209 protein-coding genes, 1 tRNA gene and 4 pseudogenes (2 of these 214 only partly in view) are annotated in these 230686 nt (G+C 67.2%); 101 read left to right on the forward strand and 113 right to left on the reverse strand.

Annotation, left to right across the window (positions count from 1 at the left end; translation table 11 throughout):
• On the reverse strand, positions 1-592 hold the 5' portion of the coding sequence (locus QNM97_RS18710; RefSeq protein WP_208794404.1) for a DUF1361 domain-containing protein. 62 nt of this gene lie to the left of the window's left edge; the window shows 592 of its 654 coding nt (coding positions 1-592); it begins with the start codon at positions 590-592; its stop codon lies beyond the left edge, outside the window.
• A 33-nt stretch (positions 593-625) separates the two neighbouring features.
• On the reverse strand, positions 626-2230 hold the full coding sequence (locus QNM97_RS18715) for an AMP-binding protein (RefSeq protein ID WP_283823249.1): 1605 nt from the start codon (positions 2228-2230) through the stop codon (positions 626-628).
• Between the two features lie 171 nt (positions 2231-2401).
• Here QNM97_RS18715 and QNM97_RS18720 point away from each other — a divergent pair, with 171 nt between their 5' ends.
• Positions 2402-3316 carry a hypothetical protein gene (locus QNM97_RS18720; RefSeq protein WP_283819790.1) on the forward strand — a complete coding sequence of 305 codons (915 nt, stop codon included), beginning with the start codon at positions 2402-2404 and terminating at the stop codon, positions 3314-3316.
• 406 nt (positions 3317-3722) lie between these two features.
• Here QNM97_RS18720 and QNM97_RS18725 read toward each other — a convergent pair whose 3' ends face one another.
• The 3 genes from QNM97_RS18725 to mshA form a co-directional block, all read right to left on the reverse strand.
• On the reverse strand, positions 3723-5012 hold the full coding sequence (locus QNM97_RS18725) for an HNH endonuclease (RefSeq protein ID WP_283819791.1): 1290 nt from the start codon (positions 5010-5012) through the stop codon (positions 3723-3725).
• Between the two features lie 532 nt (positions 5013-5544).
• The gene (locus QNM97_RS18730; RefSeq protein WP_283819792.1) at positions 5545-6132 is read right to left on the reverse strand and encodes a type III secretion system chaperone family protein; all 588 of its coding nucleotides are present in this window, start codon (positions 6130-6132) and stop codon (positions 5545-5547) included.
• Between the two features lie 56 nt (positions 6133-6188).
• The gene (mshA, locus tag QNM97_RS18735) at positions 6189-7529 is read right to left on the reverse strand and encodes a D-inositol-3-phosphate glycosyltransferase (RefSeq protein WP_283819793.1); all 1341 of its coding nucleotides are present in this window, start codon (positions 7527-7529) and stop codon (positions 6189-6191) included.
• 147 nt (positions 7530-7676) lie between these two features.
• Between mshA and QNM97_RS18740 the strand changes: the two genes are divergently transcribed.
• The 5 genes from QNM97_RS18740 (at position 7677) to QNM97_RS18760 (ending at position 12274) form a co-directional block, all read left to right on the forward strand.
• Positions 7677-8933, forward strand: coding sequence for a cytochrome P450 (locus tag QNM97_RS18740; protein WP_283819794.1), 1257 nt, complete (start codon positions 7677-7679; stop codon positions 8931-8933).
• Positions 8930-9517 carry a TetR/AcrR family transcriptional regulator gene (locus tag QNM97_RS18745; protein WP_283819795.1) on the forward strand — a complete coding sequence of 196 codons (588 nt, stop codon included), beginning with the start codon at positions 8930-8932 and terminating at the stop codon, positions 9515-9517. Before QNM97_RS18740 ends, QNM97_RS18745 begins: the two co-directional genes overlap by 4 nt.
• A 101-nt stretch (positions 9518-9618) precedes the next feature.
• Positions 9619-10563, forward strand: a complete 945-nt coding sequence (locus QNM97_RS18750; protein WP_283819796.1) for a metal ABC transporter solute-binding protein, Zn/Mn family — start codon at positions 9619-9621, stop codon at positions 10561-10563.
• Entirely contained in the window at positions 10563-11390 is an 828-nt protein-coding gene (locus QNM97_RS18755; protein WP_283819797.1) for a metal ABC transporter ATP-binding protein, read from the forward strand. The genes QNM97_RS18750 and QNM97_RS18755 overlap by 1 nt, the downstream gene beginning before the upstream one ends.
• Positions 11387-12274, forward strand: coding sequence for a metal ABC transporter permease (locus QNM97_RS18760; protein WP_283819798.1), 888 nt, complete (start codon positions 11387-11389; stop codon positions 12272-12274). Before QNM97_RS18755 ends, QNM97_RS18760 begins: the two co-directional genes overlap by 4 nt.
• Before the next feature lie 39 nt (positions 12275-12313).
• Here QNM97_RS18760 and QNM97_RS18765 read toward each other — a convergent pair whose 3' ends face one another.
• Positions 12314-12853 carry a DUF2599 domain-containing protein gene (locus QNM97_RS18765; protein WP_283819799.1) on the reverse strand — a complete coding sequence of 180 codons (540 nt, stop codon included), beginning with the start codon at positions 12851-12853 and terminating at the stop codon, positions 12314-12316.
• A 36-nt stretch (positions 12854-12889) separates the two neighbouring features.
• Here QNM97_RS18765 and QNM97_RS18770 point away from each other — a divergent pair, with 36 nt between their 5' ends.
• On the forward strand, positions 12890-14017 hold the full coding sequence (locus tag QNM97_RS18770) for a beta-mannosidase (protein WP_283819800.1): 1128 nt from the start codon (positions 12890-12892) through the stop codon (positions 14015-14017).
• Positions 14018-14051: 34 nt separating this feature from the next.
• On the opposite strand, the gene QNM97_RS18775 is transcribed toward QNM97_RS18770, so the two are convergent.
• The 4 genes from QNM97_RS18775 to QNM97_RS18790 are packed head-to-tail and all read right to left on the reverse strand — an operon-like array spanning position 14052 to position 20818.
• The gene (locus QNM97_RS18775; RefSeq protein WP_283819801.1) at positions 14052-15719 is read right to left on the reverse strand and encodes a glycosyltransferase family 39 protein; all 1668 of its coding nucleotides are present in this window, start codon (positions 15717-15719) and stop codon (positions 14052-14054) included.
• A complete protein-coding gene (locus QNM97_RS18780; protein WP_283823250.1) occupies positions 15716-17281 on the reverse strand; it encodes a glycosyltransferase in 1566 nt (521 codons plus the stop codon). Before QNM97_RS18780 ends, QNM97_RS18775 begins: the two co-directional genes overlap by 4 nt.
• A 23-nt stretch (positions 17282-17304) precedes the next feature.
• A complete protein-coding gene (locus QNM97_RS18785) occupies positions 17305-18843 on the reverse strand; it encodes a hypothetical protein (protein WP_283819802.1) in 1539 nt (512 codons plus the stop codon).
• A gap of 10 nt (positions 18844-18853) precedes the next feature.
• Entirely contained in the window at positions 18854-20818 is a 1965-nt protein-coding gene (locus QNM97_RS18790; protein ID WP_283819803.1) for a hypothetical protein, read from the reverse strand.
• 291 nt (positions 20819-21109) lie between these two features.
• On the opposite strand from QNM97_RS18790, the gene QNM97_RS18795 reads away from it, so the two are divergent.
• Positions 21110-21916 carry an alpha/beta fold hydrolase gene (locus QNM97_RS18795; RefSeq protein WP_283823251.1) on the forward strand — a complete coding sequence of 269 codons (807 nt, stop codon included), beginning with the start codon at positions 21110-21112 and terminating at the stop codon, positions 21914-21916.
• 68 nt (positions 21917-21984) lie between these two features.
• On the opposite strand, the gene QNM97_RS18800 is transcribed toward QNM97_RS18795, so the two are convergent.
• Complete coding sequence (locus QNM97_RS18800; protein ID WP_283819804.1) at positions 21985-23604, reverse strand: carboxylesterase/lipase family protein; 1620 nt, start codon at positions 23602-23604, stop codon at positions 21985-21987.
• 23 nt (positions 23605-23627) lie between these two features.
• Here QNM97_RS18800 and QNM97_RS18805 point away from each other — a divergent pair, with 23 nt between their 5' ends.
• On the forward strand, positions 23628-24413 hold the full coding sequence (locus QNM97_RS18805; RefSeq protein WP_283819805.1) for a LamB/YcsF family protein: 786 nt from the start codon (positions 23628-23630) through the stop codon (positions 24411-24413).
• A 4-nt stretch (positions 24414-24417) separates the two neighbouring features.
• Here the strand turns inward: QNM97_RS18805 and rlmB are convergent, their stop codons facing one another.
• From rlmB to QNM97_RS18830, 5 genes are read right to left on the reverse strand one after another with little or no spacing between them, the layout of a single operon-like run.
• Entirely contained in the window at positions 24418-25368 is a 951-nt protein-coding gene (gene rlmB / locus QNM97_RS18810; RefSeq protein WP_208794374.1) for a 23S rRNA (guanosine(2251)-2'-O)-methyltransferase RlmB, read from the reverse strand.
• On the reverse strand, positions 25369-26763 hold the full coding sequence (gene cysS, locus QNM97_RS18815) for a cysteine--tRNA ligase (protein ID WP_283819806.1): 1395 nt from the start codon (positions 26761-26763) through the stop codon (positions 25369-25371).
• Positions 26764-26774: 11 nt separating this feature from the next.
• Entirely contained in the window at positions 26775-27257 is a 483-nt protein-coding gene (gene ispF / locus QNM97_RS18820; protein WP_283819807.1) for a 2-C-methyl-D-erythritol 2,4-cyclodiphosphate synthase, read from the reverse strand.
• Complete coding sequence (gene ispD / locus QNM97_RS18825; RefSeq protein WP_283819808.1) at positions 27254-27982, reverse strand: 2-C-methyl-D-erythritol 4-phosphate cytidylyltransferase; 729 nt, start codon at positions 27980-27982, stop codon at positions 27254-27256. The genes ispF and ispD overlap by 4 nt, the downstream gene beginning before the upstream one ends.
• A gap of 12 nt (positions 27983-27994) precedes the next feature.
• Positions 27995-28483: a CarD family transcriptional regulator gene (locus QNM97_RS18830; RefSeq protein ID WP_006372593.1), complete on the reverse strand. Its 489-nt coding sequence runs from the start codon at positions 28481-28483 to the stop codon at positions 27995-27997.
• A 374-nt stretch (positions 28484-28857) separates the two neighbouring features.
• Between QNM97_RS18830 and QNM97_RS18835 the strand changes: the two genes are divergently transcribed.
• The 4 genes from QNM97_RS18835 (at position 28858) to nrfD (ending at position 35213) form a co-directional block, all read left to right on the forward strand.
• Positions 28858-29592: a hypothetical protein gene (locus QNM97_RS18835; RefSeq protein WP_208794368.1), complete on the forward strand. Its 735-nt coding sequence runs from the start codon at positions 28858-28860 to the stop codon at positions 29590-29592.
• 133 nt (positions 29593-29725) lie between these two features.
• Positions 29726-33046, forward strand: coding sequence for a formate dehydrogenase (gene fdh / locus QNM97_RS18840; RefSeq protein ID WP_283819809.1), 3321 nt, complete (start codon positions 29726-29728; stop codon positions 33044-33046).
• Complete coding sequence (locus QNM97_RS18845) at positions 33047-34096, forward strand: 4Fe-4S dicluster domain-containing protein (RefSeq protein ID WP_283819810.1); 1050 nt, start codon at positions 33047-33049, stop codon at positions 34094-34096. It abuts the gene before it with no gap.
• 7 nt (positions 34097-34103) lie between these two features.
• The gene (gene nrfD / locus QNM97_RS18850) at positions 34104-35213 is read left to right on the forward strand and encodes an NrfD/PsrC family molybdoenzyme membrane anchor subunit (protein WP_283819811.1); all 1110 of its coding nucleotides are present in this window, start codon (positions 34104-34106) and stop codon (positions 35211-35213) included.
• On the opposite strand, the gene QNM97_RS18855 is transcribed toward nrfD, so the two are convergent.
• Together QNM97_RS18855 and selD are read right to left on the reverse strand one after the other, a co-directional pair.
• Positions 35197-36360, reverse strand: a complete 1164-nt coding sequence (locus tag QNM97_RS18855) for a GGDEF domain-containing protein (protein WP_283819812.1) — start codon at positions 36358-36360, stop codon at positions 35197-35199. The two genes, nrfD and QNM97_RS18855, sit on opposite strands and share 17 nt — an antisense overlap.
• Before the next feature lie 107 nt (positions 36361-36467).
• Positions 36468-37466 carry a selenide, water dikinase SelD gene (selD, locus tag QNM97_RS18860; protein WP_283819813.1) on the reverse strand — a complete coding sequence of 333 codons (999 nt, stop codon included), beginning with the start codon at positions 37464-37466 and terminating at the stop codon, positions 36468-36470.
• Positions 37467-37875: 409 nt separating this feature from the next.
• Between selD and QNM97_RS18865 the strand changes: the two genes are divergently transcribed.
• Positions 37876-39165: an HNH endonuclease gene (locus tag QNM97_RS18865; RefSeq protein WP_283819814.1), complete on the forward strand. Its 1290-nt coding sequence runs from the start codon at positions 37876-37878 to the stop codon at positions 39163-39165.
• Between the two features lie 580 nt (positions 39166-39745).
• On the opposite strand, the gene QNM97_RS18870 is transcribed toward QNM97_RS18865, so the two are convergent.
• The 3 genes from QNM97_RS18870 to QNM97_RS18880 all read right to left on the reverse strand — a co-directional run bounded on the left by QNM97_RS18870 (position 39746) and on the right by QNM97_RS18880 (position 42711).
• Positions 39746-41290, reverse strand: a complete 1545-nt coding sequence (locus tag QNM97_RS18870) for a carboxylesterase/lipase family protein (protein WP_283819815.1) — start codon at positions 41288-41290, stop codon at positions 39746-39748.
• A 2-nt stretch (positions 41291-41292) separates the two neighbouring features.
• A complete protein-coding gene (locus tag QNM97_RS18875) occupies positions 41293-42516 on the reverse strand; it encodes an arginine deiminase (protein ID WP_283819816.1) in 1224 nt (407 codons plus the stop codon).
• 123 nt (positions 42517-42639) lie between these two features.
• A tRNA-Thr gene (locus QNM97_RS18880) sits at positions 42640-42711 on the reverse strand.
• Between the two features lie 6 nt (positions 42712-42717).
• On the opposite strand from QNM97_RS18880, the gene QNM97_RS18885 reads away from it, so the two are divergent.
• The 4 genes from QNM97_RS18885 to otsB all read left to right on the forward strand — a co-directional run bounded on the left by QNM97_RS18885 (position 42718) and on the right by otsB (position 46786).
• Positions 42718-44145: a threonine/serine exporter family protein gene (locus tag QNM97_RS18885; RefSeq protein WP_208794355.1), complete on the forward strand. Its 1428-nt coding sequence runs from the start codon at positions 42718-42720 to the stop codon at positions 44143-44145.
• Between the two features lie 122 nt (positions 44146-44267).
• Entirely contained in the window at positions 44268-44432 is a 165-nt protein-coding gene (locus QNM97_RS18890) for a hypothetical protein (RefSeq protein WP_172398723.1), read from the forward strand.
• Between the two features lie 3 nt (positions 44433-44435).
• Positions 44436-46007, forward strand: coding sequence for an alpha,alpha-trehalose-phosphate synthase (UDP-forming) (locus tag QNM97_RS18895; protein ID WP_283819817.1), 1572 nt, complete (start codon positions 44436-44438; stop codon positions 46005-46007).
• Positions 46004-46786 (forward strand): trehalose-phosphatase, encoded by a 783-nt coding sequence (otsB, locus tag QNM97_RS18900; RefSeq protein WP_283819818.1) that lies wholly within the window; start codon positions 46004-46006, stop codon positions 46784-46786. The genes QNM97_RS18895 and otsB overlap by 4 nt, the downstream gene beginning before the upstream one ends.
• Positions 46787-46813: 27 nt before the next feature.
• Here otsB and QNM97_RS18905 read toward each other — a convergent pair whose 3' ends face one another.
• From QNM97_RS18905 to QNM97_RS18915, 3 genes are read right to left on the reverse strand one after another with little or no spacing between them, the layout of a single operon-like run.
• Positions 46814-47926, reverse strand: a complete 1113-nt coding sequence (locus QNM97_RS18905; protein WP_283819819.1) for a zinc-binding metallopeptidase family protein — start codon at positions 47924-47926, stop codon at positions 46814-46816.
• 5 nt (positions 47927-47931) lie between these two features.
• Positions 47932-48744 (reverse strand): transglutaminase-like domain-containing protein, encoded by an 813-nt coding sequence (locus tag QNM97_RS18910; RefSeq protein ID WP_208794348.1) that lies wholly within the window; start codon positions 48742-48744, stop codon positions 47932-47934.
• Between the two features lie 53 nt (positions 48745-48797).
• Positions 48798-49928, reverse strand: coding sequence for an ROK family transcriptional regulator (locus QNM97_RS18915; RefSeq protein WP_283819820.1), 1131 nt, complete (start codon positions 49926-49928; stop codon positions 48798-48800).
• Between the two features lie 123 nt (positions 49929-50051).
• Here QNM97_RS18915 and QNM97_RS18920 point away from each other — a divergent pair, with 123 nt between their 5' ends.
• Positions 50052-50807 (forward strand): SDR family NAD(P)-dependent oxidoreductase, encoded by a 756-nt coding sequence (locus tag QNM97_RS18920; protein WP_208794344.1) that lies wholly within the window; start codon positions 50052-50054, stop codon positions 50805-50807.
• Positions 50808-50826: 19 nt separating this feature from the next.
• On the opposite strand, the gene QNM97_RS18925 is transcribed toward QNM97_RS18920, so the two are convergent.
• Together QNM97_RS18925 and QNM97_RS18930 are read right to left on the reverse strand one after the other, a co-directional pair.
• Positions 50827-52083 (reverse strand): L,D-transpeptidase, encoded by a 1257-nt coding sequence (locus tag QNM97_RS18925; protein WP_283819822.1) that lies wholly within the window; start codon positions 52081-52083, stop codon positions 50827-50829.
• Positions 52084-52141: 58 nt separating this feature from the next.
• Positions 52142-52732, reverse strand: coding sequence for a helix-turn-helix domain-containing protein (locus tag QNM97_RS18930; RefSeq protein ID WP_283819823.1), 591 nt, complete (start codon positions 52730-52732; stop codon positions 52142-52144).
• Positions 52733-52780: 48 nt separating this feature from the next.
• Here QNM97_RS18930 and QNM97_RS18935 point away from each other — a divergent pair, with 48 nt between their 5' ends.
• Both QNM97_RS18935 and QNM97_RS18940 read left to right on the forward strand, forming a co-directional pair.
• Positions 52781-53701 (forward strand): class I SAM-dependent methyltransferase, encoded by a 921-nt coding sequence (locus QNM97_RS18935; protein ID WP_283819824.1) that lies wholly within the window; start codon positions 52781-52783, stop codon positions 53699-53701.
• Positions 53698-54687 carry an NAD(P)/FAD-dependent oxidoreductase gene (locus QNM97_RS18940; protein WP_283819825.1) on the forward strand — a complete coding sequence of 330 codons (990 nt, stop codon included), beginning with the start codon at positions 53698-53700 and terminating at the stop codon, positions 54685-54687. Before QNM97_RS18935 ends, QNM97_RS18940 begins: the two co-directional genes overlap by 4 nt.
• A gap of 24 nt (positions 54688-54711) precedes the next feature.
• Here the strand turns inward: QNM97_RS18940 and purU are convergent, their stop codons facing one another.
• Positions 54712-55668, reverse strand: coding sequence for a formyltetrahydrofolate deformylase (purU, locus tag QNM97_RS18945; protein ID WP_283819826.1), 957 nt, complete (start codon positions 55666-55668; stop codon positions 54712-54714).
• Between the two features lie 28 nt (positions 55669-55696).
• Here purU and deoC point away from each other — a divergent pair, with 28 nt between their 5' ends.
• Positions 55697-56374 (forward strand): deoxyribose-phosphate aldolase, encoded by a 678-nt coding sequence (deoC, locus tag QNM97_RS18950; RefSeq protein ID WP_283819827.1) that lies wholly within the window; start codon positions 55697-55699, stop codon positions 56372-56374.
• A 93-nt stretch (positions 56375-56467) separates the two neighbouring features.
• On the opposite strand, the gene QNM97_RS18955 is transcribed toward deoC, so the two are convergent.
• The 6 genes from QNM97_RS18955 to QNM97_RS18980 all read right to left on the reverse strand — a co-directional run bounded on the left by QNM97_RS18955 (position 56468) and on the right by QNM97_RS18980 (position 61329).
• Positions 56468-57316: a DUF1542 domain-containing protein gene (locus QNM97_RS18955; protein ID WP_283819828.1), complete on the reverse strand. Its 849-nt coding sequence runs from the start codon at positions 57314-57316 to the stop codon at positions 56468-56470.
• Positions 57317-57389: 73 nt separating this feature from the next.
• On the reverse strand, positions 57390-58652 hold the full coding sequence (locus tag QNM97_RS18960) for an LmeA family phospholipid-binding protein (RefSeq protein ID WP_283819829.1): 1263 nt from the start codon (positions 58650-58652) through the stop codon (positions 57390-57392).
• A 33-nt stretch (positions 58653-58685) separates the two neighbouring features.
• Positions 58686-59513 carry a carbon-nitrogen hydrolase family protein gene (locus tag QNM97_RS18965; RefSeq protein WP_283819830.1) on the reverse strand — a complete coding sequence of 276 codons (828 nt, stop codon included), beginning with the start codon at positions 59511-59513 and terminating at the stop codon, positions 58686-58688.
• A 9-nt stretch (positions 59514-59522) separates the two neighbouring features.
• The gene (locus tag QNM97_RS18970) at positions 59523-60275 is read right to left on the reverse strand and encodes a class I SAM-dependent methyltransferase (RefSeq protein ID WP_283819831.1); all 753 of its coding nucleotides are present in this window, start codon (positions 60273-60275) and stop codon (positions 59523-59525) included.
• A gap of 34 nt (positions 60276-60309) precedes the next feature.
• Positions 60310-60819, reverse strand: coding sequence for a DUF2505 domain-containing protein (locus QNM97_RS18975; RefSeq protein WP_208794324.1), 510 nt, complete (start codon positions 60817-60819; stop codon positions 60310-60312).
• A gap of 15 nt (positions 60820-60834) precedes the next feature.
• Positions 60835-61329, reverse strand: coding sequence for a DUF2505 domain-containing protein (locus QNM97_RS18980; RefSeq protein ID WP_208794322.1), 495 nt, complete (start codon positions 61327-61329; stop codon positions 60835-60837).
• A 101-nt stretch (positions 61330-61430) separates the two neighbouring features.
• Between QNM97_RS18980 and QNM97_RS18985 the strand changes: the two genes are divergently transcribed.
• Positions 61431-62510, forward strand: a complete 1080-nt coding sequence (locus QNM97_RS18985) for a UDP-N-acetylmuramate dehydrogenase (protein WP_283819832.1) — start codon at positions 61431-61433, stop codon at positions 62508-62510.
• Positions 62511-62939: 429 nt separating this feature from the next.
• Here QNM97_RS18985 and QNM97_RS18990 read toward each other — a convergent pair whose 3' ends face one another.
• The 3 genes from QNM97_RS18990 to QNM97_RS19000 all read right to left on the reverse strand — a co-directional run bounded on the left by QNM97_RS18990 (position 62940) and on the right by QNM97_RS19000 (position 67103).
• Positions 62940-64229 carry an HNH endonuclease gene (locus QNM97_RS18990; protein WP_283819833.1) on the reverse strand — a complete coding sequence of 430 codons (1290 nt, stop codon included), beginning with the start codon at positions 64227-64229 and terminating at the stop codon, positions 62940-62942.
• A gap of 320 nt (positions 64230-64549) precedes the next feature.
• Positions 64550-65767, reverse strand: coding sequence for a DUF1501 domain-containing protein (locus QNM97_RS18995; protein WP_283819834.1), 1218 nt, complete (start codon positions 65765-65767; stop codon positions 64550-64552).
• Positions 65768-65798: 31 nt separating this feature from the next.
• The gene (locus QNM97_RS19000; RefSeq protein WP_283819835.1) at positions 65799-67103 is read right to left on the reverse strand and encodes a DUF1800 domain-containing protein; all 1305 of its coding nucleotides are present in this window, start codon (positions 67101-67103) and stop codon (positions 65799-65801) included.
• A 185-nt stretch (positions 67104-67288) separates the two neighbouring features.
• On the opposite strand from QNM97_RS19000, the gene QNM97_RS19005 reads away from it, so the two are divergent.
• The 3 genes from QNM97_RS19005 to QNM97_RS19015 are packed head-to-tail and all read left to right on the forward strand — an operon-like array spanning position 67289 to position 70127.
• Positions 67289-68005: a DUF5666 domain-containing protein gene (locus QNM97_RS19005; RefSeq protein WP_283819836.1), complete on the forward strand. Its 717-nt coding sequence runs from the start codon at positions 67289-67291 to the stop codon at positions 68003-68005.
• A gap of 59 nt (positions 68006-68064) precedes the next feature.
• Positions 68065-68730, forward strand: coding sequence for a response regulator transcription factor (locus QNM97_RS19010; RefSeq protein ID WP_283819837.1), 666 nt, complete (start codon positions 68065-68067; stop codon positions 68728-68730).
• Entirely contained in the window at positions 68727-70127 is a 1401-nt protein-coding gene (locus QNM97_RS19015; RefSeq protein ID WP_283819838.1) for a sensor histidine kinase, read from the forward strand. Before QNM97_RS19010 ends, QNM97_RS19015 begins: the two co-directional genes overlap by 4 nt.
• Here the strand turns inward: QNM97_RS19015 and QNM97_RS19020 are convergent.
• From QNM97_RS19020 to QNM97_RS19060, 9 genes are all read right to left on the reverse strand, one after another.
• Positions 70072-71163 (reverse strand): alpha/beta fold hydrolase, encoded by a 1092-nt coding sequence (locus tag QNM97_RS19020; protein WP_283819839.1) that lies wholly within the window; start codon positions 71161-71163, stop codon positions 70072-70074. The two genes, QNM97_RS19015 and QNM97_RS19020, sit on opposite strands and share 56 nt — an antisense overlap.
• A gap of 40 nt (positions 71164-71203) precedes the next feature.
• On the reverse strand, positions 71204-72175 hold the full coding sequence (locus QNM97_RS19025) for a MerR family transcriptional regulator (protein ID WP_283819840.1): 972 nt from the start codon (positions 72173-72175) through the stop codon (positions 71204-71206).
• Between the two features lie 93 nt (positions 72176-72268).
• On the reverse strand, positions 72269-72703 hold the full coding sequence (locus QNM97_RS19030) for a hypothetical protein (protein ID WP_283819841.1): 435 nt from the start codon (positions 72701-72703) through the stop codon (positions 72269-72271).
• Positions 72700-73890 (reverse strand): globin domain-containing protein, encoded by a 1191-nt coding sequence (locus QNM97_RS19035; protein WP_283819842.1) that lies wholly within the window; start codon positions 73888-73890, stop codon positions 72700-72702. The genes QNM97_RS19030 and QNM97_RS19035 overlap by 4 nt, the downstream gene beginning before the upstream one ends.
• A 54-nt stretch (positions 73891-73944) precedes the next feature.
• On the reverse strand, positions 73945-74457 hold the full coding sequence (locus QNM97_RS19040) for an RrF2 family transcriptional regulator (RefSeq protein ID WP_283819843.1): 513 nt from the start codon (positions 74455-74457) through the stop codon (positions 73945-73947).
• A gap of 186 nt (positions 74458-74643) precedes the next feature.
• The gene (locus QNM97_RS19045; RefSeq protein ID WP_208794299.1) at positions 74644-74958 is read right to left on the reverse strand and encodes a DUF2516 family protein; all 315 of its coding nucleotides are present in this window, start codon (positions 74956-74958) and stop codon (positions 74644-74646) included.
• Between the two features lie 47 nt (positions 74959-75005).
• A complete protein-coding gene (locus tag QNM97_RS19050; RefSeq protein WP_283819844.1) occupies positions 75006-76058 on the reverse strand; it encodes an ATP synthase subunit B family protein in 1053 nt (350 codons plus the stop codon).
• Between the two features lie 61 nt (positions 76059-76119).
• Entirely contained in the window at positions 76120-76644 is a 525-nt protein-coding gene (locus tag QNM97_RS19055; protein ID WP_280118976.1) for a helix-turn-helix domain-containing protein, read from the reverse strand.
• 105 nt (positions 76645-76749) lie between these two features.
• On the reverse strand, positions 76750-78084 hold the full coding sequence (locus tag QNM97_RS19060) for a DUF445 domain-containing protein (RefSeq protein ID WP_283819845.1): 1335 nt from the start codon (positions 78082-78084) through the stop codon (positions 76750-76752).
• 52 nt (positions 78085-78136) lie between these two features.
• Between QNM97_RS19060 and QNM97_RS19065 the strand changes: the two genes are divergently transcribed.
• From QNM97_RS19065 to QNM97_RS19080, 4 genes are all read left to right on the forward strand, one after another.
• Positions 78137-78970 (forward strand): TetR/AcrR family transcriptional regulator, encoded by an 834-nt coding sequence (locus tag QNM97_RS19065; RefSeq protein ID WP_283823252.1) that lies wholly within the window; start codon positions 78137-78139, stop codon positions 78968-78970.
• The gene (locus QNM97_RS19070; protein ID WP_283819846.1) at positions 78967-79752 is read left to right on the forward strand and encodes an SDR family NAD(P)-dependent oxidoreductase; all 786 of its coding nucleotides are present in this window, start codon (positions 78967-78969) and stop codon (positions 79750-79752) included. Before QNM97_RS19065 ends, QNM97_RS19070 begins: the two co-directional genes overlap by 4 nt.
• 57 nt (positions 79753-79809) lie before the next feature.
• Positions 79810-80685 (forward strand): polyphosphate kinase 2 family protein, encoded by an 876-nt coding sequence (locus tag QNM97_RS19075; RefSeq protein ID WP_283819847.1) that lies wholly within the window; start codon positions 79810-79812, stop codon positions 80683-80685.
• A 378-nt stretch (positions 80686-81063) separates the two neighbouring features.
• Positions 81064-82353, forward strand: a complete 1290-nt coding sequence (locus QNM97_RS19080; protein WP_283819848.1) for an HNH endonuclease — start codon at positions 81064-81066, stop codon at positions 82351-82353.
• 582 nt (positions 82354-82935) lie between these two features.
• Here the strand turns inward: QNM97_RS19080 and QNM97_RS19085 are convergent.
• Entirely contained in the window at positions 82936-84174 is a 1239-nt protein-coding gene (locus tag QNM97_RS19085) for a benzoate/H(+) symporter BenE family transporter (RefSeq protein WP_283819849.1), read from the reverse strand.
• Positions 84175-84203: 29 nt separating this feature from the next.
• On the opposite strand from QNM97_RS19085, the gene QNM97_RS19090 reads away from it, so the two are divergent.
• Positions 84204-84785, forward strand: coding sequence for a helix-turn-helix domain-containing protein (locus tag QNM97_RS19090; RefSeq protein WP_283819850.1), 582 nt, complete (start codon positions 84204-84206; stop codon positions 84783-84785).
• A 34-nt stretch (positions 84786-84819) separates the two neighbouring features.
• Here the strand turns inward: QNM97_RS19090 and QNM97_RS19095 are convergent, their stop codons facing one another.
• From QNM97_RS19095 to QNM97_RS19110, 4 genes are all read right to left on the reverse strand, one after another.
• Complete coding sequence (locus QNM97_RS19095; protein WP_283819851.1) at positions 84820-85593, reverse strand: heparin-binding hemagglutinin; 774 nt, start codon at positions 85591-85593, stop codon at positions 84820-84822.
• Between the two features lie 231 nt (positions 85594-85824).
• Positions 85825-86709: a 3-hydroxybutyryl-CoA dehydrogenase gene (locus QNM97_RS19100; protein ID WP_283819852.1), complete on the reverse strand. Its 885-nt coding sequence runs from the start codon at positions 86707-86709 to the stop codon at positions 85825-85827.
• Positions 86710-86893: 184 nt separating this feature from the next.
• The gene (aceA, locus tag QNM97_RS19105; RefSeq protein WP_123932315.1) at positions 86894-88180 is read right to left on the reverse strand and encodes an isocitrate lyase; all 1287 of its coding nucleotides are present in this window, start codon (positions 88178-88180) and stop codon (positions 86894-86896) included.
• Positions 88181-88665: 485 nt separating this feature from the next.
• On the reverse strand, positions 88666-89430 hold the full coding sequence (locus QNM97_RS19110) for a hypothetical protein (RefSeq protein ID WP_283819853.1): 765 nt from the start codon (positions 89428-89430) through the stop codon (positions 88666-88668).
• A gap of 127 nt (positions 89431-89557) precedes the next feature.
• On the opposite strand from QNM97_RS19110, the gene ramB reads away from it, so the two are divergent.
• The 4 genes from ramB (at position 89558) to QNM97_RS19130 (ending at position 93827) form a co-directional block, all read left to right on the forward strand.
• The gene (gene ramB / locus QNM97_RS19115; RefSeq protein ID WP_283819854.1) at positions 89558-90994 is read left to right on the forward strand and encodes an acetate metabolism transcriptional regulator RamB; all 1437 of its coding nucleotides are present in this window, start codon (positions 89558-89560) and stop codon (positions 90992-90994) included.
• A gap of 87 nt (positions 90995-91081) precedes the next feature.
• Positions 91082-93346: a protein kinase domain-containing protein gene (locus QNM97_RS19120; RefSeq protein ID WP_283819855.1), complete on the forward strand. Its 2265-nt coding sequence runs from the start codon at positions 91082-91084 to the stop codon at positions 93344-93346.
• A gap of 35 nt (positions 93347-93381) precedes the next feature.
• A complete protein-coding gene (locus QNM97_RS19125) occupies positions 93382-93561 on the forward strand; it encodes a hypothetical protein (RefSeq protein WP_283819856.1) in 180 nt (59 codons plus the stop codon).
• 29 nt (positions 93562-93590) lie between these two features.
• Complete coding sequence (locus QNM97_RS19130; RefSeq protein ID WP_283819857.1) at positions 93591-93827, forward strand: hypothetical protein; 237 nt, start codon at positions 93591-93593, stop codon at positions 93825-93827.
• A 12-nt stretch (positions 93828-93839) separates the two neighbouring features.
• On the opposite strand, the gene QNM97_RS19135 is transcribed toward QNM97_RS19130, so the two are convergent.
• Complete coding sequence (locus tag QNM97_RS19135) at positions 93840-94307, reverse strand: MaoC family dehydratase (protein WP_283819858.1); 468 nt, start codon at positions 94305-94307, stop codon at positions 93840-93842.
• Positions 94308-94332: 25 nt separating this feature from the next.
• Here QNM97_RS19135 and QNM97_RS19140 point away from each other — a divergent pair, with 25 nt between their 5' ends.
• Positions 94333-94869 carry a carboxymuconolactone decarboxylase family protein gene (locus QNM97_RS19140; protein WP_283819859.1) on the forward strand — a complete coding sequence of 179 codons (537 nt, stop codon included), beginning with the start codon at positions 94333-94335 and terminating at the stop codon, positions 94867-94869.
• Positions 94870-94881: 12 nt separating this feature from the next.
• Complete coding sequence (locus tag QNM97_RS19145) at positions 94882-95529, forward strand: class I SAM-dependent methyltransferase (protein ID WP_283819860.1); 648 nt, start codon at positions 94882-94884, stop codon at positions 95527-95529.
• On the opposite strand, the pseudogene QNM97_RS19150 reads toward QNM97_RS19145, so the two are convergent.
• From QNM97_RS19150 to QNM97_RS19170, 5 genes and pseudogenes are all read right to left on the reverse strand, one after another.
• Positions 95480-96621 (reverse strand): annotated as a pseudogene (locus QNM97_RS19150) (LLM class flavin-dependent oxidoreductase). The gene QNM97_RS19145 and the pseudogene QNM97_RS19150 overlap by 50 nt on opposite strands.
• Positions 96618-97658 (reverse strand): ABC transporter substrate-binding protein, encoded by a 1041-nt coding sequence (locus tag QNM97_RS19155; protein ID WP_283819861.1) that lies wholly within the window; start codon positions 97656-97658, stop codon positions 96618-96620. The pseudogene QNM97_RS19150 and the gene QNM97_RS19155 overlap by 4 nt, the downstream one beginning before the upstream one ends.
• A 101-nt stretch (positions 97659-97759) precedes the next feature.
• Positions 97760-98512, reverse strand: a complete 753-nt coding sequence (locus QNM97_RS19160) for an ABC transporter ATP-binding protein (protein ID WP_283819862.1) — start codon at positions 98510-98512, stop codon at positions 97760-97762.
• Positions 98513-98525: 13 nt separating this feature from the next.
• Entirely contained in the window at positions 98526-99395 is an 870-nt protein-coding gene (locus tag QNM97_RS19165; RefSeq protein ID WP_283819863.1) for an ABC transporter permease, read from the reverse strand.
• A gap of 157 nt (positions 99396-99552) precedes the next feature.
• On the reverse strand, positions 99553-100434 hold the full coding sequence (locus tag QNM97_RS19170) for a DNA-3-methyladenine glycosylase family protein (RefSeq protein ID WP_283819864.1): 882 nt from the start codon (positions 100432-100434) through the stop codon (positions 99553-99555).
• A gap of 162 nt (positions 100435-100596) precedes the next feature.
• On the opposite strand from QNM97_RS19170, the gene QNM97_RS19175 reads away from it, so the two are divergent.
• Positions 100597-101358, forward strand: a complete 762-nt coding sequence (locus tag QNM97_RS19175; RefSeq protein WP_283819865.1) for a hypothetical protein — start codon at positions 100597-100599, stop codon at positions 101356-101358.
• Between the two features lie 114 nt (positions 101359-101472).
• On the opposite strand, the gene lpdA is transcribed toward QNM97_RS19175, so the two are convergent.
• Positions 101473-102858, reverse strand: coding sequence for a dihydrolipoyl dehydrogenase (lpdA, locus tag QNM97_RS19180; protein WP_283819866.1), 1386 nt, complete (start codon positions 102856-102858; stop codon positions 101473-101475).
• A 130-nt stretch (positions 102859-102988) separates the two neighbouring features.
• Between lpdA and QNM97_RS19185 the strand changes: the two genes are divergently transcribed.
• Together QNM97_RS19185 and QNM97_RS19190 are read left to right on the forward strand one after the other, a co-directional pair.
• A complete protein-coding gene (locus QNM97_RS19185; protein ID WP_283819867.1) occupies positions 102989-103573 on the forward strand; it encodes a TetR/AcrR family transcriptional regulator in 585 nt (194 codons plus the stop codon).
• A complete protein-coding gene (locus QNM97_RS19190) occupies positions 103570-104808 on the forward strand; it encodes an NADH:flavin oxidoreductase (protein WP_283819868.1) in 1239 nt (412 codons plus the stop codon). The genes QNM97_RS19185 and QNM97_RS19190 overlap by 4 nt, the downstream gene beginning before the upstream one ends.
• Here QNM97_RS19190 and QNM97_RS19195 read toward each other — a convergent pair.
• Complete coding sequence (locus QNM97_RS19195; RefSeq protein ID WP_283819869.1) at positions 104798-106432, reverse strand: serine hydrolase; 1635 nt, start codon at positions 106430-106432, stop codon at positions 104798-104800. The two genes, QNM97_RS19190 and QNM97_RS19195, sit on opposite strands and share 11 nt — an antisense overlap.
• Positions 106433-107280: 848 nt before the next feature.
• Between QNM97_RS19195 and QNM97_RS19200 the strand changes: the two are divergent.
• Positions 107281-108569 (forward strand): annotated as a pseudogene (locus QNM97_RS19200) (HNH endonuclease).
• 461 nt (positions 108570-109030) lie between these two features.
• Positions 109031-111121 (forward strand): prolyl oligopeptidase family serine peptidase, encoded by a 2091-nt coding sequence (locus QNM97_RS19205; RefSeq protein WP_283823253.1) that lies wholly within the window; start codon positions 109031-109033, stop codon positions 111119-111121.
• 4 nt (positions 111122-111125) lie between these two features.
• On the opposite strand, the gene grpE is transcribed toward QNM97_RS19205, so the two are convergent.
• Positions 111126-111629, reverse strand: coding sequence for a nucleotide exchange factor GrpE (gene grpE / locus QNM97_RS19210; protein ID WP_283819870.1), 504 nt, complete (start codon positions 111627-111629; stop codon positions 111126-111128).
• Between the two features lie 77 nt (positions 111630-111706).
• Between grpE and QNM97_RS19215 the strand changes: the two genes are divergently transcribed.
• From QNM97_RS19215 to QNM97_RS19230, 4 genes are all read left to right on the forward strand, one after another.
• Entirely contained in the window at positions 111707-113383 is a 1677-nt protein-coding gene (locus QNM97_RS19215) for an Hsp70 family protein (RefSeq protein WP_283819871.1), read from the forward strand.
• Positions 113384-113388: 5 nt separating this feature from the next.
• The gene (locus QNM97_RS19220) at positions 113389-115353 is read left to right on the forward strand and encodes a hypothetical protein (protein ID WP_283819872.1); all 1965 of its coding nucleotides are present in this window, start codon (positions 113389-113391) and stop codon (positions 115351-115353) included.
• A 72-nt stretch (positions 115354-115425) separates the two neighbouring features.
• Entirely contained in the window at positions 115426-116148 is a 723-nt protein-coding gene (locus QNM97_RS19225) for a TerD family protein (RefSeq protein WP_208794234.1), read from the forward strand.
• A gap of 208 nt (positions 116149-116356) precedes the next feature.
• The gene (locus QNM97_RS19230; RefSeq protein WP_283819873.1) at positions 116357-117658 is read left to right on the forward strand and encodes a lipase family protein; all 1302 of its coding nucleotides are present in this window, start codon (positions 116357-116359) and stop codon (positions 117656-117658) included.
• Here the strand turns inward: QNM97_RS19230 and QNM97_RS19235 are convergent.
• From QNM97_RS19235 to QNM97_RS19265, 7 genes are all read right to left on the reverse strand, one after another.
• Positions 117641-118348, reverse strand: a complete 708-nt coding sequence (locus QNM97_RS19235; protein WP_283819874.1) for a rhomboid-like protein — start codon at positions 118346-118348, stop codon at positions 117641-117643. The genes QNM97_RS19230 and QNM97_RS19235 overlap by 18 nt on opposite strands.
• 62 nt (positions 118349-118410) lie before the next feature.
• A complete protein-coding gene (locus tag QNM97_RS19240) occupies positions 118411-119217 on the reverse strand; it encodes a hypothetical protein (protein ID WP_244332663.1) in 807 nt (268 codons plus the stop codon).
• A 28-nt stretch (positions 119218-119245) separates the two neighbouring features.
• A complete protein-coding gene (gene ppk2 / locus QNM97_RS19245; RefSeq protein WP_283819875.1) occupies positions 119246-120193 on the reverse strand; it encodes a polyphosphate kinase 2 in 948 nt (315 codons plus the stop codon).
• 105 nt (positions 120194-120298) lie between these two features.
• On the reverse strand, positions 120299-120811 hold the full coding sequence (locus tag QNM97_RS19250) for a DUF6764 family protein (RefSeq protein WP_283819876.1): 513 nt from the start codon (positions 120809-120811) through the stop codon (positions 120299-120301).
• A gap of 230 nt (positions 120812-121041) precedes the next feature.
• Positions 121042-121482, reverse strand: coding sequence for an SRPBCC family protein (locus QNM97_RS19255; RefSeq protein ID WP_283819877.1), 441 nt, complete (start codon positions 121480-121482; stop codon positions 121042-121044).
• 76 nt (positions 121483-121558) lie between these two features.
• Positions 121559-122236, reverse strand: a complete 678-nt coding sequence (locus QNM97_RS19260) for a DUF4166 domain-containing protein (RefSeq protein ID WP_283819878.1) — start codon at positions 122234-122236, stop codon at positions 121559-121561.
• Positions 122237-122366: 130 nt separating this feature from the next.
• On the reverse strand, positions 122367-122972 hold the full coding sequence (locus QNM97_RS19265; RefSeq protein WP_283819879.1) for a TetR/AcrR family transcriptional regulator: 606 nt from the start codon (positions 122970-122972) through the stop codon (positions 122367-122369).
• A gap of 42 nt (positions 122973-123014) precedes the next feature.
• Here QNM97_RS19265 and QNM97_RS19270 point away from each other — a divergent pair, with 42 nt between their 5' ends.
• Positions 123015-123500 (forward strand): PaaI family thioesterase, encoded by a 486-nt coding sequence (locus QNM97_RS19270; RefSeq protein WP_283819880.1) that lies wholly within the window; start codon positions 123015-123017, stop codon positions 123498-123500.
• 27 nt (positions 123501-123527) lie between these two features.
• Here QNM97_RS19270 and QNM97_RS19275 read toward each other — a convergent pair whose 3' ends face one another.
• Positions 123528-125105 carry a serine/threonine protein kinase gene (locus QNM97_RS19275; RefSeq protein WP_283819881.1) on the reverse strand — a complete coding sequence of 526 codons (1578 nt, stop codon included), beginning with the start codon at positions 125103-125105 and terminating at the stop codon, positions 123528-123530.
• A gap of 22 nt (positions 125106-125127) precedes the next feature.
• Positions 125128-125934 carry a tyrosine-protein phosphatase gene (locus QNM97_RS19280; protein WP_283819882.1) on the reverse strand — a complete coding sequence of 269 codons (807 nt, stop codon included), beginning with the start codon at positions 125932-125934 and terminating at the stop codon, positions 125128-125130.
• Positions 125935-126016: 82 nt separating this feature from the next.
• On the opposite strand from QNM97_RS19280, the gene QNM97_RS19285 reads away from it, so the two are divergent.
• From QNM97_RS19285 to QNM97_RS19315, 7 genes are all read left to right on the forward strand, one after another.
• Positions 126017-126886 (forward strand): TetR-type transcription factor C-terminal domain-containing protein, encoded by an 870-nt coding sequence (locus tag QNM97_RS19285; protein ID WP_283819883.1) that lies wholly within the window; start codon positions 126017-126019, stop codon positions 126884-126886.
• 201 nt (positions 126887-127087) lie between these two features.
• The gene (locus QNM97_RS19290; RefSeq protein ID WP_283819884.1) at positions 127088-127933 is read left to right on the forward strand and encodes an SDR family oxidoreductase; all 846 of its coding nucleotides are present in this window, start codon (positions 127088-127090) and stop codon (positions 127931-127933) included.
• Positions 127934-128024: 91 nt separating this feature from the next.
• Positions 128025-128771: a helix-turn-helix transcriptional regulator gene (locus QNM97_RS19295; protein ID WP_283819885.1), complete on the forward strand. Its 747-nt coding sequence runs from the start codon at positions 128025-128027 to the stop codon at positions 128769-128771.
• Positions 128772-128988: 217 nt separating this feature from the next.
• On the forward strand, positions 128989-130146 hold the full coding sequence (locus tag QNM97_RS19300; protein WP_283819886.1) for an LLM class flavin-dependent oxidoreductase: 1158 nt from the start codon (positions 128989-128991) through the stop codon (positions 130144-130146).
• A gap of 67 nt (positions 130147-130213) precedes the next feature.
• Entirely contained in the window at positions 130214-131743 is a 1530-nt protein-coding gene (locus QNM97_RS19305; RefSeq protein WP_283819887.1) for a fatty acyl-CoA synthetase, read from the forward strand.
• Positions 131740-132213, forward strand: a complete 474-nt coding sequence (locus QNM97_RS19310) for a flavin reductase family protein (protein WP_283819888.1) — start codon at positions 131740-131742, stop codon at positions 132211-132213. The genes QNM97_RS19305 and QNM97_RS19310 overlap by 4 nt, the downstream gene beginning before the upstream one ends.
• Before the next feature lie 49 nt (positions 132214-132262).
• Complete coding sequence (locus QNM97_RS19315; RefSeq protein WP_283819889.1) at positions 132263-133312, forward strand: 2,3-butanediol dehydrogenase; 1050 nt, start codon at positions 132263-132265, stop codon at positions 133310-133312.
• A 9-nt stretch (positions 133313-133321) separates the two neighbouring features.
• On the opposite strand, the gene QNM97_RS19320 is transcribed toward QNM97_RS19315, so the two are convergent.
• The 3 genes from QNM97_RS19320 to QNM97_RS19330 form a co-directional block, all read right to left on the reverse strand.
• The gene (locus tag QNM97_RS19320) at positions 133322-134122 is read right to left on the reverse strand and encodes an ABC transporter ATP-binding protein (RefSeq protein WP_283819890.1); all 801 of its coding nucleotides are present in this window, start codon (positions 134120-134122) and stop codon (positions 133322-133324) included.
• A complete protein-coding gene (locus QNM97_RS19325) occupies positions 134119-135069 on the reverse strand; it encodes an ABC transporter substrate-binding protein (RefSeq protein ID WP_283819891.1) in 951 nt (316 codons plus the stop codon). The genes QNM97_RS19320 and QNM97_RS19325 overlap by 4 nt, the downstream gene beginning before the upstream one ends.
• A 90-nt stretch (positions 135070-135159) precedes the next feature.
• Positions 135160-136236 (reverse strand): FecCD family ABC transporter permease, encoded by a 1077-nt coding sequence (locus QNM97_RS19330; protein WP_283819892.1) that lies wholly within the window; start codon positions 136234-136236, stop codon positions 135160-135162.
• A 37-nt stretch (positions 136237-136273) separates the two neighbouring features.
• Between QNM97_RS19330 and QNM97_RS19335 the strand changes: the two genes are divergently transcribed.
• The 4 genes from QNM97_RS19335 (at position 136274) to QNM97_RS19350 (ending at position 143552) form a co-directional block, all read left to right on the forward strand.
• Positions 136274-137977: an ABC transporter ATP-binding protein/permease gene (locus QNM97_RS19335; RefSeq protein ID WP_283819893.1), complete on the forward strand. Its 1704-nt coding sequence runs from the start codon at positions 136274-136276 to the stop codon at positions 137975-137977.
• A gap of 94 nt (positions 137978-138071) precedes the next feature.
• Positions 138072-139814 carry an amino acid ABC transporter ATP-binding/permease protein gene (locus tag QNM97_RS19340; RefSeq protein WP_283819894.1) on the forward strand — a complete coding sequence of 581 codons (1743 nt, stop codon included), beginning with the start codon at positions 138072-138074 and terminating at the stop codon, positions 139812-139814.
• 296 nt (positions 139815-140110) lie between these two features.
• On the forward strand, positions 140111-142321 hold the full coding sequence (locus tag QNM97_RS19345; protein WP_283819895.1) for a YcaO-like family protein: 2211 nt from the start codon (positions 140111-140113) through the stop codon (positions 142319-142321).
• Positions 142322-142385: 64 nt separating this feature from the next.
• Positions 142386-143552: a YcaO-like family protein gene (locus QNM97_RS19350; RefSeq protein ID WP_283819896.1), complete on the forward strand. Its 1167-nt coding sequence runs from the start codon at positions 142386-142388 to the stop codon at positions 143550-143552.
• A gap of 155 nt (positions 143553-143707) precedes the next feature.
• On the opposite strand, the gene QNM97_RS19355 is transcribed toward QNM97_RS19350, so the two are convergent.
• From QNM97_RS19355 to QNM97_RS19365, 3 genes are all read right to left on the reverse strand, one after another.
• Positions 143708-144364: a DsbA family oxidoreductase gene (locus QNM97_RS19355; RefSeq protein WP_502874937.1), complete on the reverse strand. Its 657-nt coding sequence runs from the start codon at positions 144362-144364 to the stop codon at positions 143708-143710.
• A gap of 178 nt (positions 144365-144542) precedes the next feature.
• Positions 144543-146168, reverse strand: a complete 1626-nt coding sequence (groL, locus tag QNM97_RS19360) for a chaperonin GroEL (protein WP_283819898.1) — start codon at positions 146166-146168, stop codon at positions 144543-144545.
• 185 nt (positions 146169-146353) lie between these two features.
• Positions 146354-147559, reverse strand: coding sequence for an alkaline phosphatase family protein (locus QNM97_RS19365; protein ID WP_283819899.1), 1206 nt, complete (start codon positions 147557-147559; stop codon positions 146354-146356).
• Positions 147560-148099: 540 nt separating this feature from the next.
• Between QNM97_RS19365 and QNM97_RS19370 the strand changes: the two genes are divergently transcribed.
• Positions 148100-148720: a TetR/AcrR family transcriptional regulator gene (locus QNM97_RS19370; RefSeq protein ID WP_283819900.1), complete on the forward strand. Its 621-nt coding sequence runs from the start codon at positions 148100-148102 to the stop codon at positions 148718-148720.
• A complete protein-coding gene (locus tag QNM97_RS19375) occupies positions 148717-149538 on the forward strand; it encodes a mycofactocin-coupled SDR family oxidoreductase (protein ID WP_283819901.1) in 822 nt (273 codons plus the stop codon). Before QNM97_RS19370 ends, QNM97_RS19375 begins: the two co-directional genes overlap by 4 nt.
• An 81-nt stretch (positions 149539-149619) precedes the next feature.
• On the opposite strand, the gene QNM97_RS26675 is transcribed toward QNM97_RS19375, so the two are convergent.
• The 8 genes and pseudogenes from QNM97_RS26675 to QNM97_RS19410 form a co-directional block, all read right to left on the reverse strand.
• On the reverse strand, positions 149620-149778 hold the full coding sequence (locus tag QNM97_RS26675; protein ID WP_502875064.1) for an IS3 family transposase: 159 nt from the start codon (positions 149776-149778) through the stop codon (positions 149620-149622).
• Positions 149767-149979, reverse strand: a pseudogene (locus QNM97_RS26680) (IS3 family transposase); the annotation flags it as partial. The gene QNM97_RS26675 and the pseudogene QNM97_RS26680, both read right to left, overlap by 12 nt.
• Positions 149980-150346: 367 nt before the next feature.
• Positions 150347-151855: an NCS1 family nucleobase:cation symporter-1 gene (locus tag QNM97_RS19385; protein WP_283819903.1), complete on the reverse strand. Its 1509-nt coding sequence runs from the start codon at positions 151853-151855 to the stop codon at positions 150347-150349.
• A 24-nt stretch (positions 151856-151879) separates the two neighbouring features.
• Entirely contained in the window at positions 151880-153376 is a 1497-nt protein-coding gene (locus tag QNM97_RS19390; RefSeq protein ID WP_283819904.1) for a CoA-acylating methylmalonate-semialdehyde dehydrogenase, read from the reverse strand.
• Positions 153373-154704, reverse strand: a complete 1332-nt coding sequence (locus QNM97_RS19395) for an aspartate aminotransferase family protein (RefSeq protein ID WP_283819905.1) — start codon at positions 154702-154704, stop codon at positions 153373-153375. Before QNM97_RS19395 ends, QNM97_RS19390 begins: the two co-directional genes overlap by 4 nt.
• 1 nt (position 154705) lies before the next feature.
• Complete coding sequence (locus QNM97_RS19400; RefSeq protein ID WP_283819906.1) at positions 154706-155731, reverse strand: TIGR03842 family LLM class F420-dependent oxidoreductase; 1026 nt, start codon at positions 155729-155731, stop codon at positions 154706-154708.
• A gap of 7 nt (positions 155732-155738) precedes the next feature.
• Positions 155739-157160 carry a dihydropyrimidinase gene (gene hydA, locus QNM97_RS19405; RefSeq protein WP_014358887.1) on the reverse strand — a complete coding sequence of 474 codons (1422 nt, stop codon included), beginning with the start codon at positions 157158-157160 and terminating at the stop codon, positions 155739-155741.
• Positions 157161-157186: 26 nt separating this feature from the next.
• Positions 157187-158035: a nitrilase-related carbon-nitrogen hydrolase gene (locus QNM97_RS19410; RefSeq protein ID WP_283819907.1), complete on the reverse strand. Its 849-nt coding sequence runs from the start codon at positions 158033-158035 to the stop codon at positions 157187-157189.
• Between the two features lie 192 nt (positions 158036-158227).
• On the opposite strand from QNM97_RS19410, the gene QNM97_RS19415 reads away from it, so the two are divergent.
• A complete protein-coding gene (locus tag QNM97_RS19415) occupies positions 158228-159610 on the forward strand; it encodes an aminotransferase-like domain-containing protein (RefSeq protein ID WP_283819908.1) in 1383 nt (460 codons plus the stop codon).
• A gap of 159 nt (positions 159611-159769) precedes the next feature.
• Here the strand turns inward: QNM97_RS19415 and QNM97_RS19420 are convergent, their stop codons facing one another.
• Positions 159770-160327 carry a hypothetical protein gene (locus tag QNM97_RS19420; RefSeq protein ID WP_283819909.1) on the reverse strand — a complete coding sequence of 186 codons (558 nt, stop codon included), beginning with the start codon at positions 160325-160327 and terminating at the stop codon, positions 159770-159772.
• Positions 160328-160416: 89 nt separating this feature from the next.
• A complete protein-coding gene (locus QNM97_RS19425) occupies positions 160417-162171 on the reverse strand; it encodes an AMP-binding protein (RefSeq protein WP_283819910.1) in 1755 nt (584 codons plus the stop codon).
• Positions 162172-162262: 91 nt separating this feature from the next.
• On the opposite strand from QNM97_RS19425, the gene QNM97_RS19430 reads away from it, so the two are divergent.
• From QNM97_RS19430 to QNM97_RS19440, 3 genes are all read left to right on the forward strand, one after another.
• Entirely contained in the window at positions 162263-163099 is an 837-nt protein-coding gene (locus tag QNM97_RS19430) for a TetR-type transcription factor C-terminal domain-containing protein (RefSeq protein ID WP_502874938.1), read from the forward strand.
• 149 nt (positions 163100-163248) lie between these two features.
• Positions 163249-164214 (forward strand): cyclase family protein, encoded by a 966-nt coding sequence (locus QNM97_RS19435; RefSeq protein WP_283819911.1) that lies wholly within the window; start codon positions 163249-163251, stop codon positions 164212-164214.
• A complete protein-coding gene (locus QNM97_RS19440; RefSeq protein WP_283819912.1) occupies positions 164211-165881 on the forward strand; it encodes a class I adenylate-forming enzyme family protein in 1671 nt (556 codons plus the stop codon). Before QNM97_RS19435 ends, QNM97_RS19440 begins: the two co-directional genes overlap by 4 nt.
• A 103-nt stretch (positions 165882-165984) precedes the next feature.
• Here QNM97_RS19440 and lppU read toward each other — a convergent pair whose 3' ends face one another.
• Positions 165985-166545, reverse strand: coding sequence for an LppU family putative lipoprotein (gene lppU / locus QNM97_RS19445; protein WP_283819913.1), 561 nt, complete (start codon positions 166543-166545; stop codon positions 165985-165987).
• A gap of 116 nt (positions 166546-166661) precedes the next feature.
• On the opposite strand from lppU, the gene QNM97_RS19450 reads away from it, so the two are divergent.
• Genes QNM97_RS19450 through QNM97_RS19465 form a run of 4 tightly spaced genes read left to right on the forward strand, consistent with a single transcriptional unit; the run spans position 166662 to position 170828 of the window.
• Positions 166662-167876, forward strand: coding sequence for a sensor histidine kinase (locus QNM97_RS19450; RefSeq protein WP_283819914.1), 1215 nt, complete (start codon positions 166662-166664; stop codon positions 167874-167876).
• Positions 167873-168658, forward strand: a complete 786-nt coding sequence (locus QNM97_RS19455; protein WP_283819915.1) for a LytR/AlgR family response regulator transcription factor — start codon at positions 167873-167875, stop codon at positions 168656-168658. Before QNM97_RS19450 ends, QNM97_RS19455 begins: the two co-directional genes overlap by 4 nt.
• The gene (locus QNM97_RS19460) at positions 168655-169080 is read left to right on the forward strand and encodes a hypothetical protein (RefSeq protein ID WP_283819916.1); all 426 of its coding nucleotides are present in this window, start codon (positions 168655-168657) and stop codon (positions 169078-169080) included. Before QNM97_RS19455 ends, QNM97_RS19460 begins: the two co-directional genes overlap by 4 nt.
• Positions 169080-170828, forward strand: a complete 1749-nt coding sequence (locus QNM97_RS19465) for a sodium/solute symporter (RefSeq protein ID WP_283819917.1) — start codon at positions 169080-169082, stop codon at positions 170826-170828. The genes QNM97_RS19460 and QNM97_RS19465 overlap by 1 nt, the downstream gene beginning before the upstream one ends.
• Positions 170829-170840: 12 nt before the next feature.
• On the opposite strand, the gene QNM97_RS19470 is transcribed toward QNM97_RS19465, so the two are convergent.
• A complete protein-coding gene (locus tag QNM97_RS19470) occupies positions 170841-171782 on the reverse strand; it encodes a dipeptidase (RefSeq protein ID WP_283819918.1) in 942 nt (313 codons plus the stop codon).
• 203 nt (positions 171783-171985) lie between these two features.
• Between QNM97_RS19470 and QNM97_RS19475 the strand changes: the two genes are divergently transcribed.
• The 3 genes from QNM97_RS19475 (at position 171986) to QNM97_RS19485 (ending at position 174479) form a co-directional block, all read left to right on the forward strand.
• Positions 171986-172354 (forward strand): DUF485 domain-containing protein, encoded by a 369-nt coding sequence (locus QNM97_RS19475; protein ID WP_208794159.1) that lies wholly within the window; start codon positions 171986-171988, stop codon positions 172352-172354.
• On the forward strand, positions 172351-173982 hold the full coding sequence (locus QNM97_RS19480) for a monocarboxylic acid transporter (protein ID WP_283819919.1): 1632 nt from the start codon (positions 172351-172353) through the stop codon (positions 173980-173982). The genes QNM97_RS19475 and QNM97_RS19480 overlap by 4 nt, the downstream gene beginning before the upstream one ends.
• 71 nt (positions 173983-174053) lie before the next feature.
• Positions 174054-174479 carry an HIT family protein gene (locus tag QNM97_RS19485; RefSeq protein ID WP_283819920.1) on the forward strand — a complete coding sequence of 142 codons (426 nt, stop codon included), beginning with the start codon at positions 174054-174056 and terminating at the stop codon, positions 174477-174479.
• Positions 174480-174517: 38 nt separating this feature from the next.
• Here the strand turns inward: QNM97_RS19485 and QNM97_RS19490 are convergent, their stop codons facing one another.
• The 4 genes from QNM97_RS19490 to QNM97_RS19505 all read right to left on the reverse strand — a co-directional run bounded on the left by QNM97_RS19490 (position 174518) and on the right by QNM97_RS19505 (position 177927).
• Positions 174518-174886: a HepT-like ribonuclease domain-containing protein gene (locus QNM97_RS19490; protein ID WP_283819921.1), complete on the reverse strand. Its 369-nt coding sequence runs from the start codon at positions 174884-174886 to the stop codon at positions 174518-174520.
• Complete coding sequence (locus QNM97_RS19495) at positions 174886-175398, reverse strand: nucleotidyltransferase domain-containing protein (protein WP_283819922.1); 513 nt, start codon at positions 175396-175398, stop codon at positions 174886-174888. The genes QNM97_RS19490 and QNM97_RS19495 overlap by 1 nt, the downstream gene beginning before the upstream one ends.
• A 150-nt stretch (positions 175399-175548) precedes the next feature.
• A complete protein-coding gene (locus tag QNM97_RS19500; protein WP_283819923.1) occupies positions 175549-175740 on the reverse strand; it encodes a hypothetical protein in 192 nt (63 codons plus the stop codon).
• 771 nt (positions 175741-176511) lie between these two features.
• Positions 176512-177927, reverse strand: a complete 1416-nt coding sequence (locus QNM97_RS19505) for an amidase (RefSeq protein ID WP_283819924.1) — start codon at positions 177925-177927, stop codon at positions 176512-176514.
• Positions 177928-178001: 74 nt separating this feature from the next.
• Here QNM97_RS19505 and QNM97_RS19510 point away from each other — a divergent pair, with 74 nt between their 5' ends.
• Positions 178002-178991 carry an alpha/beta hydrolase gene (locus QNM97_RS19510; RefSeq protein WP_283819925.1) on the forward strand — a complete coding sequence of 330 codons (990 nt, stop codon included), beginning with the start codon at positions 178002-178004 and terminating at the stop codon, positions 178989-178991.
• Here the strand turns inward: QNM97_RS19510 and QNM97_RS19515 are convergent, their stop codons facing one another.
• A complete protein-coding gene (locus QNM97_RS19515; RefSeq protein WP_283819926.1) occupies positions 178992-179585 on the reverse strand; it encodes a TetR/AcrR family transcriptional regulator in 594 nt (197 codons plus the stop codon). It lies immediately after the preceding gene.
• A 104-nt stretch (positions 179586-179689) separates the two neighbouring features.
• On the opposite strand from QNM97_RS19515, the gene QNM97_RS19520 reads away from it, so the two are divergent.
• From QNM97_RS19520 to QNM97_RS19540, 5 genes are all read left to right on the forward strand, one after another.
• Positions 179690-180955 (forward strand): MFS transporter, encoded by a 1266-nt coding sequence (locus QNM97_RS19520; RefSeq protein ID WP_283819927.1) that lies wholly within the window; start codon positions 179690-179692, stop codon positions 180953-180955.
• Positions 180930-182129, forward strand: a complete 1200-nt coding sequence (locus QNM97_RS19525) for an acyl-CoA dehydrogenase family protein (protein ID WP_283819928.1) — start codon at positions 180930-180932, stop codon at positions 182127-182129. Before QNM97_RS19520 ends, QNM97_RS19525 begins: the two co-directional genes overlap by 26 nt.
• A gap of 49 nt (positions 182130-182178) precedes the next feature.
• Positions 182179-183291 (forward strand): acyl-CoA dehydrogenase family protein, encoded by a 1113-nt coding sequence (locus QNM97_RS19530; RefSeq protein WP_283819929.1) that lies wholly within the window; start codon positions 182179-182181, stop codon positions 183289-183291.
• 319 nt (positions 183292-183610) lie between these two features.
• Positions 183611-184042, forward strand: a complete 432-nt coding sequence (locus tag QNM97_RS19535) for a DUF350 domain-containing protein (protein ID WP_283819930.1) — start codon at positions 183611-183613, stop codon at positions 184040-184042.
• 129 nt (positions 184043-184171) lie between these two features.
• Positions 184172-184627, forward strand: coding sequence for an SRPBCC family protein (locus QNM97_RS19540; protein ID WP_020172411.1), 456 nt, complete (start codon positions 184172-184174; stop codon positions 184625-184627).
• Positions 184628-184636: 9 nt separating this feature from the next.
• Here QNM97_RS19540 and QNM97_RS19545 read toward each other — a convergent pair whose 3' ends face one another.
• Entirely contained in the window at positions 184637-185434 is a 798-nt protein-coding gene (locus tag QNM97_RS19545) for an HAD-IIA family hydrolase (protein WP_283819931.1), read from the reverse strand.
• A gap of 81 nt (positions 185435-185515) precedes the next feature.
• Between QNM97_RS19545 and moeA the strand changes: the two genes are divergently transcribed.
• On the forward strand, positions 185516-186757 hold the full coding sequence (gene moeA, locus QNM97_RS19550) for a molybdopterin molybdotransferase MoeA (RefSeq protein ID WP_283819932.1): 1242 nt from the start codon (positions 185516-185518) through the stop codon (positions 186755-186757).
• Here the strand turns inward: moeA and QNM97_RS19555 are convergent.
• Positions 186713-188086 carry an HNH endonuclease gene (locus QNM97_RS19555; protein WP_283819933.1) on the reverse strand — a complete coding sequence of 458 codons (1374 nt, stop codon included), beginning with the start codon at positions 188084-188086 and terminating at the stop codon, positions 186713-186715. The two genes, moeA and QNM97_RS19555, sit on opposite strands and share 45 nt — an antisense overlap.
• A gap of 208 nt (positions 188087-188294) precedes the next feature.
• Here QNM97_RS19555 and QNM97_RS19560 point away from each other — a divergent pair, with 208 nt between their 5' ends.
• The 4 genes from QNM97_RS19560 (at position 188295) to QNM97_RS19575 (ending at position 193861) form a co-directional block, all read left to right on the forward strand.
• Positions 188295-189032 carry a phosphatidylserine decarboxylase gene (locus QNM97_RS19560; protein WP_283823255.1) on the forward strand — a complete coding sequence of 246 codons (738 nt, stop codon included), beginning with the start codon at positions 188295-188297 and terminating at the stop codon, positions 189030-189032.
• Positions 189029-190060, forward strand: coding sequence for a CDP-alcohol phosphatidyltransferase family protein (locus QNM97_RS19565; protein WP_283819934.1), 1032 nt, complete (start codon positions 189029-189031; stop codon positions 190058-190060). The genes QNM97_RS19560 and QNM97_RS19565 overlap by 4 nt, the downstream gene beginning before the upstream one ends.
• On the forward strand, positions 190057-192354 hold the full coding sequence (locus tag QNM97_RS19570; RefSeq protein WP_283819935.1) for an AAA family ATPase: 2298 nt from the start codon (positions 190057-190059) through the stop codon (positions 192352-192354). The genes QNM97_RS19565 and QNM97_RS19570 overlap by 4 nt, the downstream gene beginning before the upstream one ends.
• Before the next feature lie 64 nt (positions 192355-192418).
• Positions 192419-193861 (forward strand): aldehyde dehydrogenase (NADP(+)), encoded by a 1443-nt coding sequence (locus QNM97_RS19575; protein WP_283819936.1) that lies wholly within the window; start codon positions 192419-192421, stop codon positions 193859-193861.
• Between the two features lie 25 nt (positions 193862-193886).
• On the opposite strand, the gene QNM97_RS19580 is transcribed toward QNM97_RS19575, so the two are convergent.
• Both QNM97_RS19580 and QNM97_RS19585 read right to left on the reverse strand, forming a co-directional pair.
• A complete protein-coding gene (locus tag QNM97_RS19580) occupies positions 193887-194444 on the reverse strand; it encodes a hypothetical protein (protein ID WP_283819937.1) in 558 nt (185 codons plus the stop codon).
• Positions 194445-194591: 147 nt separating this feature from the next.
• Positions 194592-195008 carry a hypothetical protein gene (locus QNM97_RS19585; RefSeq protein ID WP_283819938.1) on the reverse strand — a complete coding sequence of 139 codons (417 nt, stop codon included), beginning with the start codon at positions 195006-195008 and terminating at the stop codon, positions 194592-194594.
• Between the two features lie 147 nt (positions 195009-195155).
• Between QNM97_RS19585 and QNM97_RS19590 the strand changes: the two genes are divergently transcribed.
• Genes QNM97_RS19590 through mnhG form a run of 6 tightly spaced genes read left to right on the forward strand, consistent with a single transcriptional unit; the run spans position 195156 to position 201726 of the window.
• Positions 195156-198074: a Na+/H+ antiporter subunit A gene (locus tag QNM97_RS19590; RefSeq protein WP_283819939.1), complete on the forward strand. Its 2919-nt coding sequence runs from the start codon at positions 195156-195158 to the stop codon at positions 198072-198074.
• Positions 198071-198730 carry a Na(+)/H(+) antiporter subunit C gene (locus QNM97_RS19595; RefSeq protein ID WP_283819940.1) on the forward strand — a complete coding sequence of 220 codons (660 nt, stop codon included), beginning with the start codon at positions 198071-198073 and terminating at the stop codon, positions 198728-198730. The genes QNM97_RS19590 and QNM97_RS19595 overlap by 4 nt, the downstream gene beginning before the upstream one ends.
• Entirely contained in the window at positions 198727-200334 is a 1608-nt protein-coding gene (locus QNM97_RS19600) for a Na+/H+ antiporter subunit D (protein WP_208794120.1), read from the forward strand. Before QNM97_RS19595 ends, QNM97_RS19600 begins: the two co-directional genes overlap by 4 nt.
• A complete protein-coding gene (locus QNM97_RS19605) occupies positions 200331-201134 on the forward strand; it encodes a Na+/H+ antiporter subunit E (RefSeq protein WP_283819941.1) in 804 nt (267 codons plus the stop codon). The genes QNM97_RS19600 and QNM97_RS19605 overlap by 4 nt, the downstream gene beginning before the upstream one ends.
• On the forward strand, positions 201131-201394 hold the full coding sequence (locus QNM97_RS19610) for a monovalent cation/H+ antiporter complex subunit F (RefSeq protein WP_283819942.1): 264 nt from the start codon (positions 201131-201133) through the stop codon (positions 201392-201394). The genes QNM97_RS19605 and QNM97_RS19610 overlap by 4 nt, the downstream gene beginning before the upstream one ends.
• Complete coding sequence (gene mnhG, locus QNM97_RS19615; RefSeq protein WP_006372425.1) at positions 201391-201726, forward strand: monovalent cation/H(+) antiporter subunit G; 336 nt, start codon at positions 201391-201393, stop codon at positions 201724-201726. The genes QNM97_RS19610 and mnhG overlap by 4 nt, the downstream gene beginning before the upstream one ends.
• Positions 201727-201759: 33 nt before the next feature.
• Here mnhG and QNM97_RS19620 read toward each other — a convergent pair whose 3' ends face one another.
• From QNM97_RS19620 to QNM97_RS19655, 8 genes are all read right to left on the reverse strand, one after another.
• On the reverse strand, positions 201760-202299 hold the full coding sequence (locus tag QNM97_RS19620) for a TetR/AcrR family transcriptional regulator (RefSeq protein WP_283819943.1): 540 nt from the start codon (positions 202297-202299) through the stop codon (positions 201760-201762).
• 434 nt (positions 202300-202733) lie between these two features.
• The gene (gene solA / locus QNM97_RS19625; protein WP_283819944.1) at positions 202734-203921 is read right to left on the reverse strand and encodes an N-methyl-L-tryptophan oxidase; all 1188 of its coding nucleotides are present in this window, start codon (positions 203919-203921) and stop codon (positions 202734-202736) included.
• Positions 203918-205075: a tyramine oxidase subunit B gene (locus QNM97_RS19630; RefSeq protein WP_283819945.1), complete on the reverse strand. Its 1158-nt coding sequence runs from the start codon at positions 205073-205075 to the stop codon at positions 203918-203920. The genes solA and QNM97_RS19630 overlap by 4 nt, the downstream gene beginning before the upstream one ends.
• 9 nt (positions 205076-205084) lie before the next feature.
• On the reverse strand, positions 205085-205882 hold the full coding sequence (locus QNM97_RS19635; protein WP_283819946.1) for an SDR family NAD(P)-dependent oxidoreductase: 798 nt from the start codon (positions 205880-205882) through the stop codon (positions 205085-205087).
• Positions 205883-205893: 11 nt separating this feature from the next.
• Positions 205894-207354, reverse strand: a complete 1461-nt coding sequence (locus QNM97_RS19640; RefSeq protein ID WP_283819947.1) for an amidase — start codon at positions 207352-207354, stop codon at positions 205894-205896.
• A 115-nt stretch (positions 207355-207469) separates the two neighbouring features.
• Positions 207470-209074, reverse strand: a complete 1605-nt coding sequence (locus tag QNM97_RS19645) for a sodium:solute symporter family protein (RefSeq protein ID WP_283819948.1) — start codon at positions 209072-209074, stop codon at positions 207470-207472.
• On the reverse strand, positions 209074-209319 hold the full coding sequence (locus QNM97_RS19650) for a hypothetical protein (RefSeq protein WP_283819949.1): 246 nt from the start codon (positions 209317-209319) through the stop codon (positions 209074-209076). The genes QNM97_RS19645 and QNM97_RS19650 overlap by 1 nt, the downstream gene beginning before the upstream one ends.
• Before the next feature lie 244 nt (positions 209320-209563).
• Positions 209564-210346: a GntR family transcriptional regulator gene (locus QNM97_RS19655; RefSeq protein WP_283819950.1), complete on the reverse strand. Its 783-nt coding sequence runs from the start codon at positions 210344-210346 to the stop codon at positions 209564-209566.
• A gap of 210 nt (positions 210347-210556) precedes the next feature.
• Here QNM97_RS19655 and QNM97_RS19660 point away from each other — a divergent pair, with 210 nt between their 5' ends.
• From QNM97_RS19660 to QNM97_RS19680, 5 genes are all read left to right on the forward strand, one after another.
• Complete coding sequence (locus QNM97_RS19660; RefSeq protein WP_283819951.1) at positions 210557-211993, forward strand: amidase family protein; 1437 nt, start codon at positions 210557-210559, stop codon at positions 211991-211993.
• A 122-nt stretch (positions 211994-212115) separates the two neighbouring features.
• Positions 212116-212904, forward strand: coding sequence for a phosphotransferase family protein (locus QNM97_RS19665; RefSeq protein WP_283819952.1), 789 nt, complete (start codon positions 212116-212118; stop codon positions 212902-212904).
• Entirely contained in the window at positions 212901-213884 is a 984-nt protein-coding gene (locus QNM97_RS19670) for a choline/ethanolamine kinase family protein (protein ID WP_283819953.1), read from the forward strand. Before QNM97_RS19665 ends, QNM97_RS19670 begins: the two co-directional genes overlap by 4 nt.
• Positions 213885-213956: 72 nt before the next feature.
• Complete coding sequence (locus QNM97_RS19675; RefSeq protein ID WP_283819954.1) at positions 213957-215312, forward strand: aspartate aminotransferase family protein; 1356 nt, start codon at positions 213957-213959, stop codon at positions 215310-215312.
• Positions 215309-215965: an HAD family hydrolase gene (locus tag QNM97_RS19680; RefSeq protein ID WP_283819955.1), complete on the forward strand. Its 657-nt coding sequence runs from the start codon at positions 215309-215311 to the stop codon at positions 215963-215965. Before QNM97_RS19675 ends, QNM97_RS19680 begins: the two co-directional genes overlap by 4 nt.
• Positions 215966-216013: 48 nt before the next feature.
• Here the strand turns inward: QNM97_RS19680 and QNM97_RS19685 are convergent, their stop codons facing one another.
• The 4 genes from QNM97_RS19685 to napA form a co-directional block, all read right to left on the reverse strand.
• On the reverse strand, positions 216014-217144 hold the full coding sequence (locus QNM97_RS19685) for a glutamate--cysteine ligase (RefSeq protein WP_283819956.1): 1131 nt from the start codon (positions 217142-217144) through the stop codon (positions 216014-216016).
• Between the two features lie 36 nt (positions 217145-217180).
• The gene (locus tag QNM97_RS19690) at positions 217181-217864 is read right to left on the reverse strand and encodes a superoxide dismutase family protein (RefSeq protein WP_283819957.1); all 684 of its coding nucleotides are present in this window, start codon (positions 217862-217864) and stop codon (positions 217181-217183) included.
• Positions 217865-218029: 165 nt separating this feature from the next.
• Complete coding sequence (locus tag QNM97_RS19695; protein ID WP_283819958.1) at positions 218030-218527, reverse strand: LytR C-terminal domain-containing protein; 498 nt, start codon at positions 218525-218527, stop codon at positions 218030-218032.
• Positions 218528-218581: 54 nt separating this feature from the next.
• Complete coding sequence (napA, locus tag QNM97_RS19700; protein ID WP_208794105.1) at positions 218582-218944, reverse strand: nucleoid-associated protein NapA; 363 nt, start codon at positions 218942-218944, stop codon at positions 218582-218584.
• A gap of 219 nt (positions 218945-219163) precedes the next feature.
• On the opposite strand from napA, the gene QNM97_RS19705 reads away from it, so the two are divergent.
• The 4 genes and pseudogenes from QNM97_RS19705 (at position 219164) to QNM97_RS19720 (ending at position 221854) form a co-directional block, all read left to right on the forward strand.
• On the forward strand, positions 219164-219772 hold the full coding sequence (locus QNM97_RS19705; RefSeq protein ID WP_283819959.1) for a peptide deformylase: 609 nt from the start codon (positions 219164-219166) through the stop codon (positions 219770-219772).
• 8 nt (positions 219773-219780) lie between these two features.
• The gene (locus QNM97_RS19710) at positions 219781-220794 is read left to right on the forward strand and encodes an N-acetylglutamate synthase, CG3035 family (RefSeq protein WP_283819960.1); all 1014 of its coding nucleotides are present in this window, start codon (positions 219781-219783) and stop codon (positions 220792-220794) included.
• A pseudogene (locus tag QNM97_RS19715) lies at positions 220791-221331 on the forward strand (guanyl-specific ribonuclease). The gene QNM97_RS19710 and the pseudogene QNM97_RS19715 overlap by 4 nt, the downstream one beginning before the upstream one ends.
• 13 nt (positions 221332-221344) lie before the next feature.
• Positions 221345-221854 carry a barstar family protein gene (locus QNM97_RS19720; protein WP_283819961.1) on the forward strand — a complete coding sequence of 170 codons (510 nt, stop codon included), beginning with the start codon at positions 221345-221347 and terminating at the stop codon, positions 221852-221854.
• 29 nt (positions 221855-221883) lie between these two features.
• On the opposite strand, the gene QNM97_RS19725 is transcribed toward QNM97_RS19720, so the two are convergent.
• The 4 genes from QNM97_RS19725 to QNM97_RS19740 all read right to left on the reverse strand — a co-directional run bounded on the left by QNM97_RS19725 (position 221884) and on the right by QNM97_RS19740 (position 225159).
• Positions 221884-222846, reverse strand: a complete 963-nt coding sequence (locus QNM97_RS19725; protein WP_283823256.1) for an ABC transporter substrate-binding protein — start codon at positions 222844-222846, stop codon at positions 221884-221886.
• A 17-nt stretch (positions 222847-222863) separates the two neighbouring features.
• The gene (locus tag QNM97_RS19730; RefSeq protein ID WP_283819962.1) at positions 222864-223790 is read right to left on the reverse strand and encodes an MTB12 C-terminal domain-containing protein; all 927 of its coding nucleotides are present in this window, start codon (positions 223788-223790) and stop codon (positions 222864-222866) included.
• A 147-nt stretch (positions 223791-223937) separates the two neighbouring features.
• Positions 223938-224699: a siderophore-interacting protein gene (locus QNM97_RS19735; protein ID WP_283819963.1), complete on the reverse strand. Its 762-nt coding sequence runs from the start codon at positions 224697-224699 to the stop codon at positions 223938-223940.
• Between the two features lie 112 nt (positions 224700-224811).
• Positions 224812-225159 carry a GNAT family N-acetyltransferase gene (locus tag QNM97_RS19740; protein WP_208795986.1) on the reverse strand — a complete coding sequence of 116 codons (348 nt, stop codon included), beginning with the start codon at positions 225157-225159 and terminating at the stop codon, positions 224812-224814.
• Between the two features lie 353 nt (positions 225160-225512).
• Between QNM97_RS19740 and thiC the strand changes: the two genes are divergently transcribed.
• Together thiC and thiD are read left to right on the forward strand one after the other, a co-directional pair.
• On the forward strand, positions 225513-227204 hold the full coding sequence (gene thiC, locus QNM97_RS19745; RefSeq protein WP_283819964.1) for a phosphomethylpyrimidine synthase ThiC: 1692 nt from the start codon (positions 225513-225515) through the stop codon (positions 227202-227204).
• Positions 227201-228073: a bifunctional hydroxymethylpyrimidine kinase/phosphomethylpyrimidine kinase gene (thiD, locus tag QNM97_RS19750; protein ID WP_283819965.1), complete on the forward strand. Its 873-nt coding sequence runs from the start codon at positions 227201-227203 to the stop codon at positions 228071-228073. Before thiC ends, thiD begins: the two co-directional genes overlap by 4 nt.
• A 26-nt stretch (positions 228074-228099) precedes the next feature.
• On the opposite strand, the gene QNM97_RS19755 is transcribed toward thiD, so the two are convergent.
• Positions 228100-228459 carry a VOC family protein gene (locus QNM97_RS19755; protein ID WP_283819966.1) on the reverse strand — a complete coding sequence of 120 codons (360 nt, stop codon included), beginning with the start codon at positions 228457-228459 and terminating at the stop codon, positions 228100-228102.
• Positions 228460-228547: 88 nt separating this feature from the next.
• Between QNM97_RS19755 and QNM97_RS19760 the strand changes: the two genes are divergently transcribed.
• Positions 228548-229345, forward strand: coding sequence for an HAD-IIA family hydrolase (locus tag QNM97_RS19760; RefSeq protein WP_208794085.1), 798 nt, complete (start codon positions 228548-228550; stop codon positions 229343-229345).
• An 87-nt stretch (positions 229346-229432) separates the two neighbouring features.
• Here QNM97_RS19760 and QNM97_RS19765 read toward each other — a convergent pair whose 3' ends face one another.
• Positions 229433-229816: an SHOCT domain-containing protein gene (locus QNM97_RS19765; protein WP_283819967.1), complete on the reverse strand. Its 384-nt coding sequence runs from the start codon at positions 229814-229816 to the stop codon at positions 229433-229435.
• Between the two features lie 103 nt (positions 229817-229919).
• Here QNM97_RS19765 and QNM97_RS19770 point away from each other — a divergent pair, with 103 nt between their 5' ends.
• A protein-coding gene (locus tag QNM97_RS19770) for an LLM class flavin-dependent oxidoreductase (RefSeq protein WP_283819968.1) crosses the window boundary here: on the forward strand, positions 229920-230686 show its 5' portion. Its footprint extends 334 nt past the window's final position; the window shows 767 of its 1101 coding nt (coding positions 1-767); it begins with the start codon at positions 229920-229922; the stop codon falls past the right edge of the window.

The raw sequence follows: 230686 nt of genomic DNA on the forward strand, positions 1-230686 counted from the left end.
GCCCGAAGAACAGGGCGACGGCCACCGCGACACCGGTCGATTCGACGTGGGAGAACGGCGAACCCACCCATCCCAGGGTCGAGCGGACGACGTATCCGGGCCGGGTCAGCAGATCCCAGGAGTTCCAGCGCTGGAACCGCCCGATCACGACGCCGATCGCGCAGAGTCCGACCGAGCACACCACCGCCAGCCAGCCGAAGATCGGGCCGAACTCCCGACCGAGGCGGCGGTGCACCAGCAGCAACGACACCACTCCGAGGATGATGCCGGTCCACGCCGCGAAGCCGTACTGCAGGATGTGCCGCCACAGGTCATAGCCCTCGCGCAGATGCACGAGGTCGGTGACGAGGTAGGGCGCGTTGGGCAGGAACGCCAGCCACCCGACACCGAGCGGGATCAGCCACACGCGCCGCCGGACGACGGCGAATCCGACCGCGAAGATCATCGGAATCCAGGCAAGAAACAGATTCCACACCAGAAACCGCGTCGGATAGTAGAGCGGCGTCGCCGGGTCGGTAACGCCGAGACCGACGGTCAGGGCGGTCGTGGCGATCAGCGACGCGGCGAGCACGAGGTGGCGGATGGGGATCACCGCAGCGATTGTGCCCGATGACCGGCCGGTCGCCTACTTACGCAAGTCCTTTCGGAGGATCTTGCCCGACGCCGACTTCGGGATGGCGTCGATGAACTCGACGGCGCGGACCTTCTTGTGCGGCGCGACCTTGGCGGCGACGAACTCGATCACCTCGTTCTCGTCGAGGTCGGCATCGGGCTGGGTGACCACGAACGCCTTCGGGATCTCCTCACCGTCGGCGTCGTTGACCCCGATCACCGCGGTGTCGGCGATCTTCGGATGCGTCAACAACAACGCCTCCAACTCCGCCGGCGGCACCTGATAACCCTTGTACTTGATCAGCTCCTTGAGCCGATCGACGATGTACACACACCCGGTCGGGTCGACCTGCGCCATGTCACCGGTGTGCAGATAACCCTCGGCATCGATCGTGTCGGCGGTGGCCTGCTCGTTGTTGAGATACCCCAGCATCACGTTGGGGCCCTTCACCCACAGCTCACCGGGTTCGGACAATCCTTCGGCAGGGAGCTCGATCTCCTTGCCGGTCCCCGGGTCGACGATCTTGTTCTCGGTGTTCGGGATCGCCCACCCCGTCGACGACAACGGCGGCTCCTCCACACCCAACGCCGCAGTCGTGTCGATCGGGATGAGGTGACTGACCGGCGAGAGCTCACTCATGCCGTAGCCCTGCAACATGTGCAGATCCAAACGCTTGGCCACCGCCTTGCCCAACTCGTCATCGAGCGGAGCCGCCCCCGACATCATCACCGTCAGCGACGACAGATCGTAGTTGTCGACGATCGGGTGCTTGGCCAACGCCACGGCGACCGGCGGCGCGATATAAGCGCTGGTCACCCGATACTTCTGAATGTTCTCGAGAAACTCGACGAGATCGAAGCGCGGCATGATGACCAGACGACCACGGTTGTACAACGCCGCATTCAGCAACACCGTCATCCCGTAGATGTGGAAGAACGGCAGCACCGCAATCACCACATCATCGGGCGTCATCCCCTGCAACGGCTTGATCTGCGCCACGTTGGCCACCAGGTTGCGATGGCTCAGCGCAACACCTTTCGGATTCCCAGTGGTGCCCGAACTGTAAGGCAACGCCGCGACGTGGGTCGCCGGATCGAAGGTGACCTCGGGGGCAGCCAGATTCGGTGCGAGCAGATCGGCGGCGTTGGGATGGCCCGTCGCGTCCTGCCCGTCGCCGTCGAGGACGATCACGTTCTCGCCGGGAATACCGACCTCGGTCGCCGCCGCGAGCGCCTGCTCAGCCATCGGAGAGATCGTGACCAGCATCTTCGCACCCGAATCCCGAAGCTGCTTCGCGATCTCGGTCGCGGTGAACAACGCATTGATCGTCGTCGCGGTACCACCGGCGCGCAGGATGCCGTGGAAGACGGTGGCGAACGCGGGGATGTTCGGTGACAGCACACCCACGACGTCACCGACCGCGATACCGCGCGCCGCGAGCGCCCCCGCCGCCGCATTGATCTGACCGATCAGCTGGCCGTACGTGGTCTCCGCACCGGACTTCGGATCAACCAGCGCCACCCGCTCCAGATCGGCGTCAGCAATCGACCCGAACAGAAACTCGTAGAGGCTCACATCGGGGATCTCGACATCGGGAAAAGGACTCGCGAAGCTCATAGCACCTCCGTTGGACAGGATGATCAGCGCAATCGTATCAACAGTCATTGCCACGTTGTGACGCAGACCTCGGTCCGGCATGTCGCTTTCGCCGAAGCTGGAACAGATCCCGAAAGATGTTTCTGATAACGTCTGTTTCCACATTTGAATCACTCCGTGAATCGAGGCGTCATGCAGCGTGAATCAGCCATCCGTAAGACGGTCGCGGTGGCGGCGGCAGCCGCGATCATCGCCGGTGCCGGCATGGCATCGGCGGACCCCAACATCCAGACCCCCGGCGTGGATGACGGCGTGCCGAACTGCGCGGTGCTCAACGCGCGCGCCGCCGCCGGCTACATCGGCACCGGCGCGCCACAACCCTCTCGCCCGATGGACGAGAACTTCGCCCATCCGCCTCGCGACTGGTGCAACACCGATGTCGGCTACAGTCGCTTGTCGTTCGGCCCGAAAGGCGCCACGTTCTCCGTCCCACCGACGGTGCAAGGCCTGTTCCCGTACAACAACGCCGAACTCCTCGCCAAACCCGTCTTCGAGCCGGGCCAGACGATGACGATGAGAGTGACCGGCACACAACAGATCCTGACGTGGAACGGCACCACCGGTTGGGGGATCTCGAATCGCTCCATCGATCCGCTGGGCCTTGAGGTCGCGTGGTTCATGTGGAACGGTTCGGCCGGATTCATGGGCCAGGCCAGCCAGCTTCTCACCACGCCGCTGTTCCACGCGTTCGCGCAGGACATGCCGCGCGGCTTCTTCATGATGGTCAAGAAGGCCGGAACCCTGCTCCCGCAGATCGTCCTCCTCGACCCGAAACTACTTGCCAATCCGCATGATTACTCGATCAAGCTGGACAAGGAGTATGTGAACTTCTTCGTCGACGGACACAATGTCGGTACGTTCCGGGATGCACCGATCGGTACGTGGCACGACATCTCCGGTGGCCCGGTCCCCCTCCTCGGCCAAATGTGGCTCGACTCGAGCTATTGGTTCCCGCTGCCGATCCCGGAGTTCAACGGACGTTGGCAGTCGGTCGACCTCGCCCGATACCGCCAGGGCCCCAGCGCCACCACACCACTGACCTTCTGACGCTTCTCCCGCCCGGCGGTCGCCCCACTCCGGTGGTCGAGGTTGGTCGAGGCGCCGAGGAGCGCCAGCGACGAGCCTCGAGACCCCTTGTGCTGAAACGATTCCGGTCCACCGTGGCCCGAATCCAGTGCTGGCGCTGTTGGTCTCGAGGCTCGCCGCACGCGGCTCGCACCTCGACCAGCGATCTGAGATGCTCCACCCTACCCGGTGGTCGTCCCATCCCGATGGTCGAGGTGCCGAGGAGCGCTAGCGACGAGCCTCGAGACCTCTTGTGCTGACGGGATTCCGGGCCACGGACGCTCGAACACCTCGACCATCGGGTGGGGATTTCGCTATGGAGTTCTCAAACAACAGATGCGGTCCCGGCCGGCCGGGTGCGGGGATTCAGGGTGTGGGGCGGGGTAGGTCAGGCTGCGGCGTCGTCGAGTCGCATGGTTCTGCGGTGGTAGGACGGTACGGGTTGTCGTTTCGGGTCGATGCTGGCGGGTGGGATGAGCCAGGGGTGTCGGTCGTATCCGATGATGATGTCCCAGCCGTGGTGGTGGACATCGTCGTGGCAGCTGGTGCAGAGGAGGCAGCCGTTGTCGAGGTCGGTGGGACCACCGTCGGCCCAGTGGTGCACGTGGTGTGCTTGGCAGCGGCCGGCGTGGGCGCCGCATTTGATGCACCCGCGATCGCGGACGAGTAAGGCTTTGCGTTGGCCGGGTGTGAAGAAGCGTTTCTCTTGACCAACACTGAGCGGTACACCGTTGGGGTCGAGCATGATCTTGGTGATCGTGGTGTCGCACGACAACAGTTTCGCGGTCGCTTCGGTGATCGGACCCATGTTCTGCAGGTCCCTACCGAGGGCCGGGTTGTCGGCCGGCCACGTCCACAACAACCCGTTGGTGGGTTTCGCCGAGAAGGTGGTGTCGGCCAAGCCTTGTGCCGCGAGTTCGACGATCGTCTCGAACGCGGCGGCACAGATCTGTTCGGGCGTCCGCGGATAGGGTGACCCATCCGGCTGAGGCTTGGGCGCCGACAGGGTTTCCATCAGGGTGCGGGTCTTTTCCCCGGCGATGATGTCGAGGTTCGCCGAGATTTCCAGCCGGCCGTCGTCGGTGATGCGGTCGGTGTAGGAGTTGATTCTCTTGTCCTCGGCGGCCGGTAGCCCGCCAGGTGTGTCGGCCGCCAACTCGTTACCCAGCTGCCGCGCGTAGAGGTTGATCTCGGCGGGGGTGAAGCCGGCGAAGTAGTGGGACAGCAGTTTCCGGAGATATTCACACCGGTGGACGGTGTCGAGAGGTTCGGGGGAGCGGGTGTCGATGTGGGCCAGTCCGCGCACGATGGCGTCGGTGTGTTCGGAGGAGATGGCCCCGTCGGCGGCATGCGCCAACAACAGATCGATATCGCTGGTGGCCGAGATTCGCACGTACCGACCTGCGACCGAGGGCGCGAAGCCCATGCTGATCAACAGTTCTCGGAGTCGGGTGGTTTTGTGGTCGGCCACGCCCAGTCGGTCCAGTTCGCCGGTGAGGGTGGTGGCGTGGTGATCGACCAGATTGCGGAGCAGGAGGACTTGTTTCATCGCACCGAAGGCTTGGGGTCCGGTCATGTCCGGGTTCCATTGCAGGTCGCTGAGTTGGGTGACGATGGTGGCGAAGACCGCTTCGGCGTCAACATCTTTGACGTCAAGAATTGTGGTGGTGTCGATCATGGGCCCCTCCCCGGTGGCTGATCGGTGTGATGGGTCGAGTCTACCTCGCCAGGGTGTTCGATGCAAGGGGTGTTTTGGTGAATTCTGGTTGTGGACAACGTGTTTCGGCGCCGATTTTCTGTCGGTGGGGTGTGGTAGGGAGTCCGGGTTTCGTTTGTCTTGCTGTCGATGTGGTTGGGAGGCTTGTTGTCTCGCCGGGTCTCGAGGCTCGCCGCACGCGGCTCGCACCTCGACCATCGGGGAAGGGGGGTTCGCGACGGTCGGGTAGGGGGTTGCTCGACGATCGAGGGGAAGAGTTCTCGACCATCGAGGGGAAGGGGTGCTCGGCCCTCGGAAGTAATGCGTTCGCGGCTCCACTGTGCGGACGCGGATGGTGCAGCGGGGGCGTCTACGAGTTCGGCTAGCGTTTGGCTCATTGGGGAGCGGATGTGGTTGGGAGGCTGGTTATCTCGCCAGGTCTCGAGGCTCGCCGCACGTGGCTCGCACCTCGACCACCGGAGGGACCTCGACAAGCAGGGATCGGGCGGAACGCTCAGCTACCGGAGGCGTCGTCGATGACCGAGGTTTCGCCGGGAACGTACCTGTCCGGCAACGGTTCTCCTGGTTCGGGCAACGAGTCCTTGTCGATGAGGTGCTCGAAGGCGAGTAGGTTGCGCAGCGATTCGCCGCGCGAGACGCGCCACGCCCATTCGCGCCGGATCGAGGTGGCGAAGCCGATTTCGAGCAGTGTGTTGAAGTCGCCATCGGCGGCCTCGAGTACTTGGCCGAGAACACGATCCACCTCGTCGGCGGTGAGCGCATCTCCGGAGATCCGGCCGATCAGGTAGATGTCGCCGATGTTGTCGATCGTGTACGCCACGCCGTAGAGCCGGCGATTACGTTTGAGGAGAAACTTGAAGACTCCTTCGTGGTTCTCGTCGGGGTGGCGGCAGACGAAGGCCTCCACCCGCACGCCGTAGGTGCCGGCGGTCAGGAGGACCGTCGTCTTGAGCTTGCGCTCCCCCGGCAGCTCGAGCACGAGGTGCTCGGCCTGGGCTGCGCCGGAACTCTTACGGGTGAACGGGATCTCCCGTTCGGAGAGCACCTTTTCGAGCAGTTCGATGTGGTCGGTGTGACTCATCGTCTTCCTTCCGCTTCGACGGTTGTGGCCACGAGAATCTCTCGAGACACCATCACTCAGAGGGGCATTCGCGCACGGCGGCGGCGCCAGCGACGCGTCGCACGTACCAGAGGGGTCACCCCGACGGCCGGGACACGGTTACCCGCAAAGGAATCCATCGCTCGCACATAGCTCGCCAACAGGGCATCGGTGGTGTGCTCCCACGAGAATTGTTCGGCGTGCTCGCGTGCGCGGCGTCCCATCGCGGCCAGCTGATCGGAACTGCTGAGCATCTTCTCCAGCGCGGTCGTCCAGTCCCCGATCTGATGCCCGTCCACGAGCATCCCCGACCTGCCGTCGGCCACGGCCACCCCGAGTCCGCCGACATCGGCAGCCAACACCGGTACACCACACGCCTGCGCCTCGATGGCGACAAGGCCGAAGCTTTCCGAATAGCTGGGCACCGCAACGAGATCCGACGACCGATAGACCTGTGCCAGCCTCGACGCGGGTTGCGGCGGCAAGAATGTCACGGCGTCGGAGATGCCCAGTTCTGCAGCCAGATCGATCAGTGCGGTCGGTCGGTCGAGCCCACTACCCGACGGTCCGCCGACGATCAGCACGTGTACCGGCCGACGACCGGTTGCCCGGTTCCGCTCGATCAGTGGTGCCGCGGCGGCGAGCAAGACGTCGGGAGCCTTGAGCGGCTGGATACGCCCGACGAATGTCACAATGCTCGACTCGGCGGGCAGCCCGAGTTCCGCGCGCGCATCGGAGCGCGAACCCGGTGTGTAGCAGTCGAGATCGGCACCGGGCGTCACGATGTCGACACGGCCGGGGTCGGCGTCGTACATGGTGATCAGCTCATTGCGTTCGGTGTCGGTGTTGGCCACGAGCCGATCGGCCTCCGCGACCACCTGCTGCTCGCCGATCACCCGCAGCCGCGGTTCGGCCGCATCCCCCTTGGCCAGCGAGGCGTTCTTCACCGCGGCCAGCGTGTGCGCGGTGTGCACCAACGGCACGCCCCACCGCTCCCGGGCGAGCCAGCCCACCTGCCCCGACAACCAGTAGTGCGAATGGATCAGGTCGTAGTAGCCGGGCCGCTGCATCGCCTCGGCGCGCAACACACCTGCGGTGAACGCGCACAACTGGGCCGGCAGATCCCGCTTGTCGAGCCCCTCGAACGGTCCCGCCACGATGTGTCGCACGGTGATCCCGTCGGCGGCCGCAACCGTCGGGGCATCCGCCGAGGAGGTCGCCCGCGTGAAGATCTCGACCTTCACCCCACGCCGGGCCAGACGTTGCGCCGTCTGCCAGACGTAGACATTCATCCCGCCCGCGTCGCCGGTACCGGGCTGCGCCAACGGCGAGGTGTGCACCGAGATCAACGCGATGCGCCGGGGCCGTGACGAACTCATCTCTTCAGCTTAGAGAAGCACACGGCAATGGTTCGGGTCAGCGCCCCGGTCGGGACGGCCCCGACCGCCCACCATGTTTCACCCGCATGCCCCAGACCTCTCGACTCGGACATTGACACTCGAGCAATAGTGTCTCACTATCACTACATGACGACCACGACGTCTCATGAGTCGCTTTTCCATCTGCGCTCGGGCGCGCAGTGGCGCGACCCGTTCGGCATGTACGCGCGCCTGCGAGCGGAGTCACCGGTCCATCACGTCACCGACGATCCGTCGGGCGCGGATTTCTGGGTGCTGACCCGGCATGTGGACGTCATGGCCGCGGCCACCGACCCGTCGACGTTCTCCTCGGCGGCGGGACTCACCGTCGTCGACGGAGAGATCGAGGCCATCGGCATGGCCGACAACCCGCCGATGGTCATGCAGGACCCGCCTGGTCACACCGCCTTCCGCGCACTGGTCGCGCGCGGTTTCACCCCACGTCAGGTGCGGTCGATCCAGCCGCGCATCCACGACTTCGTGACCAGTCGCCTCGACGGGATCGCCGATCACCGGCCCGACACCCCGGTCGACATCGCACGGCTGCTCCTCAAACCACTGCCGAGCATGCTGGTCGCGCATTACCTCGGTGTGCCGGAGCAGGATTGGCCGCGGTTCGACGAGTGGACCGAGTCCATCGTCGGCGCAGTCGGCGGGGCTGCCGACCCAGGTGCCGGGACCGCGGGCGCCGCGACCGGTGAGTTGCTCGGCTACTTCGCCGACCTCATCGCGCAGCGCCGCACCGAAGGCGGCACCGGCTCCGACACCGTCTCCACCCTCGTCGCCGCCGGACGCGCCGACGACGACGCCGGCCTCGTCTCGATCCTCGCGTTCGTGTTCACGATGATCGCCGGCGGCAACGACACCACGACCGGACTACTCGGCGGCTCGCTGGCATTGCTGTCCGAACATCCCGATCAACGAGCACAACTCGTCGCCGACCCCTCCCTCGTCGACGACGCCGTCGAGGAACTACTACGACTGACCTCCCCGGTGCAGGGACTGTGCCGCTCCACGACGCGTCCGGTGCACTACGACACCCCCACCGGTCCCGTCGAGATCCCCGCCGGCCGCAAGGTACTGCTCTGTTACGCCGCGGCCAACCGCGACCCGGACGTCTTCGGCGCCGACGCCGAGGCCCTCGACGTCACGCGCCGCCCGCGCGGCATCCTCACCTTCAGCCACGGCGACCACCACTGCCTCGGCGCGGCCGCCGCACGAATGGCGGCCACCGTCACGCTCACCGAACTCCTGGCCCGGTACCCGGACTTCGAGGTCGACGTCGACGGAATCGAATGGGCGCCAGGACATTACGTCCGACGACCGACCCGCGTCCCGTTCCGGACCGGCCCGGCGCACCGATGACCTCGCCCACCGACTGGCTGGCCGCCGACCGCGCCGACCTGGCGGCCACGCGCATCCTCGACACCGCCGAATCGTTGTTCGTCACCCGCGGCGTGGCCTCGGTGACCATGCGCGATGTGGCCGACGCGGTGGGCTGCTCGCGCGCCACCCTGTACCGCTACTTCCCCGGTCGCGACCGCCTGCTGGCCGCCTACGTCGAACGCACGGCGACGATCATCGGCGCCGACATCGCCACAAGTATCGGCGAGCTCGGCCCACCGGCCGATCGGCTGGTCTCCGCCATCGAGACCGCACTGTCCGGGGTGCGCCGGAACCCGGCGCTGTCCGCATGGTTCGACGCCGAGATGGCCGGCACGTCCACCCAGCTGGCGTTGCTCTCGCCGGCCATCGACGCCCTGGCCACCGGCATCCTGGCCCGGCTGGCACCCGAGCCTGCCGACACCGACCTCGCCGATCGCGCCGGCTGGCTGGTGCGGGTGATGGTCTCCCTACTGGCCGCCCCGGCGCCCGACGCCGGCACCGAACGCGACCTCCTCACCCGCTTCGTCGTGCCGGTCGTGCTTCCTTCCCACCCTCCCGCGTAAACCGCACCCAACCGGCGAACGGGCGCCGATTCGTCGGGACGAATGCCGTCGCCTACACTGCATTCGGTAACGATTGTCGTTTTCGCGAAGGGTGCTACTCCATGAAGCGTGCATTGGTCGCCTCCGCAGGTCTGCTGACCGCCGCGGCCCTGGTCCTATCGGGCTGTTCGGAGGACGGCGGGGACTCGTCGAGTGGCGACAAGCCGACCGTGGTGACCTCGACCAACGTCTGGGGTTCGGTGGCCTCCGCGGTGGCCGGAAACGACGCCGAGGTCACCGCGCTGTTCACCAACAGCGCCGACGACCCGCACGAGTTCGAGCCGTCGGCGTCGGACACCGCGAAGGTCGCCGACGCCTCGGTGATCCTCATGAACGGTGGCCACTACGACGAGTACATGGAGCAGGCCGCCAAGAACAGTTCCGGCACGGTGATCAACGCCTTCGACATCATGGAGGGCGGTCACGAGGAGTCCACCGAGGAGACCGGCACCGACGAGGGCCACTCGCACGAGGTCAACGAGCACGTCTTCTACAACCTGGCCGTCGTCGGACAAGTCGCCACCAAACTCGGTGAGGCATTGGCCGCCAAGGACTCCGCCCACGCCGAGACCTACCGCACCAACGCCCTGCGCTTCAACACCGAACTCGCCGCCGTCCGCAATCAGGTGAGCCAGATCAAGGCCGCCCACGACGGGACCAAGGTCGCCCAGACCGAACCGCTGGCCGGATACCTGCTCACCGAGGCCGGACTCGACGACGTCTCCCCCGCCGGCTTCACCGCAGCCGTCGAGGAGGGCCAGTCCCCGTCGGCCGCCGACCGCGCCGCCCTACAGGACCTGCTCACCTCCCGCACCGTGAAGTCCTTCATCTACAACACCCAGGCCGTCGACTCGGTGACCGAGGCGTTGCTCACCGTCGCCCAAGGTGCGAAAGTACCGGTCGTGAAGTTCACCGAAACGCTGCCCGACGGTGTCAGCGATTACGTCGTCTGGCAGCGCGGTCAGGTCGAGGCCCTCGCGAATGCGTTGAACTCGTCCGGAGCCTGATGACCAACCCGATCCCCGCCACCCCGGCCCCCGCCACGCCGATCCCGGTCGCCTCGTTTCGCCACGCGCGGCTCGCCTTCGGCGAGCGGGTGCTCTGGGACGACCTGAACCTGACGATCGAGGCCGGCGAGTTCGTCGCCGTCCTCGGTCCGAACGGTTCGGGCAAGACGTCGTTCCTGCGCACCCTGCTCGGCCAGTACCCGTTGAGCGCCGGTGACCTCGACGTCACCGACGCCGTCGGCTACATCCCGCAGCAGCACGCCGACGACGCCGACACCATGGCCCTGCGTGCCCGCGACCTGGTCGGATTCGGCGTCGACGGGGCGCGGTGGGGTATCGGTCTGCGCGGGCGGGGCGAACGCCGACGCATCGTCGATGCCGCACTCGCCGAGGTCGGTGCGACCGCCTACGCCGATGCCCCGGTCGGGCTGCTCTCCGGCGGTGAGCAGCAACGTCTGCGGGTGGCGCAGGCGCTGACCACCGATCCGCAGCTGCTGCTCTGCGACGAGCCGCTGGCCAGCCTCGACCCGGCCAGCCAGGAACGCGTCGTCGAACTCATCGACCGTCGCCGGCGCACCGCACACACCGCAGTGGTTCTGGTGACGCACGAGATCAACCCGGTGATGCCGTATGTGGACCGGGTGCTCTACCTCGTCGGCGGCCAGTTCCTCGCGGGCCCGCCGGAGAAGGTGATGACGACGGCGACGCTCTCGGCGCTCTACGGCAGTCACGTCGAGGTGGTGCGCGTCAACGGCCGCCTCCTCGTCGTCGGCGGCGAAGAGGGCATCGCACACTGCCACGCCGACGAGGAGCATCCGGGCCTGTGAGTACCGTTCTGGCCGCCCGTACCGTCGTGGCCGCCGACGTCGAACTCCGCGACTTCTGGGATTTCGCCGAGACCGCGCGGCTGCTGCACTACGACTTCGTGTGGCAGGCGCTCATCGCGCTGGCGCTGCTCGGCGCGCTCTCCGGCGTCCTCGCCCCGCTGATCGTGTCGCGGCAGATGTCGTTCGCGGTGCACGGTGCCAGCGAACTGTCGGTCACCGGCGCCGCCGCCGCGTTGCTCGCCGGTGTCAGCATCAATCTCGGCGGGGTGATCGGCGCGGTCCTCGCCGCCGCCGTCTTCGGATTCATGGGAAATCGTGCCCGCGAACGCGATTCGGTGATCGGCGTCGTGATGGCCTTCGGATTGGGATTGGGCGTGCTGTTCCTGGCGCTCTACGGCCGCATCGGTGCCGGGTTCGCGCTGCTGACCGGGCAGGTCGTCAGTGTCGGCGTGCACGGGATGACCGCCATCGCGATCACCACCGCCGTGGTGCTGGTGGTGCTCGCCGTCGTCTACCGTCCGCTCTTGTTCGCCTCGCTGGACCCCCGGGTCGCGCAGGCGCGCGGCGTGCCGATGCGGGTGCTGTCGGTGGTGTTCGCGATCCTCGTCGGCCTCGCCGCCGCGCAGGGTGTGCAGATCATCGGGGCGCTGCTGGTGATGTCGTTGATGATCACCCCCGGCGCCGCCGCCGCGCGCCTGAGCGCCAACCCGACGGTCGTTCTGGTGCTGTCGGTGCTGTTCGCCGAGATCGCGGCGGTCGGCGGACTGCTGCTCTCGTTGGCGCCGCAACTACCGGTGTCGGTGTTCGTCACCACGATCTCGTTCGTGATCTACCTCGTGTGCCGGGCGATCGGCTCCCGGCGGACGCACGCCACCCGCACCTGACCCGGCACCGGCATCACCGTCGGCACCGGCACCGAGGCGTCACTCCTCCGGACCGCCGGGATTGCACATCGTGTTGACCATCTCCTGCTGCGACACCACCGGGCGATCGGGTTCGATGTTCCAGCTCGGCTTGTCGGGCGCGACGATCCGCGCGTAGGTCCAGTGGCAGTCGAACTGGGCGCGCATACCCGGGGTGTCGGCGTTGGGCGCCAGCGCGAGCACCTCGGCCCACGCGACGTCGGCGCCGTTGTCCGAGGTCGTCTTGCGACCCGAGGGCGTCGGATAGATCTGCAGGCTCGGCCCGACCTGCGTCTGCACCCACTGCACGTGATCGATATAGGGCGGGACGTGCACCGGATCGAGCGTCGGGGACGCCGTCGGCTCGATCCACGACGACTCCGTGGATGCAGCGGACGAGGACGCAGCCGGCGAGGCGGATGGCGACGGGGACGCGCTCGGCTCCGAACCCGTCGCAGAGGACGACTCGTCGCCGCAGCCGGCCACGCCGACGAGCAGGACGGCGCAGGCAACGGCGCCAACGACGGAAGCGAGTATTCGGTGCCACGGTTCACGTCTCACCTCCGCGACAATAGTCACCGGAGTAGGCTGCGCGGTGTGCCGAACGGTCGCACTCGCGTACGAACCACGGTCATCAGCATAGTGCTGGCCGTGGTCCTGTTCGGGCTCAACGCCTGCAGCTACCTCAACCCGGGTTCCGAATCCGGTGCCGAGACCACACATTTCGCCGGACGTGTCGACACCACTCCCACCGGTCTGCACCTCGACGGAACACCCTGGTGGCCTTCGGGTTTCAACGCCTATCAACTCGGCACCAACTGGGCGGTGAACGCCGGATGCGGGGCCGAGGTGGATCTCGATCGCTACTTCGGCGCACTGCCGCCGCGCGCACTCACCCGCTTCAACCTGTACTCGATGTTCGCGGTCAACAAGCACACCGGCGGACTCGATTTCGGGCCTCTCGATGCCGTGTTCGCCGCAGCCAGGCGGCACCACCAGATGGTGCTGCCGGTGCTGACCGGTTCGTCGGGCGATTGCGAGGACGGAGTGTTCAAGGACCGTTCGTGGTACGCCGGTGGCTGGCGCACCACCCGCGCCGTCGGTGGGATGACCTACGCCGAGTGGATGTCGATCGCGGTCAAGCGTTGGGCCGGCGAAACATCGCTCGCCGGTTGGGAACTCGTCGGCGAACCGGAGACCAGCAGCTGCGGCACGGGCGGTTGCGACCTGGCGCATCGCACCTGCCAACCCGGGGCGGCACAGGTCCTGCGCGACTTCTTCGATGCCGCCGGGGCCGCCTTGCGCGACATCGATCGGCGCCACCCCATGTTCGCCGGCTTCACCGGCGGCGACCAATGCGGCACCACCGGCACCGACATGGACATCGTCGCGCAGTCGCCGCATCTCGACGTGCTCGACTACCACGACTATCGCAACGACGAGGGCATCCCACCGGCGGGCAGCGACCTCAGCGCGCGAATCGCGTTGGCGCAACGCCTCGGCAAGCCGATCGTCGTCAACGAACTCGGCATCAAGGCCGGGTCGTGCCTGTCGACCTCGACCCGCGCCGCCGAATCGCGGACCCGCCTCGCCGACATTCGACGAGAAGGCGTCGCCGGGGTGTTGTTGTGGGCGTTCGTCCCCGATCCGCGTCCCGAGGAGTGCACCTACGACATCGGCTACGACGACCCCGCGTGGCAGGTGGTCGACGACGCTATCGTCTGAGTCCCCAGCCGCGTCGCGCCGTCGGGGGCCGACCTCAGCCCGACCGACTCCCGGTCACCCGGTACACCCGCCAGTCGGGCAGATCGGCACCCTGGTTGCGTACGTCGAGGACCCGCACGGCGATCTGCGCGCCGTTCTCGTACAGCGTCGGATAGCGTTGATTGAGGGCGTCGGACAGGCCGCGCCCGGACGCGGGCACCGCCAGCATGTACTGCACGCCTGCGGCTTTGGGATCGTTGAGGACCTCGACGAAGTCCGAGTCGGACGGGATGACGAACTGTTTGGGCCGTCGCGACTGCACGACGACCGCGAATCCGTAGACGGTGTCGGTGAGCACGCTGCCGTCGGGTAGGTCGAGTGAGTCGAGATAGCGCGCCAGGGTACGTTCGGTGGAGAAGCTGCGCACGATCCGTCGCTCGTCGAGATAGCGCTGCGAGACCGAGTCGGGGCGTGGCCACACCACCGAGGACAGCGCGAACTCCTGCGGCGCGTATTTCGGCGAGGTCATCCCGAATGCCGTGGTGGGCAACGACACCAGCATCACGATGACCGCGATGGTGCCGGAGAAGACGTACCGGGTGATCGGACCGCCGGTCCAGTGGGCCACCACGGTGGTGCGCGGCCCCTGCCGGCGATACGGCGACTGGCGCCGGGCGGGCACCGCCAGCAGCGAGACCAGTGCGGCCAACAGGATGACCGTCATGTAGAACCGCAGGAAACCGAAGGTCGAACCCTTTGCGTAGGTGTAGATCTGAAACGCCAGCACCGCGCCGATCATCGCCATCGGCACCAGCACCGCGTACACACGGCGGTGCCGGGCTCGCACGACCAGGACGAGCACCGCCAGCAGCGGCAGCAGGGGCGCGAGGATCGCCAACTCGGTCATCGAGAATCGCAGGGCCTCGCCCGCACCGCTGGATCCACTGCCGCCGGATTGCTCGATGATGGCCGCATTGCCGTATTCCGAGGAGAACTGCGCGAACGCATTTCCGGTGATGAGCCATCCGGTGAAGGCCCATGCGATGAACGCCACCCCGGACGGCGCGGCCACCAGCACCGCGTCGAGGAAGGTACGGCTGACCCGTTTCGTGCGATCGGCCCGGAAGAAGCTGACCCAGGCGACCCCGATCGTGCTCGCCAACGCCGCCGCACCACCGTCGTAGCGGGTGAGGTAGCTCAACGCCAATGCTATTCCGGCGACCGACAATTCGTGGACGTCGTCGGTGTCGACCCACCGCATGAGCCGCCGTGCCGCCCACGCGAGGCAGAACAGATACGGCGCCTCACTCATGCCGTTGGCGGCGTAGAGCACGATCATCGGGTTCAGCGCGTAACACGCGGTCGCCAGCGTCGCCACCACCGGATCGAGGCCGCGGTCGCGGGCGACGCCGGACACCTGGACAACCGATCCGGCCATGAACGCCGAGGACATGATCACCGCCGAGACCGCGTCGGTGGTCATCTGCGGAATCCACGGGGTCAGCGCGGTGAGCGGGAGTTGCACGATCGCCGTCAGCGGCGTGAAGACGAATCCGATGGCCGCCAGATGCGGACTGCGACTGAACAACACCGACTGCGCGGACTGCACCCGCGAGAGCGCGTCACCGAAGTACAGGTGCACATCGACCGCCAGGTACAACCCAACCCCGCAGTAGAGCGCGAACATCGCCACGAACAGCACCAGCACCCGATTGCGGGTCATGCGCCACCACCGGTTTCGGGACCAGCCGCACCGGTACCGCTCGCCGGCCCGGTCTCCGCACCGCCGGAAGCCAACCCGTGCACCGTCTTCTCCCAGTACGACGGATTGAACAGGATCTGCCACATCCCCTTGATCGCGGCGATACTCATCAGCACCCAGTACGCCGGCACCAACAGCGCGGAGATCACCAGCTCGCTGCGGTCGTCCTCCCGAATGGCCATCAGGTTCATGTAGAGCGCCGAGCCGTTGCCGAAGATCAGCGAGATCAACGACAGATAGTAGATCGGACCCCAGAACAGGTGCGCGACAACGGGTGGCTGGCCGGCGATCCACATGATCAGGATCAACCAGAAGACCATGTTCATGCACGCGATGAGGGGGGTGCCCGCGATGAGGAAGGTGAACCGGGCCCACGCCACCGGACCGAGGATGTGCCACAACGCGATCGGGTGGCGCATGTGCACCAGCCACGTCTGCATGTAGCCCTTGTACCAGCGTGACCTCTGCCGAACCCAGTTGATCGCATCGACATTGGCCTCTTCGAGGGTCACCGAATCCAGCACGGCGGTGCGGTAGCCGCTGTCGGCGATCCGCACCCCGAGGTCGGCGTCCTCGGTGACGTTGAACGGATCCCACGCGCCGATGTCGTCGAGCACGTCCCGCAGAAAGTGATTGGACGTGCCGCCCAACGGAATCGGGGCCCGGCTGACCATCATGCCGGGTAGCAGGAAGCCGAACCAGATGCCGTAGTCGGCGGTGAACCAGCGGGTCAGCAGGTTGTCGGTGGCGTTGTGGAAGCTGAGCTTGCCCTGCACGCACACCACCGAGTCGTCGCCGATGGTGCGGAAAACCCAGACCGCCCTGCGTAATTGGAGCGGGTCCGGTTTGTCCTCGGCGTCGAAGATCGTGACGATGTCGCCGGTGGCGAAGTGCAGACCGTAGTTGCACGCCTTGGGTTTGGTGCGTGGCTGCGCCGGTGGGGTGAGCACCACCGTCACCACGCCGCCCTCGTCCTCCATGGCGCGTGCGGCCCGGATGGTCGGTTCGTCGTCCTCCTCGAGCAGCAGGAGTACCTGCAATTTGTCGCGCGGATACTCGATCGATTCGACCGCCTTGATCAGGTCGCCGACGACCTCGGGTTCGCCGTAGGCGGGCACGAGCACGGTGTAGGGCGGCAGATCGTCGTCGGACAGGGCGCGGGCCTGCTCGTCGGAGACGGCGATGGCGCCGTTGACCAGGCCGCGCCGAAAGATGACGAGGCGGTCGATGAGGGTGACCACGTAGCCGACGGTGGCGATGCCGATCAGGGTGGCCAGTGTCGGGATCGGGAAGAAGCCGATCAACACGACGATGACGAGCAGCAGGGCCAGGCCGCCGTATTTCTGCGGCCGGGAGAACGCGGTGGACGCCGAGGCGTCGGCGTCGGCGTCGCGGAGCCGTTCCACCGCGTCGTAGAGGGCCTGCTGCCGATAGTCCTCGTCGACGAGCAACTCGGCGACCGGACGCGTCGGCCGCGTGCAGCGGCTCCGCGGATCGGCGTCGCGGCGATGCCGGGCCCGCACGGGCGTTCCGGTGTCCTCGGCACTCACGTCCCGACCTCTCGTCGGGCCGCCTCGACCTGCGCGTCGACGATCCCGGCGGCCAGGCCCACCAACAGATCCCGGTCCTTGTAGGTGGGGGTGGTGTCGCGGATGGCCGCGTTCCCGCGGAACAGGACGGTGAACATGGTGTTGACGTTGCCGGTGACGGTGTAGGTCGGCGCCGGGAAGTAGGCGTCGGTCTCGTGGTTGTCGACCGACCACAGCACGACCTGCTGGGTGAGACGACCGTTGTTCCACCACCACGACACGACCGTGTAGCTGAGGTAGCGGGCGTCGTCGATCACCGTCCACATCCAGGCACGCACACCGTGCGGCATGGGCACCTCCACCGAGGGACCGAACCGGTCGCCGACCATGTCGTAGCGAAAGATGTAGGGATAGGTCTGCAGCGACAGCGGCCGCCCGGTGTCCACGGAGTCGACGGCCACCCGCCGCGACCGGGACTGCTTGTCGAACCGGGGACTGCCCTGCCGCTGCACGACCATCTGCCGGTACATCACCGATCCCGAGCTGTAGAAGCGCTCGGCCCAGTCGTACCGGGTGACCGCCTCCTGCCGCCAGTCGGTGGGCAGGGCCAGCGGCACACCCACGGGCATGCCCGGAATGGTCGCGCTCGGCCAACTCGCCGCCGTCACGGGAACCGGGATGAAGGCGATGACGACGGTCGCCAGCAGCAACAGCAGCCCGGGCCTACGGACCCGGGCCAGCGTCGGCGGATGGACGTTGCGTCCCAGCGGCGACCAGCCCAGCCGATGCCGGTTGCGGTAGTCGAAGTACATGACGAGCGAGGACATCAGCGCCGCGGCCACCGCCGGCACCACCACCAGCAGAACACGCTGCAGGCCTTCGACATAGACGTCCATCACGATCAGGATCACCAGGCCGGTGACCAACGACAGCGCGGCGCCGATGAAGGCCCGTCGACGGTTGCGTCCGACGGCGATGAGCGTCGCGATCGCGGCGACGACGACCATCACCGCGCCCGCGGCGACCGGGCCGCCACCGGCGGTGAGGATCACCACCCGCATCGGCACCGGCCAGATCAGCAGCGCCAGCGCCCAGGTCCATCGGAACCGCATCACCGGGCGCAGACCGAACATCACGATCGCCCCGCCGAGGACGAACAACCACAACGCCAGCAGGTCCATGTGGGCGGTGATGTAGGCCTGCGAATACCGCGGATTCACCATGAACTGCACCGACACCGACACCAGCAACACGATCGACCCGACGATCGTGTCGGTCTGCCGGTCGTAGATCGGCGGTTCCGGGGTGGGACGCCAGGACTTGCCGATCCCCGCGATCAACACCAGCGCCAGCAGCACGGGAACGTAGATGATGAGCGTCAGCGCACGCATCTCCGCAAGCACCGCGAGGAGGGTGACCCGGAAGGCGATGACGGTGAGCGCGGCCAGGACCAGCCAGCGCACCGCGAGCACCACCGACGGGTGATCGGCCATGCGCAGGGCCACCGCACCCGGGCGGGCGGACGCGGGTGTGGTGGTCGGCTCGGTCACCGTCATGGTGGGACCATCACCGCTCGTCCGGGGCGCTGTCCGCGTCGCCGCCGGCCCGGCGGCGACGCAACACCAGGATCACCGCACCGGCCACGACGACCGCGGCGACGAGCACGCCGACGATGATGCCGATCGTCGCACCCGTACCGGGTCCCGACGATGCCGACGGACGCGGGGTCGACGCCGCGGCGTCGACGTAGACCGGGTCCTGATCACGCACCTTGATCAGCGCGTCACCGGCGATCGAGGTCCACCGGTTGTCGTCGTCGAGCCAGCGCAACAAGTCGTCGAGGTCGGAGCCGTCACCGGTGGACGTCGCCACCAGAACCGTCCGACCACCGGCCTGCGTCGCCTGCAACGATCCGTACCGCAGCGCCGGGTTCAGCGTGATCTGCGCCGACGAACCGGTCGCGGCATGCACCGTCACCGTGCCGCCCGACGAGCTGACCGGCAAGGTCAGATCGGGCAGGCCCCGGCCGTCGGCCGAAATCAGCACGGCCGGCTGCTGCGACGACGCGGCGTCGGCCATCGACACCACGTCGAGGCCCAGCGGGATGACCGACAGCCGCTGCAGACCGGCGGCGATCTCCACACCGCGACCGACATCGCCGACATCGCCCCTGGTCCAGGCCAGCTTGGCCCACGGCATCAACGATTCGGGGACCGACCCGAGTCCGGCCGGCTGTGGCGGATCGGCGACGTCGCTGGTGATCTCGCCGGCCGAACTCAACGACAGACTCGACCGGGAACCGTTGCCGCAGCCCTCGTTCACCCCGCCGCGCTCGAGCGTCACGGTGAGTTGGGTGAAGCGGGTGACCGCGTCGTCGGGCAGGTCGACCCAGCTGTTGAAGGTGCCCGAGGAGTCCGTCGGCAGTGTTGCGATGACACGCTGGCCGATGCGCACCGAGATCACGGCATCGTTGCCGCCCGCCGGCGCATACGAGCCGATGAGCTGGACCCGGATGTTCTTGGACGGACGGCCCAGACGGGTCTGATCGATCCCGACCGAGATCGACGGCCAGGTGTTGGAGACGATCTGCTGATCGCCGATGCCGAGGTCGGCGAGGGTCTGCACGTCCGGCGCGAGTTGCGGGGCGTCGAAGAGGGGGCCGCCGACCGCCGACGAACTCGCGGCGATCGAGGCGAGATTGCTGGTCAGCAGGCGCGCCTGGGCGACGAGCTGATCGGCGGGACCCCCGACGACCAGGTACGCCGAACCCTGCGGGCCGCCGCGCAACGACAGCCCCGCCGGCGCCGAGGAATCGATCACAATCTGGCGTTCGAGTGGTCCGGGAGCCGTGGGCGGCGCGAGATCCGCGCGTGGACGCGCGACGGTGGTCACCGGGACCGACGCGGTTCCGTAGTGCGCGACGACGGCCGCGGCGAGGTCCACGGCCGCCGCACCCTCGGCCTGTTTGACGTCGTCGGGAATGACGAGGGTCAGTTGCCGAAGAATCGGGGGCAGGAATTGTGCGACGGTCTGCGGAATGGCTTCTCGCCCGGTGAATGAGACCACCGCACCGGAGATGGTGAATGCATTGTCGGGGTCGAATTGGCATATTCCCTGAACGGTCAGATAGGCGCGCAGGGTGATGTCGGCGGCGCCTGCGCTGACCGTGACACCGCCCAACGGCAGGACGATCTGCGCGTTCGGCGCGGTCGGAATCGGGGTCCGCGAGATCAGCCGCGAACCCTGCACGACGTCGACCGTGCCGCCGGTGACGAACGACGGCAACGACACGGCACCGCGGAGTTCGTCGGGATTCAGATTGTCGGGCACCGGAATCGACAGCGACACCTCCCCTTGCTGGCCGGGAAAGGTGATGGTCGGCGACGACCCGATCTGTTCGAGGGACATCGGCGGAGGCGGGTCGCCGGGTGCCGCGCGGACCAGTGCTGCGGGGCCGCCGGCGAGGCCGAGGACGAGCAGGCACACGGTCACCGCGCGGACAATAGGGGTGACGCGCATACGAAAGATCATGGTTTCCTTCGACCGCCGGTATTGGACGATGGCGCGATCATCCGAGAATTCTCGCGGTTATCGAGACTGGTGAAGTCACCGTATCGGTAAAGACCGCCGCATGTGCACCTTCGGTCGGGTCGACATACGTGGCGGGGCGCGGCGCGCGGCGGTCCCGACTCGTGCGCGAGAGGACCGATGCCGTTTCGACTCTCAAACGTTCTCACCGCGCTACGGGGACTCTGGGAGCATGGGCGCCATGCCCTCCGAGTCCCGCATCCGACGCAGCGCGCCATGTCCCCGACGGCCGCGATGACCCATCCCGGGCTCCGGGTCGGCGACCGCGTCGATGCCGGCTGCTACATCGACGTCGACGGCGCCTTGATCTGGCATTTCGTCGGCGGTGATCCGGCCGGGGCGCCGACGGTCCTGTTACACGGTGCGTTCGCCTCGGCGGCGACGTGGGGTGCGCAGATCGCGGGTTTCACCGACGCCGGCCTGCATCTGTTCGTCCCCGAGCGCAGCGGCCACGGCCACAGCCCGGATATCGCCGGGCCGTGGTCGATGGACGCGATGCTCGCCCAGGTCATCGGCTATCTCGAGACGGCGGTCGGGGTGCCGGCCAACCTGGTCGGCTGGAGTGACGGCGCGATGCTCGCGCTCCTCGTCGCGCGGGTGCGCCCCGATCTGGTGTCCCGGGTGGTCCTCACCTGCAACTACATCAACTCCGCGGGACGCGACGCGCCGGAGTTCTTCGCCCGGATGACCGACCGGGACCCGGATCTCGTCGACTTCCTGCGCGGCACCTACAACGAGGAAAGTCCGGACGGCCCAGAGCATTTCGACGCGGTGTACGCGAAAACCGAGGACTTCCTGATCAACGGACCGGATTACGCGGTCACCGAGTTCGCGGAGGTCGACGCACCGGTACTCGTCGTCGCCGCCGACCGCGGCGTGGTGCACCTCGAGCAGAGCCTGGAACTGTCCCGCACGTTGCCCCGCGGGCGGCTGGCGATCCTGCCGGGCACGCACATCCTGCCGATCGAGTCGCCGGAACTGTTCAATCCGCTGGTGCTGTCGTTCCTGATGTCGGACCCGCCGCGTCAGTGGACTCCGTGAAACAGCGGACTCCGTACATCACCGGACGCCGTGACCGCCGGGTGAGCCGGTCCGCTCAGCCGGTCCGCTCAGCCGTCGAGCGCGGCGACGTCGGACGGTGCCTGCGGTGAACCGCCGGACGCGACGAGGAGTTGGCGCCCCCGATCCCACGCCTGCCGGCGCGACGCGTCCGGGTCGGACTCGACGTGGCTGGTGCGGTCGAGGACCATCACCGGCCGATGCGCCGCGTCGTAGACCGGCCAATCCAGCCCGGGACGCCGCCCGCGGGCGAAATCGCCCCACCGGGACTGCATCTCGTCGACCATCGCGCCGGCGGCACGCCAGTCGGCCGTCGCCAGCCCGGCGAACACCGGCATCCGGTAACCGCCGAACACCGCGAACAGCTCGGTCGCGTGCGTGGCACCGAGCCCGGCGCGCGCGAGGGCACGTGTGTGGAAGTCGAAGCGGTACACATACGTCGGTGCCACCTCGCGATGCGCGTCGGCGAAGGCGGTGACCGGAGCCCAGAAGATGCTGTCGGCGCTCAGCCGCAACTGATCGTCGGCGCCGCCGGCGTACTGGTTCATGATCTCGTCGCGCGCGGTTTCGTCCTCGATGGCCAGCAGTGTCCGCTGGGTGTCGGGGAGCAGATTCCAGAACTTGTCGAAGAGTTTGCCCTCGTCGCGATTGGTGCCGATGATCAGCGGGACCGGCGCGGTGTTGCCGTCGCGGGCCGCGGCATACGGCGACTGCGGTAGGGACGGCACGCCGTAGACCGGCCCGAACGGGGTCGGTTCGACGCTGTCGGCGTGGCGGGCGAAGCCCATCAGCCGCCCGCCGGCGCGGTGGAGCTCCTCCGGTGAGGCGACGTCGAGAATCCGGGCCGCCTCGTGCGGGTCGATCGGCTCACGCACGCTGGTGGTGTCGGTGCTGCGCCGCTTCGGGTCGAGCAGCAGTCGCAGGTACTCGTCGGCGAACAGCGCGGCGCTCTCGCGGGAGATCGCCAGGTCGGTGGCCGGGCTCTCGGCGATCGCACGGTGGAACAGTCCGCGGGCGCCGGGCGCGGCGAGCAGGCACAGCACCGAGGTCCCGCCTGCGGACTCGCCGAAGATGGTGACGTTGTCGGGATCGCCGCCGAAGGCCGCGATGTTGCGCTGCACCCACTGCAGGGCGGCGATGTGGTCCTTGAGACCGGGGTTTTCGTCGAAGTGCCGCTCCGGCGTCGAATAGCCGCTGAAATCGAGCATCCCGAACGGCCCGAACCGGTACTGGATGGTGACCACGACGACGTCCTGCGCACGTGCGAGGTGCGTGCCGTCGTAGAGCGGGGTCGCGGCGGTGCCCAGGATGTAGGCGCCGCCGTGGATGAACACCATCACCGGTCGTGGCGTGCTCGCCACGGTGTCGGGGGCGACGACGTTGAGGGTCAGGCAGTCCTCGCTCACCGGCTGAAATCGTCCGAGGCCGGTCGCGGTGAGCAGTTTGTCCTGGATCGCGGCGTCACCGAAGTTCTCGCAGCGCCGCACGCCGGGCCAGGGAGCTACCGGCTGCGGCGCGTCGAACCGCCCACCGCCGACCGGCGGCGCCGCATACGGAATGCCCCGCCAGGCGACGGTGCCACGCCGTGAACGCCGGCCGCGGACCCCGGACACGATCCCCTCCGCGGTCGAAACCCTGGTGTCGGCCACTGCGGTGTTCGGAACTCCCATGGAGTCGAATCTACAATGCGGCAGTGACGTCGAACACTGCGCATGTGGCCGCCGGGCAAGAGGTCGGGCGGTCGGTCGACCTCAACGCCGACCTCGGCGAGGGCGTCGGCGACGACGAGGCGATGCTGGCGATCGTGACCAGCGCCAACGTCGCCTGCGGCTTCCACGCGGGCACCCCCGCCGAGCTGCGCGCGACGTGCCGCGGGGCCGCGGTGTCCGGGGTGCGCGTCGGTGCGCAGGTCTCCTACCCCGACCGCTCCGGATTCGGGCGGCGCTTCATGGACATCGCCCCGGCGGAGCTCACCGCCGACATCCTCTACCAGATCGGCGCACTGCAAGGGCTCGCGAGATCCGTCGGGGTCGAGGTCACCTACGTCAAACCCCATGGGGCGCTGTATAACTCGATCGTGCACCACACCCGGCAGGCCGACGCCGTCATCGACGCGTTGCGTGAGCTCGGCGCCACCCTGCCGTTGATGGGTCTCGCAGGATCGCCTGTCCTGCACCGCGCCCGCGACGCGGGGCTCCCCGTCATCGCCGAGGCGTTCGCCGACCGAGCCTACACCCCCGACGCCACCCTGGTACCGCGCACCGAACCGGGCGCCGTGCTCACCGACAGTGGCGAGATCGCGCAGCGCGTCGTACGGCTCGTGTCCGAGGGCACCGTGGTGGCCGTCGATGGTTCGGTGCTGCGCGTCGACGCCGAGTCGATCTGTCTGCACGGCGACACCCCCGGCGCCGTCGGACATGCCCGCGAGGTGCGGGAAGCGTTGCGGCTGGCCGGGATTCGGGTCAGCGCCGGGTCATAGCGCGTTACGTCAGGCGCCGCTGCCGTGCGAATTCGGCGAGCACGACGCCCGCGGCCACCGACGCGTTGAGGCTCTCGACGTCGCCGGCCATCGGGATGGACAGGATCGAGTCGCAGGTCTCGCGCACCAGCCGCGACAGTCCCTTGCCCTCGGAACCGACGACGATGACGGTGGGCCCGGTGCCGTCGTAGGCGTCGAGCGTCACGTCCCCCTCCGCGTCGAGACCGACGAGCTGCGCACCCGACTGCGCCCAATCCTTGAGCGTACGAGTCAGATTCGGCGCCTGCGCGACGGGCAGCCGGGCCGCCGCACCCGCCGAGGTCCGCCACGCCACCGCGGTCACCGAGGCGCTGCGCCGCTGCGGGATGAGCACCCCGTGGCCGCCGAAGGCGGCGACGGATCGGATGACCGCACCCAGGTTGCGGGGGTCGGTGATGTTGTCGAGCGCCACCAGCAGTGGCGGGGTGCCGCTGTCGAGGGCATCGCGCATCAGATCGTCGGGGTGGACGTAGCTGTATTCGGGGACCTGCAGGGCGATGCCCTGGTGCATACCGTTGGCCGACAACCGATCCAGCTCACCCTTGCCCACCTCGAGGATCGAGATGGCGCGGTCGGCGGCCAGCTTGACCGCCTCGGCGACCCGGTCGTCGGGATCACTGCCGGTGACGACGTACAGGGCGGTCGCCGGCACGTCGGCACGCAGGCACTCGACGACGGGGTTGCGACCCAGGACGTACTCGGGTCCGTCGTCCTTGCGCGACCTCGGTCGTCCCGCAGTGGTTTTCGCGGCGGCCTTGGCACGCTTGTGCGCCGGATGGTACGGACGGTCCACGGCTTTCGGGGTGGCCCCACGCCCTTCGAGTCCGCGGCGTCGCTGACCGCCGGAGCCGACGGTCTGCCCCTTCTTGCTGCCGTCCTTGCGTACGGCGCCTTTGCGTTTCGAGTTGCCCGCCATCTACTCCCGGCCTTTCAAGCTCCATTGTGCCCCGTCGGGGGTGTCGGTCACCTCGATACCGGCCTGCGCCAGTCGATCCCGTACCGCGTCGGCGGTGGCCCAGTCCTTGTCGGCGCGCGCCTGCGACCGTCGGGCCAGTTCGGCCTGCACGAGCACGTCGAGTGCCGACGTGGCCGCCGAGTCGTCGGCGGCATCGGAATGCCAGTGCGGGTCCAGCGGATCGACACCCAGGATGCCCGTCATGGCCCGCACCGCCGATGCCGCGGCCAAGGCCCCGGGCCCGTCGCCGCCTTCGAGGGCGGTGTTGCCCTGGCGCACGGTGTTGTGCACGACGGCCAGCGCCGCCGGCACACCCAGATCGTCGTCGAGGGCGGCCGCGAACTCGGCGGGCACCTCACCCACACCGACCTCGGCCACCCGCGAATGTACGCGCTCGACAAAGGATTCGACGCGTCGATAGCCCGCGGCCACCTCGGTCAGGGCGCCGTCGGAGTATTCCAACATCGAGCGGTAGTGCGCGCTACCGAGGTAGTAGCGCAATTCCACCGGCCGCATGCGCGCGAGCATCGCCGGGATCGACACCACGTTGCCCAACGACTTGCTCATCTTCTCCCCGCCCATGGTCACCCAGCCGTTGTGCAGCCAGTACCGGGCGAACGGGTCGCCGGCGCCGTGTGCCTGCGCGATCTCGTTCTCGTGGTGGGGAAAGATGAGATCCATTCCACCGCAGTGGATGTCGAACTCCGCACCGAGCAGCGAGGTGGCCATTGCCGAGCACTCGAGGTGCCAGCCCGGACGCCCCGCACCCCACGGGGTGGGCCAGGACGGCTCGTCGGGTTTGGCCGCCTTCCACAGCGTGAAATCGCGCGGATCGCGTTTGCCGGTGCCCGCGCTCTCACCCTGATGGACATCGTCGAGTTTGTGACCCGAGAGCGCACCATAATCGGGCAGGCTGCGCACGTCGAAATAGACGTTGCCGTCGGCGGCGTAGGCGTGACCGCGTTCGATGAGTCGCTCCATGTAGGTGACCATCTGGGTGACGAATCCGGTGGCGCGCGGCTCCCCCGACGGCGGCAGCACGCCGAGCGCGTCATAGGCCGCGGAGAATTCGCGCTCGTGAGTGGCCGCCCACTCCCACCACGGCCGGCCGGCCTCGGCAGCCTTGCGCAGGATCTTGTCCTCGATGTCGGTCACGTTGCGGACGAACAGCACGTCGTCGCCGCGATGCAGCAACCAGCGGCGCAGGATGTCGAAGGCGATGCCGCTGCGGACGTGTCCGATGTGCGGAACTCCCTGAACGGTGGCGCCACACAGGTAGATCGACACATGCCCGGTGTGCAGGGGCACGAAGTCGCGTACCTCCCGGGTGGCGGTGTCATACAGGCGCAGGGTCACGACGTGCGATTCTACCCGGCGGCGCGAGCCGAACCGTCGTCGACCAGCGCCGTGGCCACCGCGGCGATTCCCTCGCCCCGTCCGGTCATGCCGAGCCCGTCGGTGGTGGTCGCCGACACCGACACCGGTGCGCCGAGCGCGGCCGAGAGCACCTCTTGCGCCTCGGCGCGGCGCGGGCCGATCTTGGGGCGGTTGCCGATGACCTGCACGGCACCGTTGACGACGCGCAACCCCGCCTGCGACACCAGGTCGGCGACATGGGTGAGCATCTGCACGCCGGACACACCCTCCCATTCGGGGCGGCCCGTCCCGAACACCGATCCGACGTCGCCGAGCCCGGCCGCCGAGAGGACCGCATCGCACAATGCGTGGGCGCCGACGTCACCGTCGGAGTGGCCCTCACAGCCGGCGTCGTCGGGGAAGTGTAGCCCGACCATCCAGCACGGCGCGCCCGACTCGACGCGATGGGCATCGGAGCCGATTCCGACCCTCATGTCACGACCTCTCCGGAGTCCAGGATCTGACGGATGACCCGTAGGTCCCAGGGGGTGGTGATCTTCATGGCCATCGGATGGCCCTCGACGACGTGGACCGGGATGCCGATGCGTTCGGCCAGACCGGCGTCGTCGGTGGCCAGGCCCTCGTCGTCGGCATGTGCGGCGACGAGCGCCTCGCGGGTGAAGCCCTGCGGGGTTTGGATCGCGCGAAGCAGATCTCGATCGACCGTCGTGGTGACCCGTGCGAGATCGGTGTCGAGCTGCTCGATCTGTTTGAGCGTGTCGGCCACCGGAATCCCGGGGATCACGGCGCGATGTCCGGCACGGATCGCGTCGATGACCCGACGGAATACGCCGGCCGGGGTGAGTGGACGAGCGGCGTCGTGCACCAGGATGATCCCGGCGTCACCGGCCGCGGCGAGTCCGGCACGCACCGAGGTGGAACGATGCGCACCTCCGGCGACCACCTCGACGTGCGGCGGCAAAAGCAATCGTGCCCGACCGACGAGGTCGGCGGGCACGACAACCACCACATGAGCATCGAGATCGAGAACCTGATCAACACACCGTTCGAGAATGGTGCGCCCATGGAGATCCACAAAAGCCTTGGGAATCGACTCACCGAGCCGAGTTCCCGAACCGGCGGCCGGAATGATCACGCAGACCTGCGAGTTCACACGGTCGTCCTGGGCCGCCGACGCCGACCCGGGTGTTGCGGTCACAGCAGACGACGTCTACGACGCCGCGGCGAGAACCTCGTCGAGAATGCTCGTGGCCTTCTCGTCGTCGGTGTTCTGAGCAAGCGAGAGCTCGTCGACGAGGACGCGACGAGCGCGGGTCAGCATGCGCTTCTCGCCTGCCGACAGTCCACGGTCCTGTTCACGACGCCACAGGTCGCGGACGATCTCGGCGACCTTGATGATGTCGCCGGAGATGAGCTTTTCTTGGTTGGCCTTGAACCGGCGAGCCCAGTTGGTGGGCTCCTCGGTGTGCGGGGCGCGCAAAACCTGGAAAACCTGATCGAGCCCCTCCTCGCCGACAACATCACGCACGCCGACGTACTCGAGCTTGGATGAGGGAATCTGGACGGTCATGTCACCATCGGCAACCTTGAGAACCAGGTATTCGATCTGTTCGCCCTTGATGGTCCGAATCACGATGTCTTCGACCCGAGCAGCACCGTGATGGGGATAGACAACGGTGTCGCCAACTTTGAAATTCAATGTTCCGTGCCCCTTTCGAGTATGGCCAGTCTAACACGGGCGCCCCAGACGGCCCAGACAACGGTGCAGGTCAAGGCCATGATGGGTGCTCGGCCTCGGCGTTTGGGCAGGTGAGGCACCACCCTTTAGCAAGCGTGTCGCCTCTGCGCAAGCGCGGCATCCACAGCCACACTCGCGCCCGCTGTCCGGGTCCGCTCCGTCGGCGACCTCGACGCGACACGGGCCAATCTGGCACCCCGCCGGGATTTTGTGACGCGCGCCCACTACGCTGCGTAGTGCAGCGTTCGTTCACTGCGTTTATGCGTTCGACTACCTGGGAGGAACGGGTGTCCGTGCCAACTCGACTTCGGCGACGACCTTCGACTGCACGACGCTTGGCGTCGGCGACCGCCATCGCGGCTGCGGGCGTCGCCATTGCGCTGGGCACCACCGGTTGTGGTGCGGGACAGATCGCGCAGACCTCCAACATGATGCCCGGGGTCAACGGTGGCGAGGCCACCGCGACCTGGGACAAGGTCGAGATCCGCAACCTCCAGGTGGTCTACCCGGCCGATCAGGCCGACACCGTGTTCGACAAGGGCGGGCCGTTCGAGGTGTCGTTCACCATCGCCAACAGCAGCCCCACCAAGACCTACAAGCTGACGAAGATCGCCGTGTCCCAGCAGGGTGCACCGTCCTCGGCGACGGTCACCATCACCGGCGAGCCGACCATCGCGCCCGGACAGGCAGTGCGCGCGGGCAACCCGGCAAACGTCCTGCCGGACGGCTCGGAGCCGAGCGCCTCCGACGAGTCGCAGAGCAGCACGGCATCGACCACTGCGGAGGCCGGCAGCACCGAGTCCAGCGCGACCACGACCAGCGCAGCCCGGCCGACCTCCGTGCTGCTCGGTGAGTCGGCGATGATGGCCGAACTCGACGGCGCCGGCAAGGCGGTCGCGCCGGGACTGACCACCGAACTCACCTTCTACTTCCAGGTGCAGGACGACAACGGCAACTGGGTCGACGCCGGCACCATCAAGGCCGATGCCGCGGTCGACGCGACCACCCTGGAAACCCGGGTCGATGAGCCGCGCGGCGGCCATGAGGCCGAGGGCGAAGGCGGGCACTGACGCTCGTCCCGGGCGAGAGCGCCGGGCAAGAGGCGCAGACAGATTCGCGGGCCGCACCCTTTCGAGGGTGCGGCCCGCAGTCTTTTCCGCGGGCGTGCGCGGACGTCGACGCCGACGGTCTAGACTCGCCTTCGTGCCCTCCTTCCGCCCACTGGGGTGGCCGGTGTTCCGCCAGTTGCGCACCGGCGACAGGTTCGGCCGGGGTCCGGCCGTGCAGTCGGCGCAGACGCGCGACCTGACACCGCGCACCGCCGACGCCGATGAGGTCGTGCAAAGTGTCTGCCCGTTCTGCGCTGTCGGATGTGGGCAGAAGGTCTATGTGAAGGACGGCCGGGTCATCCAGATCGAAGGTGACCCCGACTCCCCCATCTCGCGCGGACGGCTGTGCCCCAAGGGCGCGTCGAGTGAGCAACTGGTCAACAATCCGATGCGGCAGACCACGATTCGCTATCGGGCGCCGTATGCCACGGACTGGACCGACCTCGACCTCGACACCGCGATCGACATGATCGCCGACCGCTTCGTCGAGTCCCGTCGACGCACGTGGCAGGACACCGACGAGCAGGGCCGGATACTGCGCCGCACGATGGGTATCGCCTCGCTGGGCGGGGCGACGCTGGACAACGAAGAGAACTATCTGATCAAGAAGCTCTTCACCGCGGCCGGTGCCATCCAGATCGAGAACCAGGCGCGTATATGACACTCCGCCACGGTTCCCAGTCTGGGGACCTCGTTCGGACGCGGCGGCGCCACCCAGTCATTGCAGGACATGGCCAATGCGGATTGCATCGTGCTCATCGGCGGCAACATGGCCGAGGCACACCCGGTGGGCTTCCAGTGGGTGGTCGAGGCACGCACGCGTGGCGCTCGGGTGATCCACGTCGATCCCCGCTTCACCCGCACCTCGGCCAACGCCGACAAGCACATCTCGATCCGTGTGGGCTCCGACGTCGTGCTGCTCGGTGGGCTGATCAACTACATGCTCACCCATGAGCGGTACTTCCGGGAGTACGTGGTGGCCTACACCAACGCCGCGACGCTGGTGACCGAGGACTACCGCGACACCGAGGATCTCGGCGGTCTGTTCTCCGGGTTCGATCCCGAGACCGGTACCTACGATCCGACGACGTGGGCCTACGACCACCCGTCCGACGGCAAGGTCGCCTCGCCCGACGGCCACGAGCACGGGGCGTCGGCCTCGGCTCGCGCCGCCGGCGACGAACACGGTTCGGGCGGCCCACCCCTCGAGCACGCGCGGGTACGCCGCGACGAGTCGTTGACCCACCCGCGCAGCGTCTTTCAGATCCTCACACGCCACTTCGCCCGGTACACCCCGGAGATGGTGCGCGACATGTGCGGTATCTCGATCGCCGACTTCACTTATCTCGCCGAGGCGATCGCCGACAACTCCGGACGCGACCGCACTACCTGCTTCGGGTACGCGACCGGCTGGACGCAGCACACCCTCGGGGTGCAGTTCATCCGTACCGCGGCGATCCTGCAGTTGTTGATGGGCAACATCGGTCGGCCGGGCAGCGGGATCATGGCGTTGCGCGGGCACGCCAGCATACAGGGGTCGACCGACATCCCGACGCTGTTCAACCTGTTGCCCGGTTACCTGCCGATGCCGTCGGTCGGTAAGCACGACACCCTCGCCGATTACCTTGCCGCCGTGGGTTCCCCACAGCAGAAGGGGTTCTGGGCCTACGCCGACACCTACATGATCAGCTTGCTCAAGGCCTGGTTCGGTGACAAGGCGACCGCCGAGAACGACTGGGCCTACGATCTCCTGCCACGTCTGTCCGGTCCCGCGGGGACCTATCAGACGACCGTCGACATGCTCGCCGGCAAGGTCGAGGGCTATTTCGTGCTCGGGCAGAATCCGGCCGTCGGGTCGGCCAACGGCCGCCAGCAGCGGATGGCGATGTCGAAGCTGAAGTGGATGGTGGTCCGCGACCTCAACATGATCGAGTCGGCCACCTGGTGGCGCGACGGACCCGAGATCGCCTCGGGTGAACTACGCACCGCCGACATCGGCACCGAGGTGTTCTTCATGCCCGCGGCCACCCACGTGGAGAAAGCCGGATCCTTCACGCAGACACAGCGAATGGTGCAGTGGCGCCACCAGGCCGTATCGCCGCCTGGGCAGGCGCAGAGCGAGTTGGACTTCTTCTACGAGCTCGGCCGGCGTATCCGGGAACGGCTGGCCGACTCGACCGACGAACGCGACCGTGCGCTGCTCGATCTGACGTGGGACTACCCGCTCGACGAGCACGGCAACCCGGATCCGGAGGCGGTGCTCTCGGAGATCAACGGGTACTTCACCTCCGGGCCGCATGCGGGCGAGAACCTCACGTCGTACACGCAGATGGCGGCCGACGGATCGACCGCGGGTGGTTGCTGGATCTACACCGGTGTATATGCGCACGCCACCAATCAGGCGGCGCGTCGGGTACCGCAGGGCGGTGATTCGGTCAGCCAGCACGAGTGGGGTTGGGTGTGGCCGGCCGATCGGCGCATCCTCTACAACCGCGCCTCCGCCGACCCCGACGGCCGGCCGTGGAGCGAGCGCAAACGCTACATCTGGTGGGATGCCCAGGCCCGCAGGTGGACCGGCGACGACGTGCCCGACTTCCCGGTCGACAAGGCGCCCGATGCGCGGCCCGATCCAGACCTCGGCGGTGCCGAGGGGCTGGCCGGCGACGACCCGTTCATCATGCAATCCGACGGCAAGGCATGGCTGTTCGCCCCGAAGGGACTCGTCGACGGACCGCTGCCCGCACACTACGAGCCGCACGAGTCGCCGGTGGCCAACGCCCTGTATCCGCAACAGCAGGCGCCGGCGCGGATCACGTTCGCGCGCAGGGACAATCTGGGTGCGCCGAGCGCCGGTGACCGGGGCGACGAGGTCTATCCATTCGTGTTCACCACCTACCGACTGACCGAGCATCACACGGCCGGCGGGATGAGCCGATGGTCGCCGTTCCTGGCCGAGCTGCAACCGGAATTGTTCTGTGAGGTGTCACCGCAATTGGCGGCCGCGCGCGGACTGGTGAACGAGGGGTGGGCGACGATCATCTCGCCCCGCTCGGCGATCGAGGCGCGGGTGCTGGTGACCGATCGGATGACGCCGCTGCGCATCAACGGCCGTGAGGTGCACCAGGTGGGCCTGCCGTATCACTGGGGTCAGGGCGGCGACGCCGTCGTCACCGGCGACGCGGTGAACGACCTCCTCGGCGTCACCCTCGACCCCAATGTGCAGATCCAGGAGTCGAAGGTGGCCTCCTGCGACGTGATCGCGGGCCGGCGCCCACAAGGTCCCGCGCTGCTCGACCTCGTACGCCGCTACCAGGAACGCGCCGGGGTCACTGTGGAGACCGACAACACCCGGATCACCGACCCGGCACAGGAAACGGTGTACCCCGAACCCGGCGAACCAGGGAGGTCTGACTAGATGGGCCAATTGTCCGGACCGACCGACCCGACCGCGGACGCCCACTGGGGCGATCGCGAACGCCCGCGGAAGGGCTTCTTCACCGATACCTCGATCTGCATCGGCTGCAAGGCATGTGAGGTCGCCTGCAAGGAGTGGAACGGCAATCCGCGCGACGGTGATCTCGAGTTGACCGGGATGTCCTACGACAACACCGTCGCCCTCGGCGCGAGTACCTGGCGGCACGTCGCCTTCATCGAGCAGAACCGCGAACAGATCAGTGCCGCACGTGAATCCGGCCGCGCACTCACCGATCTGGGGATGCCCACGCTGCCGGGCGCGGCCGGGGCGCCGACGTCGACCGACACCCCGCGGGAGGTCGGTGAGGTGCAGGGGGTCGCCGGTGCACAGGCCGACGTCAGTCCACCGGATACCCCTGAGTTCCGGTGGCTGATGTCGTCGGATGTGTGCAAGCACTGCACGCATGCCGGATGTCTGGACGTCTGCCCCACCGGCGCGTTGTTCCGCACCGAATTCGGGACGGTCGTCGTACAACACGACGTGTGCAACGGATGCGGAACCTGTGTTGCCGGTTGCCCGTTCGGGGTCGTCGAACGCCGCTCGGACGGCACCGTCGAACCCACCACCCGCGAGGGCCAGCGCAAGGGTGAGCAGCCCCCGGTGCCCAAACGTGGTGTCGCACAGAAGTGCACGCTCTGCTATGACCGTCTCGTCGACGACGAGACCCCGGCCTGCGCCAAGACCTGCCCCACCACCTCCATCAAGTTCGGCGACCACGACGACCTCGTCGACGCCGCGCATGAACGCGTGGCGCATCTGCACGCACAGGGCATGACCGAGGCCCGGCTGTACGGGGCGAACACCAACGACGGCGTCGGCGGCACCGGGTCGGTGTTCCTGCTGCTCGACGAACCCGAGGTGTACGGGCTGCCGCCGGACCCCCGGGTGTGCACCGCCGACCTGCCCAGCATGTATCGGCGTGCCGGGGTCGCAGCCATAGGAATGCTTGCCGCCGCAGCGGTCTCATTCCTCACCGGGCGCGGGCGGTGAGCACCCGATGACCTCCGAGTACGACGCGCTGCGCCCGCCGGAGCCGCCACGACGCCGCGACCGCATTCGCAATCGGGTCACGCGGCGACGACCCGGCACGGTCGGGACCGACGGGTTGCGTGAGATGTCGATGGTGCCCGACGCCGAGTTCGAGAAACTCACCGGCGAGGGCTATTACGGCCATCCGGTGGTCAAACCCCCGCCGTGGGGCGACGAGATCGCGCTGTATCTGTTCCTCGGTGGCATCGGCGGCGGGTCGGGTGTGCTGGCTGCAGGAGCCCAACTGACCGGGCGGGATGCGTTGCGCCGCAACGCCCGGCTGGGCGGTCTGGCAGCGGTGGGGCTGGGTGCGGTGGCCTTGGTCGCCGACCTGGGTCGGCCGGACCGGTTCTACAACATGTTGCGGACCTTCAAGGTCACCTCTCCGATGAGCGTCGGATCGTGGATTCTCACCGCCTTCTCGGGCGGCATCGGGGTGGCCGCCGCCGCCGAGGTGGACCGGATGACCGGAGAGCGACTTCCGTTGGGGCCGTTGCGGACGGTGCTGCGGCTGGGTGAGGCTCCCGCCGGTCTCGTCGGTGGCGCGTTCGGGCCGCTGCTCGCGGTGTACACCGCGGTCCTGTTGGGCGACACCGCCACTCCCACATGGAATGCGATGCACCGCGACCTGCCGTTCGTGTTCGTCGGTTCGGCGAGTCTGGCGGCGAGCGGACTGGCCATGGTCACCACGCCGGTGGCCGAGGCGGCACCGGCCCGCGGTCTCGCCGTTGCCGGCGTCATCGGTGATGTGGCGGCGACCCGGCTCATGGAGCGTCGTATGGATTCGGTTGCGGCCGAGCCGCTTCACCACGGGCGTGCGGGCACGCTCATGCGCTGGGCGGAACGGCTCGCCGTCGTCGGCGGTGTCGGCGCACTGTTCTCGGGCCGGTCCCGCACGGTGTCGGCGGTCTCGGGGGTAACATTGCTGGCGGCGTCGGCCTGTACCCGCTTCGGGGTCTTCCACGCGGGCATCGAATCGGCAAAGGATCCGCGCTACACCATCATTCCGCAGAAACGCCGCCTGGCGGCCCGCCGGGCGGCCGGTGTCACCGACGATTCGATCACCACGGGTTATTGACACCGTGGGTCAGGCTCGGCGTCGGCGACCCGCTGTGGGGATGGTGCCGACTCGGGTACTGCGGTGAGCAGACGAACCGATTGCCGCCCTGACGTTTCGCCTCGTACATGGCCAGATCCGCCTCGCGGAGGAGGTCGTGGAGATTCCACGACGCGGCGGGCGCACCGGCCACCCCGACACTGATGGTCACCGGCGGCGTCGCATGTGCGTGGCCATCACGGCAGAGGTCGGCGGCGATCCGGCATCCGTCGTCGATGTCGCCATCGAGGACGACGACGAACTCCTCGCCTCCGATCCGCGCGGCGATCGTGGCCCGGCCCGCGACCTCCGCGCGTGCGGCGACGTCGGCGATCCGATTCGCGATCTGCACCAACACCAGGTCTCCGAGCTGATGGCCTCGGGTGTCGTTGATCCGCTTGAACTCGTCGACGTCGATCATGATCATCGTGACCCGACCGGTGGTGCTCTGCAGACGTGGGGCGAACCGCGCCAGCCCACGGCGATTGACCAGGCGCGTCAACGGATCATGTTGCGCCACCATCGCGTCGCTGCCCAGGCGCCAGAACATGAACTGAGCCATCGGGAGGACGAACAGGACGAGAGCTACCGGGGCAACACCTTTCGACACCGCCAACGCCAGGTGCCCGGGTCCGGGCTCGTCCGCCATCCGGATGACGATCGCGCACATGACGATCGCCGCGAAGACGGCGTGCAACGCGTGGACCGCCGGCGCGCAGTAGAACGCCGCCAGCATGCTGACGACGAGGAACACCGAGGTGCCGGCGAGCCCCAACGCGGGATCGGGATGACTCATGCAGGCCAGTGCCACGATCACGTCGGTGGCCGCCACGAGCATCACGGCCTCGGTACGTCCGCGTGGCGGCAACACCCACCAACGCACGACGTAGGTCGCCCCGAGAACCACCCCGACCGCGAGCAGCGAACGAACCACGTCGTTGTATTCACCGGCAGGGCTGAACACACCGCCGGCCGCGGCGATCGTCATGATCAGGGTACCGAGGGAGAAACTGATCTGCTTGAGGCGCATGTGGCCGATGCGCTCCCAGAACGGCAATCCCCACTCGACTTCGCCATCACCGACAAACCATGATGTGAACGTCGAAGTGGGCGTGTCCAACTCGCCCATCCTGGTACTCGCTTCCGCCGAAAAACCTGCGGACCGAATGTACGACGCACCGGGCGCGAGCACGTGGGTCCAAAGACCCCTTCTCCGCATCGGAGAGTCTCGGAGCCTCAGCGCACGTGGATTCCAGCACCGGCCACGGTCTCACCGATCACCGGAAAGCCGGGCACTTCACCGATCAGCAGAAGTCCGCCGGAGGTTTGTGCGTCGGCGAGAAACAGCAGATCGTCGTCGGTGACGGTGTCCGCCGCATCGAGATGCGGCCGCACCCAGTCGAGGTTCCGTCGGGTACCGCCGGACACGAATCCGTCGCGCAGTGCCTCGAGTGCCCCGTCGACAGCGGGCACCGCCGCACGATCGATGACGGCACCCACGCCCGATGCGCGCGCGAGCTTGTGCAGGTGTCCGAGCAGTCCGAAGCCGGTCACGTCGGTCCCGGCGCGCACCCCGGCCGCGAGCGCCGCCTGCGAGGCGGTGTCGTTGAGCGCGGTCATCGTCGCGATCGCAGCCTCGAATACCTCACCGGTCTGCTTGTGACGATTGTTGAGGAGACCGACGCCGATCGGTTTGGTCAGCGTGATCGGCAGTCCCGCCACCGCGGCGTCATTGCGGATCAGCCGGGCCGGGTCCGCGGTTCCGGTCACGGCCATCCCGTACTTGGGCTCGGGATCGTCGATGCTGTGTCCGCCGATCACCGGACATCCCGCCCGCCCGGCCACGTCGAGACCACCCCGCAGCACTTCCGTCAGCAACTCCATCGGCAACGTATCCCGGGGCCAGCCAACGAGATTGATCGCCACCACGGGGCGTCCGCCCATGGCGTAGATGTCCGACAACGCATTTGCGGCGGCTATCGCACCCCACGTGAACGCGTCGTCGACAACTGGAGTGAAGAAATCGGCGGTCGACAGCACGGCCAGATCGTCACGTACCCGAACCGCAGCGGCGTCATCGCCGTCGTCGAGACCGACCAGGATGTTCTCCCCCACCTGCCCGGTCAGCCCGGCCACCGCGGCCTCCAACTCGCCCGGGGGAATCTTGCACGCGCACCCCCCGCCGTGCGCGAACCCCGTCAGCCGCAACGCCCCGATGTCATCCACCGCACTCATGCCCCGATGCTACGGCAATGCACGACGCACCTTCCCGATGGTCAAAACCTCCCCGATCGACGAGCAACCGCCCTCCCCGTTGATCAAGCACCCTCCCCCCGATGGTCGAGAACCCTCCCCCCCCCGTTGATCGAGAACCTCTCCCCCGCGATGGTCGTGAACCATTTCCCCTCGATGGTCGAGGCGCGAGCCGCGTGCGGCGAGCCTCGAGACCTGGCGAGATGACAAGCTGCCCAACCACATCGAGGACAAACAAACGAAAGTCGCACCCCTACCACACCCCACCGACAAAACGTCAGCGCCGAAACACGTTGTCCACAAGCAGAATTCACCAAAACACCCCTTGCATCGAGCACCCCGGCGAGGTACACTGGACCCATCACATCGATCAGCCACCGGGGAGGGGCCCATGATCGACACCACCACAATTCTTGACGTCAAAGATGTTGACGCCGCGGAAGTTTTCGCCGCCATCGTCACCCAACTCAGCGACCTGCAATGGAACGCGGACATGACCGGACCCCAAGCCTTCGGTGCGATGAAACAAGTCCTGTTGTTGCGGAACCTGGTTGATCACCACGCCACCACCCTCGCCGGCGAACTGGACCGACTGGGCGTGGCCGATCACAAGACGACCCGACTTCGGGAGTTGTTGATCAGCATGGGCTTCGCACCCTCGGTCGCAGGTCGGTACGTGCGGATCTCGGCCACCACCGATGTCGATCTGTTGTTGGCGCATGCCGCTGACGGGTCCATCTCCTCCGAACACACCGACGCCATCGTCCGCGGACTGGCGCACATCGACACCCGCTCCCCCGAACCCCTCAACACCGTCCACCGGTGTGAATACCTGCAGAAACTGCTGTCCCACTACTTCGCCGGATTCACCCCCGCCGAAATCAACCTCTACGCGCGACAGTTGGGTAACGAGTTGGCGGCCGACACACCTGGCGGGTTACCAGCCGCCGAGGACAAGAACATCAACTCCTACACCGACCGCATCACCGACGACGGACGGCTGGAAATCTCGGCGAACCTCGACATCATCGCCGGGGAAAAGACCCGCACTCTGATGGAAACCCTGTCGGCACCCAAGCCTCAACCCGACGGGTCCCCCGATCCCCGCACGCCCGAACAAATCTGCGCGGCCGCGTTCGAAACGATCGTCGAACTCGCGGCACAAGGATTGGCCGACACAACCTTCTCCGCCAAACCGACCAACGGACTGTTGTGGACCTGGTCAGCCGACAACCCCGCACTCGGTGGGGACCTGCAGAACATGGGAGCCATCACCGAAGCGACCGCGAAAATGTTGTCGTGCGACACCACCATCACCAAGATCACCCTCAACACTGACGGTGTACCCCTCGACGTCGGACGCCAGGAACGCTTCTTCACCCCCGGACAACGCAAAGCACTACTCGTCAGGGATCGCGGATGCATCACATGCGGTGCCCACGCCGGACGCTGCCAAGCACACCACGTGCACCACTGGGCCGATGGCGGTCCCACCGACCTCGACAACGGCTGCCTCCTCTGCACCAGCTGCCACGACGACGTCCACCACCACGGCTGGGACATCATCATCGGATTCGACCGCCACCCCTGGCTCATCCCACCCGCCAGCATCGACCCGAAACGACAACCAGTGCCGTCCTACCACCGACGCACCATGCGACTCGACGACACCGCAGCCTGACCTACCCTGCCCCACAACCTGAATCCCCGCACCCGGGATCGCCGGGACCGCATCTGTTGTTTGAGAACTCCATAGTGAAATCCCCACCCGATGGTCGAGGTGTGGTGCCGCCCGTGGCCCGGAATCCCGTCAGCACAAGAGGTCTCGAGGCTCGTCGCTAGCGCTCCTCGGCACCTCGACCACCGGGATGGGATGGACCGTCGGATGGGACGGCCATCGGGATGGGATGGACCGTCGGGCGGGAATGCGTCAACATCCTTCCGCGGCGAGTCGTCTTCCTCCGATGGTCGAGGTGCGAGCCGCGTGCGGCGAGCCTCGAGACCGCCTGAGCGGTCGCTGGAACTGGACCACCGTGCCCCGGAATCCTTTCACCACAACAGGTCTCGAGGCTCGTCGCTGGCGCTCCTCGACACCTCGACCACCGGGGATGGGATGGACCGTCGGGTGGGAAGAGTCGCCGGGTGGGAAGGGCGGAGCATCCTTCGAATCATCGCCTTCCCCCGATGGTCGAGGTGCGAGCCGCGTGCGGCAAGCCTCGAGACCGTCTGCACCAGAGCTGGATTCAGCTCACAGCGCTACCTCAACGGAAGGCGAGGATGTCGTTGCCCCAGGTGTCGCGGAGGTTGTCGTCGAGCCCTTGGACGACGCGATCGTCCTCGTCGATCACCAGGGAACGGCGATCGTCGCTGCGATATCGGGGCCACGAGGGCGTCGGACCCGAGTCGAGCCGGACGTCGGGAACACCTTGTCGCACAAACGATCCCCAACGACCGAGGAGGCGTTCGGCAATCTTCTCACCGGTTGCCCGTCCGCCCAGCTTGTAGGTGATGTCCTTGCGTCCGGCGGGCAGATTGCCCCAGGTGTAGTTGAGCTCTGTGCCGTGCGTGGCGCCGAGGCGCAGTACACGGAACATCCTTGGCGCCCAGTCGAATCGGTACATGTACACCGGCGCCACCTCGGCGTGCGCGTCGGCCACCCACAGCGTCGGCATCCGGAAAGCCAGGTCACGCGCAATCCCGAGCCCGGCAGCCTTGGCATTTCGTGGATACGCAGCAAGCACTGTGCGCTCATCGGGGACATGGAGTTCGGGTTGTTCGAGCGCGATCCGCTCGAACATGGTGCGGATCGTCGGCAGATCGATCGGCATCAACGGGGATTTCATGTAACGGAACAGCGCGGACTCGTCGCGGTTCGTTCCGATCAGCAGCGGCACCGGGATCGATTCACCGGCCCGGTACACGTCGATCGGATGATGCGGAACCAGATCCCCGTCGACTGTGACCGTGAAGGCCAGTATTCCCGGATTCTCTTGCGGCACTTCGGCGAAGACCTGCATCTGCGCGTCGACGAACTGCGCCGACGACGCCGAGCGCAGATCGCCGGGAATCGCGGCGGCGATACGCTCGGAGACAATCCCCATACGCTGCGCCGAGGCGACCGCCGTCGCCGGTGAACTCTGGGCGATCGCCCGATGGAACAGTCCGCGAGCGGCCGGGATCGTGAGCAGCGTGGTGACGATCCCACCACCAGCCGACTCGCCGGCCACCGTCACCTGCGCCGGGTCGCCACCGAACCCGGAGATGTTGTCACGCACCCACGTCAACGCGGCCAACACATCCGACAACGCGACATTGGTTTCCGCGCCGTGGATCACCGGCCCCATGTCGGCGAAGCCGAAGGCGCCGACGCGGTAGTTGATCGTCACCACAACGACGTCACGCTGCGCGGCCATCCGGGTGCCGTCGTACAGCGGTTGGCTGCCGGACCCGAAAACGTAGGCGCCACCATGTACCCACACGATCACCGGTCGCGGTGAGTCGGCGCCGGCCACCGGGGCCCACACGTTGAGGAACAGACAGTCCTCGTCCATCACCGGATCACTACCCAGACCGATCGCCGGATTACGCGCCTGCGGGCATACCGCACCAAACCGGTCGGCGTCGACGACCCCAGTATGCGGAGTCGCCGGACGCGCACGGCGCCAACGATTCTCACCCACGGGCGGCGCGGCGTACCGGATGCCCTTCCACACGTGAATCCAGTGGTCACGAACACCGAGATAGGCGCCTGAGGTGGTCTCCACCACCGGAGCCGAAGAGTCGCCGCCGCCCTGTGTGTCACTCATGCTCAGGCCTCACGCTCGATCGGACAGGACATGCACCGCGGCCCGCCTCGACCACGCCCGAGCTCCGACCCCGACATGGCGATGACCTGAATACCGTTGTCACCCAGATACTTGTTGGTCGTGACATTGCGCTCGTACCCGACCACGACACCCGGCGACACGGTCAAGAAATTGTTGCCGTCGTCCCACTGCGCCCGGGCCGCCTCGAGCCGGTCGATCGGTGCCTTGAGAACCCGCAACGTGTCCACCCCGAGCGCCTCGGCCACCACGGCGAACAACTCGGCGTTCTCGGTCACGGTGAAGTGTCCCTGATCATTTCGCGGGACCAGAGTGTAGGAGCGCAACGTATCCGGCAGATACGGGTAGACACTGAACGCGTCGCGATCGACCTGGGTCATGGCGGTGTCGAGATGCATGAACGCCCGCTCCATCGGGAGTTCGACGACGATAACCTTGTCGACGGCCCCCGACTTGAACAGGTTTTCGGCGAGTACCTCGATGCCCTGCGGGGCGGTGCGTTCACTCATGCCGATCATCACCGTGCGGTTGCCGATGACGAGAATGTCACCGCCCTCGATGGTGGCCGGTGTATGCCGCAACGGATCGTTGCCGTTGTAGAAGGCGAACTCCTCCGCGGTGAACATCGGATGGAAGTTGTAGATCAACCGCGAGTTGATGGTCTCGCGTTGCCGTGCCGGTTTGGCCATCGGGTTGAGGTTGACCCCGGCATAGATCCACGCCGAATTGTCGCGCTGGAAAAGGTGATTGGGCAGCGGTGCGAGGAGGAAGCCGTCGTCGTCGAGGCTGTGGAGCAGCAGGCTCGACACGCCACCGAGGTGTGGCGCCGCCTCTCGCTTGAGCATGCCGCCGATCAACAACTCGGCCAGCTGATCAGGTGTGCGTTCGTCGAGCAACTCCTGCAGTGGTCCGTCGAGTTCGGTCCCGAACTGGGTTTCGGTGATCAGCTCGGCCGCCAACTCGTCGCGCGCACCGTCCTGGGCGAGTGCCTCGGCCAGCAGGTCCTGATAGAGATGCACCGTCACCCCGAGATCGCGCAGGATCTGCTGGAACTGCTCGTGCTCCTCCTGCGCCTTCTCGGCCCACATGACGTCGTCGAACAGCAGTCCCTTGACGTTGTCGGGTGTGAGACGCAACAACTCGATCCCGGGCTTGTGCAGGATGACCTGGGTGAGCGTCCCCACTTCGGAGTCGACGTGGAAAGTCATACGCGAACTCTAATCGCGCACACAGGCCGGCGCGGGACGATGGCAACTCGACGACATCCACTGCACCCACCCACACCGACGGCCCGTCCGAAATCACACCGGACGGGCCGCGGTCTGCAGGCGAGCCCCCTGTCAGGATTGAACTGACGACCGCTCGCTTACAAGGCGAGTGCTCTACCACTGAGCTAAGGAGGCATGCTTTTGCGCGAGTATATCCGCCGCACCGCCCGCCGCCTCATCGGCACCAGCCAGGCCACGATCGACACCATCGAACCCGGCAGCATCATGGTGGCGCCCCGGCGCCCGATCGATCGGTTCGACGTCGGGGCCATCACCGAGGTGCTCGACCTGGCGACCAAGATCGGCGCGGTGCTACTCGACTCGGGGACCGGCGCGATCGACACCGGTAGCCAGATCCAGTTCGTCGCGAACATCTACGGCATCGAGGATGTCGATGTGGATGTCACCTACAACACCATCGTCGTCAGTGCCCGACGCGGTGCGACGTTGCCGCCCATCACGACGATGGAGACCGTCCACTACCGGTCGCTGGACTTCACCCGACTCGCGCAGGTCGACAAACTCATCCGCCGCATCCGGGATTCGGCGATCACCCCGGCCACCGCGCACCGGATGGTCGACGCGATCATCGCCGCCCCGCACCCCTACCCCTACAAGGTCGCGACTCTCGCGTGGGGGCTGATGGCCGCAGGCATCAGCGTGCTGCTCGGTGGCGGACCGCTGATCGCGCTGTTGGCGTTCGTGACGACCGGGGTGACCGTGACCATCAATCGGCTGCTCAATCGCATCGGCACCCCGATCTTCTTCCAACAGGTCACCGGCGGCTTCATCGCGGTGGTCCCGGCGGCGCTGGTGTTCGAGGGCGGCGAGAAACTCGGGATCGAGATCATGCCGTCCCAGGTCATTGCGGCGGGCATCGTCGTGCTGCTGTCCGGGCTGTCGTTGGTGGGCTCGGTGCAGGACGCCATCACCGGCGCACCGATCACCGGTGTCGCCCGCTTCTTCGAGCTGTTGCTGATGACCGGCGGCATCATCGCAGGCGTCGGCATGGCGTTGCGGATGCTGTCGGCGGTCGGCATCTATCTGCCTGCCATCACCACCACCACCGAGTTCGCCGCCGTCGACATCCCCGCACGGGTGGCCGCGGGCGCCTTCGCCGCATTCGCGTTCGCGTTGGCCTGTTACGCCGAGCGGCGCGCGCTGCCGGTCGCCTTCATCTCGGGCGTGATCGGTGTCGGCGTCGCCGCGGGCGCCTCGTTCATCCCGGTCGGCGACGTCATCGGGTCCGGTCTGGCCGCGGTCTGCATCGGGATGCTCGGTGGTCTGCTGGCGCGCCGTGCACTCACCCCGCCATTGGTCGTCGCCGTCGCCGGCATCACGCCCCTGCTGCCGGGTCTCGCCGTCTACCGAGGTCTGTACGGGCTGCTCAACGATCAGACTCTCGACGGACTCACCTGGGCCGGAAGCGCACTGGGCGTGGGCTGCGCGCTGGCCGCGGGGGTGACCCTCGGCGAGTTCATCGCCCGCACGCTGCGCCGGCCCCAGATCGTCCGGCCCGAATGGGCACACCGGCGCCGCCTGCGCCGACGCCGCCGGATCGAGTGGTGACCGCGAAGCCCTCAGCGGGTGACCGAGTACCATAGGAGGTCGCGCGCACCACACGACGGTGCGACAACCACGACATCCGACGACCGGGGCGCCCCATCCGGGGCCACGACCGAGGGGACATGATGGCAGCAGCCAAAACCACCGACATCGCCGACGAAGAGCTGGAGCCGGTGGCCGACGAGACCGCGATCTCCGCGCGACGCGTCGTCGCCGCCTACGCGACAGACGCCGACGAGTGCCGGATGCTGCTGGCGATGTTGGGAATCGCACCGGGCGAGAACGCCTGACCCGTGACCTCGGAAAGCCGAGCGGTACCCGAATCCGGCGCCGAATTTGTCGTGGTGGCCAACCGGCTACCCGTCGACAAGTCGGTCGACGCCGACGGCGAGATCACCTGGAAGCGCAGCCCCGGCGGTCTGGTCACCGCTCTCGAACCCATCCTCCGCTCCCACACCGGTGCCTGGGTGGGATGGTCGGGTATCGCCGACTCCGAGGAGAACCCTGAGGTCGAGGGCATCGGCATCCAGGCGGTGCCGCTGTCGACGCAGGAGATCGCCGAGTACTACGAAGGCTTCTCCAACGCCACCCTGTGGCCGCTGTACCACGACGTCATCGTCAAACCCGAATATCACCGCGAATGGTGGAACACCTACGTCGAGGTGAATCGTCGCTTCGCCGAAGCCGCCTCGAAGGCCGCCGCCGAGGGTGCGGTCGTGTGGGTGCAGGACTACCAGCTGCAGCTCGTCCCGAAGATGCTGCGGATGCTGCGCCCCGACCTCAAGATCGGGTTCTTCCTGCACATCCCGTTCCCGCCGGTCGAGTTGTTCATGCAGCTGCCCTGGCGCACCGAGATCGTCGAGGGACTCCTCGGCGCCGACCTCATCGGATTCCACCTCCCCGGTGGCGCCCAGAACTTTCTCTATCTCGCACGGCGTCTCGCCGGTCAGGCCACCAGCAAGGGCACCGTCGGTGTGCGGTCGCGGTTCGGTGTGGTGCAGGTCGGTTTCCGAACGGTACGGGTCGGGGCCTTCCCGATCTCCATCGATTCCGGCGAGCTCGACACGAAGGCGCGATCCAAGGAGATCCGCAAACGTGCCGCCGAGATCCGCAAGGAACTCGGCAACCCGAAGACGATCATGCTCGGCGTCGACCGACTCGACTACACCAAGGGCATCGACGTTCGACTCCGAGCGCTCCAGGAGTTGCTGGAGGAGAAGCGGATCGACGCCGCCGACACCGTCATGGTGCAGCTGGCGACACCGAGCCGCGAACGCGTGGAGAGCTACATCCAGATGCGTGCGGGTATCGAACAGCTCGTCGGCAACATCAACGGCCGCTACAGCGAGGTCGGCCGGCCGATCGTGCAGTACCTGCACCGCCCGATTCCCCGCGACGACCTCATCGCCTTCTTCGTCGCCGCCGACGTCATGCTCGTGACGCCCCTGCGTGACGGGATGAACCTCGTCGCCAAGGAGTACGTGGCGTGCCGCAGCGACCTCGGTGGCGCCTTGGTCCTGAGCGAGTTCACCGGCGCCGCAGCCGAATTGCGGTCGGCGTATCAGGCCAACCCATACGATCTCGACGGCGTCAAGGACGCGATCGTCGCCGCCGTCGAGCAGGCCCCAGAAGACGGCCGACGCCGCATGCGCGCCCTGCGCAGGCAGGTACTGGCCCACGACGTCGGCAAATGGGCGGCGAGTTTCCTCGGCACCCTGGCCGATACAACGGAAACCGAGGCGTCGGCGAACCGCGGTGTGCGCCTGCTGGATTCCGAGTCCGACGAAGCTGGGACCGACGAGACAGTGACCGACGAGACCGGGACCGACGCATCTGGGGCCGACGAGTCGGCCGACCGGCGATGAGCGCCGAGGGCATCCCGGCACCACTGTCCGACGCGCTGCTACGGGCGAGCACAGTGGAGCGGCTGCTGCTCGCATCGGACTACGACGGCTGTATCGCACCCATCGTCTCCCGGCCGCAGGACGCGGTCGGTCTGCCCGAATCGATCGAGGCGTTACGGGCCGCCGCCCGACTCGACCGCACCTCGGTGGCCGTGGTGAGCGGCCGGGCGCTGTCGGATCTCGCCGCGCTGTCCGGTCTCGCCGACGACCCGATCACCCTTGTCGGCAGCCACGGCAGCGAGTTCGACACCGGCTTCGGCCAACCGGTCACCGCCGAGCAGCAGCAGCTCCTCGCCCGGATCATCGACGAGTTCGACTCCATCGCAGCAGAATTCGACGGTGTCACGGTGGAGATCAAACCGGTCAGCACCACCCTGCACGTGCGCAATGCGAGCCCCGCCGACGCCGCGACCGCGCTCGACCGCGCTCGTCTCGGCCCGGCCCGGTGGGACGGGGTCGAGGCCACCGAGGGCAAGGCGGTCATCGAGCTCGCCGTCATCGAGACCAGCAAAGGCCTGGCGCTCGACCTCCTGCGCGACCGCACCGGCGCCGACGTCGTCATCTATCTCGGTGACGACGTCACCGACGAGAAAGCCTTCGCCCATCTGCGCCACGACCACGACATCAGCATCAAGGTCGGCCCCGGTGAGACCGCCGCCCAGTATCGCGTCGGCGATCCGGCGGATGTGGCCGCCGTCCTCGAATTCGTTACCGCACATCGCCGCGAGGCGCTCGGCTGACCTGGCGGCCGGGCCACTGGAGCTGTGTCACGACACCGCAGGCTCGGCGACCATTGGGTCGGTGACCGGATCACGCTTGGCCGACTCCCGGATCACCCGGTGGACGAAGCCGAGCTTGCGCACCACCGGTTGCGGGATGTCGAACGGATACAGCGGCGGGCTGCCCATCGCCTGGTTGACGCGATTGAACATGGTGGACAGCCACTTCCAGTCGTACAGCAGTTTCTCGATGGGCTGATCGGCGTACGTCGCCAGCGGCACGATGTCGCGGTCCATCGAGAAACGCACCTGATCACTCTCAAGCATCAGCCCGGACTCCCGGGCGGTGTCGATGGTCCCGGTGATGTGCAGGTAGTGGGCGAAGCACTCGGCGAAGTCCTCCCACGGGTGCATGGTGGCGTATTCGGAGATGAACGAGTCACGCCAATCCGCCGGTGGCCCTTGCCGATAGTGCCGATCAAGGGCGTCGCTGTAACTCGCTCGTTCGTCGCCGAAGATCTCGCGGCACCGGTCCAGATAGCGGTCGGCCCCGTCGCCGGTCTCGACGAGCACATGCTGGTAGTAGTGCCCGGTCTCGTGGCGGAAGTGCCCGACCATGGTGCGATAGGGCTCGCCGAGTGACACCCGCAACCGTTCACGATGTGCGGCAAGGGTTTCGGCGAGATCGATGGTGATGACGCCACCGGCGTGCCCGATGATCACCTGCTTGCCCTCCGACAGGCTGGACAACAGGTCGAAGGCCAACCCGCCCTTGGTGCGCCAGTAGGGTTCGATCGGCAACCCCAGATCGGCGAGCTGATAGATCACCATCCGCAGATCGAAGGTGGTCGGCGCGAGCTTCTCCACGGCAATGGTGTCCGACGGATCGGGTTGGCGGCGCACCAGCGAATCCGGGAAACACAGTCCCCGCAAACCGATCTCGCCCTCCCCCACCTCCGAGGGCGTCATCCAGTTGCAGCCCGTGCGCGACCAGCTCGAACACCGCTCCCAGCGTCGGCCGTCGATGTCGACGCCGTCCTCGGAGGCCACCACCAGTGATCGGCTCGGCAGGTGCACTCCGACGGAGGTGCCACAACGGGGACAGCTCTGGTTCTCGAATCCCGACAGCGCGTTGCAGATCGGGCACGTCAGTGCGCGCACACCGCTCAGCCTATGCTGATGCGGCCCGTTCCGTCGTCGATGGGCAGATCACCGCGCACCACCGCGGTCACCTGGTAGGAGTCGAGGTTGATCGACCCCTCGTGGTTGTCGAGGAATGCGGTGTCGGCGGCGTCCCGCCCGGTCGAGATGCGCACCAGCCCCTGGCGAGGAGCGAGCCGCGTGGCATCGACCACCACCCAGACGCCGTCGATGAGCGCCTCGGCGACCGCGTGGAAGTCCATCGGATCGCAGCCCGGCGCGTACACGGCGACCAACCGGGCCGGGATGTTCAACGCGCGCAGCAACGCCACCACGAGATGCGCGTAATCGCGGCAGACGCCCGCACCGGCCAGCAGGGTGTCGGCGGCGCCGTCGATCGGGTCACTCGCACCGGGGATGTAATCGAGGCGATCCTCGACGAACGCCGTCACCTGGTTGAGGAGTTCACCCTTCGGCAACGAGCTGTCGAACTGTCCCGCGGCGAATCCGAAGAACTTGTCGGCCTCGGCATATCGGCTGGGGCGCAAGTAGATCGAATGATCGGTGACGGCGACCTGGGCCGGATCGGCGGGCGTGGTCACCGCGGCCCGATAGTCGACGTCGAGCCGACCGGACTCCACCGACAGCCGATGGATACGGCCGCCGTAGTTGTCGACGATCTCCTCCACCGACACCGGTTTGCCGTCGAGGGTGACCTCAAGGGTTTCGTCCAGGGACAGCCCGGGCATACGGGCCACCGCGATCTGCATCTCGATCTCGGTGGGTGCGGTGACGGAGATGGACATGGTCGCGGCAACGTCGCGAGGGGGGATCGTCATGACTGTCACGGTAGGGCAAAACGCCGGACTCTGCGTCACGGGCACCCGGGCCGCTACGGCCGAGCGCGGCAGTGGGTCATCGCGGAGACCGGATCGGCGTAGATCACGCTGAGCGCCACCACGATTGCCGCACTCTCCTGGACCGACAACCCGAACCGCGACGCCGTGAGCTCCAGCGGCCAACCGATCCTGGACGCGGAGTCGAAGGCCGCCTGCACCGGTCCGAGCCCCTGCGGATGCGCGGCGAACGCATCACCGGCGACGATCACCTCGTCGGGATTGACCGCGTCACGGAAGACGGCGACCACCTCCCCGAGGATGCGGGCACGTTCGTCGGTGATCACCGACGCGTCCGGGGAGACGCCGAGGCGCTGCGCGGCGCGGCGTGCGACGTCGACTCCGATCACGTCCTGCAGGGTGGCCGCACCCCCGCACAGGGTCGGGGCGTCGACACCGATGTGGGCGATCGTGCCCGCCCCACGGTCGGGGACCACCACCTGCCCGCCGACGGTCAGGGCCATACCCGTGGTTTCGCGCGCGTAGAAGAAAAGTCCCGTATTCGCGCTGCTGCGAGCCGAACTCAGCAACAGTTCGGCTGCGGCCATGGCCTGCACGTGCTCGCACACCGACACCGGCACGCCGAGCGCCTCGGCGAGTTGCGCCCCGACGGGGACGTTGCGCCAGCCGAGGACGGGATGGTCGACGACACCGCTGGCACGTTCGACGCGCCCGCCCAACGCGATACCGGCCCACAGCAGGCGGCGCCCGGAGAACCGGTCGGCGAGTTCGCGCAAGGCGTGGCAGAGTTCGGCCGCCGACGCGTGCGGCTCGTCGCGCGGGGTGAGTACGGCGTGGCTGTAGAGGGTGCGCCCGCCCAGGTCGGCGATGGCCAGCAGGGTCCGTCGGGCGCCGATGTGCATCCCCGCGACGCAGAGGCTGTCGCGGTCGAGGGTCAGGGGATGCTTCGGCCGACCGATGCTTCCGGCATGGACCAGGTCGCGGCGTTCGACGACGAAGCCCAGTTCGGTCAGCGCGGTCACCTGGCGGTTGATGGTGGCCGGGGACAATCCGGTCTCGGCGGCGAGGGTGTCACGGGTGATGGGCGCACCGACCCGGATGCGCTGCAACACCTGCGCCGCGGGGGTCGTCCCGACACCGAGCGTCGCCGGGATGACCGTGTGCATGACTGCAGAATCTAGCATCGCCGTCGGTGGGCACAGCCCGATCGGCGTCGAGACCGAGTCCGGGGCTCGGTGCCGGGCCGGGGCCGCAGGGCCTCACCCGACCCGGCACGTAAACTCACGATTATGAGTGAGTCCACCGCCTCCGAGGTCACCCGCGTCGCCGTCGTTACCGGTGCGAGTTCCGGGATCGGCGCGGCCACCGCCCGCGCCCTGGCCGCACAGGGCTTCCACGTCGTCCTCGGCGCCCGCCGGGTCGATCGGGTGGAGGCGCTGGCCGCCGAGATCGGCGGTACCGGAAAGCAACTCGACGTCACCGACGACGAGTCGGTGGCCCGATTCGTCGACGGTCTGGACTCGGTGCACGTGCTCGTCAACAACGCCGGCGGCGCGAAGGGCCTCGACCCGGTGGCCACCGCCGACCTCGACGACTGGCGCTGGATGTGGGAGACCAACGTCCTGGGGACGCTGCGGATGACCAAGGCGCTGCTCCCGGCGCTCGAGGCGTCCGGCGACGGGCTGATCGTCACCATCACCTCCGTCGCCGCCCTGGAGGCCTACGACAACGGCGCCGGTTACACCTCGGCGAAACATGCTCAGGGGGTGCTGCATCGGACGTTGCGCTACGAACTTCTCGGCAAGCCGATCCGTCTCACCGAGATCGCGCCCGGCATGGTCGAAACCGATTTCTCGCTGGTGCGTTTCGAGGGCGACAAGGAACGCGCCGACGCCGTCTACCAAGGCCTGACGCCGCTGACCGCCGACGACGTCGCCGAGGTCATCGGCTTCGTCGCCTCCCGGCCACCGCACGTGAACCTCGATCAGATCGTGCTCAAACCGCGCGATCAGGCCTCGGCGCGGCGCAACATCAAGACCGGCTAGGCGGACGGGGGCGAGACCCTCAATTCGGGGCGCTCACCGACGAGGGTGCACCGCTCGGGGTCGCGGGCACAGACGCCGACTGCGGGGTGCCCTTGATCGCCGACATCGACTTCCAGGTATCCCAGTCGTAGGTCCAGTCGAAGATGTCGCCGTCGGCCTCGGACAGATCGATCCGGGTACCGGTCACCTCGACGGGGTCACCGTAGATCGCGGTGGCGAAGTACTGCTGCGCGTTGTCCAGCGACAGGTTGATGCAGCCGTTCGTCACATTCGACGAACCCTGCACGCCAACGGTTTCGGGGTTGGCGTGGATGAACTCACCGTTGTTGGAGATGCGCACCGCCCAGCGTTCGTGGACGTTGAAGTACCCCGCAGCCGGGTTGGACATGTAAAAGTCCTCGTACTTCTCGCTGACCACGTGGATGCCCGAGCGGGTCACGTTGCGGTCGACGTCGCCCTCGCCGTAGCTGCACGGCAGGGTCATCAGCGTCGATCCGTCGCGGACCACCACGATCTGGTGGCTGGGCGCGTCGGCCTTGACGATCTGTGAGCGGCCGATCGTGTAGTCGCTGGTGACGTCGGCGGCACCGTAGGCCCCGTCGCCGTGATCGAGCCCGTACAGCTTGGCCGACATGTGGATCTTGGTGCCCGGGGTGAGGTACTCCTTGGAGCGCCAGTGCACGCGTGAACCGTTGTCCTCGCCGAGCCACGCCCAACTGCCCTCCGTGGGCGGTGTGGTGGTCAGGGTCAGCGCGCGCTCGACGGCTTCCTTGTCGTCGACGGTCCCGTCGAACTTGAGGATCAGCGGTGCGGCGATGCCGACTTCCTGCCCGTCGGCGATGTTGACGACGACGTTGAGCTGTTGCTTGGGATCGAGAGTGGTGAACGACCCCTTGACCGGCACCGTCATCCGATCCTGGCCGACGGCACTGCCCTGCCAGGTGTAGGTGGTGCCGTAGCCGAGCACCTCGTTGACGGTGAAGGTGGTGCGATCGTCGGAGAGCGTGCCGGTGACCGCCTTGCCGCCGGCGTTGACCAGTTTGACGTCGGGGTTGAGCGTGCCGCCCGACACCTTGACCTCCACCTTGGCGGTCGGATTGGGTGCGGCGGGATCGTCGAGCGCAGGCGTGTAGGTGACCTTGACGGTCGGCTGCTTCGACTTCTGGGCGGAGGTGGTGTCGTCGGATCGTCCACAGGCGGCGGCCACGAGGCCCGCGGTGGCGATGCCTGCCGCCGCGAGAACGGTGCGTCGGCTGGGTGTCGGCTGCGTGTTCATGTCGGAACCAGGGTACCGAGACCAGCTGATGAACGGCTCTCTGCCTGCTGTGATTCGGTCAAGACAGCGATGCCGCCGACGCGGGCGACCCGCGCAGATGGGCGCGCTCACCGTCGTGGTCGAAGATCGAGAGGACCTCCGCGGGTCCCTCATCGGGCGCCAACGAATGCGGAACCGTGCATGCGAACTCGGCGGCGTGGCCTGCGGGAATGATGATCGTCCGTTCGCCGAGCCGCAGCCGGATGGTGCCGCTGAGCACCGTGAACCACTCGTGTCCGGGGTGCACCCGCAGTTCGCGGGCGGCGTCCCGAACCGATTCGTCGAGCCGCATCTTTGCCACGGTCACGCCGGCCGGGGTGTTGTCACGTGACAAAGGCCACACCGTGATGCCCTCGTTGGTGTGGGGTTCGGGGCGGATCACCACGTCGGCGTCGCCGACCGGCTCGACCAGGACGTCGAGCGAGGTGCCCAGCGCGCGGGCGATCGGGACGAGCTGATCGAGCGCGACCCGCCGATGCCCGGTCTCGATCCGGCTCAGCGTCGACGGACTCAGGTGACAGCGATGTGCCAGCGAATCCAAGGTCCACCCCTTGGCGACGCGCATCGCGCGGATGCGCTGACGGACCACCGCATCGATTTCTTGCTCCATGGGCAATATCGTATGCTTCCTGCGCATCAGCTCGCTAGCCTCGGCATCATGACCAGCACGCACGGACCAGACCATGGACACCACGGACGGCATGCACACGGGACGAACGACCACGGCGGGCATCATCGCGGCGCACACGATCATGGGGCACACGATCATGAGGGCACCGACATCGGTGAGCTACTCGAACTCGACGCCGCGGTCACCGGCGCCTACCTCGACGAGGCGATCTCCCTCATCCGCACCGTGGCCACCCGGCCAATCGAGGTGATCGTCGACGCCGGCGCCGGTACCGGGGTCGGGACCCGCGCCCTCGCCGCGGCCTTCGGCGACGCCGAGATCGTCGCCGTCGACGGCTCCGCCGAGATGACCGCACGCATCGACGCCGCCGGACCGGGCACCGTGCGGACGGTGACCGCCGACCTCGACGACGGCTGGCCGGCGAGCGTCGGGACCGCCGATGTGGTGTGGGCGTCGGCGTCGTTACATCACGTCGCCGACCCCGCCGCCTTCCTGCGCACCGCACGAGCCCATCTGCGGCCGGGCGGCGTGCTGGCGGTCATCGAGATGCCGCATCAGCCCCGGTTCCTGCAGACCGGACCGCCGCTCTCCGACCTCGGTGACCGGATCGAGGAGCTCATGCGGGCCAAGGGCGCCAACAGCTTTCCCGATTGGACCGACACGATCACCGCCTCCGGCTTTGACATGCGCACACGGCACACCGTGAGCATCGACGTTCCCGAACCCACCGCACTCACCCGCGCCTACGCGCAGGCATGGTTCTCTCGGGTGCGCACCGGACTCGCCGACGACCTCACCGACACCGACGCGGCCACCCTCGACGAGTTGCTCGGCGACGGACCCACCTCCCTGCGCTGCCGCCCGGACCTCGCCGTACGGGCCGCGCGCACGATCTGGATCGCGACCGTGCCCACATCGACCACCGAAGCGAACCAGGAGATCTCATGACCACCACGGCAACCGAGACCGTCGACGTGGCCATCATCGGCGGCGGCGCAGCCGGGCTGTCCGCTGCGGTGACCCTCGCGCGGTCGCTGCGCACGGTCGTCGTCATCGACGCCGGCGCACCCCGCAACGCACCCGCCGCCGGTGCGCACAACCTCCTCGGCCGGGAGGGCATCGCCCCGACCGAACTGCTGCGCGCCGGACGCGCGGAGGCCATCGGATACGGCGCGATCATCCGCGAGGGCACCGTCACCGCCGTGACACGCTTGAAACCCCTGGCCGACAGCACTTTCGAGGTGCACAGCACCGGTGGCTTCGAGGTGCACAGCACCGGCGGCCCCGCCGTCGTCGCCCGCCGACTGCTGATCGCGACCGGACTCGTCGACGAACTCCCCCACATTGCCGGGCTCGCCGAACTCTGGGGCCGCGACGTGTTGCACTGCCCGTTCTGTCACGGCTACGAGGTGCGTGGTCGGCGGGTCGGCGTCCTCGGCACCGGGCCGATGGCCATGCACCAGGCAATGCTGTTCTCGCAGTTGACCTCTCACATCACCCTCATCGATCACGGCATGACACCACTCACCCCGGAACAGCGGTTGCAGGCCGAGGTACGTGGGATCGACATCACCGCCGGACCGGTCGCGCGGGTCGACGCCGACGCCGACAACCGTTTGCGCGCAGTGCTGTTCGACGACGGCCGCGAGCTGGAGCTCGATGCGCTCGTCGTCGCACCACGAATGCGCGCCCGAGCCGAGATCTACACCTCGCTCGGCGGCACACTCGAGGACAACCCGATGGGCAGCATCATCCCCGCCGACCGCACCGGGCGAACCCCGATCGACGGGGTCTGGGCGGCAGGCAATTCCGTGGATCTCGCGGCAATGGTCGGGGCCTCGGCGGCGGCCGGGGTGCAGTGCGGTGCGATGATCAACGCCGACCTCATCGAGGAGGACACCCGGCGGGCGATCGAGAGCCGGGCGGCCGGCTGACCATCGCTCTCAGCTGAACCGATCTCAGCTGAACACCACGGTCTTGCGGCCGTGCACCAGCACACGGTCCTCGAGGTGCCACCGCAAACCCCGTGCCAGGACCAGGGTTTCGATGTCGCGGCCCTGCCGGACCATGTCGCGCACATTGTCGGAGTGGTCGATCCGGGTGACGTCCTGCTCGATGATCGGGCCGGCGTCGAGGTCGGCGGTCACGTAGTGGCAGGTCGCGCCGATCAGTTTGACGCCGCGGGCGAATGCCTGGTGGTACGGCCGCGCGCCGATGAAGCTGGGCAGGAAGCTGTGGTGGATGTTGATCGCGCGCCCGGCCCACGCCTCGCACAGTTCGGGAGGCAGGATCTGCATGAAACGGGCGAGCACCACCGCGTCGGGCGCATGGCTGTCGACGATCTCCTCAACCCGGTCGAAGGCTGCGCGTTTGGCTCGCGCACCGGACTTCCCGTCGGGTCCGGTGAAGGGCACGTGATGAAACGGCACCCCGAAGCGTTCGGTCAGTCCGCCGAGGTCGGGATGGTTGCCGATGACCGCGGACACCGTCGCCGGCAGTTCACCGCGATCGGCCCGACCGAGTAGGTCGGTGAGGCAATGGCTTTCCTTGCTGACGAGCAGCACCACCGACTTCTCCTCGCCGGTGTCGGTGACCTTCCACTCCGTCTGCGGTCCCCATTCGGCGGCGATGTCGGCGAATCGGGCGCGCACCTCGTCGAGCGGGATCGTGACCGTGTCGGCGCGGACGGCCTGCCGGGTGAAGAACCATCCGGAGTCCTCGTCGGAGTGGTAGGCGGCCTCGGTGATCCAGCCGCCGATCTCGGCGAGGAAGCTCGAGATCCGCGCGACGATCCCGGTCTGGTCGGGGCAGCCGAGGGTGAGCACATAGCGACGGTCGGCACCGGAGGCGTCGGTGGTGGGTACCGCGGTGGCGGGGACTGAGCTGGATGGGACAGCGGTGGCGGGGGTGGTCACGGTCCTTCAGTGTGCCAAGCTCGTCTGTGTGACGATCACCGACCTACGCCGAGCCGATGTCGCGGCCCTCGTCGACCACACCCTGCTCAAGCCCGAGGCCACCCGCGCCGACGCCGAGGCCACCCTCGCCGAGGCCGCGGAGCTCGGCGTCTACGCGGTCTGCCTGTCGCCGTCGATGCTGCCGATCGACACCGGTGACCAGAAGTCCTGTGTGGTCGCCGGCTTCCCGTCGGGCAAGCACCATTCGCTGGTCAAGGCCGCCGAGGCGCGCCTGGCCGTGGACTCCGGTGCAGACGAGGTCGACATGGTCATCGACGTCGGCGCCGCGCGGGAACAACGATTCGACGAGGTCTTCGCCGACGTGCTCACCGTGCGTGAGGCCGTCGGCGACGAGACCGTCCTCAAGGTGATCGTCGAGTCGGCGGCGCTGCTCGACCTCGCCGGCGAGGACACCCTGACCGAGGTCTGCGCGCATGCGGCCCGCGCCGGGGCGAGCTTCGTCAAGACCTCGACCGGGTTCCATCCGGCCGGCGGCGCGAGTGTGCGGGCAGTGGAGATCATGCGGGCCGCCGTTCCCGCGCGCGTCGGGGTGAAGGCATCCGGCGGAATCCGCGATGCACGGTTCGCCGCCGAACTCATCGCTGCCGGCGCCACCCGACTCGGCTTGTCGGGCAGCCGTGCGGTGCTGGAGGGCTTCGCCGAATAGCGATCGGCTGCAGACGTTCGGCCGCAGACGTTGCGGCCAGGAGGAACCCCGCGGGATCAGCCCGGAAGAGTTGGGCGCATGGGTGATTCGCGGTCAGAACCCGCCGAAATCCCCGCCACCGAAGTCCCCGCCACCCCCGAAGTCGTTGCCGCCACCGAAGTCACCGAAACCGCCGCCGTAGTCACCACCGCCCATGTCGCCCCCGGCGTCGCCGCCACCCATGTCGCCCCCGCCCCCATCGCCGTAGCCCCCATCGCCGTAATCCCCGGAATCGAGGGCTCCGGCGTCGGTGCCGTCGCCGACACCGTTCTCGAAGGCGGCCGCGTCGTAGTTGACCCCGGCCATGCCGGAGAACAGTGCCGAGAACAGGAACATCGAGCCGACACCCCACGCTCCGGCGACGAGCGCCGGCTTCCACCACGGTTCGGAGTACCAGCCGGCCGGTACCGGTCGGCCGGCGACGCGGCCACCCGGGTAGTAGTTCGGGGTGGTCGGCGACGGTGCCGGCGAGGCCTGCACGGTGCGGCCTTCGAAGTCGATCTCACGGTTCTCGGTGACCTCACCCGCACTTTTCTGGCCGTCGAGTTCGGGGATCGCCGGTCCGGGGTCCATGCCCATCGCGGTCCGTGCGGCGCGGATGTAGTACAAGCCCTCGATGGCGGTCTGCTTGGCCAGTCGGGCCTGTGCGGGGCTGGTGGCCTGGTCGATCTGTGAGCCGGCGGCAGTGTGCCGTTCGGCGGCGTCGGCGAGCGCCTGCTTGGCCGCCGGCGAGTCACCGACCAGCATGTACACCTGACCGCCGAGCCGTTCGATGGCCTGTCGGGCGTCGGCCTTCGCGTCGTCGAGGGTGCGGGCGGTGTTGGCACCGGAGCGCCGCTGCATGACCACCACCACCCCCACGACGAGCAGGATGACGACGGCGATCAGGAGCAGCTGGCCCACGGGTTCCTCCGGAACGGGGTCGGAAAATCGGACATCACCCAGCGTACCTGCGAGGTGGTGGGGCCCGTCCGGCTCAGAGGATCGAGCAGGTCGGCGCCGAACCCGAGCTCGACGTCGACGCAGCTGCCGACCCGAGATCGACGTTGCTACCGGTGACGGCGAAGTCGACGCCCTGGTCGGTGACCTTCAGGGAGGTGACCTTGATTTCCTTGGTGAGGTCACCGAAGAGGCTGTCGCCGAAGCCGTCGACGAACTGCTGGGCGAAGTCGGCGGGAATCCCGAAGACGAAGGCGCTGGCCTGCTCCACCTGGAAGCGCACCTTGCCCTGGTCGAGGACCGGCTTCATGGTGAGGCTGACCGGCACCGGGAAGATCGCGACCTGTACCGCGGCGTCCACCTTGATCGTGCCGTCGGCGGCGTTGCCGGTGACCGCGCTGACCTGGGTACTGCCCAAGATGCCGGAGCCCTCGGTTCCGGTGCCGCCGTTGGTGGTGCCACCGTTGGTCCCGCTGTTGTCGGTCGAGCCACCGGAGAGTTGTCCCTGCTTGCTCAGCTCGATCACCCGCTGGAACGGGACGTACCCGGTGCCCGCGAGCGAATCGACCTTGACCGTGTTCCCGTCCTGGCTGACCCCATCGGCCCTCATGTGCAGTTGCATCTGGGTCGAGTTGGCGTCGCTGGTGTCCACCTGGACGTAGGGATAATCGTTCGAGAACTTCTGCAGCAGAATGGGTTTCTTGCTGATCGAGACGTTGGTGGGCTGACCGGTCAGTGCGCCGAACTGTTTCTCCAGGCAGTCGGTGGCCCGGCTGCGCAAGAAGAGTTCGGTGCCGACGAGCGCGATGATGATCACCAGCACGAGCCCGACCGCGCCGAGCGCGATGAACTTTCCCTTGCCGCGTTTCGTCGGCGCCGTCGTGACGACGCCATCGCCGGTCGGAGGTACCGCATGCGCACCCGTTCCCGGATCGCCTCCGCCCGCCGGGTTCTCCCCGGTGGTGAACTGCGCGGTCTGCGGGTGCGCCGCGGGCGGCGGGGTCACCGGGGTCGTGGTGGCATCGGAGATCTGCGAGTAGGCACGCGCATGGCGGGAGGTGGTGGTCGGCTCCCACTGCTCGGTGTCGGGGGCGGGATTCTCCCCCGCCCCGTGCTGGGCCGGAGTCTGATCCGCCCCGGTTTGCTGTGCCGGAGCCTGCTCGGCCGGTGGCTGCTCGGTCGGCGCGTCCCCTCCTATGGAGTGGTCGCGCGGCGCGTTCTCCCGACCGACCTGCTTGGTGGCATCCGGATCCTCGGGACCACGAGGGGTCTGCGGATCGTCGGTCGTGTCGTCGGCCATGCACTCCGTCCTAGGGGCGTCGGTCTTGCGTGATCACAGTTCGTACGCGACGGGCGTCGGTTCGATTCGGAATTCCCGCTGGTTGGCGAGGACCGCGAGTTGCTCGCGAGCCTTGGCGACAACATCCAGGTCGAGGTCGTGTACACCCAGCCGTTGCTCCCCCGTGTACGACGCGACCACGCTACCGAAGGGATCTGAGATTTGGCTATGTCCTACGCCGGTCGGCGCTTTCGACGCGCGGAGCTCGTCGTCGGCGGGTTCGGCCTGCCCGACGGCAACGACGTAGGACGTCGAGTCGAGGGCACGTGCGGTGGCCAGTGTCCGCCACTGCTCGACCTTGCCGCGCCCGGCACCCCAGGACGCGGGTACGACGATCACCTCGGCCCCTTCTCGGGCGAGTGCGGTGAACAGTGCCGGGAAGCGGATGTCGTAGCAGGTGGCCAGACCGACGCGGACGCCGTCGACCGTCACGGTCCGCGCGACGTCTCCGGGTTCGACAGTGGCTGATTCCCGGAAGCCGAAGGCGTCGTACAGGTGGATCTTGTCGTAGCCGATGCGGGTGCCGTCGGGTGCTGCGACGAGCAGGGTGTTGGCGACCCGCCCGTCGTCGCCGGGGGTGAACATGCCCGCGATCACGGTCACCGAGTTCTCGCGCGCGATCTGCGAGACGCCCGTGGCCCACGGCCCGTCGAGGGACTGGGCGACCGGGCCCAGCGGCACCCCGAACCGGCACATCGTCGCCTCGGGGAACACGACGAGAACGGCTCCGTCGGCGGCGGCTGCGGCCGTGTGTTCGGCGACCAGACGCAGATTGTCGTCCGGGTCGGTACCGGAGGTGATCTGGGCCATCGCGATGCGCATGTGGCCAAACTACCCGCGCGGTGCGACGGTCTCCCAGGGCACGGTCAACAGATTGTCGACGACGCGGCGCCGCGGAATCGCGACGTCGACGCCGGCCGCACGCATCAGCGTGAGGGTCTGTGCCCAGCGTGCGCGTGGCCCGAACACCGTTTGACCGGCGGCGTTGTCCCAGCAGCGGTCGGCGGTGACGAGTAGCTCGTGGATGCGCTCACCCGGCACGTTCCGATGGATGAGCGCTTTGGGGAGCCGTTCGGCGAGGTCGGAGGGTCTCCCGGTGTGCGCGGGCGACCAGCACAGGGTCAGGGTGCGCGGCCCGTCGGCATCGAGTAGCACCCAAGCGCATCGACGGCCGATCTCGTCACAGGTGCCCTCGACGATCAGCCCGCCGAGAGCCACTTGCGTCATCATCTGCGACCACGCGGGGGCCACCTCGTGCTCGTCGTACTGTCGCAGGACGTTGAACGCGCGAACCAGTTGAGGCCGCACCCCGGCGAGCTCGAAACCGCCGAGTGCGAATCGCACGCCGTCGATCGGGGCGACGATGCGGTCGGGATCGATCTCGAGGCCGATCATCTGCAGGTCGGGTGCGACGGGCCGCAGTCGCCGGGCCATCTCGACGCAGGTGTCGGGGCGTGCGCCGTATCCGAGGTCCACGACGATCGGTCGCGCGACGGCGGCCAGCGCCGCGACGATCGACGGTTCGTGCGCCATCCACCGGTCGACGCGGCGCAGACGGTTGATGTTGGTGGTCCCCCGGGTCACCCGACCGTGAGGTCTCGGGGTGGGTGTCACGCGGTCAGAGGTTCTTGTCGATCCAGTCCTTGGAGTACTCGGCCTCCGCGCGGAACAGATCCACCAGGTTGACCAGCATGAGCTGCTCGAGTTTGCCGTTGACGAACGGGATGAAGACCTTGACCTCGGTGGTCTTGCGGATCGTGCAACCGGTCTCGGTGGGGAACAGTTCCTGCCAGCCCTGCAGATTACCGGGTCCCGCGGGTATCGACGCCGTGTAGTTGCCCTTGGTGTTGTCCGGGTCGAACGGCCCGAACGATTCCTCGCGGGTGATCACCATGTCCTTCATCAGAACGGTCTGGGCGATCGGGGGCAGCTGATCGCGGCCGATGTGCTGCTTGAGCACCACTTTCAGGCCGGTTTCATCGGACCGGAAGTCCTCCACCTCGCAGTGCGGCGAGATCATCTGGAAGCCCGCCATCATGTCATCCCAATACTGCCGGGTGCTCTGAGCTTCGTAGAGCTTCTCCACCGGATGTGCATAACGCGCGGAGTAGCTGAGACGTCGTGCCATGACGGCCAGGTTACGTCAGCGGTGATCGGCCTCCCAAGTCACCGTCTTCTCCCGTTCGTTGTCGAGCAGGTCCACGAGCTGCTCGATGACGGCGCTCTCGATCTTGCCGCCGACGAAGGGAATCCCCACCTTGGCGCTGCCCGTGTACTCGACGCCGGCCGGGTCACCGGAGACGACCAGGGCGCCCTCGACGTCGGCCGGGGCGCCCGACACCGAGGCGTGCATCGTGCCGTTGACCGCATCCGCAGCCCGGGTGAAGGTCATCGTGCGGGGGATCTCGAGGTCACCGGGGCGCACCTTGGTCACCACCGATGGCAGCCGGTCCTCGGGCACCCCCTGCAGCATTGTCACGGTCACCGTGGTGCCGTCCGATGCGAAGGATTCGAGCCTGCCGTGGCTGGAGTTGGTGGCCTCGAGCAGGTCGTGCCAGTACTGCTCGGTCGATACGACGTCCCAGTAACGGGCGGTTGAGAACGGATAGGACACCGAGTGCTGCAGCGGGCTCGCCATGGGATGAGAGATTACTCGACGCGCGTGCACACGGATCGGGTGCAAACACCGAACTCCGGCAAGTCGGTGGTGCGGTGCCGTCACGGGTTACCGTTGGCCCCGTGACCGAGACTTCGTTGCCGCCCGGCGTCCCACTGGCCGGGCTGACCACCCTGCGGGTCGGCGGCCCGGCACGGGCGCTGCTCCGCTGCGAGGACACCCGATCAGTCGTCGAGGAGATCCTCGCCGCCGACGCCGCCGCCGAGCCGGTCCTGATCATGGGCGGCGGCTCGAATCTCGTCATCGCCGATGCAGGCTTCGCCGGAACCGCCATCCGCATCGAGAGCGGCCGCATCGAGTTCGGGACCGGGCGCGAATCCGGTCGAGCCCACGTCACCGCCGACGCCGGGGTCGCCTGGGACGATCTGGTGGCCGCGACCGTCGAGGCCGGTTTCGGTGGGCTGGAATGTCTCTCCGGGATTCCCGGATCGACCGGTGCGACGCCGGTACAGAATGTCGGCGCCTACGGTGTCGAGGTCGCCGACGTCTTGCGCGAGGTCCAGGTGCTCGACCGTCGTTCGGGAACCCTGCGATGGGTGGCACCGGGTGAACTCGGTCTGGCCTACCGCACGTCGCGGCTCAAGCATCGCGACGAGATGGTCGTCGTCGCGGTGTCGTTCTGGCTCAACGACGATCGCGCCAGTCAGCCATTGCTGTATCGCGAGCTGTCCGCCACGATGGGGGTCGAGCCGGGCGGCCGCGCCGACGCCACGACGGTCCGAGAGGCGGTCCTGGCGCTGCGTGCGGGCAAGGGTATGGTGCTCGATCCCGACGACCACGACACCTGGAGTGCCGGTTCGTTTTTCACCAACCCGATCGTCGGAGCTGATGACGCACCGGCCATTCTCGACCGCATCGCCGCCCGCCTCGGCGCCGACGTCGCGGTCCCCACCTATCCGGCAGCCGATGGCGTCAAGTTCTCCGCCGGCTGGCTCATCGAACGCGCCGGCTACGCCAAGGGATACCCCGGCCCCGACGCCCCGGTCCGCCTGAGCACCAAACACACACTGGCCCTGACCAATCGCGGTGGCGCCACCACCGAAGAACTTCTCGCCCTGGCCCGCGACGTGCGCGACGGCGTCGCCGACACCTTCGGCATCGCCCTGCACCCGGAGCCGGTTCTGGTGAACTGCGCGCTGTAAACCGCGCCCGACGATCGACCCCGCTGGTCGAGGTGCCACGCCTCTGCGAGCCGCCTTTGTTACGCTGGTCGAGGAGCGAAGGAGCGATAGCGACGTAGCCTCGAGACCCGTTGCACCGATGGGTATCCGGGCCACCGTGATCCGAATCCAGCGTCGGCTCAGGAGGTCTCGAGGCTCGCCGCACGCGGCTCGCACCTCGACCAGCGGGGGAGGACGATGCATCGAAGGATGCTTAGCCCTTCCCACCCGGCGACCCTTCCCATCCCGGTGGTCGAGGTGCCGAGGAGCGTCAGCGACGAGCCTCGAGACCTCTTGTGCCAAACGGGTTTCCGGGACACAGGCGGCACCACACCTCGACCATCGGGTGGGGGTTGTCTCTATGGAGTTCTCAAACAACGGATGCGGTCCCGGCCAGGCCGGGTGCGGGAATCAGGCTGCTGTGTCGTCGAGCCGCATGGTGCGTCGGTGATAGGACGGCACTGGTTGTCGTTGCGGGTCGATGCTGGCGGGTGGGATGAGCCAGGGGTGTCGGTCGAATCCGATGATGATGTCCCAGCCGTGGTGGTGGACGTCGTCGTGGCAGCTGCTGCAGAGGAGGCAGCCGTTGTCGAGGTCGGTGGGCCCACCGTCGGCCCAGTGGTGCACGTGGTGTGCTTGGCAGCGTCCGGCGTGGGCACCGCATGTGATGCACCCGCGGTCCCGGACGAGTAAGGCTTTGCGTTGCCCGGGGGTGAAGAAGCGTTTCTCTTGACCAACACTGAGCGGTACCCCATTGGGGTCGAGCATGATCTTGGTGATCGTGGTGTCACACGACAACAACTTGGCGGTCGCTTCGGTGATCGCGCCCATGTTCTGCAGGTCCCCACCGAGTGCCGGGTTGTCGGCCGACCACGTCCACAACAACCCGTTGGTCGGTTTCGCCGAGAACGTGGTGTCGGCCAATCCTTGTGCCGCGAGTTCGACGATCGTCTCGAACGCGGCGGCACAGATCTGTTCGGGTGTCCGCGGATCCGGCGACCCATCCGGCTGCGGCTTGGGAGCCGACAAGGTTTCCATCAGGGTGCGGGTCTTTTCACCGGCGATGATGTCGAGGTTCGCCGAGATTTCCAGCCGTCCGTCGTCGGTGATGCGGTCGGTGTAGGAGTTGATTCTCTTGTCCTCGGCGGCCGGTAACCCGCCAGGTGTGTCGGCCGCCAACTCGTTACCCAGCTGCCGAGCGTAGAGGTTGATCTCGGCGGGGGTGAAACCAGTGAAATAGTGGGACAGCAGTTTCCGCAGGTATTCACACCGTTGAACGGTGTCCAAAGGTTCGGGGGAGCGGGCGTCGATGTGGGCCAGTCCGCGCACGATGGCGTCGGTGTGTTCGGAGGAGATGGACCCGTCGGCGGCATGCGCCAACAACAGGTCAATGTCGCTGGTGGCCGAGATTCGCACGTACCGACCTGCGACCGAGGGCGCGAAGCCCATGCTGATCAACAGTTCTCGGAGTCGGGTGGTTTTGTGGTCGGCCACGCCCAGTCGGTCCAGTTCGCCGGTGAGGGTGGTGGCGTGGTGATCGACCAGATTGCGGAGCAGGAGGACTTGCTTCATCGCACCGAAGGCTTGGGGCCCGGTCATCTCCGGATTCCACTGCAGGTCGCTGAGTTGGGTGACGATGGTAGCGAAAACTTCCGCGGCGTCAACATCTTTGACGTCAAGAATTGTGGTGATGTCGATCATGGGCCCCTCCCCGGTGGCTGATCGGTGTGAGGGGTCGAGTCTACCTCGCCAGGGTGTTCGACGCAAGGGGTGTTTTGGTGAATTCTGGTTGTGGACAACGTGTTTCGGCGCCGATTTTCTGTCGGTGGGGTGTGGTAGGGAGTCCGGGTTTCGTTTGCCTTGCTTCGATGTGGTTGGGAGGCCTGTTGTCTCGCCGGGTCTCGAGGCCCGGCGCCTGGGGCGCCGTGCACCTCGCACCATCGAGGAAAAGGCACTCGGCCATCGGGGAGGACGGGTTGCTCGACCATCGGGCAGCGCAGGTTACTTGAACCCCACCCCACCTACAGAAACCCGACCGCCCGCCGTCCCGTCCCCACCGACGGCGTAGGGTCGGTGCCGAGGCCGGTTCCCAGGAGTTCGGCGTAGATGTCGCGGAAGTCTGTGGTGGACTTGAGGTCTCCGTCGTCCAGGTCGGTCAGACTCGGTTCGTCACCGTAGAAGCCGCCGCGGACGGGGGCGCCGGCGACGAAGACCGGGCCCGCCGTTCCGTGGTCGGTGCCCTGAGAGGCGTTGGCGCGCACGCGACGACCGAACTCCGAGTAGGCCATGACGATGACGTCGCGGCCACGCGGGTCACCGGCCATCCGGGTGAGAAACGACGACAGGGCCGAGTCGACTTCACCGAGCAGATTCTGCTGTGTCTCGCGTTCGTCGGCGTGTGTGTCGAATCCGCCGATGCTCACCGAGTACACCTTGGTCGGCACTCCGGCGCTCACGCACCGGGCGACCGTATCGAGTTGTTCGGCAAGCGCTTTGCCCTGTGCGCCCGCCGACCCGGTCGTCCCCTTCGACGCCGCTCGGACCCCACGCAGCGCCGACGCCGCCTTGCTCTCGGCGGCGTAGGACGTGCAGACCATCTGCTCCGCGGGACTGTCCGGCGCCGACGGCGCTCCCAGTTGCGCCAACCGCGCGACGACCGGCGCAGCGAGCGGGCTGCCCGTGGGGTCGAGGGCAGCCGCCGTCGACTTCTCCCCGATCGACAGCATCGGCAGCACCGGCCCGATGTTGAGGGCGCGCAATGGATCATCGCCCGTCGCGTCGAGCCATCGTCCGATCCATCCACTCGGCACCGCCGACCCCGGCGACGCGGTCTGCCAGATGTCCATGGAGCGGAAATGGCTGTGGTCGGGCTGCGGGTACCCGACACCGCGCACGATCGCCAGGGTCCCGTCGCCCCACGCGTTATGCAGTCCCTTCATCTCCGGGTTCAGCCCAAGCGAGTCGTCGAGGTGCAGCACGTCCTGTGGGGCGTAGGCGAGTTCGGGTCGGTTGTCGTGGTAGGCGCTGTCCGCGTATGGGATCAGCGTATTGATGCCGTCGTTCCCGCCGTACATGGTGAGGATGACCAGTACGCCGTTGCCCACGACTCGTGGATGCTCCACGCTCGCCCGGTGCAGATCGTCCCAGGTGACGGTCGCAACCCCGCCAGCGGCGCCGAGTGCGGCCAGCACACCGGTGCCGACGAGGAATGTGCGGCGATTGACGTCGATGGTCTTCATGTGGTCCTGCCTCGGATCGCGCGAATGATGTTCAGACGGTCAGGTATTCGGGGCTGTTGAGGGCGATCGCGGTGAGCGTCACCGGATTCTTGACCGACCCCTGCATCACCTTCACGGTTCGGTCGGAGAATCGACCGACACCGAGCAGATGCGCTGCGGCGTCGATACGCTCGCCCGCGGCGGCGTCGTGGATGGTGGTGACCTGCGCGTCGCGTGCCAGTCGCGTCGCTGCGTTCCAGCGTGTTTCGGCGCCGGCGGTCGACAGCCACGCCTGCCCGGACGGCCAGCCCCCGACGTCGGGTGGGTAGAAGGGCTGCTGGCCCAGTGTCTTGAGAGTAGAGGTTGTTTGTTTGAGTTCGGCAGCACCGGTTTTCGGCTGTAACGCCCGGGTGGCGCCGATGAGCCACTGCACGGGGGAGGCCACTCCTGAGGAGTTACCGAGCTCGGGATCGGTGACGATCGCGGCGACCAGACCGCGCAGATCACGGTCGGCGCCGTACGCCGAGGTCAACCGGGTCAGCACAGCCGCCGACGGCGGAGTGTCCCCGGCCAGGTGCTGCCACACCCTGGTGGCGACGTAGCCGGCGGAAGTCGGGTGATCAAGTACGGCGTCGCAAAAGCTCGCGGCGTCCAGATCGCCGGTGACGCCCAGGACGGTCTTGGTGCCCGAATCATGCAGCGCCGGCTTGAGTATCGTGCCACCGCGGTTGTCCGGTCGCCACCCGGTCAGGGCCCGTGCACCCTCGCGGACGTCGGTCTCGGTGTACCCGTTGCCGTGTCCGAGGGCGAACAGTTCCATGAATTCGCGGGCGAGGTTCTCGTTCGCGGCGCCCTTGACGTTGCTGGCGCCGTCGAGCCAGCGCAGCATCGCCGCATCGGTCAGCATGGTGTAGGCCAGTGGACGGAATTGTCCGAGTCCCATCGTGCGCAGCTTCTCGTTCTGGGCGAGCATCTCCGCGGCAGAGCCGACCTTGGCGATCGACGTGGCGAAGTGGTTGTGCCACATAAAGGTCAGCTTCTCCCGTTCGGGAACCTCGGCGGCAATCATCCGATTCGTCCACCAGGTCACCAATTGCGCTGTCTGCGCCGAACGTTCGGATTGCACCTTCTTGCGCACCGTGGCCGACGCGGTGCGCGGCACGCGCGCCGGCATGCCGAAGTGCGGTGCCGGGGTGGCATCGACCCCAGGATCGAGCGCGGGAGTGGGCGTCAGCACACGCTGGAGGTAGGAGTCGATCCCCGAGGCCACCACGGCGTCGACCTGGGTTCCGGTCGCGCCGAACCCCAACCGCCGCACCACTCTCGCCGCCGCCATCCAATCGGCCGATTGCGTCATGGCTGCCAGTCTGGCCAACCCCGGTGCCGCCAACCAGGCCATGACGCCGGTCCTTCAGAGAGTCTTCAGCACGACCCTCGCAGATCCGGCATCCCACCCGGCGACCGGCGCACCGTCGGCCCTGTCGGGTCAACCTTCAGAAAGCCTTCAGTTGCCCCGTACTCCCCCGCCCTACGGTGGTCGCCATGTCAGACACCGAGAACCCGCAAGAACCAGGCCGACAACCGCACGACGCCACGCCCGACGAGCCCACCACCCAGTTCGGTACCGAACCGATGTCGCAGGGGGCGAACCCGACGACGCCGATGGCACCGATCCCGGGTCATCCCGGCCCGTACTCCGGCCCGCCACCCTCCGGACCGCCCCCTTCCGGCCCACCACCGTCGATGCCACCGCAGGGACCGGGCACTCCCGGTCCGGCACCCAAGCCGTCGTTCTGGCACAGTCAGCGCACCGCGCTGCTCACCGGGGTCGCTGCCCTCATCATCGGCGGTCTCATCGGCGGCGGTATCGGGTGGGCGATCGGACACGACGACTCGCACACACAGCCCGTCGCGGCCACCGCCCAGCACGGCAAGAAGACCCACCGTGAGGCCACCTCCGCGGCAAGCCGACGCGGGGTGACCGGCCAGATCACCGCGATCAACGGCCAGACCTGGACGGTGCAGACCCGCGGCGACAAGACGGTGACCGTCGACATCACCGGCGACACCCATTTCGGGACCGAGCGGAAGCCGCAGCAGCAGAACGACTTCGCCGTCGGCGATAGGGTCGTCGTCGCCGGAACCCGAAGTGGCGACACCGTCACCGCACGGATCGTCGCGAAGCGCCCGACCCCGGCCGGCTCCGCGACGCCACAGACCACTGGCGCACCGGCCCCGACCTCGGCGCAGCCGAGTTGATCGGGCACGGTGATCGATGATGACCGAGACGTGACCGCGGGCTGGCAGAATCAGCTGACATGAGCGCCACCGTCCTCGTCATCGAGGACTCGACCCCGATCCGTGTCGCGGTGGCTGCGGCACTGACCGAGGCCGGGCATCGGGTCCTCGCACGCCCCGACGGTTCGCGACTCGAACACGATCTGGCTCAGGCGCACCCCGACGCGGTGCTGCTCGACGTCATGCTGCCCGGTTCGGACGGTTTCACCCTGCTCGACGTGGTGCGGCGGCGCAGCGACGCCGGCATCATCATGGTGACCGCGCGCGACGCCGTCGCCGACCGACTGCACGGCCTCACCGAGGGCGCCGACGACTACGTGGTCAAGCCGTTCGAGATGGCGGAGTTGGTGGCGCGCGTCGGCGCGGTATTGCGCCGACGTGGCGGACGCACCGACATCCTTTATGTCGACGACCTCGAGATCGACCGCGACGGTGGGACCGCCACGCGCGCAGGTGAGCGAATCGCTCTGACACCCACCGAGTTCCGGGTGCTCACCTACCTCGCACAGCGGCGCGGCCGAGTGGTCACCAAGACCCAGATCCTCACCGGTGTCTGGGGTTACGACCACTACGACCCGAATCTCGTGGAGGTCAACGTCAGTGCGTTGCGCCGCAAGCTCGAGGCCCACGGTCCGCGTCTGTTGCACACCGAACGCGGCCGCGGCTACACCCTGCGCCCGTCATGACGACGATCCGCACCCGACTGTCCGGCAGCTCGTTGCGCAGCCGGGTGACGGCTCTGGCCGTCGTGGTGCTCGCGGTGTCGTTGGTCGCGCTGATCGCCATCGGCAGCGCATTGTTCGCCGTCGCGGGCCATCGTGCCGCCGGGGCGCTGCTCAGTGATCGGGCCACCCTCGCCCAGCAGTACGCCCGGACCTCACGTACCCCGGAGATCTTCCTGCAGCGCATCGAGGGCCGCTCGGTGCGGGCCCGACTCGAACTCGCCGACGGTGAGGTGTTCGGCCACCCGACCCGCGACGCGGTCGCCCGCCGCGCGATCACCCTCAAGGCGCCCAACTCCTCCTGGGCCGACGGCGCGACACTGACCCTCGCCATCGACGGCGATCTGCTCGGCGGGGTGCAGTCGCGTCTGCTGATCGGGATGGCGATCACCGGTTCGGGGGCGCTCGTCCTCACCGCGATGCTGCTGTGGTTCGGCATGCGTTTTGCGCTGGCGCCGTTGGACACCATGACCGATGTGGCGCGCTCGATCGCACGTGGCCGACGCGGTGAGCGCCTCGCCCCGACCCGGACCGACACCGAGTTGGGGCGTACCGCAGCGGCTTTCGACGACATGCTCGATTCCCTGGAGGGCGCCGAAGCCAATCAGCGGGCCGCTCAGCAGTCGGTCCGGCAGTTCGTGGCCGACGCGGCCCACGAGTTGCGCACCCCGGTCACCGGGGTGCAGGCGATCGCCGAGACCCTGCTGCAGATGGATGCCGACGCATCCGCCGACGACCGGGAACAGTTGCTGCTGTTGCTCGTTCAGGAGACCCGCCGCGCCGGACGACTCGTCGGCGACATGGTCGATATGGCCCGCATCGATGCCGGACTGGCGCTGCATCCCGAGGCGGTCGACCTCGTCGCCCTCGCCGAAGATCAGTGTCGGCGGGTGGCGATCCTGCATCCGGAGCTGACGGTCGTCGCCACCGGTGACGCCCCGCCGACACTCGCCGACCCCGGCCGGATCTCGCAGATCCTGGCCAACCTCATCGACAACGCCTGTCAGGCCACCCCGGCCGGCGGGCACGTCGAGGTGGCGGTCGCGCACGTACCCACCGAGTCCGGCGGGTGGGTGACCGTGACGGTCAGCGACACCGGACCGGGCGTCCCCGACGCCGACCGCGAGCGGATCTTCGATCGCATGGTGCGCCTGGATGATTCACGAGATCGACGCTCGGGCGGCGCCGGTCTGGGACTGGCGGTGGCGCGCGGGCTGGCCCGCGCCCACGGGGGCGAGGTGCGCCTGCTGCCGCGCACACCGGACGGCGCGACACAGGGTGCGGTGTTCCGCCTGGAGTTGCCGCTCAGACCGACGGGACGCGATCGGTCTGCGGGTTCGACTGCTCCGCATCCGCGATGACCGCCGCGAGGGTGTCGTCGACGACGGCCCCGGCCTCGATCGTCGACATGTGCCCCACCCCGTCGAGTACGACGAGATCACGCAGGGTTCCGTTGCGCCGCAACACCTCTGCCATCTGCTCGGCGTGTGAGGGCGGGGTCAGACGGTCGGCGCTGCCGACCACGATCGTCGTCGGGACCGTCAACGCGTCCAGCCCCGCGGTCACATCCAGCTTGCCCATCGCCGCACCCCAGCGGGCCCGTGCGCGCGGCGGGCAGCTCATGATCATGGTGTCCACGAACTCGACGTGCGAGGCGCGAGCGGTGGAGCCGAGCGCGATGTACTGCGACATCCGCGGCCCATACGAGCTGCGCGGCACGGGAAGTGGCGCCGAGGTGATGAGCTTGGTGACCGCGGGCGCGAACGGTTTGCTGTAGCGCGGCAGGTCGAGCGGGATGAGCAGGTGATTCTGCATGACCGCCTTGGCCGCGGTGGAGGCGAGGACCACCGCCGACACACGATCGGACACCTTGTGCGGGTACTGCGCCGCCCACGACATGATCGTCATGCCGCCCATGGAGTGGCCGATGAGGATCGCTCGGCGCCCGGGCGGGACGACGGCATCGAGGACGGCGTCGAGGTCCTGGCCGAGGGTCGCGACGGTGGGTCGTTTGCGGCCGAGTTCACTCGCTCCGTGTCCGCGCTGATCGTAGGTGATGACGGTGCGTTCACCGGCGAAGGCGTTGATCTGGGGATACCAGTAGGTGGTGTTGCACGTCCATCCGTGCACCGCGACGATGACGTCACCGGCGTCGTCGTCACCGCGAGCACCGGGACCGTAGGTGACCACGTTGAGCCGGGTGCCGTCGGCGGCGCGGACGGTTCTGGTGTCGCACGGGGCCGTCGGGGTGGCCAGCAGATCGTCGGGCCCGTCGTCGACGGCCGGATCGCCATGTAGTGCTTCGCGTACCAGTCCGGCACCGATGGTGCCCACCCCGACCCCGATCAGACCTGCACCGGCGGCGACGCCACCGATGGCCCACCCACGTCGACTCATGTGTCCACCCTCTCCTCAGGACACCGGCCGAGCGTGGCGATCAGGACGATCGCGGAGTCGGACGGTGTGTTCGCGGCGTGTCCACCGGCTCCTCGGTACCCGGCGTCGGGTCCTCGGACGTGTCGGGGGACACAGCATCCGATGTAACACTACCCGTTGTCATGTTCTGGGCGCCATCGCCTGCGGCCTCGGGATCGATGCCCGATGCGGGTCCATCGGCGACGTCGGCGCCGGGAACATCGGTGGCTGGGAAATCGGTGGCTGGGAAATCGGTGGCCGGAACATCGGTGTCGGCGACGTCGAAGTACGTCGACGCCTCGCCGATCGCCCGGGTGATCTCGTCGTCGAGCGCCTTGCGGAACGTGGTCTCCACGATCTCGTGGGCCATCGGCCGGACCGTCTGGATCAGTTCGGCCATCTTGCTGACCTTGGCCTCGCCGAGGGTCGGCAGGTTCTCGTTGAGGTACTTGTCGGTGATGATCGAGACGAAACTGCGGGCCGCATCCTCGAGATCGTCCTGCACTCGCACGAAGCGGTCGAGCAGCACGTCGATGTCGACGCCGCTCTTGACCAGCACCTCGGCACCCTCGAGGACCTCCGGGTTCTTGATCGCGTAGTGGGCGCCGTCCTTGACGAGCAGCCCGAGTTTCTGGCTGAGCGCGATGGAGCGCTCGCTGGCGTTGAGCGTCTTGCGCAGCTCGGTGAAGGTGATCGTGGCCGCGCGCTTGAAGTTGCGGAACCGCCCGCCCTTGGTGGGCGCGCCACGCAACACATGCTCGACCTTCATCCCGTAGTGGGCCGCGTGCAGGAGCTCACTGATGGTGGCAAAGGTGTATCCGCGTTCGAGCATCCGCGAGATGAGATTCAGGCGATTGAGGTGATCGTCGGAGTACCAGCCGGTGCGACCGCGGATCGTCGGCGGCGGCAGCAGCCCACGGTCCTGATAGACCCGGATGTTGCGGACGCTGACGCCGGACGCCTCTGCCAGGTCGTTGATCCGATACTCAGCCACGAATGACAGTGTATTCGCCGTGTGTCGTACGCCCGGCGACCCGCGCCCGACGACTCGTGTCTCCCGTCGGTCATCCGGCAAAGAGCGCTCTTGTCATCCGGCCAGCAGCACGACGCCGGTCGCCACCAGCACACCCACCTTGACGACCTCGGCGGCCACATAGATCAGGTGCGCGTGACTGCTTGGGCCGTCGACGTCTCCGGCGGCGAGCACCTCGTCGGAGCGACGGTTCAAAGCGGGCCGGATGCCGACGAGTTGGACCGCCAGCACCACCACCGCAACCACGGCGAGGATGCCCGCGGGTTGCCCCACCCAGCCCCCGGCGACCGCGCACACGATCAGCGCGAGCGCCGCCGCTGTCTCGACGGCGTTGAGCGCACGGAACACCAACCGCCCGATCCCCAGACCGAGCGGGATGGTGATGCCCGGAGCACGGAACTTCAGTGGCGCCTCCAGGAACGAGATCGCGAGCACCATGCCCAACCAGACGAAGGTGACCGCGGTCGCCACCGCGTACGACGCACTCATCGAGAGGTGCCGGTGCGCAACAATTCCGGCCCGAAGGTCTCGAAGTGGATGTGTTCTGACGGCACATTCCGGTCGAGCAGCTGGGTGCGAATCGAGTCGAGGAATCCGGTGGGGCCGCACAGCATGGCGTGGACGCCGTCGGCGAGATCGATACCGTCCAACGACATCCGGCCGGTGCGCACCGCGTCGGACACCAGATGGTCGGCACCGTGCTGATACCACTGGTACAGCCGTGCCGAATCGATCTGCTCGACGAGGGCGCCGAGTTGCCCACGATGAGGCTGGCCGGCCCGCGAGTGGTCGGCGTGCAGGACCGTCACCGGGCGGTCGGTTCCGGACTCGGCGAGTGCGGTCAGCAGCCCGATCACCGGTGTGCACCCGATACCCGCCGATGCCAGCAGCAACGGCGAATCATCCTCGGGCAGAACGAGATCACCGAACGGCATCGAAACGTGCACGGAGTCGCCCTCGAAGACGTTCTCGTGCAGATACGCCGACACCTCGCCGGCGAGTTTGACGCTGATCCGCCACTCGGCGCGCGCTTGCGGCGTGCCGATCAGGCTGTACTGGCGGATCTGATGCGCGCCGTCGGCCAGCGGCACCTGCACCGAGATGTACTGCCCGGGAGAGAATGCCGGAAGATCCGCGCCGTCGGACGCGGCCAGGGTGAACGACACCGCGTCCGGGGCCACCTGATCGCGTCGGGTCACGACGAGATCGCGCCACACCGCACCCGGTTCGACGCCGGCCGCGGCGTACAGGTCGGCTTCTTCGCGGATCAGCACATCGGCCATCTCCCAATACAATTCGTCCCACGCATTGGCGACCTCCGGGGTCACCGCGGCACCGAGCACCTCGACGATCGCGGCAAACAGGTGCTCGTGGACGATCGAATACTGATCGCGGGTGACCCCGAGGGACGCATGCTTGTGCGCGATGCGGTCGATGATGAAGCGCTGGCGCCGCAGATCGGGTTCGAGTTGCAGCTTGGCGAAGGCCGCGATCGACCCGGCCAACGCCATCGGCTGTTCACCGGACCGCTGATGGGTGCGGTTGAACATGTCGTCGAGCAACGTCGGGTGAGCTACGAACATCCGCGCGTAGAAGTTCGGGGTGATCTCCCCGAGTGCGCCGTCGACAGCGGGCAGGGTGGCCGCGATGACCTCGCGAGTGGGCGTGGTGAGCACAATGATTCCGATCTGATCCGTTCCGTCCGACGACGGAATCGTTTGTTGCCGAACCTATTCGGCTTGACTGTGGGGTTCGACCTGAGGGGGTTCGGCCCGAGGGGGTTCGGCCCGACTGTGGGACGTCGCCTCGGCGCGACGCGGGATGTCGAGGGAGAGCAGGACCGCTCCGGTGGGGTCGGTCACGAGGTCCCCGACGGTCACGTCGTCGAGGCTGTCGAAGAAGGCACGGCGGGCGGCGGCGAGCGCACCTCGCAACCGGCACGCCCGGCGCAGTGGGCACGGCGTTTCACCGTCACAGTCAACGACCTCCCCGTCACCTTCGAGACTGGCCGCGAGCCAACCGATTCGGGCCGTGCGGCCCAGCTCGGTGATCACCAGCCCACCGGAGCGACCCCGCCGTGAGTGGACGACGCCGAGTTCGGCGAGACGGCCGGTCACCTTGGTGACGTGCGTATAGGGCACGGCCATCTCCTCGGCGAGGACCCGAGTGGTCATCGACCCGCCCGAGACGGCCAGGCGCATCACCACGCGCAAGCCGATGTCGGTGAAGCGGGTCAGTTGCATGTGATCATCAGATCATAATTTGCATCTGTGATGCATATTAAATGCCTGTGGCGCTCGTCACTCGTCGGTGCGGACCGTCGCCCGGCGTCGTGGCATACGAGAACCGCCCGCGACCGTCACGAGGACGGTCGCGGGCGGTTGGCGAAACCTGCGCGGCGCAAACGGGTGCGCGGACCCGGGTTCAGCTCACCGGATCTTGCGGAACCAATGCTTGTTCTGGATGGAGTCGACGCGCGGCCGGACGTCGACGAGGTACACGATCAGCGCGACGACGCCGATGAGGTAGAACAGCGTCGGCGCCTGGAACAGCCAGATGAACAGGGTCGCGAGGGCCAGCAACGACACCCAGAGCACCTTGCTCTGCTTGTCGACCGCAGGGAAGGCGTCTTTGCGCTGCATGGACGCGTGGACGAGGGCGACGATGGCCGCGACACCGGCGACCACGGTCAGCACCCACAACACGAGGTTCTGACCTGCGGCGAGGACGTTGACGAAATTCACGCAACCACTCTAGCTTTCCCTGTCGGTTTTGTCGGACGCGCGCGAGCTCAGGAGCGCGTCGACTTGCGTGCGGACGTCTTCTTCGCTGGGGTCTTCTTGGCGGCGGTGGTTTTTGTTGCGGTGGTCTTCTTGGCGGCGGTGGTCTTCTTGGCTGCCGCAGTCTTCTTGGCTGCCGTCTTCTTCGCCGGGGTGGTCTTGGCGGGAGCTTTCTTCGCAGCGGTCTTCTTCGCAGCGGCCTTCTTGGCCGTAGCTTTCTTGGCCGCCGTCTTCGTGGCCGCCGTCTTCTTCGCAGGGCTCTTCGTGGCCGCTGTCTTCTTCGCCGCCGTCTTCTTCGCGGGCGCCTTCGCGACGACGGCAGCCTTCTTCGCCTCGGCTTCCTTGGCCGCAACCTTGACCGGTGCGGCCCGCTTCGCCGGCGCCGTCTTCTTCGCCGGCGCCGTCTTCTTTGCCGGCCCAGCCTTCTTCGCCGCGGGCAGCGCCTTGGTGGCCGAACCCTTTGCGCGAGCGGCTTTCTTGGCGGTTCGCCGCGAGGTCAGTTGTCCCACACCGGTTCCGCGGGCGGCTTGGCCGCTGATCAGTTTGGTCTGCGTCGCGAGGGTGCCCAGCGCGTCTTCGGTGAGGGCGACGGCGTCGTTGTAGACCTTCTCCAGTTTCGGGAGGTTCTCACCGACGAGAGGTTGGGCCTTGAGTCGGTCGACGACCTCTTCGGTGCGTTCGGACAGCGATGCCAGCAGCGCGGCCGCAACCGCGAGGTAGGCGTCGGCGACCTTGCGCAGTTCTTCCGGGGAGAATCGCGCGCGTAGTTCTTCGATCTCGGCGGGCAGTTCGACGGGCAGGGAGGCGAGTTTGCTCTTGGCCTCCTCGAACGTCGCCAGCGCGGCGGCCAGCGTCTCGTCGAGGGTGGACTGCGCGGAATCGACTCGCTCGGCGACGCGTTCGGTGAGATCCTCACGCGACTCGGTGATCCGCTCCTGGGCGGACTCGATGCTCTCGGCGATCTTGGTCTGGGCCTGCTCGGTGGCGGCCTCACCGCGCTCACGAAAATCGTTGAGCAGGGCCGACACTTGACCCAACGCTGTCGACAACGGGTTGTCCGGCATGATCGGAACTCCTCGATTCGCTTGTGCGGGTGGTGAATCGACCGCCCGAGTCACCCAGTGGTCACTCGTCGGGGATCGGCTCGTCGGTGGCGTTCTCCTTGCGGAAGGACTCGTAGATCTCGAGCAGCATCTGCTTCTGGCGTTCGCTGATCGAATCGTCGGCGATCAACGCATCGCGCACCGGGCTGGCCGGACGTTCTTCGAGGATCCCGGCCCGAACGTACAGCACCTCGGCCGACACCCGCAGGCCCTTGGCGATCTGCGCCAACACATCTGCCGAGGGTTTGCGGAGTCCGCGCTCGATCTGGCTGAGGTAGGGATTGCTGACGCCGGCCCGTTCGGCCAACTGCCGCAACGACACCTCTGCGGCCATTCGCTGGGATCGGATGAACCCACCGATGTCCTGTGCCGCGGTTGCGACCGCATCCGAGGCCACCGCGGTGACTGCGGTGACGGCTTCCACGGTGTGTCCGACGCCGCCGGTGTCGCGGTCGTCCTCGTCGGGGCTCGACGCGTCGTCGACGGGATCGTCGCCGTCCGAGCGGTGCTCGTCGGACGTGCTCTGGTGGGGCCTCTTCGCTGTCATGTCACCTCCCGTGGCTCGCCGAGCCCAGTATCGACCCCAGTGCTAACACGTGCAAGCACAGTGCATGCAGCGCGGCGCGGCGTCGTGGCCCTCGCTCGGGACCGGTCAGGGGAAGATGAGCACCGAGATCGTGTAGATCGCCAGTCCCGCCAGTGATCCGACGACGGTGCCGTTGATGCGGATGAACTGCAGGTCGCGCCCCACCTGGAGTTCGATCTTGCGGCTGGTGTCCTCGGCGTCCCAGCCGCGCACGGTCTCGGTGATGACGGAGATGATCTCTCTCGAATAGTTGGTGGCAACGTGATTGGCGACACGTGCGACCCACCAGTTCATCTTCTCCTGCAGTGGCCGGTCGTCGCGGATCCGCTCGCCGAGGTTGATCGCGGCGTCGGTCAGGGTGTTGCGCAACGTGCTGTTCGGGTCGGCGAGCATCTGCTCGATGACGGCCTTGCCGGTGTTCCAGGCGGTCGATGCCGCGCCGGCCACCTCCTCGCTGCCCACGAGTTCGCGTTTGATGTTCTCGAATCGGGCGACCATCTCCGGGTCGTTCTGCAGGTCGTCGGCGAACTGCTCGACGAATTCGTGCATCGACCGACGCATCTCGTGATCCGGGTCGGCACGGACCTTGTAGGTGAAGTCGACGAGTTCGCGGTAGATCCGATCGCCCATCAGGTTGGTCACGAACTTCGGTTTCCAGGCCGGTCCGACGTCGCTCTCCACCACCCGGTCGATGAGGTCCTGGCTGCCCAGCGCCCAGTCGTGGGCGCGGTCGCACAGGAGTTGGAAGACCGGCTCGAGACGGTCCTCGGCGATCAGCTGGTGCAGGATGCGGCCGATCGGCGGCGCCCACTCGGGTTCGGCCGCCCACCGCAGGGTGGCCTGGATGAACTGCTCGATGTCCTCGTCGCGCAACATCTCTGACGCGAGCTTGATGGCGCGGGCAGCCTCGTCGGACACCCGTGGGGCGTTGTTCGGATCGGCCAGCCAGGTCGCAACGCGACGCGGCAGATCCAACTGCTCGACGCGCTGCACGATCACCTCGGGCGTCATGAAGTTCTCTTCGATGAAGCCGCCGAGCTGATCGCCGATGTCGTCCTTCTTCTTGCGAATCAGGGCGGTGTGCGGGATCGGGATGCCCAGCGGGTGCCGGAACAGCGCCGTCACCGCGAACCAGTCGGCCAGCGCGCCGACCATGCCGGCCTCCGACGCCGCACGCACATAGCCGACCCATGCGGCGACGTCGGCGCCGTCGCGGTGTTCGAGGTAGCGGGTGAACAGGTAGATCACTGCAGCGACCACGAGGAAGCTGGTTGCCAGCAGTTTCATCTTGCGCAGGTCGCGGCGGCGGCGTTCGTCGGACGCGAAACCGCCCGAGGAGAACCCGGGCGCACTTGCCGACGCGGCCCGATGCCTGCCGGTACCGGAAACGTCCGTAGTCACAGTTGACACCCATCCATTTCTACCCGCCGGCAGCGACTACGCTGGCCGGGTGATCGCAAATCGTCCCAGTCCGGCCGCGGCGGCGCGCGCCGCGGTGTCGGCGGCGACGAACGTGACCCGCGGAATCGAGCAGGCGCTGCTGGGCGGGTCGGTCGAGGAACGCGTCAAACCCGACGGTCGTCGGCAACGCTGGGAAAACCACAAACGGGAGCGCCGCACCGAGCTGACCGACGGCACGATGGCCGCCGTCCGTGAACTCGGCGCCGACGTCGGGATGGACGAGATCGCCCGGCACATCGGCGTTTCCAAGACAGTGTTGTACCGCTACTTCACCGACAAGAACGATCTCGGGGTTGCCACGACGGTGCGGTTCTTCGAGACCACCCTGATGCCGCGGCTGATCGAGACCATCACCGACGAGGTCGACGAGTACACCCTGACCCGCACCGTGATCAGCGTCTACGTCCGTGCCGTCGCCGACGAACCCGCGTTGTACCGGTTCGCGTTGTCGGCGTCGCCGAGTTCGTCGGTGACCTCGGCGGAGTCGGAGAAGCTGGTGGCGCAGTTGCTCACGTCGACCATCGTGATGCGGCTGGCTGAACGCGACGGTGATTCGGCGGGCGCCCAGGTGTGGGCGTACACCCTCGTCGGCGGTATCCAGCGTGCCGTCGATTGGTGGATGGGCGAACGATCCATCGGCGTCGACGATCTCATCGACTATCTGACGATGATGGTATGGAGTTCGATCGTCGGGGTCGCCGCGGTGAACGGTTCCCGTACCGCATTCATGGCCGATCCCCCACCGCTGCCCGATCACGAATGGACCGAAGGACATCGGGACAACCACGAGCGCGGTTCGGCCGACGACGAGGCCCCACTCCGGTGAGTCGGGTGGCATTGGTGACCGGCGCCAGTCGCGGTGTCGGTCTCGGGGTTGCCACCGCACTTCTCGACGCCGGCTGGACCGTCTACACCACCGCGCGCAGTGGGCGCGGACCCGACGGAGCCCGGGTGATCACCTGTGATCACACCGACGACGCGGCCGTCGGCGAGGTTTTCGAGACGATCGACGACGCCGAGGGCCACCTCGATCTGCTGGTCAACAACGTGTGGGCGGCACCGCGCGGGTTCGGCGGATTCAGCGAACCGTTCTGGCAGCGGCCGGTGAGCGACTGGGATTCGTTGATCGGGGTCGGACTGCGCGCCCATTACGTGGCGTCAGTGCACGCCGGCCGGATCATGGTGGCCGCCGGGTCGGGTCTCATCATCAACATCTCGTCGTTCGGGACACGCGGTCACCTGCACTCGGTGCTCTACGGCATGAGCAAGGCGGCACTGGACAAGATGGTCGCCGACATGGCCGTCGAACTGCAGGGCACCGGCGTTCACGCGGTGTCGTTGTGGTTGGGCCTGATCCGCACCGAGTTGCTGCTCTCCCTCGGCGTCGAGGAGTTCGCGGGCTTCTCGTTACAGCGCGCCGAGGACCCCGAGTTCGTCGGTCGGGTCATCGCGGCGCTCACCGACGACCCGGCGCTGGCCGACCTGACCGGACACACCCTCATCAGCGCGGAATACGGGCGCGAACACGGAATCGTCAACAATGATGGCGCGCAGCCCGATTCGCATCGCCAAGCTTTCGGCGGCGGACCACTCTACCCGCCGACCTGACCCGCGGCCCTGGTCGTGTTGGGTACCCTCTGGATCACACGACGAGGAGGTTGCATCATGGGCAAGCGCGGCGGAGGTTCGACGAAGGGCTGGGCACAAGAACCGATCGACGCATTGCGCGTGGGGACTGTCGGCCCGATCGCCGATTTCGCCCCGGACAGCACACCGGGTTTCGACGGCGACCGTCGCCTCGGCGAGGAGTTGCTCACCGAACGCGGTGAGATCCTCGCAAGCCTGCAGGAGTTGCTCTTCGCCAACGGCAGAGCCGGCGACCACCGCTCGGTGCTGCTGGTCCTACAAGGTATGGACACCGCGGGCAAGGGCGGGATCGTGCGACACGTCGGTGGCCTGCTCGACCCACAAGGTCTGAGCATCAAGGGATTCGGCAAGCCCACACCCGAGGAGCTCTCCCACGACTTCCTGTGGCGCATCCGCAAGGCACTGCCTCCGGCCGGACGCATCGGCATCTTCGACCGCTCCCACTACGAGGATGTCCTGCCCGTGCGCGTGCATTCCCTGGTACCGCAATCGGAGTGGGAAGCACGCTACGACATCATCAATCGATTCGAGCACGAACTCGTCGACGCCGGCACGACGGTGGTGAAATGCGCTCTGGTGGTGTCGAAGGACGAGCAGAAGGCTCGACTGGCCGAACGCCTCGACCGTCCCGACAAGTACTGGAAGTACAACCCGGGCGACCTCGACGAGCGCGCCTACTGGGACGACTACCTCGAGGCCTACCAAGCCATCTTCGACCGCTGCGACTCCGACGCCACCCCGTGGTATCTCATCCCCGCCAATCGGAAATGGTTCTCCCGCCTGGCAATCTGCGAACTACTCATCGATGCCCTGTCAGGTCTCGACCTCGATTGGCCCGCCGCCGATTTCGACGTCGCCGCCGAGAAGAAACGTCTGGCCGCCCTCCCCGACTGACCTCCCTCTCGAAGGCCGAGTACCTCTCCCGATGGTCGTGGTGTCCCCCTCCCGATGGTCGTGGTGCCTTCCACCGATGACCGAGTGCCCTTCCCCCGCTGGTCAAGGCGCCTTCCACCGATGACCGAGTACCGTTCCCCGTTGGTCGAGGTGCGAGCCGCGTGCGGCGAGCCTCGAGACCCGGTGAGACAACAAGCCTCCCAACCACATCGACAGCAAGACAAACGAAACCCGGACTCCCTACCACACCCCACCGACAGAAAATGAGCGCCGAAACACGTTGTCCACAACCAGAATTCACCAAAACACCCCTTGCGTCGAACACCCTGGCGAGGTAGACTCGACCCATCACACCGATCAGCCACCGGGGAGGGGCCCATGATCGACACCACCACAATTCTTGACGTCAAAGATGTTGACGCCGCGGAAGTTTTCGCTACCATCGTCACCCAACTCAGCGACCTGCAATGGAACCCGGACATGACCGGACCCCAAGCCTTCGGTGCGATGAAACAAGTCCTCCTGCTCCGCAATCTGGTCGATCACCACGCCACCACCCTCACCGGCGAACTGGACCGACTGGGCGTGGCCGACCACAAAACCACCCGACTCCGAGAACTGTTGATCAGCATGGGCTTCGCGCCCTCGGTCGCAGGTCGGTACGTGCGAATCTCGGCCACCAGCGACATTGACCTGTTGTTGGCGCATGCCGCCGACGGGTCCATCTCCTCCGAACACACCGACGCCATCGTGCGCGGACTGGCCCACATCGACACCCGCTCCCCCGAACCTCTCGACACCGTCCAACGGTGTGAATACCTGCGGAAACTGCTGTCCCACTACTTCGCTGGCTTCACCCCCGCCGAGATCAACCTCTACGCGCGGCAGCTGGGTAACGAGTTGGCGGCCGACACACCTGGCGGGTTACCGGCCGCCGAAGACAAGAGAATCAACTCCTACACCGACCGCATCACCGACGACGGACGGCTGGAAATCTCGGCGAACCTCGACATCATCGCCGGTGAAAAGACCCGCACCCTGATGGAAACCTTGTCGGCTCCCAAACCTCAACCCGACGGGTCGCCCGACCCCCGCACCCCGGAACAAATCTGTGCCGCCGCGTTCGAGACGATCGTCGAACTCGCGGCACAAGGATTGGCCGACACCACGTTCTCCGCGAAACCCACCAACGGACTGTTGTGGACCTGGTCGGCCGACAACCCGGCCCTCGGCGGGGACCTGCAGAACATGGGAGCCATCACCGAAGCGACCGCCAAGTTGTTGTCGTGCGACACCACGATCACCAAGATCATCCTCAACCCCAATGGGGTACCGCTCAGTGTTGGTCAAGAGAAACGCTTCTTCACCCCCGGCCAACGCAAAGCACTACTCGTCCGGGATCGCGGATGCATCACATGCGGTGCCCACGCCGGACGCTGCCAAGCACACCACGTGCACCACTGGGCCGATGGCGGTCCCACCGACCTCGACAACGGCTGCCTGCTCTGCACCAGCTGCCACGACGACGTCCACCACCACGGCTGGGACATCATCATGGGATACGACCGACACCCCTGGCTGGTCCCACCCGCCAGCATCGACCCGAAACGACAACCCGTACCGTCCTATCACCGACGCACCATGCCACTCGACGACACCGCAGCCTGACCTACCCTGCCCCACAACCTGAATCCCCGCACCCGGCCGGCCGGGACCGCATCCGTTGTTTGAGAACTCCATAGAGACAACCCCCACCCGATGGTCGAGGTGTGGTGCCGCCTGTGGCCCGGAAACCCGTCAGCACAAGAGGTCTCGAGGCTCGTCGCTAACGCTCCTCGGCACCTCGACCACCGGGGATGGGAAGGACCGTCGGGTGGGAAGGGTCGCCGGGTGGGAAGGGCGGAGCATCCTTCGAATCATCGTCTTCCCCCGATGGTCGAGGTGCGAGCCGCGTGCGGCGAGCCTCGAGACCGCCTGAGCGGTCGCTGGAACTGGACCACCGTGCCCCGGAATCCTTTCACCACAACAGGTCTCGAGGCTCGTCGCTGGCGCTCCTCGGCACCTCGACCACCGGGCGGGAAGGGCTGGAGCATTCCCGCGCGGGGTGGGACGGCAATCCGGGAGGGACCGGTCCCCCCGATGGTCGAGGTGTGAGCCGCGTGCGGCGAGCCTCGAGACCAACTGAGCCAGAGCTGGATTCGTGCAACTTCGCCCGGATATCAAACGGCACAGAGATGCCAGACTCACAAGTCACTGAGCGCTACGCCGGCGATCCTCAACTCCTCGATGCCCGTCGGGTCCGGACGCTGACTCTCGACGACGCAGCACACCGTGGGACACGAGCCCGACGACGATGGCCCAGAAGGCGCCGCTGATCCCCCAGAACGTCACGCCGGCGGCAGCGGTGACGAACGTCAGACCCGATGCGATCCGAAATTCGTTGTGGGTGAACGCACCAAGTAAAGCGTTGGCGAACGTTGCCAGCAATGCGAGCCCGGCCACCGACTCCAGCAACCCCTGCGGCGCAATCGCGGTGATGGTGACCAGCGCTCCGGAAGCCACCGCCAGCACCAGATAGCTGATGCCGCCGGACACCCCGGCGATCCATCGCCGGGTTCGGTCGGCGCCCGCCTCCTCTCCTGCGGCCAGCGCCGCCGACAAGGCAGCCAGGTTGATGGCGTGCCCACCGAACGGCGCGCCGACGACCGTACCGATCCCGGTCACGAACATAGCCGGACGCCAAGGGGTGTCGTATCCGAACGACTTCAACACCGCCACGCCGGGAACATTCTGCGACGCCATCGTCACCACATAGAGCGGGATGGCCAACCCGACGATCGCCGACACATCGAATCTCGGAGTGGTCCAGGTGATCTGCGGCCACCACTGCGTCGTCACACCCGCGCCGATACCGTGCACGCCCACATAGATGCCGATCACGACGAGGGCGGTCACCAACGCCAGGGGCAACGCCCAGCGGGTCAGCCACCTCGTCGCAACCAGCCACACCACGAGAATCGGCAGCGTCAACAGCGGCTGCGCTGCAAGCGATTTCATGGGCGCAAGACACAGCGTCAGCAAGACCCCGGCCAGCATCGCCTGTGCGATCGGAGTTGGTATCCGGCCGATCAGATCACCCAACGCCGGGATCAGCCCCGTCGCCAGGATCAGGATTCCGACGACGAGGAAAGCCCCGACCGCAGCCCGCCAGCCGGCGTGATAGTCCGCGCCCGCCGCCACCAGCATCGCCGCTCCCGGAGTCGACCAGGCCAGGGTGATCGGCTTACGCGTGGCCACACACAAAACGATGATCCCGACGGCGAACGTCACGGTGAGAGCAAGCAGACCCGACGCCGCCTGTCCGGGATCGGCGCCGACCGCACGCAACCCGGCGACCACCACGACGAACGACGACGTGAAGCCGACGAGCGCGGTGATGATTCCCGCGGTGATCGGTTCGCTGATCGACGATGCCGGAGAGGTGGTCATCGGGCCACCATAGCGCTATCGTTCTGTTTATGGAACACCCGGGGAGACCTGCGATCGGCGCGCGCATCACCGCCGCCCGCGAGCGACGCGGCATGAGCCTGTCGGCGTTGGCCCGCGCCGCCGGCATCGGCAAGGGATCTCTGTCCGAACTCGAATCCGGCAGGCGCAACCCGACTCTCGACACTCTCTACGCCGTCGCCGGCCCGCTCGGGGTACCGCTGACCGCGTTACTCGGCGAGGACTCGGGCACCGAGGGCTCGGGCCCGCACCTCTCGGCGCGACTTCTGCACGTCGAACACCATCCCGGCGGTGCCACCACCGAAGTGTTCTGGCTTGCGGTTCATCCGGGCGGCACCACGATCTCCCCCGCCCACGGACCCGGCGTCGTCGAACACATCCGGGTGGTGCGCGGACACGTCACCGCCGGCCCGATCGGAGCCGAGAAGACCGCCGGCCCAGGCCACTCCCTGCAGTGGGTGTCCGATTCCGACCACAGCTACCGAAGCGACGACGGCGCGCTGGCGGTGCTGACCATCGACTCGCCCGAGCCGCCCGACACCCCCGATACACGACCACCCGACAGACAACGACCCCCACGGCCGAAGCCGTAGGGGTCGTTGAGAATTCGGTTCAGTCCGGATCAGCTCAGCTGGTCGCCCGGCCGGGAGCCTTCTTGGCCGGGGCCTTCTTCGCCGGAGCCTTCTTGGCGGCGGCGATCTTCTTGGCGGGCGAGTCGTTGGCGGTGCGCGCCTTGCCCTCCACGGTGCCTGCCGCCCCGTCGATCTTGGATGCGGCGGTCGCGGCCTGCGCCTTGACGGTCTCGCCGGCCTCGGTGAGAGCCTCGGCGGCCTCGTCGAGCTTCTCGCCGGCCTCGAGTGCAGCCTCGTCGACCTTGTCGCCGATGGCATCGGCTGCGTCGTCGAGCGCGTCGCCTGCCTCACCGACGCGGGCTCCGACCAGACCGGCGATCTTGGCGGCCTGCTCGCCGACCGAGCGGGTCTGGGTCGACACGACCCCGAGGGCATCCTCGGTGAGATCGACGGCGTCGTTGTAGGTCTTCTCGGCGCGGGTCAGACCCTCCTGGACCAGCGGCTGCTGGCGCAGGCGCTCGAGGGTCTCCTCGCCGCGCTCGGCGAGCGAGTTGTAGAAGGTGGTGGCCAGCTCGACGTAGGGCTCGGCGACCTTGCGCAGCTCTTCGGGATTCAGCTTGGCACGCAGCTCATCGATACTCGGGACCTCGTCGGGCAGGTTGTTCAGCCGACTCTTGGTCTCCTCGAAGCGGGTGCTCGCGGTCTCGGTGGCGGTTTCGGTCCGCTCGCGCAGCTGCGCGACGGCATCGGTCACCTGTGCGATGGCCAGATCGCCCGCGCCGACGACTGCGTAGAAGGGGTTTGCCAGGGTTCGTTCGGCGGTGCTCATTGCGGCCTCCTTGGTGGGTTGTCAGAAGTTCAGCAGCGCAACGAATCTCGATTCTCGAGATCGACGAATGATCATCGGGACGGTGAAAGCTGGCCGAGATCGTCGGTGTTGCGGCGCTTCCACATACCAGTATCCACGCTTCGCTAGCAATTGCAAGCGCTTTGTTAGCACGGTCATAGCAACCCGGCCGCCCGCACCTACTCGTCGCCTGCACCTACGTGTCGCCTGCACCTACGTGTCGGCAGCCCCATCGGGGTAGGAATAGAAACCACGCCCCGCCTTCTTACCGATCCGGCCCGCCTCAACCATGCGCAACAGCAGCGGAGGCGGCGCATAGAGCGGTTCCTTGAACTCCTCGTACATCGAATCGGCGATCGCCTTGACGGTGTCGAGCCCGACGAGATCGGCCAGCCGCATCGGGCCCATCGGGTGTGCGCAACCGAGCACCATGCCCTTGTCGATGTCCTCGACGGTCGCGAAACCGGTGTCGACCATCCGGATCGCCGACAACAGATACGGCACGAGCAGCGCATTGACGACGAATCCGGAGCGATCGGCCGACCGGATCACCTGCTTACCGAGCACATCATGGGCAAACGTCTCGGCGCGCTCGCTCACCGCGGTCGCGGTCTCCAACGTGGTGACGAGTTCGACGAGCGGTAGCACCGGCACCGGATTGAAGAAATGCATACCGATCACCCGCTCGGCGCAGTGAGTTGCCATGCCCAGCTTCATGATCGGGATCGACGACGTATTGGAGGCGAGTACCGCATCGGGATCGGTGACGACCTTGTCGAGCTGCGCGAAGATCTGGGTCTTGACCAGCTCGTCCTCGACGAGCGCCTCGCAGACGATCTGCCGATCGGCAAAATCCCCGAGATCGGAGGTGAATCGCAGTCGGTACGAGGCTTGTTCGCGTTCACGTTCGGTGAGCTTGCCGCTCGACACCCCACGGTCGAGGGAGCGCAGGATGCGCGAGCGCCCGGCATTGGTGAGTTCGCGCGTCGCCTCGTACACCAGGACGTCGGCGTTGGCGCGAGCGCACACCTCGGCGATCCCGGCGCCCATCTGCCCCGCGCCGACGACACCCACGCGCGAGATGACCTCACCGGACATTGCAGCACTCCTCGCAGCAGATCAATCAGAAAACCAGAACTCAATGTCGATACACAACAACGGATTTCGGCGGCGACGCACCTCCTGCGGGGTACGGTCACACACTGCCCGTACAGGAACAGGCGGCCCGCGACGTGAGTCACGGGCCGCCTGTCCGGTGCGTCTTTCGCGCGAACAGCCAGTCCTAGTGGAACTGACCTTCCTCGGTCGAGCCCTTGAGGGCTGCGGTCGAGGTGTTGGGATCGACGGTGGTGGCGATCTTGTCGAAGTAGCCGGCGCCGACCTCACGCTGATGCTTGGTGGCGGTGTAACCGCGCTCCTCGGCGGCGAACTCGCGCTCCTGCAGCTCGACGTAGGCGCTCATCTGGTTGCGGGCGTAGCCGTAGGCCAGATCGAACATCGAGTAGTTGAGGGCGTGGAAGCCGGCCAGCGTGATGAACTGGAACTTGAAGCCCATTGCGCCGAGCTCGTTCTGGAACTTCGCGATGGTCGCGTCGTCGAGGTGCTGCTTCCAGTTGAACGACGGCGAGCAGTTGTAGGCCAGCAGCTGGTCGGGGAACTCGCTCTTGACGGCCTCGGCGAACTTGCGGGCCAGCTCCAGGTCGGGCTTGCCGGTCTCCATCCAGATCAGGTCGGAGTACGGGGCGTAGGCCTTGGCGCGGGCGATGCAGGGCTCGATGCCCTTCTTCACGCCGTAGAAGCCTTCCGCAGTGCGGGTGCCGTCGAGGAACGGCTTGTCGCGGTCGTCCACGTCGGAAGTGATCAGGGTGGCGGCCTCGGCATCGGTACGGGCGATGACGACGGTCGGCGCGCCGGCGACGTCGGCGGCCAGGCGAGCCGAGGTCAGGGTACGGATGTGCTGCTGGGTGGGGATGAGCACCTTGCCACCGAGGTGGCCGCACTTCTTCTCCGAGGCGAGCTGATCCTCCCAGTGGGTACCGGCGGCACCCGCGGCGATCATGGCCTTCTGCAGCTCGTAGACGTTGAGCGCGCCACCGAAGCCGGCCTCGCCGTCGGCGACGATCGGCACGACCCAGTTGTCAACGGAGGTGTCGCCCTCGACCTTGGCGATCTCATCGGCGCGCAGCAGCGCGTTGTTGATGCGACGCACGACCGACGGGACCGAGTTGGCCGGGTAGAGCGACTGGTCGGGGTAGGTGTGACCGGAGAGGTTCGCGTCACCGGCGACCTGCCAGCCGGAGAGGTAGATGGCCTTGAGTCCGGCGCGCACCTGCTGAACGGCCATGTTGCCGGTGAGGGCACCGAGGGCGTTGATGTAGTTGTCGCCGTTGACACCCTCCCAGAGGATCTCGGCGCCACGCCGGGCCAGGGTGGGGTCCTCGACGACCGAGCCCTGCAGCTCGACGACCTGGTCGGCGGTGTATTCGCGGGTGATGCCCTTCCAGCGCGGGTTGGTGTCCCAGTCCTGCTGGATCTCCGCGGCGGTACGGGGCTTTCCGACGTTGCTCATTAGCCACTTCGCTTTCGTTGTACTACTCGGCCCGACGTGACCGATGGTGTGCGGCCCGTGCCTGGAGCCCGGAGCCGAATCCCTTGCTGACAGACGCCCGGATTCGACGGGAGGTGCAATCGATGACCGCGGCCGGAGGGCCACTGTCACTTTTGCGAACTCGCCGGAGCGAACCAGGTGTGTCTGCAACCAAGAGTGCCACAGGGCAAAGCCGCAGGTCCAGTGAGGTTTGTGCTGTGAACACTGGCCACGATTGCCCTCGGTTTTGCAAATGTTGCGAAGGACGCCGTGTGAAAGTCGCGCCCGTCTCATAAAAAAGTACGCGCGTACTGGGATTTCTTGCGATCCGACCGTGCCGGTCGATGCGGGAGTCGACGGCGCGCTGGAGTACCTGCGGGGTTAGCCCCACCGTGCAGATGTGACGACCTTCACACGAAACACCGCGAAGCCACCACGACCGGACGCCGCGCCGAGCCCTTGCGCGCTCAGGCCTTGCGACCCTCGGCGGCCACCGACAGCGCACTACCGAACAGCGTCACGAAGTCCTGTTCGGCGATCGGGGCGTGGGCGGTGGGGACAGGCGCGGGCGGCGCAACGGCGTCGGTCGGGTCGCCGGACACCGTGAGACTCACCGAGACCGGCGCGGCCCCACCCGGGCGGGCGACGATCGCGTAGCCCACGTAGTCGATACGGGTACGGACCGACCGATCCGCCAAGGTGGTCGTGGTCGCCGACTTCACGAGCAGCATCTGTTCGACCTTCTCGGCGTCCTTGCCGAGTTCGGGCGCGGCCATCTCGGAATGCACGGTGACGATGCCCGTCCCGGCGAGATTGCCCGTCGTGATCATCGTCTGCGTGCGCGCACAGGAGCCGATCATGGCGGCCACGTCGGCGCCGATGTCACGCATCTCGGTGGTCACCAGCTCGACGAGCCCCCCGAAGGAGGCCTGCGCGGCCAGCACCGCCGAATTCGCCTCGGTCAGGGTCGGATTGAGCTTCGCATCGGCGGTGGGCCGGCACTGCTGCGGAGTGACCTCGGTGGCGTCGGCCGCCTTGAGTTGCGTGGAGTTGGCGTCGACGAGCTGGGACACCGACAGCTCGGTGGCGGTGAATCCGACCGGCAGCGTCGACGGGTCGAGCAGCAGGTCGGCAGGTACGGCCGCCAGATCGGGGACGGTCGTCGGCGCATGCCCACACGCCACGGTCACCGTCGCGACGAGGCCCAGCACCACCGCCGCCGGCCCCGCCATCCTCCCCCTGCGCCGATGAGCGCGCCCTACCCGCACGCCGTCACCGTACCCTGAAGCTCATCGACTCCCCCGGGATCGGGCGCATCGGCCGGGGTGTCCCGGCGATGGTGAGCAGCGGAGGTGTGCGGTGACCAAGACCTATGCGGGTGCGCGAAGCTACGTGGGTTCACGCCTGCGCCAACTGCGTTCCGAGCGCGGCCTCTCGCAGGTCGCGCTGGCCCAGACCCTCGAGATCTCCCCGTCCTATCTCAACCAGATCGAGCACGATGCGCGGCCACTCACCGCCAAGGTGCTCGCCCGGATCACCGAGACCTTCGGCGTCGACGCCGGATTCTTCGACTCCCAGGACGACGTCCGCCTCGTCGCCGAGCTGCGGGAGGTGCTGCTCGACGACGATGTCGAGGCCACCGACACCGCGCTCGATCCGCAGGAGATCAGCGCGATGGTCGCCGGACACCCCGACATCGCGAACGCGATGGTCACGCTGTACCGGCGCTACCGAAATTCCTCCGATCAACTCGCCGCGGCGACCGACGAGCGCGGCGACGGATCGATGCGTGGCGCGATCACCGCACCACACGAGGAGGTGCGCGACTACTTCTACCAGCGCCGCAACTACATTCACGAACTCGACATCGCCGCCGAGGAGATGACCACCCGGATGCGCATGCATTCCGGCGATGTGCGCCGCGAGATCATCGATCGCCTGGAGAAGCGTCACGGCGTCACCGTCGTCCGCCGCGTGGACCTCGGTGACTATGTGCTGCACCGGTTCGACCCGGACACCCGCCGGTTGGAGGTGTCGGCGGCGCTCTCGTCGGGGCAGCGCGCCTTCAAACTCGCAACCGAACTGGCGCTGCTGGAGTTCGGTGATCTCATCGACGAGCTCGTCGAAGCGGGAACCTTCACCAGCGACGAGGCCCGCTCGCTGGGCCGGTACGGTCTGGCCAATTACTTCGCGGCCGCAACCCTGTTGCCCTACAGCCAGTTCCATGGCGCGGCCGAGGATTTCCGGTATGACATCGAACGGCTCTCGGCGTTCTACGCGGTCTCCTACGAGACGATCTGCCATCGGCTCTCGACGTTGCAACGGCCCAATCTGCGGGGCATCCCATGGTCGTTCGTGCGTGTCGACCGGGCCGGCAACATGTCGAAACGCCAGTCCGCCACCGGATTCCACTTCTCGTCCTCGGGCGGTACCTGCCCGCTGTGGAATGTGTACGAGACGTTCGGCTCACCGGGCAAGATCCTCACCCAGATCGCCGAGATGCCCGACGGCCGTGAGTATTTCTGGATCGCACGGACCGTCGAGCGGCGGGCGGCACGCTTCGGCCAACCCGGTAAGACCTTCGCGATCGGCATGGGGTGCGAGCTGCGGCATGCCGCGCGCGTCATCTACTCCGACGGTCTCGAGATCGGTCCGCAGGCGCGGATCACCCCGATCGGTGCCGGTTGCCGTGTGTGCGAGCGCCAGCACTGCGCGCAACGCGCCTTCCCCTCGCTGGGCACACGGCTGCGGGTCAACGAGCACGGGAGCACGGTCTCGCCCTACATGAACATCTGACGAGACGGCGTCGGCCGACGAAACCGGCGCCGATCACGGCGGTGCATCGACCGTTCGCTATCCTCATCGGATCGACGGGGGGATTCGATGCTGGAACCAGGTCAGGTCTTCGCCGGTCATCGGGTGATCGGACAGCTCGGGGCGGGCGGAATGGGCGAGGTGTACCTCGTCGAGCATCCCGGGTTGGGACGCAAGCAGGCACTCAAGGTCATCGCGGGCGCCGCCCACTCCCCCGGCCTGCGGGAACGCTTTATCAACGAGGCGCGGACGGTGGCGTCCCTCGATCATCCGAACATCAACGCGATCCACGCCTTCGGCGTCGAGGACGGCCTTCCGTGGTTCACGATGCCCTACCTCGACGGTGCCGACCTGTCCCTTGCCAGGCTCTCGGCCGGCGAGAAGACCACCGTGATCACGGCGGTCGCACACGCCCTCGATCACGCGCACCGTCGAGGCGTGATCCATCGCGACATCAAGCCCGCGAACATCGTCGTCACCCGCGACGCGGGAACCGGCGCCATCGATCGGGTGGTGACGCTCGATTTCGGGATCGCCCGCGCCGCGGAGTCCCCGCACGTGACATCGACCAACCTGTTCCTGGGCACCCTCGTCCACGCTGCTCCCGAGGTGATCGACGGTGAACCGGCGAGCGCGGCCTCCGACGAGTACGCGTTGGCCTGCACCGCGTACGAAATCCTTTCGGGCCGTGCGCCGTTCGGCGGAGAAGGACCCGCGGCGCTGCTCGCGTCGAAGCTGACCAAACCCGTGCCGCCGCTGGCACCGACCCAGCCGGCGTACGCCGCGGCCGACACCGTGCTGGCGCGCGCACTCGCCGCCGATCCCGCGCAGCGCTTCGGCACCTGTTCGGCGTTCGCCGAGGCGCTGGCATCCGCATTGGCGACCCCACCGGCGCCGCCGACGATCATCGGCCCCGTGTGGGGACCGTCCGGTCCCGTCACACAACATGGGCCGGCGACGATCGGGGCACCGGTGATCGGCGCATATCTCCCACCCCGGCCGCCGCCGCAGGGTCCGATGCCGTTCGGTGGCCCCGGCCCCGGTCACCCTGGCTATCCCGGTAGGGGTCATCCCGGAGCGCCACCGGCGTGGCCGCCCGCGCCACCGAGGCCACGTCGACGGCGACGGTCACTGCTGATCGGCGGCGCGGTTGTCCTCACGCTGCTGCTCGTCGCCGGAGTCACCGTCACCACCGTGCTGCTCACCCGGCCGTCTCCCGCGCCACCCCGCGTCGGTGCGACGGCGCTGTCGTCCAGCGGCGAAACCACCTGTGCCGTCGTCGATCACCACGCCTACTGCTGGGGTGACAATTCCAGCGGCCAGGTCGGCAACGGGGATCCGCCGCCGTCGGACGGTACGAGCGAATACGTGCTCGCACCCACCCGTGTCGAGGGTCTCGACGATGTGGACAAGGTCGTCACCGGGTCCGATCACAGCTGCGCAGTGGCCGCGGGTAGCGCGTACTGCTGGGGCGACAACGGCACTGGGCAACTCGGGTCGGGCCAGGAATCGTCGACTCCGGTGGTGCGCCCAGCACAGGTGAAGGGCCTGCCCGGCACGGTGACCGACATCGCCGTCGGCTTCTACAGCACCTGTGCCGTCGCCGACGGAAAAGCCTATTGCTGGGGCTACAACTCGAGCGGCCAGCTCGGCAACGGCGTCGAGGAGAGTTCGTCGGACGTCATCACGCCCACGCTCGTACAGGGACTGCCGAGCACCGTGAGTGCCATCTCGTCGGCGTATCGCACGACCTGTGCGATAGCCGGGGGTGCCGTGTACTGCTGGGGCTACAACTCCGACGGACAGGTCGGTAACGGCTCGACCGCCGACAGCACCACAGCCGTGGCGGTGCCGGGAATCGCCGGTACCGTCACCCATATCAGCGTCGGCTTTTATCACAGTTGCGCGATCGCCGACGAGAAGGCATATTGCTGGGGCGACAACACTTTTCATCAGATCAGTAGTAGCGAGTCGTCGCCGGCGACCGCACCGACACCGGTGACCGGACCGACGGGACCGGTCACCGACATCTCGGCCGGATACTTCGCCACCTGCCTGGTCGCCGGGGCCAGGGCCTACTGCGCGGGCGACAACGACGACGGGCAGATCGGTACCGGCTCGACCGACGTCGGCAACCAGCCCACCGTTCCGCAGCTCGTCACGGGAATGGACAGCAAGGTCACCGCGATCACCACCGCCCGCAGTACGGCCTGCACGATCTCCGATCTCGTCATCTACTGCTGGGGCGCCAACGAGGTCGGCCAGGTCGGCAACAATCAGTTCGGTACGTCGCCGGTCACCCGCCCGAGCGCGGTAGTGAACCTCCCGTCATGACCCCGCCGGCAACCGGCACGGAACCAAGGAGACTCATGAAACGCCTCACCGGAGCATTGGTGGCCGTCGCCGTCGCCACGCTCGGCCTGGCTGCATGCGGCGACGACTCGACACCGACGGTGCAGACGGTGACCAGGACGACGGTCATCGAGACGACGACCACGACCACCACGACGTCGACGGTCGCCACGGTGACCGCCACGGAGACATCGTGATGGGCCACATCCACAGGGACCGTCGGAAAATGCCTGTGCCACAGGTTGATCGGACACGACCGCCGATCCGCTGGACGCGAGCGCGCCTCGCCGTGGACGTGGCGGCACTGGTCGTGGTCTCCTGTCTCGCCGCGTGCGGGGGCGGTTCGGGAACCACACAGACGACGACGGTCACCAACACCACGGTGCGCGTGAGTACGGTGACCGTGAGCACCACCGCGACCTACACCACGACGACCACCGTCACCGGCGCGCCGCCGCCCTGATCCACACGAGGGTCAGTAGACCATCACCCGGACGTTCTCGGCGACACATGCGGGCTTGTCGGAGCCCTCGATCTCGACGGTGTTGACCACCACCATGGTCACGCCCTTGGGGCCTTCCTCGACGGAGGTGATCACGGCGTTGGCGCGGATGCGGGAGCCGACCGGCACCGGATTGGGGAAACGCACCTTGTTCAAGCCGTAGTTGATGACGAGCTTGGGGCCCTCGACGGTGAAGATCGACCCGGCGAGCATCGGCAGTAACGACAGCGTCAGGAAGCCGTGTGCGATGGGCGCACCGAACGGCCCGGCCTTCGCGCGCTCCGGGTCGACGTGAATCCACTGATGGTCGCCGGTGGCCTCGGCGAACTGGTTGACCCGTTCCTGGGTGATCTCGAGCCATTCGCCGGAGCCGAGGTCTTCGCCGATCGCGGCCTTGACGTCATCGAGGGAACTGAACACGCGCGGTGTGATAGTCGTCATAATCGCCGTAGTCTACCGTGATGCCATGAGCACCCCTCGGATCGCTCCCGGTGGATTCCGCGACCTCGGCCCCGCCAACTGGGCCTTCACCCGCCTCGCCGCGCGCGTCACCGGTGTCCACGACACCCACATCTTCTCCACGCTGGGCCGCACCCGCGGATTGTTCCGGGCGTGGATGTATTTCGGGGCGCGGCTGATGCCGTTCGGGACGTTGTCCCGCAAGGACTCCGAGATGGTGATCATCCGTGTCGCACATCTGCGCGGTTCGGCGTACGAGCTCGACCATCATCGTCGGATCGGCAAGCGCGCGGGTATCACCGACGACGAACTCGCGCGCATCCTCGAGGGTCCCGACGCCGGGTGGGGGGATCGCGAACGCGCCATCCTGCGCGTCGTGGACCAACTGGTGACCACCCGCGACGTCGACGACGTCGCGTGGGAGGCGTTGCGCCGCCATCTCGATGAGCGCCGCACCATCGGCTTGCTTCTGCTCGTCGGCCAATACGACATGCTGGCCACCACCCTGCACACCTTGCGGGTGCAACTCGACGTCCGCGCCTGAGGGCGCCCGACAATGCCGTCATTTGCCGCGCGGATGATGCGCAACCCGCTGTTCTCCCGCGTCTACGAGCACGCGTGGCGGCCGGTGTTCACCCGCGGCTTCAGTCTCGGCAGTCCCGAGACCGCCGACTACGACGCCGCATTGCGCGCCTACCTGTGCCGGCCCGGGGATCGCATGGTCCTCGACATCGCCTGTGGACCAGGCAATTACACCCGTGACATCGCTGCGGGCCTCACCGGCGACGGACGCGTGGTCGGCATCGACTATTCACCGTCGATGCTGCACACCGCGGTCGCCACCAACAGCATCGTCCGCGCGAGCTACCTCCGTGTCGACGCGCACGCGATCCCGTTCGCCGACAACACCTTCGACGAGGTGATCTGCCTGGCCGCGCTCTACCTGGTCCCCGACCCGCTCCCCGTGCTCGACGAGATGCTGAGGGTGGCGCGCCCCGGTGCGCTGCTGGTGGTGTTCACCTCGGTGGCCGGACCGGTCTCGACGGTGCCCGGCGTGAAGACGGTGGCGGCCATCGGCGGCTACCGCGTCTTCGGGCGCGACGAGATCACCGGCGCACTGCGCCGTGGCGGCGCCGAGCACATCGAGCAGACCGTCATCGGCGAGGGGCAGTATGTGCTGGCGCGGGCTCCCGGTGGGAACTGACCGAACGCACCAGCGGCGCAACGCCTTCGGCGAACCAGAACGCCTCCTCGATGTGCGGTTGCCCGGACAGGATGAAGTGGTCGATGCCGATCGCCCGGTACTGGGCGATGAGGTCGGCCACCTCGGCGTGGCTGCCGACGAAGGCGGTTCCGGCTCCCGGACGAACCAGGCCGTAACCCGCCCACAGCCCCGGTACACCTCGAGGTTGTCCAGGTCGGCGTTGAGGGCGAGCTGCCGGCGTTGCCCCTCGGACTCCGACTGCGAGAGCCGTTGGCGGGCAAGCTCGATCAATGCCGGGTCCATCCGCGACACCAACTTGCGGGCCTCGGCCCACGCCTCCTCGCGAGTGTCGCGGGTGATCACGTGCGCCCGGATTCCAAAGGTCAGTTCCCGACCGTGCCGGGCGGCGCGGGCACGCACGTCCTCGACGAGTGCGGCCACCTTCTCCGGCGGTTCGGTCCACGTGAGATAGGTGTCGACGGTGGCCGCGGCCACCTCGCGCGCATACTCGCTGGCACCACCGAAGAACACCTGTGGCACCGGGTTCGGCGGATGGCCCACCACCGCGCCGGTGACGTCGTAATGCTCACCGGGGAAATCGAACGGCGTTCCCGTCCAGGCGTGCCGGACGATCTGCAGGAACTCCCCGGTGCGGGCGTAGCGCTGCTCTTTGGTGAGCCGGTCACCGAACCGCGCCTGCTCCTGCGCGTCACCGCCGGTGACGATGTTGAGGGCGAGACGGCCGCCGGAGAACTCGGCGAAGGTCGCGGCCTGCTGGGCGGCAAGCGTCGGGGTGATCAGCCCGGGCCGGAAGGCGACGAGGAACTTCAGGCGGCTCGTCTCCCGGATGAGTGCGGCGGTGGTCAGCCACGCATCGTGGCACCAGGTTCCGGTCGGGGTCAGCACCGACTCGAAACCCAACCGTTCGGCGGTCTTCGCCACCAGCGCGAGGTAGTCGAGATCGGGTGGCCGGATCGCCGACGCGGTGCCCAGGATGCCCGCCGACTGCAGTCCGCCGATGACCTCACGTCCGTCGCCGGAGGTCGGCAGGAACCAGTGAAAGTGAGCGTCGCGCTGGGCTTCTGCGGTCATTGCGTACTCACCGCGTAGGGCGCCACCGCGGAGTTGAAGCGCTTGTCGACGAAGTCGGCGATGACGGGCTTGTGGTCGAGCTGCCCGGCGGCGGCGAAGGCGTCGGCCAGTTTCTGCTCCGAGGCGACCACGGTGTCGTCGATCTCGATGGCCGGCCGGACGCTGCGCTGCTGTGCCGCCAGGGCGGCCTGCGGGTCGATACCGATCGCCTTCGCGTACTGCTGCGACCAGGTCTCGACATTGGCCGACGCCCACTTGCTCGCCTTGGCCAGGTGTTCGACGAAGATCCGCAGTGCGGTGTTGCGCTTCGCGTCGGCAAGTGCCTCGTTGGACGCGATGCCGAAGCCGTAGCCGTTGACCACCCCGGTCCCCGACGCGAGGATCTTCGCACCCGAATCCTGTTGCACGATCGCGGTATACGGGTCCCAGATCGCCCACGCGTCGACCGCGCCGCTGGAGAAGGCCGACAGCGCGTCGGCGGGCTGCAGGAAGACCGGGGTGACGTCGGTGCCGAGCTTCAGGTTCGCCTTGCCCAACTGCTCGAGGAGATTGCCGTGGGCCGAACTCCCCTTGGCCACAGCGACTTTCTTGCCCTTGAGTTGTTCGACGGAGGTCAGGGTGGAGCCGGCGGGCACGAGGATGACGTCACCACCGGCGTTGTTGGTGTAGGCGGAGACGATCTTGATCTTCGCGTTCGACGCCGCACCGAAGATCGGAGGAGTGTTACCGGTGACGGCGAAGTCGATCTTGCCCGCGGTGGCGGCCTCGATCTCCGGCGGACCCGAGGTGAACGTCGAGAACTCGACCTTGAACGGCAGCGAATCGAGTTCTCCCGCAGCGCGCATGAGCGATTCGGTGCCGCCCTTCTGATCGCCGACGCGCAACGTCAGGCCGGCCAACTGTGCGGGGTCGACGCTGGCGTCGGCGACGGCGCCGGTCGAATCCTCTTTGCTGACACAGCCGCTGAGCGCCAGCGCGAGAATCCCGGCCAGGACGACGAGTACGGTCGCACGCCCGCGGAACCCTCCGGCGGACATGCGTGAACCACGAGACATTTCTTCCACGAGCCTTTCGATGATGCCGACCCGACAGACGTCGGGCCAAGAAAACTGTTGAGCGTGAACGTGCGGTGAGCGCCCTATTCGCCGAGGGCGTCGAGCAGTCGGGTCCGCAGATGTGCGGTCTGCGCTGCGCCGTCGGGATCCCGCGGCGCGTCGACGGTGACGTCGGCGGCGATGTGCCCGTCGGCGAGCACCACCACCCGGTCCGCGAGGCGCAGTGCCTCGTCGACGTCATGGGTCACGACGAGAACGCTGAATCCGTGGACCTGCCACAGATTGATGAGCAACCGGTGCATGGCCGCCCGGGTCAATGCGTCGAGGGCGCCGAAGGGCTCGTCGAGCAGTAGGAGTTGCGGGTCGGCGACCAGGGCGCGCGCCAGCGAAACCCGTTGGGCCTGACCGCCGGACAGTTGCGCCGGCCACGCGTCGGCCTTGTCGGCCAGCCCGACCTCGGCGAGGGTGTCGCTGACCCGTGCGGCGGCGGCCGCACCCTTGAGTCGGGAACGGACGACCCCGAATTCGACGTTGCGGCGCACCGTGCGCCAGGGGAACAGCCGTGGCTCCTGAAATGCCACCGCGGGTGCCCCCGACGTGGTGACGTCACCCGTCGAGGGTTGCGACAGACCGGCGAGCAGCCGCAGCAGGGTCGATTTGCCGCTGCCGCTGCGGCCGATGATGGCGACGATCTCGCCGGTGCGCACGGTCAGGGACACGTTGCGCAGCACCGGTTCCGCGTCGCCGTAGGCGAAGGTCGCCGCCGACACCTGCCCGGCGATCTCGGTCGATTGGGTTGTCCGCGTGGCGCTCGCGGCATCGATGATGGCGGTCATGGGGCAGCCTTCCTCAGTTGGTCCGTTGGTAGCGCGTGGTGTATCGCTCCAGCGCCCGCACGATGGCGTCGGTGATCAATCCCAGTGCCGCATAGATGATCAGGCCGAAGAACACGACGTCGGTGCGCAGGAAGTCGCGCGCGTTGTTGATCAGGTATCCCAGCCCGGAGGTCGCCGCGATCTGTTCGGCGACGATCAGACTGAGCCAGGCGATCGCCAGCGACTGCCGGAGTCCGACGAGGATCTGCGGCATGGCACTGGGGATGACCAACTCCCGAATCGTCTGCAGGCGGCCGAATCCGAGGACCTTGGCGTTCTCGCGGAGCTTGGGATCGATCTGTCGGATCGCCGCCGAGGTGTTGAGATACAGCGGGAAGATCGCGCCGAGAGCCACCAGCAGGATCTTCGGTGTCTCCTCGATCCCGAACCACAGGATGAACAGCGGGATGAGACCGAACAGCGGAAGCGCCCGGATCGCCTGCATGTTGGGGTCGATGATCGCATCGGAGATCCGGCTCAGTCCGACGATCACGCCGAGCCCGATGCCGATGAGCACGCCGAGCCCCAGGCCGATCGCCACACGTTCGGTGGAGGCGACGATGGCGTCGGTGAGTTCACCACTCTGCAGCTTCTCCCAGCCGGCCTCGGCGATGAGCGAGGGTGCGGGCAGCTTGTCCTGCGGAAGGAACCCCAGAGCGCTGCCGAGCTGCCACAGTGCGAGCACGCCGATGGGTGAGAGGACCCGTATCCACGTCAGCACCCGTGAGTGTCGTGCCGCGCGGATCTGCGCCGCCGACCTGGTGCCCGGTGGCCGCCCGGGCGGCGTTGCCCCCGCAGGCGTGGAACCCGAGGAGTTGGAACCGGAGGTAAGAGAAATTGCCATGATGGTGGGCAATGATGCGGCAGTTCCGGCGCCGGCAGAACGATTGCACTCAGCATGACGCGAAGTGGCTTCGGCCGGTTCCGGACTCGACACCGATGTTCGCACTGTGTGATGGGTGCATCGCGCGATGGGTCGGCGCCGGGTGCTTGTTCTGCGGTCAGAACGTGCGATAGTCGCGCACGCTCATCCGGTTGCCCCGTCGCTCGGGACGTGAGCCGTGCATCTCGACCATCCGGATGATCCGATAGCGGTGTCCGGCATAGGGTTCGAGGAGTTCGAGCATCCGCGCGTCATCCACCGGCTCCCCGATGAGCGTCTGCCCGACCGCCGAGGGGATGTGGTAGTCGCCGACGGGGACCGCGTCGGCGTCGCCGACCGCTCGCGCCCGGGTCTCGGCGACGGTCCACGGGCCGACACCGCGCAGGATGTCGAGCCGGTCGGCATGCCGGTCCACATCGAGTGAGGTGGCGCCTCGGATCGTGCGCATCCGCACCGGTTCGGCGCCGCTGCGATGCCAGTCCCACACCGGGATCGAGGGCCACTGCTCTTGCGGCGGCGGGACACGCATGTCGTCGGGCACCGGCCCGGGCGCCCGGGAACCGTGGCGGCGCACCAGGTATCGCCACGCCCGCCAGGCCTCGGCGCCGACCACCTTCTGTTCCAGAATGGCCGGCACGAGCGCTTCCCACACCCGCCCGGTGGCCCCGATGCGTAACCCGGGTGAGCGGGCGACGAGTCCGGCGACCACCTCGTCGTGGATGGGCATGGACTCGGGGGCGTCGTCGCCGCCGAGCATCGCGGGCATCGATTCGAGCAGCCAGTCGGCGCCGTCGCCCCACGCGCGGCCGACGATGCGCTCACCGTCGACGCGCACGGTCAGGGTCGCCGGTCCGTCCGGGGTGTGGCTCGTGCGCCACACCGACCCGTCTCGGCCGTAGCGGAATGCCGGGTCGCCACCGCCGCGCCGGTGCAGTCCCAGCGTGTATCGCAGATCCACCGGTCCCGGCGGCATCCACACCCTGGTGCGCTCGGCGTTCATCGTCCTCGACTGTATCCATTGACGCCGACAATCCCGGCGGGGACGAACCACCGCGGACGAGACGTTCAACCGAACGACCATCCGTCGAGCGGACGCCTCGCCCGCCGTTATCCTCATCGGTGGCTCCGGTGTGCCCGGAAGCATCGACACAGGGGGCATTTCATGCGCAATACGATCCGCGGTGGCGTGGCGGCCGCGACGGCCACCACCATGGTCCTGCTGATCGCCGGCTGCACGACGTCGGGGACCCCGCAGGCCGCTGACGCGTCGTCGGCTGGTCCGTCGACAGCGTCGTCGAGCGGTGCGTCGACGAGCAGCGGCGATCCCGCGAAGGTCAAGGCCCTGGTGGTCACCGCGGCCGATCTCCCGGCCGGATTCACCCTCACCCCGCTGCCGGAGGATCAGTTCCAGAAGGCGGTGTCGCAGTTCCAGGGCACCACCCGCAACGCGACGATCGTCCCGGCCGCGTGCGCCGATCTGCAGAAGCTGCCGGACGTGGACGCCTCGAAGCTCGGTGTCGCGGTCGCGACCTCCACGAGCGGCGGCATTCTCAGCGAGGGCCTCGCCGCGCAACCGAGCGACGTCGCCGCGGCACGGGCGAGGGCGACGGGGCCCTGCAAGAACTACTCGATCACGATCAACACCGGCGCGGCCGCAGGAACCACCGCGACCGCGACCAACACGGTGGTGCCGGCGCCGACCACCCAGGCGGAGCCGAGCGATGTCCTGGTGCTGCGTCAGGATCAGAAGGTCTCCACGGCCGGCCAGGCCGTGACCGTGACCACCTACACCGGTTTCGCGTCGGTGAAGGGGTACAGCGTCTCGGCCCTCTACACCGCGATCACACCGGGCGCCGCTCCCGACGACGCCGCCTTCCGGCAGTTCTTCACCGCGGCGGTGAACAAGGTCGCCACGCAGGGCTGAGCGGGGCCGGGCGCTCCGGCATCGACGGCTCGCGACACACACGCGGCCCGTCTCGGTCAGCGCCGGTGGTACACCACGGGCGTCGGCCGGGACGGGCCGCGTTCGTCGCGTGACTCAGAGGTTGATCATGTGCCCGATCGCGCCGTGGAACGTTTCCTGCAGCGCTTCGCTCATCGTCGGGTGGGTGTGGACGTTGCGTGCGAGTTCACGCGCGGTGAGGTCCCACTTGTGGGCCAGCGTCAGCTCGGGAAGCATCTCGGAGACGTTGTCGCCCACCAGATGTCCGCCGAGGAGTTCCTCGGTCTCGGAGTTGGTGACGAGTTTGACGAAGCCGGCGGTCTCGCCGAGTCCCTGCGCCTTGCCGTTGGCGGAGAACGGGAAGGTCGACACGGTCACGTCGTAGCCTTCGTCCTTGGCCTGCGCCTCGGTCAGACCGAACGAGGCGACCTGCGGCTGACAGAACGTCGCGCGCGGCATGAAGCGGTAATCGCCCAGCGTCATCGTCTCCGCGCCGGCCATCGTCTCGGCGGCGACCACACCCTGCGCCTCGGCCACGTGTGCGAGCTGCAGCTTGGCGGTCACGTCGCCGATGGCGTAGATGCCGTCGACGTTGGTGCGCATGTGGTCGTCGATCGCGATGGCGCCGCGTTCGGTGAGTTCGACGCCGGTCTTCTCGAGGCCGTAGCCGTCGACGCGAGGGGCGAAGCCGACCGACATCAGGACCTTGTCGACGGTCAGTTCGCCGTCATTGTCCTTGGCGTCCTTGTAGGTGACGGTCACGCTGTCACCGTTGTCGGTGACGGTCTGCACCTTGGTGGAGGTCAGCACCTTGACGCCGAGCTTCTTGTATTCCTTGGCGATGGCCTTGGAGACGTCGATGTCCTCGTTGGGCAGGACCCGATCGAGGAATTCCACGATCGTGACGTCGACCCCGTAATTGGCCAGCACATACCCGAATTCCATGCCGATCGCGCCTGCGCCGACGATCACGATGGACTCGGGTAGCTCGCGGGTGAGGATCTGGGTCTCGTAGGTGACGACGTTGTCGCTCAGCTCGACGCCCGGCAGCAACTTGACGGTCGAGCCGGTGTCGATGATGAGGTTGTCCCAGGTGATCTCGCGATCCCCCACCTTGAGGGTCTTCGCGTCCTGGAACACACCGTATCCGTCGATCTCGGTGATCTTGTTCTTCTTCATCAGGAAGTGGACACCCTTGACGATGCCCTCACTGACCTTGCGACTGCGGTCGAATGCCGGACCGAAATCGAAGGAGACCTCACCGGACATGCCGAAGGTCTTCGCCTCATGATTGAAGATGTGCGCCAGCTCGGCGTTCCGGAGAAGTGCCTTCGACGGGATACATCCGACGTTCAGGCACACACCGCCCCAGTACTTCTCTTCGATGACGGCGGTTTTCATGCCCAGCTGGGCGGACCGGATCGCGGCCACGTACCCACCTGGACCAGCACCCAGGACAACTGTTTGGAAGTGTTCAGCCACGGCCACCACCCTACGACGACGTCGGGTACCAGCGCAGAGCGTCCCCGGTACTGACCGGTAACCACCTCGAACGCAGCCATTTTCCATCACTGATTGAATCGGTGATGGGGATCTGCTTTGATCGAGCGGTATGGCACCGACACGCTCTCGGGTGACGCGCGAACACCTGCTGATCGCCGCCGAGCGACTGTTCCTGACCGACGGCCCCGACGCGGTGTCGGTGCGGGCCATCTGCACCGAGGCCGGGGTCAATCCGGCGGCCGTGCACTATCACTTCGGATCCAAGGACGACCTGGTCGCGGCCCTGCTGGAGGACCGGTTGGCGCCGCTGTGGGCCGACGCCCTCGGCGGCAGCAACCTCGCGGATCGCACCATTACCGACCTCATCGACCTCGTCGTCGACCCGCTCGTCCGACTTCGGGCCGATCCCGTCGGCCATCTCCATCTGCAGCTACTGGCACGCTTCGTCGATGCCCATCCCGACGCGGCGTGGACGCGCCGCTGGTTCCGTCTGGACGACTGGGTGGATCTGCTCTCGCCGCTGGTGCCCGGCCTCGACACGCGCGCCGCACGACGCCGGTGGGCGCTCGCGTTCACGCTGATCCTCCACCGCTTCGGTGGGACCGGAACCCTCTCCGACGAGGCCATCGCGGCGCTGCGCGGGTTCGTGGTCGCCGGGCTCGGCGCACCGGTTGTCTCCAAGGAGTTGTCATGACCACCAACACCACTGCGTCGGACCCATCAGCGCCGGACCCGTTCGCGCCCGCCCGCCTCGGTCCACTGCAGTTGCGCAATCGCCTCATCAAGTGCGCGACCTTCGAGGGCCGCACCCCCGACGCCCTCGTCACCGACGATCTCATCGAGTTTCATCGGGAGGTCGCCGCGGGTGGGGTCGCGATCAGCACGGTGGCCTACTGCGCGATCTCCCCGGAGGGCCGCACCGACCGTCATCAGATCTGGCTTCGCCCGGAGGCCGCGCCCGGTCTGGTCCGGCTGACCGAGGCCATCCATGCCGAAGGTTCCCGTGCGGCAGCACAATTGGGTCACGCCGGTCCGGTCGCCAACTCGGTGTCCAATCGGGCTCGGGCGCTGGCCGCGTCACCGATCCCGGCGCCGATGGGGATGTCGATGACGCACTCACCCACCGTCGAGGAAATCGCCGCGCTGCGCACCACGTTCGCCCGCGCGGCGCGCATCGCGGTCGATTCCGGCTTCGATGCACTCGAAATCCATTGCGGCCACAACTATCTCCTCAGTAGCTTCCTGTCTCCGCTACTCAACCGCCGTCGCGACGAGTACGGCGGCTCGTTGATCAACCGCGCACGACTGGCCCGCGAGGTGCTCGAGTCGGTGCGCGAAGAGGTCGGCAGCGAGGTCGCGATCTGGGCCAAGCTCAACATGTATGACGGCGTCGGTGCCGTCGGCGCACCCGCGCGCCGGTGGCGCGGTTTCAACGTCGACGAGGCGTGTGCGGTGGCGCGGCTACTCGAAGCGGACGGATACCTCGACGCGATCGAACCCACTGCGGGCAGTTCACTTCTCAACCCGATGTACCTGTTCCACGGGCAGGCGCCGCGAGCCGCATTCGCCGACGCGTTCACCGGACCGATGCGCTGGGGCCTGAAGGCCGCAGGCCCGTTCTTCCTGAAGCACTACGAGTACCACCCCGGCTACCTGCTGCCGCTGGCACGCCGACTACGGGAGGCGGTCGATCTGCCGATCATCCTGCTCGGTGGCATCACCGACCGTGCCACCATGGATTCGGCGCTCGCCGAGGGCTTCGACTTCCTCGCCATGGGCCGCGCCCTACTCCGCGAACCCGATCTGCCACAACGGATCAGCGCCGACCCGTCGACGTCGTCGCAATGCATCCACTGCAACCTGTGCATGCCGACGATCTACACACGCACCGAGTGCCCGGTACGTACCGACCCGTCGATCACCTCGTGAACACGCCGTCGCTCGTCCCGTCGTCGTAGTACTCGATCGTCATCGTCGGACCGTTGAACGTGACCTTCGAAATCGACCCCGGTTCGGCGTTCTCGTTGGCCAGGGTGAAGGTGTAGGTGTTGCCATCCCAGTGGCGCAGCTCGCGAACAACCTTGCCACCCGGCCCCATCGCCAGCACGAGCCCGCCACCCTGCTCGCGAACCTCGGCGGGCCCGTACACGGGATTCTGATAGGTGCCGACGTAACTGGACAATGGTTGCGCCGCCGCGGGATCGGCGGGTGCCGACTGGCCCACGAGGGAACCCGAGGGCTTGCTCATCGCGGCGAATGCCTGGCCGTAGAGTCCGGCCCAGTCGTGTTTGACCTCGCCGAACTGCACGAGGTCGGCGAACTCTCCGGTCAAGGTCTCCGCGGCACCGACGGGTGCGGCATTGGTCAGGACCACGATCCCCACGTTCGCCGAGGGCAGCACGAGGAAGTTGGTGGCGGCGCCGCTGGCAAACGCACCCGAGTGGCTGTACTGGGTCCGGCCGCCCTCGGTGATCGAGGCGTTGAAACCGTACCCGTAGAAACCGGCCCGGTCGGTGGGCTCGGCCGGGGGCGACGAAACGATCTGCGGGGAGATCGCGGGGGTCAGGGCATCACCGGAAATGATCTGGCGTCCTTGAGATGTGGTGCCCGATCCGAGGAGCATCGACAACCAGTGGGTCAGATCGTTGACCGACGACGACACCCCACCGGCGGGCGTTTGCGCGTCGGGTTCACGCGGATACGGGGAGACCACCCACTTGCCGTCGACCTTGACGTGGCCAAGGGCATGATTGGGACGAGTGGAGAAGTCTGCGTAGCGCGAGCTGGTGCGCGACATTCCCAGTGGCGCGTAGATCATGTTCTGCGACAACGTGGCCCAGTCGGTGCCGGCTTTGTTGGCAGCCGAGACGGCAGCGGCGGTGAGACCGAAATTGGTGTAGTCGTACGTGGAGCGAAACGGCGCGAGCGGTATGTGCCGCAAGCGGTTGATGATCTCCTGCTGGTTGTAGCCGAGGTCTTCGATCTTGTCGCCCGCGTGCTCGGGAAGTCCCGATCGGTGGGCGTACATGTCGGCGATGGTGACATTGGTGCTGACGTAGGGATCGGCGAGCGCGAACCCGGGATAGTTGGCGGCAACCGGGGTGTCCCAGCCGATGACCTTGTCGGTGATCAAGCGGGCGATCACCGTCGAGCCGACCGACTTCGACACCGAGGCGAGCTGGAATACCGTGTCCGCGTCGACCTTCGCCCCGTTGGGCTCGCCGGTCACCCCGAATCCCTTCGCGTAGCGCACGTTGTTGCCCTCCACCACGGCGACCGCCATTCCTGGGATCTTGGTGGAGTTCATCAGCGTCGCGACGAGCCCGTCGAGCCGACCGACCGCGGTCTCCACCGCATTGGCGGGCAGTGGGACCGCAGCCTGCGCGTTGGGGTCCTCTTGCGTAGCCGAGGAGGACGACGACGCGTCCGGCGAGGTCGACCCGGAGTCGCAGGCGACCAGCAACGTGCCCGCGGCAAGGAGCGCGAGAGTCGTCCGCGCCAGCGATCCGGTGCTGTGCGGGAGTCTCGCCCAACCGGGTACCAGAGTGCGCATGAGCGCCTCCTCCGTCGATATTGCGGGCTGCTCCCACAATGAACAAAGCACCTTAACACCGTGATAGCCGGGTAGCTCGCGAATCGGTACAACAATTCGTCCCACCACCCCACCCCGATCCACCTGTCCCACACCGGAGGGCGCCGGGTCGCATTCGCCCACGCCTTCACCGCACCGATCCGCTGGGGCCCGAAGCCGCCGGCCCGCTCTTGCTGAAGCGCTGCGAGTTCAACCACGGCCACCCGCTGCCGCCGGCGCGCCGACTGCGGGAGCAGTCGAACCGGCACCATGTGCACGCCGGGGATCCATACGCACGCCGAGTACACGGTGCGCGGCGAGACCACCGCACACGACGTGAATCCTTGAGATCGACGATTCCGACACCGTCGTCATGCGCCCCTTCGTCCCGATCGCCGAGCACCCTTTATCCGACGGTCAAGATGCCTTCCCCCGATGGCCGAGCACCCCTCCCCCTCGATGGTCGAGCGCCCTCCCCCGAACAGCGAGCCCCCATGGCCGAGAACCCTTGCCCCCGACGGTTGAACAACCCACCCTCCCCGTTGATCGAGCACCCTCCCCCCTCGATGGTCGAGATCTGTTCCCCCTCGATGGTCGAGGTGCGAGCCGCGTGCGGCGAGCCTCGAGACCCGGCGAGACAACAAGCCCCCCCAACCACATCGACAGCAACACAAACGAAACCCGGACTCCCTACCACACCCCACCGACAGAAAATCAGCACCGAAACACGTTGTCCACAAGCAGAATTCACCAAACCACCCCTTGCATCGAACACCCTGGCGAGGTACACACTGAACCCATCACACCGATCAGCCACCGGGGAGGGGCCCATGATCGACACCACCACAATTCTTGACGTCAAAGATGTTGACGCCGCGGAAGTTTTCGCCACCATCGTGACCCAACTCAGCGACCTGCAATGGAACCCGGACATGACCGGACCCCAAGCCTTCGGCGCAATGAAACAAGTCCTCCTGTTGCGGAACCTGGTCGATCACCACGCCACCACCCTCACCGGCGAACTGGACCGACTGGGCGTCGCCGACCACAAACCACCCGACTTCGGGAGTTGTTGATCAGCATGGGCTTTGCACCCTCGGTCGCAGGTCGGTACGTGCGGATCTCGGCCACCACCGACATTGATCTACTGCTCGCGCATGCCGCGGACGGGTCCATCTCCTCCGAACACACCGACGCCATCGTCCGCGGACTGGGCCACATCGACACCCGCTCCCCCGAACCCCTCAACACCGTCCACCGGTGCGAATATCTCCGGAAACTGCTGTCGCACTACTTCGCCGGATTCACCCCCGCCGAAATCAACCTCTACGCACGGCAGCTGGGAAACGAGCTCGCCGCGGAGACGCCTGGTGGGTTACCTGCCGCCGAGGACAAGACGATCAACTCCTACACCGACCGCATCACCGACGACGGACGGTTGGAGATCTCGGCGAACCTCGACATCGTCGCCGGCGAGAAGACCCGCACCCTGATGGAAACCCTGTCGGCGCCCAAACCTCAACCCGACGGGTCGCCCGACCCCCGCACCCCGGAACAAATCTGTGCCGCCGCGTTCGAAACGATCGTCGAACTCGCGGCACAAGGATTGGCCGACACCACCTTCTCCGCCAAACCCACCAACGGCCTGTTGTGGACCTGGTCGGCCGACAACCCCGCACTCGGCGGGGACCTGCAGAACATGGGAGCCATCACCGAAGCCACCGCGAAAATGCTGTCGTGCGACACCACGATCACCAAGATCATCCTCAACCCCAATGGGGTACCGCTCAGTGTTGGTCAAGAGAAACGCTTCTTCACCCCCGGACAACGCAAAGCACTACTCGTCCGGGATCGCGGATGCATCAAATGCGGCGCCCACGCCGGACGCTGCCAAGCACACCACGTGCAGCACTGGGCCGATGGTGGTCCCACCGACCTCGACAACGGCTGCCTGCTCTGCAGCAGCTGCCACGACGACGTCCACCACCACGGCTGGGACATCATCATGGGATTCGACCGACACCCCTGGCTGATCCCACCCGCCAGCATCGACCCGAAACGCCGACCCGTGCCGTCGTATCACCGTAGAACCATGCGACTCGACGACGCAGCAGCCTGACCTACCCTGCCCCACAACCTGAATCCCCGCACCCGGCATCGCCGGGACCGCATCTGTTCTTTGAGAACTCCATAGAGACAACCCCCACCCGATGGTCGAGGTGTGATGCCGCCAGTGGACCGGAAACCCGTTTGGCACAAGAGGTCTCGAGGCTCGTCGCTGGCGCTCCTCGGCACCTCGACCACCGGGATGGGCGTCTTCCCCCGATGGTCGAGGTGCGAGCCGCATGCGGCGAGCCTCGAGACCGACTGAGCCAGAGCTGAATTCGGACCACCGTGAACCGGATACCCGTCGACACAACAGGTCTCGAGGACCTCGACCATCGTCTGGGAAGGTCTGAGCATCTCCGTTGTGGGTCACCGCGGCCACGGCGGGGTGGGCAGCGCCCGCCCTCATTGGGCGAGGCGGACGAAGTCGGAAAGTTCGTCGTCCTCGCGCGAGCTCTGTATGCGGCGTCCGGCATGTGGGACGCGGCGGCCGCGGCCGGGTACGTTGGCGAGGTGACCGACAGCAGCACCACCACCTCCGCCGACGACCCGTACCTGTGGCTCGAGGACGTCACCGGCGACGAGGCACTCGCCTGGGTGCGTGACCACAATGCGCCCACCCTCGCAGAACTCACCGACTCGGACCGGTTCTCCCAGCTCGAAGCGCAGGCCCTGGAGATCCTCGACACCGACGACCGCATCCCCTACGTGCGACGTCGGGGTGAGTATCTTTACAACTTCTGGCGCGACGCGGCGCACCCCCGCGGACTGTGGCGGCGGACGACGCTCGAGCAGTACCTCACCGATTCCCCGGACTGGGACGTCCTGATCGACGTCGACGCCCTCGCCGCCGCCGAGGACGAGAACTGGGTGTGGAAGTCGGCGACCATGAACCGGCCCGAGTACGACCGTGCCCTGATCTCGATGTCGCGCGGCGGCGCCGACGCCGCCGTCGTCCGAGAGTTCGACGTCGCGACCCGCACCTGGGTCGACGACGGCTTCACGCTTCCCGAGGCGAAGTCGTCGATCTCCTGGATCGACCAGGACACCGTCTACGTCGGCACCGATTTCGGGGTACAGCCCGATGGCGACGGATCACTGACCACGTCGGGGTATCCGCGCGTCATCAAACGGTGGACGCGTGGCACGCCGGTCGATGCGGCGCCGACGGTGTTCGCCGGCTCCGTCGACGACGTGGCGGTGAGTGCCGGCTACGACCACACACCCGGATTCGAGCGTCATTTCGTCTCGCGCGCAACGGATTTCTTCAACGAGCTCACCTACGAGCTCCGCGGCACCGAGGAGATCCTGCTCGACGTGCCGACCGATGCCCACGTCAGCGTGCACCACGACTGGATGTTCGTCCGCCCCCGTTCGGACTGGGAAGTCGGCGGAACCGGTTATCCCGCAGGCACTCTGCTCGTCTTCGACTACCCGTCCTACCTCGCCGGGGCGCGCGAACACACGGTGCTGTTCACCCCGGACGCGCACACCAGCCTGCAGTCGTTCTCCTTCACTCGGTCCCACCTGATCGTGCTCACCCTGCACGATGTGCACACCGAGGTGACCGTCCGCACCCTCGGCGACTGGACGGCCGTGCCACAACCCGGGCTCCCCGAACTCGCGACCGTCTCGGTCCTCGACACCGATCCCGACGACAGTGACGAGGTGTTCTGGTCGGCAACGTCGTTCACCGCACCACCGAGCCTGCTGCACGGCGACAGCGGCACCGAGGTCACCGTGATCAAACAGACCCCGCAGTTCTTCGACGCGGAATCCGTGGTGGCCGAACAGTTCTTCACCCCGTCCGACGACGGCACCCCGATCCCCTACTTCGTGATCCGGCGCCGCGACGTGACCAGCGGCCCCACACTGCTCTACGGCTACGGTGGCTTCGAGAACTCGCTGACTCCGGGCTATCTGGCGCTCTCGGGCCGCAACTGGATCGAACGCGGCGGCATCTATGTCATCGCCAACATCCGTGGCGGCGGCGAATACGGCCCGGCCTGGCACACCCAAGCCCAAAAGGCCGGTCGGCACCTGGTGTACGAGGACTTCTCGAGTGTCGCCAAGGACCTCGTCGCACGTGGACTGACGACCCCCGCGCAACTCGGCGCGCAGGGCGGCTCCAACGGCGGCCTGCTGATGGGCGTGATGCTCACCCGGTACCCGGAGCTGTTCGGCGCGTTGGTGTGCGAAGTCCCACTGATCGACATGCGTCGTTACCACCTGCTGCTCGCGGGCGCGTCGTGGATGGCCGAGTACGGCAACCCCGACGACCCCGCGGAGTGGGCCTACATCGGTGAGTACTCGCCGTATCAGAACCTCACACGCGAGAAGACCTACCCACCGATTCTGGTCACCACCTCCACTCGCGACGACCGCGTCCATCCCGGGCACGCCCGCAAACTCGTTGCGCGACTCGAGGAATACGGTCACGACGTCCGCTACTACGAGAACATCGAGGGCGGGCACGGCGGCGCCGCCGACAACAAGCAAGCGGCCTTCAAGTCGGCACTGGCGTACGAATTCCTCTGGCGCACCATCGGATCGGCCAACGGCTGAGCCGTCAGCGGTAGACGATGACCGCTGCGGGGCGCACCGACCGCGACCCGACGTTCAGCCCCGGCCGCAGAACGCCGGCGACCGTCCGTGACCGGTCGGCCGCGCCGGTCTCCCGGGTGTCGACGGCGTCCATGGTGGTGGCGTCGAAGTCGTCGCCGACCCGCGGCGTCACCGGCGTGCCGCCGTGTCCGACGATCAGGCGTTCGAGGCCGTCGGCCAGCGCGGTGAACGCGGCGCGATCGGCGGCGTCGGCCGACGATGAGGCGCAACCCGAGGCGTCGCCGAACAGGGCCAGCAGGTCCACCAGCAGGGCCAGGTCCGCGCCGGCCGCATCGCGCGCCGACCGCTTCTTCTCGGCGTCGAGAAGCCGCTCCAGCGACTGCGACTGGCGGGCGATTACCCGCCCGAGATCCTCGACCCGTTCGTCGAGGCGACGGACCTGCTCGGCCACCTCATCAGCACCGGCACCCTTGCCGGTACCGGCCACCCCGTCTGCACCCTCGGTCATCCGACCAGCGTAGAACCCGGCGTTCCCGACATCGAGGCGCCCACTCGGCGCGCGTCGCGCTGTTACGATCCCCGACCGTGGGCGTATACGGCATCGATCTGGGCACGACGAATTCGGCGATCGCGGCGATCGACCGCGACGGACGGCCCGAGGTGATCGGCGACTGGAACGGTGCACCGACGACACCGTCGGTCGTGCTGTTGCCGTCGGTGCACGACCACGTCGTCGGCGAGGGCGCCCGAAGGCAGGCGCGACTCGACCCCGACAATGTGTGTGCGCTCGTCAAACGTCGCATGGGCGAAGTGGATTGGCGATTCGTCGCGCACGGCCGGAGCTGGTCGGCACCGGCGATCTCGGCACTCATCCTGAAATCGTTGGTCTCCAACGCCGAGTTCGCCGGCGAGAAGGTGGAGCGTGCGGTGATCACCGTGCCCGCCTACTTCGGCGACGAGGAACGCCGCGCCACCATCCAGGCGGGCACCTACGCCGGACTCGACGTCGCCGGGGTGTTGTCGGAGCCGATCGCGGCAGCACTGTCCTACGGATTCAGCCGGTTGACCGACACCGCCACACCGACCACACCCGACGAGACGGTCCTCGTCTACGACCTGGGCGGCGGCACCTTCGACGCCACGGTGATCGAACTCACCGACCGGCGCATCTCGGTGCTCGCCGTCGACGGCGACCATCAACTCGGCGGCGCCGACTGGGACGAGCGGCTCGCCCTGTACCTGTCGCGGAAGTTCTGCGAGGAACACCCCGACGCCGAGGATCCCCTCGACGACTCGGCCGGTTCGCAAGCCCTGATCATGGCCGCCGAACGCGCGAAACACGAACTCAGCGAATCGGACTCGACCTCGGTGATCGTCTCGCACGACGGTGTGCGGTCGGTACTGAGCGTGACCCGCACCGAACTCGAGGAGCTCACCGCCGGACTCCTCGCACGGACCCTCGACCTCACCGACTCGTGCCTGGCCGGCGCGCGCCGACGCGGGGTGGCGCAGGTGGATCGGGTGTTGCTGGTCGGCGGCTCGTCGCGGATGCCTGCGGTGACGCGCGAGATCTCCGCACGACTCGGGATCACCCCGGAACTGCGTGATCCGGACCTGGCGGTGGCGCGCGGCGCGGCGATCTACGGGGAGAAACTCGAGATCGAGCGCCTGGTCACCGCCGACCTGACCACCCGGGGTCGATTGGCGCCCGGTGCGACGCTCGTCGACGCCGCGCCCGCCGATGTCGACGAGGCCGCCGCGCGGGTGGCCGCGGCGTTCGCGATGCCGGTCGCCGGAGTCCGTCGAATGCTCCAGATCAGCGTCGACACCGTGGTCTCACGCGGCTTCGGGGTACTCGCGGTCAGCGGACGCAACGGCGAACTCGAGGTCACCTGGCTGGTGCATCGCAACCAGCCTTTGCCGATCCGGGTCCAGCGCTCTTTCGGGACGGTGCGCGCCGACCAGCGCCGCATCGAGCTGACCGTGGTCGAACAACTCGGCCAGGAGGCCTCGCCCTCACCGCGGGACGCGAAGATGCTGATCGAGGGCGCCATCGAGGACATCCCGCCCGGCCACGACGAGAACAGCGAGGTGCGGGTCACCTTCGAGATGGGCTTCGACGGCGTGCTGCACGTCAGAGCCCATCATGTCGAGGCGGACATACCGCTGACCCTCACCGCGAAAACCGGTGCGACGCTGTCGCGGTCGGAGGTCGCTCGGGAACTCGACCAGGTCCACCGCAGTCGACGCCGGGACGTCTGAGCGCCGTGGAACCCTTCGTCGGCAACGACTACCGCAAACGCGTCCTCGCCGCGGTGGAACGCCGCGGCGGCGTGGAGGAATCCGATCCCTTCGAGCTGTACGACATCCCGATCGCCGAGGCCGCCACCCTCTCCGACCCCGAGGTGATCACCCGGATCGACGAGGTGTGGGCGTTCTGGCAGAAACAACGCGACCACCCCAAGTACCGGGTACTCGTGGAGCAATTGGTTGCCGAACACGCCGATCGCAGTGCTCCGCTACGTGAGTCGGCCCGCCGCGTGACGCTGGCCCGGTCTGTGCAGGCGCGCCACGCCGAGCTCGATGAGCAGCGATATCAGTTGCTGGACAGCGCGATCGAGCGTCTCGTCGCCCGCTACGGCGGCATCCCGGAAGGAAAGCGTGGCGGTCTCGACGAGATCGGCGCGATGGGTGGACTCAGCGCCGACGAGGTCGCGACCCGCCTGCGCAGGCACCGGATCGTGCCCGATACCCCCTCCGGGGCAACGGCTTCCACGCCTGCCCCGCCGCAAGCGCTTTCAGCCCACAAACTCTCCCAGATCACCGAGCTGCTCACCGAGTTCAGCCGCCGCCGCAGCGGGCCGCCTGCCCACACACTGCTCGCGGTACTCGATCTCACCACCGACAACGCCGCCGACCGCGGCGAGATCCGACTGCGCGTCGACGGAATGCGCCACCGCGCACGGGAATTGCCCGCCGGCCGCATGCGCGCGATCGTCGACGAACTCCTCATCGACATCGAGCAGATCCTGCTCGGGCCGGCCGAGGTCACCGAGGCCTACCTCGCCTCGGTCACCGACCGGGTCGCCGACCATCTGCGGCCCCGTATCCGGGCGGCGATCCTCGTCGAGGATCGCCTGCACCCCGACGATCATCAGTTCATGCTCGACGAGGCGCGTGAACTCGGTCTCGGTACCCGGGACGCGCGGCGGCTGATCGCCACGATCGCAGCCGAGTACGGTGGTGCCGTCGAGGAGCCGGCCCCCGCACCGGCCGCAGCCCGAACCGCACCCGCCGCACCGGCTCCGACGCCGCACACCCCGGCAGCAGGCGACTGGCAGCGCGAATTGCGCTCGGCCCGACAGGCTTTGCGCAAGGGCCGCCCAGAGGAGGCCCGGCGGCGATGTGCCCAGGCGCGCGCGGCCGCCGGCGACGATCCCACCGCACTCCGTCAGATCGATGCGGTCGCCGACGAGGCGCAACGAACCCTGGACGCCGCCACGCCGGCACCGGCACCACCTCCAGCACCAGCACCTCCAGCACCGACACCGGAGCCGCCGCCGGCACCGGCCACCGGTCTGCCTCCGACAGCGCCGTCAACGGTCCGGGCCGAGACGGTCGACGGGACGGTGCGGGTGAGCTGGGACCCGTCACCCACCGCCGGGGTGAGCTATCGGGTCACCCGAGTCGAGCGCAACGGCCGCAGGCAGGTCGTCGGCCGCACCGCGGAGACCGAACTCGACGACGGTGGCGCCGGCACCGCAACCCCGCTGCCCACCTACGAGGTCACCGCGACCCGTGCGGGCGTGCACTCCGATGTCGCGATCTCCGGCAACCCGCCAACCCCACCCCGACCCCCGGCTCCTGCACCCACAACACCCACCCCCACCGCGCCACCGGCCGATGACCTGCCCGCCGTCACCGACGTCCGCGTCGACGGCAACCGGGTGATCTTCGTGTGGCCCGACGGCGTCACCGAGGCCCTCGTCGTCATTCGGGCGGATGCACCTCCGCAGTCGCCGACCGACCCGGCGGCGTGGACGAAAAAGATCACCAACACCCGCTACGACATCGACGGCGGGTTCGCGATCCCCGGTTCCGTCGCACGTCCCGGGTACGTCGCGGTGGCGGCATGCCGGCGCGACAGCAGCGGAGCGCTGACCGTCGCGGCCGCCTTCGATCCCCGGGCGCGCGCGGTGCTGCCGGCGACGAACGACAACCCGCGCCCGTGATTCGCTAGGCTGAATTCGCCGAATCGGACATCACCGACCTCGACCACCAGATTCAGAGGGGAATCACCTGCCATGGGAATCGACTACACCAAGCGACCAAAGACGCCGCCGGCCCCCCAGCCACAGCCGACTCCACAGGCACAGCCCTATCAGCAGCCGCCACAGGGCTACCCGAACCAGGCTCAGCCGCCGGTGTCGTTGTCGAAGGTGACGCTGACCAAGTCCGCACCCAGCGTGTCGCTGACCAAGCAGGGTTCGGCGACCGGCCAGGTCCGGGTGAACCTCAACTGGACCGCCGGCTCCAAGGGCGGACTGTTCAAACGCGCCACCGGCGTCGACCTCGACCTCGCCTGCCTCTGGGAGTTCGCCGACGGCAGCAAGGGCATCGTGCAGGCCCTCGGCAACTCGTTCCAGGCGCCGTACCAGGGCCGCCCGATCATCTGGCTCGACGGCGACGACCGCTCCGGATCGAACACCGGCGGCGAGAACATGTACATCGACCTGTCGGCGTCCAATCAGATCCGTCGCGTGCTGATCTTCGCCTACATCTACGAGGGCACCCCCAACTGGGCGAGCGCCAACGGCGTGGTGACCCTCTTCCCGGCGAATGGGCCGCAAATCGAGGTGCGTCTCGACGAAGCCGATCAGGGTGCCATCTCGTGCGCGATCGCACTGCTGGAGAACCGCGGCGGCGAACTCGTCGTCAATCGCGAGGTGCGCTACATCCGCGGCTCCCAGTCCAAGGTCGACGAGGCCTACGGCTGGGGACTGAACTGGAAGGCCGGCCGCAAGTAGCGCACACCCTCCGCTCCCACCGCACACCGCCTGCCGCACACATCGCCGACCGCGCCCGGGCGGTGTGCGTTCGCTCACCACCACCGACCACGAGCCCGCCGCGTGCCGTAAGGTCTGCGCGGTCATGCCGACACCACCCCTGCGGGTGACGTCGGCCCGTCGGGGGCGACCGTGCCGGACGTCCCCGGGCACTCAATCGGGGGATGGTGTGCTGAAGTTCTCGACCTCGCGCGTTGCGGCGCACCGCCGCCTGCTCGCTCCGCTTGTCGCCGCCACGATCGCCGTCTCGATGATCGCCGGCGCACTGAACGCCGGAGATGCTGCGGCACAGCCGAATTCACCTCTCGATCTGGGCGCGATCGCCGATGCCGCGATGCGATCGGTCATTGCCGATCCCGATCCGTTCTACGCGCACACGCCGCCGGCCGGCGACGCCCGTCTCGGCGAGATCCTGCGGATCGAACCGATGGCTGCGCCCGCAGTGGAACGCGCGGTGGCAGGTGTGCGCGGGTTCCGGATGCTGTACGTGACCACCGGACCTCTCGGCGGCCGGACCACGGCGAGCGCGTCGCTGTTCGTCCCGTCGGCAACTCCGGCGCACGGCGCGCGTGCATTGATCGGCATGGGTGTGGCCGACGAGAGCATGGGCTCCTATTGCCGGCCGACCTCGTCGATGTCACGCAACTCGGTGATCGATCAGGTTCGCGGTATGGGCCCGGTCGATTCGGCATCGACAGCGCTGCGCGCGGGCCACACCGTCGTCGTCGCCGATCTCGCCGACGACGGCGGGCCGTCGCCCACCCCGACGCTGCTGCCCAGCTTCGACGGGCATGCGCTGCTCGACGCGATCCGCGCCGCCCGCTCGGTGCCCGCGGCCGGGTTGACCGCGGCGTCGCCGATCGGTATCCACGGTCCGTCCGGCGGCGGGAGCGGCGCCGCCGCGGTGGCCGCCGAGCAGGCCGGAACCTATGCGCCCGAACTACACATCCCGGCGATCATGATCGGTCAGATGGTGCCCGATCACCGCAACTTCATCCGCCGAAACAGCGGCACGGTGGGAGCCGGATTCGCGTTCGCCGATCTGCTGGGTCTGGAGACCGGGCACCCGGAGATGCGGATCGACGACAAACTCACCGCGGTCGGCAAGAGGATCGCCGACGCCTTCCGGCACTCGTGCGCGGTCCCGACCTATCTCCCCCTGTCGTACGTACCGCTGCCGGCATTGTTCCGGCCGGGTCATTCCCCGTGGGCCGACCCCGACTTCCGGCGCGCCTTCGACGCGGCCGCGCTGGCCACCCCCACCTCGCCCACCCCGACCGCACGGTTGCGCCTGACGCGGTGCGACTCGAACCTCTCGCCGGTGTCGGTGACGCCCGTCGATGACCTCGCACGCGCCGCGGCGACCTATCGTGCGAAGGGTGCCCGCGTCACGACCCGCGTCGTGAGCTGCCTCGGCGGACCCGGTGACGTCTACGCCCCGGACCTTCGGTGGCTACTCGCTGCACTGTGACCGGTGCCGGGAACCGAGATGCCGCCGAATCGCCCGGACGACGACCATCGGGTCCCACTGCTGCCCGGCGAGGCCGCGGGTGAGTGGGTACCAGGCGAATCCGATCAGCGCCGAGCATGCGTGCCCGATGTTGGTGACCGTGATGTGCGTGAGAAGCGGGACGAGGTAGATCACCACGCAACCGGCGATGTACACCCACCGCCACGGGCGGGCGATGTGATAGGCCAGCACCGCCGCGACCGCCGCCAGAAAGTAACTGACGCCGACGTCGTGGATGCGGATCAGGTCCGCGCTCGCATCACCGGATGCAATGGCACGCCGCAGCAATCCCTCGCTGACATAGGTGGCGACGACGTGCGCGCTGAGACCGACCACGACGAAACGTGCGGTGCCGAGCCATCGTTCGGCCGGGATCAGGAAGATGCAGAACAGGATCAGATACGGAAACCAGTACGAACCGTCGAGCCAGAACAGGCTCGCGAGGAGAACCTGGAACGGATCCTTCTGCAGATTGACGATGTTGGTCGACTGATGACCGAGCACGTGGTTGAGATGTTTCGGCGACATCGAGTGCTGCAGGATGGTCGTCATCAGCAGGATCACGAGCCACACACAGGTCACGGGAGCGGAACGGATTCGATCCCAGATCCACGCGCCGGCGCTCGTCAGTCGGTCCACCTCGTCTCCCACTCGTCAGCCCCGGTGATCAGTGTGCCGGTCGAGCGACGCTCGCGCCGGGGACCGGGACACACTCAGCGCGCGATGAGCCGCACGACGATGCCGAGCACGATCCCGATCGCCCCGGCGATCGCACCCACCGTCGCCCACCACGTGAGGTCGTTGGCCAGCGCATCGGTGGCCGCTCGGGTCAGGGCGTTGCCGGTGGAGTGATTGACGAACTGACGGTCGACCAGCGTCGTCGCGTTCAGCGCCGCCAGCCAGCTCAGCAAAGCCGCCAGCAACCCGCCCAGACCGAGAGCGATCAGCACCGTCCCCCGTCGTCGGGCGACGAGCAGGGCGAGCAGACCGGCGATCACCGCGACCGCGGTCGCGACGTATCCGATCGTCGTGATCTGTTGTCCGACGGTGTGATACCGACCGGCCTCGAGCCCGCTACCCTCGGCCATCGGCACCTCGATCTTGCCCGGAACCGAGGTCACGAACGGCAGGTTGGCGCTCTTGAGCGCCCGGTTCACCATCGCGGTGATGTCGAGTTGCATCTCCTGGGAGCCGCCCGCGGGCGCCGGATCGAAGAGCCAGGAATGCTGCTGTCGGACCAGATCGGCGAAGTCGGCGGGGAAGTCTTGCCCCTGCGTGTAGCGCTTCGCGAACGGTTCGATCAGCGTCGACGCCCCGGGCACGTTGACCCGGGAGGACACCTGCTCGGTGATCTCGTCGGCGATGAACGCCTGCACCTGTGGGTCGTGCGCGAGCGGCGCGGCCACATCGGCGAAACCGTCGGCATCGACCACCCGCTCGGCAGCCCACATCGACGGCAGGGCGACGACGATGGCCACCATCGCGACAAGGGTCAGCAGCGCACTGAGAAACGTTCGCACCGGCACGAGGGTACCTGCCGAGACTCGCTCACTCGTCGGCGATGACCCGGGCCCGGCCGACGATCAGCGGGTCGGGGGTACCGACGAGCTCGTCGTTCTTGCCCTTGTAGTCGAACAGGTTGAGCACGTGACGCATCGCGTTGATCCGCGCGCGTTTCTTGTCGTTGCTCTTCACCACCGTCCAGGGCGCGATGTCGGTGTCGGTCTTGGTGAACATCGCCTCCTTGGCCGCGCCGTAGGCGTCCCACTTGTCGAGCGACGCGAGGTCCATCGGGGAGAGTTTCCACTGCCGGACCGGGTCGATCTGCCGGATCGCGAAGCGGGTGCGCTGTTCGAGCGGGCTCACCGAGAACCAGAACTTCACCAGGTTGATGCCGTCGTCGACGAGCATCTTCTCGAACGCGGGGACCTGATCCATGAACTGGTCGTACTGCTCGGGGGTGCAGAAACCCATCACCCGCTCAACGCCGGCCCGGTTGTACCAGGAGCGGTCGAAAAAGACCATCTCGCCACCCGCGGGCAGATGCTGCACGTACCGCTGGAAATACCACTCGGTGGACTCGCGTTCCGAGGGCTTCTCCAGCGCGACGACCCGCGCGCCACGGGGATTGAGATGCTCGTTGAACCGCTTGATCGTCCCGCCCTTGCCCGCGGCGTCGCGGCCCTCGAACACCAGCAGGTGACGCTGGCCGGTCTGCTTGGACCATTTCTGCAGCTTCAGCAGCTCGATCTGCAGCCTGCGCTTGGTCACCTCGTACTCGCGGCGACTCATCCGCTCCTCGTACGGGTAATCCTCACGCCAGGTGTCGACGACGTTGCGTTCGGGCAGCGTCAGCAGCACCGGATCGTCGTCATCGTCGTCGTTCACCTCGAACTGGGTGGTGTCGTGCAGATCGACGAGGCTCTGCAGCGCTTCGCGCCCGTTGAGCTTGCTGAAGTCGGGGCCCAGGGTTTCCAGATCGTGTAACTCGGTCACGGATCAACGATATGCCGCGGTCACGAACGTCGTGTGTCGAAGGGGTGAACGAGGAGACCTTGGACCTGGGAAGTCGGACAGACCTGAGGAGTCGGACCCGTGAAATCAGTTGTGCAGGTCGATCGAGCCGTACTTCAGGCATGCCTTGCCGCTGGTGCTGTCGACGGCCGCGGCGAACCCGCCCGAGCATCCGACGCCGGGCTGACCCGAGTACGCCTGGCCTCCCCAGCCACCGATGGCGACCGAGTACCCGCCCGCGCGGGCCTGGGCGACCGAGAGCGCCTTGGGTCCGGTGGTGATGGAGTACGAGGTGCCGTTGGTGGTGGCCCCGGCCAGCGCCGAGGAACCGGGCGCCTGGTTGATCGCGGTGGCATTGCCGCCGCGGTCGGACACGGCCACCGCCGTACCCCCACCGGTTTCCTGAGCGCTGGCGTTGCTGCCCACACCGGCGCGCGCGCCGCATCCGCTGGTGCCCTGAATCTGTTGCACCTCATGACCATTCGTCGCGTTACAGGTGACCGCCTGGGCACCACCGCCACCGAGGCCCAGGCCCCAGATCGCTCCTGCGCCGCCCACCGCAACGATCAGGGCCCGTGTCGCAAACCTGTGAATACGCAACGTGAATCGGCCTCCTCGCCGTATTGGGACAGCCATCTGACGATGGCGGAAGTGAGACCAGATGGTCAGACTGAGCACAGCGTACTCCCGTCACCGACACCGACCCGGCCGACTCGGTCACGGAACGGCATCTATTGCCCGCACACTCGTCGCCCGACCGTGACCACCCGAATGCCAACGGGGCCCGCCGATCGAAATCGACGGGCCCCGTTGGGTTTTGACGTTCGAAATCAGGCTTGTGCGCGGCGCTCCGACTCTGCGGTGAGACCTTTCTTGGCGGTCTCCACGGCCGTCTTCTGGCCACGTTTGACGAGCATGCCGGGCAACTTCACCTTGAGGTCGATCTCGAGCTCGAACTCGACGTGCGACCCGTCGCCCGACGGCGTCACCGTGTACTTGCCCTGTTGCTCGGCCAGCATCTTGGACTCGATGAGACTCCAGGAGCAGGTGTTGTCGGTCCACGCATAGGAGACGGTCTGATCGTCGTTGACGCCCGCGGCCGACACGGTCATGGTGACCTGATCGGGCGTGCCGTCGTCGTGTTCGGACACGATGGCCGCCGCCTTGTGCGGGCCGGACCATTCGGGCAGGGATTCCACATCCATCAGTACCTCCATCACGACCGACGGGGGTGCAGCGACATCGAACTCGGTTCTCGCAGAGACAGCCATGCGCAGAATGTACCGCGCGGTGAGGTGCCGCGGCAGGAGAACCTCGTCGGAGCGGACCGGATTCGGCTGCGGCTCCTCAGACCTCGCGGTCGACGAGGTTCAGCGGCCACGCCTCGTCGGGGATGTCGCGCACGCCGCAGGCGATGTCGGTGGCGGTGAACCAGCCGCGGAAATGCAGGATCTCGCCGATCACCGGGTTGCGGACGGTGGCGTCGCACCGGAACCGCTGACGTTCCTCGTCCCATCCCTCGATGTACTTCATCTGGGCGCCGAACAGTCCCTTCATCCCGACCTTGGGGCCGCGGCCGAGCCAGCGCATCGGCCCGCTCTCGAGCAGTAGTTCACCGGCGTCGGTCACCGACGGCTCGATCGGGTAGAGCAGTTCGGGTCCGTCACCGAAATAGTCGACGAGGCCGGTGCGGCCGGAGACGAGCAGCGAATTCAGTTTGCGCGTCCCCGAGGTGTAGTCGAAGCTGCGCAGTACGGCCAGGTTCTCTCGACCCAGTTCGTCGGTGTAGCAATAATGTCCCTGGCTGAACGGCACCATCCGGCTCGTCTTCGAGGGCAGCGCGTTGCGTTTGCCGTAGTACCAGAAGAACGGTGGCGGCAGCGCCGGGGTGATGTAGACCGACTCGAGGATGCCGGTCCCGATCTGGGCGACGTTCGAGGTGGAGTCGATGCTGTAGCGCCACGCGATGTTGGGGTGCAGACGGTCGAAGTCGGAGCCGAGGACATCTCGGTACACCGGTGTCATCGCCCCACCACCTCCCGCAGATGTGTGCCCCACGACATGTTTGAACGAAGAACCTACTATGTCGTCGTTCACATCGGGAGCCCGAGGTGGTCGAGAGCCCGCACGACCCCGCAGGCCCAGCGGGTGGCGATCAGTGCGCGGCGGCGTCGTCGCAGAGACGTGCGAGCTCGCCGATCACCTGGTCGAGCGGGGCCACGCTGCGCTGCGTCTGGCACAGTCCGACAGCCCCCTCGATGGCGGCGACGACCAGGTTGGCCAGGGAATCGGCCCGCTCGGGGGCGACCCCCTCGGAGACCAGCCGGGCCGCGATCAGCCGCAGCCAGTTACCGAAGATCTCGTCGGCCTCGTCGGCGACGGACGGCTCCGATCGCCGGGCGAGGCCGCCGGCGAGGACCGGGCAGCCGAACTGGTAATCGGTGGCGACCAGCATTCGCCGCCACACGTCGCCGATCCCGATGATGGCTTCGGCTGGCGAGCCCGGATGCTGACCTCCGATGCGGGTGGCGATGAAATCACCCGCGTAGCGCACCGCCTCGGTCATCAGCTGCGTCTTGCCACCCGGGAAGTGGTGATAGATCGAGCCGCGCGGGGCCGAGCTGGCCGCGATGACATCACCGATCGAGGTGGCCGCCACACCGTCGCGACCGATCAGATCGGCGGCGTGCACGACCATGCGCTCACGCGGGCCGCGTGTGCGGGTCTTGGTCGTCACGATGTCGGTGGCCTCGTCACCCATCGGGCATCACTCCTATGTAGGCCTTCATAATGCGGCGCTCCTATGCAACCATACATAATCATGACGACCTCAACGAACACATCCGCCTCCACCGATCCGAGCGCGATGTCGGGGCTCGAACTCCTGCGCGCCTGGCAGTCGACCCCCGACGACGACCGGCCCAGCATCGGCCGGTTGCTCGGTATGCGCCCGGTCCGCATCGAGGAGGGCGAGGTGCACTTCGCCGTCACCCCCACGGCAGACTTCGCCAACCCGCTCGGCACCGTCCACGGCGGCATCTGCGCCACCCTGCTCGACTCGGTGATGGGCTGCGCGGTTCACACCACCCTGCCCGCCGGTGTCGGCTACACCACCCTCGAACTGAAGGTGAACTACATCCGGTCGGTGGCCCTCGACGCCGACGAGCTGACCGGCGTCGGCACCGTCATCCACGTCGGTGGGCGCACCGCGACCGCCGAGGGCAAGGTGTTCGCCGCCGACGGAAAGCTCGTCGCGCACGGCACGACGACGTGCATCGTGTTCCGCTAGTGCCGAGTCCCCGGCTCGTCGGAATACCTACTGCTGCAGCGGTATCCGAGTCCAGGGGCTGCTCGGATCGGTGAGCAGCAGGCTCAGCACAGGACGCGTGCGGGCACAGGACTCGTCGGCCGCGGCGGCCGGGTCACGGGCATCCTCGGCGCAGGCCAGCGCCCGACCCCACTCGAAGCCGAGCGCAAACGCCGTCCAGTCGGCGTAGCGCTGCTCCGCGCGTCGGCCCAGGTCGATGATCGCCGCCCACGCCCAGATCTCCTCGACCAGTCCCGCACGATGACACATCCGCACCAGCTCGACGGCCTGCCCGAGTTCCCACGCCGCGGTGCTGACCGGCACCTGCTGCGGCAGGGTTCGCGAGAGCGCGATGGCCTGCGCGACGGTCCGCGCTCGGGCGGCGTCGACACCACTCGCGGCGGCGATCGCGTCGGCAGCAGCCGGGTCGAGCCGTATCGCCGACCGCGGCGCCCCCGGCTGCATGTGCGTCAGTCCTGCGAGGACGGCGTCGTAATCGGCGGTGACCAGTCCGAGGGCCAGTAGTTCGGTGGTGTCGATGGCCGACGCGGTGTCGGTGATCGCCCATGCCCGACGGATGATCTTGCGGATCGAACGATCGCTCTCGGCCATCGTCAGGTGGTCTACGGGATCCTGCGACGTGGTTACGGCGAAGAATGCGCCACACGCCAGCCCGCGGAGCTGCTCGACGGTTCCGGGATAGCCGCTCCATCGGATCGGGCCGGCGGTGACCGGCATCGGCGGCGCCGCCATGGTCGGTGGCGCGGCCACCATCGTGGGTCGCGCCGCAACCATGGTCGGCGGAGCAGCCACCACAGTGGGCGGCGCGGGGACAACCGTGGGTGAGGCGGTCGCCGTGACGACGGTTGGCGAGCTCGCCACACCGTCCTCGACGCCACCCAGCGCAGCCCGCAGCGCGGCGGCGAAGTCACGACACGACGGATACCGCTGAGCGGGGTCGGCCGAGCATCCCCGGCTGATCACGTGATCGACCTGGAGGCCGACCGTGCTCCCGAGCATGTCGATCGCAATGCGGGCGAGTTGCGCCTGATCGTCGGCGACTTCGGCCGGGCCCGCGAGGACGAAGCCCGTCAGGTACGGGTGGCGCTGCGCGTCGAGCAGGATCTCACCGGCCCGCAGGTCGGTGTGCGCAAGGCCGTGCGCATGCGCATGATCGAGGGCGTGGGAGACCGCCGCGACGATGTCGGCGACCGCATCCGGCGACAGCGGCGTCCCGGATTCGGCGAGGAGGACCCCGACATCACTGCCGTCGACGTACGCCGTCGACACCCACGAGACCCCGTCCCCATCGCTGCCACTGTCACCACCACCGCCGCTGTCACTGTCACTTCGGTCGTGGACCGGAACAATATGCGGATGCAGCAGCGACGAGGCGATGTCGACCGCGCGAGTGAATCGGGCGCGGGCGTCGGCATCGTCACCCGACCCGGGATGCGGCACCGTCAGGACATCGCGTCGGGGCAGCCGCGGATGGTCGGCCAGATACCGCTCACCGAGGGCACCGGGCCCCAGTCTCCGCACGATCCGGTAGCCGGCGAGGTCGTCGTCCACGGACAGAGTCGTCATGAGCCAGGACGCTACCGCGAGGTCAGGTCAGGAAGTACTCCCGGAGCCGCACTTGGTCCTCGACACCGATCTCGAGGCCGCGGCTGAAATACCCCTCGATCCCGCCGTAGGTCGAGTCCACCTCTGCGAAGGCAGCATCGAGGTAGGTGGCATCCACCCCGAGCACCGGAATCAGTAGGTCGGGATCGCCACCGGCGGCGGCGAAGTCGTCGAAGATCGGTTGCAGCGCCGGGACGAGGCGCTCGTTGGTGAGCAGATAGTCATGGTAGACATCGTCTTTCGCCACGCCCATCAGGGTGAGAAAGGATGCCGCCGCCCAGCCGGTCCGGTCCTTGCCGGTGGTGCAGTGGAAGAGCGCCGGCGCTCGATGCTCACCGAGCAGCCCACGAAAGAAGGACCGATAGGACGAGCGCGCGCTGGACAGCGACACCAGTTCCCGATAGGTGCCCGCAATCAGGTTCCGCGCCTTGCCCCCGGACAGTTCCTTACCGGCCATCGCCACCGTCTTCGGATCCGACAGGAAAGCCCCGATGTTGGCCGGAATCGCCAGGGTCGCGTCGGCGAGCACGTCGAGGTGGATGTCGACGACGTCGTCGAGTTGGGGATCGGGCAACGCTTTCCGCTCGGTGGCCGAGCGCAGATCGTAGATCGTGCGCAGGCCCAGCGCTTCGAGGCGCGGCAGGTCGGCGGTGGCCATGGCGGAGAAGTCCGTTGACCGGTAGACCCGACCCGACCCGACCGTCCGATCGTCGGCGGTCGCCCACCCGCCGAGGTCACGCAGATTCGGCAGGGTCTGGACGGGACTGGGAGCACCCGGCGACGAGGTCATCGCACGAGTATCCCAAACCGGCACCCGCCGAAGCATCGGGCGCGTCAGGGAATTCACCTCTTGTTCGGATATCCTGAACGCCGTGGTCGAGCACTCCCCCTCCGGACGTCACCCCGGCGCCCGAATCCGCAGCGCCCGCATGACGAGTGGGGTGTCCCTGCGCGAGTTCTCCCGCCGGATCGGGATCAGCCCCGCGACGCTGAGCGCCACCGAGAACGAGCGGACGGGCATCAGTGTCGAACGACTCGAGACCATTGCCGCGGCACTGGGCATACACCCCTCGACACTGCTCGAGGACGGCCCCCCGCCCGGCTTCGACGAGCCCGGGAACACCGATGATGACGCGGGCACCTCACGGGCGTGGCGCGATTTCGGCGGCGCCGAGGTCGCCGACCCGGTTCTCGATGCGGCGCTGAGTTGCATTGTGGCCAAGGGATATCACGGGTGCTCCATCCGCGACATCGCCGACGCCGCAGGGCTGTCGGTGGCGTCGTTGTACCACCATCACGAGAGCAAGGAGGCCATGCTCGTCGATCTGTTCGACCAGACGATGACCGAGCTGCTCGATCGCGCGGCCGGAGCGCGGGACGACGCGGGCGGCGACCCCGTGCGCGCCTTCACCCTCATGGTGGAAAGCCTTGTCCTGTACCACAGTTACCGTCGGCGATTGTCGTTTCTCGGCGCCACCGAAATGCGCAGCCTCGTCGAGCCCAACCGGCGCCGTATCGCCGATCGTCGCGTCGCGCTGCAGCGCATGTTCGACACGGAGGTCGATCGCGCCGCCGCGCAGGGCCGGTTCGGAGCCCCGCGCCCCCGTGATGCCTCCCGCGCGGTCGTCGGACTGTGCATCGGCGTCGCCGACTGGTACGACCCCGACGGTCCCGACACCCCCGAGCGGATCGCCGCGCTCTACACCCGGTACGCCCTCAATCTCGTCGGTGCACGCCCGTAGTCAGCAGGCTCCACCTCACATTGTTCGGATAAGCCGAACAGTGCACGGTGATATGCGCTTCCGGCACAGCCGTGAAGGCCGCCGGTTCCGGTGTCTGATCACAGTATTGACAGGCACAAGACCAGCAGGCACCCTTATCGTGACCGATCGATCGCTCAGTTGTACGTGGGCGTCGAGCACTCCCACCGAGAGGATCCACCCGTGACCGCATCCGAGAAGACGTTGCAAGGACGCACCGCCATCATCTCCGGCGGCAGCCGCGGAATCGGTGAGGCCATCGCGGTCCGGCTGGCCCGCGCGGGCGCCAACATCACCCTGCTTGCCAAGACCGCCGAGCCGCATCCGAAGCTTCCCGGCACCATCTACACCGCGGCGCAGGCCATCGAAGAGGCCGGGGGACAAGCACTGCCGATCGTCGGCGACATCCGTGACGACCAGCAGGTCGCCGACGCCGTCGCCGCGACCGCCGAACGCTTCGGCGGAATCGACATCGTCATCAACAACGCGAGCGCACTGAACCTCACCGCGACCGCCGAGATCGACATGAAGCGTTACGACCTCATGCAGGACATCAACGCACGCGGCGCATTCTCCCTGTCCCGCAGCGCAATCCCCTATCTGCGCAAGTCCGACCACGCCCATGTGCTGACCCTGTCGCCGCCGATCTCCCTGGAGCCGCACTGGTTCGACGAGATCGGCACCGCCTACACCGTGTCGAAGTTCTCGATGACGATCGTCGCCCTGGGTCTGTCGCGAGAACTGGCTGCCGACGGCGTCGCGTCGAACTGCCTGTGGCCGCGCACCACCATCAGCACCGCCGCCGTGCGGAACATCCTGAGCGAGAAAATGATCGCTCGCAGCCGCAGCACCGAGATCATGTCCGACGCCGCCTACGCGATCCTGTCGAAGGACCCGGCCGCGGCCACCGGCCAGTGCTACATCGACGACGAGGTGCTCTCGGCCAACGGGGTCACCGACTTCGCGAAGTACCGCACCGTCGACAGTGACGACGAGCTGGAGCTCGATTTCTGGACGACTCGCCGATAAGGGTTGCGGTGAGATCGGCGAATCCGGTCTCACCAGGGCGTGGCCCGGGCTAGGATGATCGCCAGCGTCGGCGGTGTCGAGGAGGTAGGGCATGCCCGGAGCACGCTCCACAGGACGTGATCACACCCATCTCGAGGTCGAGGACTACGACCGGATCTTCGGTGTCCTCGAACGCGTCCAGGACGCCGAATCACTGACCGAATTCACCGGCGAACTGCACGAAGCCCTCGGCACCCGGTTCGATCTGCGCCACACCACGTGCTTCACCGGACCGACCTACGATGCGCTCTTCGACGATCCGCAGCCCGTACTGCAGGGCCGGATGTTGCCGCTGTTCCGGATGTATCACGCCGGCCTGCGCTACGACGACGTGTTCCGGCTCCCCGAGGCCCACGCGATCCTCACCCGTAACGCGGCACTGTCGGCCGATGAACTCAAGGATCTACCCACACCCACGCGGGATTATCTGGCGCGCCTGCGCGATTCCGATATCGACGGCGTGCGGACCATCTATCTGCGGCATCCCGGTGGGCACAGTCTGATCGGCCTGTTCTCGCACGAGGCCAATCCGGCCAAGGCCAACATGACGGTGCTGCGACTACTGGGCAAGCAACTCGCCGCCATCGCCCGCCACCTGCCCGAGCATCGCGCACCGGCGCTGACGAAACTGACCCGCCGCCAGCAGGAGGTCGCGCAGTTGGTCGCACAGGGCCTCACCAACGCCGAGATCGCGGCCGTGCTGGTGGTTGCCGAGGACACCGTGAAGAAACACATGAGCCAGATCCTGGCCGTCACCGGTTGCCGGTCCCGGACCGAGCTCGCCCTCTGCCTGGGCTGAGCCCGGTCCGAAAATCGCGTGTGAGCCGGCGACCTTCGGTCAGGAACGACCCCGTGACGGCGTAGATCACGCCACAGCGCACGCCACACGAGCGCACGACTCCCCGAACAGGCCAAGAACAACTCCACCTTCGTGGAATATCGCGTCGCCGCGACCGGTGTGAGCCTGGTTACAGCCCGGCCACCGTTCGACGCCGGCCACACTCGGAGGAAGTCTCGTGTCTCGAATCAAATTCGGAACCTTCATCGCACCGGTCCACAAGCCGGGTAAAAACCCCACGCTTGCCCTCGCGCAAGACCTCGAACTGATCGAACACCTCGATCGGCTCGGCTACGACGAAGCGTGGATCGGCGAACATCACTCCGCAGGTTCGGAGATCGTCGCGTCGCCGGAGATCTTCATCGCCGTCGCGGCCGAGCGCACCAAGCACATCAAGCTCGGCACCGGTGTCACCTCGATCGCCTACCACAACCCGCTGTGGGTGGCCGATCGCATGGTGATGCTCGACCACCTCACCCGTGGTCGCGTGATGCTCGGGGTCGGTCCCGGCTCCCTGCCCACCGACTCGGCGATGATCGGCCTGAACCCCATTCAGACCCGGGAGATCCTCGAGCCCAACCTCAGCATCATCCTGCGGCTCCTCGCCGGGGAGACGGTGACGGAGAAGACGATCACCCACGAGCTGATCGACGCCCGGTTGCAACTGCGTCCGTACTCCGACATCGAGGTCGCCGTCGCCGCGGTCGCCTCGCCGACCGGCGCCCGCCTGGCCGGCACCTACGGGCTCGGACTGCTGAGCATCGGCGCGACGTTGACCCCGGACGGCTTCGACGCCCTGGCCCATCACTGGAACGTCGTCAATGAGCGCGCGGCGCACTCCGGCGCCAAGGTCGATCGCTCCGGCTGGCGGCTGGTCGGTCCGTTCCACATCGCCGAAACCGAGGAGCAGGCCTACCGCGACGTCGAATACGGCATCGAGCACTGGTTCGAGTACTTCCAGCACATCGCCGCCTTCCCGCAGATGGCGGTGTCCGGCAGCAACCTTCGCGAGATGATCGACTTCATCAACAATGCCGGAATCGGCGTCATCGGTACCGCCGAGCAGGCGCGCGCCCAGGTGCAGCGTCTGGTCGATCAGTCCGGCGGATTCGGCTCGATGCTGCTGATGGGTCATGACTGGGCCGACGTCGCCGCCACCAAGCGCTCCTACGAGATCTTCATGCGCGATGTGATCCCGCACTTCCAGGGCCAGTACCAGCCGACCGTCGACGCCGCCGAGCACGCCCGGACCGTGCGTGAATCCCATGCACAGGCCCAGCTCAAGGCGGTCGAGCACATGACGCAGAAGTACCAGGAAGAGACGCAGGTCCGCTGACCGGCCGATCGAGCGATCCCACGGCAACCCAGGTCTGGAAATTCTATGGAAAGAGTTGTCTCACATCATGACTGACTTGCGATCCAGTACCGTCGACGCGATTCTGCGGCGGACCGCACGGCGTTACCCGAACGTCACGGCGATCATCTTCGACGAGCGTTCGTGGACCTACTCCGAACTCGACGACATGGTCACCCGCGCGGCACACACCCTGCTGTCGCGCGGGCTCGGCCACGGCGATCGAGTGGCGACCTACGGCCGCAATTCGGATGCGTATCTGGTGGCGTTCCTGGCGTGCTCACGCGCCGGGCTCCTCCACGTTCCGGTCAACTATGCGCTCACCGGCGAGGAGTTGCGATACCTGATCGACGATTCCGGCGCCGCGCTGGTGCTCGTCGATCCGGATCTGGCGACACACGTGAGCGCGGCGTCGTCGGTGGAACACAGCCCGCTACACGGTGGTCCGGACGCACTGCTGGAGTCCTCGACGTCCGGCACCGTCCCGGTCGTCGATGCCGAGGTCGCCGACACCGATCTGGTGCAGCTGCTCTACACCTCGGGGACCACCTCGCGCCCCAAGGGCGCGATGATGTCGCATCGGGCGCTGATCCACGAGTATTTCTCGTCCATCGAGGCACTCGACTACGCCCGTGACGACAACCCGTTGCATGCCATGCCGCTGTATCACTCGGCCGGCATGCACGTCCTGATGATGCCCTACATCGCCATCGGCGCGACCAATCGCCTCATCAAGGCCCCGGATGTTCCCACGGTTCTGCGTCTGATCGAGTCCGAGCGGATCGGCTCGATCTTCCTCGCGCCGACGGTCTGGGTTCCGTTGTCGCAGCATCCGGATCTGGCGACGCGCGATCTCTCGTCGTTGCGCAAGGCGATCTACGGCGCGTCGATCATGCCGCTTCCCGTGTTGGCGCGCCTGCAGGAGCGACTGCCGGATCTCGGTTTCTACAATGCCTTCGGGCAGAGTGAAATCGGGCCGCTGGCAACCGTTCTGCGGCCCGCGGGCCACGCCGCCCGGCCCGCCTCGTGCGGACTCCCGGTGCTCAACGTGGAGTTGCGGGTGGTCGACACTGACGGCAACGATGTGGCACCGGGAGAAAGCGGTGAGGTCGTCTACCGGTCACCGCAGTTGTGCGACGGTTACTGGAACAATCCCACCGCGACGGCAGAAGCCTTCCGCGACGGCTGGTTTCACTCCGGCGACCTGGTCACGATCGACGAGGAAGGCTACGTCACCGTCGTCGACCGCATCAAGGACGTCGTCAACACCGGAGGAATCCTGGTGGCCTCGCGTGAGGTGGAGGACGCCCTCTACACCCATCCGGCGGTCGCCGAGGTGGCGGTCATCGGTGTCCCCGACGAGAAGTGGATCGAGGCGATCGCGGCCTTCGTGGTGCGCTCCGGCGAGGTCGAGGAGGCCGAGCTGATCGCGCACGCACGCGGTCAACTGGCGGGATACAAGGTGCCCAAGCAGATTCACTTCGTCGAGAGCCTTCCGCGCAACGCCTCCGGCAAACTCCTCAAACGCGAGATCCGTCGCGACATCATCGACGCACCGGTCGGCGAGGTGGCCCGATGAGCCTCGAGGACTTCCGACATGTGCTGGGGCACTTCCCCACCGGGGTGACCGTGGTGACCGCGATGACACCGCAGGGCCCCACCGGATTCTGCTGCCAGTCGTTCTCGTCACTGTCGCTCGACCCGCCGATGGTGCTGATCCTGCCCGCCCGGACGTCGACGACCTGGCCGCGGATCGAGGCCGCCGGACGTTTCTGTGTGAACGTCCTCGGCCACGATCAGGCCGATCTCGCACTCGGCTTCGCCCGGTCCGGCGGTGACAAGTTCGCCGGCGTCACATGGGCGCCCGGCCACAACGGGGCACCGCGTGTCGACGGCGCCTGCGCCTGGATCGAGGCCGAGGTCGCGTCGATCGGCGACGGCGGCGACCACGTCGTCGTCCACGGCCGGGTCTCCGAACTCGCCGCCGACAGTTCGGTGGCGCCGTTGATCTTTCATCGCGGCGAGTTCGCACAGCTCAACTGTGCGTGACCCTTCGCAACCCCCCCACTCCAGAGAAACCGAATCGCAGGAAAACATCATGCGCGCAGCAATGTTCTACGGACAGCAACACGTCGAGATCGTCGATGCCGACGAACCGACACCATCGGCCGACCAGGTCAAGATCAAGGTGGGATTCAACGGGATCTGCGGGTCGGATCTCCACGAATACTATGTCGGCCCCCTCAACATCCCCACCGAACCGCACCCGCTGACCGGGCAGCAGGCACCGCTGATCCTCGGTCACGAGTTCTCCGGGACCATCACCGAAATCGGTTCGGATGTGCAGGGATTCGACGTCGGCGACCGGGTTGCGGTGGAGCCCATCTACTCCTGCGGCACGTGCGACCGCTGCACGAGCGGGCATTACAACACCTGCGCCCAGATCGGCTTCCACGGGTTGATGGCCGACGGCGGGATGGCCGAGTACACCGTGGTACCCACTCGCATGCTGCACAAGCTGCCCGCGGATCTGCCGCTGGAACTCGGTGCACTGGTCGAGCCGATGTCGGTGGCCTATCACGCCGCCTGCCTCGGTGAGGTCGGACCGGGCGATCACGCCGTCGTCTTCGGTGCAGGGCCCATCGGCATCGGGCTGTGGTATGCCCTTCGAGGTCTGGGGCTCACCGACGTCACCGTCGTGGAACCGTCGGCGCCGCGTCGCGAGGCCATCGCCGCTCTCGGTGCGCGCGTACTCGATCCGACCACCGACGACGTCGTCGCGGTGATCGCCAAGGACACCGATGGCCGTGGCGCCGACGCGGTGTTCGACGCCGCAGGTGTCACCGCGACCGTGGCGACCGGATTGGCATGTCTGGCAGCGCGTTCGCCCTTCATCTGTGTCGCCGTCTACGAGAAGCCGATCGAGACCCCGTTGCTCAGCCTGCTGTTCGGCGAGTCCCGCATGCAGGGCTCACTGGGCTACACGTCCGCCGATTTCGACGCGGTCATCGAACTGATGGCGGCCGGGCATTACGACACCACCGGCTGGGTCACCACCGTGCCGATCGACGACGTCGTCGCCGAGGGCTTCGACGCGCTGCACGCCGGGAAGAAGATGAAGGTCCTCATCGAACCGACCCCCGCCTGAGGTTACGGGTCACCGGCCGATGAGCAGCCGCACCCGTCCGTCGGTGTCCTCGCGACGTGCGTTGACCCCGTACACCTCTCGCACGAGTCGGGCGGTCAACACGTCGCCGGGCGGCCCGTCGCCGACGGTCGTGCCCCGATCCATCACGACGACGCGGTCGCAGTACGCCGCAGCCAGATTCAGGTCGTGCAACGCCACCACCGCCGTGAGCGGTGAGTCCGCGACCCGGGCCAGGATGTCGTGTTGGTGACGTAGATCGAGGTGATTGGTGGGTTCATCGAGCACGACGATGTCGGCGCGCTGCGCGAAGGCCCGGGCCAGCAGGACGCGTCGTCGCTCACCGCCGGACATCTCGTGCAGGGTTCTGTCGAGTAGTCCGTCCACCTCCCACAGGCGGGCGAGTTCCTCGATGGCGCGGTGATCCTCACCCCGGTACGGCCGCCAGTCGGACATGCCCGCAGATCGCCCGAGCAACAACACGTCCCGGGCCGTGAACGGCAGTTCGCTGTACTCGTCCTGGCCGACCGATGCGACCATGCGGGCCCGCTCGGAGTCCGAGTGGGCCCGCATCGGTCGGCCACGCAGTCGGCATACGCCGCGCGTGGGTCGTGCTATCCCGGCGAGCACACGTAACAGACTCGTCTTGCCCGAGCCGTTCGGGCCGACGAGTGCGACCTTCTCACCGTCATCGACGCGTAGCGAGACCTCTCGCACCGCGATGACCCCACGGTGTTCGACGCTGACGTCCGACACCTCCACCGCTGCAGCCGAACCGGCTCCCGGCTGCGCGGCGGCGTCGGCAATGCTCACCGCGACGGCACGGTGGCAGCGGTGGCAGCCACCAGCTTCTCGAAACTGTCGACCGCCGACGGTGACGGATTGGACGAGTCGGCGGGCAGCATCACGATCCGCCCGGCGCGTACCGCTTCGAGCGTGCTCACCCCCGGTTCCGCGAGGAATTTCGCTCGGGCGTCGGCCTCGCTCTCGCCGTAACCCCCGTACTTGACCACGATCCACTCGGGTTGGCGCCGGATCAGGCTCTCGGTGGAGATCGTGGCGTAGGTCTCGTGCTGATCGGCGTAGGCATTCTGCAGTCCGGCACTGTTCAGCATGGCATTCGGCAGCCCCGACCCGCCGTACGCCGACAATGGGTCCTCGGAAGAGAAGTAGTAGACCCACGCAGCGGTGTGCCCGGTCGGCGCTCGTCGGGCGGCGGCGATCCGCTTGTCGAGTGCGCTCGCCGCAGCATCCGCGGTCGCCGACGTCCCGAACACGGTGCCCAGGCGCCGGACGTCGGCGCCGATGGTGCCCAGGTCGACCGTCGGTGCGGCATCGGTGGATGCGTCGTGTCCGCACTCGCCCTGTACCGTCAGCATCGTGATCCCCGACTTCCGGATCTGAGCGGGGTCGGCGTTGAACAGTCCGTAGCCGAAGACCAGGTCGGGGTTGGCGACGATGATGTTCTCGGTCGTCGGGTCAGAGGGATCGACGATCAGGGAGTCGTCCGGCCGGTGGGTGAGCGAGGCGGGTAGCGGCGCGCCGAATTCCCCGGTGCGCGCGATGATCTTCTGTGAGGCCCCGGCAGCGTCGAGGATCTCCACCGCTGCGGTTCCGACGGTGAGTACCCGTTCGGGCGCTTTCGCCACCGTGACATCTTTGCCGCAATCGGCCACCGTCACCGGATACCCTTGTGCCGCCGATGAATCAGCGGCTCCACCGGAGCCATCCGAACAGCCGAGCAGGACCACGGCGAGCACCGCCACACCACCGACGACCGGAGCACGTCGAGACGACCAGAGATCTCGTATCACAGTTTCTTCCTTTTCTTTCGCGGGAGTAATTGCGGCTCAGTGCGATTCGGAGCGCCGTCGCCGGTGGAGCAGATACATCAACAGCGGGGTCCCGATCAGCGCGGTCAGGACACCCAACGGGATCTCTCTGGGCGCCAGCGCGGTTCGGGCAAGGGCATCGGCAGCGATGAGGACCGACGCGCCGATGAACGCGCTGGTCGGGATGAGTAATCGATGAGTGGCGCCGACGAGGTGCCGGGCCAGATGCGGAACGACCAGACCGACGAATCCGATGGCGCCGCTGACCGCGACCGCAGCGGCGATCGCCAACGCGGACAACACCGCAACGCGCAGTCGCAACCGTTGGGCATCGACACCGATGCTGCGGGCGACGTCGTCACCGAGCCCCACGGCGTCCAGACGCCTGCCCCAGAGCGCGAGGACGGCCACCACCAGCACACTCACGGTGACGAGTACCGGGACCTGCTGCCATGAGGACTTGCCGAGGGAGCCGAGCATCCAGAACATCACCGCGCGCACCGCATCTCGGTTGTCGGAGAGGACGACGACCAGGTTGGTCACCGCGGCCGCGAAGTAGCCGACGGTCAGACCTGCCAGTACCAGTCGCGAACTGCTCAGCGCCCGGGCTCCGCCGAGCAGGACCACCACCAGCATCAGCGCGACGACCGCCCCGAGAAACGCCCCGGTTGTCGCGCCGGCCACCCCGACAGCCGCGCCGAATCCCGTGGCGATCACCAGCGCCGCCCCCAGCGACGCACCCGAGGAGACACCGAGCAGGTACGGATCGGCGAGGTCGTTACGGACGATCGCCTGCAGCGCACAGCCCGTCGCGCCGAGCACGCCGCCGACGCAGAGGCCGACGATCACTCGAGGTAAGCGCAACTCCCACAACACCGTTGCCGCCGCCGAGGTCGGGGTGGCGCCACCCGTACGAGTCAGGGCGTCGAGGACCGCACCGGGTCCGAGGGTCACCTGACCGACACCGACCATGAGCACCGCGAGCACCGGGGTGCCCACGGCCAACACGGTGAGCACCGCGGCGGGCCGGCCCCATCGCCGTCGCGCGGCGGGGGCCTCCCGGTTGACGAAAGGGCGTTTGACTCGTACGGTCACGCACAAATGATAACCGTTTCCATTAAGGCTGGGTGACATGGGGCATACCGCGCTGCTACGGCTGTGGCAGGGGCGGCGAACGACGTTGCTTGCGTTGATCGCGATCGGTGTGGCCATCGCCGCGAGTTGGCTCGCCCAGGCATTGCTCACCTCGCAGATCTTCGCCCGGGTGCTCACCGGCGGTGGTTGGTCGCGCGACTCGCTCGTGCCGATCACCGTGGCGCTGGCGCTCGTGCTGATCGCGCGGCCGATCCTCGTGCTGCTCCGGCAGCTGATCGCGCAGGCCGTGATGGGGCGGATCAAGGCCGATATCCGTTCTCGCGCACTGCGTTCGTTCGTCCGCCGCAGCGCCGGCGATCCCGGGGCAGGCCGTAGCGGACGCGACCACGCCGTGGTCGTCGACGGGGTGGAGAATCTCGACGCCTACCTGTCGGGCTACGTGCCACAGATCGGTGTGACCGTCACGGTGGTGCTGGCCGCAGGAATCACCATGATCGTCATCGACCCGATGACCGGCGTCATCGCGATGTGCGCAACGATCACTCTCCCTTTCCTACCGCGCCTTTGGGATCGGGCGCTGGCCGCACGCGGGTCCGACCACTGGGACGCCTATCAGGAGTTGCACGCAGAGTTTGTCGAATCGATGCACGGGATGACGACCCTGGTGACCTTCGGTGCCGACGAACGTCGCGAGCAGCAGCTCGCCGAGGCCTCGAAGTCGCTGCTGCACCGGACACTTCGCCAGCTTCGGATCTCGTTGATCGAGTCGGGGCTCTCCGGGTTCTCCCTCGCCGCGATACCCGCGGTGGTCCTGGTGACGGTGGCCCTCGGGCGCGACCACCTCTCCGCGTTCGATGTCTTCGCCCTCGTTCTGCTCTCGATCGAACTCGTGCGCCCCTTCCGCGACCTGGCATCACAATGGCATGCAGGTTACCTCGGGACGTTCTCGGGCCCGGGAATCCTCGACCTGTTGGACGAGGAGTCGGCCCACGCAACCGCCGCATCCACCTCGCGCGCCGAATCCTTCACTGATGCAGCGGGTCCGAGCGCCGACGAGCCGCCGCTGCGCCTGGTGTCGGTCACCGCACGCCATCCGCGGGCGAGCGCACCGACCCTCATCGACGTCTCGCTGACGGCCCACCCCGGGATGACGGCGATCGTCGGCGCCACCGGGTCGGGCAAGTCGACGCTGGCGGCCGTGGCATGCGGCCTACTCGCCCCCGACTCGGGAACCGTTCTGCTGGACGGCCGCGCCCTCACCGAGGACGAGCGTCTCCGACACGTCGCTCTCGTGGCCCAGGACTGTGTGCTGTTCACGGGTACGGTGGCCGACAACATCGCTCTGGGCCTGCCGGCAGGGGCCGACAACGACGTCATCGTCCGCGCTGCCGAGACTGTCGGAATCGGCTGTGACAACGACGCTTTCACTCTGGATACGCCCGTCGGCGAGAACGGTTCGCTGGTCTCGGGCGGGCAACGTCAACGGGTGGCGATCGCGCGCGCCCTCGTGCAGGATCGTGATCTGCTGATCCTCGACGAGGCCACCTCCGCACTCGATCCGGAGTCCGAGCGATCCGTGCTGGCGGCGTTGCGCTCGAACCATCCCAATCTACCGATCATCGCCATCACCCACCGAAGCGCGGTGGCCGACGCGGCCGATCGCGTCGTGACGGTCGATCGGGGCCGAATCATCGCAGACAGCCAGGTAGTCGTCGCCGGCAGGCAGGAAGCCCATGACTGACCCCCGCATCCCGGCGCCAGAAACCCCGCCGATCCCCGTAAAACCCCTTACCGCAGCTGATTCCGACGACTCCTCCGATACCACCCTCAGCGGTGTGATCGCCCCGATCGCGGCCTTGTCCTCCCAAATGCGAGACCAGACCCGGTTGTTCGTCGGTGTGGTGGCGATCGTGTGGACGGTGCTGGTGCTCGGCATCTGCTCATCGCTGCTGTCGGTGGCGACGGCGTCGGCGCTCGTCTCCCGGAACGGTTCGGTGCCGGTGATGCTCACCGGACTCATCGCCACCGTCGTCGGGATCGGAATCGCCTCGTGGACCGAGCAGTGGTTTGCACACGTCCTCGCCTATCGCGTGATCGACATCATCCGCCTTCGGGTCCATCGGGCCATTGCCCGACTCGCCCCGCTCGGACTCGCGCGGCGCACATCCGGTGACACCATTTCCGCGGCGATGACCGATGCGGAGAGCCTCGAATGGTTCTACGCGCACACCGCAGCACAGGTGGTCGCCGGAGCCGCCGCAGGCGCCACCGTCTCGATCGGCGCCGTGGTGTGGCTCGGGCCCGTGGGTCTGCTGCTGCCGCTGGCGCAGGTGATCGTCGTCGCGATACCGCTGCTGCTGTTGCCCGCAGCCGTGAAACAGGGCCACGCACTGCGCAACTCGATCTCGCAGATGTCGGCGGATGCATTGGCCGCGCGCACCAGCGCCCGCGAGTCGGTACTGCTCGGTCGGCTCGACGTCGTCGCCGCGGAGGCGGCCGAGGGAACCAGACGCATCCAGCGGGCCAGGCGCGCACTGGCGGTCCGCGGTGGCATCGAACAGGGCCTGATCGAGGCGACAACCGTCGCAATCGTGTTGGCCGCGTTGGTGTTGTCGGTGCGCGCCGTCGGTGCCGGGGAGCTGGACCCGGCCATGGTGCCGGTCCTGGTCACCTTCGCCGGCGCCGGGGTCTCGCCCGCCATGGCCATCACCGGTGCGCTGGGCAAGCTCGGCGAGTCCTCGGCCGCGGCGTCTCGGGTCCACCGTCTGATCACCACCGCCGGTGTCCGCCCGACAGCGACTCGGACGGCCGCCGGAGATGCCGAGACCAACTCGACGTCGGTGGAGATCTCCGCGCTCACCGTCCGCTATCCCGAGGCACCCGATCCGGCGGTGCGCCTGCTCGATCTCACCGTCGCCGACGGTGAGACCCTCGCCATCGTGGGCCCCAGTGGCGCAGGCAAATCCACGATCGCACTGGCACTGGCCCGCCTCATCGCCGAGGAATCCGGTCGAATCCTCATCGGTGGTGTCGATGTGGCCACCCGCACACCGGAGCAAACACGGCAACACGTGATTCTCGTCGGTCAGCACGCGCACATCTTTCACGCCGATGTCCGCGACAACCTCCTGTGTCCCGAGGCCTCGGACCCCGACATCTGGAATGCGCTCGAGAACGCCCGGCTCGCCGATCACGTCCGGGGGCTGCCAGACGGTCTCGACACGATGATCTCCGAGCGCGGCGCGACCTGGTCTGGCGGTGAACGCCAACGGCTGGGTCTGGCCCGCGGGCTGCTGCGCGAGCCCGATGTCCTGGTCCTCGACGAGCCGACCGCGGGGCTGGATCCGGACACCGAAGACGAGTTCCTCACGGCCCTGCGCAACGCTCGCCGGGATCGCACCACGATCATCGTGTCGCATCGCGTCGCGGTGATGCGCGCCTGCGACCGTGTCGCCCTGCTCGACGCCGGGCGAATCCTGGCCACCGGACACCACGACCAGCTGGTCGAGACCTCACCGGCCTATCGCAAGCTGATCGGCACCGCCGATGATGGCGACCCGGCCGAGTGGTCGCGGTGAGATCCGGTCGAGCCCACCCCGAGTTGTTGTCCGCTACGAGTTGGTCGAAAGGAGGTGAATCCATGTCGGAGATCACGATCGTCGCTGTCGAAGAAGAACGTGCCGAGGAGGCGGTGCTCGCACCCAATTCCAATCATCACGGTCACGTGGCAACCGCCTTCTCCTGGAAGTGATCCCGGAGGAGCTGGTGTCGGCGCTGCCCCGGGACACGTTCCGGGGCAGCGCCTCTCGTCCTCTCGACCGTCTGAGTTCCGTTCCGTGCCGTTGCCGGCCGCCATTGTTTCCTGGAGTGTGTCATGACAACCCCACGCCCGTTGATCTCCGCCGCCATCGCGCCGGCCACCGGCGTCGAGATACGTCCACTCGACGCCACGTCGTGTGTGATCAGCCGCGGCGAATCGCATCACGTGATCGGGTTGCCCGCCGCGACGGCAGTAATACTCATGACGGCGTGGCAGGCCGGTCGCGACGACCTGATGGGCGAGGACCTCGCGCGCGCCGTCCGGCCGCTGCGCGCCCTCGTCGACGCGCACGCACACTCGTCGACCCTCGCAACGGACACCGTGAGCGTGCCGGAAGTTCCCCGCCGTGGCATCAGCGCGGTCATGACCGGAGACGACGACCTCGTCGAGGCGTTCGTCGAACTGGCGCATCCCGATGACGGTCTCGTGCCCTTCGCATGGACGGGCGCTCGTGCCGCTGTCAACCGGGCATTCACCGCGAGAACCGCTCTGGTCGTGGGCATCCGTGGTGCACGGGAGTCCGATTTGATCGACATCGATCGGATGTGCCACGACATGCGGGTGCCGTGGATACCCGTCGAGCTGACGCGCAGTCGACTGTGGGTGGGCCCTCTGGTGACCCCGGGATGCGGTGCGTCGTACGAGGATACGGCCGCACGCCGGCTCGCGGCCGCCCGGGACACCCGCGTTCACCGCGTGCTGCGCACCCCTGCGATCACCGGCGATCAAGGTGCGTCACCGGCCGAGCTGGCCCCGTTGATCTCCGCCGCGCTCGACATCATCGCCGACGGTGCCCCCGCATCGTCGGATCGCGTCGCCGGAGGAGGTGATGTCCTGCACGAGTTGTGGATCGCCGACGACGGGGTGGCCCACCGACGTCACCCCGTTCTGCCGATGCCGCACCGCACGACCGTCCATCGCGATCACACGATCGACGACCTCGTCGACGATCGCACCGGGGTCATCGTCCGCGTGCGCAGCGTCACCCATGATCGCCGCGTGCCCGCCACACTCGCCACCCGGCAAGCCGACGTCGCCGACATCCGCGCGGTCAGCCCGTGGGCCAACAACATTCTCTGCCAGGGCTCGACGTTGGACGACGCCGAAAGCGCACGGCTGGCGGCGCTCGGTGAATCCGCGGAACGCTACTGCGGCAACATCCTCGACACCCTGCCGGTCACCTGGGGCTCCTTCGACGAGCTCACCCGACGCGGCATCCCGGTTCTCGATCCGCGAGAACTGGTGCTCTACAGCGACGATCAGCATCGCTCCCCCGGATTCCCGTTCGTCCCGTTCACCCGCGATCTCCGCGTGCACTGGGTACCCGGGCGTCGTCTCGCCGACGGCTCCGACGTCCTGGTGCCCGCCTCGCTGGTCTATGTCAACTGGTACTCCGCCGGCTTCGCCGCGGCGCCGCCGACCAACTTCTGCGCCTTCGCCGGCATCGCCGCCGGACCCGACGAGGACTTCGCCGTCGCCGGCGCCCTCGAGGAGATCATCGAGCGTCACGCGACGATGGTCTGGTGGCTCAATGCCGCGCAGCTACCGGCGGTCGACGGCATCGAGATGCCCGGTCTCTCACCGGGGATGCGCCAGTTCGTGATCCGCCTCGACAACGAGTTCGGCGTCCCGGTGGCGGCGTCGGTGGTGCACGACGACGTCGACGCACTGGTCAATGTCGGGTTCTCCGCCCGGCCGCGGTTCGCCGACGCCGCGCGCAAGGCGCTCACCGAGGCATTCACGCTGCAGGAGGGATCACGAGATCTGTTGCGGTCCAACGGTCTGCACTGGAAGGTGATGGCCGACGGCGAACTCAACGGGCGCGCATTCAAACCCTGGCGGGCCGACCGCGCCTACCTCGACGACTTCCGCGCCGACATGCACGACTGCGACGACCTCATGGTGCAGCAGCAGGTCTACCTCGATCCGCGGGCCCGACACCGCATGGCGCATCTGCTCGAGCCGACGACGAGTATCCCTGTGCGGACCATCGCCGAACTCCCGACCCGATCTGCCGCGGGGTATCGTGATGCGCTACTCGCGAACGGAATCGATCCGATCGTCGTCGACATCACCACCGGCGACATCGGTAGCGCGGGCATGCGCGTGGTTCGGGTCATCGCGCCGGGGACCGTCGGCAACGCGCCGGCGGCGTTTCCCTTCCTCGGCCGGTCACGGGTCCGCAACCTCGCCGTAGAGCTCGGCTGGCGGACCACCCCACTCGCCGAGGATCAACTCAACTATTTCCCGATGCCGCATGCCTGACACGCTGCGCGCCACACGAATACGACATCGCGGCGACATTCCCGTGGCATTTCGGCACCATCAGGTGTCCTTACCCCGACACGAGGGCGTCGACGCCCAGGCCGTCGTGGTCGACCTCGCTGCCGTCGATGATCCGGACTCGCTGCGGTGGGCGGCACTGCGCCACTGGTGGTCGGCCGATCACCATCGGCTGCCGCGCAGGTTCGCCGCGGGCGACGACCTGGAGGCCGAGGGCGCGGAGGCACTCGACGTCGCGGCCCTGGGCCTGATCGATCCCGATCTGCTCACGGAGCCGGGATGCCCGGTCACTCAACCGGATACGGACATACCTCGCACCTGGGTGGCCGCCACCCGATGTCGATTGTCGGCGACCGAGGGAGCCGGGTACCGCTCCGGTTGGGTGCCCTACACCCTCGCCTTTCCGCGCGGATGGGATACCGAGCCCGGCGAACCCCGCGATCATCCACCGTTCCTCGCCGGCCTCGGTGCGGGTCGGACCCATGCGGCCGCGGTCGCCGAGGCGTGGGCGGGCCTGGCCGTGGAGGACGCGCTGTGGCGGTGGTGGTCGGGCGACCGGCCCCAGGTCGTCGACGCCTCGGTCCCGCCACATGCGCAGACGGCCGGCCTGTGGGCGGACTGCCCGTTGACGCTCACACTGCAGTTGTTGCCCACGTGTCTGGGTGGCGTGGTAACCCTTGCCGCGGTGGATGATTCGGAGATCATTGCCGTGGGTGGCGGCTACGGACACGATGTGCGGGCGCAGCGCACGGCGATAGCCCGGGCGCTGTGGCAACTGGTCACCGCCCGATCCCTGGGCGAGGCAACGAGTCCCATGTACTGTGCGGGCACGTCAGGGCTGCCACCACACCGGGCCGAGCGCGACTATCTCTGCGCAGCGGGCCCGCGCCACCGTCGCCTGCTGGATCCGGTCGCCCACGTGCAGCTGCTCCTCGATCCGCTCGTACGCAATGCCGTTCGCGAACGGATCGGATCCCCCGTTCTCGTCACGAAGACCCCGGGAACGCACAACGAACACGGCCGGGCGGCGGCACTGGAGAACCTGCCGCACGGATACGCGTGGCGCGTCGACCTGTCGCCCCCGGAGGACGCAACCGGTTGCTGCGTGCGATTTCTCGTCCCCGGTGCGGCGACACTACCTCTCGGCGCGTTCCCGCCCGACCCGTCGGTCACCGCTACGACGCGGGGTGCCCTGCCGTTTCCGGGTTGGTAGACCGATCCGCCGGTGGTCGGCGGGAATAGGGCGCCGTGTCCACCGACTCGGTGCCGTCGGTCTGGTCGGGTCCGGTGGGCATGGCGCACACGCCGTCGACGCACACCTGGCCGGCCTGCCCGATCATCTCGAGCGGCGAAGGCGACGAATCGTCGTCAGGCATCGGCGCGCTCCCGCGCCACCGTGCGCAATGCGTCGGCGAAGGTCTCCGGCGACTGCGCGCCCGAGAGACCGTAGCGTCCGTCGATCACGAAGAACGGGACGCCACTGATGCCGTACGCACGGGCCTGCGCGATGTCGGCGGCCACGGCGTCGGCGTAGGTGCCGTCGGTCAGGGCGCGAAGCGCATCGTCGCGGTCGAGTCCGATGTCGGCCGCGAGGTCGGCGAGGTCGGCGGCCCGTCCCACATGCCGACCTTCGGTGAAGTAGGCGCGGAACAGCCGTTCGACCATGTCGAGCTGGCGCCCTTGGGCTTTCGCGAAGTGCAGCAGTTGGTGCGCCGTGAGCGTGTTGGTGTGCTGTAGCGCGTCGAAGTCGTAGGTCAGTCCCGCCTCGGCGGCGATCGCGGTGACCTGCGCCAGCATCTGCCCGACCTGGTCGCGGGGCATGCCCTTGTGGCCGACGAGGAAGTCGACCTCGGTGCCGTCGAAGTCGACCGGGGTGTCGGGGGCCAGCTCGAAGCTGTGATAGGTGACGGTGACCCGATCGGCGAGACCGGATTCGGCGAGACCTGCCTCGAACTTGCGCTTGCCGATGTAGCACCACGGGCAGGCGATGTCGGACCACACGTCGACGGGGATCGTTGAACTCACGAGCGGTTCAACCGTCGTCATCGGGCCGGCATTCCGGCCACGCGCAGCAGATTCCGCGGAAGGTTCGCTCCTGGCGCGACGTTCCGCGGAATCTGCGCAGACGCCGAAGGCCGGCCACCCCGTGGGGTGACCGGCCTTCGAACGTGTAACGCTGTGTGAGCGCTGGGTTCTGATCAGCTCAGAAGCCCATGCCGCCCATCTCGTCGCCACCCGGCATGGCCGGGGCCGGGTTCTTCTCCGGCTTGTCGGCGACGACGGCCTCGGTGGTGAGGAACAGCGCCGCGATCGAGGCTGCGTTCTGCAGCGCCGAGCGGGTGACCTTCACCGGGTCGTTGATGCCTGCGGCCAGCAGGTCCTCGTAGGTGCCGGTGCCGGCGTTGAGGCCGGTGCCCTTCGGCGAGTTGAGGATCTTGTCGGCGACGACGCCCGGCTCGAGCCCGGCGTTGAAGGCGATCTGCTTGGCCGGAGCCGACAGTGCAACCCGGACGATGTTGGCGCCGGTGGCCTCGTCACCCTCGAGCGAGAGCGCGTCGATGGCCGGCTCGGACTGCAGCAGGGCCACGCCACCGCCGGCGACGATGCCCTCTTCGACGGCAGCCTTCGCGTTGCGGACGGCGTCCTCGATGCGGTGCTTGCGCTCCTTGAGCTCGACCTCGGTGGCCGCGCCTGCCTTGATGACCGCAACACCGCCGGCCAGCTTGGCCAGGCGCTCCTGCAGCTTCTCACGGTCGTAGTCGGAGTCGCTGTTCTCGATCTCGGTGCGGATCTGCGCCACGCGACCGGCGATCGCGTCGGCATCGCCGGCGCCGTCGACGATGGTGGTCTCGTCCTTGGTCACCACGACCTTGCGGGCGGTACCGAGCAGCTCGACGCCTGCACCCTCGAGCGAGAGGCCGACCTCTTCGCTGATGACCTCGCCACCGGTGAGGATGGCGATGTCGGCCAGCATGGCCTTGCGACGGTCACCGAAGCCCGGAGCCTTGACGGCGACGGACTTGAAGGTGCCACGGATCTTGTTGACGACCAGGGTCGAGAGGGCTTCGCCCTCGACGTCCTCGGCGATGATCAGCAGCGGCTTGCCTGCCTGGATGACCTTCTCGAGCAGCGGCAGCAGATCCTTGACGGTCGAGACCTTGCCCGACACGAGCAGGATGTAGGGATCCTCGAGGACGGCTTCCTGACGATCGGCGTCGGTCACGAAGTAGCCCGAGATGTAGCCCTTGTCGAAGCGCATGCCCTCGGTGAGCTCCAGCTGCAGCCCGAAGGTGTTGGACTCCTCGACGGTGATGACGCCTTCTTTGCCGACCTTGTCCATCGCCTCGGCGATGAGCTCACCGATCGATGCGTCGCCTGCGGAGATGCCGGCCGTCTGAGCGATCTGCTCCTTGGTCTCGACCTCCTTGGCGCTCTTGAGCAGCGACTCGGTGACGGCCTCGACGGCCTTCTCGATGCCGCGCTTGAGGCCGAGCGGGTTGGCGCCGGCGGCGACGTTGCGCAGGCCCTCGCGCACGAGCGCCTGGGCGAGCACGGTGGCGGTGGTGGTGCCGTCACCCGCGACGTCGTCGGTCTTCTTGGCAACTTCCTTGACGAGCTCCGCGCCGATCTTCTCGTACGGGTCCTCGAGCTCGATTTCCTTGGCGATGGAGACACCATCGTTGGTGATGGTGGGGGCGCCCCACTTCTTCTCCAGAACGACGTTGCGACCCTTGGGGCCCAACGTCACCTTGACAGCGTCGGCGAGGCTGTTGAGGCCCCGCTCGAGGCCGCGGCGGGCCTCTTCGTCGAACGCGATTTGCTTGGCCATGGGTAAGTGATCCTCCGATAGGGGGTGACACCAGGTATCTATGGCCGGACTCGGTGCCCGCGACGGACGACCGGTGTGTCATTCGGAACCGATCTCACCGTCCCGACCTGGCACTCACGGTCCGTGAGTGCCAACGTCCGTTTTAGCACTCGACCATGGCGAGTGCAAGGTCTGGTCGGACCTCCTCAGCCGTGGGCCACGAGCAGCGGCACGAGTTGTTCGTCGGCGGTCCACGCGCCGTGGTGCCCGATCATCCTCGCCTCGAGCGGTTCTGCGTCGCCGCGGACCAACACGGTGCGGTCGCGGGCGACGGCCACGACATCACCGATCCGTTGCGCGATGTCCGGATTCACCTCGATGCCGAACCACGCCTCGTCGACGGCCTGCTCGCGCGTGGCGACGCGGGCGTCGGCGCCGAGTTCGGTGGTCCACGTGGCGAGAACGTCGTCGCGGGCGCCGTCGGCGACGTAGAGGTGGCGCACCCGCGGTTCCCCGGCGATCATCTCCACCCCGGCCGTCCAGTGCGGGTCCGCGTCGAGATCGACGCGCCGTCCCGCGGCGAGCATGCCGTGATCACCGGTGACCGCGAGCACGGCGTCGGCCGGCAGATCCGCCGCGAGGTCGGCGACGAGTGCATCGACCGTGCGCAGGGTGCGCAGCCATTCCGGTGAGCCGGGGCCGTATCGGTGTCCGGCGGCGTCGAGGTCGGAGAGGTAGGCGTAGACGAATCCCCGGCGGCCCGACCGCTGCGCCAGCGCGGTGCCCACACCCTCACGAACGAGGTCGGGGTTATTGGCGGCCAGATGGCGTCCGGTGGCGCGGAAGGCCACCTGGGTCAAGCCGGTCCCGCGGAACTCCCCGGGCATCACGTAGCTGATCGACACCCCGTGCTCGGCGAGTCCGGCGAGCGCACCGGCGAGTGGGGCGACGAGATCGGGTGGATAGGTGGCCATCGCCGACGGTCCGTCGGCGGCGTCCATGGTCCAGCGCAACGCGTTGAGCATCCGGCGCGGACCCGTGGTACGGCAGTGGTCATCGGGCCGGAAGGCGTAACCGATGATGCCGTGCAGGCCGCACGCGGTACCGGTGGTCAGGCTGGTGATCGAAGTGGCGGTGGTGGCCGGGAACCCGGCCCGCAGGGTGGTGGTGTGCAGCGCCGACAGCGTCGGCGCGACATCGGCATGACGGTGCAGCAGCCGATCACCGAGACCGTCGACGAGCAGCAGTACGACGTCGGCGGCCGCGACTTTCGGCATCGACGCAACCGGTTGCGGGCCGACACCCAACACACCTGCGGCCCAACCCATTACCCCGGCAAGGGTGTTGGGGTGGCCGGCCCACTGGGTGGGTGGGAGTTCGTCGAGCGACTCGCCGGGGATGTCGGTGGTCATGACCCGCCATTGTGCACGAGCCGGTGCACGGTCAGGACTGCAACAGCCGTCCCCAAGGATCTCGAGGTCGGCGAAGGTGACGCGGGCGGCCAACCGGGCGGTAGGGCCGTCGAACACCTCGAACACCTGGCGCAGCATGTCCTCGTGGCGAGGCAGTGCTCGTCATCGCTTCGAGTAAACCGCCCGGGCCAGTCAGGCTTCCGCCGGCCTCGCGGGCCTGACAGACCAGTTGGCGAGCCACCTCGAGTACGTCGCCATGGCGGCCCGCAGGAACCTCGCACTGCTCTCACGACAGTCCCCATACTCGTTCCCTACTCCGTTACCTCGTCGCTCAAATGTCTTGGTGATCAGCGGGATTGCGATTGGTCGCCGCCGGGTGCCGACACTTGCCGTGAGCGGGGTGTCATCGTGTGCTGGGGGCCCATCGTCGAGGTCCGGGGGTGTCGATGACTGTGCCGGCGACCACGTAGCATGCGGACCGCCACTGTCAGAGAGTGCCGTTTTGGCATATTGTGCCGAGACGCTTGTATGCTGAGTGCTGTGAGCGACGGACCAGTTTTGCGGGCGCGACGGCATGAGCAGACCCTGCTTGACGTTTCCGACACCGCGCTCCAGTTGTTCGTGGCCAAGGGATACTCCGCGACAACGGTGGCTGAGATTGCCGAGGCCGCCAACGTTTCCGTCCGAACCTTCCACCGCTGTTTTGCAGCGAAAGAAGAGGCTATCGGCCCGGCTCTCGATGCCGGTTGGAACATGTACGTACAGGCGTTCGCGTCACGTCCACCCCACGAGAACGTGATCGACGGCCTTACCGAAGCGCTCAGGACTGCACTGGAGGGTCCTTCCGGTCGTCGGCACAGACTGTTCCTGCGCGCTTTGGCAGACTCACCCGCCCTGCACCCGGCCTGGCTGAGCGTTCACGATCGCGCTCTCAACGCCCTACGACCTGTTCTCGCTCAACGCCTTGGGATGGGTCCCGCCGATGCCCAGGCGGATTTCGCTGCTGGATGCGTGATCGCGGCCAACCGAGTCGGCGTGGAAAGCTGGGCCCGCCAGACCGACCAACCGATCCTCGACACAGTCCGGACGCTGCTGCTCTCAATTGATCATCTGTTGAGCCCTGAGGTCGGCCGACCTCCCAACGAAAAGAGAAACTCATGACATCGTCGAGTCGACTGACCGGGCGAGTTGCGTTCGTCACGGGCGCCGCCCGCGGCCAAGGACGTGCCGAGGCCGTCGCGTTCGCAGAGGAGGGGGCAGACGTCATCATCACCGACCTCTGTGCCCAGCCCACCGAAACCGACTACCCGGCCGCGACACCAGCGGATCTGGAGGAAACGGTCGCCTTGGTGGAGAAGACCGGGCGGCGCGCCATTCACGCCACGGCTGATGTCCGCGATGCCGATGCGTTAACGGCCCTGGTGACCAGAGGAGTCGAAGAGTTGGGTCGGCTGGACATCGTTGTTGCAAATGCAGGAATCGTGTCCTGGGGTCGGTTCTGGGAAATGACACCACGCCGATGGAACGACATGATCGATATTAACCTCACCGGCGTATTCAACACTTTCCGCGCCGCAGTGCCAACAATGATCGACCTCGGTAACGGCGGGTCCATCATTGCCACCAGTTCCGTATCAGGTATCAAATCGCTTCCCGGACAGGCGCACTACAGCGCCGCCAAACATGGAGTCGTTGGTCTCGTGAAAACGGCAGCTATCGAGCTTGCACCGTATAAGATCCGCGTGAACTCTGTACACCCGTGGGGGGTCAACACCGCGATGGGCGGCATGGGGATCGACGGACAGAAGGTCTTTGAAGACAACCCGTCCTACGCCGCGGCCATGGGCCAGTACTGGTTCGAGCCACCAATTTCCGAGCCCGAAGACATCGCAGCATCTGTGGTCTTTCTCGCTAGCGACGACGCCCGGACCATCACCGGTATCCAACTCCCCGTCGACCACGGAGCAACAAAAATCTGAAGGATTGGCGTTGTCAACTCGTGCAAGCAACGTTGCCGCGTAGCAGGCCTTTGAATCGCCCCGGGTTTGCTGGAGGCTCGGTTAGTTGGTTCCGGCCTCTGCTGGGACCGGGTTCTCACGGTAGCTGGTGACCGTGTGGGCCGCCCAGTAGGCGGCCTCGTACTCGACCGGCGGGACGTGTCCGATCTCGCCGTGCAGACGGCGGTGGTTGAACCACTCGATGTACTCCGCGACCGCGATCCCGACGTCGCCGACACCGCCCCACCCGCTCTTCGCGCGCATGATCGGGTTGCGGATACATTCCGCCTTGAATAACGAGTTGAACGCCTCAGCCATCGCATTGTCATACGAATCACCCTTGGAACCAACAGAAGTCACCGCTTCAGCTTCGGCGAGACGCTCGGTGTAACGAATCGCTCGATACTGCACTCCGCGGTCCGAGGCAAATGTCGCCTGGTTCAGCAATTCTGCGGCCGGGCTTTGAGGGACGTCACCGCACACCACCACCAATGGACCCGGCAACGCCGCATCGACACACTCAGCCCACCCGGTGACGCGCAAGTCAACAAACCTGATACCACTCACGTCCCGGACCTCCCGCCAGCTAACACGAACCGACAAATACTACAGTTTCGGGCGCTGTAAGCACCATCGTCCGGCACCGGGGACTGCTGCACGAATAGGTGACAGTTGCTCATAGCCGACGGTGTTCGCCGATGCCGTCATCGTGATCACCGGCAAGGCCCGCGTCGCCGACGACGAGGTGTCGACGGGGACGCGGGCCTGAGAACGACTGTGCCGCAGCGGCTCACGCCTGCGAGCCGGTGACCCCGCTTCCTACTTCGGACTCCACCGGGACGTCGGCGGTCGAGCGACCGGCCACGCGACCCGCACCGGTGAACCGGCTCAGGACCAGCATCAGGATCGCGCCGAGTGCCGCGCCGACCGGCCAGCTCAGCGCCGTGATGTTCTGCGACTCGGGCACCAGCGCCACCAGCGCGGCCACCATACCCGAGATCACCAGTGCCGCCACCGCGGCTGGGTTGAATCCCCGGGTGAAGTGGTAGGCACCGTCGGAATCGACCGAATACAGATCGTCGACCTTCGTCTTCTCCTTGCGTAGGAGGTAGTAGTCGACGATGAGGATGCCGAACACCGGGCCCATCAACGAACCGACACCGCCGAGGAAGTACACGATCGCGGTCTCGCTACCCCAGACCTTCCACGGCAACACCACGATCGAGAGCACCGCGGTGATGATGCCGCCGGTCCGGAACGAGATGTACTTGGGTGCGACGTTGCTGATGTCGTAGGACGGCGAGACGAAGTTCAGCACGATGTTGATGCCCACCGTGGCGATCGCGAACAACACCGCGGCGATCACCACGACGACGTTCGAGTCGATCTTGGACACCAGCGCCACCGGGTCGAGGGTACCGTCGCCGAACACCTTGAGCGAGCACAACGAGATGATGATCGAGAGCACCACGAATGCCGTCTCGTTGAGTGGAATGCCCAGGGCGTTACCGCGTTTGATCGCCTTCTTCGACGGCGCGAACCTCGCGAAGTCGGCGTAGTTGACCAGCGGGCCGGCCATGTACGCGATCATCAGGAAGGCGACGGCGACGAAGGCGGCGATGGTGCTCGGCAGCGACAGGACGTCGCCGACGCGGGCGTGCCAGTTGATGCTCCAGTCGGCCTGCTCGAGCATCCAGATGGCCAGTGCGATCATGCCGATCCACACCACCGGTCCCGCGAAATCCGAGGCCTTGCGCACGATTTCCATGCCGTAGCTGAGCACCAGCAACTGCACCGCCCAGAGCACCATGAAGGTGATCCAGCCCAGCGGGCTCTGGCCGAGGAAACCACCGGTGGTCCACGATTCCATTCCCGGCCAGATGCGCACGATCAGCACGATCACCGCCAGCGATGCCAGGTAGGTCTGGATGCCATACCAGAACACCGCGACCAGTCCGCGCAGCAGGGCGGGGATGTTGGCGCCGAAGATGCCGAAGGTGGCGCGTGCGAACACCGGGAACGGTACGCCCACCTTCTGTCCGGCGACGCCGATCAGGTTGGAGCCCAACCAGAGTCCGAGCACGCCGACGAACAGGGCGAGCATCGTCTGCCACCCCGACAGGCCCAGGGCGAGCATGCCGATAGCGAAGGTGTAGCTACCCAGGCTGTGTGCCGAGGTCATCCACAGACAGAACAGGTCCCACGAGCGCCAGGTGGCCTTGCCCTCCGCGGTGGGCGCGAGATCGGCATTGAGCAGCGCCGAACGCTCCGGCGTCTGCTGAAGTGTTGTGTCGGTCATCAGTTCTCCGAAAAGTGAAGTGGGTCAATCATGCTGGGGGAAACCCAGGTTGATGCCGCCGTGTGACGGATCCAGCCACCTCGATGTGACCGCCTTCTCCCGTGTGAAGAAGGCGTAACCGGCACTGCCGTACGCCTTCGCGTCGCCGAACAGCGACGCCTTCCAACCCCCGAAACTGTGGTAGGCCACCGGAACCGGGATCGGCACGTTGATCCCGATCATCCCGACGGTGACCTCCCGCTGGAATCGTCGGGAGGCCCCGCCGTCGTTGGTGAAGATCGCCGTGCCGTTTCCGTAGGGAGAAGCATTGATGATCTCGACGCCTTCGGCGAAGCCGGACACCCGGACCACCGAGAGCACCGGTCCGAAGATCTCGTCGGTGTAGGCAGCCGAGTCGAGCGGCACCCCGTCGAGCAGCGTCGGGCCCAGCCAGAATCCGTCTGCGCCGCCGTCGAACTCGCCGTCGCGACCGTCGACGACGATGCGGGCACCGTCGGCCTCGGCGATGTCGATGTAGCCCGACACCTTGTCGCGGTGCGCCGCGGTGATCAACGGACCCATGTCGCAGCCCTTGCGGCCGTCGCCGGTGCGCAGCCCGGCCATCCGGGAGGCGATCCGCTCGATCAGCTCGTCGGCGATCGAGTCGACCGCCAGCAGCACCGACACTGCCATGCATCGCTCACCGGCACTGCCGAATCCGGCGTTGACCGCGGCGTCGGCGGCCAGGTCGAGGTCGGCGTCGGGCAGCACCAGCATGTGGTTCTTCGCGCCACCGAGCGCCTGCACCCGCTTGTCGTGTGCGGTGCCGGTGGCGTAGACGTACCGCGCGATCGGCGTGGACCCGACGAAGGAGATCGCCGGGACGTCCGGGTGGGTCAGTAGGGCGTCGACGGCCTCCTTGTCGCCGTGGACGACGTTCAGCACGCCCGGCGGCAGTCCGGCCTCGGTCATCAGCTCCGCCAGCCAGTTCGCCGCGGACGGGTCCTTCTCGCTGGGCTTGAGGATCACGGTGTTGCCGGCCGCGATGGCCAGCGGGAAGAACCACAGCGGCACCATCGCCGGGAAGTTGAACGGGCTGATGATCCCGACCACGCCCACCGGTTCACGCACCGAGTACACGTCGACGCCGGTCGAGACATTCTGGGAGAACTCACCTTTGGACAGCTGCGGCATGCTCAGGGCCAGCTCGACGACCTCGAGTCCGCGCGCGATCTCGCCGGCCGCGTCGGAGAGCACCTTGCCGTGCTCGGCGGTCAGGATCTCGGCGAGCTCGTCGCGCCGCGCGGCGAGCAGTTCGCGGAAGCGGAGCATGACCGCCTGGCGGGCCGCGATGGAGGCGTTGGCCCACCCGTCGAAGGCGCCGACGGCGGTGGCGACGGCCTGCGAGACGTCGGCGGCACTGGCCAAGCGCACCTGCTTGCTGACCTCACCGAGCGCCGGGTCGTAGACCGGAGAGGTGCGCTCGGAATCCCCCGCCCATGCCTTGCCCCCGACGTAATGGTCGAGCACCGTGGTGGTCACTTCGTCACTCCTTCGATCGTCTTGCTGGACAGTACTTCTCGATAGATGGCCATGGCCTCGCGGACCTCGTCGTCGGAGACGATGCACGGCGGGACCACGTGGATGCGGTTCTCGGCGGTGAATGCGAGCAGCCCGCGCGCGGCGAGTTCGGACTTCAGTCCGGCCACCTGCGCCGCGGGCAGCGGTTCCCGGGTGGCGCGGTCGGTGACGAGTTCGATCGCCCAGAACACGCCGACGCCACGGACCTCGCCGATGATCGGCAATTGCGCTGCCAGCGCCTCGAGTTCGGGTCCGATGACCTCGGCGCCGACACGTGCGGCGTTCTCGACGATGCCCTCCTCGGACATGGCGTCGAGGGCGGCGACGACCGACGCCGCCGCCAGCGGGTGCCCGCTGTAGGTCAGTCCGCCCGGGAAGACCCGGTGGGCGAAGGTCTCGGCGATGGCGTCGGAGATGATGACCCCGCCGATCGGCACATATCCGGAGTTGACGCCCTTGGCGAAGGCGATGAGGTCGGGCGTCACGTCGTGCGGTTCGAAGGCGAACCACGTTCCGGTGCGGCCGAATCCGGCCATCACCTCATCGGCGATGTAGACGATGCCGTACTTGTCGGCCAGTGCGCGCACGCCGGCGAGGTAGCCGGGCGGGGGCACCATGATCCCCGCGGTCCCGGGTACCGATTCGAGCAGGATCGCCGCGATGCTCGCGGGCCCCTCGGCGACGATGGTCCGCTCCAGATGTGCCAGTGCCCGCTCGCATTCCTGTTCCGGTGTGCTCGCCCAGAACTCCGAACGGTAGAGGTAGGGACCGTGGAAATGGACGTGGCCGCGCGCGAATTCGTTGGGCACGCGCCGCCAGTCACCGGTCGCGACGACGGCGGCACCGGTGTTGCCGTGATAGGAGCGGTAGGTGCTGAGCACCTTGTCACGGCCGGTGTGCAGGCGGGCCATGCGGATCGCGTTCTCCACCGCGTCGGCGCCGCCGTTGGTGAAGAAGACCTTGTTCAGCCCGTCGGGGGCACGCTCGACGATCCGTTTGGCGGCCTCGCCGCGGGCGAGGTTGGCCGTCGCCGGGGCGATGGTGCACAACGTCTGCGCCTGCTCGGCGATCGCCGCCACCACACGCGGATGCTGATGCCCGATGTTGGTGTTGACCATCTGGCTGGAGAAGTCCAGATAGCTGCGCCCGGCGTCGTCCCACACCCGGCAACCGCTGCCGCCGGTGATGACCATCGGGTTCAGATCGGCCTGCGCCGACCACGAATGGAAGACGTACTGGCGGTCGAGCTGATAGGCGCGCTCGTGCACCGAGCTCTCGAGAGTGCTCATCTCACTGCTCCTTTCGCACGGCGACGCCGCCGCGGATGAGGGTCGGGATGATGTGCTCGCCGTACATGCGCATCGTCTCCTCCTTGTTGTCGTGCTGGAGGTAGCCGGCGAACTGGTCGACACCGAGTTTGCCGAGCGCCTCGAGTTTGGTGAGGTGGTCCTCGACGGTACCCAGCACACAGAAGCGGTCGACGATCTCGTCGGAGACGAAGTCGGCGTGGGTGTTCCCGACCTGGCCGTGCTGGTTGTAGTCGTATCCCTCGCGGGTCTTGATGTAGTCGGTGAGGGCGGCCGGGATCGAGCCGTCGGTGCCGTAGCGCTCGACGATGTCGGCAACGTGATTGCCGACCATGCCGCCGAACCACCGGGACTGATCACGCTGGTGATCGAGGTCGTCGCCGACGTACATCGGCGCTGCCACACAGAATTTCACGTCGTAGGGGTCGCGGCCGGCATCCGAGGCCGCGGAGCGGACGGTGTCGATCATCCAGGACGCGATGTCGAGATCGGCGAGTTGCAGAATGAATCCGTCGGCGATCTCACCGGTCAGCGCCAACGCCTTCGGGCCGTAGGCGGCCACCCAGACCGGCAATGACGAACCGGAGCTCCACGGGAATCTGACCGTGGAACCGTTGATCTCGACCTCACGGGAATTGCCGAGTTCGCGGATGACGTTCACCGACTCGCGCAGATCACGCAGGGTGGTCGGCTTGCCGCCGGTGACCCGGACCGCCGAATCACCGCGCCCGATACCGCAGATCGTGCGATTGCCGTACATCTCGTTGAGCGTGGCATACAGCGATGCGGTGACCGTCCAATCGCGCGTCGCGGGATTGGTGACCATCGGCCCCACCGTGACGCGCCGGGTCTCGGCGAGCATCTGGGCGAACAGCACGTAGGGCTCCTGCCACAGCACGTGCGAGTCGAACGTCCAGACATGGCTGAAGCCATGCGATTCCGCGAGGCGGGTGAGCGCGATGGTGCGCGCCGACGGCGGATGGCATTGCAGGACAACTCCGAAATCCATGATGCTCCTAGATGAGGTACTGGCTGAGTTCACGGCGGACGAACTTCCCGTGGCCCTTGGTGCCGACGTAGTCACGGTCTGCGACGACCACCGAACCGCGGGACAGGACGGTGTCGACGGCGCCGTCGATCTCGTATCCCTCCCACGCGGAGTAGTCCATGTTCATGTGGTGGGTCTTGCCCATGCCGATCGACGTGTGCCCGGCGGGGTCGTAGATCACGATGTCGGCGTCGGCGCCCGGTGCGATGACACCCTTGCGTCCGTAGAGGCCGAACATCCGGGCCGGGGTGGTCGCGGTGATCTCCACCCAGCGTTCGAGGCTGATCTTGCCGTCGACCACCCCTTGGTAGAGCAGGTCCATCCGGTGTTCGACCGAGCCGATGCCGTTGGGGATCTTGGTGAAATCCCCGATGCCCATGTCTTTTTGGCCCTTCATGCAGAACGGGCAGTGGTCGGTCGACACCAGTTGCAGATCGTTGGTGCGCAGGGCTTGCCACACCTCGTCCTGGTGGTGATCGTGCTTGGATCGCAGCGGCGTCGAGCACACCCACTTGGCGCCCTCGAAACCCGGTGCGCCGAGCTGATCCTCGAGCGAGAGATACAGATACTGCGGGCAGGTCTCACCGTAGACGTTCTGGCCGGCGTCGCGGGCGGCGGCGAGTTGGCCGACGGCTTGCTTGGCCGAGACGTGCACGATGTAGAGCGGTGCGCCGGTGAGGTTTCCGAGCATGATCGCCCGGTGGGTGGCCTCCTCCTCCAGCTGCCAGGCGCGGGCGATACCGTGATAGTACGGATCGGTCTTGCCGGCGGCGACGAGTTGTTCGGCGAGGACGTCGATCGCCGGACCGTTCTCGGCGTGCATCATGGTCAGCAACCCGGTCTCGGCCGAGACCTGCATGGCGCGCACGATCTGCGCGTCGTCGCTGTAGAAGACGCCCGGATAGGCCATGAACAGTTTGAAACTGGTGATGCCCTCGTCCTGCAGGCCGGCCATGGCGGCCAGCGAATCGGCGTTGACGTCGCCCACAATCTGGTGGAACGAGTAGTCGATCGCGCATTCACCGTCGGCCATCGAGTGCCAGGTGGCCAGCGAATCCTGCAGTCGTTCACCGAACTTCTGGACGGCGAAGTCGATGATGGTGGTGGTACCACCCCACGCCGCGGCCCGCGTGCCGGTCTCGAAGGTGTCGCTGGCCTGGGTGCCGCCGAACGGCATCGACATGTGGGTGTGCGCGTCGATGCCGCCCGGGATGACGTACTTGCCGGTGGCGTCGATGACGGTGTCGGCGGTGGTGGCCAGATCGGCGCCCAGCACCGTCGAGCCGGGTTCGAGCAGGGCGACGATGCGCTCGCCGTCGACCAGGACGTCGGCTGCGCCCTTGCCGGTGGCCGAGACGACGGTGCCGCCGTGGATGAATGTGGTTGCCATGGAGATCCTCTCACGAGAAGGCGCGGTCAGCGGGCGGGGATGGCGTCGTAGCTGTCGGGGCGGCGATCGCGGTAGAACTGCCAGTCGTTGCGGACCGTACGCACCAGGTCGAGATCGAGGTCGCGGATCACGATCTCCTCGGTGTCGGTGGAGGCGACCTCGCCGACGTAGTTGCCGCGCGGGTCGGCGAAGTAGGAGCTGCCGTAGAAGGTGACCGCCTTGTCGCCGAATTCGCCGCTCTCGGTGCCGATCCGGTTGTTGGCAGCGACGAAGTACTGGTTGGCGGCCGCGGCGGCGGGCTGCTCGAGTTCCCACAGGCGGTTCGAGAGCCCGGGTTTGGTGGCCGAGGGGTTGAAGACGATCTCGGCGCCGTTCAGGCCCAGTTCCCGCCAGCCTTCGGGGAAGTGCCGGTCGTAGCAGATGTAGACGCCGACCTTGCCGACCGCGGTGTCGAAGACCGGGTATCCGAGGTTGCCGGGCCGGAAGTAGAACTTCTCCCAGAACCGGTCGACGTCGGGGATGTGGTTCTTGCGGTACTTGCCCAGGTAGCTGCCGTCGGCGTCGATGACCGCGGCGGTGTTGTAGTAGAGGCCCGCCATCTGCTCCTCGTACACCGGCAGCACGATGACGATGCCGAGTTCCTTCGCGATCGCGGCGAAGCGTTCGGTCAGCGGGCCCGGGACGGACTGCGCGTACTCGTAGTACTTGGCGTCTTCGACGATCCCGAAGTACGGACCGTGGAAGAGCTCCTGGAAGCAGACGATGTTCGCGCCCTGAGCCGCGGCCTCGCGGGCCAGGCCCTCGTGCTTGACGACCATCGACTCCTCGTCGCCGGTCCATTCCGCCTGGGTGATCGCCGCCCTGATCACGGTCATCGCTTGTTTCCTCCGTCGTCGGTGGGACTCGTCAACTTGTGATTGAATAAATGACACTCTGGCGAGTAAACATTTCCGGAATATTTCTCACTATGGAGTATGTGTTACGACCGCGGGGCCGAAACGACAGAATCTCCTCAAGACACTTCTCGATCCCGACCGACCGCCCCGACCGATCCACCGAGGTATCCGATGACCGTGCACGACCCCGCCACCGAGGTGACGCCGCAGCGCATCGTGATCGACGACCCCACGCCTGCGGGGATCGCCGGCGCCATCGGACGGATGATCCGCAATGGTGAACTCGTCCCGGGTGATCGCCTGCCCACGGTGCGCGACCTGTCCGCCCAGCTCGGGGTCTCCCCCGCGACCGTCAGTTACGGGTGGAAGGCGTTGTCCCGCTCGGGCCTGGTGGTCTCGCGCGGACGCAGCGGCACATTCGTCGCCGACGGCGCCGTTTCACCGGAGGTGCCCCGGGTGTCGCGCACCGCGACGATGGCCCGCACCCACGGCAGCATCGGGCTCGATCTGTCGAAGGGATCACCGGACCCCGAGCTGCTCCCCGAACTGAAAGCCGCACTGTCGAATGTGGCCGAGCGGGCCGCGACGACCAGCTATCACGATCATCCCGTGGTTCCCGAGCTCGGCGACCTGCTGCGCACCCGTTGGCCGTCCAAGGCGCAGGCACTGACCGTCGTCGACGGCGCCCTCGACGCGGTGACCCGCTCGCTGCAGGCGGTCACCCGCTTCGGTGACCGCGTCATCGTCGAGGACCCGACGTTTCCGCAGTTCCTCGATCTCCTCGACACCCTTGGCCTGCAGCACATCCCGGTGCCGATCGACCGCCACGGGCCCGATCCGGATGCGTTCGCCCGCGCGATGGCCCAGGCCCCCACGGTGGCGCTCCTGCAGCCGCGTGCCCACAACCCGACCGGTGTCAGCATGACCGCGGCCCGCGCCCGCGATCTCGCGCGTGCCGTCCGGGGGACGCGGTGCGTCGTCATCGAGGACGACCACAGCGGCGCCGCCGTGGCCGCCCCCGACATCAGCCTGGGCCGGTGGCTGCCCGATCAGGTGGTCCACGTGCGCAGCTTCTCCAAGTCGCACGGCCCCGACCTGCGGATCGCCGCGATGACCGGTCCGCGGGAGGTGATCGATCGGGTCGCCGCCACCCGTATGCTCGGCCCCGGCTGGACCCCGCGACTGCTGCAACGGGTGCTCTACGAGCTGCTCACCGACGAGGCGTCCGTCGCCGCCGTCGACAACGCCCGCGCGGTGTATCGGTCCCGCCGCTCGGCACTGGTCGAGGCGTTGGCGGACAAGGGAATCGACGTGGGTGGCACGGACGGCCTCAACGTGTGGGTGCCGGTCTCCGACGAACGCAACGCATTGATCCATCTGGCCGCCAACGGTATTCAGGTCGCACCGGGTGATCCGTTCGTCGTCGAGCCACGGCGCGGCGGCGACCACGTGCGCGTCACGATCGCCACGCTGCGCGACGACGTCGAGCGGGTCGCGGCGACCCTCGCTGCAGCGGCGTCGGGTAACCAGGCGGATTTCTACCCGTTGCGGTGATCGGCGCAGGTGGTGGGGTCGGGCAGCGAGGCAGACGTCGGTTGCGCCGGAACTACCGGACACGTAATCTCGACGGTGCAGCCAACCCATCGCGGTGGGTATGGAAGTGAGCCGCAGGATTACTCGCCGGATGACGAGGCCTGCGGCTTGCGTCGTTCATCAGCCAATGACGTTGTGCAGTTCGACAGCGCCACGGAGTGCCTCGAGATAGTCCCGACGACCGATGCGTGCTTGCACTACGGCGCCGCACACAACATCGGCAATCCACAATGCCGGCTCGAGCCGACCCACAGCATGCTCGATGCGCAGAGTGGATTCCACCACTCTTCGTGAGCGCAATAGCTGCGTGGTGGCCAAGTCGCTCGAGTCGAGATGGCCGCGAGATTCGAACGTGATCGTCGCACATGGCATGCTCGCCAAGTGAGGCAGTAGATACTCCATACACTTTCGCCGATGTCGACGGTCAGTCGCGCCCTGTTCGACGTGCACGGCGACGAGGGCGGTCACCGGCAGCTCAGCCACCGTTGCCACTAACTCCGCCCGGCGCTCCTCGCTACTGCCGTGCCAATGCACCTTGGGCTCACCAATCCGCATACTTTCCATCGTCTTGCGGAGCTCAGACACGTCGTCCTCCTCGCATAACGCGGCGGTGAGGAGATATGCGTTCGGATCGAGGTCCGGGCGCGACCCGCTCTCATCAGCCCACGCCGTCAGCATGAAAGGATCTTATCGACCGGTTGCGACAACTCTCGAGATCGGCCGCGGTCCAACTGTCCTCACCGGATCACTGATCCGACAGGGACACCTCACCGCAGCTTGCGCCGCAACAACTTCCCGGTGGCGGTGCGTGGCAGTTCGCCGACCAGCTCGATCTCGCGCGGATACTTGAAGGCCGCCAGATGATCTCGGCAGTAGTCGATGAGCTCCTGCTCGGTCGGCGCGACCATCTCCGCCGAATCCTCCTCGGCGACATCCTTTTCGGAGGCTTCCATTTCGGCAACAACAACGAAGGCTTTGACCGACTCGCCACGGTAGTCGTCGGGGATGCCGACCACCGCCGCGTCGACCACCGCGGGATGAGTGCGCAGGACCCGTTCGACCTCGTTGGGCCAGACCTTGAAACCGGAGGCGTTGATGATCTCGCTCTTGCGGTCGATGACGTAGAACCAGCCGTCGGTATCCATGAAACCGATGTCCCCGGTGCGCAATTCGCCACCGACGAAGGCCTCGGCGTCGGCACGAGGGTTGCGCCAGTAGCCGCCGATCACCTGCGGGCCGGAGACCACCAGCTCGCCGATCTGGCCGGGCGGTAGATCTGCTCCGTCATCACCGACGACGCGCACGACGGTGTCGAAGACCGGCACCCCGACCGAGAGCACCCCGGTCTCGGAGTCGAAGGGCGCCTGCGCGCCGATGGGCACCATGTGCGACGGCGACGACGTCTCGGTCAGTCCGTAGACGTTGTGGATGTAGCCTCCGAGACGATCCTGTAGGCGCGAGGCGATCGCCGGATCGATCGGCGCCCCACCGGACAACCGAAGTTCCAGGGAGTCGAGATCCCCTGGCAGCAACGATGGTTCGTCGGCGAGTGCGATGTAGGCGGTGATCACCGCAACCATGAACCGGGGCCGGGTACGGCGGATCGCGTCGAGGACGACGTCGGCCCGGAACCGGTGGGTGAGCACCAGCGGGGACCCGGTCAGCATCGACAGCGCCCCGGCGCCGATCAGGCCGGTGACATGGAACAGCGGGGAGGCGGCGAGGATCGGCTCGGCCCCGAGTGCGCACCATCGTCGGTAGACGTGCGCGCTGAACACGACGTTGGCGTGGGTCAGGCACGCACCCTTCGGCGGCCCGGTGGTCCCGGAGGTGGCCATCACCACCGCGATGTCCCGCGGGCCGATCGGTCGGGGCGCAAAGACCTGTCGCGCATGCCCATTCGCGATCAGGGTGTGCAGGTCGACGGCATCGGCGACGGTGCGACGGGTGGCACCGTCGAAGAGCCTCGGCTCGTCGACCGGACCGCTCGGTCCGTCCACCGGTGACGTGGTGATCACGACGCGCACACTGCTGGTTCCGTCGGCGAGCAGTGGTGAGACGACGTCGAGGTAGAGGTCGTCGAGTGCGACCAGGGCTGTCGGCGTGTGGTCGCGGAGTCGTTGCCGGAGTTCGTCGGCGGTGACCATCGGGCTGATGAGCGCGGCGATCCCGCCGGCCCGCCACGCCGCGACGAGACAGATGACGAACGCGGGGTCGTTCTGGAGGAGCATGGCGAGTCGATCGCCGGGTGCGAAGCCGCGCGCGACCAGCAGACCGGCCACCGCGTCGGCAGCCTCGTCGACCTCCCGCCACGTCATCGTTTGTCCGAGGTAGTCCAGCGCGTTGTCATCGGGCCGGTCGGCGACGGTCGCCTCGAACATTTGCAATGCATTCGCAGCGCCCGGTGTCAGGTGTGCACCCAGATCCGGCGCGTAGTGGATCAGCCACGGGCGCCGGTCGTAGTCGCCGGGGCCCGGGCCGCTCGTCGGTCGTCGGGGATCGGGGTCGTCTGGTGTGCGCATCGCGTGCGTGAGTGTACGGCCGCAACCCGTGCAGCAGTGGTGAACGCGCGAATCGCGACACGAGCACGACTCGGCCCGTACATTGTTCAGCGTGACTGAACCTGCGGTGGGTGCCGCGGTGCGACGAGCGCGGGAGAACGCGGGGATGACCCTGCGTGATCTCGCGGGGCGCCTCGAGGTCAGTGTCGGCACGATGAGCGCGATCGAGAACAACAAGGTCGCCGTCACCGTCGAACGACTCAACGCCGTCGCCGCGGTGCTCGGGGTGACCGCCGGCACATTGCTGGCCGGCGACACCTTCGTCCGTCCGACCCCGGCTCGCGGGGATGACGACTGGCGACACTTCGCCGACCTCGACCTCGACCCCGTCCTGGCCGCCGCGGTGGAGGTGTTCACCGAGACCGGCTATCACGGTGCCACCATGCGCGTGGTCGCCGGCGCGGCGGGGATCAGCGTCGCCGGGATCTATCACCACTATCGAAGCAAGCAGCAGCTACTCGTCGCGCTCTTCGACGTCATGATGACCGAGGTGCATTGGCGGATGTCGGCAGCTGCCAATGAAAATCCGCATCCGGTGCCATCTTTCGCGCTCATGGTGGAGGCGCTCGCCCTGTGCCACACGCACCGGCGCGACCTCGCCTTCATCGCCGCCACCGAGATGCGCAGCCTCGAGGAGCCCGACCGAACCCGCGTCGCCGACTCGCGACGCCGTGTCCAACAGCACCTCGACGTCGTTGCCGCGGACGCCGTGGCGGCCGGCGAGTTCACCACCCCCAACCCGCACAACACCGGCCGGGCCATCGCCACGATGTGCATGGCACTGCCCTACTGGTACTCATCCGGCGGCCCGCAATCACCGGCCGAGGTCGCCGCCGAATACGCCGAACTCGCCCTGGCGATGATGGGCCACCGAGTTCAGCAGAACTGAACTCGCCCGGCCCACTTCGTCACCCGAACACCGCTGCGCCGAGGGGGTTGACGCACCCCGGGGGCATCTGTGATGCTCATCTCACTGAACCTGGCCTGAACGATCGCTCGGACAGTTCAGAACATTCGCTCATCACTGGAGGATCAACGATGACCACCGCTCCCGAAGCCCCCCAGCTCACCGAACTCCTCGACAACGCGCCGACCAACTGGGGCAAGTGGGGCCCCGACGACGAGGTCGGCAGCCTCAACTACCTGACCGCCGAACAGGTGATCGCCGGCGCGTCGCTCATCAAGAAGGGCGCGCTGTTCACCCTGCAACGCCTGATCGGCGACCCGAAGGGCGATCCGGTCTGGCCGGGCCGCAGCCCCGCCACCCGCGAGATGATCCTCGACGAGTCGCACTGGGACGACGGTGGCGACGGCCCCGCGTTCCCCGGCGGCCTGCACTACGCCGACGACAAGATCAACGCCTTCCTGCAGGGCTCCACACAGTACGACGCGTTGGGACACGTCTGGTACGGCGGCAAGATCTGGAACGGCTTCGACGCCCGGACCACCATCGGCGGCCTCGACAAGGCCAGCGTCGAGCCGATCGCCGAGCGTGGCGTCGCCGGCCGGGCCGTGCTGCTCGACATGGCGCGCCACCGCGGCGTCGACCACCTCGGCCCGCGCGAGACCTACGATCACACCGATCTCGAAAAGTGTGCCCAGGCACAGGGAATCGAGATCAAGCCGCGCGACATCCTGATCATCAGGACCAACCATCTCGAACTGTTCTTCCAGCAGGGCGACAAGTTCTACGACGACTTCTGCGAGCCGGGCCTGGTGTACTCACCCGAACTCGTGGAGTGGTTCCACGCCAAGGAGATCCCCAACCTGGTGACCGACACCATCGCCAACGAAATCACCACCGACCCCAACAACGGGGTCGCCCTGGTGCTGCACAACGCGTTGATGCGCAACCTCGGCATCGCCTTCACCGAGATCTGTGACTTGGAGAAGCTGGCCGCCGACTGTGCCGACGACGGAGTGTACGAGTTCTTCTATGTCGCAGCACCGTTGAAGATCCACAACGCCACCGGCTCGCCGGTCAACCCGGTGGTGATCAAGTGAGCGAGGGACTCTACGCCGCGCGACCCTGGTCGTCTCTGTACCCGCCGGGCACCGCCGGTGACATCACGACGGAGTACGTGTCGGGCCTGGCGTTGTTCGACGCCGCCGTCGCCGAGAATCCCGACGACGTCTTCCTGATCTACTTCGATCAGTCGTTGACCTTCGCCGAGGTCGATCGCGCCTCACGTGCCGTCGCAGTCACGTTGCGCGAGCATGGTTTCGGCGATGGTGACCGCCTCGGTCTGTACGTCCAGAACAATCCGGCGTTCGTGATCGGACTCCTCGCCGCGTGGCGGGCCGGTGGCGCCGCCGTGGCGATCAACCCGATGAACAAGGCCCGCGAGCTCACCTATCTGCTCACCGATTCCGGCGCCGTGGCATTGCTCACCCTCGACGACCTCTACACCGGTGTCGCCAAGGGGGTCATCGAGTCGGGGTCGACGTCGGTGCACACCGTGATCACGTGCTCCGCGTTGGACTTCCAGACGCGCAGCGATCCCCGGTTGTTCGCCGAGCTCGAGCGCACCCGGCCCGAGGGGACTCTCGATCTGGTGACCATCATCGACGACTTCGTCGGTGGCGACCTCCCGGATGTCTCTCCCGGGCCCGATGATCTGGCCGTCCTCGCCTACACCTCGGGAACCACAGGTAATCCCAAGGGCGCCATGAACACTCATGGCAATCTGGCGTTCAACGCGCAAACCTATCGGGACTGGACCGGACTGAAACCCGGCGAAGGAATCCTTGGTATCGCGCCGCTGTTCCACATCACCGGACTGGTCGGTCACGTCATGTTCGCGATGATCGCCCGCTCACCGCTGATCCTGGCACATCGCTTCGAGCCGTCGGTCATGCTCGACGCCATCCGTGAACACCGTCCGGTGTTCACGGTCGCCGCGATCACCGCGTTCAACGCTCTCGCGTCGGCGCCGGGTGCCGGCGCCGACGACTTCGAGAGTCTGCGCATCCTGTACTCCGGTGGCGCGCCCATCGCCCCGGCGATGGGTGATCGGCTCGAGCAGGTCTTCGGGGCCTACATCCACAACATCTACGGACTCACCGAGACCAATTCCCCGTCTCACGGTGTGCCGCTGGGTGTTCGGGCGCCGGTCGATCCCGCGTCGGGAGCGTTGTCGGTGGGTGTGCCGGTGTTCAACACGGTGGTGCGCGTCGTCGACGAGGCGGGCAACGACGTCGCTGTCGGCGAGGTCGGCGAGTTCGTGACGTCGGGCCCACAGGTGGTGGCCGGCTACTGGAACAAGCCGGAGGCCACCGAGAAATCGATCCCCGGCGGCGCCCTGCACACCGGTGACGTCGGCTTCATGGATGCCGACGGCTGGTTCTATCTCGTCGACCGCAAGAAGGACATGATCAACGCCTCGGGCTACAAGGTGTGGCCACGTGAGGTCGAAGACGTGCTCTACACCCATCCGGCGGTGCGTGAGGCAGCGGTGGTCGGCGTGCCCGACGACTATCGTGGCGAAACCGTGAAAGCCTATGTGTCCCTTCGGGAGGGACAGTCCGTCGATCCCGATGAACTGATCGCCTTCTGCAAGGAGCAGATGGCCGCCTACAAGTACCCGCGCTCGGTGGAGGTGGTCGTCGGGGATCTCCCCAAGACCGTCACCGGCAAGATCCTGCGGCGGGAATTGCGCGAACAGGGCTGACGCCCACAGCGCCCTCCTCACCGCCGACAGCGCTCTCCAGCGCCGTGACAGCGCTTTGCTGGGCGCTGTCGGCGTATGGACGGGCGCTGTCGGCGCCGAACTCTCAGCTCAGCTTCTCCACGCAGACGACCTTGTGCCGCTGATCGTAGGTGTAGTAGTTGGTCGTCGCGTCCGGGCAACCACTCTCGTCGGTCGCTCCGGGTAGGACGGCGAGGATGCGACGGGCGTCGGAATCGGTGGAGCTGCACGGGACGTGCGCCGGGTCGCCGAAGCTCGGAACTGTCATGCATTGTCCGACAACCCAATCCGTGTCGAGGCACAGTGCGCCCTGTTGGGTGCCGCCCTGGGTGACGTAGTAGGCCTGGTCGACGTCGGACGGGCAGGCCTCCTTGGTCGGCGATTTGGCCACCACCACATAGTTGGCGGGCGCCTGTCCGCAGGTCGCGTGGTCGATCTTGGCGTCCATCATCGTGCCGGACAGGTGGACGCACGCTCCGATCGCGGCGTCGAAGTCGACGTCGCCACCGGCGTCCTGGCTCTCGGTGACCGAAGAGACCGGCGTGGACTTGCGCAACGGCAGCGCCGAACAGCCGGTCAGCGCAAGCGCAATCAGCCCCGCCACCCCGAGCGCACCCACGAGTCTCGCCGACAGATATCGCACCATTCTGGATTCCCCCTTCACGCTGGCCCCCTGCCGTCGCCGGAGAAACTGTACGACACATCCGGCAATGTTCCGATCCCGGGCTCGCCGATCGCGCGACAATGAGTCGGTGAATTCCGATGTCGAGTGATCTCGCGGCGATCGTGGTGGTGTTGGCCGCGCTGATCGTCGTCGGCCTCGTGGTCCTCATCCGGACCCGGCGGGTGGTCGCGACGCCGACCGAACGCGCCGTACACACCGCCCTGCATACGGCGTCGCTGGCTGCGCGATCGCTACGGGGCGGGCTCGGTGCCGAATCCGCGCGCGACGCCCTGCCACCTCTGCGTTCGCTGACCGCTGCGCAGGGGGTGGCCCTGTACGACGCGGACGCCGAAGCACTCGCCCACGACGACGACCCGGTGTGGACCACGCGTGTGCTGACCGCGGCCGACGCGGCGGCGGCCTCGGCGCTGGCGCAGCAGCGGCGGGTACTCGTCAACGATCCGTCCGGTCCGGACTCCCCGGTGCGCGCGCTGGTCGCCGAGCCGCTGATCGCCGGGGACGCCGGCGCGGGAGCGCTCGTCGTCGCGACGGTGAGTCGCCCGGGCCCGGGCATGCTCGGCGCCATCGCGGAGGTCGCCCGGTACGTCTCCGATCAGGTGGAGCTGGCTGAGCTCGACGCCTCGCGGGCGCGGCTCGACCGGGCCGAGGTCCTGGCCCTGCGCGCACAGATCAGTCCGCATTTCATCTACAACGCGCTCAACACGATCGCGTCATTCGTGCGCACCGACCCCGACCGGGCACGCGAACTGATCATCGAGTTCGCCGACTTCACCCGCTACTCGTTCCGCGCGGCGGGCGAGTACACCCTGCTCTCGGATGAACTGCGCAACATCGACCGCTACCTGACCCTCGAGCGCGCGCGCTTCGGCCCGGCGCTCGACGTGAAACTGCATGTGGCGCCCGAGGTTCTGGGTGTGGTGCTGCCGTTCCTGGCCCTGCAACCGCTGGTCGAGAACGCGGTGCGGCACGGACTCGCCGCCAAGGGCGGCGGATCGATCACGATCACCGCGCGCGACGAGGGCACCGACTGCGTCATCACCGTCGAGGACGACGGCGTCGGCATGGACCCTGAGCTCCTGCGGTCCGGAGACATCGACGCGCTCGATCCGCCCACCGACGGCGCGCCCTCGCGCGACGAATCGGCGGGAGCTCGGGTCGGACTGACCAATGTCGACCATCGGCTGCGCGCGGCATTCGGCAACGACTACGGCCTGGTGGTCGACACCGGCATCGGCGCGGGCACCAAGGTGGGGATGCGGGTCCCCAAATTCCGTGCCGGGGTGCGAGTATGACACCCATGGCACTGTCGGTCCTGGCTGTCGACGACGAACGCCCCGCCCTCGACGAACTGGTGTTCCTGCTGCGCCGCGCGCCCGGGATCGGCGAGGTCTTCGCCGCCGGCGACGCCACCGGAGCGCTGCGTGAACTCGGCGACCACCGGATCGACGCGGTCTTCCTCGACATCAACATGCCCGGCCTCTCGGGCATCGAATTGGCCACCGTGCTGCGCAAACTCAGCAGTCCCCCACAGATCGTGTTCGTCACCGCGCATGACGACCGCGCGGTCGACGCATTCGACGTCGGCGCGCTGGACTACCTGCTGAAACCGTTGCGCGAGGACCGGTTACGTGAGGCGGTGGATCGGGTCGCCGCCGCGGCCGCCCCACCCACGACTTCCCCCGAGTCGACCACGCGCGACGACGACGTCATCCCCGTCGAACTGGGCGGAGTGACCTCGTTGATCCGACGCGATTCGATCTCGTGGGTCGAGGCCGTCGGCGATTACGCCCGGCTGCATTCGGCGGACGGCGCACACCTCGTGCGGATTCCGCTGTCCACCCTCGAATCCCGGTGGCAGGACAAGGGCTTCGCCCGTATTCACCGGTCGTATCTGGTGGCGCTGGGTATGGTGACCGGGCTGCGGGCCTCCGGCTCGACGACGATGGTGGCTGTACGCGCCAACGGCCGTTCGGAGGCGGTGGAACTCCCGGTGAGCCGCCGGCAGGTCCGAGAACTCAAGGATCGCCTCATCCGGGACCCGATGCGCGCCTACCGAACCGGAGACGAGCAGTGACCTCGGACCGGGGCGAGACGCCTCCGGGCCCGGAGCGACCACCGCAGCGGGAGCGGGTGGTGCTGGCCCGCCGACGCGGCGCACGCGTGGTGCGCACGCGGGTGGAGGTGCACGAGCAGACCGAGGTCGGCGACGCCCTGGTGCGCGGCCTGATGCGCGCACAGCTGGGTTTGGCGTTGCGGCTGGGCCTGAGCGTGGCGGCGATCATCGCACTGGTTCCGTTGCTGGGCATCGTCTTTCCAGCGCTCGGCGAATACACGGTGTTCGGCATCCGGGTGTCCTGGTTGGTCCTCGGGGTGCTCGTCTATCCGCTGCTGTATCTGTTCGGCAGACTCTACGTGCATCTGGCCGAGCAGGCCGAACGCGACTTCATGGGCGTCGTCGACGACGACGCGGGCGACGGCCCCTCGGAGCACGACTGATGTCGGGGACGATCCTGACCGCGTTCGCGCTCGTCGCGGCGGCACTGGCGACCATCGTCATCGGTGCCTACGGTGGGCGCTTCGCGCGTACCACGTCTGACTTCCTGGTGGCCTCACGCAGCGTCGGCTCCCGATGGAACGCCGCCGCGGTGTCCGGTGAATACCTCTCGGCGGCATCATTTCTCGGTGTCGCCGGGCTCGTCGCCAAATACGGCGCGGATGCGCTGTGGTATCCGGTCGGCTTCACCGCGGGATACCTCGGGCTGTTGCTGTTCGTCGCCGCCCCGCTGCGGCGCTCGGGCGCCTACACCGTGCCCGACTTCGCCGAGTTCCGCCTCTCGTCGAGGCCCGCACGTCAGACGGCGATGCTGGTGGTGGTCGTCGTGTGTGTGTTGTACCTGATCCCGCAGTTCCAGGGCGCCGGACTGACACTCAACATCTTGCTGGGCGTACCAGTCTGGGTGGGAGCAGTGGCCGTCGGGCTGATCGTGATCGTCAACGTCGTCGGCGGTGGCATGCGCTCGATCACGTTCGTCCAGGCATTCCAGTACTGGTTGAAGCTCACCGCGATCGGGGTACCCGCGCTGGCCCTGGTGATCGTGTTCCTCGCACACCGCGAACCGGTCGGCGAGCCCGCGCCGCCGCGCGTCGACGTCGCCACCACCGTCGACATCACCACCGACACCGTGCTGTCGGTCCCGGAGACCGCCGGGGTGCACGTCACCGGCACCATCGACGGCACACACGTCGACGACGCCGCCTTTCGCGCGCCCGGTGAGTACACATTGAGCTCGGGCAGCACCATCCGGATCGACGCCGGCGCGGCCACTCCGGTGGTGGCCGGCGCCCCGACGACCGGTGCGTCCTGGGTGGCGCCGGGCGGTGGTCTCGGCGGCAATCATCCCCTGTACCAGGTGTATTCGATCATCATCGCGACCTTCCTCGGCACCATGGGGCTGCCGCATGTGCTGGTGCGGTTTTACACCAACCTGGACGGACGCTCCGCACGCCGGACCGCGCTGACGGTGATCGCCCTGCTCGGCCTGTTCTACCTGTTCCCGATGTTGCTCGGGGTCTTCGCGAGACTCTATGTGCCGCAACTGTTGATCACTGGCACCTCCGATGCCGCGGTGCTGCTGTTGCCGTCGGCGGCGATCGGCGGGGTGGCCGGCCAACTGCTCGCCGCACTCGTGGCCGCCGGCGCGATCGCCGCATTCCTCGCGACCTCGTCGGGACTGCTCGTCAGTGTGGCCGGGGCGATCTCCACCGACGTCCTGCGCGGGCGCATCCACGACTTCCGGGTCGCCGCCGTGATCGGTGGGGTGATCCCCATCGTGTTCAGTGTGGCCGCAACGTCTCTGGAGTTGTCGCGCACGGTCGGTCTGGTGTTCGCGGTCGCAGCCTCGACCCTGTGCCCATTGCTGATCCTCGGTATCTGGTGGCGCCGACTGACCCCCGCGGGCGCCATTTCCGGCATGCTGGTCGGTGGTCTGTCGTCGGGCACCGCAACATTATTGGCGATCGCCGGCGGTATCGGGGACACCTCGCTGGGCGGATGGCCCGCGGTCATCGTCGGCTTCCCCGCAGCGGTGACCGTACCGCTCGCCTTCGCGACGATGATGCTCGTCAGCCTCGCCACCCGCACCCGCGTACCCAGCGACCTCTCGCGCACCTTCGCGCGGATGCACGTCCCCGAACGGGTCGGGATGGGCGTCGAACGCCTCCCCCGCGACGGATCGGCGCAGTGAGGTCACACACCGTCACCACGAGCACTCGACAACCCGCCGAAAGTTGCCGCCCAGTACCGCGGTGATGTCGTCGGCGGCCCAGCCCCGTTGGGCGAGATGGCTTCCCAGGGTGACGAAAACCTCGGGCGCCATCCAGCGGATCGGCCCCCACCGCGTGTAGGACTCGTCGAACGCCTCGGGATGGTCGTGGATCTCGGCGAGGAAGTCCTCGGCGTCGAAGGAGTGATCAGTGCTGACGCCGACGTGCTCGATGCCGACGAGTTCGACCGCGTACTCGAGGTGGCGGGTCATCGCCTCGAGCGTCGGGGTGTTGGGGCCGAGGAAGATCCCGACACCGGTGATGCCGACGACCCCGCCGGTCGCGGCGCACTCACGGGCCTGATCGTCGGTGATGTTGCGAGGGTGATCCCACACACCGCGCATGCACGAATGGCTGTAGATGACGGGCTTGCTCGACACCTCGCACAGATCCAGGCCGGTGCGCACCGAGCAGTGTGAACCGTCAGGCACCATCCCGGCCGAATTCATCTCGGCGACGAGGTCTCGACCCCACGCGGTCAGTCCGGTGTCGTCGGTATCGAGGCACCCGCACCCGGCGCGGTTGGCGTGGTTGTACGACGGGAGCATCGTGCGAACGCCGAGGTCGACGAACCGGGCGACGTTGGCGAGGTCACCGTCGAGGGGATTGGAGTCCTCGAGATCGAAGGCCACCGCGATCCGCCCGACCGCGGCCTCGATGTCGGACGGCGTCGTCGCAAGCGCCAGGCCCGGGTGGTCGGTGATCGCGGCCCGGAAACGCCTCAGCAGCAACGACGAATCGTCGAAGCTCTGCGGCGAGTAGCCGACGTTGACCGACACATATGTCGGCCCGTTGCGGTCGAATCGCCGCAGGTATCCGACGTCGGCGTCGGGTTGCAGCGGCAGACATGCGTGCTGATCCCACAGAAGCGTCATACCGCCATCCTCTCCCGCCGTCGTGTCGTTGCGTACCCCTCGACACCGACCGTTCGTCGGGGCCGACCGACCGCCCACCGCACGGATGACCGGTTTCGTCGTGTGACCCGCGCCACCCCATTGTGTGTGACATGGACCTCATCAACTCTATGAGTCATCGACCATCACAGTTTGGGCGAACCATCACAGTTTGGGAGGATCTCGTGTCCACTGTCGACCAACCCACGCCGGCGTCGCCGCCGGCGCCCGCGCATCCGACGGGCGAGCAATACGTCGCGATGCAGGCCAGTCCGCAATTCCAGGATCTCAAGCGCACCCTGCGCCGCTTCGTGTTCCCGATGACCGCCTTCTTTCTGCTGTGGTACGCGGTGTACGTGCTGCTCGGGGCGTTCGCGCACGACTTCATGGCGACGCCTGTGTGGGGTGACATCAACTTGGGCCTCATTCTCGGCCTGTTGCAGTTCGTGACGACATTCGTCATCACCGGACTCTACGTCCGTTTCGCCAATCGTGACCTCGACCCCAAGGCCGAGGCGATCCGCACCGAGATGATGAACGAGGCCGCCAAATGACCACTCTCGCAGCATCTGCCGCCGTGGGTAATCCCATCGCGAACATCGCCATCTTCGTCGCCTTCGTCGCCATCACGTTGTTCGTGGTGATCCGCGCGAGCAAGAAGAACGCGTCGGCCACCGATTACTTCACCGGTGGCCGCGCGTTCTCCGGGCCCCAGAACGGCATCGCCATCGCCGGTGACTATCTGTCCGCCGCGAGCTTCCTCGGCATCGCCGGCGCCATCGCCGTGTACGGCTATGACGGCTTCCTCTACTCCATCGGATTCCTCGTGGCATGGCTGGTGGCGCTGTTGCTCGTCGCCGAATTGCTGCGCAACACCGGCAAATTCACCATGGCCGACGTCTTGAGCTTCCGCCTCAAGCAGCGCCCGGTACGACTGGCGGCGGCGATCTCGACACTGGCGGTCTCGCTGTTCTATCTGCTGGCACAGATGGCCGGTGCCGGCGGCCTGGTCGCCCTGCTGCTCGACGTGACCTCACGGACCGGGCAGTCGGTCGTGATCGCCGTGGTCGGCGCGCTGATGATCGTCTACGTGCTCGTCGGCGGAATGAAGGGCACCACCTGGGTGCAGATCATCAAGGCCGTGCTGCTGATCGCGGGTGCCGCGTTCATGACGGTCCTGGTGCTGGCCAAGTTCGGGCTCAACGTGTCCCACATCCTGGGCGGCGCACAAGATGCGATCAGTGGATCGTCGAGCGAAAAGGTCGCCGCCCGTGACGTTCTCGCGCCCGGCGCCAAGTACGGCGGGTCGATGGAATCGCAGATCAACTTCATCTCACTGGCCATCGCCCTGGTTCTCGGCACCGCCGGCCTTCCGCATGTGCTGATGCGTTTCTACACCGTCCCGACCGCGAAAGAGGCTCGGCGCTCGGTGGTCTGGGCGATCGCGCTCATCGGTGCGTTCTACCTGTTCACCCTCATCCTCGGTTACGGTGCCGCCGCGATCGTCGGACCCGACCGCATCCTCGCGGCCGCAGGCAAGGAGAACGCCGCAGCGCCACTGCTCGCCTTCGAACTCGGTGGCACGATCCTGCTCGGCATCATCGCAGCCGTCGCGTTCGCGACGATCCTCGCCGTCGTCGCCGGACTGACGATCACCGCCTCGGCGTCCTTCGCCCACGACATCTACGCCAACGTCATCAAGCGCGGCAAAGTCAGCGAGGACGACCAGGTCCGCGTATCACGCTACGCCGCAATCACTCTCGGCGTCCTCGGAATCGTGCTCGGCATCCTCGCCAACGGCCAGAACGTGGCCTTCCTGGTGGCCCTGGCGTTCGCCATCGCCGCCGCGGCCAATTTGCCGACCATCGTGTATTCGCTGTACTGGAAGCGCTTCAACACCCGCGGTGCACTGTGGAGCATCTACGGTGGCCTGGGTTCGACGCTGCTGCTCATCGTGTTCTCGCCCGCGGTCTCTGGTAAGGCCACCTCGATGGTCCCCGGTGCCGACTTCGCCTGGTTCCCGTTGGAGAATCCCGGCATCGTCTCGATCCCGTTGGCCTTCGTGCTCGGTATCGTCGGCACGCTGACCTCGCCGTCGGATCGCGGTACCCCCGAACGCAACGCCGAGATGGAGGTTCGCTCCCTGACCGGCGTGGGCGCCGAGGAGGCAGTGGCGCACTAGGACGGCATCCGGTGACCCCGAAGGCGTGTCTCCCGAGGTGATCTCGGGAGACACGCCTTTACCATTCGGGCATGACCAACTGCATCTTCTGCGCGATCGTCGCGGGTACGGCGCCGAGTGTCCGGGTGTCGGAAACGGAAACCACCTACGCATTCATGGACATCGCGCCGGGTAACGACGGCCATCTACTGGTGATTCCCAAGCGCCACAGCACCGATCTGCTCGACATCGACGCGCAGGGTCTGACGGCGGTCACCCTCGAAGCGCAGCGGATCGCCCGCGCCGTGGTCGGCGACCTCGACGCCGACGGCGTGAATCTCCTCAACTGCTGCGGCGCCGACGCCTGGCAGACCGTCTTCCACTTTCACCTGCACGTCATACCGCGTTACGCCGATCGGGACCGGGACCGCCTGCGACTGCCCTGGCAGCCGGGTGTCCCGGGAGATCGACAGGTGATGACGGACTTCGCCGATCGGCTGTCGGCCGCGCTGGGCTGAGGCGCACCGAGCCGGGGCGACTCGGCGTCGCGGGGGCCTCACCTTCCCAGGATGTCGTCCTCGACGTAGAGGCGCAACGCCCTCGCTCCGACGAGTGCTGTCCACACCTGGCGGTAGTCGAGATCGTGATACTCGCGAGCAACCTTGATCCGAATGCCGACGATCAGAGTCCACAGCTGGCCGTCGAACTCGTCGCGGAATCGCGCCGGGAGGTGCGACGCAGTGTTGCCGATGCGGCCGATCACCGCCTCGGCCGCACGTTGCTGACGCCAGCTTGCCAGGAGTACGGGCTTTCCATCTGCGACGAGCTCCTCAGCCTCCCGACAATGGTCGATGAGGTCGTCAAGGCGGTCGAGCACGCGGTCGCCATAGCGCTCGCCGATGGAGACGCGACTCTCTTCTGGCATCAGAGAGGCACCGCATCGGCGAGGACCCGCCGAGAGAAGCGCTTGTCGGTCAGAGCTCCGTCGCTGACCACGTCGACATCGACGCCCAGAAGCTCTCTCAACTCACCGATCAGAACCCCGACCTCTCCCAGATGCGTATCGGGGAGAAAGGTCACGAGGAGATCGAGGTCGCTGTTCTCGGTATCGGTTCCGCGGGCCACCGAACCGAATACACGGACGTTGCGGCCGCGGTGAGCCGACACCATCTCACGAATCTCTTCTCGGTGTCGACCTATCAGTTCCGACGGCCGCAGCCGTGTCGCCGCGTCGACCTTGGCCGCAACATCGGCTGTGACCGTTCGCTTTCCGCCCTCATAGGCAGAGATATGTGGTTGTGCAATGCCAGAGGCGTCAGCGAGTTGCGCCTGAGTCATTCCGGCGCGCCGCCGCCGACCGATCTCTACACCATCCATACCCACAGAATATTCCAATATTGGTATCAATTCTGGTTCGTCTGATGCACGGGAGTCCACCTCCGCCGCCTGCGCGCCCCTCGACCGGTGTTACCGGATACCCAGCACGACGACGTCGTTCACGGTGTTCGGTCGATCGTGGCGGAAGCAGGTCATCAGGATGGCGCCGGGTACCGGCAGGACCCCGGATACCTTGTCGCAAGGCGCGGGTCACGTCGTTGCCTGCCCATCGGCGGCGATCACCGCTACGACATTCGGTCCGGTCGGGGCCACCACCCCGCTCACGATGCCATCGCCGACGGCGGCGAGTCGTTGTCCGACCGGAATCTCGTCGGGTATCCCGTTCGGATAGAGGTCGACGCCACGGATGGTCGAGGTCGACGCGCTTCGTATGTCGACCATCGCGCTCCCGGATCGGCCGTCGGCGCCATACCAGCAGCCCATTTCCCCACCGTGCGGCAGCCGAACGGTAGATCTGCGAACGATCGGACCCACCGTCGCTGCCCGGTCTCACCGTGGTAGGCGGCCACCGAATCCCGGCCCAACACAACGAAACCCGGACCAGCCGGGATCACCGCAGACGGACCGAGCGCAGGTACGGTGTAGACGGTGCGGGTTCCCAGGCTTGTCGGGATCGATGGAATAGGAACCGCTGCAACGGCTTCCGCGGGATGGCGAGATCTCACCGCAACGATCGAGCCGGCGGCGGCACACACGACGACGAGGCCGCCGGCAAGCGCGCCGACGGGCACGGCTCGTGTGCCGGTCATGGCCGCCGGTCCGCCCGCGCGAACCGCCGCGACCAACAGCACCGCCACCGATGCAGCCATCAACGTCAACGCCCACCGCGACCGAGGCCGCGAGAAACACGGAGATCACCGGGGTCACCAAGAACGCGATTCGACGCCGGACACGTCTCACCATCACCCCGGTCACGGCCGCGACCAAAACCACCGCCTGCACGATGGCCATTCCCACCACCGTGCCGAGAAAAGAAGTGACAGAACCGAAGTCACCTCCGATCAGCGTGGCGGGCCGCCGACTGAAGAAGGCCACGACAGCCATCACAGCCGCGCCCAGCCCGCCTCCCGCTGCCAGGAGCGCGGCCCCTTTCGACACAGCTCGACCACACAGCCCTACCCCCAACCGACATCTCCCCCTGAGTTCCCGGCGTCAGCCGGCGTCGTTGATTCGTGCGAACGGTTGTGCCGCCTCGAGTTCGTAGGCGAGCTCGAGCAGCGTGCGCTCGTCACCGAGGTCGGTGGTGAAATGCATGCCGAGCGGCAGGCCCTGTGAGGTCTGCGCGAGCGGCAGGCTGATACCCGGCGCGCCGGAGGTGTTGTTGGCCGGGGTGAACGCGACGTAGCGGGTCAGGCGGTCGAAGATCTCGTCGAAATCGCCTGCGGGATCGAGGTATCCGATCTTCGGCGTGGTGTGTGCCAGCGTCGGCGACAGGACCGCGTCGAAGCGGGCGAAGGTCTCCTGGAAGCGCACGGTCGACTGTTTGAGTCCGCGAATCACCGACGGCGTACGCCACATGCGGCGCAGGTACATGCGCGAGAGTCCGCGGGTGAACGGATCGAGCTTGCTGCGGTCGAAACCCTTGTCGATCATCCGTTTTCCGAATCGGTCCAGCGAGAACGCCAGCATCGCCCAGTAATCGGTGAACTGGGTGACATAGGCACGGTCGACGGGTACCGGGATGAATTCGGTGCGGTGGCCCAGGCTTTCGAGGAGTTCGGCCGTGGCGGTCAGGCCGGCCTGGGTGTCGTCGTCGAGCAACTGTCCGGTCAGCGGCTCGGTGAGCATGGCGATGCGCAGGCGCCGCTCCGACGGCCCCTCGACGAGACCCACGGGTGGGAGACCCGGTGCCGGACAGAACTTCTCAGCATCGGAGAGAAAGTGGGCGGTATCGCGCACACTGCGACTGATGACCCCGTTGGAAATGAGGTCGATGGGCATCGCCTTACCCTCGGGCGAGGCCACCACCCGGTCGCGGCTGGGTTTGAGCCCCACGAGTCCGCACGCGGCGGCCGGGATTCGGATCGATCCGCCGCCGTCGTTGCCGTGCGCGATCGGCAACGCCCCCGATGCGACGAGTGCGGCCGATCCGCCGGAGGACGCACCCGAGGAGTAGTCGGTGTCCCAGGGATTGCGGGTGGGGTCACGGTCGACGAATTCGGTCGTCGCGGTCAGACCGAACGCCGGCAGCGTCGACGCCCCGACGATGTTCAGTCCGGTGGCGAGCAGTTGATCGGTGAACGGCTCGTTGGCGGTGGCCACCAGCACGGGGACCGCCGCGGAGCCGTGGGTCGTCGGGATACCCGCCATCAGGGTGTTGTTCTTGATGACCGAAGGCACGCCGGCGAACACGCCACCACCGAAATCGTCATCGGCGGCGCGCTTGCGGGCACGTTCCCTGTCGTCGATGGCGATCGCGTTGATCTGCGGGTTGACCCGGTCGATCCGCTCGAGCGCGGCGTCGACGGCTTCGGTCGCCGAGATCTCACCCGCGGCGATGGCCGCCGCCACGCCGAGTGCGTCGGACTGCCCGAGTGCGTCGTCTCCGAATGCATGCACATGCCTCATGCGCGCCCACCCTAGCGGGCGTCGACCCTGATAGCGTCCACTCCATCCACATGCACACGAAACGGGGCCCGGGGATGACGCGACGAGCACGACGCGGACTGTTGATCGCGGTGCTGGCCATCGCCGCGCTACTCGTTCCGGTCGGTGTGGCTCCCGAGGCCCACGCGGCCGGGCACATGGTGTCGGCGGGCTCGCCGTCGGAGAAGCTCACCACCATCGTCGTGCACTCCGATGCGATGGACCGCGACATCCCGCTGACGGTGATCAAGCCGCGCGATCCGTCGCAGCCGCGAGGCGTGCTGTATCTGCTCAACGGCGCAGGCGGCGGTGAGGACAGCGCCTCCTGGCTCGCGCGGACCGACATCGAGACGTTCTTCGCCGACAAGAACGTCTACGTCGTCATCCCCGAGCAGGGCGCATTCAGTTACTACACCGACTGGATTCGTCGTGATCCGACGCTCGGCGTCAACAAGTGGTCGACGTTCCTCGGCTCGGAGTTGCCCGCGGTCATCGACTCGGCCTACCGCACGAGCGGACGCAACGCGATCGGCGGCATCTCGTCGTCGGGGACCTCGGTGCTCAATCTGGCGATCGCGCATCGCGGGCTCTATCGGGCGGCAGCGTCCTACAGCGGTTGCGCGTCGACGTCGGACCCGTTGGGGCAGCAGTACATCAAGCTCGTCGTCGACGGTCGCGGCGGCGGCAACACCGTCAACATGTGGGGCCCCGACAACGGTCCGCTGTGGCGTGCCAACGATCCCGTCCGCAATGCGGGCAAGCTGCGCGGCACCGCGCTCTACATCTCCAACTCCAGCGGTCTGCCCGGTCCGCACGACACCCCGCAGGCGGTGCGCGACCCGATCACGCTGACCGATCAGGTGGTGCTCGGCGGCGGGATCGAGGCGGCCACCAGCATCTGCACCCAGCAGCTCCTCGGACGCCTCAGAGGACTGCGCATCCCCTTCACCGCCGACGTCGGCCGGCCGGGTACCCACTCATGGGGCTACTGGCAGGATCAGCTCCACCGGTCGTGGCCGTTCTTCCGACGCGCTATCGGCGGCTGATCAGGCGATCATCGCCATCACATCGCCGGCGAGTCGGGCGGCGAACGCGTCGTCCATGGCCTTGCCGAACACCGCGTGGTGATAGAGCGGCGCGATGATGTGGTCGAGGATCTGCTCGACGGTCGGCGTGGACTCACTGCGGTCGGTGGCACGGGCCACCATCTGCTGCGCCTGCGTGCGCCGAATCTCCCAGCACGGGCATTCGTCGACGAGTTCGTCGCGCGCAAGGACCATCGCGCGCAGGTAGGAGCGGCGTTTGGGCCGCCCAATGTCGTCGGCGATGATCTGTGCCCAGTCGGTGAGATCGCCGTGCAGGGTGCCGGTGTCGGGGAGATCCTCCCCTTGGGTGAGGGCGGCGACCGCCACCTCCTCGACGAGTGCGGTGATCGATCCCCACCGCCGGTAGATCGACGTCGGATTGACCCCGGCGATCTCGGCGACCTGCGGGATGGTCATGGTCTCGCGCTCACCGGCACCGACGAGTTGTCCCACGGCGCGGTACACCGCCTGCTGGACGCGCGCGCTGCGGCCGCCGGGCCGGCGCGGGTGCTGCCCCTCGTACACCTGCACATTCGTCGCCGTTGTCGCACCCATGGAATCGATTATTGCAAACTGCGTTGCTTTAGGGGTCCATCCCGGCTAGTTTGACTAACGCAAACGTCTTTGCTTTTGCCGGCTCGTCAACTTCGGAGGTTCCCGTGTCGCGACTACATCCGCACCGCGCGTTCTGGGTGGTCACCGCCACGGTGGTGATGGTGCTGTTCGCGTCGGCGGCGCCCTCACCGCTCTATCCCGTCTACCAACAGCTGTGGGGTTTCTCGTCGTTCACCCTGACCGGCGTCTTCGCGATCTACGTCGTCACGATGCTGATCAGCCTGCTGTCGGTGGGATCGCTCTCCGATCACATCGGCCGACGGCCCGTTCTCGCGGTTGCCCTGGTCCTGCTGATCGCGAGCATGGTGCTGTTCCTCCTCGCCGACGGCGTGGGCACGCTGATGGCCGCTCGTGCGCTGCAAGGGTTGGCGACCGGTGCCGCGATCGGCACGTTGACGGCAACCGTCGTCGACATGGCTCCGAGCCCACGCCTGTCGTCGGCGATCACCGGGGCGGGGCCGACCATCGGTCTCGCCGGCGGGGTCGCGGTGGCCGGCGTGTTGGTCCAATATGCTCCGCACCCGCGTTTCCTGGTCTACGAGATCGTCCTCGCCCTCTACGCCGTACTCCTGATCGCACTGCTGATCATCCCGGAAACCTCTGAACGCGTGGGCTTCTCGTCACGACGTCATCTGCTCGGCACCCTGGCACCGCAGGCGTCGGTGCCCGCCGCGGTGCGCTCACAGTTCTGGGCCGCCATCCCCGCGTTCGTGGCCACATGGTCGCTCGGTGGGCTCTATCTCTCGCTCGGCTCGTCGGTGGTGGCGCGCGTGTTCGGCGTCGCCAATCACGCCGAGGCGGGCCTGCTGCTGTTCGTCTTCTTCGCCGCAGGCGCACTGACCTCGCTGCTGATCACATCGTGGGCGCCGCAGGCCAAACTGGCCTTCGGCTATCCGGCGCTCGCCGGCGGCGCGGTCATCTCGCTGGCCGGTGTGCTCACCGAGTCCCTGCCGGTGTACATCGTCGGGTCGCTGATCGCCGGATCGGGATTCGCCGGGACCTTCCTCGGTGCACTGGACTCGATCAGTGCACAGACACCCGCCCCACAACGCGGACAGGTGTTCTCGGCGGTCTTCATCGTCAGCTACGTGGCCTTCAGTGTGCCCGCCGTGATCGCCGGACTCGTCGTCGGCCACCTCGGCCTGCGCGCCACCGTCGCGATCTACGTCGGCTACGTGCTGGCACTGGCCGTCCTCGGCGGACTGGCGTCGGCGCGCACCCGCCGGCGGGCGAATCTCCGGGGCCGGGTTTGCGTCCGCGACCTCGAAGAGTATGAAGGTAGGCATGCACCTGAAATTCAGTTCAAGTGAAGAAGCCTTCCGCGACGAACTTCGGACATTTTTCACCACCGCGATCCCCAAGGACCTGCGCGAACGCTCGGCCGCCGGGAAGCTGAACTACCCCGAGGACATCGTCACCACCACCCGCATCATGAACGAGGCGGGCTACGCCGTACCGCACTGGCCGACCGAATGGGGCGGACAGGACTGGACCCCGATCCAGCACCACATCTACCGCGAGGAGATGAGCCTCGCGTCGGTGCCCGACATGCTGCCGTTCAACGCGGGCATGATCGGCCCCGTCATCGCCCAGTTCGGGTCGCAGGAGATGAAGGAACGCTTCCTGCCCAAGACCGCCAACCTCGACATCTGGTGGTGCCAGGGCTTTTCCGAGCCCGAGGCGGGCTCGGACCTCGCGTCGCTGAAGACCCGCGCGGTGCGCGACGGCGACCACTACGTCGTCAACGGCCAGAAGACCTGGACCACCCTCGGCCAGTTCGCCGACTGGATCTTCTGCCTGTGCCGCACCGACCCCGACGTCAAGAAGCAGGCCGGCATCTCGATGCTGCTGTTCCCGATGGACACCCCCGGCGTCGAACTGCGTCCGATCCAGTTGATCGACGGCGGCTACGAGGTCAACGAGGTCTTCTTCAACGACGTGCGGGTTCCGGTGGACAACCTCGTCGGCGAGGAGAACCAGGGGTGGACGCAGGCGAAGTTCTTGCTGGGCAACGAGCGCAGCGGTATCGCGCGCGTCGGCTACACCAAGACCAAGCTGGCCCGCGCCAAGGAACTCGCCCGTGAGGTCACCGCGGCCGACGGCAAGCCGCTGATCGAGGACCCGTTCCTCGCCGCGCGCCTCGCCGAACTCGAGAACGAGGTCCTCGCCCTGGAGCTGACCCAGCTACGTGTGGTCGCATCGTCGGCCGACGGCAAGCCCAATCCCGCGTCGTCGCTGCTCAAGCTCCGCGGGAGCCAGCTGCAGCAGGAGGCGATGGAGTTGCTCGCCGACATCGCGGGCCCGGATTCGCTCCCGGTCGCCGGACTCGATCCGGCCGCGCCCAACGGATCGGCCGACATCGAGGCCCCGGAGTGGGCGCAGCTGTCGGTGCCGACCTATCTGAACTACCGCAAGGTGACCATCTACGGCGGTTCGTCGGAGGTTCAGCGCCAGATCATCGACAAGGCCGTGCTCGGCCTGTAATCGCGCCGCACACACGACCATTCGACCTCCCGACACACGAGGAACACACATGGATTTCGAACTGTCCGAAGAACAGACGATGTTGCGCGACACCGTCCGCGACGTCCTGAGCAAGACCTACGACGTCGAGACGCTGCGCAAGGTCACCGACACCGAGCTGGGCTGGAGCCGCGACGTCTGGAAGTCGTTGGCCGACATCGGCATTCTCGGCCTGACCATCCCCGAGGAGGACGGCGGCGCCGGAGCGGGCCCCGTCGAGTTCGCCTCGGTCATGGGCGAGATCGGCCGAGCGCTGGCACCCGAGCCGTACCTGGACGCGGCGTTGGTCCCGGGCTCGCTGATCGTCGCGACCGCCGAAGGCGACCTGCGCGAGGAACTCCTCGGCGGCCTGGCCGGCGGCGAGCTGCTTTTCGCCTTCGCCCATCAGGAGGCCGGCGACCGCTGGCCTGCGGCCGCGGTGGCCACCACCGCCGCCGACGGAAAGCTCGCCGGAAGCAAATCGTTGGTGCCGCACGGTGATTGCGCGGACAAGCTGATCGTGTCGGCGCGCGAGAACGGCGAGGTCGGCCTGTACCTCGTCGACGCCGACGCCGACGGCGTCACCCGCACCGCCTACCGCACCCACGATCGGCGTCGAGGCGCTCAGATCGTCTTCGACGGCGCTCCGGCCACCCGCCTCGGTTCCGGCGACGCCTCGGCACTGCTCGCCGACGTCGAGGTCGGCATCCAGACCGCACTGTGCGCGGAGGCCGTCGGCGCGATGGAACGCGCACTGGACCTCACCGTCGATTACCTCAAGACGCGCAAGCAGTTCGGGGTGACACTGGCGACGTTCCAGGCGCTGACGCACCGCGCTGCCGACATGTACGTGCAGCTCGAGCTGGCGCGGTCGATGAGCCTGTATGCGACGACCGCGCTCGCCGACGGCATCGCCGACCCGGTGATCGCCTCACGCGCCAAGCTGCAGATCTGCCGCTCGGGTCGCCACATCGGGCAGGAGGCGATCCAGATGCACGGCGGTATCGGTATGACCGCCGAGTACCCGGTCGGCCATTACACGAGCCGACTGACCGCCATCAGCCACACGCTCGGCGACGCGACCGAGCACGTGCAGAGCCTGGCACGCAACGTCAACTCCTACGATCTGGTCGCCCTGTCCTGATCTCGACCCGGGCGGGGTCGGCGCCGAGATCGGTGGCGCCGACCCCCTCCGGGCACAAACTCTCCACGCCGCACAGCAGATGCCGGTGCTCGGATTCGAGCAGGCGCAACAACCAGGTCATGGTGTGGAGTACACAACCGACCCGCTGGCCGCGTAAGGGTTTGGCCCATCCAGGGTTTGACCGAGTGAGGGTGTGACCTTTTCTCGCCGACGCCGGCCACGCGCCCGCGGCTTCTTGCCCGATCGGGCGCCGGTGATGGCCTAGGGTTCTCCGCAGGGATGCGGTTCGCCGCTGACGTGCGAGAACGGGAGAGTTTCAGTGGAGATCTTGCGGGACAACCTGGCACATGGTGCGTCGTTCTCCCTGGTGGGGATCGCACTGCTGATCGTCGGCTTCGTCGCCCTCGATCTGGTGACCCCGGGCCGGCTGCGGCAACTGGTCTGGGTCGACCACAACCGCAACGCCACGATCCTGACCGTCTCGATAGTGATCGGACTGGCAGCGGTGATGGTCTGTTCAGTGATCGACACCGCCTATCTCGAGCTGTGGCGCGGGCTGGTCTACACCATCGTCTACGTCGCGCTGACCATAGCGGTGATGATGTGGTCGTTCGTCCTGATCGACTGGCTCACCCCCGGCAAGCTCGGCACCCTGCTGCTCGACGACGACGGCGAACATCCGGCGATCTGGGTGACCGCGACGGTCTTCCTCGGTATCGGCGCGGTGATCGCCGCGGTTCTGCTGGCCTGACGCCTCGCCAGCCCCGCTTCGCTGACACCAGGGGCTTATTGACGCTTGCTCAATAAGTGCCCTAGTGTCCCCTGTGAGGACGGCGCGCGTCGTCCGGCCGGACAGACACCAGGCAGGGGGAATCACCGCATGGCCGCACCACTCATCGAGGAGTCCATCGACATCGACGCCACACCCGAACAGGTGTGGGAGGTCATCTCCGACCTCAAGCGCATGGGCGAATGGAGTCCGCAGTGCGTGAAGATGATCGTGCGCGGCCCGGTGGGCTTGGGCACCAAGACGATCAACGTCAACCGCCGCGGGCCGCTGGTGTGGCCGACGACGTCGAAGATCGTCCGGTTCTCCCCCAACCAGGAGCTCGGTTTCCGCGTCGCCGAGAACCGGACCGTGTGGAGCTACACCATCACGCCGACGGCGAGCGGGGTCACCGTGACCGAGCGTCGCGAGGTGCCGGGCGGGACCACGTCGACGGTGTCGTCGGTGCTGGTCGACAAGCTGATGGGCGGCACCGAGAACTTCGAGGCCGAGCTGAAACTCGGTATGGCCGAGACTCTCGGCAAGATCAAGCGCGCCGTCGAGGGCTGAGGAGCACCCTCACCCGTCGAGTTTCTCGATGAGGGCGGGCAGGTCGGCGATTGAGTCGATGACGTGGTCGGGGACCGGCCCGAACTCGTCGCGTTGCAGGGCCGTGAGTGCTTCCTCACGGAACTTGCCGGTCCGCACGAGCACCCCGATCAGCGCCGACGCCTGCGCGCCGAGGACGTCGTTGTGCATGTCGTCGCCGACCATCACCACCTGGGTCGGCTCGAGGTTCATCATCTCCACCGCAGCACGGAAGCCCAGCGGTGACGGTTTGCCGATGGCACGGATCTTGCGACCCGACGCCTTCTCCAGACCCTCGAGGTAGACGCCGGTGTCGATGGCCAGCCCCTGCGCGGTCGACCAGATCATCGATCGGTGCATCGCCACCACCGGCACCCCGGCCAACATCAGCTCGAGCACGATCGACAGTGCCCGATGCGTGAACACAGGCCCGGCGCCGCCGAGCACCACCACCTGCGCCTGCGAGGGGTCGTCGGTGAGAGCGATGCCGGTCATGTCGTCGGCGATCGGGCCCTCGTTGAGTACCCACGCCTTCTTGCCCGGATAGGTCTGCGCGAGGTATTCGGCGGTGAGTTTGGCCGCGGTGAGGATCTCCTCGGCCGACACCTCGAACCCGCAGCTGTTGAGGGCGTCGGCGATCTGACCGCGTGAGCGGGACGTCGTGTTGGTCAAGAACATCCGCGGCAGGCCGCGGTCGGCGAGGATGCGGACCGCCTCGACGGCGCCGGGCAGCGCCTTCCACGACGTGACCATCACACCGTCGATGTCCATCAGCAACCCGAGCGTCATCCCTCAAATCTAGGGCGTGCGGGGCGAACCTGCGCGTCGGCGGTGCGTGCGCGCCACAGGGGCGATGGCATGCTTGGGCGCATGCGTACGGTCACCGAACACCAGCAGGTCGTCGCCAGTCTGTTCGGCACGCCCGAGGCGGTCACCATGCCCGTCACGGCCGCACTGGGTCGGGTGCTCGCCGCCGACGCCGTCGCCCCGATCTCGTTACCCGGCTTCGACAACTCGGCGATGGACGGCTTCGCGGTCCGCGCTGCCGACGTCGCCGCGGCCACGCCGGCGCAGCCGGTGCACCTTCGCGTCGACGCCGACATCCCGGCCGGCCGCGTCGACCCGCCGCCGCTGGCACCGGGAACTGCGCACCGCATCATGACCGGCGCACCGATGCCGGCCGGTGCCGACGCGGTGGTGCCGGTGGAACTGACCACCGCCGTGTTCTCAGGCGCCGAACCCGTCGAGGGCACGCAGGTGGGCATCACCACCGCTGTGCCGACCGGTAAGCACATTCGCCCGGCGGGCTCCGACATCGTCGCCGGGCAGCCCGCGCTTGCGGCCGGTACCCGGATCGGTGCCGCGCAAATCGGGCTGCTGTGCGGGCTCGGGTTCTCGACGGTGAGCGTGTTCCGGCCGATGCGGGTGGCGGTGTTGTCCACCGGGTCCGAGCTAGTGGCGCCGGGAATTCCGTTGCGGCATGGACAGATCTACGAGTCCAACGGTGCCATGCTGACCGCGGCGGCCATCGAGGCCGGCGCCGAGGCCATCCACGTACATTTCGTCCCCGACGACACGACCCAGTTCTTGCATCGCCTCGACGAGATCGCCGCCGACGCCGACCTCATCCTCACCTCCGGCGGGGTCAGTGCCGGCGCCTTCGAGGTCGTCAAGGAAGCGCTGGGCATGACCGGCGGGGTGGAGTTCGTGAAGGTCGCAATGCAGCCGGGGATGCCCCAGGGCTGCGGGCACTATCGCGGTCCGGCCGGACGGTCCGTGCCGATCGTGACCCTGCCCGGCAATCCGGTGAGTTCGCTGGTGTCCTTCGAGGTGTTCATCCGCGACCCACTGCGCGCCGCGATGGGCCTACATCTGCGCCGGCAACGGATGCGCGCACAGCTGACCACCGCCCTGACCTCACCGGCGGGCAAACGTCAGTTCCAGCGTGCGGTCTTCGTCCGCCACCCCGACGGACCGGCCGTCACGACCGTCGGGCCACCGGCATCACACCATCTGAGCAACCTCGCGCACGCCGACGCGCTGGTCGACATCCCCGCCGAGACCGTGTCACTGGCGGCCGGCGACCTGGTGGACGTGGTTCGGCTGACGTGACCGGCGTGGTCGGCGGGCGGGGCGTAACCGATTGGGATGTTTGGGTTTTCGCCATGTCGAGGTCATCGACGCGCGGGGCTGCCGACCGACCAGATGCGGCGCCCGGCTCCGATGCCAGGCGCCGGTCGGTGTCGTGACGTCGAGGATGTGCCCGTATTCGGTGTCGATAGGCGTGTAGGTCCAACCATCGGCTTCCTTGGCGCGGTTGTGCGCCACGCAGGTGCCGTCGGCGTTGGCGAGCGAGGTGGGACCACCGTGCCGGTGCGGCTGGGCGTGATCGATCTCGGCGATCGGCGCATCGCAGAACGGAACCCGACACCGCCGGTCGCGCATGCGGACGAAGTGCGCGAGGCTCGACGGGAAGCACCGCGACCGCGCGTCGGCGGCCACCAGCGTGCCTTCCGCAGGCCGCACGTACAAACGCCGGATCGTCGAGGCGCTCTCGCCGTCGGGGTCGACGCCGTCGGCTATGAGCTGCCGCGCCATCTCGGCGGGGATCGGCCCGAATCCGGGTATCTCCGCCGACGCATCCCCGCCGAGCATCGTCTCGGCCGAGATCACCAGGTTCACCGCGACCGGCACCGCGGTGGCGCACGCCTGACCGGTGACCCGCTCGACAAGAGTGTCGGCCATGATCTGATCCCGCGTGCGTCCGTCGGACCCGACAATTGCATCGGCGTGGCGTGTGAGCGCGGCGAACACCGCCACCCCCTGGGCCATCGGGACCAGCGCCGACACCTGCGCCATCAGATCCGGTGCGGGGCGCACCGAAACCCGACGATCACGCTCGGCTTTCGCCTTGCGGTCGACGACGGTGCGGGGTTCGAGCTCGTAGGCCAACTCCTTGGCCCGCGCGGTCAACGCCCTATCCCCCATGCTCAGCAGAGCCTGCCGGTCCCCGGCGACGACACGATCGATCTCCTCGCGGGATTCTCGTGTCAGATAGGCGGTTTCGCGGACCAGGATGGTCGCGCGCCACTCGGTCAGATCGCCGTCCTCGAGCGCACCCAAGGTGTGCGGCATCTCGGTGGCCAGGGCCCGCGCGAACCCGAGGAATTGGCCACCTCGTTGCGCTGACGCCTTGCGCGCCAGACCGACCTCGGCCGACAACCCCTTACCCCTCTTACCTTGGGGCACATTGCGTTCGGTGTCATCGGCGGCGCGCAGTTCGTCGAGTCGGGCGGTCTCGCGCACCTGGGCGGCCGCGGCGGCGGACTTCAGTTCTTCCAGAACGGTGATCCGCTCGACCGCATCGGCCTGTGTGGCCGCCGCCGTCATCTCGACGAGCGCACAGGCGAACTCGCGAAGATCGTCGGTCGTCTCGAGCATTGCCACCCCCCCGGGTGTCCGTAACGCGGGCGTCGAACTTTTGATCTATTGTACATGCGTTCGGTGATCTGTGCCACCGATCTCGCCGGCTGTGCACAATCGCCGTCGATGCACACCGCCTCCCAGCACGTGGAGCCACCGGCGCCCGGGGCTCTAAGCTGAACGGGCGCGGCGAGCGGTCGCGTTGACGACGTCGGAGAGGATGACTGTGGCGAGGCGCCCGCGTGAGGACGCACCAGACGGATTGTCCCCGGCACATCTGGTCACCCTGGCCCGCGAGACCGTACCCCCGGTCCACCCGGCGGGCCTCCCCTTCGTCGCCGCGGCCTCGGCCGTCGCGGTGCTCGGTCGGCGTCACCGCTGGATCCGGACACCGGCGGTCCTGACCGCCGGGGCCTGCGCGGCCTTCTTCCGGCATCCCGCGCGCGTCGCGCCCACCGATCCGTTCGCGGTGGCCGCCCCGGCCGACGGGACCGTGAGTCTTCTCGACGAGGCCGTGCCGCCCCCCGAGTCCGGGCTCGGCGACGCGCCGCGACCTCGGGTGTCGGTGTTCCTCTCGCTGTTCGACGTCCACGTGCAGCGCGTGCCGATCGCCGGCACGGTGACCTCGGTGACCCACACGCCCGGCCGGTTCGTGTCGGCCGATCTCCCCGACGCGAGCGAGGTCAACGAGCGCACCACCATGACCATCCGCACTGCGACGGGCGCCGACATCGCGGTCGTGCAGATCGCCGGGCTGCTCGCCCGTCGAATCGTGTGCAATCCGACGGTCGGCGACGCACTGTCGGTCGGCGACACCTATGGGCTCATCCGCTTCGGCTCGCGGGTGGACGTCTACCTGCCGCCCGGCACCAGGCCGCAGGTCCGGCTCGGGCAGCGAACGATCGGGGCCGAGACGACGATCGCCGTCCTCGGTCCGGGCGCCGATCCAGCGGCAGGCCAATGAGTCCGCGCGCCGACCGGCCGGGAACCCCACACCGCACGCCCGCGCGCGTGGCCGGACGCGCACACACCCCAGCCGAGCAGTCGCGGTTGCGGCGTCAGGCGTCGGCGGGCCGGATGTTCGTACCGTCGGCGCTGACGATCCTCGCGATCTGCGCGGGCATGACCGCGATCCGGTTCGCGTCCAACGACAACATCAATGCGGCACTGGCCCTACTCGTCGCGGCCGCACTACTCGACGGCATCGACGGGCGGGTGGCGCGTCTGATGGGTGCCACCACCAAGATCGGCGCGGAGATCGACTCGCTCGCCGACGCCATCAATTTCGGTGTGGTGCCGGCATTCCTGGTGTATCTGACCCTGATGGAGCACGCCGACATCGGCTGGCTGATCGGCCTGGTCTACACGTGCGCGATCGTGTTGCGCCTGGCCCGCTTCAACACCCTGCTCGATGACGACGACGCACCCGCGTACACCCGCGACTTCTTCGTCGGCGTGCCCGCACCGGCCGCCGCGATCATCGCGTTGCTGCCCGTCGGGCTGCTGCAGCAGTTCGGGTCGGGCTGGTGGACGTCGCTGCCGGTGGTGTGCACGTGGCTGCTCATCGTCGCGTTCCTCGCGGCCAGCCGGGTACCGACGGCGTCGTTGAAGGCGGCGAAGGTGTCTCCGCGGGCTCTGCCGGTCCTGCTGATCCTGGTCGCCGTCGGCGCGGCACTGCTGGTGACCTTCCCCTACGTGTTGATGATCATCGGCATCGCGGGCTACGCCGCGCACATCCCGTTCGCGTGGCGCTCTCGTCGATGGGTGGCCTCGCGCCCCGAACACTGGGACGCGCCACCACGGGAACGTCGCGCGGAGCGGCGGGCCATGGCGCGTGAGACGCCCGGACGGCGCGTCATTCCGCGGCGTCGGCAGACGATGAAGAAGTCGCAGGCACGCCTCGGCCTGCACCGGCCCGCCGGCACCGGCACGATCACACCCCGTCCCGACGGCACGTCCCATCCCGACGACGCCGAAAGCCCCACCGCGTGAGCGCCCAACTCACGCTCACCGCACGCCTGAACCCGTCGGCCGGCGACGCCCGCCGCGGCATCGTGCGCGTACACCCCGAGGCGCTCACCGCACTCGGACTCCGCGAATGGGATGCGGTACGCATCACCGGTGCGCGCGTGAGCGCCGCCGTCGTCGCCGCTGCCCCCGCGGACTCGTCGACCGGCACGATCCTGCTCGACGACATCTCCTTCTCCAACACCGGCGTCCGCGAGAACGCCGCGGTGGTCGTCGAGCCGGTGCAGGTGCAGGCGGCCACCCGGGTGACGGTCACCGGGTCGGCGTTGGCCAGCCAGGGCGTCGACGCGCCGACCCTGCGTCGCGCACTGCTCGGCAAGGTGCTTTCGGTGGGCGACACCGTCTCCCTGCTCCCCCGCGACCTCGGACCCGAACTGACCGCCAGCGAGGCGGTGCGCGCCCTGGCCCGCTCCGTCGGGATCACCTGGACCACACAGCTTCTCACGGTGACCGCCACCGACCCCGGGGCGCCGGTCAGCGTGCAGCCCAACACCGCGGTGGTGTGGACGGACACCACCGCGGTGGGCGCCGTCAGCGGGGTGAGAAGCGCTGTCAGCGGGGTGACGGGCGCTGTCGGCGGGGTGACGGGCGCCGTCAGCGGGGTGAGAAGCGCTGTCGGCGGGGTGACGGGCGCTGTCGGCCGGGTGGCGAGCGCTGTCGGCGCGGTCACGGGTGCAGTGCGGCCGGTGGCCGAGCTCGTCGGCGTCGACGATCAGGTGGCGAAACTGACCGAGTGGCTGCGGATCACGCTCGATCAGCCCGAGGTGTTGCGCACCCTGGGGGCGGTCCCGCGCCTTGGGGTATTGCTGACCGGCCCAGCCGGGGTGGGCAAGGCGACGCTGGTACGGGCGGTGGCGGCCGGGCGACCACTGGCCGTGATCGACGGCCCGACCGTCGGTGCGACCGAGGCGAATTCGCGACTACGCACCGTCACCGACGCCGTGTCCTCACTGCGTCCCGGCGGCGGGGTCCTGCTGATCACCGACGTCGACGCCCTGCTACCCGCCGAGGCCGAGCCGGTCTCCACACTCCTCCTCGACACCCTACGAGAAGCGTTGGCCGGCAAGGATGATCAACCCGGAACGATCGCACTGATCGCCACCACGACACAACCGGCAGCGGTCGACACCCGATTGCGCGATCCCCAACTCTGCGATCGGGAGCTCTCGATCGGGCTGCCCGACGCGGCATTGCGCGGCCGGTTGCTCGCGGCCATCCTCACCGGCGTGCCCACCGAGGGCGACCTGCATCTCTCCGAAATCGCCTCACGGACACCCGGTTTCGTCGCCGGCGATCTCGCGGCCCTGACCCGGGAGGCGGCCCTGCGGGCGGCGGCCCGGGTGACCGCGGCCGGATCGACGGCCGCACCGGCACTGACTGCCGAGGACCTGCGGGGCGCCGTCGGGGTGATCCGACCGGTGTCGCGTGCGACGTCGCCGGAGGTGTCGTTGGGATCGATCACGCTCGACGACGTCGGCGACATGGTCGAGACCCGGCAGGCGCTCACCGAGGCCGTGCTGTGGCCGCTCGAACATCCCGACACGTTCACCCGTCTCGGTGTCGATCCGCCGCGCGGGGTGCTGCTCTACGGACCGCCCGGCTGCGGCAAGACCTTCGTGGTACGGGCGTTGGCCGCGTCGGGCCGGCTCTCGGTGCACACCGTCAAGGGCGCCGAACTCATGGACAAGTGGGTCGGCGCCTCCGAGCGCGCGGTCCGCGACTTATTCGACCGCGCACGGGAATCCGCGCCCTCCCTGATCTTCCTCGACGAGGTGGACGCATTGGCGCCCCGGCGCGGTCAGTCGTCGGATTCCGGGGTCTCCGATCGCGTGGTCGCCGCGCTGCTCACCGAACTCGACGGCGTCGAACCGCTGGCCGACGTCGTCGTCCTCGGTGCCACCAATCGTCCGGATCTGATCGATCCGGCGTTGCTGCGGCCGGGCCGGCTTGAGCGACTGGTATTCGTCCCACCACCGGATGCGCAGGCACGCGCCGACATCCTGCGCACCTCGGGACGCAACGTCCCACTCGCCGACGACGTCGACATCGAGGCGCTGGCAACAGATCTCGACGGTTACTCGGCCGCCGACTGCTCGGCCCTGCTGCGGGAGGCCGCACTCTCGGCGATGCGCCGCAACATCGAGGCCGCCACGGTCACCGCCGACGACGTCGCCGACGCCCGCACCCGGGTGCGCCCGTCGCTGGACGCCGCACAGGTGGACAATCTCCGCGCCTACGCCCAGCGTCGGTCGGAGTAGTTTGCCTCCGGCAACGCAATCGATCGACACCCAGATCGCCGCCGAGGACACCGAAGGATTCTTGATGACGAATACACCAACTCAGACCACCGATTCCACCCCGGCTCAGATCGAGGCGAGAGTGGCGGCGGCCCACGGCGCCACCACGACCTGGGCCGCAACCCCCGCGGCTGAGCGGGCTCTCGCTCTGGCACACATGGCCGATGTCCTCAACGAGCATGCCGATGAACTGATCGATTTGGCCGCCGAGGAGTCCCATCTGACCATCGGACGACTGCGCGGCGAACTCGTCCGAACGACCTTCCAACTGCGCTATCTCGGCGAGTACGTCGCCGCCGGCCGGCACCTCGATCCGGTCGTCGATCACGCCGACCCTGACTGGCCGATGGGCGCACCGCGGCCTGATCTGCGCCGCACCCATCTACCGCTGGGACTCGTCCTCAATTTCGCGGCGGGCAATTTCCCGTTCGCGTTCAGCATCCCGGGCACGGACACGGCCTCGGCACTGGCCGCGGGTTGCCCGGTGGTCGTCAAGATCCATCCCGGCCATCCGCGGCTCTCGATACGCATCGGCGACCTCATGACGACCGCCCTGCACGATGCCGGCGCCCCCGACGGCGTGTTCGGCACGATTGCCGGGGTCGACGCCGGAATCACCGCGCTGACCGATCCACGGGTTCGGGCGGCAACCTTCACCGGCTCCACCCGCGGTGGGCGCGCTCTGTTCGACGTCGCGTCGTCGCGTCCGGACCCAATCCCGTTCTTCGGCGAGCTGGGCAGTGTGAACCCGGTGTTCGTCACCGCCGCGGCCGACCGCGCACGTGGCGCCGAGATCGCCGAACAGTACGTGACGTCGTTTACCCTCGGCATGGGTCAGTTCTGCACCAGCCCAGGGCTTCTCATCGTCCCCGACGGCTCGGCGACGCTTGCCGCCCTCGAGCGGACCACTCTGCCCGACCCGGCACCGATGCTCACCGCATCGATGCGCGCCGGCTTCGATCGCGCGGTAGGCGAGGTCACCGCTCTCGACGGCGTGAACACGTTGCGCTGCGTCGACGGTGACTCCGAACTCGCCGCCGCCGTGCAACTGCACCGCACCACGGCCGCACGGGTCGTCGAGGCGCCCGAAACCCTACTCCAGGAGTGCTTCGGACCGTCATCGGTCGTCGTCACCTATGCCGACCCCGGCGAGCTGGCGACGCTGGCCGCGGCACTACCCGGCCAACTTACCGCGACGGTGCACGGCGAGGAATCCGACATCGACGACGTGCACTCGTTGACCGATGTTCTCGCGCGCAAAGCCGGCCGGGTTCTGTGGAATCAGTGGCCAACGGGAGTGTCGGTGACCGACGCCCAGCACCACGGCGGCCCGTATCCAGCAAGCACCGCCATCCACACCACTTCGGTGGGCGCCAAAGCGATTGCGCGATTCCTGCGTCCGATCACCTACCAGAACTTCCCAGCCCGGCTGCTTCCGCCGGAGGTGGCAGGCGAGCAGCCCGGCTGATCCGGGCAGCGCACCGGTGCCCGGATCAGCTGGACTGCGACTGCGACTGCGTCTGGGTGGGTGCGGCCGTTTGACCGTTGGGAGCCTGACCTCCCTGGGGCCCAATGGGAGCCTGACCTCCCTGGGGCCCAATGGGAGCCTGACCGCCCTGGGGCCCGTTGGGGACCTGACCGTTCTGCTGACCCGGCAACTGGCCGTTCGCACCACCGGGCAACTGGCCGCTCATGCCCCCGCCGTTCATGCCCCCGCCCGGGAATTGGCCGCTGCCGCCCCCTGGGAATTGCTGCTGGGTGCTCGACGACCCGGAGTGCCCGACGACGTATCCGGCGCCGAAGCCGAGGAGCCCGAATCCCACCGCGAGTCCGATACCACCGGCGATGATCGCGTTCTTGGTCTTCGACGGGACTGCTGGACCGCTCACCGCGACCGGTTCGTCGACCTCGTCCGGCCGCGCCCGGACTATGGGCTGGGTCACCGCCGCGGGTTCGGTTGCCAGAGCAGGTTCGGTCACCGGAGTCGTCGGGTCATCGCCCTCGTTCGGGTCGGGCACGTGAGCCTGGGTCGTGGTGTCGGGAGCCGACATGAGTCACTCTCGCTTTCGCGGGTCTGCCCGGGGCGCGTCTGAGGAGCGCTGTCGGGGGCCTGATGGAAGTGACTCCACGGTGCCGACGTCCGCTTGGTCGGGACTGCCCGATCGCTGTGAGTCGACTGTGAAACCGTCGCGATGCGACTACGCCGAGACGTGATAGAAGACCGACGTCCCCCCGGCGGCGGCCTGCGAGGTGATGCCGACGGTCACCCAGTAGGTCTTGCCGTCCTTGGATGCCGAGAGCCGCACCACGGTCTGTCCACCCTCGCTGTCGCGACCGTCCTCCTGATACCCGGCGTCGGTGAGCGCCCGGACGGCCTTGTCGATCGGATTGCCCGCATTCGCCGGCGCCTGCACCACCACATTCCACTCGTCGGTGGTGCCGTCACCGGAGATGACGTGCCCGTCGATCAGCGGGACCTGCGACGACGGGAAGTCCTTCGGCAGTCCCTCGCGCTGGGCGGGCGCGTCGTCGGAGCACCCTGCCGCGAACAGCATCAGCACAGTGGCGACGACCACAGCGAGGACCGTCGCCGCGACTCTGTCGAACCGGGGCATGCCCGCAACGGTAAGATAGACAACGCCGGTCTCGTCCGGTGACACACCGGGACAGGCGCGTGATCGCGTCCGATCGGCGATCACCGCGACCGCGATCCGCACCCCCGTGACCACCCCGCCCACCGACCAGAGACGGAGTGCGCCCCCTTGCTCACTGTGCTGATCGCCCTGGCACTGAGCGCGCTCGTGGCACCCGGGATCATCCGCTGGATCGGCACCAAGGGCTTCTACGTCGTCGCGCTCGCCCCGTTCGGCGGGCTGCTCTGGGTGCTGACGCATTGGCCGGATTCCGACCGCGCACCCGAGGTGCAGACGCTGCAGTGGGTGCCGTCGCTGCACATGAACATCGTGATGCGGATGGACTCGCTCGCGGCGATCCTGTCGGTGCTGATCCTCGGCGTCGGCACCCTGGTCCTCTGCTACTGCGCCCACTACTTCGACGACGCGCGACCACGCGTCGCGGTGTTCGGCGGCGAGATGGTCGCCTTCGCCGCAGCCATGTTCGGTCTCGTCACCAGCGACAACATGCTGGTCCTCTACATCTTCTGGGAACTGACGACCGTTCTGTCGTTCATGCTCGTCGGCTACTACCGCATCCGTGCGACCTCGCGGCGCTCGGCGACGCAGGCGCTGCTGGTGACCACGCTGGGCGGGTTGGCGATGCTCGTCGGCATCATCATGCTCGGCGAACGGACCGGCAGCTACCTGCTCAGCGATCTGCTCGCCCACCCGCCGGCCGCGGGTGTCTACGTCGAGGTCGCGGTGGTGCTGCTGCTCGTCGGCGCCCTGAGCAAGTCGGCGATCGTGCCGTTCCACTTCTGGCTGCCCGGCGCGATGGCCGCCCCCACCCCGGTCAGCGCCTACCTGCACGCCGCGGCGATGGTCAAGGCCGGCATCTATCTCATCGGTCGTCTCGCACCGGCGTTCGCACCGCTGCCGAGCTGGCAGATCATGGTCATCGGTCTCGGCTCGTTCACCATGCTCCTCGGCGGCTGGCGCTCGATGCGCGAACTCGACCTCAAACTCGTACTGGCCTTCGGCACCGTCTCCCAGCTCGGGTTCATGGCGGTGCTGATGGGTATGGGCGACGCGAACGTGGCGATGGCCGGCCTGGCGATGCTGGTCGCACACGCCCTGTTCAAGGCGTCGTTGTTCATGGTGGTCGGCATCATCGACCACGCCACCGGAACCCGTGACATCCGCAAACTGGCCCGCCTCGGCCACCGGCTGCCGGTCCTGGCGGCGATCGCCGCGGTGGCCGGGGCGAGCATGGCGGGGCTGCCGTTCACGCTCGGCTTCGTCGGCAAGGAGACAGCGTTCGGCACCGTCTGGGAGACCGGGTCGCTGCAACCATGGCAGGCCGAGACCGTCGACATCGTGTTGCTCGTCGGCTCGGTGATCACCTTCGCCTACACGTGCCGCTTCCTCTGGGGCGCGTTCGGACGCAAGGTCCGCAGGCTGCCGACCCGGGCGGTCGCCAAGATGCACCCCCCGTCGCCGATGTTCCTGCTGTCGCCGCTGCTGCTGGCCGCGCTGGGCGTCATCGCCGGATTCTGGAGCGGATGGCTCGGCCACTGGTTCGAGCCGTACGCCGCGTCGCTGCCCGCCTACGGCCACGAGCTCGAGCACCTCGCGATGTGGCACGGCTTCGGGTTGCCGGTGGTGTTCTCGGTCATCGTCGTACTCGGCGGTGCGGTGCTGTTCCTGGTGTTGCGGCGCCTGCGCGACGTGGTGTTCGGGTCGCGCCCGCTGATCAACGCCGACCGCATCTACGACGCCACCCTGCGTGGCGCCGACACGCTGTCGCTGTTGCTGACCCGCAACACCCAGCGCGGCTCGCTGCCGGTGACCCAGGGCGTCATCTTGTCGACGATGATCATCCTGCCCACCGTGATGCTGTTCCTCGGTAATCGGAACACCCTGCAGCCCAACGGTTTCGATTCGATGACCCAAGCCGTCATCGCGGTGATCATGGCGGCGGCGGCGCTGGCGACGGTGATCCTGCGCAACCGGCTGGCCGCGACCCTGGTGGTCGGGGTGACCGGTTACGGATGCGGCATGCTGTTCGCGCTGTACGGCGCCCCCGACCTCGCGCTCACCCAGTTCCTGGTGGAGACGCTGACGCTGGTGATCTTCGTGCTGGTGATCCGCAAACTGCCCGCCGAACCCGAACCGCGGCATGCGACCGGGTTCAAGCCGCTACGGGCGGCGATCGGTCTGGCGCTGGGTGTCTCGATCGTGCTGATCGGCATGTTCGCCGCCGCCGCGCGCTCGGCCCAGCCGGTCAGCATCTCCATCCCCGAGGTCGCCTACAAGTTCGGGCACGGCGCCAACGCCGTCAACGTGCTCCTCGTCGACACCCGCGCGTGGGACACCCTCGGCGAGGTGTCGGTGCTGATCGTCGCGGCCACCGGCGTCGCATCGTTGGTGTTCCGTAACCGCCGCTTCGGTGCGGCGCCGCGGGTGGCCGACGCCGCCCGGCACTTCGGAATCACCGATGACGACGACGATCCGATCCCGCCCGACCGCACGACGTGGTTGTTGGGCAGCGAGTTCCGCGACCCGCGCCATCGGTCGATGGTGCTCGAGGCGACCACCCGTCTCATCTTCCCGACGATGGTGGTGCTCTCGGTCTACTTCTTCTACGCCGGCCACAACTCGCCCGGCGGCGGCTTCGCCGGCGGCCTGACGATGGGCTTGGCGCTGGTGCTGCGGTATCTCGCGGGTGGGCGCTACGAGCTCGGTGAGGCGCTGCCGGTGGAACCGGGCACCTTCCTCGGCGCCGGCCTGCTCATCTCGGCGTCCACCGCGGTCACCTCGATGTTCCTCGGCGCCCCGGCCTTGTCGTCGGCGGTCTTCCAGATCACCGTGCCCGTCCTCGGCGACATCAAGTTCGTCACCGCGCTGTTCTTCGATCTCGGCATCTATCTGATCGTGATCGGCCTGGTGCTCGACGTGCTACGCAGTCTCGGCGCGCGCCTCGACGTCGAGACCGGTGCCGGTTTCCCGAGCGGACCACTGCGCCGCCAGGACGCCGGCGAGCGTTCCGGAGGTGCGGGCCGATGAGCGTCAACCTCGGCCTGCTCGTGGTCATCGCGATCATGATCGCCTGCGGCGCCTACCTGCTGATGGAACGCAGCCTGGTGCGAATGCTGCTGGGCCTGCTGGTCGCCGGCAACGGCGTCAACCTGCTGATCCTGGTGCTGGCCGGCGGCATGGGCAATCCGCCGATCATGGGCCGGTCCTCCGAAGCCCGCCCGCACGACGCCGATCCACTCGCCCAGGCGATGGTGCTCACCGCGATCGTCATCACGATGGGCGTGGCCGCGTTCATCCTCGCCATGGTCTACCGGCTGTTCGTACTCAACCGCGACGAGGACGTCGACGACGACACCGAGGACGTCAAGGTCGCCACCAGCTCGCTGCAGTCGGCACCGGACCGCGACCGCAGCGACGACCCGGTGACCGGCGCCGACACCAGTGCGGGTGACTTCTTCGACGACGAGGGCAACCCGCTCACCGAGGAGGAGTACATCGCGCTGCACCGCGAACGGATCGAGACCGACCTGATGCCCGAGGACGCCGACGTCGTCGACGAACTCGCCACCGATGTCGTCGACGTCATCGAGACCGGCGAGGCCTATGCGGAACCCGGCGCCGACGGCACGGACGACGCCGACGGTACGAACAAGCCCGAGGACTCCGACGGGGGGCGTTCGTGATCCCCCAGGTCTCGTGGTTCCCGGTGCTCATCACCCTGCCGACGCTGACGCCGATGCTCGCCGCGGCACTCACGTTGCTGCGCGGGCGCAACCCACTGTTCCAGCGGATCGTGACCGTCTCGGCGCTGATCGTGACACTCGTCGCGTCGTGCATGATGCTCTACCTCACCAATGCGCACGGCACCTACTCGCTGGCGATCGGCGGCTGGGACGACAAGGGACATCCGAACGGACCGTTCGGGATCACCCTCGTCGTCGATCAGCTCGCGGCGTTGATGCTGGTGGTGGCGACGCTGGTGCTGCTGTGCGTCGTCGTCTACGCGATCGGCCAGGGTATCCGCGACGGTGCGTCCGAACAGCCGGTGTCGGTGTTCCTGCCGACCTACCTGATCCTGTGTGCCGGGGTGTGCAATTCGTTCCTCGCCGGCGACCTGTTCAATCTGTTCGTCTCCTTCGAGGTGCTGCTCGCCGCGAGCTTCGTGTTGCTCACCCTCGGCGCCACCGGCGATCGTGTGCGGGCCGGCGCGTCGTACGTGATGGTGTCGATGGTGTCGTCGCTGATCTTCTTGGTGGGCATCGCCTTCGCCTACGCAACCACCGGCACACTCAACCTCGCCGAGATGGCGGTGCGCCTCGATCACGTGCCCGACGGCACCCGCAACGCGCTGTATGCGGTGCTACTCGTCGCCTTCGGGATCAAGGCCGCGGTGTTCCCGCTGTCGACGTGGCTGCCCGACTCCTACCCCACCGCACCGGCGCCGGTCACCGCGGTCTTCGCCGGCCTGCTCACCAAGGTCGGTGTGTACGCGATCATGCGCACCCACACCCTGCTGTTCCCCGGCGGATCGATGGATCCGATCCTGCTCGTCGCCGGTCTGCTGACGATGATCGTCGGCATCCTCGGTGCGATCGCACAGTCCGACATCAAGCGACTGCTGTCATTCACCCTCGTCAGCCACATCGGCTACATGGTGTTCGGTATCGCCCTGTCCTCCGAACTCGGGATGAGTGCGGCGATCTACTACGTCGCCCACCACATCCTGGTGCAGACGACGCTGTTCCTCGTCGTCGGACTCATCGAACGACAAGCGGGGTCGGCGTCGCTGCGCCGCCTCGGCGGGCTGATCGCCAGCCCGGTGCTGGCCGCCCTCTTCCTGATCCCGGCGCTCAATCTCGGTGGTATCCCGCCGTTCTCGGGCTTCCTGGGCAAGGTCGCACTCATCCAGGCGGGCACCGAGAACGGGTCGGTACTCGCGTGGGTGCTCGTCGCCGGGTCGGTCGTCACCAGCCTGCTCACCCTGTATGTGGTGGCCCGAATCTGGACCAAGGGATTCTGGCGTCCGCGCGCCGATGCCCCCGAGGGCGAGCTCTCCGACAGCGCACCGTCGGCACTGATCGACGAGAGCGCCGACATCGCCTTCGACGACCGCGAGGACGTCGGCCGCATGCCGATCACGATGGTCGTCCCGACCGCGCTCATGGTCGCCGCCGGGATCGCCCTGACCATCTGGGCCGGCCCGATCTTCGGATTCACCGACCGCGCGGCGACTGACATCATGAACCGCGACGTCTACATCGGATCGGTACTCGGGAGTGACCGATGAGTGAGAACCAGGAGAAACAGCCGAGTGAGAACAGGCCCGACCGCATCGCGCCGGTCAAACCCGTCGGCAAGGGGCCGGTCAAGCGTCTGCTGATCAACACCGCGCGCTACTCGGTGCTGTTCTTCGCGTGGACGACGGTCAGCGCGTGGGTGTGGCTGCACAACCGGCTGCGCATCCCGCGGTGGCTGGGCAACGACAGCCGCGAGGCCGCCGTCCGCCTGTGGTCGATCGCGTGGCTCACCTTTGTGTGGGTGTTGTTGTGGGGCACCGTGTCCTGGGCGAACATCATCGCCGGGATCGTGCTGGCCGTGGCGATCGGCGTGTTGCTGCCGCTGCCGCGGGTGCCCGTCGAGGGACGAATCCACCCGCTGACGGTGCTCGCGCTGGTCGGCCGGCTCATCGTCGACTTCTTCGTCTCCAGCGCGCAGGTGGCGTGGGTGGCCGTCCGCCCGGGCAAGCCTCCGCTCGGTGCGGTGATGCGGGTGCGTGTCGCGATCAAATCCGACATGGTGCTGACCTTGGCCGTGGACTACCTGAACCTGGTACCCGGCACGATGGTGCTCGAGATCGACCACCGCCGTCGCATGCTCTACGTCCACGTCTTCGACGTACGCTCGGACAAGAAGGTCCGGCAGTTCTACAAGCAGGTGTCCTACGTGGAGCGGATGTTCATCAAGGCCTTCGAGCGTGACAGCGAATGGCATCCGAGCCCGTATCACGGCATCGACGACGACTACCACCACGTGCGGCCCGCCGACCGCGCGAGCGCCCAGGGCCTCGGCGACGGGAGCAGCCGATGACCGTCGTGTGGTACTTCATCGCGATCGCGCTGCTCTTCTCCGCGGTGCTGGTGATGGCCCGAATCCTGTTGGGGCCCACCACCCTCGATCGACTGGTCGCACTCGACGCACTGATCGCGCTGTGCATGTGCGGACTGGCGGCGTGGACGGCCTACAGCGGTGACACGACGGTGGTGCCGGGCATCGTGGCGCTGTCGCTGGTGAGCTTCGTCGGGTCGGTGGCCATCGCCCGTTTCCGTGTTCGGGACGATCAAGCATGATCGCCGACATCGTCAGTGCCGTCTTCCTGACCATCGGAGCGCTCATGGCGGTCACCGCCGCGATCGGCATCCTGCGCTTCCCCGACACACTCTCGCGCATGCATTCGGCGACCAAACCCCAGACCCTGGGTCTGTTGATGATGCTGATCGGTGCGATGGTCAGCATCGGCGGCACGCACGTCGACATGGGCATGCTGGTGCTGGCCGGGCTGTTCGCGCTGATCACCGCGCCGGTGGTCGCCCACCGCATCGGCCGGCTCGTCTATCAGGAGCAGCGCGCCCAGGACGGGCTGATGTCGCGGGACCAGATGGAGCGCGGGGACCGGGACTAGCGGTTTGTAATCTGCCCGACGCCGGCTCGGCAATCACGTCGCCGTGCCGACCTCGTCGACGAGTGCGATCGCACGAGCCTCGGGAACACCCAACATCAGCAGACTCGTGATGGCGGCGGCCGCGGCGCCGTCCTCGGATGTGTCACCGTCGGCGATGGCAAACACGGCTCCGTAGGCGATCTGACTCAGCAGGCCCGCAGGCAGGTGCCGGGCAAAAACACCGGTGTCCTGGCCACGCCGGACGAGGTCGGCGAGCCGCTCGTCGATGGGTCCGAGCAAGGCGTGAATCGTCTCGCCGTATTCGCCGCGACGCAATGCCACCAGCACTCGGTACCGGTCCACCACCGGCCAGAGCCGGGACACGAATTGTGTCCACGCCGCATCCGCATCAACGGTGTCGACGTCGGCGAGCACGGCGACCATCTCGGTCACGGCACGTCCGGCGAGCGTCTGGACGAGTTCGACACGGGAAGGGAAATGTCCGTAGACCGTTCGTCGGACAACGCCTGCCGCCGTGGCGATCTCGCCCATTCCGGCATCTGGGTTGGCACCCAGCACGTCGAGTGCAACCAAGCCCGAGACCGTCGGGTTCGCGCTGGCGGATTCCCCTGCCGGACAGGCGACCTGGATCTACGAGAAGTTCCAATCCAAGACCGACAATCAGGGACTCGCCGAGGATGCCCTCGACATCGATGACATGCTCGACGTGATATCGCTCTACTGGCTCACCAATAGTGCGGCATCGTCCGGACGAATCTACTGGGAGAACGGTTCGGCCGGCTTCGCGGGCCCGACGCTGACACTGCCGGTCGCGGTGACCGTTTTCCCGCAGACATCCCACGCCTGCCTCGGACGTGGATCGAGGACACCTATCGCAGCCTCGTTCACTACGGCGAAGCCGAGCACGGAGGGCACTTTGCCGCGCTCGAACAACCCGAGATCCTGGTCCGAGAGATCCGTGCGGGGCTGCGCAGCCTACGTTCCTGACCCCGGGTTCAGGTGACGTATCACAGGCGGTCATCCACCCTCGATGCTCGTTCCATGTGGGCTCCGAGTCCGAATTCCGCTCTCCACCAATCACTTTCCCCATCGACCACGAGATCACACGCCATGCGTCCGAAGACCGGTGCGAGCTTGAACCCATGGCCCGACAATCCGGCGACGAAGACGACCCGCCCGGTGTCGTCGAAGTCAACGATCGGTACCCGATCCGCCGTGAACGCGTCATGGTGCTCACTCACACGTACCGGTTCCGGATTCATGTCGGGAAAGCACTCGTGTACGCGGGCGCCGAGAAGGGCACGCATCCGCGAATCGACTCCGGACGTCAGTTCTTCCGGCGTACGCGCCGCGGGCAGACCGACATGTCCGGGACTGACCTTCACGCTGTAGCCGTCCAGGCTGGGCGCGCCGAATAAATGCACATCTCCCACATCGCGCATGAATACGGGAAAGTGTTGCGGCGCATAATGATCGATGTCTCGAGGCATGAACCAGGCCAGCACGAGACGTTGCACCGTCAATAGGTCGGCCGTTGCCCCGACCAACCGCGACGCCCAGGATCCCGCCGATACCACCACGTGACGAGCGCGTACGTCACCGCTCATCGTCCGTACCGTCACCCCCGCGGCGTCGGGTTCGATGGCGAGCACCGGACTCCGATAGCGGATCTGGACGCCTCGTTCCTCTGCGAGCCGAAGGGCGTTCAGTACCGCCACTTCAGGGCGAATACCGCCGCCCTGGCTGTCGAGGATCGCCACGTCGTCGCCGCCCACAGCATGTTGCGGGTACTCGCGCCGCAGTTCGGAGTTGTCGAGCATCCGGTGCGGCAGATCGAAAGCCTCGATGGTGTCACGCGTCGCCTGCATCTCGGCACGGTCGGCCGGTCCCACACTCAGCGCCCCGACCGGCAGGAACATCTCCACGCCGGCTTCTTGCTGTAGTTGGTGCCACATGCGACGGGATTCGACGAGCAACGGGACGTAGAGCGGGCCCTCCTTGTAGGCGAGTCGGAACAGTCGCGACTCCCCGGCATACGAACCCTCGCCATGCGCGCGGCCGTGGTGCTCGATTCCCATCACCGACAGCCCCTCGCGCTGGGAAAGCTGCCACAGGGTCAGCGCGCCGACCGTTCCGGCGCCGATGACGGCAACGTCGACGTCGGCCCTCGGCGTGTGGTTGAACCGATCTCTCACGCGAGCACCGGTGTGTTCCACAGATTCAACGGGGTGCCGATGCCCAGAGATCCCGCCCGTTCGAGCACTCGCGTCGCCCACGCCACGTCCTCGACGGGCATCCCCCCGATGGAGAACAGCACGATCTCGTCGTCGCGACGAGCGACGTCACCGGCGGCGATGATCTTGCCGATGTCGTCGATGTCCTCCGGCGCAAGCGTGCCCTCGTGCACCAGGTCGGTGAAGTGACATCCGATGATGGCAATCGATTCGTATGTGGGATAGGGAAACTCCTCGGCCCACGCCTCATAGAGGCCGAGGTTGTCGACGACCTTGCGGACATCCGAGGCGAGCATCCCGTCGTCGACGCGCGCCGAGGAGGGCATGGCCAGAAACGCTCCCGGTTTGACCCACTCCCGCCGCAGTTCGGGGTAGTTGTCCCGGGTTCCGCCACTGGTGGTGCAGTAGGTGACAATGTCTGCACCACGCACCACGCTCTCGTTGTCGGGCATGATCTCGACGCGGATGTCGGGCAACTCCTTGGCCGCCCATTCCCGAAAAGCGTTCTCCCCGCGCGGGCTACGCCCCTTGATCCGCACCTCCTCGATACTAGGGCGGGCCACGACGAAGGACTGGAGCGCGGTACGCGCCATGACGCCTGGCCCGACGATCCCCACCGTCGTGGCTTCCGGGGCGGCAAAGAGCCGAGCGCCGACTCCCGGGACCGCTCCGGTCCGCATCGCGCTGAGCAGATTGGCGGACATGACGGCGCGGGGTGCCCCGGTGTCGACGTCGTTGAGCACGAACAGGTGAATGGAGCGTGGCAGCCCGGATGCCTTGTTCTCGATGTTGGAGCCGTACCATTTGACGCCCGCCGCACGGAATCGGCCGCCGAGGTAGGCGGGCATCGCCATGAATCTGCGGTCCTCGGTATTGCGTGGCATGCCCGCGAACTGCGGGTCATCGGGAAAGGCGACCATCGATCCGTGCGAGTCGGCATTCTTGCCCGCCATCCGATAGTCGCCGCGACCGAGGACGCCGAACATCTCCTCCATCGTGTCGACGCAGGCAGCCATGTCGGTGACGCCTGCGGCCACCATGTCCGGTTCCGACAGATAGACGAAGTCGATGGCGGTATCGCATATCGATTCGTGTGCAGCATCATTCGTGTTCATAACCGTCTCTCACTCAACTGTCCCACTTGTTCCGGCCGGTACGACGACCGGGGTACCCACCAGCCAGCCCCCGTCCACCGCGACGATCTCACCGCAGATATGGTCAGACAACGACGACGCGAGAAAGAGGACCGCGTCGGCGATGTGATCGGGACTCGCCCACTTTCCGTTCGGCGTCTGCCCCTCCAGCGCTGCCCGGATCTCCGGCGGGTAAATGGCGGTCATCTCGGTCTCCACGAAGCCGGGAGCAACTCCGTTGACGTTGATTCCCTGTGCACCGTAATCGATTCCGACTTGCCGCGTGAAGTTGACGATGGCCGCCTTGCTGGCACAATAGGCAGCGAAACCCGGATTGGCACGCAGGCCGCTGATAGAAGCGACGTTGATGATCTTGCCGCCGCTACCTTCATCGAGCATCGCGCGCAACGCGGCTCGGGTACAGAAGAAGGTGCCGTCCACGTTGATCGCGAACTGGTTGCGCCATACCTCGTCGGTGGTCTCGGTTGCACTGCCCGCGTGCAACACTCCCGCGTTGTTGACGAGGATGTCGATCCCCCGGTCCGCGGCAATCCGCTCGAAGACCGCGTCGACCTGCGCCGAGTCGGAGACGTCGAGTTCGTAGGAGACAGCGGTGCCCCCGGATCTGCGGATCTGGCCGGAGCACGATTCGGTCTCAGGCGTCTTCCAGTCGGTGCGGTCGAGAATCGCCACGGACGCACCCGCCTGCGCCAGTCGGAGTGCGCACGCACGTCCGATGCCGCGGGAGCCGCCGGTAACCACGGCGCTCTTTCCCTTCAGGTCAATCACTTTCACTCCTGTCACGTGGTCTTGACGGTGGGGGTGTCGTGGCTCGCCATGCACAACTCGGGATGCCGGTCGTGCCACGGTCGTACCGTCGCAAACGCCTGCGCGGCAGCCAGCGCATCTCCGTCGGCACGATGCCGGGCCGCGATCTGTAGTCCCACGGGCCGTCCGTCGGCAGTGAAACCAGCCGGAACGGTGATGGCCGGCGAGGTGAGCAGGTTGTAGGGATAGGTCAACAACCAGCCGAGCAGCTGCGAGCGAAGTGGCCTTCCGGACAACCATTCCGGGGCGAACCGATCGAGCCGGAAGGTGGCGGTCGCCAGAGTCGGCGACACCAGCAGGTCATAGGTCTGCATGAACTCGGTGAATGTGTCGTACATCCGTGACCGGAATGCCTGTGCGCGACCGATCTGTTCTGCGGTGAGTGTCTTGGCCTGCTGATGGATCTCGATGAGCTGGTCGTCGACCTGACCACGGAGATCAGCCCAGTCTGTGAACAGGTCGTTGTCCGCGGCGAAACCGGGTACCCAAATGCCTTCCCACATGGCCTGTTCCGGCTGACCCCAAGCCGGTGTGTCCTCAATGACGGTGGCACCGAGTTTGGCGAACGCCTCGACTGCATCCCGACAGAGCGCGGCGACCTCGGGATCGACGTAGCCGATGTGCAGATCCGCAGAGTACGCGACACGTAGACCGGCCATCGATCGCCCCAAATGCGACACATACGAACAGTTCTCGGTGGTCAGGCTCATTGGGTCGCTCGGATCGAAACCACTCATCACGTCGAGCATCAACGCCGCATCGGCCGGGGTGCGTGCAATCGGTCCGTGAAAGACCCACGTTTCGAACTTGGTCTGCAAGAGCGAGTGGGGAATTCGTCCCAACGACGGCTTGAAACCGACCACCCCGCACATCGCGGCCGGGATGCGAACCGATCCCGCGCCGTCGGCGCCCTCGGCGATCGGCACCATTCCCGCGGCGACGGCTGCAGCCGACCCGCCGGACGAACCGCCGGCGGAGAATCCTCGTTTCCACGGGTTGTGCGTGGCCCCGTACAGGTGACCGTCGGTGCCGCCGTAGTAGCCGGCCTCGGGGGCGTTGGTCAAGCCGGTGAACAACCCGCCCGCTTCCTTCATCCTCTGTACGACCACTGCGTCTTCCGCGCCGATCTCGTCGGCGAACGGCTTCATCGCGTGTGTGGCTGGCAAACCACCGACCGCCGTCAACGATTTGATGGCAAAGGGCACGCCATGAAGTGGGCCGAGTGGCGCGCCCGCGGCCTGGAGTGCGTCGAGACGGTTGGCGTCATCGATGATCTGCCGGCGGTCGTAGTGCACATAGGCATTCAGCGCCGGATTGAGGGCTTCGATGCGGCCACAGGCCGCTTCGGCCACCTCGAGTGCGGTGAGTTGTCCCGCGGCAATCTCTTCGGCGATGTCGGTGGCGGTCATCCAGGCGTAGCGATCGACGTCCATGGTGGTCTCCGTATCTGACGGGGAGGATGGGAAAGTCACGGATGGGCGGGCGCACGAAGTACGCCTCACCCGCCCATCCGGTCACTCTGTGGGACTTGACTGATCGGCCGAGAGGTCAGCCGGCCTCGCCCGCCCCCACGGGCTTTCGGGGCTCGACGACCTGCTCGATGTCGCCGGTGGAACTCGGATGGGCCGGATCATGCTGTGCTGCAGTCGGCTCTGCCGAATCGGAGGGAACCCGTGCGGCCACCCGGAACATCTCTTCCACCCGCGCACGCTCGTCCGCGGAGTGCCCGGTCAGCGCGGACACGATCAGGAAGACTCCGAGATTGACTGCCAAGCCAACGATTCCACCAGTGATGCTGCCGAGTGCTGAGATGTCGTCGGGGAATACCAGTGTGAGCACGCCGGCGATGACGAATCCGGAGACCATGCCCCAGATGGCTCCGTGGCGATTACCGCCACGCCAGAATATGCCGAGAAACAACGGCACCGACAACTGGATGATGCCCTGGTAAGAGATCTGCGCGAGCAACTGCAGCCGATCGAAGTTGAATGTGAGGAAGGCGATCGCAGCAGCCAGCAGCATGTAGATCACCATGCTGGTCTTGGCGATGACGGTGAGTTGGTGATCCGACAACGGCCGCCTCCTGATGGTGGCGATGATGTCGTTGGACACCTGCAGCCCCGCGACCTGCACGCTGGCATCGGTGTGCCCCATCTGCGCGGCGAACACGATGACCACAGCGAGTCCGAGCATCCAGGTGCCGCCGAACTGGTCCATGATCGTGAACCACGCGGACTGCGGGTCGGTAACCACTTCGGGAATGCTCACCGCGGCGATGCCGACGAGCATGAGAATGGTGTAGAAGGTCGCCGAGATCACAATCGTTGCCAGCGTTCCCTTCTTGACGGTCCGGACGCTGGATGCGGTGTAGATGCGCTGGAAACTGGTGGGCCAGCACAGTGATCCGATCACACCGGTGAAGATCAGCGCGAAGATGTACCAGGGGCCATAGCTGCCGCCGTCGCCGGGCATCGCCAGGAACTTGTCGGAAACCGATGCCAGGTCGCCCCAGCTGATCGGGCTTCCGAATGCTCCGGTGAGCATGATGATGCCGACCAGCGACGAGACTCCGTAGGCGACGATGCCCTGGAACATGTCGGTCATGATCAGACCGCGCATCCCCATCTGGACGGTCCAGATCTGCCGGATCAGGATGACCACCAGGCCCACGATGAGCGATGCCACCACAGACCATGCTCCGCCGCTTGCGATTTCGAAGAGTTCCCCCAGTGCCTGCATACCCAGCACCACCCACGGGAACAGCGACACCACACCGATGATGCTGGCAATCACGCGCACGGCCTGCGAACCGTAACGCACTCGCAGCAGATCCGGTTGGGTACGGAGGTCGTATACCTTGCCCCAGCGCCACGCCCGGGTCGCCATGAGGTACATGAAGGCCACACCCAGCGTCGAATACGCAAGGGCATACATACCGAACACACCGGCGCCGGCGGCCAGCCCGAAGAACGCGATGAAAGTCGACCCGGGCCACCACGAGTTGACGTAAGACATTGCCACGAACCATGTTCCATAGCTCCGTCCGCCTACCGAGTATTCGTCGAAGGTCGGCTGTGACTTCTGTTTGGTCAGATACAGGATTCCGACAACCACCGCGTAGAACGCGAGGAGCATTCCCAACATGATTGCCATCAGCTGTCCGCCTCCCCGCGAATGTTTTCCACGATGTAGAGCGCGGAAAGACTGATGCCGACGAGCGCAGCGTTGAGGATCCAGTAGAGGATCGACCACGGGACGCCGAAGATGATGGGACCGCGAGTACCGCTGGCACTCAGATAAAGTGGCGGGAACAGCGCCATGAGCAGAGCGAAGGCGTAAACAATGCCGAACGTCACATTTATCGTTTTCCGGTCAAGGCTCTTGATGAAGTGAGACAACGTGCGGCTCCTTTCTTCGATTGGGAATCACCCGGATGAGCGGGCTCGGTGGAATGAGCGCACAGCGGAGTGCTCGGTGTGCGATGACGAACCGGCTCGGGAATGAGGGGCCGCAGGGATCGGACACCATTGTCCTCGTCCGAGTCCACTCCGGGCGTGCATCGTCAGTGTGCGAGATGACCATTACTGGTCACGCGCCCGGTAGTAACGGAGGTGTTACGCCGTGCCGGAGACCTGATCGGCGTCAGCCATCGGCGATTTCGAGTCTGTGCTGCAGCCGTGGCCCCGGAAAATCGGCCTCGTCACGAGAGTGGGCGGTGACGTGGAGGACGGTGCGGTCGGCGCGGAAGTAGTCGACGGATCGCTCCAGCGGCTCACCCCGATGATCTACGCTCTCCCGCGTGACCTTGAGTAGCGGGGTCTCGACCTCAACGGCCAGCGCCGCTGCAACGCGCGGTGTCGCGGGCACCACACGGATCTGTTCCTGGGCCGCCGCGGCGCGCACGTCGTAATGCTCATCGAGCAGTTCGTACATTGAACCGATCAACGAGTGCTCGAGCAGACGTGGAAAGCGTCCCGCGGGAATTCGAAACGACTCCAGCGACAAGGAATCACCGTCGGCGAAGCGAATACGCACGATCGCGGCCATCAGATCATCCGGGCCGATTCCAAAGTAGGTGCGCTCCTCACTGCTGGGATGTTCGTAACTCGCCGACAACAGCCTGGTCCCGGATTCGAAGCCCTGCGACCGGAGCATTTGCGGCACCCCGACCACGGTGTCGAGCGTGCGCTCGACCTGACGGCTCGCGGCCACGTCCGAAGAGTCGGCAAAGGTGTCGTCCGGCCGCGATTCGGCGGCGGTCAGGAAGGCCCCACCCGCGCGGCCGCGCACTCGTCTGATGGCACCCTGCTGTTCCAGACCGGCCAGCGCACGACGCACCGCCGATCGCGAGATCTGAAGACGCTGCGCCAACTCCCGCTCGGCGGGGAGTTTGACGAATCCGCGGCCGGCCAGGTCATCAGCCAACCGCGAAATGGTTGCAAAGGTCTTGTCCTCGTCCATCACTCACCGTGTCGTCGACGCGGAAACGTCAGCACTCACGCCGCTGCTCCGCATCCTCGCCGACGACGTGACCACAAGCGTCGCACCACCATCGGGAACTCGCACCTCGCCACGGCAATACGGAATTTACCTTGCGACGTCGGACCAGAAATGGTCACGGCCGATGATCGGCTCATGCCACCGCACATACGGCCATCCCTCATCGGGTCGACCATCGACACGCTGCGGCAGGACTTTGCCTCCGGAGCAACCACACCGGTCGAGGCACTGGCCGCGACCATCTCGCACATGGATCGCGTACAGCCGGCGATCAACGCGATCGCCGCCACCGATCTCGATGGCGCACTGGTCGCCGCCGAGGCATCGGCTCGGCGATGGGCGACCGGTGACCAACTCGGACCGCTTGACGGTGTCCCGGTTACGGTCAAGGACAGCGTGAACGCGGTGGGACTGCCATGGCGACACGGCAGCCTACCCAACGACGGCCTGCCCGACGCCACCCTCGACGCCCCACCCACCGCACGACTGCGCGAAGCCGGCGCGGTGATCGTCGCCAAGACCACGATGCCCGACTTCGGGATGCTCGCCTCCGGCGTCTCCTCGCTCTATGGCATCGTCCGCAATCCGTGGGATACCGAGGTCACGCCTGGCGGCTCCAGCTCGGGAGCGGGTGCGTCACTGGCTGCCGGACTGACCTGGGGCGCTGTGGGAACCGACATCGCCGGCTCCGTACGGTTGCCCGCGGCGCACTGCGGGATCGTCGCCATCAAACCGACCCAGGGCAGGATCTCGCATCTGGCGCCGAGCACCGTGCGCAGCGCCGGACCAATGGCGCGGACGGTCGCCGACCTCACGGACATCTACCGGGTCATCGCCCGTCACGATCCGCGCGACACGCTGTCACTGCCGGACGAAGCTGATCGGGAAGCACCGATACCGCCCCTCGACGACGTACGCGGCCTGCGCATCGGACTGCTCACCGATATGGGATATGGTTTCGCCGCAGACGCACCCACGCTGCGGACACTGGGCGCCGCTGCGGAGGTGTTCGCCGACGCAGGGTGCACCATCACCGAGATGCCCGCACCCTTCGCCGCCGATGCCTACGATGCGCTGGACACGCTCTACCTGGTTCGGGCACGCGCCGAGTTGGAGGCATTCGGCGAGCGTGGGATTCAGGTGCTTCCCGGATTGGTGCGCTGGATCGTCGATGCCGGGACTTGTAGTGCCACCGACTACGAACGAGCATTGGGCCGGGTGATGCAGGATCAGATGCGTTGGTGCGCAGCGCAAGAGTCTGTCGATTTCGTCCTTGCGCCGACGCTTCCGAGCCCAGCCTTTCCCGCCACTGATCTGGGCATGAATCCTGCCAGGCCCCTTGAGCATTGCAGTTTCACTGCATGGTTCAACCAGACAGGGCAGCCGGCGATCTCACTGCCCTTCGGTGACGACGCAGGACATCCTGTTGCGGTACAGCTTGCCGGACCACGGTTCTCCGACCGCCGGGTGTTGGCCCTGGCAGGCTGGCTCGAAGGCCGGCGCGGACGGGGCCTCGACTGGCCACTGGAGCCCCGCACCCAGCCGGGCGCGGTATGGAGGGAGCAGCCATGAGCGTCGCGGTCTCACCCATCGCAGGCCTGACCGATCCGTTGGACGCGACACCGACGATGGCCAGCCCCAGTTGGTGGGGTGCCGACACCGTCCGCCTGCGAGGCACACTTGACGGTCAACCGGTGCTGGTGCGCAGCTATACCGGTTGTGCCACAACCTATGTGAATGTCGACACAGCGACGGCGGCGGCGTCGGCCGCAGGTCTCGCCGGCATCGCACCGGCGGTGATGACCACTGACACCGCGTCAGGCCTGATCGTGATGGCCGACCTCACCGAATCACACAAGACAGCGACTCTTGCAGACCTGGATTCCGCAGAGCGGGTGGCGGCACTCTTCGCCGTGCGCGCCTCCGTAGATACGGCGCAACCCAAGGTGGCCCGCGAGATGAGTGTCTTTGACGACATCTCCGCGCTGCACGCTCTGGCACGCCGTGCCGGTGCCGCGATCCCGGCCGAGATGGCCTTCCTCCGTCGCACGCTCGGCGATGCCGAACAACGTATCTCAGCAGTCGGTCACGACATCGTGTTTCGCCACGGCGACGGCAACCTCTCGAATGTCATGCTCGCCCATGACGACGACACACCAGTGCTCGTTGACTGGGATTGGTCGGGGCTGATGGACCCGCTCCAGGACGTCGGCGTAACACTCGTGGAACTCGCCGACGACGAGAACCACGCGCGCGAACTCTTTGAAATCGCTTGCGGCAGTATCGACGAGTCTCTTTTTGCCCGAGCCATGATCTACGGTTTCGCCGACCACGTACGGCAGGCGATGGTCGGGATCCTGGTCGATGCCCTCGACCCGGGAACCCACGAGTACTCCAAGTACGGCGACTGGCAACTGCTTCGCGCTCGCATGGCATTGTCCAGCAACCGCTGTCACGAGCTGTTGAGGAGGATCAACGCGTGAGCACGCTCAGTGCCCAGGACGAGAACAGCGCGGTGCCAACGGGCGGGATACGCGGACACGCCCGGACCGAGGCCGAGCACGCCGTCGAGGCAGCCCTCGATGCGGTCATCGAGTGGCAAGGCCGGCAGGTCGCCTACTCGCCGGTACACGGTGGGCTGCAGAACGAGAACTGGCGCCTGGAAGTCGAGGGCGAACAGATACCCTTCTTCCTGAAGATCCCGGGCGCGGGTTCGGAAGCCTTCATCGACCGCAAGAACGCCCACGTCGCGGCAGAACGTGCCGGGGCGCTGGGCATCAGCCCACGGATCGTGCACTTCGACGCCGACACCGGTATCGAAATCATCGAATTCCTCGAAGGCTATCGCGCATGCACCAACGGCGACATGAAGCAGCCCGAGATCACCAGCGAAATCATCGGTCTGTACCGGGCATTCGGGAGCATCGAGCCGCTCCCGTCCACCAAGACCGTGCTCGACATGATCGACGAACACCTGGTACAGACTGCCGAGCTCGGAATCACTTTGCCTCGCTTCTGGTCTGAACTGATGCGTGAGCAGCACAGCGCCCAGCAGGCTCTGCTGGCCGGTGGTATCGATCTCGCACCCTGTCACAACGACCCGATGCCCGGTAACTTCCTCATCTCCGACGGCAAACCGATGCGTCTGGTGGATTTCGAGTTCTCGTCCAACAACGAACGCGCCTACGAGCTGGCGGTGATGACCACCGAATTCTTCTACGACGATCACCGCCTGGCGGAGTGCGTCGAACAGTTCTACGGGGCCGTCTGCGCACAGGCACTCGCGCGAGTTCAGGTGTGCGGCTTCCTCGCCGACGTCAAATGGGGTCTGTGGGGCATCGTCAACGCCAAGCTGAACAGTGGCTGGGACTTCGACTATCACAAGTACGGGGTGTGGAAGCTCCACCGCGCACAGTCGCGGCTACGCGATCCGCGCTGGGGTTCCTGGATCGGCACCCTGTAGGCGTCCCCGCCATCTGACTCGCTGACTTCCGTTGCGCTGCAACGGCCACTTCGCCGACCGTGAAAGGCAACCATGGGTAGGTCCTCCATCCTGGATGGCAATCGTTTCGACATCAGTCAGGCCACCGGCCTCGATCCGCACAGCCGTGCACTCGTCGACCGACGAATAGCCGCGCTGGGCACCAGCTATCGGCTGTTCTACCGCAGGCCCGTCCATCTGGTGCGCGGCTCGGGTACCCGGCTCTATGATGCCGACGGAAACGAGTATCTCGACGCCTACAACAACGTCGCGAGCGTCGGCCATTGCAATCCCGCCGTGGTATCTGCCGTGTCGCAACAACTCTCCAAGTTGTCCACGCACTCGAGATATCTTCAGGACAGCGTGGTGGAGTACGCCGAGCAGTTGCTGGGCACCTTCCCCGCGGTGCTCGATCGGGTGATGTTCACCAATTCGGGTTCGGAAGCCAACGATCTGGCTCTACGTGTGGCCCGACATGTCACCGGCGGGACCGGCGTCGTGGTGACCGCAGAGGCCTATCACGGCACCACCGCATTGTGCGCAGAGGTGTCACCGTCGGCGGGCGGTCCGAACGACCTGCCCGACAACGTGATCGCGGTCGCGCCACCGGACTCCTATCGGGTCGGGGACGGGGCCTCGGTGGGTGAACAGTTCGCGAGCCGAATCCGCGATGCATTCGCGCTGTTGAGCGAGCGTGGTCACCGCCCCGCGGCGTTCCTGGCCGACAGCATCTTCTCATCCGACGGAGTGTTCCCGAGCCGGGATGTGCTGCACCGCGCCTACGCCGCAGCGCATGTCGCCGGTGCCGTCGTCATCGCCGACGAAGTGCAGCCCGGCTTCGCACGGGTGGGCCACGCCTTCTGGGGCTTTGCCCTCGACAACGCCGTTCCCGACATCGTGACCCTCGGCAAGCCGATGGGCAATGGTGTGCCGGTGGCGGCGATGGTGGCGACCAGCTCCGTGCTGGATTCCTTCGGCCGTGATATTCCCTACTTCAACACTTTCGGCGGTTCCAGCGTCCCGATCGCGGCGGCGCAGGCCGTGCTGACCGAGATCGTGGAACAAGACCTGGCGGGCAACGCCGAGAAGGTCGGGAGCATCTTGCGGGACGACCTGGACGAGTTGTCTACGCGGTTCGAGGAGATCGGCGATATCCGCAGCGCCGGAATCTACTTCGGGGTCGAGATGGTCACCGACCGGACAACTAGGACGCCCGCCATCGACTTCACGGCCGACCTGATCAACGCGTGTCGCGACATCGGGCTGCTGATCTCGGTGTGCGGTCCCACGAGCAGCACGTTGAAGATCCGCCCGATGCTCACCTACTCGCCCGCCGACGCGCGCCTGCTGGTGGAGCGATTGGCGGACGCCCTCTCGACGGTGCGTCTGGCCAGGACAGTGCACAAGTGAGTCGTCCGGCCGCAGTGCTATGGGACATGGACGGCACCATCGTCGACACCGAGGGCTACTTCGCCGAGTCCTCGCGCGCTCTTCTCGAAGAGGGCGGCGGGCAATGGACTTCCGGGCTTGCGCGCTCTCTCAACGGTGCCACGCTTCCCGACATGGCCCGAACGCTGATCGCCGCAGGCGCGGTAGCCACCTCCGAGGAGATCATCGAGCGTTTCCTTCTCGACGTGACCGCACGGCTCACCCGGGAGGTTCCGTGGAAACCCGGCGCCGTCCAGGTACTCGCCGAGCTCAGAGAACTGGGCGTGCCCACCGCCCTGGTCACCATGTCGTATCGAGTGCTCGCCGAACGTGTCGTCGCGGCGGTGCCGTTCACGCCGTTCGACGTCATTGTCACCGCGGAGGACGTGGTGCACGGCAAACCCGCTCCGGATGCCTATTTGCTGGCGGCGCGGAAACTGGGCGTGGACATCGGCGACTGTATCGTCGTCGAGGACTCGGCTCCCGGCATCACCGCCGGGGTAGCCGCAGGCGCGCGCGTCCTGGGTGTCCCCCTCTCCGGGCACCTACTCGATCGAGATGACTTCCTCCGATGGAACGGCCTCGACGGGCGTAGTGCAGCAGAAATTCTCCGAGCCCATGACCCGAGCCCGTGACCCCAGACAATGGCCGGCTGTTGCCGCTGCGCGTTACCGATCAGCGCACTATTGCAGCTCCGACACCACCGAGGCCACCACGTCACGCATGTCGTGGGTCTGAGAGTACACGGCGCGCTGGCGCTGATAACTGGTGCCGCGCTCCACGATTGCGGCAACCTGTGAGAGTTCGTCGAGGCATTGCAGGTCGGCGGCGACCGGTTCGAGCCGGACCAGCAGGTCGGCGAGGTCGTCGGTCACCAGCCGCTCGTTGCACCGTGAATCCAGGATGACAATCGCATCCAGGCCGTAACGTGCTGCGCGCCACTTGTTTTCCTGAACCAGCCACGGAGCCATCTGCGGGAGTTCCTCGCCCGCCGACAGGCGACGGTCGAGATTGACGACGAGACAATGGATCAGCGCGACCACCGCCGAGAGTTCGGTGAGGTTGGTCATCCCGTCGCACACCCGCACCTCGATGGTGCCCAGGTGCGGTGACGGCCGGATGTCCCAGCGGATCTCGTTGATGTGGTCGATGATCCCGGTCGTCTTCTGGTCGGCGACGAACGCCTCGAACTGGCTCCACTTCTCGAACTGGAACGGCAGCCCGGCGGTCGGCAACTGCTGGAACATCATCGCGCGGTTGCTGGCATAGCCGGTGTCCTGGCCCGCCCACATCGGCGACGACGCCGACAACGCGAGCAGATGCGGATAGTAGTTGAGCAACGACGACAAGATCGGTAACACCTTGTCGCGGTGGTCGATACCGACGTGCACGTGCACACCCCAGATGAGCATCTGCCGACCCCACCACTGGGTGCGTTCGATCAGTTCGGCGTATCGATGCCCCTCGGTGAGCAACTGCGTCGACCATTCGGCGAACGGATGGGTACCCGCACCGTACAGGTCGACACCGAGTTCGTCGACGACGCCGCGCACCGCGTGCAGCGTGTGCGAGAGGTCGGCGACCGCCTCTGCGGTGGTGTTGCAGATGCCGGTGACGAGCTCGACGGTGTTGCGCAGCAGTTCTTTGTGGACCTTGCCGTCGAGTCCCGGGAACCGTGCGCCGACCTCGGCGAACAGATCCGCCGCCGTGTTGGACAGATCGCCGGTGACCTTGTCGGTCAGCGCGAACTCCCACTCCACCCCGAGCGTCGGGGTCGGCGAACCGCGGAATCCGATGAGGGTGTTGACCGGCATCAGTTCAGCCTCGGCGCGCCGGGTGTGGCGGCAGACTTACTGAGCCGCCGAGATCTGACCGCATGCCAGACGCGCCCCACCGTCACCGGTGCTCATCGTCTCCTCGTCCGGGCCGGGCTGGCCGTTGGAGGTGTACCGATTGGGGATGTTGGCGAAGTTGTCGGCGTTCTCGTGGATGATGATCGTCTTGTTGGCGATCTGCGACAGGTCCACTGCCGACGTCGAGGTCGTCGTGGAACCCGATCCGTCGGACAGGATGTTGATCGACACCAGGTCGCCGCTCGACGGGTGACCGGTGTGGCCGTCGACCTGCAGGTGTCCGCCCGCCGAGACGAACTTATCGGCCGTGTTGCAGGCGCTGCCGGAGTGGATGTGCATCGCATGGAATCCGGCGGGGATGCCGCTGCCGGCCTTGACGGTGACGGTGACACCGAGCGCGGAACCGCTGGGCCGGAAGACGGCCTCACCGATGTTCTTGCCGTCGGTGTTGATCAGCGAGGCGGTTTCGGTCTGGCCACCGCTGGCCGGGATGTTGTCGGCGTCCACGAGACCACCCTGGGGCGCCTGGTCACCGGTCTGCACCGCGGGGGTGGTGCCCTTCTCGCTGGTCGTCGGCTCGTTGGGAGTACATGCCGCCAAGGCCAACCCGACGGCACCCGCCGACGCGAGCACCGCGAGGGCACGCATGGTCGCAGAGCCTGCTTTCGAATTGACGGTCATCTCGCTCCTCGAGTGATGTGTGATGGGACACCGGCACTCGTGCCGGCACAGATGCCGACACTCGTTCCGGTGGCAGTGCCATGGGCCCGGCACTGAAGTATGCGGGATCGGCGGTGGGAGAGCCTGATCGGGGGTGCCCGAGATCGCCAGGTAAGGCATGCCGGGTCATCGCTGCACCGCGACGACGGCGATACCGCCGACGCACCTGCTGAAGGAACTCCCCAGGTTCGCGCGGGAGTCGACGGTGTAGTCGTTGTCGAGGGCCTGGGCGATCTGGTCGGCCTGGTCCTTCTGCGCCGACGACGAGTACACGACGGTGTTCTGCGAGAAGCCGCCGTCGTAGTTGCTCTGGGCGTTGATGCCGATCGTGGTGAAGCCCTTGCCCTTGAGTTCCTCGTCGACCTCGGTCGCCAGCCCGGTGACGGTGCCCGCGTTGATCACGCAGATCCGCGCGTTGCCGGTCGCCGACGACGACGTGGTGCTCGCCGGGGCGCTCGTGGTGCTCGGCACGCTGGACTGGGCGGCCTGCAACTGGGCTTCGGGATTGTCGCCGGACGTCGCCGCGTGATGCCATCCCAGGGCCACGAACACGATGGCGACCGCAAAGAGCACCATGGCGCCGGCCCGCAGTGGCAGGCGGTTCGACTCGCGATCAGCATTCATCACCGATGACCTTAACGCACATCGGCCGGTGCGCCCGCGACGCTGCAGCCGCCGCTAGGTGATCTCGAACCCGAGCCGGCGCGCGGCGCGCGCCTTCTGCCGGGATGCCCGCAGCCGGCGCAGCCGCTTGACCAACATCGGGTCGGCGGCGAGCGCCTCGGGACGGTCCACCAGGGCGTTGAGGATCTGGTAGTAGCGGGTCGCCGAGAGTCCGAACAGTTCCTTGATCGCTTCTTCCTTGGCCCCCGCGTACTTCCACCACTGCCGTTCAAAGGCGAGGATGTCGTGGTCGCGGCGCGACAGACCGTCGGGTCCGACCGCATTCGGGTCGACCGCCTGCGCACCATCGTCGGGAGTGGTCACCGAATCCGGCCGTTCACTCTGCTGCTTCTGGTCACGCGCTGCTGCGCCGTCCATCTCGCTCCCTCGAAGATCTCGCTGCAACACCTCACACCGCGCACTTTCCGACGAGCCGGCCATCGAGAATCACAGCGGTGTGGTTCGTGAATATCTAACCACGCACGGCACCGGCCGAGGTGGTGTGACTCGCGGGGGAAGCCGGCCCGGCTCACCCCGTCCCCGGGCCCCGCCGTCACCGACGGTCGACGAATATTCGCGCACAGTAATCTGTCCCGCATGGCAATCCTCCCGATCTGCATTGTCGGCGAACCGGTCCTGCATCGCGCGACCGAGCCGGTCGAACTCGACGCGCAGGGACGACCCTCGGCGGCGATCGTCACCCTGCTCGACGACATGTACGAGACGATGGACGCCGCCAACGGGGTCGGCCTGGCCGCCAACCAGGTCGGCGTCGGCAAGCGGATGTTCGTCTACGACTGCCCCGACGGCGAGTCCCGGCTGTCCACGACGCGGCGTCGCGGCGAGGTCGTGAACCCGGTACTGGAGACCTCGGAGATCCCCGAGACCATGCCCGACCCCGACGACAACGACGAGGGGTGCCTGTCGGTGCCCGGCGAGCAGTTCCCGACCGGGCGGGCCGACTGGGCGCGGGTCACCGGCGTCGACCGCACGGGCGCCGAGGTCGTGCTGGAGGGCCGCGGATTCTTCGCACGGATGCTGCAGCACGAGGTCGGCCATCTCGACGGCTTCCTCTACGTCGATGTCCTGGTCGGCCGCAACGCCCGCGCCGCCAAGAAGGCCATCAAACGCAATGGCTGGGGCGTGCCCGGACTCACCTGGGTGCCCGGCGAGCAGGCCGACCCCTTCGGCCACGACGACGACTGATTCCGGCGATGGCGGTGGGCGACGACGGGCCCGACCTCGGCGCATACCGGGGCGACCGCGTCGTGGTGCGATATCTGCTGGGCGAGGCGACTCCCGCCGATTGGCGTGACTCCCCCAATCCGGCTCCCGCACGCGCCGGCGGCCCCACCCAATCGGATGTGACCGGGTTCCTCGTCGACGACGGGGACCCCGTTCGACTCGACCGGAACGGCACCGTCGAGGCGATACCACGCTCGGCGATCACCTCGTTGCGCGTGTTGTCGGCGGTTCCTGTGCGCAACAGCGAGATTCGCGCCCTCGAGCACGCCGCGGCCGCCGCCTGGCCCGGCACCGAGCAGGCGTGGATCGACGGCTGGTTGGTGCGGGCCGGTGCGGGCATCTCCCGGCGCGCCAATTCGGCCATCGCCCTTGATCGTTCGGCGCGCCTCGACCCGAACACCCGATCGACCATCGAATCCTGGTATGCCGCCCGCGATCTGCCGACCCTGATCGCGACACCCGAACGACTGGTACCGCCCGGGGTCGACGGCGTGCCCGCGTCCACGGTCATCCACGTGTTGACCGCCGGGCCCAGCACCGATCGCCCATTCCCCGGACACCCGGACGTCACACTGCGCCCCACCCCCACCCCTGACTGGCTTCGGGCCTATCTCGGCCCCGACACCGACATCACGGCGGCCACGCCGGTACTGGGCGCGACCCTCGACGACGCGCCGGTGACCTTCGCCGCCATCGAGGAGGCGGGCCGCCCGATCGCGATCGGTCGCGGCGCGGTCACCGAATCACCCGACGGCACACGCATGCTCAGCCTGACGGCGCTGTGGACCGATCCGACACGACGCCGCGAGCACCTCGGCGACGCCATGCTCACACGATTGCGGCAGTGGGGTGCCGAGAACGGGGCCGCACGCGCGTACCTGCAGGTCGAGTCCGGCAACCGGATCGCCGGTACCTGGTATCGCGCACGCGGTTTCGCATTACATCACCGTTACCGCTACATCGAACTGCGGACGTCGTCGTGACCGGCGGGGCGAAAGGTCGCGGTACACCCACCCCGAGTCCGGCTCGGCGTCGTCGTCAGGCAGTGATCTCCGCGGCCGCGCTGGTGGTGATCGCCGTCGTCGTGATCGTGACCTGGGTGATCGACAACTCCCATGCCACGACCTCGACGTCGGGGGCCTCGTCGCCGAGCGCACACTCGAGCACACGGAGCACCTCCGCCCAGTCCACATCCACCCCATCCACATCCCCCCCCGGCGGGCAGCCGGGTTCCCGCCCGGGTGCGCCAGACGCTGGCGCTCATCGATGCGGGCACGTGGCCCGCGGCAGCCAACGCACCGGGTACCCGTGGCGGAATCGTGTTCCGCAACAACGAGGGTCGGCTGCCGTCGGCCACGTCATCGGGAAAGGCGATCACGTACCGCGAATGGGACGTCAACCCGAAGAGACCGGGCCGATCCCGCGACGCCGAGCGCATCGTCACCGGCAGCGACGGATCGGCCTGGTACACCGACGACCACTATCAGACCTTCGTACTCATCAGGGGCCCGACTTCATGAAGACGCACAAGACATGACGGCACAACGGGTGTCGCTGCAAGAGTTCCTGATCGGTGCCGCCGGACACGGGCCGGCGGTGGGGTTGATCGAGGACCCCGAGGACATGGCCACCGCCGACGTGCCCCGACCGGACGGCTTCCGGGTACGGGTGATCGCCGGCAACCGACTGACCACTCGCCCCGACGTGTTCGACGAGTTCGCCCGGAGTTGGCGATTCCCCGACCATTTCGGGCGCAACGCCGACGCCTTCGACGATTGCATGCGCGATCTCGATCAGCCCGCGGGGATTACCGGATTCCTCACCGTACTCACCGACGCGCAGCGTGTGCTGCCGCACTCCGACGACACATTCAGCTGGTTCGCGCGGTCACTGGTGTTCTACCGGGATCACTACCGCGACTTCGCCGATCCCCCGGCCACATTCGCCGTGTTGCTCTCGACGCCGGCGTCGGCACGTCGGGCCACCCTGGCGCGGTGGCGGGCCACCGGCATCGCCGTCGCGTCGGCGATCCCCGACAGCTGAGGGATTCCCGACCGCCGGTCTCGGCGGCGCTACTGCCCCGCCGCGCGGGCCAGGGCCGGACGCAACCGGTCGAGGACGTAGACGGTGGCGTTCGGTGACGGCTCGTTGAGTCCGGTGATCTGTACCTGATCCATCATCGACACCGCGCCGGTCTTCACCGAGGTGAGGTTGCGGTATCCGGGCAGCCCGACGAGGCGGGTACGCAGGGCGTCGGACTGGGTGGCCATCACCAGGACGTCGGAGTTGAGCCACGGCAGGTTCTCGGCGCTGATCTGGAATCTCGGCTGTCCGGTCGTCGTGCTCTGTTGCACCAGCCGGGGTGCCATCGTCAGTCCCAGTGAGGTGAAGAGTTTGCCTGCCCCGTCCTGCGGGTCACCGAGGACCGAGATCTGGTCGGACCCATACATGTAGGCGAACGAGTACGTCTTGCCTTTCAGCCCCGGGTACTCCGTGGCGACGGCGTTGATCTTGGCGTCGACGCCGGAGATGATCTGGGTGGCCTTGTCCGGCTGATGCAGGATGGTGCCCATCAGGGTGACCATGTCCTGCCACGGATCTACCTGGGCCCCACTGATCTTGTCGATGGTCGGCGCGATCTTCGTCAGTTTGTCGAAAACCCCGCTCATGGAGGCGAATCCGGGCGCGACGATGAGGTCGGGCTTGAGGTTGGCCACATCGGCGACGATGTCCCCGTTGGGGTTGAGCGGCGTGGAGTCGGCGAGCTTGGTGCCGTACCACGGCGGGAGTTGCTTGGCGGTGGCCTGGATGGCGTCGTAGTAGCCGACCGGTTTCTGCCCGAACGACAGCAGCACATCGGTCCACTGCCCACCGAGGGTGACGATCCGCGTGGGGGTCTGCGGGATCGTCACCGACCGGCCGTCGGGCAGGTTGATCTGTACGGAGCCACCGGAATCCGACTCGTCGGGCGACGAGCAGGCGGCGAGTCCGATGATCACTGCGGCGGTGATCATCACTCCGAGCAGTGCCCGCATCCCGGCCACGCCCGCCCTCATACCGAGCACGGGATCATGGCGTAGGAGGCGATGCCGCAGACGCTCTCGTTGGAGAGCTTCCACTTGCCGTCCAGCCACAGCCATCTCATCGGCTTGTAGCGAGACCCGTTGCCCACCAAGGACATCTGAAGCTGCGCATTCATCGTGGTACCGCTCACGGTCACCGGGCCGATGATCTGATAGCTGAACCCGGAATTGGGATACGCGGCCAACAACCTCGACACGGCGTCGACCGAGGTCAGTGCCTGCTGGCCGCCTTGGAGTTCGGCGGCACGGGTGGCGCGGGGTGCGCCGGTGTTCATCACGAGCTTGACCTTGGTGGTCAACTGCGCCGGCGCCAGAGCCGCCGGGGCAACCGCCGCGGGCGCGGTGGCCTGGGGTGCGCCTGCCTGTGGTGCGGCCGGCTGCGCGGGGACCGCCGCGGTCGGGGTCACCGCGCCGGCGGCCGGTGGGACGGCCTCGGTCGGCGCCGCGGCGGGCACCTGACCCGCCGGTGCCTGCGCCGACGGTGCCGCGGCACCCGGTGCCGCCGGCGCCTGCGCGCTTTGGGCGCCGCCGAGGTTCACCACCGTCGGCTGGGCGGCCGTATTCTGCAGTCCGTTGCGGTTGTCGACCACGAGCAACCCGACCACCCCGATCGTGACGATCAGCGCCGAGATCACCGCGGCGACACCGGCCGACGCCAGCACCGTGGGCCAGTTGAGCGACGAGCCACCCGACACGCCCTCGTCTGGGCCTTCCGGATCTTGGCCTTCCGACTCTGCCGGCTCGACCTCTCCAGCCGCGGCTGCGTGTTGCTCGGTCGGCTGGTCGTCTCCGTAGGGGGTGTCGTAAGCCCCACTCCCGTATGCCTGACCCGGATAGCCGGGTGTGGCCCCGTGCCCCTGTGTCCCGTACGCCTGTGTCCCATGCGCCTGTGTCACTGTCGTGCTCCTGTCGTGGCAGCAGGACCTTCACTCCCCCGAAGCCCCTGTTCAGGAAAGGCTAACCTGCATACGGCATCAAACCCAAGCCCGCTTTGTACGGATGGGCGGGATTCATCCGTACGGAGTCATCCGTACGGATGCCGATCAGGACGGGGCCGCGTCGACCTGCCAGTAGGCCAGCGCCTTGACACGTTTCTTGCCGAGTCCGAATTCGGTGCGGAACACGTCGGCGACCACCCGGGTGTTCACCGAATCGAGTGCCACCCAACCGAAATGGTCGGGTTGTGCCGTGGCCGCAGCACGCACCGCCTCGACGAGGGCGCTCCCGTCGGCGCCACGCGCGATCCAATGGATGGTGTCCTGTGGGCGCAACCGGATCGGCAGGTCGCGGTCGTCGTCGTGGGAATACTCGAACCAGATCGTCGCGCCGACCTGCGGCCCCGACGACGCGCTGAGCGCGTCGAGGAGCGAGTTGATCGCGGGAAGTGACGCCGGGTCGCCCGCGACGAGCCAGCCGGCGGGCGCGGGTTCGGGGATCGCGAACTTGGAGCCCATGAAGGTGGCGCTGATGGTGTCACCGGGCTTGGCGGCCAACGCCCATCGCAGTGCCGCACCGTCGTGAACGGCGAACTCGATGAAGAAACTGTCGGTGGCCGGGTCCGGGTCGGCGAGGGTGTATCCACGCTGATGAGCCTTGCCGTTCGACTCGAACCACAGCCGTACCCACATCGTGGGATGGACCGGCCGATCGGTGAGCACACCACCGCCGGTGAAGCCGAGCCGGATGTAGTGCTCGGTGATCTTCTCGGTGCTGGTGACCGTGAACTCGTAATCGTCGGCACGCAGCAGTTTGAGCACCGCCCCCTGCCACCCGCGCGACGGCGCCTTGTGTGTGGTCTCGGCCATGGGAGATGGCCCCTTTCCTCGAACGTCGGTATCGAGATCAGGGTAGCCTAACCAACCGGGACGGTGCCCGTGCGTTGAATCGAACGGTTCAGACCGGTGCCATCGACACAGTTCAGACCGGTGCCATCGGCACGATCCCGGGATGGCCGTCGAGGAACTGTTTGGTGAAGGTGCACACCGGGCGTACGCGGGCGTTCTGATCCCGGATGAATGCCAGAGCCCCGCGGGTGAGCCGCGTGCCGAGCCCGTGGCCGGTGTACTCGTCGTAGAGGACGGTGTGCAGCACGGTCACCGTGCGCTGACCGTCCCTCTCCTCGATCGAGTAGCCGAGGACGCCGACGAGATCGCCCGCAACCCAGAGCTCGAATCGCTCCCGATCCGGATTGTGCACGACCTGGGAGATCTGCTGCAGAATCGATTGCGCCGACTGCGGCGGGCGATGCCGGTGTTTGCGATTCATTGTGTTCATAACCCCTCATCACGTCGCGGTGACACGACAACGAAATACGAGTCGTCGGCGCCCCTCCGACGACGGACCCACCTCTGTGATCCGGGTCACACCCTACCCTACGGTTACGTAGGCGCAAGGCGTCTCGCGGAAACAACCTTCCGACCACCCGGTTACGGGTCGACGACGCGGCGGGGGTTCCGGCACCGGCGAATCCGGGTATGGTGTCGTGTGCGCGCTTCGTCGCGCACAGCTCACACAACTTCACCACGCGGGGGCTCCCACGATCCGGGGGCTGAGAGGGCGACTGGCGGTCGCCGACCGCCCGAACCTGTCCGGGTAATGCCGGCGTAGGGAGAACGCTCATGGGCACACGTGTATCCACCACCGAGGTATCCACCACCGGGGCCGTCGACAACGACATCCTCACAACCGGCCCGATTCAGGGCAGCACCAAGCACTACCTCGAGGTCGACGAACTATGGATTCCGCAGCGACGCATCCACCTCACCAACGGCGAGTATCTCGACGTCTACGACACGTCGGGGCCCTACACCGATCCACGGGAGAGCATCGACGTCGCCAACGGCCTCGCCCCTACTCGCGACCAGTGGCAGCGACCCGCCCCGGTCGACGGTGCGGCGACCCAATTGGCCTGGGCCCGAGCAGGTCTGGCGACACCGGAGATGCGATTCATCGCTGCGCGCGAGAGCGTGGAGGTGGAGGTGGTGCGCCGCGAGGTCGCCGCCGGGCGCGCGGTGATCCCCGCCAACCATCGTCATCCGGAATCCGAACCGATGATCATCGGCAAGGCATTCGCCGTGAAAGTCAATGCCAACATCGGCAATTCGGCCGTCACCAGCTCGATCGCCGAGGAGGTCGAGAAGATGGTGTGGGCCACCCGCTGGGGCGCCGACACCATCATGGACCTCTCCACCGGCTCCGACATCCACATGACCCGCGAGTGGATCCTGCGCAATTCGCCCGTGCCGGTCGGCACGGTACCCATCTATCAGGCCCTCGAGAAGGTCAAGGGCGACCCCATCAAGCTGACCTGGGAGATCTACCGCGACACCGTGATCGAGCAGGCCGAGCAGGGCGTCGACTACATGACCGTGCACGCCGGGGTCCTGCTGCGCTATGTCCCACTGACCGCGCGCCGGGTCACCGGCATCGTCTCGCGTGGCGGATCGATCATGGCCGCCTGGTGTCTGGCGCACCATGAGGAATCGTTTCTCTACACACATTTCGACGAGTTGTGCGAGATCTTCGCCCGCTACGACATCACCTTCTCCCTCGGCGACGGTCTTCGTCCCGGGTCCATCGCCGACGCCAACGACGAGGCGCAGTTCGCCGAGCTACGTACCCTCGGCGAGCTCACCACGAAGGCAAAATCCCATGGCGTGCAGGTGATGATCGAGGGTCCGGGCCACGTGCCGATGCACAAGATCGCCGAGAACGTGCGCCTCGAGGAGGAGCTCTGCTCCGAGGCACCGTTCTACACCCTGGGACCCCTGGCCACCGACATCGCACCCGCGTACGACCACATCACCTCGGCGATCGGCGCCGCGATGATCGCGCAGGCCGGCACCGCGATGCTGTGCTACGTGACACCCAAGGAGCATCTGGGGCTGCCCGATCGTGACGACGTCAAGGTCGGCGTGATCACCTACAAGATCGCCGCACACTCCGCCGACCTCGCCAAGGGACATCCTCGCGCACAGGAACGCGACGACGCATTGTCCAAGGCGCGCTTCGAGTTCCGGTGGAACGACCAGTTCAACCTCGCCCTCGACCCGGACACCGCCCGCGAGTATCACGACGAAACGCTGCCCGCCGAGCCGGCCAAGACCGCCCACTTCTGCTCGATGTGCGGTCCCAAGTTCTGCTCGATGCGCATCTCCGCCGACGTCCGCGCCTATGCCGAAGAGAACAATCTGGTGACCGCCGAGGACATCGACCGCAAGATCGCCGAGGAGATGGCGGCCAAGTCGGCCGAGTTCGCCGATGCGGGTGGCCGGATCTACCTGCCGATCGACGCCGGGAGTTCTGCGTGACCGACGTACCCCTGTTGCCCACCGCCGCACCGGGATCGACACCCGTGCGGGTGCTGACGATTGCCGGGTCGGATTCCGGTGGTGGCGCGGGCATCCAGGCCGACCTGCGCACCTTCGCCCTGTTGGGCCTGCACGGATGCGTCGCGGTGACCGCGGTGACCGTGCAGAACTCGCTGGGCGTCAGCGGTTTTCAGGAAATCACTCCGGATGTGGTGGCCGCGCAGATCGAATCGGTGGTCTCCGACATCGGCGTGGATGCGGCCAAGTCCGGGATGCTCGCCTCGGCACCGATCATCGCCGCCGTCGCGCAGGCATGCGCCGATGCCGGCATCGGCCGCGACACCGACATCCCATTCGTTCTCGACCCGGTGTGTGCGTCGATGCACGGCGATCCGCTGCTGGCCACCGAAGCCCTGGACACGTTGCGCACCACACTCTTTCCGCTGGCCACCATCGTCACCCCGAACCTCGACGAAGTACGGCTGATCACTGGCATCGAGGTGGTCGACGAGCCGACCCAGCGCGATGCCGCGCGGGCACTGCACGATCTGGGGCCGCAGTGGGCCCTGGTGAAGGGCGGGCATCTCCGGTCGAGCGATCAGAGCCCCGATCTGCTGTTCGACGGCGCGGAGTTCCACGAGTTCACGCACGCCCGCGTCGACACCGGCCACGACCACGGGGCCGGTGACACGCTGGCCGCGGCCACCGCTTCGGCGCTCGCCCACGACCATTCGGTGCCCGAGGCGGTGGCCTTCGCCAAACAGTGGGTGACGCGCGGACTCGAGGCCGCCTACCCCCTCGGCGCCGGTCACGGTCCGGTGAACCCGCTCTGGCGGGTCGAGATCAGTCCGCAAGCACCAGCGCGGTGATCAGTCCGCAAGCACCCACGCGGTGATCATGCGTGCGACAGCACGTTGACGACATTGCCGTCGGCGTCGGCGAAGAAGAACCGGCGCACACCCCACTCCTCGTCGGACAGCGGGTGCACGATCTCGACGCCTTGGGCTAGCGCATCGGCGTAGGCCTGGTCGACGTCGGAAACCTCCAGTGAGGCAACCGGGTTCACCGGCGCGGTGGCGTCACGGGTCATCACACTGAACTGGGCGGTGCCGCCACCGGCGGCCGCGGCATTGCCCAGTGTGGCGATCCACCCGAGGTTCATCAGCACGTCGAGCCCGAGCACCGAGCGGTAGGTCCGCACCGCGGCATCGAGATCGTCGACCGTCAGGATCGGTACCGCGCGCGAGAGTTTCATGGTGCTCATCATAGGTGGGCTGCTCGACGAAACGATCCGCCGCAACAGGGGTCGCCACGGCCGGACACGACCCCGTAGCGTTGGCACCATGAGTTGGAACTACCTCATGGACATGGACGGCGTGCTCATCCGCGAGGAGCACCTGATCCCCGGCGCCGACGCACTGATTACGGAGTTACGCGACAACGGGATTCCTTTCACCGTGCTCACCAACAACTCGATCCGGACGCCACGCGATCTGCGTGCGCGCCTGCTGCGGACCGGCCTCGACATCCCCGAGGACGCCATCTGGACCTCGGCTCTGGCGACGGCCCGCTTCCTCGACACCCAGCGTCCGAACGGCACGGCGTATGTGGTCGGCGAGTCCGGCCTGACCACCGCCCTGCACGAAATCGGCTATGTCATCACCGATGTCGACCCCGACTACGTGGTTCTCGGCGAGACACGGACCTATTCGTTCGAGGCGATCACCACCGCGATCCGGCTCGTCGAGCGCGGCGCCCGATTCATCGCGACCAATCCGGATGCGACCGGACCGTCCACCCAGGGTTCGCTGCCGGCCACCGGTGCGGTCGCCGCGCTCATCACCCGGGCCACCAACCGCGACCCGTATTACGTAGGCAAGCCGAATCCGCTGATGATGCGTTCGGCGCTGCGGAGGATGGGCGCCCACTCGGAGAACACCCTGATGATCGGTGACCGGATGGACACCGACGTCATCTCCGGACTCGAGGCGGGCCTGCAGACGATCCTGGTGCTCTCGGGGATCTCGACGCCGGAGTCGGTGGAGCTCTACCCGTACCGGCCCACACGCGTCATCGCCTCGGTCGCCGACCTCGTCGGGCACACCGATCATCCGTTCGTCTCCGAGCCGGAGAGTCTGTAGCGCGCAACGACCCTCCGGCGGTCCCCACCACAAGAAACGACCGCCCACTTCGTCGATCGAAGCGGGCGGTCGTTGTAGTGATCGGGCTCAGTGCGCGAGCGCCTTCGCCTTCAGGTGCTCGAATTCTTCATTGTTGATCGCACCGGAATCGAGAAGCGATTTCGCATCGGCGATCTGTTGTGCCGGAGAAGTACCCGCGACGGTCTTGATGTAATCGTCGGATTCCTTCTTGTATTCGACTGCGGCTTTCTGGGCACGCTCGGCCATTCCCTGCCCCTTGACCAGCAGGTAGGCGAGCGCCGTCAGATACGGCAGGATGATCAGGAAGATCACCCAGAGCGCCTTGGACCAGCCCGAGGCCTTATGGTCACGGAACAGGTCGGCGATGATGTACCAGAGAACGATCAAGTACGCGACGAACGCGAAGATGATCACCATCGACCACAAGAAGTTCCAGAACGAATCCCACATCGGGAGTGCTCCTTAGTTAAGAGATCAGAGTGCGTGGCCAGTTTTCTGACCGGAATCAGCATCTCACAAAAACATGAAATCACACCCGCAAGACGGACAATTCATGACCAACGTCCCCAACGGACGCCGGTTCGGCACAATCGGTGGGGTGAACGTAGAACTCGGGCTCGACACCTTCGGCGATGTGACGGTCGACGAGGTAGGCGCACCGAACTCGGCGGCCCAGTCGATCCGCGACCTGCTCGATCAAGCGGTTCTCGCCGACGAGGTCGGCGTCGACTTCCTCGGCGTGGGTGAACATCACCGCGACGACTACGCCGTCTCCGCGCCGGAGGTGGTACTCGGGGCGATCGCCGCACGCACCACCCGGATCCGGCTCGGGACGGCGGTCACCGTCCTCAGTTCCGACGACCCGATCCGCGTATTCGAGCGCTTCTCCACGCTCGACGCGCTGTCGTCGGGTCGTGCGGAGGTCATCCTGGGCCGCGGATCGTTCACCGAGTCGTTCCCGTTGTTCGGCTTCGACCTCGAACAGTACGAGGAACTGTTCTCCGACAAGCTGGATCTGTTCGCCCACTTGCGAACCGGCCGGCCAGTCACCTGGTCGGGGGCCACCCGCGCACCGCTGACCGCTCAGATCGTCCACCCACCGCTCGAGACTCCCCCGCTACCGACGTGGATCGCGGTCGGCGGCAGCCCGGAGTCGGTGGTGCGCGCCGCGCGGTACGGCCTACCGCTGATGCTCGCCATCATCGGCGGCGATCCCCTACGGTTCGCCCCGTACGCCGACCTGTATCGACGGGCGTTGGCTCAGTTCGACAAACCGACCGACCTCCCGGTGGGCGTGCACTCACCCGGCCACGTCGCCGA

Source organism: Gordonia sp. L191 (genome assembly GCF_030077625.1).
GTDB lineage: Bacteria > Actinomycetota > Actinomycetes > Mycobacteriales > Mycobacteriaceae > Gordonia > Gordonia polyisoprenivorans_A.

Bases quoted from the DNA above. Each gene is read 5' to 3' on its own strand.
- QNM97_RS18715 (WP_283823249.1), bottom strand. From the start codon at position 2,230: ATGAGCTTCGCGAGTCCTTTTCCCGATGTCGAGATCCCCGATGTGAGC.
- QNM97_RS18720 (WP_283819790.1), top strand. From the start codon at position 2,402: ATGCAGCGTGAATCAGCCATCCGTAAGACGGTCGCGGTGGCGGCGGCA.
- QNM97_RS18725 (WP_283819791.1), bottom strand. From the start codon at position 5,012: ATGATCGACACCACCACAATTCTTGACGTCAAAGATGTTGACGCCGAA.
- QNM97_RS18730 (WP_283819792.1), bottom strand. From the start codon at position 6,132: ATGAGTCACACCGACCACATCGAACTGCTCGAAAAGGTGCTCTCCGAA.
- mshA (WP_283819793.1), bottom strand. From the start codon at position 7,529: ATGAGTTCGTCACGGCCCCGGCGCATCGCGTTGATCTCGGTGCACACC.
- QNM97_RS18740 (WP_283819794.1), top strand. From the start codon at position 7,677: ATGACGACCACGACGTCTCATGAGTCGCTTTTCCATCTGCGCTCGGGC.
- QNM97_RS18745 (WP_283819795.1), top strand. From the start codon at position 8,930: ATGACCTCGCCCACCGACTGGCTGGCCGCCGACCGCGCCGACCTGGCG.
- QNM97_RS18750 (WP_283819796.1), top strand. From the start codon at position 9,619: ATGAAGCGTGCATTGGTCGCCTCCGCAGGTCTGCTGACCGCCGCGGCC.
- QNM97_RS18755 (WP_283819797.1), top strand. From the start codon at position 10,563: ATGACCAACCCGATCCCCGCCACCCCGGCCCCCGCCACGCCGATCCCG.
- QNM97_RS18775 (WP_283819801.1), bottom strand. From the start codon at position 15,719: ATGACCCGCAATCGGGTGCTGGTGCTGTTCGTGGCGATGTTCGCGCTC.
- QNM97_RS18785 (WP_283819802.1), bottom strand. From the start codon at position 18,843: ATGACGGTGACCGAGCCGACCACCACACCCGCGTCCGCCCGCCCGGGT.
- QNM97_RS18790 (WP_283819803.1), bottom strand. From the start codon at position 20,818: ATGATCTTTCGTATGCGCGTCACCCCTATTGTCCGCGCGGTGACCGTG.
- QNM97_RS18795 (WP_283823251.1), top strand. From the start codon at position 21,110: ATGACCCATCCCGGGCTCCGGGTCGGCGACCGCGTCGATGCCGGCTGC.
- QNM97_RS18800 (WP_283819804.1), bottom strand. From the start codon at position 23,604: ATGGGAGTTCCGAACACCGCAGTGGCCGACACCAGGGTTTCGACCGCG.
- rlmB (WP_208794374.1), bottom strand. From the start codon at position 25,368: ATGGCGGGCAACTCGAAACGCAAAGGCGCCGTACGCAAGGACGGCAGC.
- ispF (WP_283819807.1), bottom strand. From the start codon at position 27,257: ATGAGGGTCGGAATCGGCTCCGATGCCCATCGCGTCGAGTCGGGCGCG.
- QNM97_RS18845 (WP_283819810.1), top strand. From the start codon at position 33,047: ATGGGCCAATTGTCCGGACCGACCGACCCGACCGCGGACGCCCACTGG.
- nrfD (WP_283819811.1), top strand. From the start codon at position 34,104: ATGACCTCCGAGTACGACGCGCTGCGCCCGCCGGAGCCGCCACGACGC.
- QNM97_RS18855 (WP_283819812.1), bottom strand. From the start codon at position 36,360: ATGGGCGAGTTGGACACGCCCACTTCGACGTTCACATCATGGTTTGTC.
- selD (WP_283819813.1), bottom strand. From the start codon at position 37,466: ATGAGTGCGGTGGATGACATCGGGGCGTTGCGGCTGACGGGGTTCGCG.
- QNM97_RS18865 (WP_283819814.1), top strand. From the start codon at position 37,876: ATGATCGACACCACCACAATTCTTGACGTCAAAGATGTTGACGCCGCG.
- QNM97_RS18870 (WP_283819815.1), bottom strand. From the start codon at position 41,290: ATGAGTGACACACAGGGCGGCGGCGACTCTTCGGCTCCGGTGGTGGAG.
- QNM97_RS18875 (WP_283819816.1), bottom strand. From the start codon at position 42,516: ATGACTTTCCACGTCGACTCCGAAGTGGGGACGCTCACCCAGGTCATC.
- QNM97_RS18890 (WP_172398723.1), top strand. From the start codon at position 44,268: ATGGCAGCAGCCAAAACCACCGACATCGCCGACGAAGAGCTGGAGCCG.
- otsB (WP_283819818.1), top strand. From the start codon at position 46,004: ATGAGCGCCGAGGGCATCCCGGCACCACTGTCCGACGCGCTGCTACGG.
- QNM97_RS18910 (WP_208794348.1), bottom strand. From the start codon at position 48,744: ATGACGATCCCCCCTCGCGACGTTGCCGCGACCATGTCCATCTCCGTC.
- QNM97_RS18915 (WP_283819820.1), bottom strand. From the start codon at position 49,928: ATGCACACGGTCATCCCGGCGACGCTCGGTGTCGGGACGACCCCCGCG.
- QNM97_RS18920 (WP_208794344.1), top strand. From the start codon at position 50,052: ATGAGTGAGTCCACCGCCTCCGAGGTCACCCGCGTCGCCGTCGTTACC.
- QNM97_RS18925 (WP_283819822.1), bottom strand. From the start codon at position 52,083: ATGAACACGCAGCCGACACCCAGCCGACGCACCGTTCTCGCGGCGGCA.
- QNM97_RS18930 (WP_283819823.1), bottom strand. From the start codon at position 52,732: ATGGAGCAAGAAATCGATGCGGTGGTCCGTCAGCGCATCCGCGCGATG.
- QNM97_RS18935 (WP_283819824.1), top strand. From the start codon at position 52,781: ATGACCAGCACGCACGGACCAGACCATGGACACCACGGACGGCATGCA.
- QNM97_RS18940 (WP_283819825.1), top strand. From the start codon at position 53,698: ATGACCACCACGGCAACCGAGACCGTCGACGTGGCCATCATCGGCGGC.
- QNM97_RS18960 (WP_283819829.1), bottom strand. From the start codon at position 58,652: ATGGCCGACGACACGACCGACGATCCGCAGACCCCTCGTGGTCCCGAG.
- QNM97_RS18965 (WP_283819830.1), bottom strand. From the start codon at position 59,513: ATGCGCATCGCGATGGCCCAGATCACCTCCGGTACCGACCCGGACGAC.
- QNM97_RS18975 (WP_208794324.1), bottom strand. From the start codon at position 60,819: ATGGCACGACGTCTCAGCTACTCCGCGCGTTATGCACATCCGGTGGAG.
- QNM97_RS18980 (WP_208794322.1), bottom strand. From the start codon at position 61,329: ATGGCGAGCCCGCTGCAGCACTCGGTGTCCTATCCGTTCTCAACCGCC.
- QNM97_RS18990 (WP_283819833.1), bottom strand. From the start codon at position 64,229: ATGATCGACATCACCACAATTCTTGACGTCAAAGATGTTGACGCCGCG.
- QNM97_RS18995 (WP_283819834.1), bottom strand. From the start codon at position 65,767: ATGAAGACCATCGACGTCAATCGCCGCACATTCCTCGTCGGCACCGGT.
- QNM97_RS19000 (WP_283819835.1), bottom strand. From the start codon at position 67,103: ATGACGCAATCGGCCGATTGGATGGCGGCGGCGAGAGTGGTGCGGCGG.
- QNM97_RS19005 (WP_283819836.1), top strand. From the start codon at position 67,289: ATGTCAGACACCGAGAACCCGCAAGAACCAGGCCGACAACCGCACGAC.
- QNM97_RS19010 (WP_283819837.1), top strand. From the start codon at position 68,065: ATGAGCGCCACCGTCCTCGTCATCGAGGACTCGACCCCGATCCGTGTC.
- QNM97_RS19015 (WP_283819838.1), top strand. From the start codon at position 68,727: ATGACGACGATCCGCACCCGACTGTCCGGCAGCTCGTTGCGCAGCCGG.
- QNM97_RS19020 (WP_283819839.1), bottom strand. From the start codon at position 71,163: ATGAGTCGACGTGGGTGGGCCATCGGTGGCGTCGCCGCCGGTGCAGGT.
- QNM97_RS19030 (WP_283819841.1), bottom strand. From the start codon at position 72,703: ATGAGTGCGTCGTACGCGGTGGCGACCGCGGTCACCTTCGTCTGGTTG.
- QNM97_RS19040 (WP_283819843.1), bottom strand. From the start codon at position 74,457: ATGCAACTGACCCGCTTCACCGACATCGGCTTGCGCGTGGTGATGCGC.
- QNM97_RS19050 (WP_283819844.1), bottom strand. From the start codon at position 76,058: ATGCCGGACAACCCGTTGTCGACAGCGTTGGGTCAAGTGTCGGCCCTG.
- QNM97_RS19055 (WP_280118976.1), bottom strand. From the start codon at position 76,644: ATGACAGCGAAGAGGCCCCACCAGAGCACGTCCGACGAGCACCGCTCG.
- QNM97_RS19075 (WP_283819847.1), top strand. From the start codon at position 79,810: ATGGGCAAGCGCGGCGGAGGTTCGACGAAGGGCTGGGCACAAGAACCG.
- QNM97_RS19080 (WP_283819848.1), top strand. From the start codon at position 81,064: ATGATCGACACCACCACAATTCTTGACGTCAAAGATGTTGACGCCGCG.
- QNM97_RS19085 (WP_283819849.1), bottom strand. From the start codon at position 84,174: ATGACCACCTCTCCGGCATCGTCGATCAGCGAACCGATCACCGCGGGA.
- QNM97_RS19090 (WP_283819850.1), top strand. From the start codon at position 84,204: ATGGAACACCCGGGGAGACCTGCGATCGGCGCGCGCATCACCGCCGCC.
- QNM97_RS19095 (WP_283819851.1), bottom strand. From the start codon at position 85,593: ATGAGCACCGCCGAACGAACCCTGGCAAACCCCTTCTACGCAGTCGTC.
- QNM97_RS19100 (WP_283819852.1), bottom strand. From the start codon at position 86,709: ATGTCCGGTGAGGTCATCTCGCGCGTGGGTGTCGTCGGCGCGGGGCAG.
- aceA (WP_123932315.1), bottom strand. From the start codon at position 88,180: ATGAGCAACGTCGGAAAGCCCCGTACCGCCGCGGAGATCCAGCAGGAC.
- QNM97_RS19110 (WP_283819853.1), bottom strand. From the start codon at position 89,430: ATGGCGGGGCCGGCGGCGGTGGTGCTGGGCCTCGTCGCGACGGTGACC.
- QNM97_RS19120 (WP_283819855.1), top strand. From the start codon at position 91,082: ATGCTGGAACCAGGTCAGGTCTTCGCCGGTCATCGGGTGATCGGACAG.
- QNM97_RS19125 (WP_283819856.1), top strand. From the start codon at position 93,382: ATGAAACGCCTCACCGGAGCATTGGTGGCCGTCGCCGTCGCCACGCTC.
- QNM97_RS19130 (WP_283819857.1), top strand. From the start codon at position 93,591: ATGCCTGTGCCACAGGTTGATCGGACACGACCGCCGATCCGCTGGACG.
- QNM97_RS19135 (WP_283819858.1), bottom strand. From the start codon at position 94,307: ATGACGACTATCACACCGCGCGTGTTCAGTTCCCTCGATGACGTCAAG.
- QNM97_RS19140 (WP_283819859.1), top strand. From the start codon at position 94,333: ATGAGCACCCCTCGGATCGCTCCCGGTGGATTCCGCGACCTCGGCCCC.
- QNM97_RS19145 (WP_283819860.1), top strand. From the start codon at position 94,882: ATGCCGTCATTTGCCGCGCGGATGATGCGCAACCCGCTGTTCTCCCGC.
- QNM97_RS19155 (WP_283819861.1), bottom strand. From the start codon at position 97,658: ATGTCCGCCGGAGGGTTCCGCGGGCGTGCGACCGTACTCGTCGTCCTG.
- QNM97_RS19160 (WP_283819862.1), bottom strand. From the start codon at position 98,512: ATGACCGCCATCATCGATGCCGCGAGCGCCACGCGGACAACCCAATCG.
- QNM97_RS19165 (WP_283819863.1), bottom strand. From the start codon at position 99,395: ATGGCAATTTCTCTTACCTCCGGTTCCAACTCCTCGGGTTCCACGCCT.
- QNM97_RS19170 (WP_283819864.1), bottom strand. From the start codon at position 100,434: ATGAACGCCGAGCGCACCAGGGTGTGGATGCCGCCGGGACCGGTGGAT.
- QNM97_RS19175 (WP_283819865.1), top strand. From the start codon at position 100,597: ATGCGCAATACGATCCGCGGTGGCGTGGCGGCCGCGACGGCCACCACC.
- QNM97_RS19185 (WP_283819867.1), top strand. From the start codon at position 102,989: ATGGCACCGACACGCTCTCGGGTGACGCGCGAACACCTGCTGATCGCC.
- QNM97_RS19190 (WP_283819868.1), top strand. From the start codon at position 103,570: ATGACCACCAACACCACTGCGTCGGACCCATCAGCGCCGGACCCGTTC.
- QNM97_RS19195 (WP_283819869.1), bottom strand. From the start codon at position 106,432: ATGCGCACTCTGGTACCCGGTTGGGCGAGACTCCCGCACAGCACCGGA.
- QNM97_RS19205 (WP_283823253.1), top strand. From the start codon at position 109,031: ATGTGGGACGCGGCGGCCGCGGCCGGGTACGTTGGCGAGGTGACCGAC.
- grpE (WP_283819870.1), bottom strand. From the start codon at position 111,629: ATGACCGAGGGTGCAGACGGGGTGGCCGGTACCGGCAAGGGTGCCGGT.
- QNM97_RS19225 (WP_208794234.1), top strand. From the start codon at position 115,426: ATGGGAATCGACTACACCAAGCGACCAAAGACGCCGCCGGCCCCCCAG.
- QNM97_RS19255 (WP_283819877.1), bottom strand. From the start codon at position 121,482: ATGGCTGTCTCTGCGAGAACCGAGTTCGATGTCGCTGCACCCCCGTCG.
- QNM97_RS19260 (WP_283819878.1), bottom strand. From the start codon at position 122,236: ATGACACCGGTGTACCGAGATGTCCTCGGCTCCGACTTCGACCGTCTG.
- QNM97_RS19265 (WP_283819879.1), bottom strand. From the start codon at position 122,972: ATGGGTGACGAGGCCACCGACATCGTGACGACCAAGACCCGCACACGC.
- QNM97_RS19270 (WP_283819880.1), top strand. From the start codon at position 123,015: ATGCAACCATACATAATCATGACGACCTCAACGAACACATCCGCCTCC.
- QNM97_RS19275 (WP_283819881.1), bottom strand. From the start codon at position 125,105: ATGACGACTCTGTCCGTGGACGACGACCTCGCCGGCTACCGGATCGTG.
- QNM97_RS19280 (WP_283819882.1), bottom strand. From the start codon at position 125,934: ATGACCTCGTCGCCGGGTGCTCCCAGTCCCGTCCAGACCCTGCCGAAT.
- QNM97_RS19295 (WP_283819885.1), top strand. From the start codon at position 128,025: ATGCCCGGAGCACGCTCCACAGGACGTGATCACACCCATCTCGAGGTC.
- QNM97_RS19305 (WP_283819887.1), top strand. From the start codon at position 130,214: ATGACTGACTTGCGATCCAGTACCGTCGACGCGATTCTGCGGCGGACC.
- QNM97_RS19310 (WP_283819888.1), top strand. From the start codon at position 131,740: ATGAGCCTCGAGGACTTCCGACATGTGCTGGGGCACTTCCCCACCGGG.
- QNM97_RS19315 (WP_283819889.1), top strand. From the start codon at position 132,263: ATGCGCGCAGCAATGTTCTACGGACAGCAACACGTCGAGATCGTCGAT.
- QNM97_RS19335 (WP_283819893.1), top strand. From the start codon at position 136,274: ATGGGGCATACCGCGCTGCTACGGCTGTGGCAGGGGCGGCGAACGACG.
- QNM97_RS19345 (WP_283819895.1), top strand. From the start codon at position 140,111: ATGACAACCCCACGCCCGTTGATCTCCGCCGCCATCGCGCCGGCCACC.
- groL (WP_283819898.1), bottom strand. From the start codon at position 146,168: ATGGCCAAGCAAATCGCGTTCGACGAAGAGGCCCGCCGCGGCCTCGAG.
- QNM97_RS19365 (WP_283819899.1), bottom strand. From the start codon at position 147,559: ATGACCACCGACATCCCCGGCGAGTCGCTCGACGAACTCCCACCCACC.
- QNM97_RS19375 (WP_283819901.1), top strand. From the start codon at position 148,717: ATGACATCGTCGAGTCGACTGACCGGGCGAGTTGCGTTCGTCACGGGC.
- QNM97_RS19385 (WP_283819903.1), bottom strand. From the start codon at position 151,855: ATGACCGACACAACACTTCAGCAGACGCCGGAGCGTTCGGCGCTGCTC.
- QNM97_RS19395 (WP_283819905.1), bottom strand. From the start codon at position 154,704: ATGAGCACTCTCGAGAGCTCGGTGCACGAGCGCGCCTATCAGCTCGAC.
- QNM97_RS19400 (WP_283819906.1), bottom strand. From the start codon at position 155,731: ATGGATTTCGGAGTTGTCCTGCAATGCCATCCGCCGTCGGCGCGCACC.
- hydA (WP_014358887.1), bottom strand. From the start codon at position 157,160: ATGGCAACCACATTCATCCACGGCGGCACCGTCGTCTCGGCCACCGGC.
- QNM97_RS19410 (WP_283819907.1), bottom strand. From the start codon at position 158,035: ATGACCGTGATCAGGGCGGCGATCACCCAGGCGGAATGGACCGGCGAC.
- QNM97_RS19415 (WP_283819908.1), top strand. From the start codon at position 158,228: ATGACCGTGCACGACCCCGCCACCGAGGTGACGCCGCAGCGCATCGTG.
- QNM97_RS19420 (WP_283819909.1), bottom strand. From the start codon at position 160,327: ATGCTGACGGCGTGGGCTGATGAGAGCGGGTCGCGCCCGGACCTCGAT.
- QNM97_RS19425 (WP_283819910.1), bottom strand. From the start codon at position 162,171: ATGCGCACACCAGACGACCCCGATCCCCGACGACCGACGAGCGGCCCG.
- QNM97_RS19435 (WP_283819911.1), top strand. From the start codon at position 163,249: ATGACCACCGCTCCCGAAGCCCCCCAGCTCACCGAACTCCTCGACAAC.
- lppU (WP_283819913.1), bottom strand. From the start codon at position 166,545: ATGGTGCGATATCTGTCGGCGAGACTCGTGGGTGCGCTCGGGGTGGCG.
- QNM97_RS19450 (WP_283819914.1), top strand. From the start codon at position 166,662: ATGTCGAGTGATCTCGCGGCGATCGTGGTGGTGTTGGCCGCGCTGATC.
- QNM97_RS19455 (WP_283819915.1), top strand. From the start codon at position 167,873: ATGACACCCATGGCACTGTCGGTCCTGGCTGTCGACGACGAACGCCCC.
- QNM97_RS19465 (WP_283819917.1), top strand. From the start codon at position 169,080: ATGTCGGGGACGATCCTGACCGCGTTCGCGCTCGTCGCGGCGGCACTG.
- QNM97_RS19470 (WP_283819918.1), bottom strand. From the start codon at position 171,782: ATGACGCTTCTGTGGGATCAGCACGCATGTCTGCCGCTGCAACCCGAC.
- QNM97_RS19480 (WP_283819919.1), top strand. From the start codon at position 172,351: ATGACCACTCTCGCAGCATCTGCCGCCGTGGGTAATCCCATCGCGAAC.
- QNM97_RS19485 (WP_283819920.1), top strand. From the start codon at position 174,054: ATGACCAACTGCATCTTCTGCGCGATCGTCGCGGGTACGGCGCCGAGT.
- QNM97_RS19490 (WP_283819921.1), bottom strand. From the start codon at position 174,886: ATGCCAGAAGAGAGTCGCGTCTCCATCGGCGAGCGCTATGGCGACCGC.
- QNM97_RS19500 (WP_283819923.1), bottom strand. From the start codon at position 175,740: ATGGTCGACATACGAAGCGCGTCGACCTCGACCATCCGTGGCGTCGAC.
- QNM97_RS19505 (WP_283819924.1), bottom strand. From the start codon at position 177,927: ATGAGGCATGTGCATGCATTCGGAGACGACGCACTCGGGCAGTCCGAC.
- QNM97_RS19510 (WP_283819925.1), top strand. From the start codon at position 178,002: ATGACGCGACGAGCACGACGCGGACTGTTGATCGCGGTGCTGGCCATC.
- QNM97_RS19515 (WP_283819926.1), bottom strand. From the start codon at position 179,585: ATGGGTGCGACAACGGCGACGAATGTGCAGGTGTACGAGGGGCAGCAC.
- QNM97_RS19525 (WP_283819928.1), top strand. From the start codon at position 180,930: ATGCACCTGAAATTCAGTTCAAGTGAAGAAGCCTTCCGCGACGAACTT.
- QNM97_RS19530 (WP_283819929.1), top strand. From the start codon at position 182,179: ATGGATTTCGAACTGTCCGAAGAACAGACGATGTTGCGCGACACCGTC.
- QNM97_RS19540 (WP_020172411.1), top strand. From the start codon at position 184,172: ATGGCCGCACCACTCATCGAGGAGTCCATCGACATCGACGCCACACCC.
- QNM97_RS19545 (WP_283819931.1), bottom strand. From the start codon at position 185,434: ATGACGCTCGGGTTGCTGATGGACATCGACGGTGTGATGGTCACGTCG.
- moeA (WP_283819932.1), top strand. From the start codon at position 185,516: ATGCGTACGGTCACCGAACACCAGCAGGTCGTCGCCAGTCTGTTCGGC.
- QNM97_RS19555 (WP_283819933.1), bottom strand. From the start codon at position 188,086: ATGCTCGAGACGACCGACGATCTTCGCGAGTTCGCCTGTGCGCTCGTC.
- QNM97_RS19565 (WP_283819934.1), top strand. From the start codon at position 189,029: ATGAGTCCGCGCGCCGACCGGCCGGGAACCCCACACCGCACGCCCGCG.
- QNM97_RS19575 (WP_283819936.1), top strand. From the start codon at position 192,419: ATGACGAATACACCAACTCAGACCACCGATTCCACCCCGGCTCAGATC.
- QNM97_RS19580 (WP_283819937.1), bottom strand. From the start codon at position 194,444: ATGTCGGCTCCCGACACCACGACCCAGGCTCACGTGCCCGACCCGAAC.
- QNM97_RS19585 (WP_283819938.1), bottom strand. From the start codon at position 195,008: ATGCCCCGGTTCGACAGAGTCGCGGCGACGGTCCTCGCTGTGGTCGTC.
- QNM97_RS19595 (WP_283819940.1), top strand. From the start codon at position 198,071: ATGAGCGTCAACCTCGGCCTGCTCGTGGTCATCGCGATCATGATCGCC.
- QNM97_RS19605 (WP_283819941.1), top strand. From the start codon at position 200,331: ATGAGTGAGAACCAGGAGAAACAGCCGAGTGAGAACAGGCCCGACCGC.
- QNM97_RS19610 (WP_283819942.1), top strand. From the start codon at position 201,131: ATGACCGTCGTGTGGTACTTCATCGCGATCGCGCTGCTCTTCTCCGCG.
- mnhG (WP_006372425.1), top strand. From the start codon at position 201,391: ATGATCGCCGACATCGTCAGTGCCGTCTTCCTGACCATCGGAGCGCTC.
- QNM97_RS19630 (WP_283819945.1), bottom strand. From the start codon at position 205,075: ATGAACACGAATGATGCTGCACACGAATCGATATGCGATACCGCCATC.
- QNM97_RS19640 (WP_283819947.1), bottom strand. From the start codon at position 207,354: ATGGACGTCGATCGCTACGCCTGGATGACCGCCACCGACATCGCCGAA.
- QNM97_RS19645 (WP_283819948.1), bottom strand. From the start codon at position 209,074: ATGGCAATCATGTTGGGAATGCTCCTCGCGTTCTACGCGGTGGTTGTC.
- QNM97_RS19660 (WP_283819951.1), top strand. From the start codon at position 210,557: ATGCCACCGCACATACGGCCATCCCTCATCGGGTCGACCATCGACACG.
- QNM97_RS19675 (WP_283819954.1), top strand. From the start codon at position 213,957: ATGGGTAGGTCCTCCATCCTGGATGGCAATCGTTTCGACATCAGTCAG.
- QNM97_RS19685 (WP_283819956.1), bottom strand. From the start codon at position 217,144: ATGCCGGTCAACACCCTCATCGGATTCCGCGGTTCGCCGACCCCGACG.
- QNM97_RS19690 (WP_283819957.1), bottom strand. From the start codon at position 217,864: ATGACCGTCAATTCGAAAGCAGGCTCTGCGACCATGCGTGCCCTCGCG.
- QNM97_RS19695 (WP_283819958.1), bottom strand. From the start codon at position 218,527: ATGAATGCTGATCGCGAGTCGAACCGCCTGCCACTGCGGGCCGGCGCC.
- napA (WP_208794105.1), bottom strand. From the start codon at position 218,944: ATGGACGGCGCAGCAGCGCGTGACCAGAAGCAGCAGAGTGAACGGCCG.
- QNM97_RS19705 (WP_283819959.1), top strand. From the start codon at position 219,164: ATGGCAATCCTCCCGATCTGCATTGTCGGCGAACCGGTCCTGCATCGC.
- QNM97_RS19710 (WP_283819960.1), top strand. From the start codon at position 219,781: ATGGCGGTGGGCGACGACGGGCCCGACCTCGGCGCATACCGGGGCGAC.
- QNM97_RS19720 (WP_283819961.1), top strand. From the start codon at position 221,345: ATGACGGCACAACGGGTGTCGCTGCAAGAGTTCCTGATCGGTGCCGCC.
- QNM97_RS19725 (WP_283823256.1), bottom strand. From the start codon at position 222,846: ATGCGGGCACTGCTCGGAGTGATGATCACCGCCGCAGTGATCATCGGA.
- QNM97_RS19735 (WP_283819963.1), bottom strand. From the start codon at position 224,699: ATGGCCGAGACCACACACAAGGCGCCGTCGCGCGGGTGGCAGGGGGCG.
- QNM97_RS19740 (WP_208795986.1), bottom strand. From the start codon at position 225,159: ATGAATCGCAAACACCGGCATCGCCCGCCGCAGTCGGCGCAATCGATT.
- thiC (WP_283819964.1), top strand. From the start codon at position 225,513: ATGGGCACACGTGTATCCACCACCGAGGTATCCACCACCGGGGCCGTC.
- QNM97_RS19755 (WP_283819966.1), bottom strand. From the start codon at position 228,459: ATGAAACTCTCGCGCGCGGTACCGATCCTGACGGTCGACGATCTCGAT.
- QNM97_RS19760 (WP_208794085.1), top strand. From the start codon at position 228,548: ATGAGTTGGAACTACCTCATGGACATGGACGGCGTGCTCATCCGCGAG.
- QNM97_RS19765 (WP_283819967.1), bottom strand. From the start codon at position 229,816: ATGTGGGATTCGTTCTGGAACTTCTTGTGGTCGATGGTGATCATCTTC.